Below are 230,686 nucleotides of genomic sequence, written 5' to 3' on the forward strand. Positions count from 1 at the left end.
TCTGCCATCGCTGCCTAAGCCTCCACCGTTTACACTGTGCCTCAAAGTATGTATATGTATATACAACCACATCCGGAGAGGATCAACCATGGTAACTTTTTTTGCCCCGCGTGCACTGCTGGCAGAGGGCTGGCAGCAGCAGGTTCGTATCACAGTTAATCAGGCGGGTTTTATCGATGCCATTGCTCCGGATAGCCATGCGGAGAATGCTGTCCAGCTCAACGGCGAGGTAATTCCGGCGATCGCCAACCTGCACTCGCATGCGTTCCAGCGTGCCATGGCGGGGCTGGCAGAAGTCGCGGGCGATCCTCAGGACAGCTTCTGGACCTGGCGGGATTTGATGTACCGCATGGTGCAGCGCCTGACACCCCGGCAGGTGGGCGATATTGCCGCCCTGCTCTACATCGAAATGCTGAAGGGCGGCTACACCCAGGTGGCGGAGTTTCACTATCTGCATCACGACCCCAGCGGCGCACCCTATGGTGATGATGCGATGCTGCAACAGCTGATCGAGGCGGCGGAGATCGCCGGTATCGGTCAGACCCTGCTGCCGGTGCTCTACAGCTACAGCGGCTTTGGCAGTCAGCCTGCAACGGCGGGTCAGAAACGTTTTATCCAGCAGACCGACCAGTATCTGCAACAGCAGGCGCGGCTGGAGGAGTGGCAGCAGCAGCGGCCACTGCTGAATCGTGGCCTCTGTTTCCATTCGCTGCGGGCAGTAAGTGAAAGTCAGATGCACGACGTGCTGGCGGCCAGCGATCCTGGGCTGCCGGTACATATCCATGTGGCTGAACAGCAGAAAGAGGTCAATGATTCACTGGCGTGGAGCGGCGAACGGCCGGTTGCCTGGCTGCTTAACCGCTTTAACGTGGATACGCGCTGGTGTCTGATCCACGCCACGCATCTGGATGAGAGCGAACTGTCACGCCTTGCCCGCAGCGGTGCGGTGGCGGGTCTCTGCCCGACCACCGAAGCCAACCTCGGTGACGGCATTTTTCCGGCGGTGGAGTATATCGCGCAGGGCGGACGCTGGGGCATTGGCTCCGACAGTCACGTCTCGCTGAGCACCCAGGAAGAGCTGCGCTGGCTGGAGTATGCGCAGCGCCTGCGCGACCAGCGCCGCAACCGAATCACCCTGCCTGACCAGCCCTCGGTAGGCGATCTGCTTTGGCAACAGGCTGCAGCAGGGGGTGCGCAGGCGTGCGGCATTCAGCAGGGTACGCTGGCGGTGGGACAACGTGCTGACTGGCTGGTGCTGCGTGATGAGGCATGGCTCGGCAGCGTGGAATCACACGCCGTAATGAACCGCTGGCTGTTTGCCGGACAGCGCGATCAGATTCGCGACGTCTATGTTGCAGGTAAAGCCGTGGTGAAAGATGGCGTGCATCCGCACCAGACAGCGTGTGCCGCACGCTTTGCTCAGGCAATGGCGGCGCTGCGATGATCGCCCGGTTCGCATATGCCGATCTGGCAGTCAGCCGCTGGCGCAACGGTGGCGGTGAGACCCGTGAGATTATCAGTTTCCCGCCCGGCGCAGATCGCTTTGGCTGGCGCGCCAGTATTGCGACCCTGGCGCAGGATGGCCCCTTCTCTCCCTTTCCGGAGATTGATCGGGTTATCACCCTGCTGCACGGCGATCCGGTGTTGTTAACCGCGCCCGGCGTGCAGCATCTGTTGACGCCGCAAAAGCCGTGGGCGTTTGCCGGCGAACTCGCCTTAACGGCACAACTGCAGGGCAGCGTCAGCGAAGATTTTAATATCATGACGCGACGTGGTGAATGGCAGGCAACGGTGGAGGTGGTGACCACAGAGGTCAGCGCGCTGCATGGCGTCGCCTGGGTGCTGGCTGGCGCATGGCAGACGGCTGACGGAGAAAAGCTGAGCGCGCAACAGGGGACGTGGTGGGTCGATGATGAGACACAACTCAGCCCGTGTGAAACGGATGCCCGGCTGCTGTTTACCCGACTTAACCGTGTCCTCTGAAGCGGCCCAGCAGTTTGTAACGTGAGCCGGGATAGAGCAATCGCGCATAGGTCACGATTTTCGTGTCGCTCCAGGTCTGACGGCGAATCAGCAGGCAGGGTTCGTGCTCATCCAGCGACAAATGCTTACGCTGACGCGCATCGGGCAGCACCGCTTCAACGATGTGCTCACCCGCCGTCAGCGGCGCGACCCGCATGAGATAGGTGTACGGCGTCATCTTCTCATAATCCTGCGTCAGGTAGTCGGGCGCGACCAGGGGATTGACCAGACGATCCTCCAGCTGCACCGGCAGATCATTTTCGTAGTGCACAATCAGCGAATGGAAGAGCGTCTGCCCGGTAGTGAGACCCAGTACGGCCGCCTGCTCGGGATCGGCTTTGTTCTGACCGATGGTAAGGATTTTTGCGCTGTGCTGATGACCTCGCTGGGCAATCTCATCGGCGATGTTATGCACCTCCAGCATGGCGGTGTACCCTTTCATCTCCGCCACAAAGGTCCCGACACCCTGCATCCGCACCAGAAATCCCTCACTGGTGAGCTCACGCAGCGCCCGGTTAATGGTCATGCGACTGACGCCCAGTTCATTGACCAGTTCACTTTCTGATGGCACACGCTGATTCGCTTTCCACAACCCTTCACGAATCTGGCTGACGATGGCCTGTTTCACCCGCTGATAGATCGGTGCGGGTTCATCGCTCATTGCCGCCGCCAGTTGTGCCAGTGCCGTATGCTCAACCATTTGCTGTTCCTTATGCTGAAAGTCCCCTGAGTTTACTGTCTCACTGCGTGAATGTATATACATCCAGCAGAGCACGCGATGCTCCGATGGTGCAGCCTCCGCATCCTGATGGTGCAGCTTCTCCCACATGCTAAACACCCGACCCGCAGCATAGGGAGATTCGATTTTTGTGATCGGCCTGGCACGTCCTTTGCTTCCTTTGCTTGATTGTATAGACAAGCATAGACAAGATTTAATGCTTATGTTTCACTCGAATTATCCCGCTGGTTCAGGGCAAGGGAAGCAGCTTCGCCACACCAGCACACTTGTATCGACAGGAGTAGGCTATGTCAGGTTCGTTTCAGGCATTGCGCCTGGTGCCAGGCGAGGTGGACCTCGCCACATTACGCGCTATCTATCAGGGTAATGTCACATTAAGTCTCGATGAGCGTGCGCGTCAGGCGATTGCAGCGGCGCAGCAAACCGTAGATGCCATTGTCGCCTCCGGTAACGTGGTGTATGGCATTAATACCGGCTTCGGCAAACTGGCGCAGACCCAAATTCCGGCCAGCCGGCTGGCGGATCTGCAGCGTAATCTGGTGTTGTCACACAGCGTCGGACTGGGCGATCTGCTGCCCGACAATGTCACCCGGCTGGTGGTCGCAACCAAAATCATCAGTCTGGCGCGCGGTCACTCTGGCGTGCGAATCGAACTCGTTGAGGCGCTGCTTGCCCTGTTTAACGCGGGTGTGATGCCCTGCATCCCGGAAAAAGGCTCTGTCGGGGCTTCTGGCGATTTGGCGCCGCTGGCGCACATGTCGCTGATGCTGCTGGGTGAAGGTCAGGTACGGCTCGCTGGTAAGCTGATCCCGGCAACAGAAGGACTGGCAAGCGTCGGCCTGTCGCCGTTTGTGCTCGGTCCAAAAGAAGGACTGGCGCTGCTCAATGGCACCCAGGTTTCGACTGCGCTGGCGCTGCGTGGCCTGTTTGAAGGTGAAAATCTGTTTGCTGCCGGTCTGATGGCGGGTGCGCTCTCGCTGGAGGCGATCAAAGGCTCGCTGAAACCGTTCGACGCCCGTATTCATAAAGCGCGTGGTCAGCAGGGCCAGATTGCGGTCGCCGCCGCCGTCAGCGCTCTGATAGAGGGCAGTGAAATTCTGCAGTCGCATACCCATTGCGGCCGCGTGCAGGACCCCTACTCCATCCGCTGCGTGCCGCAGGTGATGGGTGCCTGCCTGGACAATTTCAGCCACGCGGCGCGGATTCTGGAAATCGAAGCAAACGCAGCCTCGGACAACCCGCTGGTGTTCAGCGACAGCGGCGATGTGATCTCCGGCGGCAACTTCCACGCCGAACCCGTGGCCTTTGCCGCAGATATCCTGGCGCTGGCCATTGCTGAAGTCGGCGCCATCTCCGAGCGGCGCCTGGCGCTGCTGCTGGACAGCGGCTTATCTGGCCTGCCGCCTTTCCTGGTGCGTGACGGTGGCGTGAACTCTGGCTTTATGATCGCCCAGGTCACCGCCGCCGCGCTCGCCTCTGAGAACAAATCGCTGGCCCATCCGGGCAGCGTAGACAGTCTGCCGACCTCCGCTAACCAGGAGGATCACGTCTCAATGGCGACCTATGCCGCCCGCCGTCTCGGCAGCATGTGCTTTAACAGCGCCGCGGTGGTCGGTATTGAAGCGATGGCCGCCGCGCAGGGTATTGAATTTAACCGGCCGCTGAAAAGCTCTGTGCTGATTGAGCAGGCCATCGACACCATTCGCGAGCAGGTCGCTTTCCTTGAGGAAGATCGCCTGCTGGCACCCGATATCGAGGCCATGCGTCAGTGGGCAAGTCGCGCTGACTGGCCTCAGGCATTGACCGCGCTGCTGCCGAGCATGCGCCCAACTTCTTGAATTAAGGAATCTCTTATGAGCGAAACTCTTTCTCAGGCTGTGGCACGTGAAATTCGTGCGCCACATGGCACCACACTGCACTGCGCTAACTGGCTGATTGAAGCGGCTTACCGCATGATTCAGAACAACCTCGATCCCGATGTGGCCGAGCGGCCGGAAGATCTGGTGGTTTACGGCGGCATCGGTAAAGCAGCGCGAAACTGGGCATGCTTCGAGCAGATCCTGCGTTCGCTGCGGGCGCTGCAACCGGATGAGACGCTGCTGATCCAGAGCGGCAAACCGGTCGGCATCTTCCGCACCCACGCGGATGCGCCGCGCGTCCTGCTGGCGAACTCTAATCTGGTGCCACACTGGGCGACCTGGGATCACTTCCACGAGCTGGATAAAGCGGGCCTGATGATGTACGGCCAGATGACCGCCGGTTCCTGGATCTATATCGGTGCACAGGGCATCGTGCAGGGCACCTATGAAACCTTTGTGGAAGCGGGACGTCAGCACTATAACAACGACCTCAGCGGACGCTGGATTCTCACCGCCGGGCTGGGCGGCATGGGCGGCGCACAACCGCTGGCGGGTGTGCTGGCCGGTGCCTGCGTACTGGCGATTGAGTGCCAGGAGTCACGCATCGATTTCCGTCTGCGTACCCGCTACGTAGACTACAAAGCCACCACGCTGGACGAAGCGCTGGCCATCATCAGCGAAGCCACTGCTGCGAAAAAAGCGATTTCAGTCGGGCTGCTGGGCAATGCCGCTGAAATCCTGCCAGAGCTGGTGAAACGCGCCCGGGCGGGCGGGCCGAAGCCGGACATCGTGACCGACCAGACGTCGGCACATGACCCAATAAATGGTTATCTGCCGATTGGCTGGGATCTGGCGCGCTGGCAACAGGCGCGCGTTTCACAGCCGAAAGCGGTTGAGAAAGCCGCGCGTGCCTCTATGGCGGTTCACGTCCAGGCGATGCTCGACTTCTGTCATATGGGTATTCCGACCGTGGATTACGGCAACAACATCCGTCAGGTAGCGCTGGATGAGGGTGTCAGCAACGCCTTCGACTTCCCTGGCTTTGTCCCGGCCTATATCCGTCCGCTGTTCTGTGAAGGCAAAGGCCCGTTCCGCTGGGTGGCGTTGTCAGGCGACCCGGAGGATATCTACAAGACCGATGCCAAACTTAAAGAGCTGTTCCCGCACCACACAACGCTGCATCGCTGGCTTGATATGGCGCAGGAGCGCATCGCTTTCCAGGGCCTGCCGGCACGTATCTGCTGGCTGGGACTGGGTGAGCGACACCTTGCCGGTCTGGCGTTCAATGAAATGGTGCGCAACGGCGAGCTGAAAGCGCCGGTGGTCATTGGCCGCGACCATCTCGACTGCGGTTCAGTTGCCTCACCAAACCGCGAGACCGAAGCGATGAAAGATGGCTCGGATGCGGTCTCTGACTGGCCGCTGCTTAACGCGCTGCTGAATACCGCGGGCGGCGCGACCTGGGTCAGCCTGCATCATGGCGGCGGTGTCGGCATGGGCTTCTCGCAGCACTCTGGCGTAGTGATTGTTGCCGATGGCAGCAAAGAGGCCGATGCGCGTCTGGGTCGTGTGTTATGGAATGACCCGGCCACCGGTGTCATGCGTCACGCCGATGCAGGTTATGAGCTGGCGCAGAGCTGTGCTGCAGAGCACGGCCTGAACCTGCCAATGCAAAAATAGTCTGATATCGTTCACTAAACGGGGCGCGCTGTGGCCTGCCCCGTTTTTCTGACTTTTCCATTGTGAAACCCCTCGCTGAAATCACTTCCTTATTACTTATTCCATTTTGATTTAGCCTATAGCCATATTTAGTCCCGACAGCGATAGACGCCGCGCCACCCAATCACTAAAGTGAAATCTTCTCATTCTGTATGGAGCGCGACGCTGCATGACCCTTTCTCCTTCCCTGCTTGAAGACGCCCTGCACTGGCGCCGTGAGTTTCATCGCCAGCCCGAATTAGGTTACCAGGAACAGCAAACCAGCCAGTTTATTGCTGAAGAATTAGCGCGGGCGGGGCTGCAGGTGTTTCGTGGGCTGGCGGGAACAGGAGTCATCGGTACGCTGGAAAACGGTTCCGGTCCGGTTATCGGGCTGCGTGCGGATATGGATGCATTGCCGATTACAGAGAAAGGCGACGCTGAGTGGCGATCTTCGACGCCTGGCGTCATGCACGCCTGCGGCCACGATGGTCACAGCGCTATCCTGCTGGCCGCCGCCCGACAGCTGGCTGCCACGCGTCAGTTTAGCGGCACGGTGCATTTCATCTTTCAGCCTGCCGAAGAGAATCTGGGCGGGGCGCGCAAAATGGTGGAAGAGGGATTGTTCCAGCGCTTTCCGATGGATGCGATCTACGCGATGCACAACTGGCCGGGGCTGCCGCTGGGGTCACTGGCTGTTAATCCTGGCGCAATGATGGCGTCGCTGGATTCATTCGAAATTACCCTGCACGGTAAAAGCTGCCATGCGGCGATGCCAGAAAGTGGCGCCGATCCGATGGTGGTAGCGGCCGAGCTGATTCTGGCGCTGCAGACGATTCCCTCGCGTCGGCTCTCGCCCCTCGCCTCTGCGGTGGTCAGTGTGACGCAGATCCACGGGGGTGAAGCGATCAACGTGATTCCGGAACAGATTGTGCTGCGCGGCACAGTGCGCTGCCTGCAGACCAGCGTGCGCGAAAAAGTACGCGGACTGATTGATGAGTTTGTGACGACTCTGCCACGTCCGTTTGGCGTCAGCGGCGAGATTAACTGGCTGCCGGGCTATCCGGTCACGGCTAACCATGCGGCCCCGGCTGAGCAGGTGCGCGACGTGGCGCTGGCAACGCTGGGCGCAGAACAGGTTCACTGGCAGGTCAATCCGTCGATGGCATCAGAAGATTTTGCCTGCATGATGGAAGCCTGTCCCGGCGCTTACTTCTGGCTGGGCGCGGATGGCGAGACGCCCTCCGCGCCGCTACATAACGCTCGCTATGATTTCAACGACGCGCTGCTGCCGATTGGCATCCGTTTCTGGCAGAACCTGGTTGAACAGGCGCTGCCAGCCGCCTGACTCAGTATCCGGCAGCGGCAATCTGCTGCCCGGCCGCCGCCAGCGAGTCGCACTGGCCGCTGGCGCGCAGGCAGCAGGCGAGCTGCAATCGCAGTGACGCAGGCACCGGGCGCTGCTGATTCAGCACCTCATCAATCCAGCGCGCCGTCACCTCTGCCGTCTTGTCCGCCGGCAGTTCAACCGCCACTTCAGGCTGACGCTCGACCCACACTTCCGCTTCCACGCCTGCGCCCTGAATCATACTGATCGCCGGGCAGCGCTGCGGATTCGCATAGACTTCCCCTTCGGTGCCATTGAGCAGTATCGCTGGCGCATCAATGTCACTGAAGAATTTCGCCACGCGCGGCACATACTCCGGATGCGACACGCTCGACAGCCGCAGCGCCGCACGCTCTGCAAACGGGGTTGCCAGTTTTGCCAGCGTATGTGCGCTGTTACGGACGCCCATCCGCCAGCGCAGTGAGAGCTGTTTCGCCATTGGCGGGCAGAGGTGATCGATAGTGATAAAAACGAGTTCGCCCTGGTCGAGTTTCGCCTGCGCCAACTCTGCGGTGGTGACAGGTGTTACACCCAGTGCGGCAAACACCGCCTCACTGGTGATACGCGTCGCGTCGTCGCTGACGCCATGTACCACCACCGGGAAACCGAGTTTCACCAGCAGCAACGCCAGCAACGGCGTCAGATTGCCCCGGCGGCGCGCGCCGTTGTAGCTGGGGATGACGATCGGCATCGGCCGGTTTTCTGGCGCTCGCAGCTGCATCATCTGTGCCTGCATCGCCTGATAAAAGCCGCGCATCTCGTCTTCGCCTTCGCCCTTGATACGCAGCGCAATCAGGATGCCGCCCAGTTCCAGATCCGGCACTTCACCCGCCAGCATTGCGCCATACAGCGCCACCGCGGTATCAAAATCGATGTCGCGGGCATGATTTTTACCGCGCCCAATCTCTTTAATGATTTTATTCAGTTCCATCACTCGCTTCCGGTTAAGTGCGCGGCTTAGCGCCGCGTGGGACGTCGTTTTCGCACCGTATTTTTTGGCACCACGGTGACCGGTATCGCTTCCGGCTCTGGCGTTTCCGGCTGCGCAATCGGAAAGATCGGCAACGCGGCTAATAACCGGCTGCCGTAGGATTTGCTCAGCAGACGACGGTCGTAAATAACGATTTCGCCATAACATTGATGGCTGCGAATCAGGCGTCCGACCTGTTGAATCAGGGTGAATGAGGCGCTGGGTAAGCTCTGCACCTCAAACGGATAACGTTTCAGGCTTTTAAGCCACTCGCCTTCGGTCAAAATTACCGGACTGTCCACCGGGGGAAAAGCGATTTTGTGAATATGCACCTGACTCAGCAAATCGCCCTTCAGATCAAGCCCTTCAGCAAAGGACTGCAGGCCAATCAGAATACTGGTTTCCCCTTTGGTGACGCGCTGGCGATGCAAATCGACCAGGCGGCTGCGCGGCTGATCGCCCTGCACCAGCATCGAGAGCCGCAGGTCAGGCAGACAGGCGACAAACTGCTGCATGGCCCGGTTGCTGGCAAACAGCACCAGCACGCCTTTATGCTTTTTCTCCGCCATCTGCTGACGGAAGAAACCGGCCATCTCCGCAATGTGCTCCGCTTCGTGCGTCATCAGCGGCTCGAAGCGCATCTGCGGGATCACCAGCCTGCCCTGCTCTACATGGTTAAACGGCGAGTCCAGCGCCACAAAACGATCGCCTGCTTTTTCGCTGAGTCCCGACATCTCCTGCAGGCGGTTGAAACTGTTGAGCGATCGCAGTGTGGCAGAGGTGACCACCACATGTGGGATTTTGCGCCACAGCAGCTTTTCCAGCTGATCGCTGACGCGAATACCGGCGCAGTGAAACAGCAGATGCGCCTGACCTTCGCGCAGCTCGCGGGTGATCCATTTCGATACCGGTGCGCCAGACGCTTTTTCCATCGCCGCCAGCCGCCACAATTTGCTCACCGACTCGAACCAGCCAAACTGACGATTGAGCTGCAGCAGATTGCGATGCAATCGCACCACGTCCACCTTGCCAGTCTGCTCACTGAGTGCATTGATCAGGCCTTCGCTCAAACCGCGCAGCGCGTCGCTGAGTTTGAACAGCCGGGCACAGAGATCCAGCAGCTCCTGCGGAAGCGCACCCAGCACAAAGCGAAATTCGCCCGGCTGGTTATGCGGTGGCAGCAGCGGATTCAGCGCCTGCGCGGTCACGGTCAGCAGTTCGCGCAGCTCATCACAGTGTGCTTTCAGCCGCTCAGGGTTAGCCAGCGGCGGCGGCGATTTTGGCCGCATCTGCGTCATGATGCTGTCAACCAGCTTGATAAACAGGTCAAGTTGCAGGCTGCTCCAGCCCGGCGTAATGTCGGCGCTCATCTCCAGCGCATCGCGGGCTACGTCGGGCAAATGGTGCCCTTCATCTAACACCAGCATCAGGTTTTTAGCCGGTGGCAGCACCGACTCATTCTCCATCGCCGCCATCACCAGCGCATGATTCGCCACCACCACATCCACCTGCTCGATTTCGCGTCGCGCCACAAAGAACGGGCATTCACGATACCAGTGGCAGTGCGCGCCCAGGCAGCTTGCTTTATCGGTAGAAAGGCGCTGCCACAGGCTGTCGCTGACGTTCTCTTCGCTGTGATCGCGCAGGCCATCCCACTGATAGCGGTCCAGGGATTTTTGTAAGCGGCCACACTGCGTCTTTTCCTCTTTGGTGCTGCTGACCGCATCATCGTCCAGATAGAGCAGCAGATCGCCCTGCTGATCGGCGTCGGCTGCCATCGCCGCCAGATTGCGCGGACAGACATAGCGCCCGCGGCCAAAAGCAGCGGTAAAGGTGAGGTCGGGGATGATTTTCTTCAACAGCGGCAGATCTTTGGTGAAGATCTGATCCTGCAACGCCACATTGGCGGTGCTGATGACCAGTTGCTTTTCCTGGGCGCGGCTGGCCGCAATGCCTGGGATCAGATAAGAAAGAGTTTTACCCACGCCGGTCGGCGCTTCTACCGCCAGATGGCGCGAATCGTCACCGGCCAGGCATTTTGCCACTTCGGCAATCATCTGGCGCTGCGGCGCGCGCGGGATGAAATCAGGCACCTGCTCCTGAAGCGCTTTATACCATTGCGCTATCTGGCTTTTTACTGCGGCTGTCAGGGCCATGATTTGCGTTACCACACTGAAAATATGGCCTGTATTTTTACACAGTATCCCGGCGGCGTCAGCTTTCACGCCGAATTTTTCGTGCGCTGTCGTAAATTTCAGTGCGTGCCCGGCGGCGGTGATTTACGCCAGCACTTTGTACATTACGGTGGTGGCGTCCAGCACGCCTGCGGTGGATTCCGCATAAAACGGGATCGATCCCGCTACCTGCCAGCCCAGCGAGCGATAGAGATCGCTGGCGACATCGCCGCTGCGCGTATCCAGCACCAGCAGGGTTTTGACGCGCTCGCGCGCCCGCTGCTCGGCGCGCTGCATCAGTTCACGGGCGATGCCCTGTCGGCGTGCCTGCGGATGCACCAGCAGTTTGCTGATCTCCGCCCGGTGTCGGCCGTTTGGCATGCCGCTGCTATTGATCATCACCGTCGCCACAATGCGACCCTGTTGACGCGCCACGATTAACTCGCTGTCGCCGCCTGTGATGCTGATGATTCGCTGCTGCCAGAATCGCGTCATCAACTCACTGTCTTCAGCATCAATAAACCCGACGCTGGCCCCATCTGCCACACAGCCCTGTAAAACACGGGTCAGTTCGGCCAGATTCTGTTGCGCCTGGGTGGCGCTGAGGGTTACGTACTCAATCATGGTTTCGCCACCACCAGTAGATAGCGCGCGCCGTCGGTCAGGTGCGCCTCAAAAGCGGATTTTCCTGTCAGATGAAAACGTAAACAGTCACCTGGCTGCAACGTCCACGCCTGAGATCCCATCGTGACGGTGAGACCGCCCTCACGCAGCCAGATATGCTGCTCCAGTCCCTGGATGGGTGGTGCATCGTAATCGATACGCGCCCCAGGCCGTAACCTGCCCTCAACCAGTTCGCATCTGAAATGAAGTGCAGGAGGGGATATATTGCGGCGAATAAATCCGCTGGCCTCATCCTGCCACACCGGCTGATGCTGGCTGGTGACCAGCAAACTGGACTCCTCCTCCACCTCACTCAGCAGGCGTGACATCGTTAATCCGTAGGCGACACACAGACGGTTAAGCAGTGCAGCCGTAGGGCTGGTCTCGCCTCGCTCAATGCGCGATAATGTCGCACGACTGATGCCCGTGGCCACCGCAAGTTCATCCAGCGACCAGCCGCGTTGCAGGCGTAACTCTGACAGCCTCACAGCCAGTCGTTGCTCAGTATTCAGCTCAGACATTACTTTTCTCACTTATGGGAAACACTCTCTCAAATGAGATATAGCTGAAAAGGGCCGTATCAGTCAAGTTGTACATTGAGAAATGTATTGTACAACTTAGTTTGCTTCGTTATGGTAATTACACTCAGACCAATCGAAAGAGGAATTTATGACCTTATACAGTATCGGTGACGTCGCCGAGCGCTGTGGCATAAACCCAGTTACCCTGCGCGCCTGGCAGCGTCGTTATGGCTTACTGAAGCCGCAACGTACCGAAGGCGGACATCGTCAGTTTGATGAAGAGGATGTGCAGCGTATTGAAGAGATCATGCGCTGGATTGAAAGCGGCGTGCCGGTCGGTAAAGTAAAGGCATTGCTGGAAGGTGGCGATGTTGATGCACACGATGGCTGGACCACACTGCAGGATGAGCTAATCAGCGTATTACGTCATGTCAGACCCGCTAAACTGCGTAACAAAATTGCTGCGATTGGTCGCGAACATCCGATTGATGCGCTAATTGATCACGTTTTCATGCCTGTACGCCAGAAACTGAGTCTGGACCAGAATACTGCCCGAACCATGTGCAGCCTGCTGGATGGTTTGCTGATCGACTATGTCGCTTTCTGTCTGACCGGCAGCCGCAAAAAATCGGGAAAAGATGCGCTGATCATTGGCTGGGGTACCGACGATCGTACCCGTATCTGGCTGGAAGGCTGGCGTCTTTCACAGCATGGCTGGCGGATTGATGTGCTGGCTGAACCGCTTGATGTCCCGCGTCCTGAACTTTTTCCTGGCATGAATATGTTTGTATTTACCGGTAAAAAATTAACCCGTCGCCAGCAGGAACAGCTGTCACACTGGCAGGAACAGGGCTATGCCGTGCGGTTACATGAACCCGGCTGATAACAAAAAACGCACGCCGGGCGCTTTGCCTGCTGCCTTGCGCGCGCTATTATCCCCGCCTCACTGTTAACAAGTTCAGGTTTCCGTCATGAATGTCAAAAAAGCCTTTTTCGCCACGCTGTTTTTAATTATGGCGGTTGGCGGCACCAGCGGTCTCATGCTGGTGGGATACTCTCTCATCGTTCACTCACGCTAAGCCGACGTTGCAGGCGCTCAAAGAGGCGGTCGCTCACTATCGCCAGCAGCGCCACCAGTAGCGCTCCCTGAATCACGTAGGCGGTATTAAAGCCGCTTAGGCCGATAATCACTGGCGACCCGAGACTCTTTGCCCCGACCGTTGAGGCGATGGCCGCGGTACCGATGTTGATGATCACCGAGGTGCGTATCCCGGCAATGATCACCGGCGCAGCCAGCGCCAGCTCAATCTGCCACAGCCGCTGCCAGTTGCTCATGCCTACGCCAATAGCGATCTCCCGGATGCTGGACGGTACGCTATCAATGCCCGCCAGGGTTCCCTGTAAAATCGGCAGTAAACCGTAGAGCAGCAGTGCCACCACGGCAGGCCAGGCACCAAAGCCCATCACCGGCACCGCAATGGCCAGCACGGCTACCGGCGGAATAGTCTGGCCCGCTGCCACGATAGTTTCTATCAGCGGCCGGAACGCACGCCCTGCCCGCCGGGTTACCAGCACGCCACTGCCAATGCCGATGACGATCGCCAGCAGGCTGGCGGTGATCACCAGAAACAGATGCGCCAGCGTCAACTGCCAGAAACTCTCCTGTTGATAGAGTGGCCGGGCCAGTTCCGGAAACCAGAGATGAAACAGCGGCCCACTCAAAGGCATTAGCGTCAGCAGCGCGCCATAGAGCAGTACCAGACACAACAGCGGATCCCTTAGCCTGCGCATGTTAATGCCTCGCGCTGTCGCAGAAGGTCGCCAAAGTAGAGCACGCCCAGCGGCTGCTCCTGATCGTCAATGACCGGGAGTCTGTCTGTGCCCCGTGCAATAAACTGCGACAGGGCGTCGCGCAGCGTCAGCCCTGCAGCAATCGGTTCACCCGCCAGCCACTCGCCGCGTCGCACGGCATTACCCACCTGCTCCAGCGACAAGAGCCGTACGCCCATTTCGCTGCGGCCAAAGAAGTCGCGCACAAAATCATTTTTCGGCTGGGTCAGCAACTCAACCGGCCTGCCCTGCTGAACAATCTCACCGTTATCCATTAGCACGATGCGGTCCGCCAGCGTCAGTGCTTCGTCGATATCATGCGTCACCAGCACGATGGTTCGCCCCGACAGGCGATGAATACGCAGCATCTCCTGTTGCAGCACGCCGCGCGTCACCGGATCAAGCGCACCAAACGGCTCATCCATCAGCAGGACCTCCGGATCAGCCGCCAGCGCACGCGCCACGCCGACACGTTGCTGCTGACCGCCTGAGAGCTGATGCGGATAACGATTCAGCAGGTGCTCGTCGAGATTGAGCAGCGCCAGCAGCGTCGTGATGCGTTCGTTGATCTTTGCTCTGGACCAGCCCAGCAGCACCGGCACCGTGGCAATATTCTTTCGCACCGTCCAGTGTGGAAACAGCCCTATCGACTGAATGGCATAGCCCATGCGTTGCCTGAGCGAGCGGGCATCGAGCTGGCGAATCGACTCACCGGCAAAGCGGATTTCACCACTGTCATACTCCACCAGCCGGTTAATCATCTTCAGGGTTGTCGATTTGCCGGAGCCGGAAGTGCCGAGCAGTACACAGAACTCCCCTTTTGCCACCTGCAGCGACAGATCTTTCACCGCCGCCTTGCCGTTAAACGCGCGGCAAACGCTATCAAACTCAATCATCTTCTCTCTCCAGCAGTGAGATCAGCAGGCGGAACAGCGCATCGATGACGACCGCCAGCGCAATCACCGGGATAACCCCAAGCAGTACCAAATCAAGCGCGCTGCTTAACAGCCCCTGGAAAATAATCGCGCCAAAGCCGCCCGCGCCAATCAATGCCGCAACCACCGCCATGCCCAGCGTCTGCACCACAACGACCCGCAGGCCCGCCAGCCAGACCGGTAGCGCCAGCGGTACATCCACCGCGACAAACTGCTGCCAGCCACTCATGCCCGTGCCGCGCGCGCTTTCGCGCACCTCCTGCGGCACCTGTTGCAAGCCCACCACCACGCTGCGCACCAGCGGCAAGAGGGCGTAGAGCACCAGCGCGATCAAGGCTGGAGCCATGCCGATGCCGCTAATGCCCCAGTCACTGAGCCACGGAAAATGCTGCGCCAGTCCGGCCAGTGGCGCAATCAGCAGACCAAACAGCGCCACTGACGGCACTGTCTGAATAACATTAAGGACGCCAAACACACTGCCTTGCCAGTCAGGCCGCCGGAAAAGCGTGACGCCCAGCGGCAGTGCAAATATTAAGGCTGGCAGTACTGTACCCACCAGCAGAGTGAGATGACGGCTCAGTGCCGCATCAAACACCGCGTGACGGTTGGCATACTCTTTCAGCAGGGAGAGATCGCTGAGCTGGCCGCTGAACAGCAGCAACAGCGGCAACAGCCAGACCTGCAGATTGAGCAGCATCTGAGCGAGCCGATGGGAAGTGAGTTGACGCACCTGATCGGTAATCAGCAGCAGAATGAGTGCACCGCTGCACCATAAGCCACTGGCAAAGCTGGTTCGCGCCAGACGGCTGCCCTGCTGACTGAGTAGTGTCGCCTGATGACCGCTGAGCCAGAGCATGGCGGCCAGCAGCAGCTCTGCCGCCAGCAGCGCCAGAATCAGCGTAGTACGCCCAGGCAGACGCCACAGCAGCAACCACAGAATCATCAGCGGCAGCAGTAACAGCCCGGCGCTGCTGACCTGCCAGCTCATCAGCGGTTCACCCGCCACCAGCCGGTTAGGAGCGAAGTTAAGAAACGGCAAGGTCACCAGCGCCAGACTCAACAGCGTCAGCAGCAACAATGCTACCGGCTGCTGAGCCGGGCGGCGTATCGCGTCCCGCGCTATCAGCATCGGTTACAGCAGCTTTTTCTGCTGCAGCCACTCAGTCGCTACGCTGCTCGCATCCTGACCGTCGACCGCGATTTTCGCATTGAGCTGTTGCAGCGTCTTCTCATCAAGCGCGCTGAAGACCGGCTTCAGCCAGTCGGCAATCTGTGGGTAGGCTTTCAGCACCGATTCGCGGATCACCGGCGTCGGCGCATAGATCGGCTGTACGCCTTTAGGATCGCTGAGCGTCTGCAGGCCCAGTGCCGCCACCGGACCGTCGGTGCCATAGGCCATCGCCGCGTTCACGCCCGACGTCTGCTGTGCTGCCGCGCTGATGGTGACAGCGGTATCGCCACCCGCCAGAGACAACAGCTGATCCTGCTTAAGGTCGAAGCCATAAGCTTTTTCAAAGGCCGGTAAGGCATCGCTGCGTTCGATAAATTCGGCTGAGGCCGCCAGTTTGAAGGTGCCTCCTTTTTTCAGGAAAGCGCTGAGATCGGCCAGCGAGGTAAGCTGGTTCTTCTCCGCCAGGTCCTTACGCACGGCGATGGTCCAGGTGTTGTTGGCCGGAGCCGGTGTCAGCCACACCAGATGGTTTTTCTCCGCATCCAGTTTCTTCACCTTTTCGTAGCCTGCGCCGGCATTTTTCCAGGCACTGTCTTTTTCATCGTTAAAGAAGAATGCGCCGTTGCCGGTGTATTCCGGGTAGATGTCGAGTTCGCCCGCCGTAATGGCGCCACGGACGACCTGGGTCGTGCCGAGCTGGATTTTATTGACAGTTTTTACCCCATGCTTTTCCAGCACCTGAAGAATCACATTGCCCAGCAGCGATCCTTCGGTATCAATTTTTGAGCCGACCCGCACAGGATCGGCCGCGTGTGCCATCCCCATGCTAAGCAGCAACGCGCTGACGCCCATCCAACCCCGAACTCTGACCATGGCCTTTTCCTTATCGCATTTTCGCGTGTTGTTTTTGTGTTTCATGAGTGCGTGATGACTTACAAGGCGTCATGCGCCTGAGGGTGCAGGCTGCTCTCCTGCCGCTGAGAGTGTTGCTGGCAAGGCGTGCAGCGATAAATTATCTGCTTTAAAAGCGTAGCCTGGCATAGCGGTGATGCAGCTGACTTTATCGAAAATTAATAACGATTTGGGATTATAATATTATTTTATATAACTGAAATGAATTTACGTCTGGGCGTCTAAACGGCTACTCTCGGTAATCTGTTTAAAATAAAAGATACATAACATCATGTCCGATCTGACTTCTTCCGCCCATGTGGCAACAGCAGGGAGTTCGCCCGGTGGCGAAACACAGTGGATTCGTAGCGCAGCTGACGTCTCCCGATTAGTCAACAGCGGCGACAGCGCCCGTAATAATGCCCGCATTGTGGTGGCGATTGCGCTGGGAGGCGTTTTTCTCGACGCCTACGACCTGGGTGCGCTGGCCTTTGGCATCAAAGACATCACACGCGAGTTTAATCTCACCCCAGCCGGCACCGGCATGGTCGCCTCGGCCATTACCTTCGGGGCGATTATCGGCGCGCTGATTGGCGGCTATCTCACCGACAAAATTGGCCGTTATCGGGTCTTCATGGCCGATATGTTCTTTTTCGTGGTGGCGGCTATCGCCTGTGCATTTGCGCCCAATGAATATGTGCTGGCTGGCGCGCGCTTCGTAATGGGGCTGGGCGTCGGGATCGATCTGCCGGTGGCGATGGCCTTTCTGGCGGAGTTTTCAAAGCTGCGCGGTAAGGGGAATAAAGCGGCCAGCGTGGCGATGTGGAGTCCGACCTGGTACGCAGCAATCAGCATCTCTTATCTGCTGGTGCTGCTGCTCTATGCGGTGTTGCCCGAAAGTCACACCGACTGGCTCTGGCGGCTGATCCTCGGTTTTGGCGCCGTTCCGGCGATTGTCATCATCGCTATCCGCAGCCGTTACATGAGCGAATCCCCGGTGTGGGCAGCTAATCAGGGCGACCTGAAAGGGGCCGCGGCGATTTTACGCAGTGCGTGGAATATCAACGCTCAGGTCGCGTCCGACGCCGCACTGACCGCTGCCACGCCGGTGCGTAAGGCAAGCTGGCGTAACTATGGTGCGCTGCTGCAGGGCGTCTATCGCCGCCGTACGCTGCTGGCGACCATTACCTCTATCGCCTCGTCGTTTGCCTATAACGCTGTGGCGTTTGGACTGCCGGTGATTATCTCCAGCTTCTTTGCTCAGTCGATGCTCACCACCATTCTGGTGTCGCTGGCACTGAATCTGCTGTTTGCCTTTGTCGGCGGGATTCTGGCGGTGCGACTGGTGCCGCGTCTGGGTGCGTGGAAGATGTCAGTGGCGGGATATGGTTGTCAGTGTGTGGCGCTGCTTGGGCTGGCGCTGATTGGTCGCCCGGAAGGCGGTCAGGAGGCAGCAATGGCTATCGCCATGCTGGCGTTGTTCCTGTTTGGTCAGGGATTCGGGCCTGGCTCGCACACCATGACGTTTGCCTCACTCAGCTATCCCACTTCACTGCGCGGCGTGGGCGTGGGCTTCAACCAGACACTGATGCGCGGCAGTTCAACCGTTTCGCTGTTTCTGTTTCCGGTGCTGGTCGCGGCGCTGGGCACGGGCGTGTTCTGGGTGATCTTCCTGGCGCCGCTGGCCGGTCTTCTGGCGCTGCTGGCCATCCGCTGGGAGCCGTCGGGCTATGATGTGGATGCGGAGGATTTTGAGCTGCCGCGTTAAACAACATTCCGGGCGTGGCGCGCACGCAGGCTCAGGGAACAAACGTCCTCTGCAAAGATGCAAAAGACGCCATCCCTGGCCGCGATGTTTAGCGATGGACGTTTGCGCCCATCGCTTTGAATTTCAAACCGTCTGACCGCACCTTAGTGCGGTTTTTTTATGCCGTGACAGCCGGAAATGGAAACTGCTCCAGATAATCCGGGATACGCGGGAAGGTATGCAAAAACCACGGCGTGAACTGCTGTGGCTGCTGCTGCATCTGCTGCTCGATCATCGCCATCGGACGATAATCAAAGGCATCCGCTTCCTGAGGATTAAGCTGCGGCAGGCTGTCACAGATCGCAAAAAAGACATGACCATATTCATGCTCTGTCAGGCCATTGCTCAGCTTCAGGTTATAGCTCAGTTCAAACACCGGCGTCAGTGCCACTGTCATACCCATCTCTTCACGCAGACGGCGCTCGGCGGCGTCGCGGGTCGATTCATGGGGATAAGGATGGCCACAACAGGTGTTACTCCATAAACCACCACAATGATACTTATCGCTGGCGCGCCGCTGCAATAACAGCTCCTGCCGGGAATTGAAGATGTAGACCGTCACCGCGCGGTGCAGCAATCCTTTTTCATGCACTTCCAGCTTTTCCATTTTGCCGGTGGGACGATCGAGGTGGTCAACGAGGATAACTTCAATAGCAGACATGGCGTTTCCTTGAGATTATTCCCAACTATTCTGGCACAGAATGCGCAGTTTGGGCGGATCATCGCGGATTTTTTACCCAGGTCCGTCAGAGATAAGCGGATGAAGCAGAGGGGAAATCAGGCCAGCAAGGCTGGCCTGGAAGAGAATTACAGTCGGAAGCTCTGAACAACCCGCTCAAGCTGGGTACTCTGTGATTCCATCGCCTGCGCGGCAGCGGAAACCTGCTCCACCAGCACGGCGTTCTGCTGTGTGGTGCCATCCAGCTGGGTAATTGCCACGTTGACCTGTTCGATACCCATGCTCTGCTCACGGCTGGCTGACATGATTTCGCTCATCAGGGTGGTCACACTGCTCACGCCCTGCATGAGCTCATCCATCGTCTGACCCGCCTGTTCCACCAGCGCACTGCCGGTATCAATGTTCGCCACTGACTCTTCGATTAACTTTTTAATCTCTCGTGCCGAGTTAGCTGAACGCTGTGCCAGGTTACGCACTTCCGATGCCACCACCGCAAACCCACGACCCTGTTCACCGGCACGTGCAGCTTCGACTGCGGCGTTCAGCGCCAGGATATTGGTCTGGAATGCGATGCTGTCGATTACGCTGATGATATCGACCACTTTACGGGACGAGTGATGAATCTCACCCATGGTGGTGACCACCTGACGGACCACTTCGGTGCCACGTGCGGCCACCTGGGAGGCATCGGCCGCCAGCTGGTTAGCATGCGTCGCGTTGTCGGCGTTCTGACGGACGGTGCCGGTCAGCTGTTCCATTGACGCGGCGGTTTCTACAATTGAGCTGGCCTGATCTTCAGTACGGGAGGAGAGATTGGCGTTACCACTGGCAATTTCCCGCGATGCGGCGGTGATCGCCAGCGCACTATCACCCACCTGCTGGAGCAGCCCCTGCAGATAGCTGATGAACTGGTTAAAGCTCTGCGCGACGGCGTTGAACTCCGGGCTGTTGCTGGCTGGCAGACGCTGCGTCAGATCGGCGCCCCCTTTCGACAGCGCTTCGATGTTGCTGTTCAGCGCGTTAAGACGCTTCATCATGGCGCGGACAAAGCCCAGCGACACCAGGAGCAGGATTACCGCCAGAGGAATCTGCACCAGGCCCAGTCGGGTCAGCATGTTATGCGACTGCGCTTTCAGCAGGCTGGTCGGCAGACTACTGGCGAGATACCACGGGCTGCCGGGAATCGCCTGAACGAACAGGGTCTGCTCGCCTTCGCTACTGTCATAGGTGGTTTCCAGCGGCTGGCTGCCAACACCGTTCAGCAGCGCTTTAAGCGGTGCTGCCATCGGCATCTGCACGTCAGCCAGGTTCTCCAGCTTCGGTGCGGCATTGACCAGCGCGCCATTGCCCACGACTTTGCCGTCGGCTTCAACAATCAGCACGTTGCCATGAATGGTTTCACCCATCTGCTTCGCCAGCTGATTAAAGAACCCCAGCGTGACGTCGATAGTGGCAACACCCCAGGCCGTGCCATTTTTGTAGATGGCCATAGCACAGTTAGTACGCGGCTGCGGACTGGCGGCATCCTGATAGGCTTTAGCCCAGGCACACTGCCCTTTTGCAGCAGCCATGCCATCTTTATACCAGGGTTGCTCCCAGTATTTGTCGGCGGCGTCGGAGTTCCAGTAGGTATTGACCTGCAGTTCATTGCTGGCATTACGGGCAAAGAAGCTGCTGTCTTTCTCTTTGGCCGGATCACGACGGTTTGGCAGTGGCCAGATACCGCCCCCAAACACATTGCTGTCCTGATACTGGTTTACCAGCGTCGGTAACAGGGTGTCGATAGTCGCGCTGTCCATAACGGAGGCCGCTTCGGTAATCGCACGCTGCTGAGCCTGCACGCGGTTCATCTGTTCAACGATGCCAGAGGCCAGTGAATCAACCTGATAGCGAACCAGACGGCTTTCGCTGTCGACGAGCTGTGGTGCGACGAACTGATTAATCACCCAGACTGTAACGAGTAAAAGCGCAACAAAGAATGCGATCATTGTTGCGGTAAAGCGGGATTGTGTTGTTTTGAACATCTTCATGCCCCTGCCCCTGGTACGGCGCGATTGCCTTATTCGGGTTAACGGCTCGCTTAAGGGGAACTTGAGATGGGCGGGATCACATATTTAAGAAATGTATGATTTATGTGAAATTTAATTTCACTCCGGGACTATCACCTCCCCAACAGCCGCCGGGGAAAGTGTCTACAGGCGCGTCATTGCTGAGCTACTCTGGCGAATCGACCACCTGCTGGCGTGGACGGAAAACGTGATCGTTACCGTCTGCTGTTAACAACTCCCGTAACTTCTGGCCGCCGTGTTCATCGGCCTGCGCGAACTGCCGCTCCGCTTCAGTAATCGGCGTTGTCCAGAGCAGCGTCGGGCGATCGCCATCACGCTTGGGCAGCGTGAACTGCCCTTTTTCGGTTGCCAGTTCATTCGCCAACAGGAAGCTTTCAAAGCCGACCGGTGCCACTTCTGACGCCAGCGTATGGCCCTCGCCCAGCCAGGTGAGACGCGCCCAGGGCAGATGTACAAATTCCGCCAATGCGCTGGCCATCTGCACCGCATTGCCTTCCGTCATGATTTCACCGTCAACCGCCATACCCAGTTCGATACGTCGATACTGCGGTGCCAGCTCATCAAACAGATAATCGACCTGCGGCATGGGCCGGATACTCATGCCAAGCGTCAGGAAATACCAGACGCCCTGATGCCAGTGCTGCGAGATTGCCATTGGCGGCCAGCTACCCTGATCAATCGCGTAATATTTCACCGACTCACCGAAACGAGCCTGATAGCAGGCCATGAGATCCTGCTGGACCTTATCCCACTCGCTGCCGTCGTGCCATTCTCGCCAGAACTGACGCTGATGCTCTGCACGGGCATAGTAGTCATTGGTTGATGCTGACCCCAGTGGGGCCGTCAGCCGGTTCTTTTTGATGCAGCCTGCGGAGAAACTCACCTGTTTCTCCTGATAGAGGCTCCAGCCAGGGATGACAGCCAGCAGCTGGCCGTAATACCACAGTGCTGCACCATCATCAGAAGGCTCCCACAGGATCTGCAGACCGGCCGGGTCCAGTGCGGGTTCCGCTTCCAGATTACGGCAATACTCTGCGCTGAGCAGCGGCGCTATGCCTTGCTCCATCGCCTCGCGGTCTTCCTGCGCCGGCGCAGGCAGCAGGTTTCGCAGCCAGCAGCCGCGCACAGCATACTGACTGCGGAACAGGTCGGTGGGCCAGATGTAAAAATAGGCGGTGCGCTCATCCTGTTCGACAATTGCGGTCAGTGTGCGCTGCTGATTGTGGACTTCAGCAATCAGGGATTTGTACGTCATAGTGCCTCGACAAAGCCTGGAGGAATCCATTTTCCCCGAGAATAGAGCAGGATCCTGGCTACGGCGATATGAGACAAGGGTAATAGTCTCAAAGTGCATCTCAGGATGATGTAGAGCGAGGAGCTGATGAAGGATTCTTGTACCAAAAACACTTTTACACGACCCGGATAAACAGTGTGAAATTCCAGAGCGATGCGATTTAAAAAAAGACTAAGGTTTTAACACAGGATGAGACGATCATCGCCTCATGCTAATCATAAAACCATACAGGGCTTTCTAAAAGAATAGCGTCTGTTTGCATCGATAATGACCGGCCCTATGCGTAAATCCGACTGCCTGATGTTCCTATGCAGAAACTGAGCAAATATCAATCATAAAAAATCAGCTGTGGCTAACTGCATCCTTTTTTCAAATAGCTCGGAAATCCTCAAAGAAATGATATTACCCTTGAGATGAATTCATATCATGTAAAGCATGATATATATCATTTGAAGCTTAAGGCAAAAAAACGTTAAATATCCCTATCGAACTAAATCCATGTAACCAAATCGGAAGGTTGAATCCGGCACATCTGATTATAGTAGTTTTGCAATCCCCGACCTGTATTGCAGAATGTCATTCTGCGCATCCTGAACGCTAATATTTTCAATAATAATACCATTAAAAATCACCCTATTCCCCCGTAACACTGCAGGAAAAATTAAATAACCCGAAAGCGGACAAAGAAACGCGAATATCCATACCGGAAAGATGTTAAAAATATAACGCACCATCCTGAATCAGCGCTAAAAATAAAAAACTCACAATTTTTCGTTCATACAAACGAATTATGATATCCGGACACGCCTGATATCGTCTATAGCCTGGAGTTAAAGAAAATATTATGCGTTTACCTTTAAACAGCAAAGCGATCATGATCATGACGCTCATCTGCTTTGTATGGGGACTACAGCAGGTTGCAATCAAGGCTGCCGAAAAAGAGGTTTCACTCACTCTGCAGATTGCTATGCGATCCGGTCTCGCGGCATTAGTAATATACGTTTATGCAAAGATTAAAGGAGAAAAATTTTCAATGGAGAAAATGACACTCTTCGCAGGCGTTTGTGCAGGAGTCCTCTTTGCGCTGGAATTTTTTTTTCTTTCTGAAGGACTACGCTACTCCAGCGCATCGCATATGGCGGTACTTCTTTATACTGCTCCACTCTATTCTGCTGTAGGCTTGCATATTTTTTCTGCCGAAGAAAAACTTACTGCCCGACAGTGGTTTGGTGTGATGATTGCATTTTTTGGGCTGGTGGTAAGCATGATCAATACAGTCGCTCATGCTGGCTTTGACAGCATTAATTATGGCGATTTGTGCGGACTACTTGCTGGCCTGGCCTGGGGATGCACTACCGTAGTTATACGTACAACGCCACTTTCTGTGTGCTCAGCAAAACAGACCCTGCTGTATCAGCTTTCAGGTGCATTTATCATTCTAATGACCATATCGCTCTTTAATGATGGTTATCATTTCAAGCCAGGTACAGTGGCATATGGAAGCCTGATATTCCAGACATTAATTGTTTCAGTAATCAGTTATCTTGTGTGGTTCAGCCTGCTGCGAAATTATCAGGTAGCCTCACTTTCAATGTTGACATTTATGACACCTTTTTTCGGAATACTTTCGGGCATAATAATATTGCATGAAAAAGTTCAGGCCAACTTTATTGCTGGCACAGTGCTGCTTATTATTGGCCTGCTTTTTATTACAGTAAAAACGCATCAACAGCATTCAAAAAATAAGTCAGTAGAATGAATTACGATATTTTAAGTTATAATATAAACTGCACTGGAGGTAATAACATTATGATTCAGGTAACAAATTACTCTCACGGTGCGCCTCTCATCACATTGAGTGACAATGCCAGCTTTGAAATCATGAGAAATAGAAAATGGTTTAGTCTTGCAAAAAATCAACGTATTGAGATACTTCGATTTGGCTACGATACAGCAATAGCATGGAACGAAACCAGGTCACATATCGATTATTTTAAACATGGAAAAATCTTCAGGTGCAATCTTATTTCCTGGTATAGCCCCGACACCTGGGCTAAAAAAAAATATTAATATACATCAGGCAGACAACTCAGGAATCGCTTAAAAGCCATGATTTTTGGCTACTGCCTGTCGGATATTATGAAGTTGAAGTAACAGTGCTCTACGGGCATCAGCATGCCCGGGAAAGGAAAAATTAATTCTCCTCTTTCCGTCCATTCCTGGACAAGATTAATTCTTCCCATCGCAATACCAAGATGCCGGGAAGCTGCAATCAGAGCCAAATCAGAACGGTCAAAGGATATTCCTTTTAGATCAGTATCAATATCCAGCTGAAAAAAACTTGACCAATTTGCCCATTCATTTTCACCTGAGTTAAAACGATCGTGCAGAAAGATACAATCTGACAGTTTTTCGGGATTGTTATAAAGACCATGATTTCTGGCATACCGCGGAGTACAGACCGGCGTTATGGCTTCTTTCATGAAGATCTCTTCTGTATAGCTTTCAGAAAACGAAGGTTTTCCGAAGTATATTGCCAGGTCTACTCCCCGATTAGCCAGATTAATGGCTTCAAGTCCGGTCAGAATCTTCAGCTGAACGGCAGGATTCTGTTCTATAAACTTATTAAGATGAGGAAGAAGAAGGCACTGAACGATAGACGGATGTGAATAAACAGTCAGATCACCTGTAAGCCCGCTATTCCTTATGTAATTAACCTCTTGATTTAAAAGATTAAAAGAATTTTTTAGTGCCCATTGCATCCGTTCTCCTTCAGGCGTGAGAGCTATTTTACGATGGAGCCTGTAAAACAAGCTGAAACCCAGTTCTTTTTCAAGCTGGCTGATACGATGGCTCACCGCGCTTGGGCTAACGAATAACTCCTCGGCAGCAAGCGCAAATGATAATCGCCGTGCAACACACTCAAAAGTATGCAAGCGGGAGAGCTGATAGCCGGTCAGAGAATTAAGTATCGGAATGTTCTTGCTGTCAGAAAACACTTTTCCCCCAGAGTCGTTAGTCAAAAGAAAATACTTATTATAACCGCTCACGGATATGCCCAACTTTTCCTTTGCTGGAAACCAGGCCTGGAGAAACAGCCATAATCTGTCTCAGCCTGTAAGCTTTATGGCTGGCCCGGAACGATCAATTGTTGAAACTGCTGTACAAAAGATTATCAGTGTAAGACATGCAGAAGCCTGAACAGACTATAAACGTCAGAGCATAACCTGCTTTTTCGTGGTCATAGCTTCAGGAAACGCTGCTTGCTCTCGCGTGACGTTTTCGGTTCTGCGGGAAGCCATAAAAGCGCCTGTAGGGTTACTTTTAAAGCACTGAACCCGCGTCGTTATGCTGGTAAAACTTAACCATCTGACTTACTTAAAAACGAGTAAAAAAGATACCAGTCACCTCAGTGCGGATCTCTCCCCATCCGCACCATTGCCCGATACCACGCTCCGCGCTGAATCGACCATCTCAACCCCAACGCGATGGCATTAATCTTCTGGTCAATGATCGCCTGCTCAAAGCGGCCGATTTCTCTACCGGACATCGCCTGCGCCCAGGCTGGCATTAGCCCGAAGCCTGATTTCAGCATGATCTTCATCACTGGTTTCGCCTGCCAGCTCGGTGCAGGGGCGTTCATCAGCAATCGCGTCACTTCGGCGGTACGCTCATCAAAGCGCAGCTCTGCTCGCATCTGTTGCAGGTAATCCGCCACATCAACAACGCTTTTCGGCACCTTCTCCGCGCCCAGCGCCTCGGCAATCTGCGCCGCTTCCTGATAGTACTGATCCTGTTCGGCGCGGCTGAGCTGCGGATTTTTATAGCGCAGATGGGCCGCCAGAAAACGGCTGGTCTCCGCCACATGCACCCAGGTCAGCAGATGTGGATCGCTGGCGGCATAAGGTTTGCCTTCGCTGTCGACGCCGCTGACTTTCAGATGAATGCGTTTCACCCGCTCAATCAGCGTCCGGGCATCCTGCGAATTCCCGTAGGTGGTCACGGCGATAAACTGACTGGTGCGCCGCAGGCGGCCCATCATATCTTCGCGGAAATTGGAGTGATCCCAGACGCCCGCCAGCGCCGCTGGATGCAGCATCTGCAACAGCAGCGCGCTGATCCCGCCGCACATCATGGAGGTGAAATCACCGTGGACGCGCCAGATCACGCTGTCCGGGCCATACAGGCCGGGATCGCCTGGCGGTTGAGAGAGGTCAAATTCATTCATCGACAGACCATTAAGGCGGAAGACCTGCTGCTGAATGCGGTCACGCAGATTAATCATAGCGGCTCTGATAGTGGATATGATGCGACGCGTGATAGCAGGACGCTCACGACGCGCCGCATCACCTTCCCCTGCATTCAGGGGAAAGGCTGACGGTTATTGGTAGTTGAACTGCGCATCCTGAGTACGCACGGAATCGAGTCCAATCATCACGTTGAATTTGCCTGGCTCGGCAACATGCTGCATCTGCTGGTTCCAGAATTTAAGCGCATCGACGTCGATCTTAAAGGTCACGGTTTGCGACTCGCCTGCTTTCAGCATGATGCGTTTGAAACCACGCAGCTCCTGCACCGGACGGCTGATAGAGGCGACCGGATCGTTCAGATACATCTGGACCACCGTCGCACCATCACGCTTACCGCTGTTAGTTACCGTTACGCTGGCCTTAATGCTGCCATTACGCGGCATGGTCGGTGAAGACATTTTTACCGGCGACACGGTGAACGTGGTATAGCTCAGGCCGTAACCAAACGGATAGAGCGGGCCGTTAACCGCATCATAGTAGTGCGAGGTGTACTTGTTCGGCTTCGCAAAGTTGTAAGGCCGGCCAGTTGGCAGATGGTTGTAGTAAATCGGAATCTGACCCACTGAACGCGGGAAGGAGACCGGCAGTTTGCCCGATGGGTTATAGTCACCGAACAGCACATCGGCGATGGCGTTGCCACCTTCGGTGCCACTGAACCAGGTTTCCAGCACGGCATCAGCCATGCGATCTTCGTTCACTATCGACAGCGGGCGGCCGTTCATCAGTACAATCACCAGCGGCTTACCGGTAGCTTTGAGCGCGGCTAACAGCTTCTGCTGGCTCGGCGGGATCACCAGATCGCTGCGGCTGGAGGCTTCGTGCGCCATACCCTGCGCTTCACCCACGGCGGCGACCACCACATCGGCCTGCTTCGCTTTAGCGACCGCGTCATCAATCATCTGTTGCGGTGAACGCGTATCAACAGAAACAGCCTGCTCATAGAGGTTCAGGAAGTCCTGAATCCCTTTGTTGTCGGTGACGTTCGCGCCCTTCTCATACAGCAGCGTCGCTTTGCCTTCGGTGGCATTGCGCATGCCCTGCAGCAGCGAAACGGATTGCTTCGCCACGCCCGCCGCAGACCAGCTGCCCATAATGTCGCGCTGACTGTCTGCCAGCGGACCAATCAGGGCAATGGTGCCCGATTTTTTCAGCGGCAGCGTTTCCAGACGGTTTTTCAGCAACACGATGCTTTTACGCGCGACGTCGCGCGCTTCAGCCCGATGCAGACGGCTTTCCGCATTGGTATCCTGCGGGTCACTCTCTTTCGGACCTAAATGGCTGTAGGGATCGTTAAACAGGCCCATGTCATATTTGACGTTAAGCACATGCCGTGCCGCATCATCAATTTCAGCCATGGTAACGTCGCCGCTCTTCACCAGCGCAGGCAGATACTTGCTGTAATATTCGTCGCTCATGCTCATATCGACGCCCGACTTCAGAGCGATGCGCACCGCTTCCTGCGGATCGCTGGCGACGCCATGTTTGATCAGCTCTTTAATCGCACCGTGATCGCTGATGGTGATGCCTTTGAATTTCCACTTATCACGCAGCAGATCTTTCAGCAGCCAGCTGTCTGCCGTGGCCGGTACGCCATTGATGGAGTTGAGCGCCACCATCACGCCGCCGCTGCCCGCATCCAGTGAGGCTTTGTAGGGCGGCAGATAGTCCTGGAACATACGCTGCGGACTCATGTCCACGGTGTTGTAGTCGCGTCCCCCTTCCACTGCGCCATAGAGTGCGAAATGCTTCACGCTGGTCATTACGCTGTAGCGATCGGCCGCGCTTTTTCCCTGCATCGACTGCACCATGCTGCGACCCATTTCGCTGGTGAGATACGTATCCTCACCGAAACCTTCGGAACCACGACCCCAGCGCGGTTCGCGGCTGACATCCACCATCGGTGCCCATGTCATATTCAGCCCATCGTCGGCCGCTTCATAGGCGGAGACGCGCCCCACCTCTTTCACCGCATCCAGATCCCAGCTCGACGCCAGGGCTAAAGGAATAGGAAAAATGGTGCGCTGGCCATGAATAACGTCGTAGGCGAAAAACAGCGGGATTTTCAGGCGGCTGAGCTGCATCGCCTGATCCTGCATCGCGCGGATATCCTGACGGGTCACAGTATTAAAGATCGCGCCAACCTGACTCTTCTGAATCATGTCGCGAATCACTTCTTTCGGATTATCAGGTCCGACGCTGATTAAACGCAGCTGGCCGATTTTCTCGTCCAGCGTCATTTTTTTAAGCAGTTGGTTAACGAAGGCATCCCGCGCCTGTTCGGTCATCGGGTGGTTACCTTGCACTGTCTCAGCTAAAGCGGGTTGCATCGCGAGGGAGACAGCGAGACTAACAGAGCAAATCCATTTCATCAGGTTGGGTTCTCTTAAGTAACTGCGCAATATCGAATTAACAGGCGGCAGTGTGCCACAAGATGAGAATAGCAGGTAGCGGTCAGGGTCACACTGCGTTGTGGTCAGTTGACGTGCTACAGTTAGGACGCACTGATAAGACAAGGGAATTGCTCATGACACAAACCTCTGCCCTGCTTTCTGACCTGCGCCGCCTGGTCGGCCCCTCTCATCTGCTGACAGAACCTGAACAGACCGCCCGCTATCGCAAAGGCTTTCGCTCCGGCGAAGGTGACGCGCTGGCCGTGGCGTTCCCTGGTACGCTGCTGGAGCTCTGGCGGGTACTGCAAACGCTGGTGAATGCGGATGTCATCATCCTGATGCAGGCGGCCAATACCGGCCTGACCGAAGGGTCAACGCCGCATGGCGACGATTACGATCGCCCGCTGGTGATCGTCAGTACCCTGCGACTCGATAAGCTTCAGCTGATTGACAGTGGCCAGCAGGTGCTGGCGTTCCCCGGCAGTACACTCTATCAGCTGGAAAAAGCGCTGAAGCCGCTGGGGCGCGAGCCTCACTCGGTGATTGGCTCCTCCTGTATTGGTGCCTCGGTGCTGGGCGGCATCTGCAATAATTCCGGCGGATCGCTGATTAAGCGCGGCCCGGCCTACAGCGAAATGGCCCTGTTTGCTCAGATTGATGCACAGGGAAGACTGAAGCTGGTTAACCATCTCGGCATCGATCTGGGAACGTCGCCGGAAGAGATTCTGGGGCGACTGGATGACGATCGCTGGCAGCCTAAAGATGTGCAGCACGATGGCCGTCACGCTTCCGATCATGAATATGCAGACCGGGTGCGTGAAGTTGATGCCGATACGCCAGCGCGTTACAACGCTGATGCGCGTCGTCTGTTCGAAGCATCCGGCTGTGCCGGAAAACTGGCGGTCTTCGCGGTGCGACTTGATACCTTCCCCACTGAACCGCAGCAGCAGGTGTTTTACATCGGCACTAACGAACCCGCTGTGCTCAACGATATCCGCCGTCACATGCTGGCGCATTTTACTCATTTGCCGGTGGCGGGCGAATATATGCACCGCGACATCTATGACATTGCGGAAGTCTATGGCAAAGACACCTTCCTGATGATCGACAAGCTGGGCACCGATAAGATGCCGCTGTTTTTCACGCTGAAGGGGCGGATTGATGCCTGGCTGAACAAGCTCTCCTTCGTTAAACCGCACTTCAGCGATCGCCTGCTGCAGCGCCTGAGTAAACTGTTTCCGGCGCATCTGCCCAAACGCATGAAGCAGTATCGCGATAAATATGAACATCATCTGATGCTGAAGATGTCGGGCGACGGCGTGGCAGAAGCGCGTCAGTTCCTGCGTGACTACTTCCGCGAAGGCGGCGGCGAGTTCTTTGAGTGTGAAGGCAAAGAAGGTGCGCACGCCTTTCTGCATCGCTTTGCGGCGGCAGGTGCGGCCGTGCGCTACCACGCGGTGCATGCCGATGAGGTCGAGGATATTCTGGCGCTGGATATCGCCCTGCGTCGCAACGATGCGGACTGGTTTGAAACTCTGCCCGATGAGATTCGCGCATCTTTAAGCCATCGCCTCTACTATGGTCACTTCTTCTGTCATGTCTTCCATCAGGATTACATCGTCAGAAAAGGGGTCGATGTGCACGCGCTGAAAGCGCAGATGCTGGAGATCCTTCAGGCGCGCGGCGCGGAATATCCCGCTGAACATAACGTTGGGCATCTCTATCAGGCGAAACCGCAACTGGCGGCGTTCTATCGCCGGCTCGATCCGACTAACAGCTTCAATCCCGGCATTGGCAAAACCAGCAAGCAAAAAGGCTGGGCGGTGAAACAGGTTTAACTCGCTGTTATCTGTCAGCCTGCCCTTCTCTGCAGGCTGACGTTCAAAACAGCCGAACCAGCAGACCCCATAAAACCTGCAGACTATTTGGTTATTCAGTTAATGAAATAGTCATCACTTAATCCAGCCTGACTGCTTTCCCTGATTACCGATTGCCCTTACCTTGTCTGCTAATAATATTTTAATAAAAAATTAATCCATCCTCCCATATTGAACCCACATTATTTTATGTCTCTGGGTTATGCGCAACGCCTCACAAAAAACCACCCTGACAATTTATAATTCGCGTCGCGAAAAATATATTCACGACACAAAAATAAAAGACCACAAATATTAATTTACCTCAGGGCAGGATCTTCCATGTCTAAAAAAAACTACACATTAGTATTGATGGAAATAATAGCGCTGTCAGCAGGCGTAACGGCAATGTCATCAACGCCAGCCTATGCTGCCGGATTTGTTGACGACTCAACGCTGACAGGAAATGTTTTTTACTGGCAGCGACAGCGAGACCGAAAAGAGAGCGATCCCGCCAGTCAGCATCAGGGAGAGTACCAGGCTAATTTACACCATACTTCACTCAACAGTAACCTCGACTATCAGTCCGGCTATGCCGGGGACTGGATTGGCATGGACCTCGCCGTGTTTGGCGCCGTTGAACTTTCCAATAGCGGTCCCGCCGCACCCAATGAAATTGGCTTCAGTAAATCGCATTCCCGCTGGAATGAAAAATGGAATGGCGACAGCAGTGGCGCATCGGTTTATAAAGCCGCACTGAAATTAAAACATAACGACTACTGGTTACGCGCGGGTTATATCCAGCCAACCGGACAGACACTGATTGCGCCTCACTGGAGTTTCCTGCCCGGCACCTATCGCGGATTTGAAACGGGTGCACTTTATGATTTCCAGCAAGCAGGCGCATTATCACTCTCCTGGATGTGGACCGATAAATATAAAGCCCCCTGGTATCGTGATTTATATAATTTCCGGCAGGCTGATAATAAAACGCCTGTCAGCTACCTGCATTCATTCGGCATGAAATATGACTTCAAAAATAATCTGGTGCTTGAAGGTGCATTTGGTCAGGCCGCACATTATATGGATCAATATTTTGCCAAAGCATCCTGGTCTGCCAGCCCAGGTGGTAACGAACTGCGCACCAGCTATCAGTTTTATGGCGCACGCGACAAAGTCTCGGGGGGCGCCGCAAACCCGCGTGATGTCTATGATGGCCTGGCCTGGTTACAGGCGATCACCGTCGGTTATACCGTCGGCCCGGTGGATCTCCGACTTGAAGGCAGCTGGGTTAAAGCTGAAGGGAATCAGGGCTTTTTCCTGCAGCGCATGACGCCGGGCTACGCCACCTCCAACGGACGAATGGATATCTGGTGGGATTCGCGTTCTGACTGGAACGCCAATGGTGAAAAAGCGATCTTTGCGGGCGCGATGCTCGATTTATCGCCGTGGCAGCTGACGGGCTGGAAAGCCGGCGCATCTTACGTCTGGGGCTGGGATGCAAAACCCGCCACGCTCCCCACCGTTGACCAGAGTCAGCGACTGAGAGAGTCGGCCTGGAACCTTGATCTGATCTATCAAATCCAGCAGGGCCGGGCCAAAGACACCCAGTTCCATCTTCACTATACCCGCTACAAAAATCACAGCGACCTGCCCAGCTTCAGCAATGGATACAACAACATTTTCCAGGACGAGAAGGACATCAAATTTATTGTTATCGCGCCGTTTACGCTGTTCTGACGCCCTGCGGACTTTCGGAACTATTTTCACCATTAAGGATGAATCAACATGTTCAAGTTAAGCCTTATCGCGCTCACTCTGCTGAGCGTTACCGCCACAGGCCACGCCAGCTCGTCAGGGCAGAAGGTGGTTGATCAAATCAGCCAGTTTGGCGTGACCTATCAGGTAACAGACAACCAGGCGGGACTGCACGGTACAGATTGCGCCGCGTTAGGCGCCGATTTTGCCTCCTGTAACCGCGCCATTATCACGCTGACCAATAACGGCCCTGCACTGACCGACAAAAACTGGGCCATCTACATGAGCAACATCCGCCAGACGCTGCGGGTCGATAACGATCAGTTTACATTGACGCATCTGGTCGGAGACTTAACGCGACTGGAGCCAACAGAGAAATTCACGGGTATTGGCGCGGGCGAATCAGTGCAGATCCCCATCGTTAACGAATACTGGCAACTGTTCGTGACTGATGTGATGCCGCGCTGGTATGTCACCTCCGGTGAGGCGACGCCAAAAATTATTGCCAGCACTGACTACGAAGATCCCAGCCAGTTTGTATTGCCGCTGGATAACCACTGGCGACGCAGTGCCGATGACAATAACGTCCTGATGCAGCCTGTCAGCCGGTTTGAGAAAAACAGCGATGTCGCCACCCTGCCAGCCTCAGCATTGCGGGGGCAAATCACACCCACGCCGCTGGACGTTAAACTTCGTTCGCAGGATGCCGATCTCAGCCGTGGCGTCACCTTGTCACTGACTGGACTGAGCCGTGAAACCGCTGAGGCAGTGAGACAGCGTATGGCACTGCTTGGCCTCAAAGAATCGCCTGATGGATTCGCTATTAACACGCAGGTCAAACCGGGTCACTTTAGCGGCAAAAAAGCGATATCGGGCGCATACGACCTCGATATTACTTCCCGCCGTGCGAGCATAGTCGGCTACGACGCTGCCGGTGCGTTCTACGGTCTGATGTCGATTCTGTCACTGGTCCCCTCAGAGGGCGCGCCACGGATTGCCACGCTGGAAGCCCATGATGCGCCGCGCTTTGCTTATCGCGGTGCCTTCCTTGACGTTGCCCGTAACTTCCACAGTAAACAGGCGGTGATGCGACAGCTTGATCAGATGGCATCGTGGAAGATGAACCGTTTCCATTTCCACCTCAGTGATGATGAAGGCTGGCGGATTGAGATTCCCGGCCTACCGGAACTCACGGAAGTGGGTGCGAAACGCTGTCATGATCTTTCCGAACAAAAGTGTCTGCTGCCGCAACTGGGTTCCGGCCCCTTCAGTGATAACAATGGCAGCGGCTATTTCAGTCGCGCTGACTATATAGAGATTGTTAAATATGCGCAGGCGCGCCACATTCAGGTCATCCCGGAAATTGATATACCCGCCCATGCCCGGGCGGCGGTCATCTCAATGGAAGCGCGCTATCAGCGGCTGATGAAGGAGGGGAAACCTGACGAGGCTAACGCCTGGCGCCTGATCGATCCGACCGATAACTCCAACACCACCTCAGTGCAGTTTTACGACCGTACCAGCTATCTCAACCCCTGCATTGAAAGTTCACAACGCTTCGTGGACAAAGTGATTGGTGAAATCAAGGCGATGCACCAGGAGGCAGGCCAGCCACTCAGCGTCTGGCATTTTGGCGGTGATGAAGCGAAGAATATCCGGCTGGGCGCAGGCTACTCTGACAAAAACAGTCCAAAACCGGGTACCGGTCTGCAAGACCTGAGCCGCGAAGATTTGCCATGGGCAAAATCACAGGCCTGTCAGGCACTGGTGAAAAGCGGCAAAGTGGAAGATCTGGCCCATCTGCCGAGCTATTTTGCCCTGACCGTGAACGAAATCGTGAACCGGCACGGTATTGGCAAAATGCAGGCCTGGCAGGATGGCCTGAAAGATGTCAAACATGCCGGAGAGTTCGCGACGCCGCGTGTCGCAGTCAACTTCTGGGATACCCTCTACTGGGACGGTTTTGACAGCGCCGGTGACTGGTCACAGAAAGGGTACGACGTAGTCATCTCCAGCCCTGACTACCTCTATCTGGACTTCCCGTATGAAGTTAACCCACTGGAGCGCGGCTACTACTGGGGCACTCGCTTCAACGATGAGCGAAAAATCTTTGGCTTCGCACCGGACAACCTGCCGCAGAATGCTGAAACTTCGGTAGATCGCGACGGTAACGTTTTCAGCGCCAAATCCGCGAAACCCTGGAAAGGGGCTTATGGTATTTCGGCCCAGCTGTGGAGCGAGACCGTGCGCACTGACGATCAAATGGAGTACATGAACTATCCTCGCCTCCTTTCAGTCGCAGAACGCAGCTGGCACCGCGCCAGCTGGGAGCGGGACTATCAGCCGGGTGAGGAGTATACCGGTGGCAAAACACAACTTGTTGATCAGAAGGCGCTTCTGAACGACTGGCAGCGATTTGCCAACCTGCTGGGACAACGGGAACTGGCAAAACTGGATAAAGCGGGTATTGATTATCGCCTGCCCGTACCGGGAGCAAAAATTGCTGATGGTATTCTGTTGATGAACGTGGCATTGCCTGGCATTACGCTGGAATACAGCCTGGACAAGGGTGAGAACTGGCAGCGCTACGACGCCAACAGACCGCCGCAGGTCAACGGTACTGTCGCCATTCGGTCGGTGAGCAGCGATGGCCAGCGCACCAGCCGTGAGGAAACGTTGTAGTCAGCGGGAGTGAGAAAACAGGCTTAAAAGCCCGTGTTTTGGACATAAAAAAGGCCGACAGACGTCGGCCCTTTCACCTCTGAAACGGGTTCTTTTAAACCAGCTTCTCTTCGGGTACCGGCTCCACATCTGCTATCTGCTGACGGCGCTCAATAATCATGGTCTGCGGAGTGGAGAGCAGAATGCCCTCTTTACGCAGACGCGTCAGAATATCGAACAGCAGATCGCTCTTCGCTCCTGCTATCTGCCGCTGACCGGCAACATTACCGGTGACGCTCAGAACAATCCCTTGCTGGGTCAGATCTTTAAACGAAACCGATGGCTCAGGTGTTTCCAGAATACGTTCGTTTTCGTTATAAACTTCCAGCAGAATATCGCGCACCTTTACCGGGTCGATATTTAGCGGGAAGGTCAGCGTAATGGTGACCACACCCTGCGCATTACCCATTGTCGCGTTGCGCACGTTCTGCGAGATAAACTGCGAGTTCGGCACAATCACGGTGGATTTGTCGCCCAGCTGAATCTCCGTGGCACGCACATTAATCCGGCGAATATCCCCTTCAATGCCGCTGATGCTCACCAGATCGCCGACTTTCACTGGCCGCTCGGTCAACAGAATCAGACCGGAGATAAAGTTCTTCACGATCTCCTGTAAGCCAAAACCGATACCAACCGACAACGCACTGACGATCCAGGCCAGCTTGTTCCACTGCAGCCCCATAATCGACAGGGTCAGCAGAATAATCAGCACATAACCGATGTTGCTGAACAGCGTCACCAGCGACACCCGCATCCCCACATCCATGGTGGTTTTTGGCAGGAAATCGGTATCAAGCCAGCGACGCACCGAACGCAGCACATAGATGCCGACAATCAGGCAAATTATCGCATTCACCATATGCGCTGGCACAATGTTCAGGGATTCGAGGCCTTTACCGCCCCAGAACTCAATGACTTTTTGCAGCAGCTCAATCGGCGTTGAAGAGGCAAAGGTGCCGTTGACCAGCGCCAGCGCCACCACCAGCACCAGGAAGGTTTTACCGATGGCCGTCAGCAGCGTAGCCGTTTGCTGCAAATGACGCTCATTGATGTTAAGTGAACTCTGAATGCGTCGACCGGTGGCATTACTGGTCGAAAAGAGACTCTCACAACCATCCTTGAGCAGGTGACTCAGGAAGTAGAACGAACCAAACAGCAGACCGCACCAGATCACTTCATAACTCAGGAAGCGCGCCAGCGTAACGTAACCGATCAGCAGCGACACGAGGATGGCAACCGCGGTCAGCGTCAGGCCCATCTGAATCAGCCCGACCAGCGTTGAGCGTGCTTCCGGCGGTGTGCCCGCCTGGGTCAGGCGACGGCGTACGCGGTTGGTGCGCATGCTGATCGCCAGTGCAGTACTGCCAATCAACAGTGCCGTCAGGCCGTTGGCAAAAATGGTGGTATTCAGACTGGTGCCGACGCTGTAGTTAAACGCCTCGACCGTCTGGAAGATAAACACCAGCACAGCGGTGATGGGTGGAAACGGCTTTAATGCCATCGCCACTTCATTGGAGATAGCCGGTAAGCGCCAGCTGGGCCTGCGGGTAGAGAGGAATGCGCGCCCCAGTCCGGCAATCAGGCCACAAAAGACGCTTAGCTGCACCAGACGATCAACAAAGTCCTGAACGTTTTCAGAGACCTCATCCCGGCGGGTAAAGGCCAGAGAGAGAAAGTTAAAGGTGAGGACAACAGCCGCCAGCGTAGTCAGCGCTACCGCTGCCGCCAGGAAACTGCGGCGCAGTTTTCCTTCCGGCAGTTTATTAATGCTGACCCAGGCCAGAAACTCTTCACTGTAGCGACGACCGACCGTCATCACCAGCAATGCCGCCAGCAGCCAGAAGACACTGCCCACGCGCCAGCCCGGCTCCCATGAGAGTGCCGCGGTATCCTGCAACTCCTGCAGGAACTCACCAATCTTCTCACCATCCAGATCCTGGCTATTGAGCAACGGTGACCAGAAGCGTGCACCAAGGATGCTGCCGGAGTTCAACGCCAGCTGGCTTTTCAGCTGATCACGACGCAGGTTAACAATCTGCGAGGAGAGCATCAGCGCGCCATTTTTAATCCCTTCTGCCTGTTTGATTTGGTCGTCGAGTTTGCCTTTCTGGCTCTCAAGCGCGTTACGCTTGCGTGTCACTTCCGGGGTTTCTTTCACCCCACTGTCGGCTTTCGGGGCCGGGCCAAGTACACCCAGCTGTGCATCGACCTGCTGGCGATCGGGTACCAGCGCCTGCCCGAGCGTATCGGCACTGCCAGAGAGTTCCAGCGCCATTTCATTCAGCTGTGTCAGCTTGTTTTCGCCGGCATCGACGGAGACCTGACTTTTAATTTTATCGAGGATCTTCTGCATTTTCGGCAGTTCCACCGCAGCATTCAGCTTCGGTGGCGCATCCTGTTCCTGAGCAGGCGTGGCCGTATTATCCGCGGCCAGCGCCAGCGCCGGGGCAAACCCCACCAGCGCCAGCATTAACAATGCAAAAAAGGATCGTATAAACATATGAGTAAGATTCCGGCAGCTTAAATCAGGCGATCTTCCCTCGCCAGTCGCGCGTAGTGTAGGGCTTTGCAAGGGAGGGCAATATAGGAATAACGGGCATTTTTTGGGGCTGATTCCGGGCGGTCAGAGGCAAAAAAGGGCCTGAAGCCTCTGACCACATTCTATTCTGGCATCCTGCTCAGCCTGCAGGCAATGCCTGTCGCGCAATACAACATGTCGGCTATTTTTACTCGACGCCGGCACTGCTGGCACCATTGCTGGCGACCTGGCCCGACTTCTGTTTTTTATAAGCCAGTGCGGCCGCAGGGACCGGTGCCGCTTTACCGGTCTCGATCCAGCTACGCAGACGGTTAGCGTCGGCGAAGTGGGTATATTTGCCAAAGGCATCCAGTACCACCAGCGCCACCGGACGATTATTAATCATGGTACGCATCACCAGGCAGTGGCCTGCCTCATCCGTGTAACCGGTTTTGGTCAGCTGAATATGCCAGTCATTTTTATAGACCAGATGGTTGGTGTTGCGGAACGGCAGCGCATAGCTCGGATGAGCAAAAACCGCCGTCTCTTCTTTCGTGGTGCTAAGCGCGCCCAGCTCCGGATATTCCCGTGTGGCTTTGAGCAACTTAACCAGGTCCTGTGCACTTGAGACGTTTTGCGTCGACAAACCGGTCGGCTCGACATAGCGGGTCTGTTTCATGCCCAGCGATCGCGCTTTCGCGTTCATTGCCCGGATAAAGGCGTTATAACCGCCCGGATAGGCGTGCGCGAGACTGGCAGCAGCACGGTTTTCCGAGGACATCAGTGCCAGCAGCATCATATTACGGCGGCTGATCTGACTGTTGAGCTTCACGCGTGAGAAGACACCACGCATTTCCGGCGTCTGGCTGATATCGACAGGTATCATCTCGTTCATCGGCTGATGCGCATCCAGCACGACCATCGCCGTCATCAGCTTGGTGATCGACGCGATAGGCCTGACCCGATCCGGATGGCTGGAAAAGAGCACTTTATTGGTGGTGAGGTCGACAATCATCGCACTGCCAGAGGCGATCTGCGGCTGAGCGATAGGCGCAAGTTGCGACAGTGTGGTAGTCGCCTGCGCCGGAAGTGAAACAATCTGCCCTGAAACGAGCAGCGCCAGCGAAAGCAGAGTAAAACGAATTTTTGCAGGCATCGTAGAAAAAAACCCGGTTATGAAGATGTACTGTGTCAGACCGACACAGGCCGCCCGCCTCAGTAAACTCGCAGCGCGGGCTGGCAGCGGTATCATACCCGTAAGGTTAAGAAATTTCCTGGTGAGATTGTTTCCGGGCGTAAAAAGAGAACTGCCGCCAGAGCGGCGGCAGCGTTCTATCAGAAAAGATGCGGTCCATATCCCCACAGCACGACAGTTAATGCCAGTAACACTTCAAATACCAGCACGCCGATGGCCAGCGTTGAGCCGGAAAAGCGCAGACTCTCTTCGCGGTCGATATTCAGAAACAGGGGGATGCCGATATAGAGCAGATAGCCGGTGTAAAGCAGCGCCAGCGCACCTGCCAACACACAGAGCCAGACCAGCGGATAGAGTGCGACAAGTCCGCTCAGGAACAGCGGCGTAGCGACGTAACCGGCAAAGACCGTACAGCGCTGAACGCCGGGACGCTGAGGGTAATCCCGCGCCATCCAGTGAATCACGCGTCCCATTACCGCCACGCCACCCAGAATAATCAGATAGAATAGAATGCCCAGCCCGATCCCGGTCGCCAGGTTAAGTTGCACATATTGCCCGTCGCCCAGATTCCAGCCCAGCTGAGTTGTTCCGATAAAGGCGCAGATCACCGGGATCGCCGCCATCAGCAGAACATGATGGGTGTAATGGTGCGATACGCTTTCATTCTCTTGCTTAATATGACGCATTTCCTGGTTCGGATGCGCCAGAAGTCCCCAGACATGGTTCATACAGTCACTCCTCTGATGCGATGGGCCGCCCGGTGATGCATGCGTCTTTGGGGGCAGCGTCTTCTCAAGTATAAACGGCAGTAAAACTTTCGTGGTGACCGGACAAAAAAACAGCGTAAATAAACCCCTCCATCGTGCACGGGCGGAAGGGAGGCCAAATCGCGTATAGACTGAAAGAAACCATCACCCAATGCACAGGGAGAGTCATTTTGCATCTGGATATCAACGCATTAATTACACAGTACGGCTATCTGGCACTTTTTATTGGCTGTATTGCCGAAGGAGAAACATTTACATTGCTGGGCGGCGTGGCCGCGCATGAGGGGCTGCTGCGTTACGTGGGCGTGGTGCTGGCCGCGATGGGTGGCGGCATTGTCGGCGATCAACTGCTCTACTGGGTAGGCCGCCGCTGGGGCACGCGCATCCTGCGCCGCTTTAAAAAGCATCAGGATAAAGTGGTCAAGGCGAACCGACTGATTAAACGCCGTCCCAGCCTGTTTGTAATTGGCGTGCGTTTTATGTATGGCTTCCGACTGATTGGCCCGATTATTATCGGTGCAAGCCGCCTTAATCCAATGAAGTTTTTCATTCTTAACGTTATCGGAGCGGCCATCTGGGCCGTGATTTTCGTGACCCTCGGCTATTTCGCGGGCGGCATCATCGCGCCATGGCTGCACAAACTCGATCAGCATCTGAAACATCTGCTGTGGCTGGTGGGCGCGGTCATCTTTGCCTTTGTGCTGCGCTGGTTCATCCGCCGCTGGCATAACCGTCGGGCCGATCAGGAATAAATGAAATAAACAACGCCATTGCCAGCAGGCGTCACTGGCAGTGAACGTCAGCAGGGTCGCCAGACACGCATCAGCGCCCGGCCACCCTGCTGACCACGTCGTCAGTTTCACCTGCCCTATTCTACGCGCTTTCCCTTCCCTGCCTTATTCAACCTTACGTTAACCATCTGTGCCCAACCGAAGCCGCATCGAATAGCTCAGCTATAGTTAGCAGGGACACTGACAGGGAGATGAGAATGAGTAAGGTAAAACGTAAGATTGAAGACCACGGTGTCATTGGCGATTTGCGCACCTGTGCGCTGATCGCCAATGACGGCACCATTGATTATCTTTGCTGGCCTGAACTCGACAGCCCGTCGGTCTTTGCCGCCCTGCTCGATAGCGATGACGCCGGACTTTTCTCTCTGGCTCCTGACTGGCCCAATGCACGACGTCAGCAACTCTACCTGCCCGACACCAACATCCTGCAGACCCGCTGGCTGGATGATGAAGGCGTGGCAGAAATCACCGACTACATGCCGATTTGTGATGACAGGGATAAGATGCCGCGCCTGATCCGTCGGCTCAAAATGGTCCGCGGCAGTGCCACCTTTCAGATGCGCTGTTCGCCCCGCCACGACTATGCCCGGGCGCAGACCCGTGCAGAAGCGCATAATGGCTGTATCGACTTTCATGCTGAGGGCCAGCCGTCGCTGCGCCTTGCAGCCTCGGTGGTGATGACGCTGGAGGATGAGAGTGCGACAGCCCACTTCACGTTACAGCCCGGCGAATATGCGCAGTTCGAATTTGGCAGCGTGGATGATGCGCATATCGAAGCGCTGGCCACTGAACACTGCTTTGAAGAGACACTGAATTACTGGCGACACTGGAGCAGCCACAGCACCTATCAGGGACGCTGGCGTGAAATGGTGCAGCGTTCGGCGCTGGTCCTGAAGCTCCTGACTTCGTATCAGCACGGCTCCATTGCGGCGGCGGCAACGTTTGGTCTGCCTGAAGAACTGGGTGGCGAACGCAACTGGGACTATCGCGCCTCCTGGATCCGCGACGCGTCCTTCAGCATGTATGCGCTGATGCGGCTGGGTTATATCGATGAAGCTAAACACTTTACTCACTGGGTGGGTCGCTGCGTTGAAAACAGCCATCATGATGAAATGCGCCTGCAGGTGATGTACCGTCTCGACAGCGGCACTGAGTTGCATGAGATGGAATTACTGAATCTCTCCGGCTATGCCGACTCCCGACCGGTGCGCATCGGCAATGATGCCTGGCAGCAGACGCAACTCGATATCTATGGCGAACTGATGGATGCGGTCTATCTGGCCAACAAATATGGCGAGGCGATCTCTCAGCGCGGCTGGCAACATGTGGTCAAAATGATCGACTGGCTAAGCGAGAACTGGGATCAGCCCGATGCCGGTATCTGGGAGATGCGCGGCGAACCGGAGCATTTCCTGCATTCACGTCTGATGTGCTGGGTAGCGATGGATCGTGCGCTGCGTCTCGGCATGAAGCGATCCCTGCCGATGCCTTACGAGCGCTGGGATCGGGCACGCCGTGAGATCCGCGAAGATATCTGGGCGAACTTCTGGAACAGCGAACGCGGTCACTTCTCTTCGACCCGGCATGGCGAATACCTTGACGCCTCCATGCTGCTGATGCCGCTGGTACGCTTTGTTGGTGCCACCGATCCGGACTGGATTGCCACACTGGATGCGATCAAAGCCAACCTGGTGAGTGATGGTATGGTGCGGCGTTACAATACGCATGAGACGCCCGCCGACGGTCTTAAAGGATCGGAAGGTTCGTTTGGCGCCTGCTCCTTCTGGTATGTCGAATGTCTGGCACGCGCAGGGCGGATTCAGGAGGCGCATTTTGAATTCGAGAAGTTGCTGAGCTACGCCAATCCGCTGGGCCTTTATGCCGAGGAGTTTGACAGTCACGGCCATGCGCTGGGGAATACACCGCAGGCGCTGACTCATCTGGCGTTGATCAGTGCCGCCTTTTTCCTGAACCGCAAACTCAGTGGCGAACAGACGCAGTGGCAACCTTGATCGGTGGTAACCCCGGAAAGCCCCATTTTTACCCTCCTGATTCACGGAAATGCGCTAACATCCGCGCTGAAATTACGTAAAGTATTGCAGGGAGGTTAAAATCCCGATTCACAACGTCAGTTTAATGAACATATAATGCGCAGCAGGTCACATTGGCCAGCATGAATTCGACACACTGAACAGCCTGAAATATGGCGATAAAGAATTGTAAAATATGAAAATCATTCGCGCTTTCGCTTCAATCGCACTGGCTCTGGCGGCGTTCAGCCAGTCAGCCTTTGCTGTGGTTTACCCGTTGCCGCCGGCCAACAGCCGTCTGATCGGGGAAAATATCGAAATTACTGTTCCTGAAGACAGCAAACTGCCGCTGGAAGCTTTTGCGGCACAGTACCAGATGGGCCTCAGCAATATGCTGGAAGCCAATCCGGGCGTTGACGTTTATCTGCCAAAGGCTGGCAGCAAAATGATCATCCCACAGCAGCTGATCCTGCCTGACGCACCGCGTGAAGGCATTGTGATTAACAGCGCGGAGATGCGTCTTTACTACTACCCGAAGGGCAGCAAAACCGTCGTGGTTCTGCCAATTGGTATCGGTGAACTGGGTAAAGATACGCCGATCAGCTGGACTACCGCGGTAGAACGTAAGAAAGATGGCCCGACCTGGACGCCAACCAAAGGTATGCATGCGGACTACGCGGCTCGCGGCGAAACGCTGCCAGCGGTGTTCCCGGCAGGCCCGGATAACCCAATGGGCCTTTACGCGCTTTACATTGGTCGTCTTTATGCGATTCACGGCACCAACGCCAACTTCGGCATCGGCCTGCGCGTGAGCCATGGCTGTGTGCGTCTGCGTGCTGACGATATCAAATGGCTGTATCAGAATGTGCCGGTTGGCACACGCGTACAGTTCGTTGATCAGCCCGTGAAAGCGACGGTAGAGCCGGACGGTTCACGTTATGTGGAAGTGCATAACCCACTGTCGACCACTGAAGAGCAGTTCAACTCACGTGAGCTGGTGCCGATTACCCTGACTCAGGCCGTGAGCAAAATTGTGGTTGATGCCAGCGTGAATCAGGATCAGGTTAATGCCGCGATTCAGAGCCGTACCGGTATGCCAGTAAAAGTGAATGGTGTGGAAAACAATGTCCAGACTGCGCCTGTTCCGGTACCCGAAAATTCACAGGCTGTTCCTCAGGAAGAGCCAATGACGCCGGTAACGCCACAGGGTGCAAGCAGCGATGCTACTCAGCCACAGCAGCCAGCCACTGAGCCAGCTGCACCTGCTGCACCTGCTGCACCTGCTGCGCCGGTAACACCTGCAGCGCCAGCAGCAGCGGCAAATACCAGCTCGTAACTGTCACTCTGCCCTCAGAAGCCAGCGCCTGTCGCTGGCTTTTTTATTGCCTGCATAAAGGCAAATTGACGAATATTTCTCCTCTCCTTCCCCACGTGACCATCATTAATCTGTCATATAAAGCGCGTATCACACTCCGTTAACCCGATGCATATCAGCATCCGGCATCAGCCATATGAGGTACACCATGAGCGAAAACAGTCTCTCCTCCTCATCAGCCCAGGGACGGCCCGATTTCAACGGCAAGGGCAGTCGCTTCAGCAAGCCGCTATTTTTTATTCTGCTGGTCGCCGGACTGGCCTTCGCCGGACTCAACCTGGTCAATGACGTCGAACAGACCAATATGCCGGTCACCAGCTATCAGCCGTTCTTTCTGCTGGGACTGGCGTTGCTGATTGCGCTCGGCTTTGAGTTCGTCAACGGTTTCCACGATACCGCCAATGCAGTTGCTACAGTGATTTACACACACTCGCTCACGCCCGGCGTCGCGGTGGTCTGGTCCGGTTTCTGTAACTTTATGGGCGTGCTGCTCTCCAGCGGCGTGGTTGCATTTGGCATTATCTCGCTGCTGCCGGTCGAGCTGATCCTGCAGGCCAGCAGCGGCAACGGCTTCGCCATGGTCTATGCGTTGCTTTTCTCCGCCATTATCTGGAATCTCGGCACCTGGTATTTCGGCCTGCCGTCGTCGTCGTCGCATACCCTGATTGGCTCGATTATTGGCGTCGGGGTTGCCAACGCCATGCTGCACGGGCGCAGCGGTATGAGCGGCGTAGACTGGGATCAGGCGCTGAAGGTGGGCTACGCTCTGCTACTGTCACCGGTGGTCGGCTTTGTCTGCGCCGGGCTGTTGCTCTGGGTGATGAAGATCTTTATTCGCAATCGGCAGCTTTATCAGGCGCCGAAAAGCGATCAACCGCCACCGGTCTGGATTCGTGGCCTGCTAATCCTGACCTGTACCGGCGTCTCATTTGCGCACGGCTCCAACGATGGGCAGAAAGGGATGGGGCTGATTATGCTGATCCTGGTCGGTACCATGCCGATCGCCTACGCCCTCAACCGATCGCTGCCTGCCGATCAGATCCCACGCGTAGCCGCGCTGACTGAAGTGACCGCGCATCAGCTGTTGCAGCTGCAACCGGCGACGGCGAACCCGCCGGCGGCCCGCGACGTGCTGACCGGCTTTGTCGGCAGTAACCAGATGAATGCCGATGTGTTGCCGGCGCTGGCGAGGACGCTGAACGAGGTAGGCGATCAGATCCGCCGTTACGGCTCCATGGACAATATTCCTGCTCAGGCGGTGACCAACACCCGCAACCAGATGTATCTGGCCTCAGAGTCGATTAAGCATCTGCAAAACACGAAAGTTGCAATGCCGCAGGAGACGGAACGCAACCTTAAGGCGGTGAAAGCGGAACTCGACAGCGCCACCCGCTTTATCCCGATGTGGGTGAAAGTGGTGGTGGCGATTGCGCTGGGTCTTGGCACCATGGTGGGCTGGCGCAGAATTGTGGTGACAGTGGGAGAACGAATTGGGAAAACGCACCTGAGCTATGCGCAGGGTGCCAGCGCCGAACTGGTGGCGATGATGACCATTGGCGCGGCCGATGGCTTTGGCCTGCCGGTATCGACCACCCATGTGCTGTCGTCCGGTGTGGCGGGCACGATGGCGGCCAACCGATCTGGCCTGCAGTTTTCGACCCTGCGTAATCTGGCTGTCGCCTGGATATTAACGCTGCCGGTCTCTATTCTGCTCTCCGCCCTGCTCTACTGGCTGTTCACCCATTTCTGATACACCGCTGGCTCACCGCCTCTCAGGAGGTGAGCCAATGCTGACCAGAGTCATGTGGAGAGCCGCTGTTGCCCATAAAGCCGCAGTGTGATCAGCAGCGCGCCCAGCACCATCATCGCGGCAGCCAGATAGACTGACTGCATCCCCCAGTGTCCGATAAACAGCCCCGCCACCGGGCCGGTTAAACCCAGCCCAAGATCGAGGAAAGCGGAATAGGTGCCCAGCGCCGAGCCCTGATCCTGACGCTCAACCCTTTTTACCGCCTCAACACCCAGCGCCGGAAAGACCAGCGAAAAACCGCTGCCGGTCAGGAATGCGCCCACGCCCACCAGCCAGGCGCTATCCGCCTGCCAGATAATCAGCAGTCCCAGACACTCCAGCAGAAAAGAGAATAGCGACACACGCAATCCACCAAAGCGGGTAATAAAGCGACCAAACCCCAGCCGCACCAGCACAAAACCCAGGCTGAACAGCGTTAGCGCATAGGCTGCGCCCTGCCAGTCACGACTGGCAAAATAGAGGGTAATAAAGGTCGCGATGACGCCAAAACCGATCGTGCCGAAGCCCAGCGCCAGACCATAAAGCCAGACGCGGGAGAAGACGCGGTGAAACGGAATGCGCTCGCCGACGCTGACGGTGACCGACGGTTTGCGGCTGGCCATCAGATAACCGGCGACGCCCATCAGCGCAATCAGTCCGGCAAATCCACTCATGCCAAATTGATTGTTGAGCAGCACGCCCAGCGGTGCACCCACAGCCATCGCCAGATACGTGGCGACACCGTTCCAGGAGATGACGCGCGCGGTCTGCAACGGCCCGACGATATTCATGCCCCACAGCGTAGAGCCCGTGCTGCTGAAGCTTTCGCCTACCCCGAGAAACAGTCGCCCGATAGCCAGCAGCGCCAGACTCAGCCACGGCCAGCTGCTCAGCATTGCGGCCACGATAGTCAGCACCCCGCTCATGCCGCAGCAGAGCAGTCCCAGCATCACCACCCGTTTTGGCCCCAGCCGATCGGCCAGACGGCCCGACTGCGGACGACTGAGCAGCGTCGCAAAATATTGAATGCTGATAATCAGTCCGGCAATAAAGGAGCTGAAGCCAAGATGATTTTTGACAAAGCCCGGCAGTACGGCCAGCGGCAGTCCGACGGAGAGATAACAGAAGAAAGTGAAGATAATAACGGAGAGGATTCGTTTGTTGAGCTGGCTGTTGCTCAGTACAGCGGTGTCAGACATAGCAGGCTAGTGGTATAGGAAATTTTGCCCACTATACCGTCAGGTCGCGAAGGGGTCGCCTGGTTTTTTATCACAAACCATGAACAATCGCGTGACGATCGATTGCCTGCGCAATATCGCCGGAGTTTTTTAACGCGCGGATTTCACTGAATAAGCCATCGGCTTCGCCATAAGCTTTGCGCAGATAACCCAGCCACTGTTTGATACGCGCCACGTGATAGAGGCCGGTATCGCCCTGCTTCTCCAGCCGGCTGTACTTCTGCAGTAACCGCATCACATCCGTCCAGGCCATCGGTGGTTCGTTGTATTTCACCACCCGGCTCAGGTTGGGGATGTTCAGTGCACCACGGCCAATCATTACCGCACTGCAGCCCGTCACTGCCATACAATTTTGCGCGCTTTGCCAGTCCCAGATCTCGCCGTTGGCAATCACCGGAATGCGCAGCCGCTGACGAATCTCGCCAATTGCCTGCCAGTTGATCGCCTCTGCGCGATAGCCTTCTTCTTTGGTCCGCCCATGCACCGTCAGCTCGCTGGCTCCCGCCTGCTGAACCGCATCGGCAATCTCCAGACTGCGGGCACTGGAATCCCAGCCGAGCCGCACTTTTACCGTTACCGGTAAATCCGCAGGGACGGCTTCACGCATCGCTTTCGCGCCGCGATAAATCAGATCGGGATCTTTAAGAAGGGTCGCGCCGCCTCCGCTGCCGTTGACCAGTTTAGAGGGACAACCACAGTTGAGATCAACACCCCAGGAACCCAGCTCCACCGCGCGTGCGGCGTTCTCGGCTAACCATTCGGGATGCTGCCCCAGCAGCTGCATACGCACCCGCGTGCCTGAAGGCGTGCGGCTGGCGTTATGCAGTTCGGGGCAGAGACGGTAGAAAGATTTTACCGGCAGCAGTTGATCGACCACGCGCAAAAACTCAGTGATGCAGAGATCGTAGTCGTTCACTTCCGATAACAGCTGGCGCACCAGTGAATCCAGCACGCCCTCCATCGGCGCCAGTAAAACCCTCATACTCAGACGTTACCGGTACGCTTCGCGGCTGCCGGACGACGTGGACGCGACGCGGGCTTATCGCCCTGAGGCGCGGCCTGGCTCTGACGACGCGCCTGAGGACGCTTGTCGCCGGATGAAGATGAACGCGATGCGCCTGCACCCTGTCCGCCCTGACCACGACCCCGGCCGCCGCCACCTGCACCGCCGCGAGACTGCTGCTGACGACCATTAATGATCGGCTCCGCTTTGATGCTCGGATCGGGTTCATAACCTTCAACGGCCAGACGCGGGATTTCACGCTTCAGCAGACGCTCAATATCACGCAGCAGTTTATGCTCATCGACGCAGACCAGCGACAGTGCGACACCCGTCGCGGCTGCACGACCTGTACGGCCAATACGGTGAACATAATCTTCGGCGACGTTAGGCAGCTCGTAGTTCACGACGTGTGGCAGCTCTTCAATATCCAGGCCACGGGCCGCGATATCGGTCGCAACCAGCACGCGAATACCGCCTGACTTAAAGTCGGCCAGCGCACGGGTACGTGCACCCTGGCTCTTGTTGCCATGAATGGCTGCAGCGCTGATGCCATCTTTGCCCAGTTGCTCGGCAAGGTGGTTCGCGCCGTGTTTGGTACGGGTGAAGACCAGCACCTGCTGCCAGTTACCTTCGCCAATCAGCTGCGACAACAGTTCACGCTTGCGCTTCTTATCAACGAAAGCCACCTGCTGCGCAACCTGCTCAGAGGCGGTGTTGCGGCGAGCCACTTCAATCATTTCCGGATTGGTCAGCAGTTTCTCAGCCAGACCTTTAATCTCATCAGAGAAGGTGGCAGAGAACAGCAGGTTCTGACGTTTCGCCGGCAGGCGCGCCAGCACACGACGGATATCATGGATAAAGCCCATATCCAGCATGCGGTCCGCTTCATCCAGCACCAGAACTTCGACCTGTGACAGGTCAACGGCATTCTGTTGCGCCAGATCCAGCAGGCGGCCTGGTGTTGCGACCAGAATATCAACGCCGCCACGCAGCTTGACCATCTGGGGATTGATGCTGACACCACCAAACACCACCATCGAACGCAGCGAAAGATACTTGCTGTAGTCGCTGACGTTTTCACCGACCTGCGCCGCGAGTTCACGGGTTGGGGTCAGGATCAGGGCGCGCACCGGGCGACGACCGCGGATTGGCGTGGCAGTGGCAGAGAGTTTCTGTAACAGCGGTAAAGTAAAGCCGGCCGTTTTGCCGGTGCCGGTCTGGGCACTCGCCAGCAGATCGCGGCCAGCCAGCACCACAGGAATTGCCTGGCGCTGGATAGGTGTAGGTTCGCTGTAGCCTTGTTCGGCGACCGCGCGCAAAATATCGGCACTCAGGCCGAGAGAGTCAAAAGACATTACGTGATTTACTCCGGTCCGCTCTGGCCGTGATTCACGGTGTAGTTTTCAGAGGGATAATGACGCCAGCTGGGGCTGACGCGTGAAAAGGGCACAAACTACGATGCGTAAGCGAGCGAGTGTATCAGCTTTATAGACAGTGTGCGAGATAGCTCACATTTACTGACACAACTTAACCGCCTGAAAACAGGAAGGCCACCTTCCGGTGGCCTTCAACTTAACTACGTTTGTTTTCGATTCGCCGCGGCGGCTCTTTCGCCAGCAGCGAGACCAGCGCCGGACCCAGCAACATCACTACGCCGAGACAGGCCAGCAGCAGGTTGTTGTGGTAAATTCGCGACACCAGGAACAGTGTCATCATGGCAGCGCCAAAGTAGTAAGTGGTGGTCGCTTCTTCAAGATAATCGCCGAGAGTACGTAAACGTGGGATGCGCTGTGTTACCAGCATGGCAACAAAAACCAGTGCATACATCGCCACCAGCGTACTGCAGACATCAACCAGAGCCTTGTGCTTCCAGCCCCAGATCAGCGCAGCGATCACCAGTAAATGCATAGCAATATGCAATAACGTTTGACCCGTGATGATTTGAATACGATTAGACCATTTCATTCAGTTCTCCTGGCAGACCCAACAGGTCGCCCAAGTGCTACCGGCAGAAGCCGGAAACGATTTCCTCAATGTAAAACAATTTTCGGATAACGCCCTAATTATTGCCCTCTTTCACCACCCATTTGTGACAAAGACTACACTTTGATTCTGATGATGATGAAAAGGAGTGCGTCGCGAGTATGCCACAAAACACGCAAGGATTTTCAATAAAAGTCCTGACGATCAATACACACAAGGGTTTCGCCCCGTTTAATCGCCGATTCATCCTGCCCGAATTACGCGACGCCGTTCGCGCAACAGAGGCGGATGTGGTCTTTCTCCAGGAGGTAATGGGCACGCATGCTATCCACGCCCTTAATCATGAGGCGTGGCCCGATTCTCCGCATTATGAGTTTCTGGCCGACACCATATGGAACGATTTCGCCTATGGGCGAAATGCGGTCTATCCGGAGGGACATCATGGCAATGCGGTGCTGTCACGCTTCCCCATCACCGAATATGAAAACCGGGATATCTCGGTGGCAGGCAGTGAAAATCGCGGCATGCTGCACTGCCAGATTGCCTTGCCGGAACCGCACGGCACGCTGCATGTCATCTGCGTACATCTGGGCCTGAAAGAAGCGCATCGTCACGCGCAGATGAAGAAAATATGTGAAATGGTTAACTCGCTGCCGCCCGACGCACCGGTCGTCGTGGCGGGTGATTTCAACGACTGGCAGCGACGCGCTAACTCAATTTTAAAACAGGGTGCGGGTTTGAAAGAGGTATTCAGCATGAAAACCGGACGCCCGGCGCGGACCTTTCCGGCACGCTTCCCGATCCTGCGACTTGACCGCATCTATGTGCGCAACGCCACGGTCAGTCATCCGTGGGCGCTGCCACGTAAACCCTGGTCACATCTGTCGGACCATGCACCGCTGGCCGTGGAGATCCACCTATGAATTTTAGCTGGCAGGAAGGCAACCGGCTGCTGTTGCTGGAAAATGGCGAAGCGTTTTTCCCGCGCGTCTTTGGCGCGATTCAGCGAGCAGAACGCACGGTATTAATTGAAACCTTTATTCTGTTTGAGGATGAGGTAGGCAACGCTCTGCACCGTGAGCTGCTGGCTGCGGCACAGCGCGGCGTGCGGGTTGAAGTGATGGTCGATGGTTATGGCTCCGCTGAACTCTCAGATAAATTTGTGAACAGCCTGACCAGCGCGGGCGTACGTTTCATCTATTACGATCCCCGTCCGCTGGTGATGGGGATGCGCACCAACGTATTTCGCCGTCTGCACCGCAAAACCGTGGTGGTGGATGATGTCGTCGCCTTTGTGGGCGGCATCAACTTTTCGGCTGAACACAACACCGATTATGGCCCGGAGGCAAAACAGGATTACTCAGTGCAGGTCAAAGGCCCGGTTGTGGCCGATATTGCCCGCTATCTGCAACAGGCGATTGGCAGCGAGCAGCCTACCCGCCGCTGGTGGGGCTCGCGTTCTCATCGTCCGGCAGTGAACGCTACACCTGGCGATGCCCAGGTGCTCTATGTCTATCGCGATAACGACGAGCATCGCGACGACATCGAAGTGCATTATCTTGAGATGCTGCGCGAGGCGAAGCGGGATGTCATTATTGCCAACGCCTACTTCTTTCCTGGCTACCGGCTGCTGCGTGAGATGCGTAATGCCGCACAGCGTGGCGTCCGGGTACGCCTGATCGTTCAGGGCGAGCCAGATATGCCGATAGTAAAAGTAGGTGCGGAGCTGCTCTACAACTATCTGGTCGATGGCGGCGTCGAAGTGTATGAATATATCCGTCGTCCCCTGCACGGTAAAATCGCTGTAAAAGACGATCACTGGGCCACCGTCGGCTCCAGCAATCTCGATCCGCTCAGCCTCTCTTTAAACCTGGAAGCCAACCTGATCATTCACGATCATCCCTTTAATCAGACGCTGCGTGACAACCTCGAAGCGCTGCTGGCCAACGATTGCAAGCGCGTCCAGGAGGAGCACCTGCCACCGCGAAACTGGTGGCAACTGAGTAAAAGCGTGGTGGTGTTTCACTTCCTGCGCCATTTCCCGGCCATCGCGGGCTGGCTTCCGGCGCATACGCCCTTGCTGGCTCAGGTGAGTCCGCCGGTACAACCTGAAATGGAAACGCAGGATCGCGTTGAAGCTGATAATCCGGGAGCAAAATCCTGATGGCAAAAAAACATCCACGCTGGCAACTGGCGAAAAAAATCCTCACCGTACTGTTTTTCATCGCGGTGGTGGTTTTGCTGGTGGTTTATGCCCGCAAAGTGAACTGGGAAGATGTTTATAACGTCATCGTTAATTACAACCGTTTTGTGGTGCTGACCGCCGCCGGACTGGTGGTGCTGAGTTACCTGGTGTATGGCTGCTATGACCTGATTGGCCGCGCCTACTGCGGCCACAAACTGGCGAAGCGTCAGGTGATGCTGGTGTCGTTTATCTGTTACGCTTTTAACCTGACGCTGAGCACCTGGGTCGGCGGCGTGGCGATGCGCTACCGGCTTTACTCCAGACTCGGTCTCGATAGCGGCACCATCACCCGCATCTTCTCCCTGAGCATCGCGACCAACTGGCTGGGCTATATTCTGCTGGCGGGCGTGGTGTTCAGTGCCGGCATGGTCTCGATCCCCAGCGGCTGGTTTATCGGCGAGACCACACTGCGGTTGATTGGCGGGGTTCTGCTGGTACTGGTGGCGGTTTATCTCTGGGCCTGCGCTTTCTCAAAGCAGCGGCGCTGGACGGTAAAAGGCCAGACGCTGCAGCTGCCTTCGCTGCGCATGGCGCTGCTACAGTTCGCAGTGTCCTGCGCCAACTGGATGGTGATGGGCGCGATTATCTGGCTGCTGCTGGGACGTGACACAGGCTATCCGATGGTGCTGGGCGTGCTGCTGATCAGCAGTATCGCGGGCGTAATCGTGCATATTCCGGCGGGTATTGGCGTGCTGGAAGCGGTTTTCCTGGCGCTGCTCAGCGGTCAGCACGTCTCGCATGGCACCATTATTGCGGGGCTGCTGGCGTATCGCGTGCTCTACTTTATCCTGCCGCTGCTGTTAGCGCTGGTGCTCTATCTGGGGCTGGAGAGTCGGGCGAAGCATCTGCGTCAGAAGAACGAACAGAAATTGCAGAAGTCGTAAAAAAAGGGAGGCGCAGATAATGCGCCTCCCTGCTAATGACTCACTGACTTAACGGCGGTTGCCGAAAATCCGCAGCAGCATCAGGAACAGGTTGATGAAGTCGAGATAGAGCGTCAGTGCACCCATAATCGAGTAGCGACGCAGGTTCTCCGTGTCGCGGGCATCGATCTGCTCACCAATATTTTTCAGCTTCTGCGTATCATACGCCGTTAATCCCACGAACACCACCACGCCGATATAGGTAATCGCCCACATCAGCGCCGGGCTTTTCAGCCAGAAGTTCACCAGCGACGCCAGTACAATGCCAATCAGCGCCATAAACAGCAGGCTGCCAAAACGGCTCAGATCGCGTTTGGTGGTGTAGCCGTAGAAGCTCATCGCACCAAACATCCCCGCCGTAACAAAGAAGGTGCTGGCGATGGAGGAGTAGGTGTAAACCAGGAAGATACTCGCCATGGTCAAGCCGGTGAGGGCCGAATAGAGCATAAACAGTCCGGTAGCCACTGCCCCACTCAGGCGATGCACCATACCTGACAGGAAAAAGACCAGTGCCAGCTGCGCGATAATCAGCCCGAAGAAAGTGATGCGATTGGCAAACACCATCTCCATCACTGCAGGCGTGCGCGCAGCATACCAGGAGACAAACGCGGTCAGTAACAGACCACAGGTCATCCAGCCATAAACCTGCGCCATATAGGCTTGTAAACCGCGAGATGCGGATTGAACGATGGAATCATTTCTTGGATATCGGTCCATGATGCACCTCTTGTTAGACGGATGAACAGATGCGCTCCCAACCGGGAGACATGCCAGAGGCTAAGTGTGGCACAGCTCAGCTCAACTGCGCCACAACATGCCGCTTAACGGCGCGACAGGCACTGCTGATAGCGGCTGTCAACGCGCTGCGCAAACCACGCCGTGGTCAGATTACGGGTGATTTTCGGGCTTTCCAGCTTGATGCCCGGCAGCATTTCACGCGGGAGTTTGCGACCCGCCATTTTGTCCGCCAGGGTAAAGACCTGTTTCCAGAGTTCACTGTCGCTGAACGACGCTTTTTCCCCTTTCTCCAGATCGCGGCGAATATCGCTGTTGCTCATGTCGATCTGCTTCGACAGTGTGCGCACCGCGAGTTCAGTCCCCCCTGCCGCATCCGATCCATAAAGAATCAGATCCCCATCCAGCGCCAGCTTCATGCCGGTGGCGCGTGACACCGCCGCCTGGAAGGCCGCATTGCGACTGGCGTACCAGCCCGCATTGTAATCGGCAAAGCGGTAGAGCGGCTGACTGTAGTCAGCCGGGTAGCCGAGCAGATGCATAGTGCCGAAGTAGATTCCGCCGTGACGGGTAAAGACTTCGCGGCGGATGGTGCCATCGATCGGCCACGGGTAGCCTTTGGCGTGTGCTTCGGCAAACGCAATGCTGACCTGCATCGGCCCGCCGGTGTGGATTGGGTTGAGATTACCGAACAGCGTCTGGCCCATCGGCACCATGTCGATCAGGTCATCAAAGATAGCGCTGAGATCTTTTTCACTGCGCACCTTGTCCAGACGGGCCGCGTAACTTTCCCCGGTCGGCGACTTGATCAGCAGTGCGGTGCGCACCAGGAAGGCCGGCACATGCACCTGCGCCGCACGGCGGTTGATCTCGCCCCAGGCAATTTTTGGCAGGCCCGGTACGGCGGCCTCCGCGCTGAAGTTGCTCTCCTGATCCGCTACGGCGATGACTGCGCAGAGATTACTGGCGCTGGGATCGATCTGCTGCGTGCGGAAGGTGGTGTAGATGTCGTCACTCCATGCGGCTTTATTACTGACGTGCGACGGCAGCAGTCGCTGGATCTGCGCTTTGACATCTTCGGGCTGCCGCACGGGCGCCTCAGGGGTTTTCTTGCTGCTACAACCCGCCAGCACCAGTGCGGCGACCAGTGTCAGACGTTGCAGAATCGGGGTGGATGACATGCCTGTCCTCAGAATGAACGAAAGCCCTACTCTACCATTGCCAGCGTTTCGCAGGCAGGCGAGAACTGAACTAAGGTTACCTTTTTTAACGTTAAAGGAACTTACGATGTTTAAACTCTGGCCTGTTGCGGCCTTCAGCCTGTTATTAACCGGCTGCGGCGCCAATAATACGCCTGCCCAGGTGCAGTCACCGGGCGCGCCCACCTCCTCCTCGCTTAAGGTGCTGGAGACGGGTGCCAGCGTGATGCAGTCACGTCCGCCTATCGACGCCATTAACACCTATCTCGATGGCTTCCATTTTTATAACGGCGACAGGAACGGTCAGATGGAGGCGCACCACTATGTCACCGTGCTGAACGACGATGTGATGCAGGCGGTGATTTACGACGGCAATACGCGCGACGCACGGCTGATGGGCGTGGAGTACATTATCAGCGAACGGCTGTTTAAGGCCCTGCCGCCGGAAGAGAAGAAACTGTGGCACAGCCATCAGTATGAGGTGAAATCGGGCACGCTGATTGCGCCGGGCTTACCCGCCGCCGCCGACCATGCCCTGATGACACGCATCGCGAACACCTACGGAAAGACCTGGCACACCTGGCACACGGATCGTGATAAAACGCTGCCAATTGGCATTCCGGCCTTGATGATGGGCTTTACACAGGATGGTCAGATGGATTCGCGACTGCTGGCGGATCGCGATCGCCGCTTTGACGTCGACAGTAAACAGATCCGTGCCGAACGAGCGGATATCGTAGCGCATCCGGCGGCACCGGGCGCCAATGCCTGGGAAAAGGGTCAGGTTATTCAGCTGAAGCGCACCACTGGCGGTGGTGAACACAGCCACGGCCAGACCGGCTTTGGCCCGGCGGAGCAGCTAAAGCAGCCTTAAGCGAGTGATAAGCGTGTTTTCTGGCAGTGGCGTGTGGATACACAGAGGAGACTCAGCGGACGAAAAGGGTCTGGCCCGCTGAGCCATTAACGCCGCCTTAGTCCCAGCGCTGAGCTGCCTGGTGATCGCTGTCGCGGGCGTCCACCCAGCGATCGCCCTGCTCAGTCGCTTCACGCTTCCAGAAGGGGGCGCGGGTTTTCAGGTAATCCATGATGAACTCTGCGGCAGAAAAGGCGCTGCTGCGATGCGCACTGGTCACACCCACCAGCACGATTTCATCGCCGGGAAACAGTTCGCCGACGCGATGAATCACGGTAACCCGTTGCAGTGGCCAGCGTTCGCGCGCCGCATCCACAATCTCCTGAAGCGCTTTTTCGGTCATGCCGGGATAGTGCTCCAGCGTCAACGCCGCCACGTTATCACCCAGATTGTGGTTGCGGACTTTGCCGGTAAAGGTTACCACCGCACCATCTTCATCACAGGCCGCCAGCCAGCGATACGCTTCCGCCATATCAAAGGGTGCAGGGCCAACGCGAATCTGCGTTTCCATCTCAGCCTCCGGTCACGGGCGGGAAAAAGGCGACTTCATCCCCGGCGTGCAGCGGATGCGTCATCGGCACCAGCGTCTGATTGACCGCCGCCAGCAGTTTGCCTGACTCCAGCGCCAGCGCCCAGCGATCGTTGCGGTCGGCCAGCGCACTGCGCAGCGTGGCCACATCCGGGTAATCAGCACCGACCTCAAGTGATGCCGTGCCGGTCAGCTCACGCACCTGGGCAAAAAACAGCACCTTAATCATGCGCGACCGCCTTGAAATCGCCGCTTTTACCGCCGCTCTTGCTGATTAAACGCAACTGATCGATGACGATATCTTTCTGTACCGCTTTGCACATGTCGTAGATGGTGAGGGCGGCAACCGAGGCGGCCGTCAGCGCTTCCATCTCGACGCCGGTTTTGCCGGTGAGGCGACAGAGCGTGGTAATGCGAACCCGATTATGATCCGGTTCCGCTTCCAGATTCACTTCCACTTTGCTCAGCATCAGCGGATGACAGAGCGGAATCAGCTCCCAGGTGCGTTTTGCTGCCTGAATCCCGGCGATGCGCGCCGTGGCAAAGACATCCCCTTTGTGGTGGCTGCCTTCCATAATCATCTGCAGCGTTTCAGGCTGCATCAGCACCAGCACTTCTGCCCGCGCTTCTCGCACGGTTTCAGCTTTGGCGGAGACATCCACCATGTGCGCTTCGCCCGCGGCGTTAATGTGTGTGAGTTGAGACATACTTACCGTTCTTACCGTTTCTTCAGATGTGAGACAAAATTACAGGGCGCGGTGCGCGCATCAAGCTGGTCAGCAATAATCCGCTCCCAGGCAGTACGGCAGGCGCTGGTTGATCCCGGCACAGCCAGAATCAGCGTCCCGTTAGCCAGACCGGCAACGGCGCGCGACTGCAATGTTGAACCGCCAATCTCTTCATAGGAGACCATCCGGAACAGTTCGCCAAAGCCGTCAATCTCGCGATCAAACAGTGGCAGCAGGGCTTCCGGGGTGCTGTTTTTCAGGTTAAAGCCGGTGCCGCCATTAATAATCACCACCTGTACATCTTCACTGGCGATCCAGCGCGACACGGTGGCGCGGATGCGGTAGAGATTATCCGGCACGATGGCGTGATCAACCACCTCATGGCCCGCTTCTGCTGCCGCCTCGCGCAGGTAGTCGCCGGAGGTATCGTTGCTGGCATCGCGGCGATCTGACACCGTCATCACCGCCATCTGCAATGCCTGAAATTCGCTGGCTGGTTTACCCATACTTCCTCCTGAAATTAGCCGCCAATGTAAGAGAGATTCTGTGTGATGCCGGTGTTGCCCTGATGCAGGAAGTGGGTCTGCTTTTTCTGCCCCAGGCTGCTGGCAATGCGCGCCTGCAGTTCGGCCTGCTGATCATCGGACGCCAGCAGGTCGCGCAGCGGTACGCCGCCGTCACCAAACAGGCACAGGTGAAGATTACCGTGCGCTGAGACACGCAGACGGTTGCAGCTGGCACAGAAATCTTTGGCGTAAGGCATGATCAGGCCAATCTCGCCGACATAATCGGGATGGTAAAAGACCTGCGCCGGCCCGTCACTGCGTCCACTTTCGCGGCGCTGCCAGCCCTGGGCGATCAGTTGATCGCGGATCACCATGCCGGAAACGTGCTGATCGCGGAACAGCGTGCCGCCGTCGCCGGTTTCCATCAGTTCGATAAAGCGCAGCTGGATCGGGCGGGTGCGGATCCAGTCGAGGAACGTCGCCAGATTACGGCTGTTGAGATCGCGCATCAGCACACTATTGACTTTGACCTGGCGAAAACCGGCGTCCAGCGCGGCATCGATGCCGCTCATCACCTGATGGAATTTATCCTGACCGGTAATAGCGTGAAACTGACGGGCATCCAGACTGTCGACGCTGACGTTAAGTGCGGTTAAACCCGCATCGCGCCACTGCTTCACATCACGCGCCAGCCGGTAGCCGTTAGTGGTCACCGCGATCTGGCGGATAGAAGCGTTTTCACGGACCGCCGCAATGATGTCGGTGAAATCACGGCGCAGCGACGGCTCACCGCCGGTCAGCCGCACTTTTTCGGTGCCGGCAGCGGCGAAGGCCCGCGTGACACGGCGGATTTCATCCAGAGAGAGAAAGCTTTTGTTACGAATTCCCTGCGGTTTGTAGCCGTCAGGCAGGCAGTAGGTACAGCGGAAATTACAGACATCCGTGACCGACAGGCGCAGGTAATAGAACTTACGCGCGTATGCATCAGTAAATTGTGACACCAGAACACCTTTCCAGATTGGGAGATGCAGTCATTTCTTCCTGCACCCTGGCAGCTCGATGGCTACGGCCTGAACCCCCTATCCGCAGACTTAGGCATTCAGGCTTGAGTGTACGCTGACCCGTTGATCAGCGCGGTAAACATGATGGTAGCGTGTATTTCGCCACTCTTCCATTTGCTCTTTTCGCTATATATTCTTATATATATCGAATTTTCACCGCATGTTAGCGACAGGATACGTTAAAATGCGATCCAGATTTTGACGCATGTCATCCGCGCGGGCTTAGCGTTTAGAGCCTCGCCACGCGAAAGGATTTTAAGGAGAAGTATGAATCGCACACTGGCCGATCTTGATCGCGTTGTGGCACTGGGAGGCGGACACGGTTTAGGCCGCGTGATGTCTGCCCTTTCCCCGCTGGGCTCGCGTCTCACCGGTATCGTCACCACCACCGACAACGGCGGATCAACCGGCCGTATTCGCCGCTCCGAAGGCGGGATCGCTTGGGGCGACATGCGTAACTGCCTTAACCAGCTGATTGCGGAACCCAGCGTCGCCTCAGCGATGTTTGAGTATCGCTTTGCCGGTAACGGCGAACTGGCCGGACACAATCTCGGTAACCTTATGCTGCGGGCGCTGGATCATTTGAGTGTACGCCCGCTTGAAGCGATTAATATCATCCGCAACCTGCTGAAAGTGGATGCCTTTTTAATCCCGATGTCAGAACAGCCGGTGGATCTGGTGGCGATGGATGCCGAAGGCAATATGGTTTACGGTGAAACCGCCATTGACGAGATGAAACAGCCGCCACAGGAATTGATGCTGCATCCTAATGTCCAGCCCACGCGGGAAGCATTGCAGGCGATAGGTGACGCGGATCTGATCCTGATTGGTCCAGGCAGTTTTTACACCAGCCTGATGCCGATTCTGCTGATGGAAGAGATGGCGCAGGCATTGCGTCGCACGCCCGCCACCATGGTGTTTATCGGCAATCTGGGCCGTGAGCTCAGTCCCGCTGCCGCCAGTCTGTCTGTGGCTGATAAGCTTCAGATGATGGAGCGTTACATTGGCAAGCGAGTCATTGATGCGGTGGTGGTCGGCCCGTCAGTGGCAACAGAGGGCATTGAAAACCGTTTGATTGTCCGTGAACCGCTGGAGGCCGCCGACATCAAATATCGTCACGACCGCCAGCTATTACGGGTGGCGCTGGAACATGCCATTCAGGGCTTTGACGGCGCTACGAGGCCGCAATAAACAGCGTTCGCAGCTCATGCAGCTGATCACGCACATTTGCAGCCTGTTCGAACTCCAGGTTCTGCGCGTGCTGCTGCATCTGCCCTTCCAGCTCGTGAATCTTTTTCTGCAGAGCCTGCGGCGTTAGCAGCTTGAAATCGGCCAGTGCCTGGGCTTCGCCAGGACGTGCCGGTTTCGCTTTGCCGCGGGTTTTCACTATGTTGTTACCCAGTTCCAGAATATCGGTGATCTTCTTGTTCAGCCCCTGCGGCACAATGCCGTTTTGCTCGTTGTGCAGTTGCTGCTTCTCACGGCGACGCTCGGTCTCTTCAATGGCGCGTGCCATCGACGGCGTAATTTTATCGCCGTAAAGAATCGCCTTACCGTTGATGTTACGCGCCGCACGACCAATGGTCTGAATCAGCGATCGTTCAGAACGCAGGAAGCCCTCTTTATCCGCATCCAGAATCGCGACCAGAGAGACTTCCGGCATATCCAGCCCCTCACGCAGTAAGTTGATGCCCACCAGCACATCAAACTCCCCCAGACGTAAGTCGCGAATAATTTCCATACGCTCCACAGTGTCGATATCGGAGTGCAGATAACGCACCTTCTCGCCATGCTCCGTAAGATACTCGGTGAGATCTTCAGCCATGCGTTTGGTCAGCACCGTGACCAGCACACGTTCGTTGATGGCCACACGCTGACGGATTTCTGACAGCAAATCGTCGACCTGCGTCCCGACCGGGCGCACTTCAATGATGGGGTCCAGCAGGCCGGTAGGACGTACCACCTGATCGACCACTTCGTCGCCCGATTTTTCCAGCTCATATTTGCCCGGCGTGGCAGAAACATAGATGGTCTGCGGCGCCAGTGCTTCAAACTCTTCAAACTTCATCGGACGGTTATCCAGCGCCGACGGCAGGCGGAAGCCATACTCAACCAGCGTCTCTTTACGCGCCCGGTCACCTTTGTACATGCCGCCAATCTGCGGAATGGTGACGTGTGACTCATCCACCACCAGCAGGCCATCCGCCGGCAGATAATCAAACAGTGTCGGCGGGGCTTCGCCCGGTCCGCGTGCGGAAAGATAGCGCGAGTAGTTCTCGATGCCAGAGCAGTAGCCCAGTTCGCTCATCATCTCCAGGTCAAACTGGGTACGCTGGGTAATGCGCTGCTCTTCCAGCAACTTATTATTCTCAAGCAGCACCCGGCGGCGGTCCGCCAGCTCGACTTTGATATCTTCCATTGCCTGCAGAATGCGCTCGCGTGGCGTGACATAGTGCGTCTTTGGGTAAATGGTAAAACGCGGCACCACAGAATCGATCTGACCGGTCAGCGGGTCAAACAGCGACAGACGCTCCACCTCTTCATCAAACAGTTCAACGCGCAGCGCAATATCGTCCGACTCTGCCGGGAAAATATCGATCACTTCACCACGCACGCGGAAAGTACCGCGCTGAAACGCCTGATCGTTACGGGTGTATTGCAATTCTGACAGGCGGCGCAGGATGCTACGCTGATCAATAATCATGCCGCGGGTGAGGTGCAGCATCATTTTCAGATAGAGATCGGGATCGCCCAGACCATAGATTGCCGAAACCGACGCGACGACGATAACGTCGCGCCGCTCCAGCAGCGCCTTAGTGGCCGAGAGACGCATCTGCTCAATGTGTTCGTTAACCGATGCATCTTTTTCAATAAAAGTGTCCGAGCTCGGTACATAGGCTTCAGGCTGGTAATAATCGTAGTAAGAGACGAAAAACTCGACGGCGTTATCCGGGAAAAACTCTTTCATCTCGCCATAAAGCTGAGCGGCCAGCGTCTTGTTCGGGGCCAGCACCATTGTCGGGCGGTTGAGGTCGGCAATCACGTTGGCGACGGTAAAGGTCTTACCAGAACCCGTCACACCCAATAAGGTCTGATGGGCCAGTCCATCCTCCAGCCCCTCTTCCAGGCGACGGATCGCCTCAGGCTGATCGCCCGAAGGTTTGAAGGCGGAATTCAATTTAAAGGCTTTGGTCATGAATGCAGTTCCTGCTGGAGAAGTCGGCGGGCAGGCACTTATTTTACTCTGCTATGGTGATTTTGCCAGAAAATAATACTGGATATAAAAACAGTAATGATGCATTGTTAATGTCAGCACAATGAGACTTTTTGAACCGGCGACGTCGTAGCGATTGCACAAAGTCTGTTGCGCAATGTTATCCCCAGACCCGGATCAGATTTAACATTTGTCAATAGAGCGTCACAAAATTACAGTTCGGTTACCTGACAGATAATTCGCAGGCTTGTTTTTTGATAACCTACTGATTTAATTTACTTTAGGTCACAAGGCCAGATTCTCGTCATAATGTTACCAGGCCGCGTATTTCCTCGCTTCCAACTGGTTTTCATTACCTAATGCACAAGGTTATCCACAGGAATGGTGGATAAGTGATGGCAGCCCCGCCGCCATCAGCTGTGTATAATTTTTCCCTGCTCCTTCATCGCCTCGAAAATAATTTTTTTGCGTTAAATTTCACGTCAGCCGCTGACGGAATATTCTGCATTTTTCATCGTCCACCTGATGTATCACGCAAATTTTCATCAATCCACTAAGATTCTTAATCAGACTTATTGCCTCTTAACACACCGTCTGCACCAGAAACAGCGCCCCGAGGCACTGCAAAAGTGCAGCGGCGTGACCACCGTGGGGAATTGATAAGTTTTTCTCAACTTTTATCCCTTAAACATGGCATCCCGGCCGGAATCAGGACCGTTTTTAGATCTGGCCTGAGAATTGCAGGAATGACTGGCGTCAACGCGCTTCACGCGCACTGTGCTGCAATAGCGAGACAGCTGTTGCTGATGACTTGTTTGCCAGACGACAGAGAGCGGATGCAATCAGGCTAATGATCGGGAAGGAGAGTGTCAGATGCTGAGTCTACGTTCGGTCAATCAATTTTACGGTCAGAACCATATTCTGTGGGATGTGGATCTGGATCTGGCACCTGGCACCTGCACGGGCGTTCTGGGTCGTCAAGGCATGGGGAAAACCACGCTGGTCAACTGCATCATGGGCAGACTGCCGATTAACAGCGGCTCTATCTCCTGGAAAGAGGATGGCTCACCGCCAGAAGATCTTCTGCTGCAGCCCGCTGAACAGCGGGCACAGATGGGCATTGGCTATGTTCCACAGGGCCGCCATATTTTTACGCAGATGAGCGTGGAAGATAACCTGCTGATTGCCCTGCTGGCGGGGGCCAGCCAGCGTGATCGCCATCGCGCCATTCCCGAAATGGTATTTGATTTGTTTCCGGCGCTTTATTCACTGCGACAGCAGCGCAGCGGCGATCTGCCGATCGATCAACAGCAACAGCTGGCCCTGGCGCGCGCACTGGTGCTGCAGCCCAAATTGCTGATTCTGGATGAGCCGACTGACGGGATGTCGCCGTGGCTGGAAGAGGAGATGGGCAACCTGATTCGTCGTCTTAATCTCGACTACGGGCTGACCATCCTGCTCCTTGAACAGCGACTGTCGCTGATCCGTCGCGTGGCAGACTATTTTCTGCTGCTGCACCGCGGTCGCAATGTGGCGCAGGGCAGCATGGAACAGCTGGATGACCACACCGTCGATAAGTGGCTGACGGTGGCCTGAGGCTTACGGTGGCCTGAGGCTTACGCCGGAAGCGTCAGGTAGTGACCACATGACGCCTGCTGCGCCGCATCGGTAAGATACGGAATTGTGCCCAGACAGGGCGCAGGCAGTCGGTTTTTCAGGCTGGTGAGATACTCGGGATAGCGTTTGCCAGGCGGTTCCACGGTGTTGGCGATCCATCCCACCAGCGGCAGGCCACGCGCCCGCACCGCCTCTGCGGTGAGCATCGCGTGGTTGATGCAGCCGAGCTTAATTCCCACCACCAGAATCACGGGCAGCTTTTCCCTGACTACCCAGTCTGCGTAGGTGTGTGTCTCTGACAGCGGCGTGTACCAGCCGCCCGCGCCCTCCACCAGAATCCAGTCCGCCAGTGGCTCCAGCGCCGCCAGACCGGCTGACAGGGCCAGATGGGTAATCGGTCTGCCCTCTTCAGCGCTGACGATGTGCGGCGAGGTGGGTTCCATAAACGCCAGCGGATTCACCTGCTGATAGGTTAACGGCACACTGCTGAATCGCTGCAACGCCAGCGCATCGCTGTTGCGGATCCCCTCTGGTGTCATCTCACAGCCCGACGCAACCGGCTTATAGCCCGCACAGCGAAAGCCTGCTGTGGCAGCGGCCTGCAACAGTGCGCCGCTGGCGACAGTTTTACCGACTTCAGTGTCGGTGCCGGTAATAAAAAACCGTTTCATGAAAGCGTGACTCCATAAATTAAATGGTAACTCAGGCGATAACCGTGCCGATCGCGCGGCCAGTGCGCCTCTAACTGGTTAAGCCGTCGCCGGGTAAGTATCTGCCCGTCGCGGCCCTGATGCAGATGGGTTGCCCCAATCCCCTTCAGGGATCGCATGGCGCTGAGCGCATCGGGGAAATGCAGCGTCACCTCCTCTGAGCTGCAACGCAGTTGCTCTGCCTGGCAGGCCGCTGCAATCTGCGGCTCGCTAAGAAAGCGGTTGGCGTGCGGCAACGCATCCAGATGAGACCAGGCTTCATGAACCTCCTGCAGCGAACCGTCGCCCAGCGTGGAAAACAGCAGCGTGCCATTGGGTCGCAGCACCCGCCGGAACTGGCGCAGCGCGCCGGGCAAATCTTCACTCCACTGCACCGCCAGGTTGCTCCATACCAGGTCGATGCTGTTATCCGCCAGCGGCAGCGCGTCGATGTCGCCCGCCAGATAGCAGTGCGCCGCGTCGTTATCCCGCGCCTGTTGCAGCATCTGTGGCGAGAGATCCAGTGCCGTCACCTGTTTGCCGCGTTCGCGCCACAGCCTGCTGTACCAGCCGGTGCCACATCCGGCATCCAGCAGTTGAACCCCGCTGTGAGCCGGTGCGAGAGCCAGCAGCGCATCGCCGCTAAGGCGTTGCAGCGCCGCATGGGCATCGTAATGGCTGGCCGCCCGGCCAAAAGCGCGTGCAACCGCCTGCTTATCAATCCGCAGCGTCATGCAGCACCTCCAGTAACCGATCGATATCGTCCGGGCGATGTGCCGCCGTCAGGGTAATGCGCAGCCGTGCCGTTCCCGGCGGCACGGTGGGCGGCCGGATGGCGCTGACCCAGCAGCCCGCTTCAGCCAGACGCTGAGAGAGCGCCATCGCATCGCTATTTTCACCCACCAGCAGCGGCTGAATCGCACTCTCTGAGTTCATCAGTTGCCACGGCAGTGAGGCTGCGCCGCGCCGGAAATGCCGGATGTTCTGCTGCAGCTGCTGGCGCAGTGCATCGCCCTGCTGAATGACCTGCAGCGCCGCCTGCAGTGCAACAGCCTGCGCGGCGGGCATCGCGGTTGAGTAGATCAGATGCCGGCTGAACTGCAGGAAATAGTCGGCAGTCTCCGCATCACAGAGCAGCGCGGCACCGCTGACGCCAAAGGCTTTGCCAAAAGTGACTACCAGCAGTTCCGGTTTAACGCCCTGCAGCCAGCAGCTGCCGCGCCCCTGCTCACCCACCACACCGATGCCGTGCGCATCATCCACCAGCAGCCAGCCCTCAGCCTGGCGCGTCTGTTGCGCCAGTGCAGCCAGGGGCGCGCTGTCACCATCCATGCTGAAAATGCCCTCGGTCACGACCAGCGTTTCCCCCTCGCAGGGTAATGCGAGCCGCACCGCCAGACTCTCGGGTGCGTTGTGACTGAAACGACGCAGCTGCGCCGGGCTGTGGCTGGCAGCGTCGAGCAGCGAGGCATGGCTGAGCTTATCGGCCAGAATACGATCGTTTTTCTCACCCAGCAGATGAATCACCGCCTGATTAGCCGCGAAGCCAGAGATAAAAAGCAGCGCACGGTCGTAGCCGAGCCAGTCAGCCAGTTGCGCCTCGAGATCGGCGTGCTGACGGTGATAACCGGTGACATGCCCTGAAGCGCCCGCCCCCGCGCCTGCCAGCGCCGCACCCTGCTGCCAGCCGGCTATCACCGCCGGATGGCGGGTTAAGCCGAGATAGTCATTGCTGGAGAAGTGAAGATAGTTGCGGCCACCGCTCTGCAGTGTGCGGGTCGATTGCTCATCGATAACCCGACGCTGCCGCCAGCCATCAGCCGCACGGCGCTGCGCCAGCCCCTGCCGGAGTCGTTGCTGCCAGCTCATTACAGTGCCGCGTTGTAAAACTGTTCAGTGTCGGCATGGAACAGCTGCTCGCTGAGTTGCTGTTCCTGCTGCTGATCGCCATGCTGGGTGTGAGTATGTTCCGGGTTCAGCCCCAGTTTGCGGAACAGCACGCGGTCTTTATCCTCTTCCGGATTCGGTGTGGTCAGCAGTTTGCAGCCGTAGAAAATCGAGTTCGCCCCGGCCATAAAGCACATCGCCTGGGTCTGCTCGCTCATCTGCTCGCGGCCCGCCGAGAGACGTACATGCGAGGTCGGCATCATGATCCGCGCCACCGCGATGGTGCGGATAAAATCGAATGGTTCGACGTCATCGTTATCCGCCAGCGGTGTACCTTTCACTTTCACCAGCATGTTGATCGGCACGCTCTCCGGTGGTGTCGGCAGGTTGGCTAACTGCACCAGCAAACCTGCACGGTCGTTCACGGTTTCGCCCAGGCCAACGATGCCGCCCGAACAGACTTTGATCCCGGCGTCACGCACTTTACCCAGCGTATCCAGACGTTCCTGATAGCTGCGGGTGGTGATGATGGAGCCATAGAATTCCGGCGAGGTGTCGAGGTTATGGTTGTAGTAATCGAGGCCCGCGCCCGCCAGGCGCTGCGCCTGGTCGTCGCTGAGCGTGCCCAGCGTCATGCAGGTTTCCATGCCCATCGCCTTCACGCCTTCGACCATCTTTTCCAGGTAAGGCATATCGCGCTCGTGCGGGTTTTTCCACGCGGCTCCCATGCAGAAACGGGTTGAACCAGCAGCTTTGGCCTGACGCGCGGAGGTCAGCACCTCTTCCACTTCCATCAGACGTTCCGACTCCAGGCCGGTCTTATAGCGCGCGCTCTGCGGGCAGTATTTGCAATCTTCCGGACAGGCACCGGTTTTAATCGACAGCAGGGTACTGACCTGCACCTGGCGCGGGTCGAAGTGCTGACGATGCACCTGTTGCGCCTGAAACATCAGTTCGAGAAAAGGTTGATCAAACAGCGCTTGTGCCTGTGCAATTGTCCAGCGTTGAGCCATTACTTACTCCAGAAAAGGGTGTCATCCCGACGAAAAGCAGGGGTATACTTGTAAACTATATTTTTTTATTTTGGTTTACAACTCCGATGACTACCCCTGTTTTTTCCTCAGATGATGCCCGTTTTGACCGCCAGCATATCTGGCATCCCTACACCTCAATACAGAATCCACTGCCCTGCTATCCGGTTGTTACCGCGCAGGGTTTTCAGCTGCAACTGGCCGATGGCCGTGAGCTGGTAGATGGGATGTCATCATGGTGGGCGGCGATCCACGGCTATAACCATCCCCGCCTGAACCGGGCGCTGACGGAGCAGGTCACACAGATGTCGCACGTGATGTTTGGCGGCATTACCCACCCGGCGGCGGTGGCGCTCTGCCGTCAGCTGGTGGCGATAACGCCTGAGCCGCTGGAGTGCGTTTTCCTGGCCGATTCCGGCTCGGTGGCGGTGGAAGTGTCGATGAAGATGGCGCTGCAGTACTGGCTGGGTCGGGGCGAAACCCGCCAGCAGTTCCTGACGCTGAAACGCGGCTATCACGGCGATACCTTTGCCGCGATGTCGGTGTGCGATCCTGAGAACTCAATGCACAGCCTGTGGCGCGGCTATCTGCCGGAGCATCACTTTGCGGCGGCTCCCGCCTGCGGCTTTGATGATGAGTGGGACGAGCGCGATTTCGATGATTTCGCCCGTCTGATTGAACAGCATCACCGGCAGCTGGCGGCGGTGATTCTGGAGCCAATAGTACAGGGTGCGGGCGGCATGCGTTTCTACCATCCACGCTATCTGCAGCAGGTGCGGGAAGCCTGCGATCGCTATGGCGTGCTGCTGATCGCGGATGAGATCGCAACCGGCTTTGGCCGCACCGGCAAACTCTTCGCCTGTGAACACGCGGACATCACGCCGGATATACTCTGCGTCGGTAAAGCGCTGACCGGCGGCATGATGACGCTGGCGGCGACGCTGACCACCCGTGACGTGGCCGACACCATCAGTCGCAGCGCGGCAGGCTGTTTCATGCATGGCCCGACCTTTATGGGCAACCCGCTGGCCTGCGCGGTCGCGGCAGAAAGCCTGACCATGCTGGCGGAAGGAGACTGGCAGCATCAGGTGGCCGCCATTGAACAGCAGCTGCGCGCTGAGCTGCTGCCGCTACGCAACTCACCGCAGGTGGCTGATGTGCGCGTGCTGGGCGCAATTGGCGTGGTGGAAACGCATCAGGCGGTCAACATGGCGGCGCTGCAGCAGTTCTTTGTTGAACAGGGCGTCTGGATCCGGCCATTTGGTCGTCTGATCTACCTGATGCCGCCCTACATCATCACGCCACAGGCACTGAGTCAGCTGGTGCAGGCGATAGGCGGCGCGCTGGAACATTCGCAACATTTTGCTGCCTGAAGCGGGCTGACCGCTGGCACTGGTGGCGCTTTTGGTTATGATGAAAGGCTATTCATCGACAATTGAGGAGATGTGATGCGCGTTTTTAGTCAGGATTTTAATGACGGCGAGAAGATGCCTGAAAAGCATGTTTTCAACGGCATGGGTTATCAGGGCGAGAATATCTCTCCCCATCTTGCCTGGGAAGCGGCGCCGGAAGGCACCAAAAGTTTCGTGGTGACCTGCTACGATCCTGATGCGCCGACCGGTTCAGGCTGGTGGCATTGGGTGGTGGCGAATATTCCGGCCAGCACCACGTCACTGCCACAGGGTGCCGGTTCCGGCAAAGCGTCACTGCCAGCAGGCGCAATTCAGACCCGTACCGATTTCGGTCAGGCGGGCTACGGTGGCGCGGCGCCGCCGCAGGGTGAAACCCATCGCTACATTTTCACCGTACATGCGCTGGATGTGGAGACGATTGAGGTGGATGAAGGCGCCAGCGGCGCAATGGTCGGCTTTAATGTGCATTTCCACGCACTGGCGAGCGCCTCGCTGACCGTGAATTATCAGTAATTCAGTAAGACTGACCACTGACAAGCCTAAAGCTGAATGATCTGGCAGCAACGCGTTAGCTTAAATTGCAGGGAACAGGGTCAGAGGAGGAAAGCGTCCCGTGCCAGGGATGGCGCGGGTCGAGCATGCCATGGATGGCGGCTTTTGCGTCTTTCAGATCTGACCCTGTTCCCTGTGTCTGCAGGATCTCACAGCTGGCAGCCACGCCTCTCCCGCCCGGGAGAGGCATTTTTCGTGGTGCGTTACGCCTGCAACTGATGAATCACGACCCACATCGGGCCCTGCCCTACTGCATAACGTCCCAGCGGCTGTAACAGCCCTTTTGGTTCGCTAATCGCATAGACTTCGATGTGATGCGATTTCTGTCCCGCTGCCACCAGATAGCGTCCGCTGTGATCGATATTGAATCCGCGCGGCTGTGTTTCTGTCGGCTGGAACCCTTCCAGGGTCAGCTCGTCACCCAGCTCGCTGACGCTGAACACCGCCAGAGTGCTGCTGGTGCGATCGCAGGCGTAGAGGAAACGGCCATCCGGCGTCAGGTGAATATCCGCAGCCCAGCGCGTACCGGTGAAATCCGGTGGCATCATATCCAGCGTCTGCACGCTTTCTGCTTCACCTTCACCCGTATTTAATGCCCAGACCTCAACCGTGCTGTCGAGCTCATTTACGCAATAAGCGAACTGACCGCCCGGATGGAACTGCATGTGGCGCGGGCCAGCGCCTTCTACTGTCGTGACCTGCGCCTGCTTACGCGGCGTCAGTTGACCGTCAGCGCCCAGCGAGAACAGACAGATACGATCCTGCTTCAGTGCCGGCACATACAGGGTCTTATTGTCAGTGTCGATGTTGGCCGAGTGGCAGCCATCCAGACCGTTGATCACCTGCAGCGGAGCCTGCGGAATGCCGTCATCGCCAATGGGGCTGACGCTGACGCAGGCATCATTGTAGGAGCCGCAGAACAGGAACCGGCCCTCACGATCGGTGGAAATGTGGGTCGGACTGCCGGGCAACGGTGCCTGACCCGCTTCGGTCAGCGTGCCATCAGCGGCAATCTTAAACGCCAGCACGCGAAAATTGGGACGCACGCCGACATAGAGAAAATCGCGTTTCGGACTCACCACCATCGGCTGAACCTGGCCGGCGACATCGGTCACCTGAAGCAACGTCAGCGCACCCTCATCATTCATCTGCCAGACGTGAATCTGCTGGCTCTCGGGACTGGCGGTGTAAACAACCTGTTTCATGCATTCTCCTTTTTTGCTGCCTTGTCATGATCTTTGAATCACTGTAGCGCGTTTTATTGCCCTACGCTGGAATCATTTGTGCCCTGTTTTTTGTCTCCGGGCCGTGGTCAGGTGTAGACTTCAGCCCCTGCAAACCTGGAAAAACGTGAGGATTAATGAGCTACCGTGTAATTGCCCTCGACCTCGACGGCACGCTGCTGACCCCAGCCAAGACGATTCTGCCGCAGTCAATCGATGTGTTAAACCAGGCCCGACAGGCGGGCGTTCATGTCGCTATCGTCACCGGACGCCATCACTGCGCTATTCATCCTTTTTATCAGGCGTTACAGCTGGATACCCCCGCAATCTGCTGTAATGGTACCTACCTGTATGATTACCAGGCAAAAAAGGTGCTGGCGTCCGATCCCATGGACCCGCAACTGGCGTTACAGGTCATTGAGATGCTGGACCAGCAGCGTATTCACGGGTTGCTCTACGTGGATGATGCAATGCTTTATCAGACGCCGACCGGTCACGTGATGCGCACACTGAAGTGGGCCGAATCACTGCCTGCTCATCAGCGTCCGCTGTTCATTCAGGTGCCCGACTTAGCGCAGGCGGCGCGTGACGCCGGTTCGATCTGGAAGTTTGCCCTGTCGCACGACAATCATGAGGAACTGCAGCAGTTCGCCACCCGCGCCGAAGCGGAGCTGGGTCTGGCCTGCGAATGGTCATGGCACGATCAGGTGGATATTGCGAAAGGCGGCAATAGCAAAGGCAAACGGCTGGCGCAGTGGGTTGAATCACTGGGGCTGGACATGTCTGATGTGATCGCATTCGGGGATAACTACAACGATCTCAGCATGCTGGAAACGGCCGGGCTGGGTGTGGCGATGGGCAATGCCGACGACGCGATCAAAGCGCGGGCGAAGCGGGTGATCGGCACCAACCTTGAAACCGGTATTGCCGATACCCTCCGTCAGTACGTGTTGTAATCAGGGCGTCACGGAGACGCTTTTGATCTGGGCATAGAGCCACTGATCCGGCCGGATGCCCAGTTCATCACGCGCCCACGGCGTAATGCGCGCCCAGAGCTCGCTGATACCAATACGCAGCTTCACTTCCACCTGATCGCCGACCTCCAGCAGTTCTACCACCTGTGCCGGTAAAATGTTGCGGATGGAGCTGTGTTGCGGCGGTTGCAGCGCCAGCGAGACATCAGAAGAGGCGATGCGAATACGCAGTGGCGTTTTCACCGGCTGATTCACCCGGCTGACCCAGATATGCTGGTCGCCCAGCGACAGCGCGGTCATCGGATAGTCGGGATGCTGCTCAAGCACCAGCACCCGCAGTACGCTGGTCAGTTCGCTTACTGGCAGCCACGGCCGCATCGCGCTGCTGCTCCAGACCCGCTCAAGCGGACCAAAGGCCTTGACCTTGCCCGCATCCAGCACCAGCACGTTATCCGCCAGATGCAGGATCTCATCCAGACTGTGAGAAACGTAAAGCATCGGAATATCGACCTGTTTCGCCAGTTTTTGCAGATACGGCATCAGTTCACGTTTGCGCGGCAGATCCAGCGACGCCAGCGGCTCATCCAGCAGCAGCATGTCCGGTGCGGTCAACAGCGCACGGCCTATCGCGACCCGCTGCTTTTCCCCGCCAGACAGCGACAGCGGAAAGCGCGGCAGCAACGCCTCCAGACCCAGCAGCGACACAAGGCTGTCGAACTGCGCTTTCATTGCCGGCGCCATACCGTATTGCAGGTTGCCACGAACCCGATAGTGCGGGAACAGCCGCGCATCCTGAAACACGTAACCAATGCGTCGTTTTTCAGGCGGCAGCGCAATTTTCTGCTCCGCATCAAACAGCAGACGCTCGTTAAGCTGGATCCGCCCGCGCTGCGGCTGGGTCAGCCCGCTAATCGCGTTAATCAGGGACGTCTTACCGGCACCGGAAACACCAAAAATAGCGGTGATCCCTTTGGCCGGGATCTGCAGGTCAACCTCCAGCTGGTGATCGCCCTGCTGCTGCATAAAGTTAAGTGATAGCATCAGCTTCCCATCCGCTTACGGCCTGCGCGAGCCAGCCATTCCGACGCCAGCAGTGACGCCAGCGCCAGCACGATAGCGATAACGCACAGGCGCGCCGCCGCGCCCTCTGCACCGGGAGTCTCTATCAGGGTAAACATCGCCAGCGGAAGCGTGCGCGTCTCGCCGGGAATATTGGAAACAAAGGTGATGGTGGCCCCGAATTCACCCAGCGAACGGGCAAACGCCAGCACCGTCCCGACAATCACGCCAGGCAGCGTCAGCGGCAGCGTGATAGTGAAAAAGACCCGCCAGCGCCCGGCACCCAGCGTGCGGGCCGCCTGCTCCAGCCGGATATCCACCGCCTCCAGCGCCAGCCGGATGGCACGCACCATCAACGGAAAGGCGATGACGGCAGACGCCAGTGCGGCGCCACGCCAGCTGAAAGCAAAGCTGAAACCGAACCAGTCAAAAAGCTTTTCGCCAATGATGCCGCGCCGGCCCAGGCTAATCAGCAGCAGATAACCCACCACCACCGGCGGCAGCACCAGCGGCAGGTGGATCAGGCTGTCGAGCAGCGCTTTGCCGGGAAAACGGCAGCGCACCAGAATCCAGGCCATCAGGATGCCAAACGGCAGACTGCCCAGCACGGCTATGCCAGAGACTTTAAGGCTAAGCAGTACCGCCTGCCATTCGGGATCGCTGAGTATCATTTCGTCGGTGTGAATCCGTAGTGTTTGAAGATAGCCGCGGCCTGCGGTCCTTTCAGATAATCATAAAACGCTTTAACAGTCGCATTGTCGTGCTCGTTCACGATCGCCATCGGATATTCCACCGGTTTATGGCTGTTTGCCGGAAAACGCCCGACCACCTGCACGTTGTCGCTGGCAACAGCGTCCGAGCCATAGACAATGCCATAAGGTGTTTCGTTTCGCTCCACCAGCGCCAGTGCCGCACGCACATTATTGGCTGGCGCTAACACAGGCGCAACGCTTTCCCAGGCGCCCAGCTTTTGCAGCGCCTCTTTGGCGTAGATGCCGGCCGGAACATGGTCCGGATCGCCAACCGCCAGACGTTCACCGTGCAGCAGTGTTTTCCAGTCGGTCTTTGCGTCCAGCGTCACCGCTTTAGCTGGCGCACTACGTGGTGCAATCAGCACCAGATCGTTGCCCAGCAGCGTGTAGCGAGTGCGGGTGATCACGCTTTTTTTCACCACCGCATCATCCATCCACTGCTGATCGGCAGAGATAAACAGGTCGGCAGGCGCACCCTGCTCCAGCTGGCGCGCCAGCGTTGACGATGAGGCGAATGAAGAGACCACCGTCACCCCTTTTTCCTGCTTGTATTGACTGGCAATATCCTGCATCGCGTTGGTCAGTGACGCTGCGGCAAACACGGTAATGTTATCGGCGGCCACAGCCTGCCCGGCCAGCGAAACAGTGATCAGCGCCGCTGCGCCCCATCGAGTGTAATTCAATGACATGATGTTCTCCGGCTATACGTTGTGTAGTGAATAATATAACGCAATGACCGGGAGGTTCAGTAAATTATCGGCAGGAGGAACAAAAGGTTAAATCAGAGAGGAATAATAACGACCACGCCCGCGACGATGGCGGGCGTGGCAGCAATTAATTGTGCGAACGGGCTGAGGATTTTTCGCGATGACCAATTTTAGAAATGACGTTAAACACTTCACCCAGGCCATAAATCATACCCAGCATCAGCGCCATCACCACAGGCACCATCAGGACGGCGAAGGCGAGGCTTTTCAGTAATTCCAGCATGGAGAGTCTCACTCTGCTAACAAAAAAGTGATTGTAACGGGTCAGGAAAATTTTGCGCAGCCCTTTTCGTGCTTTTACTTTGGTCACAAAACGCCGCTATCATCGGCCTTCGCCTTAACCCTTTGCCGGAGCTGTCATGGAAGCCGAACTGTCCCTTCATATCCGTTTACAACAGAAACTGTTTGCCGATCCCCGGCGTATTGAGCTGCTGAAACGCGTGCAACAGACCGGATCGATCAGTCAGGGGGCGAAGCTGGCGGGCATCAGCTACAAAAGTGCCTGGGATGCGATCAATGAGATGAACCAGATGGCGGATGAAACGCTGGTGGCGCGGGCAACGGGCGGTAAAGGCGGCGGCGGTGCCACGCTGACCCGCTACGGTGAACGCCTGATACAGCTGTTTCAGCTGATGGAACAGATTCAGCAGAAAGCGTTCGATGCCCTGCAGCAGGATACGCTGCCGCTCGACAGTCTGCTGGCGGCCATCGCCCGCTTCTCTCTGCAGACCAGCGCCCGCAATCAACTGTTTGGCACCGTGATCAGCAACGATGCGCAGCAGGTGGTCCAGCATCTTATGATTCAGCTTGCTGATGGCGTCACCCAGCTCAATGTGGCGCTGACCCAGCGCAGCGCCGATCGTCTGCAACTGGCGGCAGGTAAAGAGGTGCTGGTACTGATTAAAGCCCCGTGGATCCGTATCAGCCGTGACGCCGCGGAAGAAGATAATCAGCTTCCAGCCACCGTCAGTGCCATCGAGCCCGGTGAGCAGATGAGCGAAGTGCTGATGCAGCTTGCCAGCGGCGAAACCCTGTGCGCCACCCTGAGTCACGATCAGCTGCAGCAGTTGAAGCTTCAGCCAGGCGACGCTGTGATTGCCAGCTTTAACGCGGAAAATGCCATTGTCGCTACCCTGCTCTAGCCGTTGATTTGACTTCATTACGGGCAATGGTTACAACTCAGTGACACGATGCAGAAAATGGAACAGATCATGGCTTCATTGCAGATTTTGCAAGGCACGTTTCATCTTAGCGATACACGAACACTGAACCTGAATCAGGTGGAACTGCAGCGCGGCGAAAGCTGGGCTTTTGTCGGTGCCAACGGCAGCGGTAAATCCTCTCTGGCGCGCGCGCTTTCCGGTGAACTGCCACCGCTGGCCGGTTCCGTCAGCAGCGATTTCAGAAAGCCGGTCCGGCTGTCGCTGGAGCAGTTACAGACACTGGTGGCGCAGGAGTGGCAGCGTAACAACACCGATATGCTCAGCGAAGGCGAAGAAGATACCGGACTGACCGTGGCAGAGGTGATTCAGGCGGAGGTGCAGCAGCCCGATCGCTGCAAACAGCTTGCCCGGCAGTTTGGCATTGAACCGCTGCTGTCCCGTCGCTTCAAATATCTCTCCACCGGCGAAACCCGTAAAACCCTGCTCTGCCAGGCGCTGATGAGCGAGCCCGATCTGCTGATTCTGGATGAGCCATTTGACGGACTGGATGTGGCGTCACGCGCCAGCCTGACCGACACGCTGCGCAGCCTGCAGCATCCCGCGTTTACCCTGGTGCTGGTGCTCAATCGCTTTGACGACATTCCCGATTTCATTCAGCAGGTTGGCGTACTGGCAGAATGTACCCTCACCCACAGCGGGCCGCGCCAGGCCATTTTAACGGAAGCACTGGTGGCACAGCTGGCGCACAGTGAACAGCTGATGGGAATGGCGTTACCCGAGGCGGATGCGCCGGATCAGTTACCCTCACTGACAGATGATGCCCCGCGCGTTATTCTGCGCAACGGCACCGTCTCCTACAACGATCAGCCGGTGATTCAGGGGCTGAACTGGCAGGTCAACGCCGGCGAACACTGGCAGATCATCGGACCAAACGGTGCCGGAAAATCGACCCTGCTCAGCCTGGTGACCGGCGATCACCCGCAGGGCTACAGCAATGATTTAACCCTGTTTGGGCGCCGTCGCGGCAGCGGCGAAACCATCTGGGAGATCAAACAGCATATTGGCTATGTCAGCAGCAGCCTGCATCTTGATTACCGCGTCAGCACCAATGTGCGAACGGTCATTCTGTCGGGCTTCTTCGACTCTATCGGTCTCTATCAGGCGGCATCTGACCGGCAAAAAGCGCTGACACAGCAATGGCTGACGCTGCTGGGAATGGATAACCGGCTGGGCGATGCGCCGTTCCACTCACTCTCCTGGGGACAGCAGCGACTGGTGCTGATTGCCCGCGCACTGGTTAAGCATCCGACGCTGCTGATTCTGGATGAGCCACTTCAGGGACTGGACCCGATTAACCGCCAGCTGGTGCGGCGCTTTGTGGATGTGCTGATTGGCGAAGGGCGGACTCAGTTGCTGTTCGTTTCGCATCACGCTGAAGATGCGCCCGCCTGTATCACACATCGCCTGAGCTTTGTTCCCGATAATGGCGGCTACGTTTTTCAGCAGGAAACGGTGCGCTAAAGCTTTCACATCACGTCCTTCAACGCCGCTACCGCGGCGTTTTAAAGCACATCGGTGTAAGCGCTACCATTCAGCACCGTCTTTAACGCCGCATAACCGCACACAATGCCTCGAAATAAGAATATTCAGCTTGTGTAAACGATACCATTTATCCAGACTTGATCACGCTTTCGGGCGCGCTGATGTGCTACTTTTTACCGATGCCTCTTTGGCTTTTGACGCTTACCAGGATCTCACATGGAAAAATTCAACCCGGTCGATCACCCGCATCGCCGTTACAATCCACTGATTGATCAATGGATTTTAGTTTCACCTCATCGGGCCAAACGTCCGTGGCAAGGCGCGCAGGAAACCCCGGCGGTCAATACTTTACCGGCGCACGATCCGGACTGCTTCCTGTGTGCCGGAAATACCCGCATTACCGGCGATAAAAACCCGGACTATGCGGGCACGTACGTCTTTACCAACGACTTTGCCGCACTGATGACCGACACGCCTGACGCGCCCGAGAGCGACGATATCCTGATGCGCTGTGAAAGCGCACGCGGCACCAGTCGGGTCATCTGCTTTTCGCCCGATCACAGTAAAACGCTGCCGGAGATGTCACTGAGCGCGCTGGAGGAAGTGGTGCGCACCTGGCAGGCGCAGACCGCCGATCTGGGTCAGCACTACCCGTGGGTGCAGGTGTTTGAGAACAAAGGCGCGGCGATGGGCTGCTCCAACCCGCATCCGCACGGTCAGATCTGGGCCAACAGCTTCCTGCCAAATGAAGCGCAGCGTGAAGATGATCATCAGCGCGACTATTTCGCTAAACATGGCTCGCCGATGCTGGTCGATTATCTGGCCCGTGAGCAGCAGGATGGCAGCCGCACCGTGGTGGAAACCGAACACTGGCTGGCCGTGGTGCCATGGTGGGCGGCCTGGCCGTTTGAAACGCTGCTGCTGCCGAAAGCGCACGTTAAACAGCTGACGGACCTCAGCGAAGCCCAGAGCGCCGACCTGGCAAAAGCCATTAAGCTGCTGACCAGCCGCTACGACAATCTGTTCCAGTGCTCCTTCCCCTACTCAATGGGCTGGCACGGCGCGCCGTTTAATGGCGAAGCCAACGATCACTGGCAGCTGCACGCTCACTTCTATCCTCCGCTGCTGCGTTCAGCAACGGTGCGTAAATTTATGGTTGGCTATGAAATGCTGGCCGAAACCCAACGCGATTTAACGGCGGAACAGGCGGCGGAACGTCTGCGTTCTGTCAGCGACGTTCACTTCCGTGAGGCACAACAATGAGCTTAAAAACCATCACGCAGCAGCTTTTTTCTGACGCATTTGGCTACGCTGCCACCCATACCATTCAGGCACCGGGCCGCGTTAATCTGATTGGCGAGCACACTGACTATAACGACGGCTTCGTGCTGCCGTGCGCTATCGATTATCAGACGGTCATCGCCTGTGCCCGCCGTGACGATCGCCAGATTCGCGTGGTCGCTGCCGATTATGAGAATGCGCAGGACACGTTCTCGCTGGATGAAGAGATTGTCAGCGTGCAGGAACCGATGTGGGCCAACTATGTGCGTGGCGTGGTGAAACATCTGCAGAAGCGTCACGCCGATTTCGACGGCATCGACATGGTGATCAGCGGCAATGTGCCACAGGGTGCGGGCCTCAGCTCATCGGCCTCGCTGGAAGTGGCGGTCGGCACCGTGGTACAGCAGCTCTATAACCTGCCGCTGGATGGCGCAGCCATCGCCGTTAATGGTCAGGAAGCGGAGAACCAGTTCGTTGGCTGTAACTGCGGCATCATGGACCAGTTGATCTCCGCACTGGGCCAGAAAGATCACGCTATGCTGCTCGACTGCCGCACCCTGGGCACCCGTCCGGTGTCGATGCCGGAAGATATCGCGGTGGTGATCATCAACTCCAACTTCCGTCGTACGCTGGTCGGCAGCGAATACAACACCCGCCGCGAGCAGTGTGAAGCGGGCGCGCGTTTCTTCAATAAGAAAGCGCTGCGTGACGTTGAACTGGCCGAGTTTGAAGCGGCACAGTCGCAGCTCGATCCACAGGTCGCCAAACGCGTGCGTCACGTTCTGACCGAGAACGCCCGTACCCTGGAAGCCGCCGATGCGCTGACGCAGGGCGACCTGACCCGTATGGGCCAGCTGATGGCCGACTCTCACGCCTCAATGCGTGACGATTTCGAAATCACCGTGCCGCCGATCGATACGCTGGTTGAGATCGTGAAAGCGCAGATTGGTGAGCGCGGCGGCGTCCGTATGACCGGCGGCGGCTTTGGTGGCTGCATCGTGGCACTGATGCCACTGGACCTCGTCGATCAGGTTAAAGCCGCCGTGGCAGAACAGTATGAAGCCGCGACCGGCATCAAAGAGACCTTCTACGTCTGTAAAGCCTCTGAAGGAGCCGGCCAATGCTGAATGACGTCAACTCCCATGCGCCCGACGGTCAGCCGTGGCGCATAACCGTGCTGCGCAATGCCAACGGCATGCTGGCAACTTTTATGGACTGGGGGGCGACCTGGCTCTCTGCCCGCGTACCGATGCAGGATGGCACGGTGCGTGAAGCGCTGCTCGGCTGCGCCACGCCCTCTGACTATCTGCACCAGGATGCCTATCTGGGCGCCACCGTGGGCCGCTACGCTAACCGCATCGCTGGCGCAAAACTCAATAAACTTAACCGTCAGCTGGTGCCTAACCAGGGCGTACATCAGCTGCATGGCGGACCGGAAGGCTTTGATAAACGCCGCTGGCAAATTGTCAGTCAGTCTGACAGCGAAGTGCATTACCGCATCGATTCACCGGATGGCGATCAGGGCTATCCGGGCAATCTGATTGCTGACGTGCGCTATCAGCTGGATGATCAGAACTGCCTGAGCATCAGTTATGAAGCGCGTTGCGATCAGTCCTGCCCGGTCAATCTGACCAACCATGCTTACTTTAATCTTGATGCGCATCATGGCGATGTCCGCCAGCATCGCTTACAACTGCACGCCGACCAGTATTTACCGGTCGACAGCGAAGGCATTCCGAATGCGCCGCTAAAAGCGGTCGCCGATACCAGCTTTGATTTCCGCAACGCTAAAGTCGTGGCGCAGGATTTCCTGGCAGATGACGACCAGCGTGCAGTAAAGGGCTATGACCACGCGTTTCTGCTGAACAGCGCCGGCGACGAGAGTCAGCCTGCGGCAGAACTCTGGTCAGAAGATGGAAAATTACAGCTCAGCGTGACTACCTCGGCCCCGGCGTTGCAGTTCTACTCCGGCAACTATCTGGCGGGCACCCGTGCCCGTGAGCAGGCGAGCTATAATGCCTTTCAGGGCATTGCGCTGGAGAGTGAATTTTTACCGGATTCGCCTAATCACGCTGAGTGGCCTCAGCCTGATTGCTGGCTGCAGCCGGGAGATCGCTGGGAATCGGTGACGCGTTATCGCTTCACGCCACGCTGAGCCTCCGGCTGAAAAACGCGCAGTGCGTCACACACAGGCTTACGCGCTGCCCGCTTTTCCGTTATGGTATGGCGCAATCAGCTCGTGTATCAGGCGGGCAGCAGCAGGTTTCCAATCTCACAGAAACATCACAGTATTAAGGAGTTAAGCTATGGCTGTAACTAAGCTGGTTCTGGTGCGACACGGCGAAAGCCAGTGGAACAACGAAAACCGCTTTACCGGTTGGTATGATGTTGACCTTTCTGAGAAAGGTCGTGGCGAAGCCAAATCAGCAGGTCAGCTGCTGAAGAAAGAGGGCTTTGTTTTTGATTTTGCTTACACCTCCGTACTGAAGCGTGCAATTCATACGCTGTGGAATGTGCTGGATGAGCTGGATCAGGCCTGGCTGCCGGTTGAGAAAACCTGGCGTCTGAACGAGCGTCACTATGGTGCGCTGCAGGGTCTGGATAAAGCTGAAACTGCCGCCAAATATGGCGACGAGCAGGTTAAGCAGTGGCGTCGCGGCTTTGCCGTCACCCCGCCAGAGCTGGATCGTTCAGATGAGCGCTTCCCGGGCCATGACCCGCGTTACGCGAAACTGACCCCAGAGCAGCTGCCAACCACCGAAAGCCTGGCGCTGACCATCGACCGCGTTATCCCTTACTGGAACGACACCATTCTGCCGCGCATCAAAAGCGGTGAGAAAGTGATCATTGCCGCACACGGCAACTCACTGCGTGCACTGGTAAAATATCTGGATAACCTGAGCGAAGATGAAATCCTCGAACTGAACATCCCTACCGGCGTACCGCTTGTGTATGAGTTCGATGAAAACTTCAAACCGCTGAAACGCTACTACCTGGGCGACCAGGACGAGATTGCCGCGAAAGCTGCAGCCGTTGCGAATCAGGGTAAAGCGAAGTAATTCCTCGCTGAAAGGCAAAAAGGCCAGACGAAAGTCTGGCCTTTTTTTATTGATGACAACGTCTGGCCAGGCAAATCAGCCGCGGCGCTGTTTAACCGCTGCCGCCAGCTGACGCAGCACCTTGTCGGTATCTTCCCAGCCAATGCAGGCGTCGGTAACACTTTTGCCATAGACCAGCGGCTCGCCGCTCTCCAGGCTCTGGTTACCTTCCACCAGATGACTCTCAATCATCACACCGACAATCGCCTGCTCACCGTTAATCAGCTGCTGTGCAACATCGTCTGCCACGACCATCTGACGCTGGAACTGTTTGCTGCTGTTGGCATGGCTGAAATCGATCATCACCTGCTGTGGCAGACCCGCTTTCGCCAGTCCTTCTTTTACCTCAGCCACATGCTGCGCGCTGTAGTTTGGCTCTTTTCCGCCGCGCAGAATGATATGACAATCACCGTTACCGCTGGTTTCCACAATCGCGGAGTGACCATACTTCGTCACTGACAGGAAACAGTGTGGCGAACCCGCCGCGTTAATCGCATCGATCGCGACCTTAATGGTGCCATCGGTGCCGTTTTTGAAACCCACCGGACAGGAAAGGCCCGATGCCAGCTCACGGTGAACCTGAGATTCTGTGGTACGCGCACCAATCGCGCCCCAGCTCATCAGGTCAGCCACGTATTGCGGGGTAATCATATCCAGAAACTCGCCCGCCGCCGGTAAACCGCTGTCGTTAATGTCCAGCAGCAGCTTACGCGCCAGACGCAGACCGTCGTTGAGCTGATAGCTGTTGTCCATATATGGATCGTTGATCAGCCCTTTCCAGCCCACCGTGGTGCGCGGCTTTTCAAAATAGACCCGCATCACCACTTCCAGCTCGCCTTTCAGCTCATCACGCAGCGCCAGCAGGCGATCGGCATACTCTTTCGCCGCGTCTGTGTCATGAATGGAGCAGGGACCAATCACCACCAGCAGGCGGTCATCCTTGCCCTGCAGGATCTGATGAATCGCCTGACGGGCCTGTGAAACGGTCTGTGCAGCACGATCGGTCGCCGGGAATTTTTCGAGCAGCGCAACCGGAGGTAACAGCTCTTTAATCTCTTTGATGCGTAAGTCATCGTTCTGGTAATTCATACTGATTCCATTTTATTTCTGGCCCGGCGCCCGCCGGACACAACCTGCCCAATGTAGCCCGAAGCGCCAGGGGTGTAAATTCCCGCTGCGGGTTAAATGTGCGGGTCATATTTGCATTAATCAGGTTAGCGACTAGACTTTTTACTGGTAAGCACTGAGGAACATCCCGCTTACCAGATTTAATCACCCTGTTTAAGCCAACCGGCGAATTTTATTTCGTCAGGGATTTTATTACCCGAAATTGCACCTCTGGGCTTAAAGCAACTTCATTTATTAACGGGAGTATAATGATGAAAAAGTTTGCCTTAGTTTTTTTGACAGCAGCAATGACACTGAGCAGCGGTGCGGTACTGGCTGCGGACAGCAGCAGCAACAATGGTACAGCTAATCAGGCGGCCAGTGCAGGTGCAGCAGCGGGCGGCGCAAATGAAAATCTGCCGCCAAACAAAGTTGATAACGATAAAATTAATAACACCGGCAACAACACTAATCCTGCAACGTCTGGCAGCACCACCAGCAATGGTAATATGTCTGCTAACGAAATGGACCAGAACGCCCAGTGTAAAGATGGCAAATGTCCGAACATTAATAAAAAAGTTCAGACTAAAGTGGGCGGCGGTGACGTAGATACCAAAACCGACGGCACCACCCAGTAATGCTGTTTAACCCGGCGCGCTTCGGCTCTCCGGGTTTTTCTCCCCTCTGCCCCACTCTTCCGCTATGCTAATCCTGTGAAATTTACAGGGAATCCTTCATGGCTGTTTTGCTTCTGATTGACGATCATCCGCTGGTTGAAGTGGCACTTGAAGCCGCCCTGAGCCAGTCACCTATTCCGGTTCAGCTCCTCTCTGCCAGCAGTGAAAAAGCCGCCCGTCCCCTGCTTCAGCAGTCACTGGACATTATCGTGCTGGATATCGGCCTGCCGGATAGTGATGGGCTGGAGTTCCTGCGTCGCCTGAAGATCCATCGACCCGATTGCCCGGTCCTCATCTACTCCGCGCAGCAGACCCGCCACTATGTGCGTCGCGCTCAGGCGCTGGGTGCCGCCGGTTATGTGGTGAAAAGCCAGCGTATGGCGCAGTTGCTCAGCGCTATCCTTGCCGTGCTCGGCGGACAGACGGCTTTCCCGGAGATGGATGATGAGCCTGAACTCCCGCTGACCCAGAAAGAGCGTCAGATTCTGGCCCTACTGGCCAGCGGGCTGTCTAATCTGCAAATTGCTGCCCAGTTGCACATCAGCAATAAAACGGTCAGCACCCATAAGAAAAATATTCTGGAAAAAACCGGCGCCCGCTCGGTGGTAGAACTGGCCGATCTGTGGAAGGCGCAGCAGTGAGAGTTTTTCTGCTGATGCTGCTGTTGCTGTGCGGCTCCGCGCTGGCTGAGGTGCGTCCGGTGAGCAGCGTCAATCTGCCGATGATGCTGCCGGTGACGCACGCGGAAACCATGCAGGGCAAAATTCTGCGCGTTGGCCTGCTGGAAGAGAACCACGCGCCCTGGACAATGCGCATCGGCAATGACCTCTATGGCATCAATGCCGACTATCTTTCCGCGCTGCGACAGCTGACCGGCGCGCAGTTCACCCTCAACCTTTACAGCGATCAGCCGCACCTCATGCAGGCACTGAGCAGCGGCCAGATTGATTTCGCGCTGGGCATGTGGGTCACGCCCCTGCCAGCCGGCACCCTGAGCAGCGATAACTGGTACAGCAGCCCGCTGCGGGTCTACCGCAATCAGCAAAACCAGCGTGCCGTGATGTTTAACAGCCAGAATGCCCAACTGGCGATCAGCGACAGCACGCTGGCCCAACTGCCGCCCGCGCTGGCGGCCCGCCACAGCTTCAGACGCTACAGCAGCGATTTACAGGCACTCTATACCCTGCTCAATCAGCAGAATGACTATGTGGTGGCGGATGAGACCAGCGCCGGTTTTTTGTTAAGCCAGCTTCAGCAGGGCCAGATTTACCAGATCGCCTCTCACATTGATGCAGGACAGCTAAACCTGCGCGCGGTGGCACGTGATCCCCAGCTTATCAGCTGGATTAATCAGAGCCTGCGTCAGTTGCCAGCGGAACTGATGAACACGCTACAGGCGCGCTGGAGCAGTAACCTGCCGCGCTATCAGGATACGCAGACCCTGATGCTCAGCCCCGCTGAACGCGCCTGGATCGCCGATCATCCGCGCGTTACTTACACCGCCGAACCGGACAACTATCCCTGGAGCTACCGCGATGCCAGCGGCACCGCCAGAGGTTATGGCGTGGACTTGCTGAAAGCGATAGCACAGAGCACAGGATTGCAGTTTGAGCCGGTATGGGTCAGCAATCCCCGTCAGGCACGCACCCTGATTGAGCAAAAGCAGGCGATGCTGCAGCTGATGCAGCCGCTGAACGGCGATGCGATGCAGAGTACGTCGCTGCCGGTGTGGCGAGCGCTGTGGGGAATCTACAGCATCCAGTCTGACACGCTGGCGCACTGGCGCGACCTGCGCGGCAAACGGATTGGTGTATTGCAGGATGACCTGGCGCTGCGTCTGTTGCCTGCGGATCTGCAGCCCCTGCAGTTTGCCGACCGTAATAGCCTTTATGACGCGCTGGCAAAAGGGCAGATCGATGTGCTGGTCGATAATGTGCTTTCCGCCCGCTGGCGTATTGCCAGCCGCGATGATGCGCGCATCCACCTGGCCTTTGCCGCCAGCGACATCGCCTGGCCCATCGCGCTCGGCGTCGCACCCGACCAGGCGGTGCTGCGTACGCTGCTGGATCGCGCTCTGCAGCAGATCCCGGCCGATACCCAGAGCCAGATGCGCGACAGCTGGTCTACCCCGCCGCAGCCCGGCAGCGTGATGGCAATGGGTTCGCTGCCAATGATGGTGCTGGCGGTGGCCGGTGCGGCCATTGTGCTGCTGTTGCTGCTGCTGGCACGCCGTTACTGGCAACAGCGCCGCGAGCGTCAGCAGCGTGAACAGGCAGAGCATGCCAATGCGATGAAAAGCCAGTTTCTGGCAACCGTCAGTCATGAGCTGCGCACGCCGATGCAGGCTATCCTGGGGCTGCTTGAGCTGGAAAAACAGCAGCACAGCAGCCAGAACCTGACGCTGCTTCACAGCAGCGCTCAATCGTTGCTGACGCTGCTGAATGACCTGCAGGACCATGCCCGCATTGAGAGCAACAGTTTTACCCTGGCACCCCGTCCACTGGCGCTGGCGCAATGGCTCAGCCAGCAGCAGCACTTTTATCACCCGTTAATGCGCGGTGACGGGCCGCGTCTGATTGTCGAGGCGCTGACGCCGCTGCCTGACACGGTGCTCATCGATGCCGATCGCCTGCAGCAGGTGATCAACAACCTGATGACCAATGCGCTGAAATTTACGCGTCACGGCACGATTCGCCTGACCCTGGCTGCCCAGGATCAACAGCTGATTCTCACAGTGAGCGACAGCGGCAGCGGTATCCCATCGGAGGAACAGCAGAAGTTGTTTGATCCCTGGTATCAGGCGCCGTCCGGAAAATCAGTTTCGGTGCAGGGCAGCGGCCTGGGGCTGTTTATCTGCCGCGAAATAGTGCTGCGGATGGGCGGCGATATCCGGCTCGCCTCAGAACCGGGGCTCGGCACTCAGGTCACTGTGACGCTGCCGCTTGAGATCTGCACGCCAGCAAACCACGTGGACGAATCCGCCCTGCCCGGTTTTCCGCAGCTGCGGGTGGCGATTGTGGATGACCACCCGACTAACCTGCTGGTGATGCAGCAGCAGCTGGCACGCTTTGCCATTCAGGCTGACATCTTTGAGCAGGGACGTGCGCTGCTGCAGGCCGATGCGCAGCAACCTTATGACCTGCTGTTTATCGACCAGATGATGCCGCGTCCCGACGGCACGCTGCTGCTGCGGATACTGCGTCGGCGTGACCGCCAGCGGAGACGGCAGGCGATGCGGGTACTCTGCTCGGCTGATGCGCAGCTGCTGTCGCGCTCGCTTGAGGAGCGGGAGCGGGTATTGATCAAACCGGTGCAGTTAGGCGATCTCAGCGCGTTGCTGGCAGAGTGGCAGCAGGCGTGGCAGGACGATCCGCTGGCGTCACTGGATGACAATCTGTGGCAACTGGCACAGCAGAATGAAAAATTCCTCAACCGTCTGAGCCAGACGCTGCACAACACGGTCACGCAGGATCTGGCTGCGATGCAGGCGGCGCATGATCGTGCGGACTGGACGCCGTTCGCTGAGGCGGCACACAGGATGAAAGGAAGCTTTTTACTGGTGGGGCTGGAGCATGGCGCGCAGCTCAGCCAGCAATTGACGGAGCAGGTAAAACAGCATCAGGACCCGTCTGAGACGTGGCAATTACTGATATTATTAGCAAACAGGTTACTGAAAAAACTGGAAACTTATGGCACATACCCACACTCATAGCGGGCAGGATAGTAATCGCACGCGTCTGGCGGCCGCCTTCGGGGTGACCGTCGTCTTCATGGTTGCTGAAGTCATTGGCGGCTGGCTCTCTGGTTCACTGGCGCTGCTGGCGGACGCCGGGCATATGCTGACCGATGGAGCCGCACTGCTGATGGCCTTGCTGGCGGTCCATTTCTCACGCCGTAAACCCAATGCACGTCACACCTTTGGCCTGCTGCGTCTGACCACGGTAGCCGCATTTATTAACGCCATTGCACTGCTCGGCATTACTGCGCTGATCGTCTGGGAAGCAGTGCGCCGCTTTGCCGACCCGCAACCGGTGACCGGCGGACTGATGCTGGGAATCGCGATCGGCGGCCTGCTGGCCAATCTGCTCTCGTTCTGGCTGCTGCATCATGGCAGCGGAGAGAAGAACCTCAACGTGCGGGCCGCGGCGCTGCATGTGATGGGTGACCTGCTCGGTTCAGTGGGCGCGATTGTGGCTGCAGTAATTATAATGCTGACCGGCTGGACGCCCATCGACCCGATACTGTCGTTGCTGGTGTCACTGCTGGTGCTACGCAGCGCCTGGTCGCTGCTGCGTGAGAGTCTGCAGGAGTTACTGGAAGGGGCTCCGCATTCACTGGATGTGAACAAGCTGACACGGGATCTCACCCTGAACATCGCCGAGGTGCGCAATGTTCACCATGTGCATCTGTGGCAGGTGGGCGAAAAGCCGATGCTGACGCTGCATGCGCAGGTGATCCCGCCTTACGATCATGATGCGCTGCTGCATCGCATTCACGACTATCTGCGCGAGAACTATCAGATCGCGCACGCGACGGTGCAGATGGAGTACCAGCCCTGCGCTGGTGCCGAGTGTGAACTCGGCTCAGGCAGTGCGGCTGCCACCGGCCATGACCACAGTCATTCTCACGACCACGATCATGACCATGTTAAAGGCGACAAGCACACTCACTGAGCTGACAGCGCGCGGGAACCCTGTTGCCGCGCGCTGCGGATCCACATTCGTGATCCGTTCAGCGCAATCAGCGTCAGAATCACATACTCCAGCGACATCGCATAGACACCCTGACGGGCGAAGATCATCACGCTAATCACATTGATGATGACCCACAGCAGCCAGTTCTCCACATATTTGCGCGTCATCAGCACCATCGCGGCAATAGACAGCACCATCATGCAGGAATCCCAGAACGGGAAGGCATCCGGCTGCAGCGCAGGCATCGCCACCGACAGGCCCAGACCGTTCATCAGCGTTACCGCCGCACGGGTTAACAGCGCAAACACCGGATCGATATAGAGGGTCATCAGCGCAATCGCAATCACACACCCTGCTGTCCAGGCCAGCGCTCCAGGCAGCGGCAGCCAGCGGATTTTCAGCGCCGCCTGATGATCTTCGGTCTGTCGGCTCCATGCGTACCAGCCATAGAGATTGGCGGCAAAGAAGAAGAGCTGCAGCAGCAGGCTGGCATAGAGCTGGATCTGAAAGAAGATCACCGCAAACAGCGTGACGTTAATCAGGCCAAACGGATAGTTGATAATTTTTTCCAGGCTGGCAAACCAGATACAGAGTAAGCCCGCCAGCGTGCCGATGGCCTCAATCCATGAGAGATCGTAGCCTCCGGCACCCAGAGGAATATGAACCAGAATATTATGTGTGCTGAAGAAGTCCATGCAGAGCACCTGTCCGGGAACGCTTAGGCGTTGCCCTTCACGTTGAGTTTAAGTTCCGCTGCAAAGGATAGCATGCGATTAAGCGGCAGTAACGCCGCCTCTCGCAGCGTCTCATCCACCTGAATCTCATGTTCCACCCCACCCGACTCCAGCGCCTCTGCGATGGCTTTAAGGCCGTTCATTGCCATCCAGGGACAGTGCGCGCAGCTGCGGCAGGTTGCCCCTTCACCTGCGGTCGGCGCTTCCAGCAGCTCTTTATCCGGCACCGCCTGCTGCATTTTGTAGAAGATGCCGCGGTCGGTCGCCACAATCATCTGCGGATGCGGCAGGGATTTCGCCGCCTGAATCAGCTGGCTGGTCGAGCCGACCGCGTCCGCCAGTTCGACAATCGCCTGCGGTGACTCAGGATGCACCAGCACCGCCGCATCGGGATAGAGCGCTTTCATGCGCTGCAGCGCCTGGGTTTTGAACTCGTCATGCACAATGCAGGCGCCCTGCCAGCACAACACATCTGCACCCGACATCCGGGTAACATAGCGACCAAGGTGACGATCCGGTGCCCAGATGATCTTTTCGCCGAGACTGTCGAGATGCTCAATCAGCTCTACCGCAATGCTGGAAGTGACCACCCAGTCGGCGCGGGCTTTGACGGCCGCCGAGGTATTGGCATAGACCACCACGGTGCGATCGGGATGCGCATCACAGAAGGCGTTAAACTCTTCAATGGGACAGCCGAGATCCAGTGAACACTCCGCCTGCAGGGTCGGCATCAGCACGGTTTTTTCGGGGCTGAGGATTTTGGCGGTTTCACCCATAAAGCGCACGCCCGCCACCAGCAGCGTGGTCGCCGAATGATTGCTGCCGAAACGCGCCATCTCCAGCGAGTCGGAGACGCAGCCGCCTGTCTCTTCCGCCAGCGCCTGAATTTCCGGATCGGTGTAATAGTGCGCCACCATCACCGCGTTTCGCGCTTTCAGCAGCGCTTTGATTTTCTCACGGTAAAACGTCTTCTCATCGTCACTCAGGCGGGCGGGTTTCGGCGGAAAAGGATAAACGGCGCTTTCAGGATCGAACATTACACTCATGACACAGCTCTCGTTTTGTCTAATTAACGAAAATCACCTGCGGAGGCGAATTTTGGCGATGAATCCGCCGTCGTGTTTTATATGCTAAACACGATAACGGAAAAGCCACACTGTGTCGTGAGATTTTTACTCTGCCTGCGTTACAGCACCGACCCTGCCCGTCTGCGTTTCATCTGCCAGCACCAGCGTTTTCTGCGGCGCTTCCAGTGCCAGCAGGAAAGCTTTGGTCTCCAGGCCGCCCGCAAAGCCGGTCAGCTTGCCGTTGGCACCGATCACGCGATGGCACGGTGCGACAATGGAAAGTGGATTACGGCCGTTGGCCGCGCCGACCGCGCGCACCGCCTGCGGATGGCCGATCTCCCGTGCAATCTGGCTGTAGCTGCGCGTCTCACCAAACGGTATCGCCACCAGCGCCTGCCAGACTTTTTTCTGAAAGTCGGTGCCGACCATGTCGAACGGCAACGCAAAACAGCGTCGCGCACCGGTAAAGTACTCGCTGAGCTGACGCGCGGTTTCGATCAGAATGGGATGATCGTCATTGCGCGTTTGAGGTAAAAACCGGGTGCGTTTTGGATCGTCGTTTTCCCACAAAATCCCCGCCAGGCCGATATCGCTGGCGACCAGCTTCAGCTCGCCCACCGGGGTAACTATCTGTTTGAAGTAGTACATGGTGATTCTCCCGTCACGGTTCCGTCGTCCAGTATCGCACTTTTCATCAGCCTGACTGGCTGTTTTCGGTCATGGTTATAAACTGTTGTGCTGTCCGAAAACAGCCAGTCTGCTGGGATTCCCCCCTGTAGGCTGCGCTTATTTACCGGAGAAATGCCATGCTCGATCCCGACATTGCCTATCAGGCGCTGACCTCACGTGATACCCGCTTCGACGGCGTTTTCTTTGTGGGCGTGACCTCAACCGGTATCTATTGCCGCCCAATTTGCCCGGTCAAAGCGCCGATGCAGAAAAACTGTCTTTTCTTCAGCAGCGCCGAGGCGGCGGAGAAAGCGCGCTTTCGCCCCTGCCTGCGCTGCCGGCCTGAGCTGGCTCCCGGCAATGCGCCTGTCGATCAGCCGCATCGCGTGGCGGAGCAGCTGATTCAGCGCATTGAGGAAGGCATGCTGGAGGAGCGCGAAGGTCTGGAGGCGATTGCCGCTGAGTTCAGTCTCAGCCTGCGTCAGCTGCGCCGTATCGTGCAACATGAACTCGGCGTCTCACCACTGGAGCTGAAGCAAACACGGCGTATGCTGCTGGCCAAGCAGTTGCTGACAGAAACACAACTGCCGGTCACGGAGGTCGCCTACGCCAGTGGCTTCAGCAGTCTGCGCCGTTTTAATGATGTTTTCCAGGCTCGCTACCGCATGACGCCAAGCGCGCTGCGCCGCGACGATACAGGCGCGAAGCGTGCGCAGCCCGGCGACCGCGTGACGCTGCGGCTGGCCTATCGCCCGCCCTACGACTGGGCGGCGATGCTCTGGTTTTTGCAGACACACCTGATGAAGGAAGTTGAGGCAGTGGAAGATGGCTGCTGGCGACGCACCGTGGCGCTGGGACGTTTTCGGGGCTGGGTCAGTGTATCCCATCTGCCGCAGAAGAACGCGCTGCAGGTGACGCTCTCAACCTCACTGACGCCGGTTCTGCCGCTGCTGCTGCGCCGCCTGCGCGATCTGTTTGACCTGGACGCGCAGCCGCAGCGTATCGCCGCCTGTCTGGCTCAGGACCCGCTGCTGGCACCCAGCCTGATTGCACATCCTGGTCTGCGTGTGCCGGGCGCCTTCGACGCTTTTGAACTTGGCGTGCGTGCTATTATCGGCCAGCAGGTGACCGTCAAAGCCGCCACCACAGTCAGCAGCCGTTTTGCCGCCGCCTTTGGCGAGCCCTGTGAAACGCCCTTTGCCGACCTGACCCGCTACACCGCGCTTCCTGAACGCATCGCAGCGCTGACGGTGGATGACGTTGCGCCGATGGGCATCGTCAGCGCCGCCCGCTCCCGCGCCATCATCGCCTTTGCCACCGCCTGCGCCAGCGGCGATCTGCGTCTCAGTGCCGCGCAGCCGCCTGATGAGGTAATAAAAAAGCTGGTCAGCCTGCCGGGCATTGGTCCCTGGACCGCGCACTATATCGCGATGCGCGCCCTGCGCTGGCCGGATGCCTTTCCCAAAGAGGATATCGCCATCCGTAATAACCTGGGCGGCATGTCATCTAAAGAAGCAGAAGCGCGCTCGCAATCCTGGCGTCCCTGGCGCAGCTATGCGGTGATGCATATCTGGGAGAGCCTGGCAGTGGCGAAGGTGAAGAAAAAGCCGTGCCGGTCAATGTAAGGATGCGGATTGTCTGCCCTGACCTGCATAGTCGGTATCGCAGAAACTAAAAATGCAGAGCCTCTTCCAGACTGATTACAGACTCGCAGCCGACTGAATCTTCCAGCAACGAATAAGTTCGATGCGCAGGGAACAGGATCAGAAGAGGAAAGCGTCCCGCGCCAGGACGGCGCGGGACGAGCAGGTCATGGATGACGGCTTTTGCGTCTTTCCGATCTGACCGTGTTCCCTAAGCAGTCTCGATCTCACAGCAATCCAGGTCAGACTTCACAACACCTTAAACGCCATTGGCTTTTTACATTCAACGCAAGTCTGTGATACTGCAGAAACGAAAAAAGCGCCCAAAGGGCGCTTTTTTCTTAATTGGTAGGTCGTGCAGGATTGCCTCGGCCCTTCCTAGGGCCTCGCCCTCCGGGTGATGCTGACGCATCAGCCTGAATCGCCGGGCGATTCAGTCGAACCTGCTGCAGGTTCTCACCCTGCACGGTAAAGTCCGTGCCCCGGAAACGAAAAAAGCGCCCAAAGGGCGCTTCTTTCTTAATTGGTGGGTCGTGCAGGATTCGAACCTGCGACCAATTGATTAAAAGTCAACTGCTCTACCAACTGAGCTAACGACCCGCTGGGGGCTTACAACCGTTCAGCGCACCAGGCGGCTGAGATAAGATGGTGGGTCGTGCAGGATTCGAACCTGCGACCAATTGATTAAAAGTCAACTGCTCTACCAACTGAGCTAACGACCCATCTTAGGTTGTGAAGCAATGCTGAAGTGTTCTTCTTGAAACTGCGCGGTAAAAGCGCGTCTGAAGGAGATGGTGGGTCGTGCAGGATTCGAACCTGCGACCAATTGATTAAAAGTCAACTGCTCTACCAACTGAGCTAACGACCCATCTTCAGGCTTACCAGACACTTTTCAATGTGTCCCGGCAACGGCGGCATATATTACTGATTTAGCGGGGTAGCGCAACTCTTATTTCTGCTAAACGCTTCAGTTGCTTACCTTTCATACGGCAAGACCAGAAATCACACGATATCTGGTCTGAACCGGACAAATTACAGACCGCTCAGACGTTTCTGAGCTTGTTTAGCAGATTCAGTGTCTGGATAAAGTTTGATCACCTGCTGGAAGACCGCTTTGGCTTTCGCCGTGTCTTTTTTCTCCTGCATGATCACACCCACTTTCAACAACGCTTCTGCAGCTTTCGGCGACTTCGGATAGTTTTTCACTACCGTGGCGTAATAATACGCCGCGTCGTCCTTTTTGCCTTTGTTGTAGTTCAGCTGACCCAACCAGTAATTCGCATTCGGCTGATAGGTCGAATCAGGGTAACGTTTTACCCACGCCTGAAGCGCGCTGATCGCCTGGTCATACTGTTTCTTCTCCAGAATCAGCGCCACAGCCGCATTGTAATCGCTGTTCGCATCGCCGGTCTGCGCAGGTGCGCTCTCCGTTGATGCTGCCGCGCCTGCGGTTGCTGCTGCGCCTGTATCTGCTGCGGCATCGCTGCCGGCTGCCTGTTGCCCGCCGTTGCTGCTGGCGCTGCTCAGCGTGTCAATCTGCTGGTAAAGCTGCTTCTGCCGCTCAACCACCTGATTCAACTGATACGTGTTTTGCTGGATTTGCCCACGCAGCGCATCAATATCACGCTGGTTATCGCTCATCTGCTGCTGCAATTGCTGCATCAGCTGTGCCTGGGCATTAGAGATTCGTTCAAGAGTGGTGACACGGTCTTCGACCGAGCCGGAGCCAACGCTACTGATTGACGCTTGGGCATTAGCGGCCCAGGGGGCCGCTACGCCAATCAGTAACGACAGACTCAACAGATGACGTCTGAAGTTACTAACCATGTGATTCTCTTAGTAGACCAGAACGGCACGACGGTTTTTAGAATACGCTGCTTCGTCATGACCCAGAACGGCTGGCTTCTCTTTACCGTAAGAAACGATAGACATCTGATCAGCCGACACGCCTTTACCCTGCAGGTACATCTTAACGGCGTTAGCACGACGTTCGCCCAGGGCGATGTTGTATTCCGGCGTACCGCGCTCATCCGCATGACCTTCGATGGTCACTTTGTATGATGGGTTGCTGCGCAGGAAAGTTGCGTGCTGATCCAGCATCTGTGCGTAATCAGACTGAACGTCATATTTGTCCAGACCGAAGTACACGATGTTGTTCTGCTGCAGCTGCTGCATCTGCAGACGAGCCTGCTCGTCAGAAGACATGTTGCCGCCGTTGCCGTTCATGCCAGAATTTGCACCGTAAGCGCCATCAGCACCCATGCCAGTCTGGTCATTGTTGTTGTTTTTGTGTGAGCTACAAGCCGCTACTGCCAGAACCGGCAGAGCCAGCATCAAACCCTTCAGCACTTTGTTCAGTTGCATTTCAAAAATCCCATTATTGTTTATTGTTTGCGATGTCTGAAGTGTCAGACATTACAGATACGGCGACCAGGCAGGAAATTTTACCTGTCCATCAGTTGCCGGAAGACGCGCTTTGAAACGGCCGTCGGTTGAAACCAACTGCAACACGGAACCCATACCCTGAGTAGAGCTGTAGATTACCATTGTGCCATTTGGTGCCAGGCTCGGCGTTTCATCCAGGAACGTGTCCGTTAACGTTTGAACGGCTCCCGTTTCCAGATCCTGTTTGGCGACGTGTTGAGCACCACCGTTGGTGCTAATCATCACCATAGATTTACCATCTGTTGCAACATCCGCATCCTGGTTCTGACCGCCTTCCCAGGTAATACGCTGTGGCGTGCCGCCATTAATACCGACTTTATAGATCTGAGGGGCACCCGCCTGATCGGAGGTATAAGCCAGAGTCTGGCTGTCCGGGAACCAGGTCGGTTCAGTACTGTTATAACGACCATCCGTCACCTGACGCGTCTGACCTGACGCCAGATCCATCACATAGAGGTTCAGGCTACCGGTTTTAGAGAGCGCGAAAGCGAGCTTAGAGCCATCTGGCGAGAATGCCGGGGCACCGTTGTGACGCGGATATGAGGCAACCTGACGGATGGCACCGTTAGAGAGCGTCTGGACCACCAGCGCGGACTTGCCGCTTTCAAAGGTCACGTAGGCCACTTTGCTGCCATCCGGAGACCAGGCTGGCGACATCAGTGGCTGTGGTGAACGATGTACGACGAACTGGTTATAGCCATCGTAGTCAGCGACGCGCAGTTCATAAGGGAACTGACCACCGTTGGTCTGCACGACATAGGCGATGCGGGTGCGGAAAGCGCCCTTAATGCCTGTCAGCTTCTGGAACGTTTCGTCACTGGCAGTGTGAGCGGCATAGCGCAGCCACTGCTTTGTCACTTTATATGAGTTCTGTGCCAGCACTGTACCCGGCGCACCGCCGGTGTCAACCAGCTGGTAAGAGACCTGATAGCTGCCATCCGGGTTAGACGCGACCTGACCGACGACTACGGCGTCGATGCCGAGTGCGCTCCAGGCGGCAGGCTGCACTTCCTGCGCACTGGTTGGCTGCTGTGGCAGACGTGAGCGATCCAGTGGATTGAATTTGCCACTGTTGCGCAGGTCAGCCGCCACGATGCCGCCGACATCTTCCGGCGCGGCACCAGAACCGGCCCATTTAAACGGCACCACGCCAATCGGGCGCGCGGTGTTCACACCCTGGGTGATCTCAATTCGAACTTCTGCATGCAGCATGGCTGCCCACAGCAGGATAAAAAAGCCTAACGTAACGCGAAGAGCTTGCTTCATTTTATCTCCCTTATCTGAACCTCAGTCCACGATAATTGGCACTGTTCCTGGAAACCACGAGTACAACATAAGTACGGCAAGCTAAACATAGATCAACTTGCCGACCGTGACTGCATTATTGCGGTTTAAAACGCATCGGGGCGTTTTTAAACACTTCGTAGACCGCCTGAGAAGGCGGCTTCGGAATACGTGCCTGTTTGGCAGCAGCAATCGCGGCCTGGCAGAGCGCGGGATCACCACCCTCTGACTTAACATCAATCAACAAGCCATCAGGCGCAAGTTTAATCCGCAAATCACAGGTTTTTCCGCGATACAGATCGGCATCGTAGAATCGGCTCTGAATCGCACTCACCACCTGACCCATGTAGGAGTTGATCTCAGCGCCCGATGCCCCCGCTTTCTTCTGGTTGCCCTGCCCCGCTGCGCCACCTGATGTGCCGCTTTTCGGTGCATTTTTACCGGAAGTGAGTCCACCCAGCAAATCATCAACATCGCTGTCATTGGCCGCATCGGCGGCAGCTTTCGCCTTCGCATCTGCTTTGGCTTTAGCGGCAGCCTCAGCCTTCGCTTTGGCAGCCGCATCGGCTTTCGCCTTAGCAGCCGCTTCCGCCTTCTCTTTAGCGGCCTCTTTCGCCGCCTCAGCTTTCTCTTTGGCAGCTTCTTTGGCGGCTTCGGCTTTTTCTTTAGCGGCTTCAGCGGCTTTCTCTTTTGCTGCCTCAGCAGCTTTTTCTTTCGCTTCTGCGGCTTTCTCTTTCGCTTCTTCGGCGGCTTTAGCTTTGGCATCCGCAGCCGCCTTCACTTTGGCCTCAGCCGCCGCTTTTGCATCCGCTTCCGACTTCGCCTTCGCCTCCGCAACGGCTTTCTCTTTTGCCGCAGCGGCAGCAGCGGCTTTCGCCTGTTGATCAGCCTGCTTCTTTGCTTCGGCTGCGGCCTGCTTCGCCTGCTCAGCAGTCGCTTTGGCCTGAGCATCCGCCTGTGCTTTCGCATCCGCTTTAGCTTTAGCTGCTGCCGCTTCGGCGGTTTTCTGCTGTTCCTGAGCCTGTTTCGCGGCGTCTTCTGCCGCTTTCTGCTGCTCAGCCTGCTGTTTAGCCTCTTCTTTCGCGGTTTCCTGCGCGGCTAAACGCTCTTTTTCCAGCGCTTTCAGACGCTGCTGTTCAGCAGCCTGTTTCTGTTGCAGCTCTTCTGCCTGCTGCTGCGCCTGCTTTTTACGCTGTTGCTCAGCCCGCTGGCTGTCGCTTTGCTGGTTCTGCTGACGATTGTATTGACTCACGACGGCACCGGGATCGACCATCACAGCATCAATATCGCTGCCACCGCCACCCGCACTGCTGGGGTCAACGTGCTCATTAAACGAGCTCCAAATCAGCAGCGCGATCAACACGATATGCAGAATCACCGAAATGATTATCGCGCGCTTTAACTTCTCGTTTTGCTCGGTTGCCTTCGACACACTCGGTTCCCAAAAAACGGTTCGATTTTAAATCGGCTGCGTCATCAAACCGACAGATTTAACACCCGCCTGGTGCAGCAGGTTGAGCGCTTTAATGATTTCATCGTAAGGCACTTCTTTCGCGCCCCCGATCAAAAACACCGTCTTAGGATTTGCTTCCAGTCGACGCTGCGCTTCGCTGATCACCTGCTCGGGGGGGAGCTGATCCATACGATCGTGATCCACGACCAGGCTGTACTGCCCCACGCCCGCCACTTCAACAATTACCGGCGGATTATCATCGCTGGAAACGGTTTTAGAGTCGGTCGCATCAGGCAGATCCACTTCCACGCTCTGGGTAATAATGGGTGCCGTTGCCATGAAGATCAGCAGCAGCACCAACAGGACGTCCAGTAGCGGAACGATGTTGATTTCCGACTTCAGGTCGCGGCGTTTGCGACCACGTACTCTGGCCATCATTAACCTCTATTTACTTAGCGCTATCGCTGGAGAAAGCCTGGCGATGCAGAATGGCAGTGAACTCTTCCATGAAGTTGTCGTAGCCCTGCTCCAGTTTGTTGACGCGCTGGTTCAGACGGTTGTACGCCATTACCGCCGGAATTGCCGCAAACAGACCGATTGCGGTTGCAATCAATGCTTCAGCGATACCCGGTGCCACCATCTGCAGTGTTGCCTGCTTCACCGCGCCCAGCGCGATAAAGGCGTGCATGATCCCCCAGACAGTACCGAACAGCCCGATATAGGGACTGATTGAACCGACAGTACCGAGGAACGGAATGTGGTTTTCCAGCGCTTCCAGCTCACGGTTCATTGAGATGCGCATCGCACGGCTTGCACCATCAATAACTGCCTCCGGCGCATGATTATTAGCGCGGTGCAGTCGGGCGAACTCTTTAAAGCCGGAGTAGAAAATCTGCTCCGAGCCGCCCAGCTCTTCCCGACGCTCCTGGCTCTCCTGATACAGTCGGGAGAGTTCGATGCCGGACCAGAATTTGTCTTCAAATGCCTCAGCTTCTCTTCCCGCCGCATTCAGAATACGTGTGCGCTGAATAATGATGGCCCAGGAGGCAATAGAAAAGCCGATCAAAATCAACATGATAAGTTTGACCAGAAGGCTCGCCTTCAGGAACAAATCAAGAATGTTCATGTCAGTCACTGCTTGAACTCCGCGACAATAGACTTGGGAAGCGCAATCGGCTTCATTAGATGAGGGTTAATGCAGGCAATCAGGACCTCTGCCTCATTGAGCACTTTGCCTTCAGTATTCACGATACGCTGAGTGAACGTCATGGTAGCCCGAGTCATTGAGGTGACCTCGCTCTGGATTTCCAGAAGGTCATCAAGACGCGCCGCTGCAAGATAGTCCACCGTGATGCGCCGTACCACAAAAGCGATCTGCTGTTCTAACAGCGTCTGCTGATTGAAATGGTGCTGTCGCAACATTTCGGTACGTGCTCGTTCATAAAAAGCGATATAGCTGGCGTGATAAACCACACCACCGGCATCAGTATCTTCGTAGTAGACCCGAACCGGCCAGCGAAACAGCGTTGTACTCACTCTACATCCCGGCCTCGTTTTAAACGTTGCTACTATACGCAAGAGAATTGGGGTTGGGAATGGCTCGTCAGAGCCAGGCGAAAATAATTATCGCTCGGTAACAAATGGAACGATTTCAGGAAGATTAATTGACCAGACGCTGACAAATATTCACTGACAGCGCTGGTGAGGTGGGGTGTTACAGGTAAAAACGGTAAAGCGCGATAAATAACACCAGCATGGCGGGTAACGGGCTAAACAGCGCCTGCCATCGGGTTTGCTGTGGCCGGAAGCCTGTACCGTGAATCACACCACTGCAGACCGCCCAGATCAGCACCAGACCCTGCAGCGCAGGCAGCTGACCCGCGTGTTTAGCAAAGCGGGTCGGGTCCCACATCACGCCGCCAGCCGCCAGCAGCGCCAGCAGCAGTGAAAGGGCCCGTAACGGGCCCTTATCCATCAGATCATACAGCATCCGAATTGGCGTACGCATCAGTGAGACTCATCCTGCGCTTCAACGTGTTCAATCGCCAGCGCGGTCACGATACCAAAGGCACAGGCCAGCAACGTGCCGAGAATCCAGGCAAAATACCACATGCGACTTCTCCTTAATTAATAGAGTGAGTGACTGTTGCTTTCAATATGCTCTTTGGTAATACGACCAAACATCTTCCAGTAACACCAGGTGGTGTAAATCAGAATGATTGGAACAAAGATAGCGGCGGCAACGGTCATCGTTTGCAGCGTCAGCAGGCTGGACGTTGCATCCCACATCGTCAGGCTGGTACCCGGCACGGTGCTGGATGGCATGATGAACGGGAACATCGCAATGCCGGCGGTCATGATGACGCAGGCCAGCGTCAGTGAAGAGAACAGGAATGCCCAGGCGCCCTTCTCAACCCGCGAGCAAAGTATGGTCAGCAGCGGCAACACCACGCCCAGCAGCGGGAACAGCCACAGCACAGGATGGTTCTGGAAGTTGACCATCCAGGCACCTGCCTCACGCACTACCGTTTTACCCAGTGGGTTAGAGGCAGCAAAGTGATCCATCGTGCTGGTCACCACATAGCCATCAATACCATATTTCACCCAGACACCGGCCAGGATGAAGCAGACCATCATCACCAGGGCGGCAAGTTGTGCTGCGGTGCGTGAACGCAGATGCAGTTCGCCCGTGGTGCGCATCTGCAGATAGGTTGCGCCCTGAGCCAGAATCATCGCTACGCTGACCACACCTGCCAGCAGGCCAAACGGATTCAGCAGCTGGAAGAAGTTGCCGGTGTAGAACAGACGCAGATACTCATCGGCATGGAACGGCACGCCCTGTAACAGGTTGCCAAACGCCACGCCAATGACCAGCGGCGGCACGAAGCTGCCGATGAAGATGCCCCAGTCCCAGGCACCGCGCCAGCGGTTGTCTTCAATCTTCGAGCGGTAATCGAAGCCAACCGGACGGAAGAACAGCGAGGCGAGCACCAGAATCATGGCCACGTAGAAGCCAGAAAAGGCCGCCGCATAGACCATCGGCCAGGCGGCAAACAGTGCGCCACCGGCAGTGATAAGCCAGACCTGGTTGCCGTCCCAGTGCGGGGCGATACTGTTAATCATAATGCGACGCTCAGTATCGGTGCGACCCAGAATGCGCGTCAGCATGCCGACGCCCATATCAAAACCATCTGCGACAGCAAAGCCGATTAGCAGCACGCCAATCAACAGCCACCAGACAAAGCGCAGAACTTCATAATTAAACATGGTCGCTCTCCTTATCCCCGAACCGGCTGCGTGGTTGCCGTGATCTGCTCATGATGATAATGCCCGGTTTTCAGGCTGCTCGGCCCAAGGCGGGCGAATTTGAACATCAGGTACATCTCAGCCACCAGGAACAGCGTGTAGAGTCCGCAAATCAGGATCATCGAGAACAACAGATCGCCTACAGTCAGAGAAGAGTTCGCCACCGCAGTCGGCAGAACTTCACCGATAGCCCAGGGCTGACGACCATATTCCGCGACGAACCAGCCGGATTCGATTGCGATCCACGGCAGCGGGATACCAAACAGCGCCGCTTTCAGTAACCAGCGATTTTTACCGATGCGGTTACGCAACACGCTCCAGAACGCCAGCGCGATAATGCCCAGCAGCAGAACACCACACAACACCATGATACGGAAGGCGAAATAAAGCGGGGCAACACGCGGGATAGAGTCCTGCGTCGCCTGTTTGATCTGCGCTTCTGTCGCATCCGCCACATTATCGGTATAGCGTTTCAGCAGCAGACCGTAACCGAGATCCTGTTTGTGACTGTTGAACGCGTCCCGTACCGCCTGATCCTGACTGCCACCGCGCAGTTCATTCAGCAAGGCGTAGGCTTTCATGCCGTTCCGGATGCGCACCTCATGCTGTGCCATTAACTCTTTCAGGCCCGTCACCGGCGTATCCGTGGATCGGGTGACGATCAGGCCCAGCAGCCAGGGGATCTGAATGGCGTACCGGTTCTCCTGAGTGGCCTGATCGGGCAAGCCAAACAGGGTAAAGGACGCTGGCGCTGGCTGGGTTTCCCACTCCGCTTCAATCGCGGCCAGCTTGGTTTTCTGCACGTCACCCATTTCGTAACCAGACTCATCACCCAGCACGATCACTGACAGCACCGCCGCCATGCCAAAGCTGGCCGCGATAGCGAACGAGCGTTTAGCAAAGGCGAAGTCGCGGCCTTTCAGCATGTACGAGGCACTGATGCCCATGATAAACATCGCGCCTGTGGTGTAACCGGCCGCGACGGTGTGAACGAATTTCACCTGTGCCACCGGGTTCAGCACCAGCTCTGAGAAGCTGACCATCTCCATGCGCATGGTTTCAAAGTTGAACTCTGAAGCGATAGGGTTCTGCATCCAGCCGTTGGCGACCAGAATCCACAACGCAGACATATTCGAGCCCAGGGCGACCAGCCAGGTCACCGCCATGTGCTGCACTTTACCCAGCCGATCCCAGCCAAAAAAGAACAGGCCGACAAAGGTCGATTCCAGGAAGAACGCCATCAGACCTTCAATGGCGAGCGGCGCGCCGAAGATATCGCCGACGTAGTGAGAGTAATATGACCAGTTTGTCCCGAACTGAAATTCCATGGTCAGTCCGGTAGCGACACCCAGCGCAAAGTTAATACCAAATAACTTGCCCCAGAACTTCGTCATATCTTTATAAATTTGTTTACCGCTCAGGACATAGACCGTTTCCATGATCGCCAGCAGAAACGCCATACCCAGCGTTAAAGGGACGAACAGAAAATGGTACATCGCCGTTAAGGCAAACTGTAACCGCGACAGCTCGACGATATCTAACATAAGGACTCCTTGCTCCTCGCTTTGTCTCCGTCACGCGCGCGATCAGATCGAACGTAATCGGAGTCAGGAACGACTGTTTATTGATTCCAGTTTTTTATTACCAGCAGAACAGGTCTGTGAGCTGCCCGAAAAGGCGAGTAACGAATGAAGCAGCTCTGAAAAATGTCAATCAGCGCTTTATTAACGGCTGCTTTAACAGGAGAAAAGTGGGTGTCATCCCGGGTTGAGCAGTCGTATGAAAATTTGTGTAAAAGGCTGGATTGATGCAGCGCAATTTACGCCCTTAGCGTTGCGCTTTGCCAGAGATATAGTTGGATATAAAACGTGATTTATTGATCTGGATTAACGTAATAAGTTTCCAGATAGAGCTGGGTCAGTTTCCTGTTAAAAAATTGTCATTAATGAAATAAGACGTGAAGAAATAGTTTACCTTTGCCACTTTTTCTTAACGTGATAAACGGTGAGCAGGTTATTTAACAACGTATTCTTCGCTTTCACTGCCAGCATTATGCCCGTTGATAACGGACATAAAAAAAGCCACCCGAAGGTGGCTTAGTTTCAGATGACGCTGACTTATTTGGCCGGTAATACGGCTTTAACTGCATCACCGATATCAGCCAGGCTGCGAACGGTTTTCACGCCTGCCGCTTCCAGCGCAGCAAATTTCTCATCTGCTGTGCCTTTACCACCGGCAATGATGGCGCCTGCATGGCCCATACGCTTGCCTTTTGGCGCGGTTACGCCAGCAATATAGCCCACAACCGGTTTGGTCACGTGCTCTTTAATGAAGGCTGCGGCTTCTTCTTCAGCGCTACCGCCGATCTCACCGATCATCACGATAACTTCAGTCTGTGGATCATCCTGGAACATTTTCAGAATGTCGATGAAGTTAGAGCCTGGGATCGGGTCACCGCCGATGCCGACGCAGGTTGACTGGCCGTAGCCGATGTCAGTGGTCTGCTTAACCGCTTCATAGGTCAGCGTACCTGAACGCGATACGATACCAACGCGGCCCGGCTGGTGAATGTGGCCCGGCATGATGCCGATCTTACATTCGCCAGGGGTGATAACACCCGGGCAGTTTGGACCGATCATCCGCACGCCTGCTTCATCCAGCTTCACTTTCACGGTCAGCATATCCAGGGTCGGAATACCTTCGGTGATGGTGATGATCAGTTTGATGCCCGCTTCGATCGCTTCCAGGATGCCATCTTTACAGAATGGTGCGGGGACATAGATCACGGTGGCAGTTGCGCCCGTCACTTCTACGGCTTCGCGCACGGTATTGAACACCGGCAGGCCGAGGTGAGTCGTGCCGCCTTTGCCTGGCGTCACGCCGCCAACCAGTTGGGTGCCGTAAGCCAGCGCCTGCTCAGAATGGAAAGTCCCCTGGCCACCGGTGAAACCCTGGCAAATGACTTTGGTGTTTTTGTCGATCAGAATGGACATTATTTACCCTCCGCGGCAGCAACAACACGCTGTGCGGCGTCTGTCAGGCTGGTTGCTGCAATGATGTTCAGACCGCTGTCCGCCAGTTTCTGGGCGCCCAGCTCGGCGTTGTTACCTTCCAGACGTACCACTACTGGCACGTTCACACCCACTTCAGCCACTGCGCCGATGATGCCGTCGGCAATCAGGTCACAGCGTACGATACCGCCGAAGATGTTAACGAAAACGGCTTTAACCGCATCGTCAGACAGGATGATTTTGAAGGCTTCGGTTACGCGCTCTTTGGTCGCGCCGCCGCCGACATCAAGGAAGTTGGCTGGCTGACCGCCATGGTGCTTAACGATGTCCATGGTACCCATCGCCAGACCTGCGCCGTTAACCATACAACCGATGTTGCCTTCCAGCGCAACATAGTTCAGTTCCCACTGTGTCGCATGTGCTTCACGTGGATCTTCCTGGCTTGGGTCGCGCATTTCACGCAGTTCTGGCTGACGGAACAGGGCATTGCCATCGGCACCCAGTTTACCGTCCAGGCAGATCAGGTCGCCCTGCTTGGTAATCACCAGCGGGTTGATCTCAACCATCGCCAGATCGCGCTCCAGGAACAGTGTCGCCAGACCCATGAAGATCTTGGTGAACTGACCAACCAGCTTGCCAGTCAGGCCAAGTTTGAATGCCAGCTCACGGCCCTGGTAAGGCTGCGGACCGGTCAGCGGATCCAGCGCCATTTTATGGATCAGGTGCGGGGTCTCTTCCGCCACTTTTTCAATTTCCACACCGCCTTCAGTCGACGCCATGAAAATGACGCGACGCGTTGCGCGATCGACCACAGCGCCCAGATAGAGCTCCTGGTCGATATCGGTCGCTGCTTCAACCAGAATCTGGTTTACCGGCTGGCCGTTTGCATCTGTTTGATAGGTCACCAGGCGTTTGCCCAGCCAGTTTTCAGCAAAGGCGCGAATCTCTTCTTTGCTGTTAACTACTTTCACACCGCCCGCTTTACCGCGGCCACCGGCATGAACCTGACATTTAACTACCCACGGGCCTGCGCCAATTTTAGAGGCAGCTTCTTCCGCTTCACGTGGTGTAGTACAGGCGTAACCCGTTGGTGCAGGCATGCCATACCGTGCAAACAGTTGTTTCGCCTGGTATTCGTGTAAGTTCATGATGTTCTATCCATTCAGGTCTGAAAAGAGTATTGAGGTTGGGCGCGCCAGGCGCGCCCGGTGAAAATCAGACATCCAGCAGCAGGCGCGCCGGATCTTCCAGCATCTCTTTCACTGCAACCAGATAACCAACTGATTCACGGCCATCGATCAGACGGTGGTCGTAGGAGAGCGCCAGATACATCATTGGCAGCACTACAACCTGACCATTGACCGCCATCGGGCGATCCTTGATGGCGTGCATGCCCAGGATGGCGCTCTGCGGTGGATTGATGATCGGGGTAGACATCAGTGAACCAAAGACGCCGCCGTTGGTAATGGTGAAGTTACCGCCGGTCAGATCTTCCACTGTCAGCTTGCCGTCACGGCCTTTCACTGCCAGCTCTTTGATTTTCTTCTCGATGTCCGCCATGCTCAGCGCATCAACGTCACGCAGGACTGGCGTAACCAGACCACGTGGTGTAGAGACCGCAATGCTGACGTCGAAGTAGTTGTGGTAAACCACATCTTCTCCATCGATAGAAGCGTTCACTTCCGGATAGCGTTTCAGCGCTTCAACAACCGCTTTGATGTAGAAGGACATAAAGCCCAGACGCACACCGTGACGCTTCTCGAACGCCTCACCATACTGCTTGCGCAGATCCATGATGGGCTTCATGTTGATTTCGTTGAAGGTGGTCAGCATCGCGGTGCTGTTCTTCGCTTCCAGCAGACGCTCGGCAACGCGCTTACGCAGACGCGTCATCGGCACGCGTTTTTCGCTGCGGTTAGCCACTGGCTGCTGCGCGGTAGCCGCATCAGCAGCAGGTGCTGCCGCTTTAGCAGCCTGCGGCTTGTTGGCCAGGTGTTTTTCAACATCTTCACGGGTCAGACGTCCGCCAACACCGCTGCCTTTAATCTGAGAGGCGTCGAGATTGTGCTCTGCAATCAGGCGGCGGATAGCCGGGCTGAGCGCATCGTTGCTCTCTTCTTCCAGTGACGCAGTCTGACGCTGAGCCGGGGTAGACTCTTTGCTTTCAGACTTCGCGCTGCTCTCTTTACCGGCGCTATTGCCCTCTTTCAGACGACCCAGGATCTGGCGGGAGGTAACAGTGGCACCCTCATCTTCCAGAACGGCTTCCAGGATACCGTCAGCAGAGGCTGGTACTTCCAGCACCACTTTATCGGTTTCGATTTCGACCAGCACTTCATCGCGAGTGACTGCATCGCCTGGTTTTTTGTGCCAGGTTGCCACTGAGGCATCGGCAACCGATTCAGGCAGGTCGGGAACGAGAATATCTACGCTACTCATTATCTTTCCTTTTAATTAATTAACGTTCAGCGCGTCATTAACCAGGTCTTGCTGCTGTTGTTGGTGTACGGACATGTAACCCACGGCCGGTGAGGCGGAGGCCGGGCGGCCTGCATAACGTAAAGTGGCACCAAATGGCACAACTTCACGGAAATGATGCTGGCTGCAGTACCAGGCGCCCTGATTCAGTGGCTCTTCCTGACACCAGACAAAATCCTGTACGTGAGAATACGCTTTCAATGCTTCCTGAACCGCTTGATGCGGGAACGGATAAAGCTGTTCGATGCGCACGATAGCCACATCGGTCTGCTCATTTTTACGACGCTGCTCAAGCAGGTCGTAATACACTTTACCGGAGCACAGTACGACGCGTTTAACGCCCTGCGGATCCAGATCATCGACTTCACCAATCGCAGGCTGGAAGCTGCCATTCGCCAGTTCATCCAGCGTGGAAATAGCCAGCGGATGGCGCAGCAGAGATTTTGGTGACATCACAATCAGTGGACGACGCATACCGCGCAGCGCCTGACGACGCAGCATATGGTAAACCTGTGCGGGTGTAGACGGCACGCAAACCTGCATGTTCTGCTCAGCGCAAAGTTGCAGATAACGCTCCAGACGCGCAGAGGAGTGCTCCGGGCCCTGACCTTCATAACCGTGCGGCAGCAGCATCACCAGGCCACACATACGGCCCCATTTCTGCTCACCGGAACTGATGAACTGGTCAATAACAACCTGTGCACCGTTGGCGAAGTCACCAAACTGCGCTTCCCAGATGGTCAGGATGCGCGGCTCTGCGGTGGCGTAGCCATATTCAAAGGCCAGTACCGCCTCTTCTGACAGCACGGAGTCCCACACTTTGAACTGACCCTGACCACTGTGCACATGATGCAGAGGGGTATAGGTTGAGCCGTTCGCCTGGTTATGAACCACCGCATGACGGTGGAAGAAAGTACCGCGACCGGTATCTTCGCCCGACAGGCGAACCGGAATACCTTCATCAACCAGCGTGGCGTAGGCCAGGTTTTCCGCGCCGCCCCAGTCGAAGGCCTTTTCGCCTTCAGCCATCAGACGACGGTCGTTATAAATCTTGGCAACACGCGACTGCACTTCCACCTCTTCAGGCACCTGGCTGATACGCAGCGCCAGTTCCTTCAGACGTTTCATGTCGACCTGCGCCGGATAAGGCTCATCCCACTCATGATTCAGATAAGGTGACCAGGTAAAGGAGTGGAGACTCATTGGACGCCATTCCGGCACCACGCACTCGCCCGCATCCAGCGCGTCACGGTAGAGATTGACCATTTCGGTCGCATCTTCCTGCGTGGCAACGGCTTCACCTTCCAGACGGTCGGCATAGATTTTGCGCGGCGTCGGGTGTTTTTTGATTTTCTGATACATCAGCGGCTGGGTCGCACTTGGCTCATCCGCCTCGTTGTGACCATGACGGCGATAGCAGACCAGATCGATAAACACATCACGCTTAAAGGTGTTGCGGTAATCGAGCGCCAGACGGGTCACAAACGCGACCGCTTCCGGGTCGTCAGCGTTAACGTGGAAAATCGGTGCCAGCACCATTTTGCCGATGTCGGTGCAGTAAGGGGTAGAACGCGCATCTTTCGGGTTGGACGTTGTAAAGCCAACTTGGTTGTTGATAACGATGCGAACCGTACCACCCACTTCATAACCGCGCGCCTGTGACATGTTCAGGGTTTCCTGAACCACGCCCTGACCAATCACGGCCGCATCACCATGAATGGTGATCGGTAAAACTTTATTGCTGGCTGGCTCATCCAGACGATCCAGACGGGCACGCACAGAACCCATAACCACCGGGCTGACGATCTCCAGGTGTGACGGGTTAAACGCCAGCGCCAGGTGAACCAGGCCGCCTTCGGTTTCCACGTCAGAGGAGAAGCCCATGTGGTACTTCACGTCACCGGTGCCCAGATGTTCTTTATGCTTACCGGCGAACTCGTCGAACAGATCCTGCGGCTTTTTGCCCAGCACGTTGATCAGCACGTTGAGACGACCACGGTGCGCCATACCCAGTACCACTTCACGGGTACCGCTCTTGCCGGCGTGACGAATCATTTCGCGCAGCATCGGAACCAGCGCATCGCCGCCTTCCAGCGAGAAGCGTTTGGCACCCGGGAATTTCGCCCCAAGGTATTTTTCCAGCCCTTCTGCCGCAGTCAGCTCTTTCAGGAAACCTTTTTTCTCTTCGTTGCTGAACGCTGCACGGCCCGCAACCGACTCAAGACGCTGCTGGATCCAGCGTTTTTCATCGGTGTTGTTGATGTGCATATATTCTGCACCAATCGAGCCGCAGTAAGTCTGCGTCAGCGCCTGGAAGAGATCGGCCAGCTTCATGGTGTCTTTGCCAATGGCAAATGAACCTACGTTAAAGCTTTCCTGAAAATCGGCCTCGGTCAGGTCGTGAAAAGCGGGATCGAGATCGGCGACACGGTCCTGTTTCCACAGGCCGAGCGGATCAAGATTGGCATGCTGATGACCGCGGAAACGAAACGCGTTAATCAGCTGCAGCACTTTCACTTGCTTGGAGTTGGTTTCCGGATCGGAGACAGATGAGGTGTAACGAGATGCATCTTTCGCCAGGCGACGGAAGTACTCACGTGTGGTGGAGTGAAACTGCTCAGGTTTCATTCCGGTGCCCGGTAACTGCTGGAACATCGAGCGCCACACTGCATCGACAGAGTCAGGATCGGTCAGGAAATCCTCATAGAGCTGCTCTATGTAAGACTGATTCGCGCCGGCCAGCCAGGAAGAGTCCAGCCAGGGCTTCATCGCGCTGTTCTGCATTGTGATCCCTTAAGCATTGCTATGCTTTTTTGAGGTTTCATTTGTTGCCGCTTTCGCGGTTTGCCGTAGTGAGTTCAGCGATACGAGCACTTTGCGCAGCGCGCGTGGCCCGTAAGGGAACCTTTGTAAACGTGGTAGTCACCGCGCTTACAGAGGCTTCCGTAAAACACCGGGAACCTGAGGTTCCCGGCGGAGATAACTTATGCGCCGCGCTGCAGCAGCATCGACTTGATATGGCCGATGGCGCGCGTCGGGTTAAGCCCTTTCGGACAGACACTCACACAGTTCATGATGCTGTGGCAGCGGAATACGCTGAAAGCATCATTCAGATTGTCGAGACGCGCTTCGGTTTCCGTGTCGCGGCTGTCAATCAGGAAGCGGTATGCTGCCAGCAGGCCAGCAGGACCGATGAACTTCTCAGGGTTCCACCAGAAAGATGGGCATGAGGTTGAGCAGCAGGCACAGAGAATACATTCATACAAACCATCCAGGTGTTCGCGCTCATCCGGTGACTGCAGATGCTCACGTGCTGGCGGGTTCTCGCCATCATTCAGCAGGAAAGGCTTAATTTTCTCATACTGTGCATAAAACTGGCTCATGTCTACGACCAGGTCACGCACTACCGGTAAACCTGGCAGCGGACGGATAACAATTTTCTGTTTGCCGTTGCCCAATGCCGAGACGGGCGTAATACAGGCCAGTCCGTTTTTACCGTTCATGTTGAGGCCATCAGAGCCGCAGACGCCTTCGCGGCAGGAGCGACGAAACGCCAGCGTTGGATCTTTCTCTTTCAGGCGAATCAGCGCATCCAGTAGCATCATGTCGCGACCGTCTTCCGACTCCAGGGTGTAATCCTGCATGCGCGGCTTGTCATCGACGTCCGGATTGTAGCGATAAATTGAAAACTCAAGTCTCATGATCGTCTCCGAAATTAGTAGGTACGCACTTTCGGCGGGAACGCCGCGCGCAGTTTCGGCTGCATGTTCACCTCACGGCGCGTCATGCTTTCGGTTTCCGGGACATAAAGACTGTGGCACAGCCAGTTTTCATCATCACGATCCGGGAAGTCGAAGCGACTGTGTGCACCGCGGCTCTCGGTGCGATAGTTAGCCGCTACCGCCGTGGCAAAAGCCGTCTCCATCAGGTTATCCAGCTCAAGGCACTCAATACGCTGCGTATTGAAATCTGGTGAGCGGTCATCCAGACGCGCTGACTTCAGACGCTCGCGAATCTCTTTCAACTCTTCCAGACCCTGCGCCATTGCGTCGCCTTCGCGGAATACAGAGAAGTTGTTCTGCATGCAGCGTTGCAGCGCTTTACGAATCTCAACCGGATCTTCACCGGTAGTATTTTTTTCCCAGCGGTTGAAGCGCGCCATCGCCACGGCGATTTCATCTTCAGAAGCATCGCGCAGGTCGCCCTGCTCCTGAATACTTTCCAGCAGATGCAGACCGGCCGCACGACCAAAGACCACCAGGTCGAGCAGTGAGTTACCGCCCAGACGGTTGGCACCATGGACCGATACGCAGGCAATTTCACCGACGGCGAACAGGCCTGGAATTACCACATCTTCGCCCTGCTCATTCACGCGCAGTGCCTGACCGGTCACTTTGGTCGGAATACCGCCCATCATGTAGTGACAGGTTGGGATAACCGGAATCGGCTCTTTAATCGGATCGGCATGGGCAAAGGTGCGAGACAGCTCAAGGATGCCTGGCAGACGTGACTCAAGCACCTCTTTACCGAGGTGATCCAGTTTCAGCTTCAGATGCGGACCCCACGGGCCATCACAGCCGCGACCTTCACGGATCTCAATCATCATTGAACGCGCAACCACGTCGCGGCCCGCCAGATCTTTGGCATTCGGCGCATAACGCTCCATGAAGCGTTCGCCATGTTTGTTCAGCAGATAGCCGCCTTCACCACGACAGCCTTCTGTGACCAGCACGCCCGCACCGGCGATACCGGTTGGGTGGAACTGCCACATCTCCATATCCTGCACCGGCACGCCCGCACGCAGTGCCATACCGACGCCGTCACCGGTGTTGATATGCGCATTGGTGGTGGACTGGTAAATACGGCCTGCGCCGCCGGTTGCCAGAATGGTCGCTTTCGCTTTGAAATAAACGGTTTCGCCGGTTTCGATGCAGATTGCGGTACATCCAACGACTGCGCCATCGGCATTTTTCACCAGATCCAGTGCATACCACTCAGAGAAGATGGTGGTTTTGTTTTTCAGGTTCTGCTGATAAAGCGTGTGCAGCAACGCGTGACCAGTACGGTCAGCTGCGGCCGCGGTACGTGCCGCCTGCTCGCCACCGAAATTCTTCGACTGACCACCAAACGGACGCTGATAAACACGACCATCTTCCAGACGCGAGAAAGGCAGGCCCATGTGCTCCAGTTCCAGAATCGCTTCCGGGCCGGTTTTGCACATATATTCAATCGCGTCCTGGTCACCGATGTAGTCGGACCCTTTGACGGTGTCGTACATATGCCATTCCCAGTTATCTTCATGGGTATTACCCAGCGCAACGGTAATACCGCCCTGCGCAGATACTGTGTGGGAACGGGTCGGGAAAACTTTAGATAACAGAGCGCAGGTCTGGCCGCCCTGGGAGATTTGCAGTGCGGCCCGCATTCCTGCTCCACCTGCGCCGATTACCACGGCATCGAACTCTCTGATTGGCAAACTCATTTACACACCCCACACCACAACAAAGCCATAAATCGCATACCACAACAGCGCCACGACAATCACAAACTGCAACAGCAAGCGAACCGGCAGCGATTTGACGTAGTCTGTTAACACCTGCCACATCCCGATCCAGCCGTGGACCAGAATGGAGAACAGCGTCAGCAGCGTGAACACTTTGGTGAATGCGGACGCGAAGAAGCCACGCCACAGGTCATAGGTCAGCGTGTCTGTCATCACAACGAAACCGAGGATGTAGACGATGTAGAGCGTAATGAGGATTGCCGTTGCCCGCAGCAGCAGCCAGTCCTGAATGCCGTTGCGACCCAACGCGGATGCATTGCTTACCATACGAGGACTCCCGCCAGAATTGCCAGCACGACAGTGATCACAAAAGTCATATGAGCGGAACGCTTACCTGATTCCAGCGTTTCGGCCAGATAACCAAAATCCATCAACATATGACGAATCCCGCTCACCGCGTGATAGGCCAGCGCCGTTAAAATGCCCCACATGATGAACTTCGCGAAGAAGCCGTCCATGATGGATGCAGCGTGCTGGAAACCTTCAGGAGAAGAGAGAGAGAGACCGAGTAGCCACAGCAGGATGCCAATAGCAACCAATGTGATTACGCCGGAGACGCGGTGAAGAATGGACGTTATTGCAGTAACGGGAAACCGGATCGTCGAGAGATCCAAGTTGACAGGTCTTTGTTTTTTCACGGTTTTGCCCACACAGCTCTTTTTTATTTTGCTTCCTCCGGACCTGAGGCGGAGTCTAATCACAACGCGTGGCAGACTTTAACCGTCACCAATAAAGCAACATCCAGTGTTAATTGACGCGGTAGTAAACGCTGGGTGGCTCCTGGTGTCAGGGTGTTCCGGAGACCTGCCTGGAGTATAGGAGGATCACATTCTGATTACAATTCCCCTACAAACTCTTTGGTATATTTTAGGTAGAACAGTGATCATACTCACGATTTTCACAATTGATACAATTTTAATTATCTGATTTGACAATAGTTCAACAATTCAGTTACAAACTAAGCCTATAAATTCCTATGATGCACAAAAGTTATGGGGATACACTTTCCCCTAAGCGCAAGTTATGTAACATTGCGATAATGAGCTTTAAAAAGCATCAGGTTATTGGTTACCAAGAAGTTATGTCCTGACCGGATCTTTAACAACCGCGATATGCAGCATGTCCATGGCTCACCGGTTCCCGCTGGGAACGCGCCGCTCACTCTGTACCCTGCACCCGCTTTATCCCCGCAGAGTGATACTGTGTAGTTTTGCCAACCGCAACATGAACGCGTTTCAGGTGTCTAAAGATCCTTACCTACATAAGGCGCTATGGAGACGAAAATGACAGATAAAAAAGTAACGCTAACCCTGCAAGATGGAACATCTATTGAACTGGACGTGCTGAAAGGTACGCTGGGCCAGGATGTGGTTGATGTCCGCGCTCTGGGTTCAAGTGGCCTGTTCACCTTCGATCCCGGTTTTACGTCTACTGCGTCCTGCGAATCTGCCATCACCTTTATTGATGGTGATGAAGGTATCCTGCTACACCGTGGTTTCCCTATTTCTGAGCTGGCGACCCACTCTAACTATCTGGAAGTCTGCTACATTCTGCTGAATGGCGAAGCACCGAACCAGAAACAGTTTGATGAGTTCCGCACCACTGTTACCCGCCACACCATGATTCATGAGCAGATTACCCGCCTGTTCCACGGCTTCCGTCGTGACTCACATCCGATGGCGGTTATGTGCGGTGTTACGGGTGCTCTGGCTGCGTTTTACCACGATTCGCTGGATGTAAACATTGAGCGCCACCGCGAAATCGCGGCATTCCGTCTGCTTTCCAAAATGCCGACCATGGCAGCAATGTGTTACAAATATTCTATCGGCCAGCCATTTGTTTATCCTCGCAACGACCTCTCCTATGCCGGTAACTTCCTGCACATGATGTTTGCTACCCCGTGCGAAGAGTACAAAGTGAATCCAGTGCTGGAACGCGCCATGGACCGCATTTTGATCCTGCATGCTGACCATGAGCAGAACGCCTCGACGTCGACCGTACGTACCGCGGGTTCAAGCGGCGCGAACCCGTTTGCCTGTATCGCTGCCGGGATCGCCTCCCTGTGGGGACCGGCGCACGGCGGTGCCAACGAAGCGACCCTGCGTATGCTGGAAGAGATCAGCACCGTCGAGCACATCCCGGAATTTGTTAAGCGCGCCAAAGACAAAAATGACTCATTCCGTCTGATGGGCTTTGGTCACCGCGTGTATAAAAACTACGATCCACGCGCAACCGTGATGCGAGATACCTGCCATGAAGTGCTGAATGAGCTGGGTATGAAGGATGACCTGCTGGAAGTGGCGATGGAGCTGGAACACATTGCGCTGAACGACCCGTACTTTATCGAGCGTAAACTCTATCCAAACGTGGACTTCTACTCCGGTATCATTCTGAAAGCGATGGGTATTCCATCCTCCATGTTTACGGTGATCTTCGCGATGGCCCGTACTGTTGGCTGGATTGCACACTGGAAAGAGATGCACGACGAAGGCATGAAGATTGCCCGTCCGCGTCAGCTCTACACCGGTTATACCGAGCGCGAATTCAGTTCACAGCTGAAGAAGTAAGATTCGGAGGGCGGAGATCTTTCCTCTCCGCCTTATGCTGTTTTAAAGACAGGGCAGTTGGTTTTGATACCGCGCCTGCGCATGAAACACGGTCAGATCGGAAAGTCGCTTAAACCCTCCCTGGCCGCTCGTCCCGCGCCGTCCCTGGCGCGGGACGCTTTCCTCCTCTGACCATGCTCCCTGCGCGTTAAGCTATTTTATTGCTATAAGATTCACACGGGCCTGGCTCTGTCAGCCGTAAGAGCATTTTACCCTTTTGACTTTACTGTCTATCTCTGACACCCCGGACACCAGTAAAACGGCCGTGATGACAGCGTGCCCTTCTCAATCACCGTGCCACAGCGCCGGCATTGCTTGCCCTGCCGATGAAACACCTCAAACTGAAACGCCGCTTCCTCATGATATTTCTTCATGGTTCCACGCATCCGATAAGCATGACGCGGCACTGACAGCAGCGCCTCGCTGAAAGCAGTCAGCTGATCGTCACTGAGATCCTGCGCCCGATGATTTGGCAGCAACTGCGCCAGCCAGAGAATCTCGGCACGCAGGTAGTTTCCCAGCCCGGCCAGAAAAGCCTGATCCAGCAGCAGACCACTGAACTGACGCCGCCGGAAACGGGGTGACAGCAGCCGCTCTCGCACCTCATCAACCGTCAGCGCGCTGTTCAGCACATCCGGTCCGATGCGGGTCAGAAACGGATGCGCCGCCAGCGTATCAGCGTTGAGCAGTTCAATATCTGAGGCGCTATAAAGCAGAATCGCTTTGCCCTTTGTAGCCAGCCGCACCCGCAACTGACGCGTGGTATTGAGTTCGGTATCGGGTTTTACAATACGCCAGACACCATAAAGCTGGTTATGACTGTAAAGCGTCAGTCCATTGCTGAAATGTGTCAGCAGCGCTTTTCCCCGCGTCTCAATCGCCTGCACCTGCTCACCAATCAGTGAAGGTTCATAGGTCTTGAGCTGAGGAAACGCAAACCACGCTTCCGTTAAGGGCTCACCCACAATGGCGGCTTCAAGCTTATCCGCCACGCGGCGAATTTCCGGTCCTTCTGGCATCGTTCTTCCTCTTAATGGGTGGCGCCGCCAGCCTGTTTAATATCTTCGCCGGTCTCCAGCGTCACCTTCACCGCAATCTCCAGCGCCTGAATAATGGTCGCGACCGCCATGCTCGGCGCACCAGGATGTTGCGCGGCCTGTTCAGGCAGGTAAGGAATATGAATAAAGCCACCCCGCGCCGGACTCCCTTGCTGCTCAAGCCAGTGAAGCAGGCCATACATCACCCGATTGCAGGTAAAGGTCCCGGCGGTCTGTGAGACCGACGCGGGGATCCCCGCGTCGCGCACTGCCGCCACAATCGCTTTGATGGGCAGACGGGAAAAATAGGCTGCCGGGCCGCCTGCCACAATCGGTTCGTCTACAGGCTGCTGGCCGGCGTTGTCCGGGATGCGGGCGTCATCGACATTGATACCGATACGTTCCACGGTAATGTCGCTGCGACCGCCCGCCTGCCCGACTGACACTACCGCGTCCGGTTTAACCTCTTCCAGTGCCTGATTCAGCACATTAAGTACCTCACTGAATACCACCGGCAGCTGTCGGATGACGATCGTCGCTCCGCCAATCTTTTTGCCTTCCAGCGCGCGCACCGCTTCCCACGAGGGATTAATCGTTTCACCGCCAAAGGGTTCAAAAGCGGTCATCAGGACAGTTTTCATGCAGCCTCACAGAAACATCAGGAAATAGAGCAGGAAAATGTTAACGATTAACAGTAGCACACCGGTTGGAATCTGAGCCTTAATGACCGCGTTACGATCGGGCAGCTCCAGCAGCGCCGCCGGAACAATATTGAAGTTGGCCGCCATCGGCGTCATCAGCGTGCCGCAGTAACCGGAGAACATACCAATCGCCGCCATTACCGCCGGATTTCCGCCGTGCTGCAGCACCAGAATCGGAATGCCAACGCCTGCAGTAATAATCGGAAATGCCGCAAACGCGTTACCCATGACCATGGTTAACAGTGCCATCCCGACGGCATAGACGGTGACGGCGATAAAGCGGTTATCCACCGCCAGCCAGGTTTCAGTCAGATGCGAAATAGCACTGCCTACGCCCGCGGCGGTAAACAGCAGTCCCAGGGTGGCGAGAATCTGCGGCAGGATAAACGCCCAGCCAATTGAATCCAGCAGGCGACGGGTCTCCTGCATCGACTGTACCGGTTTTTCATGGGTCAGTTTTAACGCCACCAGCCAGCCAATCACACAGCCGGCCATCATTGAAAACAATGTCACCAGCGTGGCGTGATTACCGGGACCGAACACCGCATCCTGCAACCCCGGAATATTGTTGAACGCCAGCACACCGACCACGGTCACAACCGGAATCGCCAGTGCAGGCAGAAACAGCTTATTCCGCAGACGCTGTGCGCTTGCCTGTTTCTCTTCATTAGTGCGCTGATGATAACGACCCAGCCGGACACCCCCTAAACCCGCAATCAGCGCCATGATCACCACAATGACACCGATGGTGATGTGCAGCATTCGGGTGCCCGCCGCGTCCGAGCCCATCAGGCTGCTCATCAGCGCCGTCGTCCAGTCACCGACCAGAAAAACCAGGCCATATAAGGCCCAGAAGAGTCCGGTGGTAAAGCGACGCGGATTAGCGCGGTCACGCCATGAGAGGATAGCCACCACCAGCAGGATAATGCCCGCCAGCCACATCAGATATTGTTGCTGGAACATTACTGACCTCCTTTGGCTTTCAGCGCCTGGCTGTTGAGCTGCTGCAGCTCACGTGCCAGCTGACGATCCAGACGAACCAGACGCGCTGAATGGATCAGGAACGCAGCAACGGCAGTTGGAATGCCCCATAAGGCGATGTGCAGCGGCTCAGTCTGAATCCCGGCCGACGCCTGCATAAAGTTGTGCATAAAGATAATCGCGCCAAATGCCACGAAGATATCTTCACCAAAGAACAGGCCGACGTTATCGGTCGCCGCTGACATGGCGCGCAGCTTATGGCGCAGTTCAGGCGAGATCTCGCCATAGCGATTTTCTGTGGCGCCCTCCGCCATCGGTGCCAGTAACGGACGCACCATCTGCGGATGTCCGCCAAGACTGGTTAACCCCAGCGCCGCAGTAATTTCACGCACAAACAGGTAGACGATCAGCAGCCGTCCGGCGGTGGCGGTTTTAATCTGAGCAATCCACGCCTGCGCCCTTTCTTTTAGCCCGTGACGTTCCAGCAGGCCAATGACCGCCAGTGGCAGCAGCAGAATCAGCGGCAGGTTCCGGGTGTTAAGAAACCCTGCGCCGAGTTTTTCCAGAATGTCCGCCAGGGGCATCATCGCAGCCAGACCGGTGACAAATCCGGCGACAATCACCACCAGCACCGGATTAAAACGTAATACGAAGCCGACGATGATCGCGGCAATGCCCAGTAGTGGCCAGAGATTCACTGCAGTTTCCATGGATTTTCCCCGAGTTAAAAAACCCGGCATAAGCCGGGCTAAGTGTGATTATTCAGGCGCTGGTGACACGAATCTGCTGGTCGGCAAACGCATCACGTAACCGCTGTGCAAACTGCAGGGCATGCTCGCCGTCGCCATGTAAGCAGACAGTCTGCGCGTTCACCGCCACCCATTCTCCGGTGATACTTTTCACTTTGCCCTGCCGTACCATTGTCAGTGTCTGATCGATAGCCTGCTGTTCATTCTCAATCAGCGCGCCCGGCTGGTTGCGCGGCACCAGCGCACCGCTGCTGAGATAGCCACGGTCAGCAAACACCTCTTCCCGCGTGTGTAAACCGTAATGCGCCGCAGCACGGATCGATTCGCTATTCGCCAGCCCGACCACAATCAGCTGGCTGTCCACCGCCCTGATGGCGCGGGCAATGGCATCAGCCAGCACCGGGTCTGACGCGGCCTGGTTATAGAGCATGCCGTGTGGCTTAACATGCACCAGGCGCGCGCCCTCACTTTCTGCCAGACTTTTCAGCGCACCAATCTGATAGATCATCTGGGCATAGACCGTTTCCGGCGGCAGCTGCATGGCGCTGCGGCCAAAGTTCTCCCGATCGGGAAAGGCGGGATGCGCCCCGATGGCGACGCCGGATGCCTTTGCCCAGCGCACCGACTGCAGCATGGTCTGTGCATCACCGGCGTGAAAGCCACAGGCGATGTTGGCAGAGCTCACCAGTTGCAGCAGCGCTTCATCGCTGGCGCAGCCCTCACCCAGGTCGGCGTTTAAATCAATTTTCATTGAGTCCCCATTTCATCTGGTCCAGAGCGCGTTGCTGATGCTGACGGGCCAGCATCGCTTCCGGCAGGGTGCAGTGAATAAAGTGAATCGGCTCACCCAGACGGATTTGCGCCAGGTGATAAAGATCGGCTTCGATAACAGAAGCGATGCGCGGATAACCACCGGTAGTCTGGGCATCCGCCATCAATACGATGGGCTGTCCGTTCGGCGGCACCTGAATCACACCTGGCATCACGCCGTGTGACAGCAGCTCGCGCGGGCGCTCACGTTTAAGCTCACGTCCTTCCAGCCGGTATCCCATCCGGTTACTTTGCGGGCTGAGTTTCCATGCGGTGCGCCAGAACGCCTGCTGCGCTTCGGGACTGAATTCGTGATACTCCGGACCAGGCAAGGCGCGAATGCGGTTGCCCCACAGCAGTTGTCGTACCCCGACTTTGCGGTCGAACTGACGCGTCGGTTTCCCCAGCGGGACCTGATCGCCATCCTGCAAGGCGCGCCCATGAAATCCGCCAAATTTTGCTTTCAGGTCGGTACTGGCAGAGCCAAGCACCGCGGGGATGTCAAAACCACCCTGCACCGCCAGATAGCTGCGCATACCACGCTGCGGCATCGCCAGCGACAGGACCTGTCCGCGTTTCACTGGCGTGCGCCAACCCGTCCAGACCGGCTGGCCGTCCAGCTCCGCATGACAGCCTGCACCCGTCAGTGCAAACCAGCCGTCGCGGGTAAACTCTGCTTTGAACTGGCCGAGCACCATCTCCAGCACCGCGCTGTCGGGCGCATTGCCTACCAGTACGTTGGCGGTGAACATGGCGGGATAATCCAGCACACCGCCGGGGCTGATACCGAACTGACGCCAGCCGTATCGACCCGCATCCTGAATAGTGGCCGCCAGCCCGGCCCGCAGAATGTTTAACATACGCCCTCCTGTTGCGGCACAAAGCGCACTTTGTCACCCGGACGGAGCAGCGTGGGCGGTTGCTGCAGCGGATCAAACAGCGCGGTGCGTGTCTGGCCGATCAACTGCCAGCCGCCGGGCGACGCCAGAGGGTAGACGCCGGTCTGGCTGCCACCGATACCCACGGATCCCGCGGGCACGGCCACCCTGGGCTCACTACGACGCGGAATGTGCAGGCGCGGATCCAGTCCGCCCAGATAGGGGAAACCCGGCTGAAAGCCAATAAAAAACACGACGTATTCGCTGCTGCTGTGCAGCTCAACCACCTGGTGAGGCGTCAGCGCGGCATGTTCAGCCACCGCCGTCAGGTCGGGACCGGCCTCACCGCCGTAGATCACCGGGATCTCTACCAGACGCGACTCAGGTAATTGCGCTTCACTCTCTTCCCACCATCGCTGAAGTCGCTCAATCGCATCCAGCGCACTCTGCTGGGGATCACGCAAAATCAAGGTGATGTTGTTCATGCCGGGAATGACCTCCAGCACGCTCGCAGAGGACTGCAATCGCTGGTTAAGTCCCCAGATACGTTGCTGACTCTCCAGTGAGACCGGGGGTTCCAGCTCCAGCACGACAGCGCGTTCACCCAATAAATAACACCGTGCTCGTTGCAACAGCTACCTCCCGCTCAGTTGAGATCGCGACCGGCTGACCGTGCCGGATGCCCGAATCAGCCGATGGCTTATCTACATAAAGCAAATAGTTATGCGAAAGTGACAGGAAAGTGTCAATAGATTTAGGTCCTGCGCAGGCGCACAGGACCTGGGAAGGGGATCAGGCAGGATTGGGAATATCAATGAAAGTCACATCAAGCTCGTGGTGCTGCGCCAGCCACTCGCCCAGCGCTTTTACGCCGCCGCGCTCGGTAGCGTGATGGCCTGCAGCAAAGAAGTGCAGCCCCTGCTCACGTGCGCTGTGAATGGTCTGTTCAGAGACTTCTCCGGTGATATAAGCATCGACGCCTGCGGCAGCGGCCTGGTCGATGAAGCCCTGGCCACCCCCGCTGCACCAGGCGATACGACGAATCAGCGCGGGCGCGTTGTCGCCGCAATGCAGCGGTTCACGTCCCAGTCGGTCACCGATTCGACGTGCCAGCTGCTCACCGGAGATCGGCTCAGCCAGCTCACCCCAGAACACCAGCGGCATCACTTCACCCTTTATTTCAATATCCAGCAAGTTTGCCAGCTGGGCGTTGTTGCCCAGTTCAGGATGCGCGTCGAGCGGCAGGTGCCAGCCATAGAGATTAATATCATTAGCCAGCAGAGTGCGCAGACGACGACGCTTCATACCTTTAATCGCGGCCGGTTCACTTTTCCAGAAATAGCCATGATGGACAATAATCGCATCGGCCTGACGTGCCACCGCCTCGTCCAGCAGTGCCTGACAGGCCGTCACGCCGGTGATAATCGTTTTGACCTCGCTGCGTCCCTCAACCTGTAAACCGTTGGGGGCGTAGTCACTGAAGCTGTGGCTGTCGAGGTGCTGATTGATCAGCGTCTCTAATTCGTAATGGTTCATTCAGGCTCCTTCGAGGCCTCAGGCAGCGCTTTTGGCGCGCTCAAAGGCATCTAATGTCTTTTTACGGGCGGCCTTATGATCCACGATCGGTGCCGGATAATCGAGTTTCTTGTGATGCTTCTCCGCCCAGACGTGGGGCTGGTGAATGTCGCTGTCAGGGACGTCGGCCAGTTCCGGCAGATAGTGGCGGATAAAATCCCCCTTCTCGTCGAAGCGCTCGCCCTGTGTCGTCGGATTAAAGATGCGAAAATAGGGAGCCGCGTCAGTGCCCGTCGATGCTGCCCACTGCCAGCCGCCGTTGTTCGCGGCCAGATCGCCATCGATCAGTTGCTGCATAAAATAGCGTTCGCCTTCACGCCAGTCGATCAGCAGATCTTTGACCAGGAAACTGGCTGTGATCATTCTTAAGCGGTTGTGCATCCAGCCCAGCGCCTTCATCTGACGCATCGCCGCATCGACAATCGGGTAACCCGTTCTACCCGCTTTCCAGGCGTCAAAGTGTGCGTCGTTACGCTGCCATTCAACGTTACGCGTCCAGTCGATAAACGGCTGATGCCGACACAGCGCCGGGTAGGCAACCAGCAGATGGCGGTAGAACTCACGCCAGATCAGCTCGTTCAGCCAGGTAAATGCGCGGCTGTTGTCCAGTGCATCGGGGTGCTCATGCAACACACGATGCAGGCATTGGCGGGGTGACAGCACGCCGGTCGCCAGATAAACCGACAGACGGCTGGTGGCATCCAGCGCCGGCAGGTCACGCTTCGCAGGATAATCGATAACCGGTTTAGTGGCGAAATGACGTAAACGCTTCAGCGCAGCTGCTTCGCCTGCCGGGAACAAGTCCTCATCAAAAGCCTCGGTCGGGTAGTCAAAAGCAGGAATCGGGGTGACTTTCAGCGGCGAGCCTTCACGCGGTTTCGGCGCTGGCACGCACTCCGGCAGACTCTGTTGCAAACGGCGGACAAACGCTTTGCTAAACGGCGTAAAAACCTTATACATCGAGCGGTCGCCGCTCTGCACGCTGCCGGGCGGCAGCAACAGGCTGTCATCAAAACCCTGACAAATGACGCCCGCATCATCAAGACGCTTTTCAGCCCGGGCATCGCGCTGGCGCTCGTTGACCTCATACTGATAGTTGTAGAAAAGCTGATCGACCTTTTGCTTTTCGCAGAATTCTGCCAGCGCATCAATACTGTCGCTGAAGGCATGACAGGCCTGATAGTGAAGTGGAATGCCCCGCTCAGCCAGGGCGCTCTGGACTTCCAGCAGACTGGCGTGAATAAACGCCGCCTGTTTTGGGGACATGTCATGCTGCTGCCACTGTTCTGGCGTGGAGAGGTAGAGCGCAATCACTTTTGCATCGCTGTCGCGGCAGGCGGCGTGCAGCGCCAGGTTGTCGTTGATGCGTAAATCGTTACGCAACCAGACCAGATGGGTGGTCATACTCCTCCTGAATTACTGTCCGTAGCGTAAGCACAAGGCTTCGGGATAGGGATCAAAATAACGTTGCTGTGCCAGCCACGGATGCGGGTATTCGGCCATGTAGTGCTTAAGAATGGTGATCGGCACCAGCAAGGGTTGTGTGCCCTGACGATAGCGGTCAATCAGGGTTGCCAGCTCCTGGCGCTGCGGTGAGCTCAGATGGGTGCGGAAGTAGCCCTGCACATGCATCAGTACATTGGTGTGATTGCGACGTGAGGCGGGGCGTGACATCAGTTCCATCATACGATTGCGGTACTCGAAGGCAAAGGCGTCGAGCGACTCCCACTGGCTCATTGAGGCGACAAACGGTCCCAGTTCGCGATACTTCTCCTGCGAATGTGCCAGCATCATCAGTTTGTAGCGGCTGTGAAAGGCGATTAAAGCCTGACGGGTCAGGCCATTTTCCCAAATCTGATTGAACTCGTGCAGCGCGCAGATACGACCAATAAAGTTCTCACGCAGAGCGGGATCGTGCAGACGACCATCTTCCTCCCGCGGCAGCCAGGGCATTTCGCGCTGCAGGAATTCAGCAAAAATACCAGTGCCCACTTTGCGGTTGTTATTGTTGTCAGGCTCATAGACCCGCACACGCTCCATGCCGCAGCTGGGGGACTTGGCGCACAGAATATAGCCGCAGAGATGATGCAGCGATTTTACCCGCTCGGCAGACCAGTCACGCATCTGCGTGGTGACCTCTTCTCCACCATCTTTGCTGAAGCAGAGATGCAGCTCATCGTCGCCCTGCTTTACCAGGCGTAATGCCGGGCGCGGCGTTGGCAAACCGATCGCCATTTCCGGACAGATCGGTTCAAAACGCACAAACGGGGTAAGATCGTCGGTCGCAAAAGTAAGACGCTTGTGCCCACCATCAAATCTGACGCGGTCGCCGAGCAGGCATGCACTGATTCCAACGGGGATTTTTTTGCTCATACTTGTACAATCTCAGAAATCTTGTAGAGGTTTAAGTGTAGCGCAAAATGGTCAGGAATAAAGGAGGAAAACGCGGTTCAGATCTGCTTATACTCAGAAAAAACGCAAAAAAAAGCCCGGTCAATTGACCAGGCCTGTTTTGTGGCAGTACGACTTACCAGAACGCGCCGCCACCGGCTTCAGACTGCGCCAGCCAGACCGGCTTTGCGCTGGTCTTGCACCAGACACGGTGCAGGTAACTGTAGAAACGTGCCCGGTCCTGTCGAAACAGCATGACAGGAAGCGCCAGCACGCCGAGAAAAACCACCAGCGTACGACGCGCGATAATTTTGTAACGTGGATAAGCCTGATACATGGTTCTCCTCCCGGTAAGCAAAAGTGTTTGAATGTGATCTGTGTCTGACTTTACGCCAGGTTGTGTAATTTTACTACTCATCTGACCACTTATTTGCCGCTATTTACACGGTTTAAGAATCAGCCTGTAATTAAGTTACAGATAAGTTATCGTCTGGTTACATGAGGGTTTAAACGCCCGGAAGGTGAAGCTCACGGACGGCAGCCTGTAATATTGATAAAATGGTAGTTCGGCCCCTATCCAAGGCAGGTATTGCGTGACCACGGTTTTGATCGTTGAAGATGAAAAAGAGATCCGTCGCTTTGTCCGGCTGGCGCTGGAAAATGAAGATCTTAAGGTGTTTGATGCCGATACGCTGCAGCGCGGACTGATTGAAGCGGCAACCCGTAAGCCCGATTTAGTGATCCTCGATCTTGGCCTGCCAGATGGGGATGGCACCGATTTTATCCGTGACCTGCGCCAGTGGAGCGCCATCCCGGTAATTGTATTGTCAGCGCGCAGCGATGAGCAGGATAAAATCGCCGCACTGGATGCAGGCGCGGATGACTATCTGACCAAACCTTTTGGTATTGGCGAACTGCTGGCGCGCGTCCGGGTTGCGCTGCGTCGTCATAGTGGCCAGCAACCTGATGCCAGAGTTCACTTTGCCGACGTCAGTGTCGATTTCGCCGCACGGCGGGTGCAGCGCGGCGGCAATGAGATTCACCTCACTCCAATAGAATTTCGTCTGTTGAGTATTCTGCTGAATAACGCAGGAAAGGTGCTGACACAGCGACAGCTGCTGAGCCAGGTGTGGGGACCTAATGCGGTGGAGCACAGCCATTATCTGCGCATCTATATGGGCCATCTGCGCCAGAAGCTGGAAGCGAATCCGACACAACCTGCCCATCTGCTGACCGAAACCGGGATCGGCTACCGTTTTATGCCATAAAAAAAGGCGCCAGAGGCGCCTTAAGCTGTTAACAACGTTTAAGCTGGTTCGCTGTGAAACCGAGCCTGCTCAGGAAACAGGGTCAGATCGGAAAGACGCAAAAGCCGTCATCCATGACACGCTCGGCCCGCGCCGTCCTGGCGCGGGACGCTTTCCTCTTCTGACCCCGTTCCCGCCGCATTGAGTAAGTCCGTTGCTGCCAGATTTACCCGGATGTGAGGTTGTCTTCAGTCTGAGGCGCGCGATGCGCCTTTTTATCATCCTGACTTATCAGGCGTTTTTCAGCACTTCACTGACAATCTCTACGGCTTCTTTCTCAATCTGCTCGCGATGTTCTGCGCCCAGGAAGCTTTCACAGTAGATTTTGTAGGCATCTTCGGTGCCTGAAGGACGGGCAGCAAACCAGCCATTCTCCGTCATCACTTTCAGACCGCCGATTGAGGCACCGTTACCTGGTGCCGCCGTCAGACGCGCGGTGATAGGATCACCCGCCAGCGTATCCGCGCTCACCATCTCTGGTGACAGCTTCGACAGTGCAGCTTTCTGCGCTGAAGTGGCGGATGCCTGCAGACGGTTGTAGCTTGGTGCGCCAAAACGCGCAGCCAGTTCATCATAATGCTGCTGCGGATTTTTACCGGTCACCGCTGTAATTTCAGCCGCCAGCAGACACATGATGATGCCATCTTTGTCCGTTGACCACGGCGTGCCGTCGAAACGCAGGAATGAAGCGCCCGCGCTCTCTTCACCGCCGAAACCGAAGCTGCCGTCATACAGACCATCAACAAACCATTTGAAACCAACCGGCACTTCCACCAGCTTGCGACCAATGTCGTTGACCACACGGTCAATCATGGCGCTGGACACCAGGGTTTTACCCACGGCAACATCCTGGCCCCACTGTGGACGATGCTGGAACAGATAGTTGATCGCAACCGCCAGATAGTGGTTTGGATTCATCAGACCCGCCGGGGTCACGATGCCGTGACGGTCATAATCGGGATCGTTGCCGAACGCCAGATCGAACTTGTCGCGGTAAGCCAGCAGGCCTGCCATTGCGCTTTCGGACGAACAGTCCATGCGCACGACGCCATCTTTATCCAGATGCATAAAGCGGAAGGTCTGATCGACAGCATCGTTTACCAGCGTCAGATCCAGCTTGTAATGCTCAGCAATACGCTGCCAGTAAGCAATACCTGAACCGCCCAGTGGATCAACACCCAGCTTCAGGCCAGCTTTCTGAATTGCCGGGAAATCGATAATCTCTGCCAGACCTTCAACGTAAGGCTGGATCAGATCTTTCTCGACCACGTGACCGCTCGCCATAGCCTGTTCAAGTGGCAGACGTTTCACCTCTTTCAGCCCATCTTTGATCAGCTGATTAGCGCGATCTTCCACCACTTTAGTGACGTTGGTATCCGCCGGTCCACCGTTAGGTGGATTGTACTTAATGCCGCCATCTTCCGGTGGGTTGTGCGAAGGTGTGATGACGATACCATCTGCCAGCGGGCCACCCGATTTATTGTGCTCAAGAATGGCGTTGGAAATCGCAGGGGTTGGCGTATAGCCATTATCCTGCTGAACAATCACATCAACGCCGTTCGCCGCCAGGACTTCCAGAACAGACAGAATCGCCGGTTCTGACAGCGCATGAGTATCTTTACCGACGTAGCAAGGTCCGGTGATGCCGTTCTTTTTACGCTCTTCGGCAATTGCCTGAGCGATGGCCAGAATGTGCATCTCGTTGAAGCTCTGGCGCCCTGCACTGCCGCGATGGCCAGAGGTGCCAAATTTCACCGCATGTTCCGGGTTCGCCACATCGGGCTGCAGGACATAATATTGTGACGTTAATTGTGCAACGTTAATCAAATCGCTCTGCTGGGCGGGTTGCCCGGCACGTGGGTGATTGGCCATTGGCGCTGCTCCCTGACGCTTAAGTTTTTAAATGGTGCCGCAAACTTTCTCGGTCAGTTCCGCAGGGAACTGCATCGAGAGCATGATGTGTTCAACCATGCTGCATTTACGACCAGTATTGGTGTTGGTGATCACCCAGTACGGCGTGCCGGGCACATGCTTCGGCTTAGTATGGGTGCCATTCTGCAACAGCGTATGCTCATCGCCTGCAAAATAGACGCGGGTACGCCCCTGCAGCGATGCAGTAGCCTCAGCAAAGGCTGCGGTATCAAGACGATAGAGCGTTGACAAAATAAGCATAAAGCGATTCACCGCCCGCTTCTGCTCCGCATATTCATCGGAAAGCAGCAGCTCACGCACCGCGCGAACACGATCCTGCGGGCGGGAACCCACAGAGGCCTGGGACTCTTTCGCTGCCTCTTTTGACGCTGGCTGAGCAGGCGAAGCAGGTGCAGTCTGACCGGCCGTGAATTTCAGCATACGACGCAGAATGTCGGATGCGCTTTCACCAATGTGTTGCGTATGGCTGGCAATATAACGGTAGAGCTCTTCGTCAACTTCAATCGTTTTCATCTTATTCCGTACGGTTCTTTCTCATGACAGAACCACCTGTTTCCTGAAAAGCACTGAGTATAGTCAGGCAATTCAAAAGGTGTGTGGGTTCTAACATCAGGATTATAAAGTTAAATTCAGGCGGGTTGTTAGCAATCAAACGGTTTACGGGCAAAAGTCAGAATATGTCCTAATGCCACCGGAACCGGCGCACCTGAAAAGGTGAAACCATGATAACCTAAGCTCAGGTCTCAAACTTAAGAACTTTGCTATGATTTTGAACGCCCGTCTGCAAACTGAACAATCCCCTCCTGATTCCCTGCCCATCCTCCTTATCCATGGTCTGTTTGGCAGCCTGGATAACCTTGGTGTGCTGGCGCGCGGGCTGAAAGATGCCGGTCCCCTGCTGCAGGTTGATGTCCGTAACCACGGTCTTTCGCCACGATCCGACGAGATGAACTACGCTGTAATGGCGCAGGATATGGTCGACACGCTGGATGCACAGGGCATCGAACGCGTCGCGGTTATCGGTCACTCGATGGGCGGTAAAATCGCGATGACCATGAGCGCGCTGGTGCCGGATCGCATTGAGCGACTGGTGATGATCGATATCGCACCGGTGGACTACCAGACCCGCCGCCACGATGAGATTTTTGCCGGTATTCGTGCCGTCACTGATGCGGGCGTTTCATTCCGCAGCGAGGCAGCCCGCATTATGCGCACGCTGATTGATGAAGAAGGGGTTATCCAGTTTCTGCTGAAGTCATTTCAGGAGGGTGAGTGGCGCTTCAATGTGCCGGTACTGTGGGATAACTACACCACGATTTCTGGCTGGCAGCCGGTTCCTGCCTGGGATCATCCCGCGTTGTTTATTCGTGGCGGCGACTCAAACTATCTGGATAACCGCTACCGCGACGTGTTACTTCAACAGTTTCCGGCGGCTCAGGCACATGTCATTGGCGGCGCCGGGCACTGGGTTCATGCAGAGAAACCTGATGCCGTTTTGCGCAGCATTCGTCGTTTTTTTGCGCTTTAAAAGCAAATAGATGGCGGTAAAAGTTTAGGATTGGCGTCGGGAGTACGCGTGAAGTATGATGGCGCGCTAAAATTTTGCCGCTGGTCAGTTTTGCTGCGGCAATGGCCAATAATTTATAATCTGCGCGGTGAGTGTCTGGCGCCCGCCCCCATTCAGTTTTACTAAGCCATGGCAAAAGAACAGACTGACCGCACGACGCTCGATCTCTTTGCTGATGAGCGCCGCCCCGGTCGACCCAAAACCAGTCCGCTTTCGCGTGATGAACAGCTGCGCATCAACAAGCGCAACCAGCTTAAACGTGACAAAGGACGCGGACTTCGTCGTGTCGAACTGAAAATGAACAGTGAAGCCGTCGATGCACTTAATACGCTGGCAGAACAGCGTAATCTCAGCCGCAGCGAACTGATTGAACAGATGCTGCTGGCGCAGCTCAAACTGGATTGATGCGGGCAAATCGCACGCAGGAGCAAATGTCGGGGCTTTAACCGTTCACCGGTTTTCTCTCGTCTGCTATTATTCGCTGAAATGTGCTGCGGCACACATCTCATCATCAGGATTTAAGAGGTTATTTTACTCATGGCACTCGTAGGCATCTTCTTTGGCAGCGATACCGGTAATACCGAAAACATTGCAAAAATGATCCAGAAACAGCTGGGTTCAGACGTTGCAGAAGTGCATGACATCGCGAAAAGCACAAAAGAAGATCTGGAAGCATTTGATATCCTGCTGCTGGGTATTCCAACCTGGTACTACGGTGAAGCACAGTGCGACTGGGATGACTTCTTCCCGACGCTGGAAGAGATCGACTTTAATGGCAAGCTGGTGGCGTTGTTTGGCTGCGGCGATCAGGAAGATTACGCAGAGTACTTCTGTGATGCGATGGGCACCATCCGCGACATTATTGAGCCACACGGTGCCGTGATTGTCGGACACTGGCCAACTGAGGGCTACCATTTCGAAGCCTCAAAAGGTCTGGCGGATGATACCCACTTCCTGGGTCTGGCTATCGACGAAGATCGTCAGCCTGAACTGACTAACCAGCGTGTTGAACAGTGGGTTAAGCAGATTTTTGATGAACTGCAACTGAAAGAGATCATCGAAGCGTGATGGTGTCTGACTCAATGTGAGCGCCAGCTCACATTGAGGTAATGGAAATTCCTATAGAAATAATAGCCACATTTTTTTAACTTTCTCCGTTTAATCTGTAGAATACCCGCATCGATCTTCCGCTTATTTTCTCACGCGGCAAGACTAAGCGATGTACAAACAGACATCTGCCAGAATTCTCCCCGGCCCGGTGACGCCTCCCCAGCAGCCCATGATGATTCAGGCACGCCCTCTGGTTTTCATTTCATCGCTTCAGTTCTATAATGAGACGCAAATGAGAATGAGTGTAGATCGACATTCAAGGCGACAAGCCACAAAAGTGAATATTAGTAACAGGACAAAATCCGCATGACTGACAACAACACCGCATTAAAGAAGGCTGGCCTGAAAGTGACACTGCCCAGACTGAAAATTCTGGAAGTGCTTCAGGAACCTGAGTGCCATCACGTCAGTGCGGAAGATTTGTATAAACGCCTGATTGATATCGGCGAAGAGATTGGACTGGCTACCGTTTACCGTGTGCTTAACCAGTTCGATGACGCGGGTATTGTGACGCGCCACAATTTCGAAGGCGGCAAATCGGTCTTCGAACTGACGCAGCAGCATCATCACGATCACCTGATTTGCCTGGATTGCGGCAAGGTTATTGAGTTCAGCGACGAGTCTATCGAAACGCGTCAGCGTGAAATCGCAACCCGCCACGGCATCAAGCTCACTAACCACAGCCTCTATCTTTACGGACACTGCACACTGGGCGATTGCCGGGAAAATGAAACCCTGCACGACCAGTAACGCGAGCTGAAATAAAAAAACCGGTGAATTCACCGGTTTTTTTTCGTCTGATGTCTGCTGTCAGTCAGGCGACCAGCGTCTCCTGCAGATAACGCCAGCGCGGAATAGAGCTACTGCAATCGAGAATGGCCAGCGAGATGCGGCTATTGTTATTGCCATTCATCATCTGCATTTCGCGATACTGCACGGTGATCTCTTTATCATGATGAGAGAGGATCACATGTTCGCAGGTGGCAATGCGCATCCCTTCCCGCTGCCCCTGCAACTGCCGGAAAAGATCCTCGACCTCGTTCAGATTGTACTCTTTGCCTTTAGGGGTCACCATGCGGAATTCAGGATGAAAATAGGACATCAGCAGCTCAAAACTGTCGTCTGATCCGGCGGGCTTATTAAAAATACGTTCAATGAGCTGATGTAAAACGACGACACTGTGTTTGGCTTCCTGGGCGAGAACGGTCATATTTTTTCCTTCTGTAACCCGCTGTGCAACCTCTGAGAGCGCATAGCCTACCTGAAAGCTGCTAATTCACATCCTGAAATTGATTAATTTTTTTAAACTCAGATTTCTCTCACAGTATGGCATTTAATGGATTGCAGTTAGTTCAGAACAAACGTCGGTAATGGTCGAAATAGGGACAATAAAAAAGGGCGATAAATCGCCCTTTTGTCATTTTATGAGGTCAGCCTCAACACGTTATTCGCCGGCTTTCGTCCAGGTATCACGAAGACCAACGGTACGGTTGAATACCAACTGCGAGGGCGTAGAGTAAACGCTGTCGGCGCAGAAATAACCTTCACGTTCAAACTGGAACGGTGTGGTCGGTTCTACATCGCGCAGGCTCGGTTCCACAAAGCCCTGTTTAATCGCCAGTGACTCAGGGTTGATTACCGCCAGGAAGTCCTCAGCCGCACCCGGGTTTGGCACGCTGAACAGGCGGTCATACAGACGGAACTCAGCAGGCTGCGCGTGATCGGCAGAGACCCAGTGAATCACGCCTTTGACCTTACGGCCATCAGCAGGATCTTTGCTCAGCGTATCAACATCGCTGGTGCAATAGATGCAGGTGATGTTGCCCGCTTCATCTTTAGCAATTCGCTCAGCACGAATCACGTAGGCGTTGCGCAGGCGAACTTCTTTGCCCAGCACCAGACGTTTATATTGCTTGTTCGCCTCTTCACGGAAATCTGCACGGTCGATCCAGATCTCGCGGCTGAACGGCACTTCACGCGTGCCCATCTCCGGCTTACCCGGATGATTGGGCATGGTGAGGGTTTCGCTGTGACCCGCTGGCAGGTTTTCGATCACCACTTTTAGCGGATCGAGCACCGCCATGGCACGTGGTGCATTCTCGTTAAGATCATCGCGAATACAGGATTCCAGCGAGGCCATCTCCACGATGTTATCCTGTTTGGTCACGCCAATACGACGGCAGAACTCACGGATAGAGGCTGCGGTGTAACCGCGACGACGCAGACCTGAAACGGTCAGCATGCGCGGATCGTCCCAGCCTTCTACGTGCTTCTCGGTCACCAGCTGAGTGAGTTTGCGTTTCGACATCACCGCATACTCCAGATTCAGACGCGAGAACTCGTACTGGCGCGGATGAACCGGAATGGTGATGTTATCCAGCACCCAGTCATAGAGACGGCGGTTGTCCTGAAACTCCAGCGTACACAGTGAGTGCGTGATGCCTTCCAGCGCATCGGAGATGCAGTGGGTAAAGTCATACATCGGATAGATGCACCACTTGTTACCCGTCTGGTGGTGTTCTGCGAACTTGATGCGGTACAGCACCGGATCACGCATCACGATGAAACTAGAGGCCATGTCGATTTTGGCACGCAGACAGGCGCTGCCTTCGGCAAACTCACCGTTGCGCATTTTCTCAAACAGCGCCAGGTTCTCTTCCACGCTGCGATCGCGATAAGGGCTGTTTTTGCCAGGCTCTTTCAGGGTGCCGCGATATTCGCGAATCTCATCCGGACTGAGTTCATCAACGTAAGCCAGACCTTTAGAAATCAGCTCGATGGCATAATTGTAGAGCTGATCAAAATAGTTTGATGAGTAACAGACCTCACCGCTCCACTCAAAACCCAGCCACTGGACGTCACGCTTAATGGATTCAACAAATTCCATATCCTCTTTAACAGGATTGGTATCGTCGAAACGCAGGTTGCATTGCCCCTGATAATCCTGGGCGATGCCAAAATTCAGACAGATCGATTTCGCATGACCAATATGCAGATAGCCATTGGGCTCTGGCGGGAAACGGGTATGCACGCTGCTGTGCTTACCGCTCGCCAAATCTTCGTCAATGATCTGACGAATAAAGTTAGTTGGGCGGGCTTCAGCCTCACTCATCTCAAAAATCCTCAATACGAATAACGGGTGATTTGTACCACGAAGTAACGGAGTATGATCCACAAAGCGTCTGAGGGAAACAACCGTTTGTTAAGCCTTTAAAACAAAAAAGGCAGGAATCGCTTCCTGCCTGTGGGGTTCTGTTGCGGGGATTAGCCTTTCACTTCGTATAGCGGGGTTTCACCGGCTACCACCTGGCCGCGAGCCAGTAATGTCAGCCCTGCGAAGTCATCGCTGTTACTGACCACGACCGGACTCACCATTGAGCGGGCGTTCGCGTTCAGGAATTCAAGGTCCATCTCCAGCACCCGCTGACCAGCGACCACGGTGGCCCCCTCGTCAACCAGACGGGTAAAGCCTTTACCTTCCAGCGCCACGGTATCCAGTCCCATGTGTACCACTATCTCTACACCATTGTCCGTTTCCAGACAGAAGGCGTGATTGGTGTTGAAGATTTTAACCAGCGTACCCGCTATCGGTGCCACGACCCATTTGTCGCTGGGTTTGATCGCCAGACCGTCACCCACCGCTTTGCTGGCGAAGGCTTCATCCGGCACATCATCCAGTGCCACGACTTCACCGCTGACTGGTGCCAGCAGGGTTGCGATGACACGCTTCTCACTGTTCAGCACCGCCTGCGGTGCCACAGCCGGCTCAGCCGGTGCGCTGCTGGCTGTCGCTGCAGCAACCGGACCCTTGGTCAGCACTTTTTTCATGGCCGAGGCGATGCTTTCTGCCTGGGTGCCCACGATGATCTGCACGCTCTGTTTGTTAAGACGAATCACGCCGGACGCACCAAGACGCTTCGCCACACCTTCATTAACCTGAGCGGAATCATTCACATTAAGACGCAGACGGGTGATACAGGCATCGATGCTGGTTAAGTTCTCTGAACCACCCACTGCACCGATGTAACGGCGCGCCAGTGATTCAGTCGCCGTTTCACCATTGTCGGTTTTATCCACGTTGACGTCGTAACCATCACTTTCATCACCGTCAACCGCCAGCTCACGGCCTGGCGTCATCAGGTTGAATTTTTTAATCGTGAAGCGGAACACGACATAGTAGATAGCGAAGAAGACCAGCCCCTGCGGAATCAGCATGTACCAGTGTGTCGCGAGAGGATTACGGGTCGACAGCACCATATCCACCAGCCCGGCGCTGAAACCAAATCCGGCAATCCAGTGCATACTGGCAGCGATAAAGACAGAGAGACCGGTCAGAACGGCGTGGATCAGATAGAGCACCGGCGCCACGAACATAAAGGAGAATTCCAGCGGTTCGGTGATACCCGTAAAGAAGGCAGCAAACGCAGCAGCCAGCATAATACTCCCCACTTTGACGCGGTTCTCTGGACGCGCACAGTGGTAGATAGCCAGTGCTGCACCCGGCAGACCAAACATCATAATCGGGAAAAAGCCCGCCTGATAACGACCGGTAATCCCTACGGTTGCGGTTCCGTCAGCCAGTGACTGCGCACCGCCAAGGAATTTAGGAATGTCATTAATACCTGCAACGTCAAACCAGAACACGGAGTTCAGCGCGTGATGCAGACCGACCGGAATCAGCAGGCGGTTGAAGAAGGCATAGATGCCGGCACCGACAGAGCCCAGCTTCTGGATGTGTTCACCAAAGCTGACCAGGCCGTTAAACACCACTGGCCAGATGTACATCAGGATAAAAGCGACGAAGATCATCAGGAACGAAACCAGAATCGGCACCAGCCGTCGTCCGCTGAAGAAGGAGAGCGCTTTAGGCAGCTCAACATGGCTGAAGCGGTTATAGACTTCTGCTGACAGGATACCGACCAGAATACCGACAAACTGATTCTCAATTTTGCCAAACGCTGCAGGTACCTGAGCTAAAGGAATTTTCTGAATCATGGCCACCGCGGCCGGTGAGCAAAGCGTGGTGACCACCAGGAATCCGACAAAGCCGGTCAGGGCTGCCGCACCATCTTTATCTTTTGACATGCCATAGGCGATACCAATCGCAAACAGGACTGACATGTGCTCAATGATGGCAGAACCTGATTTGATCAGTAAGGCAGCCAGCGCATTGCCTGCACCCCAGCTGTCTGGATCAATCCAGTAGCCAACCCCCATTAGTATTGCTGCTGCTGGCAGGGTAGCGACCGGCACCATCAGTGCACGCCCCACCTTTTGTAAGTAACCTAACATAACCCTTCCCCCTATGAGCCTGACTTGTCGCTTTGCGCTGCTTAATGTTGTTGTGTCAGCTGCAAAGATCGTTAATACACTTCATATCACGCAGCGAAGTGTAATAATAAATTAATTCGCTTCGCAAATTAAAACCCTGCCAGATGTGATTTTTATCACTAAAAAACATCGTGTCATACGGCAACATCTGGCAATGACTGCAAACTTATTTTATGATCCGAAATATTGAATTGCGCTCCGCCCGTGGCGAGAATAGAAAATCTGCTCAGGCTGATGAGTAACGCAACGGTTTAGCGATCCCCTTTCCATTTTCTAATGAGGTGAAACATGAGACTGATTCCTTTAGCGACGCCAACCCAGGTAGGCAAATGGGCCGCCCGACATATTGTTAACCGCATCAATGCATTTAATCCGACGGCGGATAAACCTTTTGTTCTGGGTCTGCCGACCGGCGGTACACCCCTGGAGGCGTACAAGCACCTGATTGATATGCACAAAGCGGGCCAGGTCAGTTTTAAGCATGTCGTCACCTTCAATATGGACGAATATGTTGGCCTGCCGAAAGAGCATCCGGAAAGCTATCACAGTTTCATGTATCGCAATTTCTTTGATCACGTTGATATTCAACCGGAAAATATCAACCTGCTGAATGGTAATGCGCCGGATATTGACGCAGAATGTCGTCAGTACGAAGAGAAAATTCGCACGCTGGGTAAAATTCACCTGTTTATGGGCGGTGTCGGTAACGACGGTCATATCGCCTTTAACGAGCCGGCTTCTTCACTGGCCTCCCGTACCCGCATTAAAACCCTGACGCATGACACCCGCGTGGCAAACTCTCGCTTCTTTAACGGCGATGTTGATCAGGTGCCTAAATATGCCCTTACCGTGGGCGTCGGTACGCTGCTGGATGCAGAAGAAGTGATGATTCTGGTTACCGGCCATGTTAAAGCACAGGCACTGCAGGCGGCAGTGGAAGGCAACGTGAATCATATGTGGACAATCAGCTGTCTGCAGCTGCATGCCAAATCGGTGGTGGTCTGTGATGAACCCGCCACCATGGAACTGAAAGTGAAAACCGTGAAATATTTCCGCGAAATGGAAGCGGAAAATATGAAAGGCGTGTAACAGAACATTGTCGTGCCCTGCTGTTACGCTGAGTGACAGCAGGCCAGGACGGGAGAAAAGAGATGTACGCATTAGTAAACGGTCGAATTTACAGTGGCCATGAGGTTCTGGACAATCATGCCGTCGTGGTGGCTGACGGGCTTATTGCACGCGTCTGCCCGCGTGAATCGCTCCCGGCCAATATTGAGCAGCGGGATATGGCGGGCGCGATGATTGCGCCAGGTTTTATCGATCTTCAGCTCAACGGCTGCGGCGGTGTGCAGTTCAATGACAGCCTGGATGCACTGAGTATCGAAACCCTGGAAACGATGCAGCGCGCCAATGAGAAGTCTGGCTGCACCAGCTTTTTACCGACGCTGATTACCAGCAGCGATGCCCTGATGAAGCGTGCGATTGAAACCATGCGCGCCTATCTGCAGAAACATCAGCATCAGGCCCTGGGTCTGCATCTGGAAGGGCCCTGGCTGAGTAAGGCGAAAAAAGGCACCCACGATCCGGCGCTGATTCGCCTGCCGGATGCTGCGATGGTGCAGTATCTTTGTGACAACGCAGACGTCATCACCAAAGTCACGCTGGCACCGGAAAACGCCGGCAGCGAGGTGATTCGTCAGCTGACAGACGCCAGAATCATCGTTTCAGCGGGTCACTCGAATGCGACTTATGAAGAGGCGAAAGCGGGTTTTTCTGCTGGCGTGCGTTTCGCAACGCACCTCTACAACGCCATGCCGGCATTTGCCGGCCGTGAACCCGGGCTTATCGGTGCGCTGTTTGATTCACCTGATGTATACTGCGGCATTATTGCGGATGGTTTACATGTACATTACGCTAACGTACGGAATGCAAAGCGCATTAAAGGCGACAAACTGGTGCTGGTAACGGATGCCACTGCCCCCGCTGGTGCTGACATCAGCGAGTTTATTTTTGCAGGCAAAACAATCTATTATCGTGATGGGCTTTGTGTCGACGAAAACGGCACATTAAGTGGTTCTGCCCTGACGATGATCGAAGCGGTACAAAACAGCGTCGAGCATGTGGGTATCGCACTGGATGAAGCGTTGCGCATGGCATCACTTTATCCGGCACGGGCGATGGGCGTGGAAAGGCAGTTGGGCTCGATCGAAGCAGGAAAAATCGCGAACCTGACTGTGTTTACGCGCGACTTTAAAATCATTAAGACGTTTGTCAACGGAGACGACGTCCTGAGCGAGTAAGCACTGAATGACCACTGGCGGCCAGTCACAAATAGGAAATGTCGATCTTGTTAAGCAACTCAATAGCGCAGCGGTTTACCGGCTGATTGATCAACAGGGGCCGATATCGCGCATTCAGATTGCTGAACTCAGTCAGCTTGCCCCCGCCAGTGTCACCAAAATTACCCGCCAGTTGATTGAGCGCGGCCTGATCAAAGAGGTAGACCAGCAGGCCTCTACCGGTGGTCGCCGCGCCATTTCGATTATTACTGAAACCCGCCATTTCCATACCATCGGCGTCCGTCTCGGACGCAATGATGCCACCCTGACCCTGTTCGACCTCAGTGGTAAATCACTGGCACAGGAAGATTACGCCCTGCCGGAGCGCACTCAGGAGACGCTGGAACATGCGCTGTTTAACGCTATCAGCAGCTTCATTGAGCAGCACCAGCGCAAAATACGCGAGCTGATCGCGATTTCCGTTATCCTGCCAGGGCTGGTCGATCCGATTAACGGCGTCATCCGCTATATGCCGCATATTTCCGTCAGCCACTGGCCGCTGGTCGCCAGCCTGAAAAAACGTTTCAACGTCACGAGCTTTGTCGGCCACGATATCCGCAGTCTGGCCCTGGCCGAGCACTACTTCGGTGCAAGCCGCGACTGTGCAGACTCAATTCTGGTGCGCTTACACCGTGGCACCGGTGCCGGCATTATTGCTAACGGCCATATCTTTCTTGGCAGCAACGGCAACGTCGGCGAGATCGGCCATATTCAGGTCGATCCCCTTGGTGAACGCTGCCACTGCGGCAACTTTGGCTGCCTTGAAACCATTGCCGCCAACGGCGCCATTGAAAATCGGGTGCGACATCTGTTGAGTCAGGGCCATCCCAGCACGCTGACGCTGGAGGCGAGCCAGATGTCTCATATCTGCAAAGCGGCCAATCAGGGTGATGCGCTGGCGTGTGAAGTGATCGAGCATGTGGGCCGTTATCTTGGCAAAGCGATCGCAATCGCAATCAACCTGTTTAATCCACAAAAAGTGGTGCTGGCGGGTGAGATCACAGAGGCCGAAAAAGTGCTGCTGCCCGCTATCGAAGGCTGTATCAATACCCAGGCCTTAGCCGCCTTTCGCAAAAATCTGCCGGTTGTGCGCTCCACCCTGGATCATCGTTCTGCCATTGGCGCGTTTGCGCTCGCCAAACGTGCCATGCTTAACGGCATTCTGCTGCAACATCTTCTTGAAGACTAAGCTAACCCGCTGCTGTGGCGGGCCACATCGGATCTGACTATGACCATTAAAAGCGTAATTTGTGATATCGATGGCGTGCTGATGCACGACAACACGGCCGTTCCCGGCGCGCAGGAATTTTTACAGCGCATTCTGGCCAAAGAGATGCCGCTGGTGGTGCTGACAAACTATCCCTCGCAAACCGAGCAGGATCTGGCTAACCGTTTTGCCTCGGCCGGTGTTGAGGTTCCTGAATCCGTTTTCTATACCTCGGCAATGGCCACAGCCGATTTCCTGCGCCGTCAGGAAGGCAAAAAGGCCTATGTCATTGGTGAGGGCGCGCTGATTCACGAACTCTACAAAGCGGGCTTTACGATTACTGATGTGAATCCCGACTTCGTGATTGTCGGTGAGACACGCTCGTTTAACTGGGACATGATGCATAAAGCGGCTTTTTTCGTGGCTAGCGGCGCTCGCTTCATTGCTACTAACCCGGATACGCATGCGCGCGGTTTTATTCCTGCCTGTGGCGCGCTCTGTGCGGGTATCGAGAAAATCTCTGGTCGTCGCCCGTTTGTTGTTGGCAAACCCAGCCCCTACATCATGCGCGCCGCGCTGAACAAAATGCAGGCTCACTCTGAAGAGACGGTCATTGTTGGCGACAATCTGCGAACCGATATTCTGGCCGGTTTTCAGGCGGGTCTGGAGACGGTGCTGGTTCTCTCTGGCGTCTCCACGCTGACGGATATTGATGCTATGCCGTTCCGCCCGGACTGGATCTACCCTTCTGTTGCCGATATTGACCTGTTCTGATTCATTTCTCTTATGACGCATCCGGCTAATCTGTGATGCGTCCCCCTTTTTTTCCCCTGTTCCCGCGGGTTTCACTGCCTGTTTTTTGTTCACAAAAGCCATTCCATTGCTGATCCATCAATAAAACAACGTTTAAATTATCGTTTATTCAAAATTATTGCCATGTTAACAATATTTTTATCAGTAAATCACGATTCCTCTTGCATTGAATGCACTAAATAGCGCATTTTCTTATGTATCACGCAGCGACAGGCTGCCGGACAAACGTAAAAGATAACATCGCCGTAAGGTGAGCTCAGGAGTCAGTTATGTGTTCAATTTTTGGTGTGCTGGATCTGAAAACCGATCCTGTTGAGCTGCGCAAAAAAGCGCTGGAATGTTCACGCTTAATGCGTCATCGCGGCCCGGACTGGTCAGGCGTCTTCGCCGATGATCATGCTATTCTGGCGCATGAACGCCTCTCAATTGTTGACGTTAACAATGGCGCACAGCCGCTGTACAACGCCGATCACACCCACGTACTGGCGGTTAACGGCGAAATTTACAACCATCAGGCACTGCGCGCTGAACTCAGCGATCGCTACGAATTTCAGACCGGCTCTGACTGTGAAGTCATTCTGGCGCTCTATCAGGAGAAAGGTGTCGATTTCCTCGACGAGCTGGAAGGCATGTTCGCCTTTATCCTCTATGACACCGTTAAAAAAACCTGGCTGATTGGTCGCGACCACATTGGCATCATCCCGCTCTATATGGGTAACGATGAGCACGGCAACCTGTTTGTTGCTTCAGAAATGAAAGCGCTGGTGCCAGCCTGCCGTTCCATCAAAGAATTCCCGCCGGGAAGCTATCTCTCCAGCACCGATGGTGAAATCCGTCGTTACTGGCAGCGTGACTGGATGGAATACAAAAACGTTGAGCACAACACCACCGACGCCGCTGGCCTGAAGCATGCGCTGGAAGAGTCCGTGAAAAGCCACCTGATGTCAGATGTACCTTACGGTGTGCTGCTGTCAGGCGGTCTGGACTCCTCCATCATTTCAGCTGTGACCAAGCGTTTTGCAGCAAAGCGGGTTGAGGATCAGGACAAAAGTGATGCCTGGTGGCCGCAACTGCACTCCTTCGCAGTCGGACTGGAAGGTTCACCCGATTTAAAAGCGGCGAAAACCGTAGCGGAGCATCTGGGCACCGTGCACCACGAAATTCATTTCACCGTTCAGGAAGGACTGGATGCGATTCGGGATGTGATTTATCACATTGAAACTTATGACGTCACTACTATTCGCGCCTCTACGCCGATGTACTTAATGTCGCGTAAAATCAAAGCGATGGGCATTAAGATGGTGCTGTCTGGCGAAGGCGCAGATGAAGTCTTCGGCGGCTATCTCTATTTCCATAAGGCGCCAAACGCCAAAGAGTTCCACGAAGAAAACGTGCGTAAACTGCAGGCGCTGCATATGTTCGACTGCGCCCGTGCTAACAAAGCGATGTCAGCCTGGGGCGTTGAGGCACGTGTACCCTTCCTGGATAAAAAATTCCTGGATGTGGCGATGCGGATTAACCCGGCCGACAAAATGTGTGGCAGCAACGGTAAAATGGAGAAGCACATTCTGCGTGAATGTTTCTCCTCTTACCTGCCAGAGAGCGTGGCGTGGCGTCAGAAAGAGCAGTTCTCGGATGGCGTGGGGTACAGCTGGATCGACTCACTGAAAGAAGTCGCGGCGAAGCAAATCAGCGATCAGCAGCTGGCAACCGCCCACTTCCGTTTCCCGTTCAACACGCCAGGTTCGAAAGAAGCGTATCTTTATCGTGAGATCTTCGAAGAGCTGTTCCCATTAGCGAGCGCGGCAGAATGTGTGCCTGGTGGTCCATCGGTCGCCTGCTCTTCTGCCAAAGCAATTGAGTGGGATGAAGCGTTTAAAAACATGGACGATCCATCCGGACGTGCCGTCGGTGTGCATCAGTCAGCTTACAAATAAGCAGGCAGAGAGCCGTCAGAATGGGCCCGCTGCGGCCCATTTTTTTTACGATTAGCGTTGTATTCACTGAAAAATTGCCGAATAAACCGCCAGGCTGGTTATAAGCCAGTCAAACAGCAATTATCTGGCAAAAAACGGTAAAAAACTTGTTGACGCTGTCTGGTCAACTCCGCATAATGCGCCCCGCAACGCCGATGAAGGTAACGCGAAAAAAAGATGGCTACGTAGCTCAGCTGGTTAGAGCACAGCACTCATAATGCTGGGGTCACAGGTTCGATTCCCGTCGTAGCCACCATCTTTTTTTGCGGGAGTGGCGAAATTGGTAGACGCACCAGATTTAGGTTCTGGCGCCGCAAGGTGTGCGAGTTCAAGTCTCGCCTCCCGCACCATTTCATTATTCGGCAGCGTGGATGGGATATCGCCAAGCGGTAAGGCACCGGTTTTTGATACCGGCATTCCCTGGTTCGAATCCAGGTATCCCAGCCAATTTCGATGATTCTTGTATGCTGAGAACGGACGAATGGGATATCGCCAAGCGGTAAGGCACCGGTTTTTGATACCGGCATTCCCTGGTTCGAATCCAGGTATCCCAGCCATCATTGAAAAATGCAGTACAATTAGGCTACGTAGCTCAGCTGGTTAGAGCACAGCACTCATAATGCTGGGGTCACAGGTTCGATTCCCGTCGTAGCCACCATATAATTGGGGTGTCGCCAAGCGGTAAGGCACTGGTTTCTGATACCAGCATTCCGGGGTTCGAATCCCTGCACCCCAGCCATACAAAGACAATTTGAAAAACACCATTATTGGGGTGTCGCCAAGCGGTAAGGCACTGGTTTCTGATACCAGCATTCCGGGGTTCGAATCCCTGCACCCCAGCCAAATTGCACAACCAGGCCCGCTTTTGCGGGCTTTGTTGTTTTTGTCCCTTCTGAAACGTTCCACGCTTCCTGATTGCCGGCCCGCCCTGCGGCGAGCCTCAATGCGCAATGGTCTATAAACCCAGTGCGTATCGTAATACCTGTCGCTTCAGGACACCGGAATGCTCGGCAGCAATCAGTCCGAGATTACGCGCGAAGCGCAGTGGTGCCAGCTGATTGCTGAAAGCAAAGTAAAAGAGATCCATTCCGCCCTGCATCAGCATATTGTCTTTACGACGCTGCCGGTGATAGCGCTGCAATATCCGCTCTGACGCCCAGTCTTCCGCCGCACCGCGTGCGCTGACCAGCACCTCAATCAACGCATCAATATCGCGATAGCCAAGATTCACGCCCTGCCCGGCCAGCGGGTTAATGGTATGCGCGGCATCGCCAACCAGCGCCAGTCCTGGCAGGACATAGCGTGAAGCATGGCGACGCACCAGCGGAAAACCCCCTGCCGCATGGGCTTTGAAACGTCCCAGCCGCGCCGGGAAGTGGCTGGCAATCTCTTTTTCCAGCTGGGCCATCGGCATCGTCTGCAGCTGACGCACTCTTGCAGGCGCGTCGTACCAGACCAGTGAGGCGCGATTGCCATACAGCGGCAGGAAGGCGCGCGGCCCCTGCGGCGTAAAGTGCTGCCAGGTGGCATCTCCTGCCGGATGTTCGCAGGTCACGCTGATCAGTAAACAGGACTGCGCATAGCTCCAGCCATGAATCCCGATTCCGGCCATCTGCCGCACCTGTGAGTTCGCACCATCTGCGCCAACCACCAGCCGGGTGTGTAAGGCCACGCCGTCGTTAAGATCAACGCGCCAGCCGCCATTTTCTGGCTGCAGATTTTCCAGCGTGGCCGGACAATAGCAGGTCACGCCCAGCGACTGCATCTCCTCCCACAACGCCCGCTGAAGCACGCTGTTCTCAACCATAAAACCCAGTTCAGGTAAGCCCAGCGAGGCAGCATCAAAACTTACCTGCGCCGCTTGCCACTCCCAGGTTTCCAGTCGCCGATAGGGCGCGCTGCGCATCGCGTCTACCCGCGGCCAGACGTTAAGTTGCTTCAGTAACGCTACCGAGGAGGATCCGATCGCTGAAATTCGCAAATCGGGATCGCTGTCGGCCTCAAATGGAGCGGGTTCGGCACGCTCAATGACCGCCACGCGAAAATGTTGCTGTGTCAGTCCACAGGCCAGCGCAGCACCGACCATGCCACCGCCGACAATCACGACATCAAACTGATTATCCTGCATTGCTTATATCCCTCTCTTATTCCCGCCAGCCTGCGCAACACGGGTCTGAATAGAGCAAAGTGTACCGGAAAACCCGAAGGCTGGCAGAAAAGCCCTCAGGCTGGTCACAACAGCATCAAAGCATTACAATACGCGCCCCTCACTTCACTGCACTGAATCAATGGCTAGCGCGATGACAAAAAAACTGCATATCAAAACCTGGGGATGTCAGATGAATGAGTATGATTCATCCAAGATGTCTGATCTGCTGAACACGACGCACGGCTACACGCTGACCGAGGTCCCTGAAGAGGCGGATATCCTGCTGCTTAACACCTGTTCTATTCGTGAAAAAGCGCAGGAGAAAGTGTTCCACCTGCTGGGACGCTGGAGAAAACTCAAAGAGCGCAATCCGGATGTCATTATCGGCGTTGGCGGCTGCGTCGCGTCGCAGGAAGGGGACCATATTCGCCAGCGTGCTCCCTGCGTCGATATCGTTTTTGGTCCGCAGACACTCCATCGTCTGCCGGAAATGATTAACACCGTGCGCGGCACCAAAAGTCCGGTGGTCGACATCAGTTTCCCGGAAATTGAGAAATTCGATCGCCTGCCGGATCCGCGCGCAGAAGGTCCCACAGCCTTTGTTTCTATCATGGAAGGCTGCAACAAATATTGTACTTTCTGCGTGGTTCCTTACACACGCGGCGAGGAAGTGAGCCGTCCCAGCGATGACATTTTGCTGGAAATCGCGCAGCTGGCGGCGCAGGGTGTGCGTGAAGTTAACCTGCTTGGCCAGAACGTCAACGCGTATCGTGGCGCCACCTTTGACGGTGAGATCTGTACCTTCGCCGAGCTGCTGCGCCTGGTCGCTGCTATCGACGGTATCGACCGTATTCGTTTCACCACCAGCCACCCGATTGAGTTTACTGACGACATTATCGAGGTCTACCGCGATACCCCGGAGCTGGTGAGTTTCCTGCATCTGCCCGTTCAGAGTGGATCGGACCGTATTCTGACGCTGATGAAGCGTGCGCACACCGCGCTGGAATATAAGGCGATTATCCGCAAGCTGCGCGCAGCGCGGCCCGATATTGAGATCAGTTCTGACTTCATCATCGGCTTCCCGGGTGAAACGCAGCAGGATTTCGAGCAGACCATGAAGCTTATCGCCGAGATCAATTTCGATGTCAGCTTCAGCTTTGTCTACTCTGCCCGTCCTGGCACGCCAGCCGCTGACCTGCCGGATGATGTCAGCGAAGAGGAGAAAAAGCAGCGTCTGTGGATCCTCCAGGACCGCATTAACCAGCAGGCGCAGGCGATCAGTCGCCGCATGGTGGGCACCGTGCAGCGTATTCTGGTGGAAGGCATCTCCCGCAAGAACGTCATGGAAGTTTCCGGCCGCACCGAAAATAACCGTGTGGTTAATTTCGAAGGCTCACCTGAGATGATTGGCCGTTTTGTGGATGTTGAAATTGTCGATGTCTACACCAACTCGCTGCGCGGCAAACTGGTGCGTACCGAAGAAGAGATGGGCCTGCGTATGGCGGAAAGCCCGGCCTCTGTGATTGCCCGTACCCGCAAAGAAAACGAAATCGGCGTGAGCCTGTTCCAGCCGTGATCCCTGCACTACCGGGCGGCAGCGCGCAGCGCGTTGCCGCCAATTTCACGCCGCGACACTTGGTTTCTGAAAGTGTCGCCCAAATATCTCTCCTTAAGCTTGCGCCCAGGCGTTACGGCATAAATAATTTCGTTATGGTGCACACGGTTAAGCCCAACGGTGCGTCAGACACATCCCATAACTGGCCCTGAGTGACCCAAAGGATTCGTTTGAATATCGAAACTCGTGAAATCGCCCTTGAACCGGCTGATAACCGTCGACTGATGAGCCTGTGCGGGCCGTTCGACGATAATGTGAAACAGCTTGAGCGTCGTCTGGGCATTGAGATCAATCGTCGCGACAATGTCTTTAAGCTGGTGGGACGTCCACTGTGCGTCAATGCCGCCGCAGATATTCTGAAAACCCTGTATGTCGACACCGCGCCGATGCGTGGTGAGATCCCGGATATTGAGCCGGACCAGATTCACCTGGCCATCAAAGAGAGCCGGGTACTGGAACAAACCGCCGAAAGCGTGCCGGAGTACGGTAAAGCGGTCAATATCAAGACCAAGCGTGGTGTGATTAAGCCACGCACGCCAAACCAGGCGCAGTACATCGCGAATGTGCTCGACCATGACATCACCTTTGGCGTCGGCCCGGCGGGTACCGGTAAAACCTATCTGGCGGTGGCAGCCGCAGTGGATGCCCTGGAGCGTCAGGAGATTCGCCGCATCATGCTGACGCGCCCTGCCGTCGAAGCGGGTGAAAAACTCGGCTTCCTGCCTGGCGATCTGAGCCAGAAAGTCGACCCATATCTGCGTCCGCTCTACGATGCCCTATTTGAAATGCTCGGTTTTGAGCGGGTAGAAAAGCTGATGGAGCGCAACGTTATTGAGGTGGCTCCGCTGGCTTACATGCGTGGCCGTACCCTGAACGATGCATTTATCATTCTTGATGAGAGCCAGAACACCACCATCGAGCAGATGAAGATGTTCCTGACGCGCATCGGCTTTAACTCCAAAGCGGTAATTACCGGCGACGTCACCCAGATTGACCTGCCACGTCACGTTAAGTCGGGCCTGCGGCATGCCATTGAAGTGCTGGCAGACGTTGAAGAGATTAGCTTTAACTTCTTCCACAGTGAAGATGTGGTGCGCCATCCGGTGGTTGCCCGCATTGTTACCGCCTATGAAGCCTGGGAAGCGGCCGATCAGACCCGTCGCGATCAGCAGGCTGAAGAGCGTAAACGTGAAGCACTGGCTGCACAGAGCACCTCGCAGGAGAGCAAATGAGTGAGGTCATTCTCGACCTGCAGGTCGCCTGTGAGAACACGGCGGATCTGCCGGATGAAAGCCTGTTTCATCGCTGGCTTTCCGCAGCTGTTACCCCTTTTCAGCCCGAAAGCGAAGTCACCGTCCGTCTGGTCGATGAAGCGGAGAGTCATGAGTTAAATCTGACTTATCGCGGCAAAGACAAGCCGACAAATGTGCTCTCCTTCCCGTTTGAAGCACCACCGGGCATCGAGTTACCTCTGCTGGGCGATCTGATCATCTGCCGCCAGGTGGTTGAGCAGGAAGCCGCAGAACAGGGCAAAAGCGTTGAAGCCCACTGGGCGCATATGGTGGTACACGGCACGCTGCATCTGCTGGGTTACGACCATATTGAAGACGACGAAGCGGACGAGATGGAAGGACTGGAGACCGAGATAATGCTTGCTCTTGGGTATCCTGATCCGTACATTTCGGAGAAAGAAGACGCCTGAATCCCGAATTCTGGCTATCCGGCTGTCAGCACGGTTTGCTGACAGCACCTATTCCTCACCAGAGAGATCTATAAAAACCGCCATGAGCGACGACCATTCTCAAAACAGCGATGCACCCAGTAGTAAAAAGGGATTTTTCTCCCTGTTGATCAACCAGCTTTTTCACGGTGAACCGAAAAGCCGTGATGAGCTACTGGAGCTGATCCGCGACTCGAATAACAAAGAGCTGATTGACCAGGACACCCGCGACATGCTCGAAGGGGTTCTGGATATTGCGGAGCAGCGCGTGCGTGACATCATGATCCCGCGCTCGCAAATGATCACCCTGAAACGTAATCAGAGCCTCGAAGAGTGTCTGGATGTCATTATCGAATCCGCCCATTCCCGCTTCCCGGTGATCAGCGAAGACAAAGATCATGTGGAAGGGATTCTGATGGCGAAAGATCTGCTGCCGTTTATGAGCAGCGAATCTGAGCCTTTCAGCATTGAGAAAGTCCTGCGTCCTGCGGTGGTTGTGCCTGAAAGTAAGCGCGTTGACCGGATGCTGAAAGAGTTCCGCTCCCAGCGCTACCACATGGCGATCGTTATCGATGAGTTTGGTGGTGTCTCTGGTCTGGTGACCATTGAAGATATTCTGGAGCTGATTGTCGGTGAGATCGAAGATGAGTATGACGATGAAGAAGATCGTGATATCCGTCAGCTCAACCGTCACACCTTTACGGTGCGCGCTCTGACCGCCATTGAAGATTTCAATGAGGTGTTTGGCACGCAGTTCAGTGACGATGAAGTCGATACCATTGGTGGTCTGGTGATGCAGGGCTTCGGCCATCTGCCCGCGCGCGGTGAAAGCATTGAGATTGAGGGTTACCAGTTCAAGGTAGCAATGGCTGACAGCCGCCGCATTATCCAGGTTCACGTGACCATTCCGGAAAACTCGCCACAACCTCAACTGGAAGACGAATAAGTCTATGGCTTTAGCCTCACTCTACCCGCGCCAGCGGGTTCGCCTGCTGCTGGCTTTAATGACGGGTGCGCTGGGCACCCTCGCCTTCTCTCCTTACGATTTCTGGCCCGCCGCACTGCTGTCGCTGTGCGGCTTACAGCTCCTGACCCTGAACCGCTCAAGTCCGCAGGCTGCGGCAATCGGTTTTGTCTGGGGAGTTGGCTTATTCGGCAGCGGCATCAACTGGGTTTACGTCAGTGTCGCCACCTTTGGTGGCATGCCTGGCCCGGTGAATGTCTTTATCGTGGCATTGCTGGCGGCGTATCTGGCGATCTACCCGGCGCTGTTTGCCGGTGTACTGAATCGCATCTGGCCGCGCACAACGCTGTGGCGACTGGCGCTGGCCGCACCGGCTTTGTGGCAGATCACGGAATTCCTGCGCGGCTGGGTGCTGACCGGCTTTCCATGGCTGCAGTTTGGCTACAGCCAGATTGACGGCCCGTTAAAAGGTCTGGCCCCGCTGGCGGGGGTCGAGACCCTGACCTTCCTGCTGATGGTGGTGGCTGGCCTGCTGGCATATGCCCTGCAGCAGCGCAGCATCAGAAGTCTGGTCGCAGCATTGCTGCTGCTGGCCCTGCCGTGGCCGTTGCGCTATATCCAGTGGGTTCAGCCGATGCCCGAGCGTGCCGTCGAAGTGGCGCTGGTGCAGGGAAACATCCCGCAGTCGATGAAGTGGGATCCGCAGCAACTGCTCAACACCCTGCGCATTTATCACGGTCTGAGCCAGCCGCTCATGGGCAAAGCGCCGATTATTATCTGGCCTGAATCGGCGATTACCGATCTGGAAAGTAATCAGCAGCCGTTCCTGCATTCACTGGATGATGAACTGCGTGAACGCGGCAGTTCGCTGGTCACGGGTATCGTAGACTCCCGACTGGAGCAGAACCGCTATCACGATTACAACACCGTGATCGTGCTGGGTGGCAAGACGCCGTACAACTACTTCAGCGGCAATCGTTACCAGAAAAATCACCTAGTGCCATTTGGCGAATTTGTGCCGCTGGCCGATCTGCTGCGTCCGCTGGCTCCGTTCTTTGATCTGCCGATGTCGGCGTTCAGCCGTGGCAACTATCTCCAGCCGCAACTCCGCGTGGCGGGCTATAACCTGACCAGCGCCATTTGTTATGAGATCGTGCTGGGTGAACAGGTGCGGGCCAACTTCCATCCCGACACCAGCTTCCTGCTGACCGTTTCGAACGATGCCTGGTTTGGCCACTCTATCGGCCCGTGGCAGCACTTCCAGATGGCGAGGATGCGGGCGCTGGAACTGGGTCGTCCGCTGTTGCGCAGTACCAACAATGGCGTAACTGCAGTGGTGAATGCCAGTGGTGATGTGGAAGCCATGCTGCCGCAATTTACGCGCGATGTCCTGACCAGCAAAGTTACGCCTACGCAGGGAGAAACCCCGTACGCGCGGGCTGGCATCTGGCCTGTCTGGTCACTGACGCTGCTGGCGGCGTTGATTGCCCTGCTGCGCCGACGCCGATAACAGCGCAGAGGCGTCATGGCGAAGCGAATGCTTCGCCTGAGGTTGTTGAAAACGCGCGGTGCTCAGGGAGTAAACGCCTTACGCAGAGACGCAAACACCGCCATCCCTGCCTTGCGCATCGCGGGCCATCTATGGCCCGCGATGCGCTGCTACAGGCGAAAGCTCCCCTCGCTTGACGTTTGTCTGCCGTAGGTGCGAGGTGCAAGTTTCGCCTTTTCTCCTTGTTATTTTCTGATACTCCCACTCCCTGACCGCATACTCTGCTGCCTTTCTCACCCTGCACCGCTTTCTGGCACGATGATTGCAAAATGTTTCACTGTTTTTCGCTAACGGCCTGATTGCAGACGCTGCCGCGAGGCGGATTGCACCAAAACTGTCGCACCTCCTGCACCGTAAACGCGCAGTGTGAGAAATTTGCCTTTTTTTGGTGCGGATCACCTCGCAAAAAAGAAACTTTTTTGTTTCATTGCGTTAACAATCCGCTATGTTAGTGACTCTTCTGCGCCCATTTAATCCGCAGAATGAGCAGAAACGCAGCACAAAACAGACACAACATCATAATCAGCGCAGGTTATATCCTGTGCCTTTTTCATACGAAGGAGTTGGAACATGCAACTACGCAAAGTGGCATTATCTCTTCTGCTGATCGGTGCAGCGGCGGGAGCGGCCCAGGCGGAAGATCTCAGCGGCACCCTGAAGAAAATCAATGACAATGGCGTCATTGTGGTCGGGCATCGCGAATCATCAGTTCCCTTTTCTTATTATGACAACCAGCAAAAAGTCGTCGGCTATTCACAGGATTACTCAAACGCCATTGTGGAAGCCATCAAAGCGAAGCTGAACAAGCCTGACCTGCAGGTCAAAATGATTCCAATCACCTCACAAAACCGTATTCCACTGCTGCAAAACGGCACCTACGATTATGAGTGTGGCTCCACCACCAATAACCTTGAGCGCCAGAAACAGGCGGCTTTCTCTGACACCATTTTTGTTATTGGCACCCGTCTGCTGGTTAAGAAAGATGGCCCGATCAAAGATTTCGCCGACCTGAAAGGCAAAACCGTGGTGGTAACCTCAGGGACCACGTCTGAAGTGCTGCTGCACAAACTCAACGATGAACAAAAACTGGATATGCGCATCATCAGCGCAAAAGATCATGGCGACTCGTTCCGTACACTGGAAACCGGCCGTGCCGTGGCCTTTATGATGGATGATGCCCTGCTGGCTGGCGAACGCGCTAAAGCCAAAAAGCCGGACAACTGGGAAATTTTAGGCACGCCACAGTCTAAAGAGGCCTATGGCTGCATGCTGCGTAAAGATGATCCGCAGTTCAAAGCGCTGGTAGATGAAACCATCGCCAAAGCCCAGACGTCGGGTCAGGCAGAAAAATGGTTCGATACCTGGTTCAAAAAGCCTATTCCGCCTAAGAACCTGAACATGAACTTTGAGCTGTCTGATGACATGAAAGCGCTGTTCAAAACGCCAAACGACAAAGCACTCAATTAACAAAAAAATACCCAATGGATTTCAGGTCACATTGAGTCGGCAGGAGAGCATGCATCCCGGGGAACCTACTCAGGTAGATGATTCGGATGCGTGGACATACATAGCCAACAAAATGCAGCCTGAAAGACGGCGGGTATAACAAGGGCGGCCTGGCTGCCCTCTCGATTGCTGAAACCGCGGCATGGACAGACAGACTGACACGGGTCGTTCCCCTGCGTCAGGACATAAAACGCCGTTCATCAATCTTCAGGGTAGCTTAGCTACCCTTTTTTTCCGGAGCTCGTTATGGGTATCGATTGGAACTGGGGCATATTTCTCGAACAGGCCCCGTTCGGTAACACGACCTACCTCGGCTGGCTGTGGTCCGGTTTTCAGGTGACGATAGCCGTCTCCTGCTGCGCCTGGATTATCGCTTTCTGCGTGGGTTCATTTTTTGGCATTCTGCGCACCGTGCCGAATCGCCTGCTGTCGACCATTGGCACCTGCTATGTCGAACTGTTTCGTAACATCCCGCTGATCGTCCAGTTCTTCTTCTGGTATCTGGTGGCGCCCGAGCTGGTGGGCGAGAATCTCGGCATGTGGTTTAAGTCTGAGCTGGACCCCAACATTCAGTTCTTCCTCTCTTCCATGATCTGTCTCGGCCTGTTTACCGCCGCCCGCGTTTGCGAGCAGGTGCGCGCGGCGATTCAGTCACTGCCGAGTGGACAGAAGAATGCTGGCCTGGCGATGGGATTAACCCTGCCGCAGACTTACCGCTATGTATTGCTGCCGAATGCGTATCGCGTGATTGTTCCGCCGATGACCTCGGAAATGCTGAACCTGGTCAAGAACTCCGCTATCGCCTCCACCATTGGTCTGGTGGATATGGCAGCACAGGCGGGCAAACTGCTCGACTATTCTGCTCACGCCTATGAATCCTTTACCGCCATTACGCTGGCCTACGTCGCGATTAACCTGGTGATTATGTTGTTGATGAGTCTGGTCGAGCGCAAAGTCCGGCTGCCAGGCAATGCGGGAGGCAAGTAATGTACGACTTTGACTGGAGTTCGATTGCGCCCAGCCTGCCCTATCTGCTTAACGGCTTAGTGATTACCTTTAAGATCACGATTACCGCCGTGGTTTTCGGCATTCTTTGGGGCACCCTGCTGGCGGTAATGCGTCTGTCGACCTTTAAGCCCATCAGCTGGTTCGCCAAAATTTATGTCAACCTGTTCCGCTCAGTACCGCTGGTGATGGTGCTGCTGTGGTTCTATCTGGTGGTGCCGAGTTTCCTGCAACAGGTGCTGGGCCTGTCGCCTAAAACCGATATCCGCCTGATTTCAGCCATGGTCGCCTTTTCACTGTTCGAAGCGGCGTATTACTCAGAGATCATTCGTGCCGGCATCATCAGTATCTCACGCGGCCAGGGTAATGCCGCGCTGGCACTGGGTATGACGCAGTGGCAGGCCATGAAACTGATTATTCTGCCGCAGGCATTCCGGGCCATGGTTCCGCTGTTACTGACGCAGGGTATCGTGCTGTTCCAGGATACCTCTCTGGTTTATGTGTTAAGCCTGGCGGACTTCTTCCGTACCGCGTCGACTATCGGTGAGCGCGACGGCACCCAGGTTGAAATGGTTCTGTTTGCAGGTCTGGTCTACTTCGTTATCAGCCTGAGCGCATCGCTGTTGGTCAGCTATCTAAAAAGAAAAAGGACGGTTTAAATGATTAGCCTGAAAAATGTTTCTAAGTGGTATGGTCACTTTCAGGTGCTGACCGACTGCTCAACCGAAGTCAAAACCGGTGAAGTGGTGGTAGTGTGCGGCCCGTCCGGCTCCGGTAAATCGACGCTCATCAAAACCGTGAACGGACTTGAGCCCGTTCAGCAGGGTGTGATTTCCGTCAACGGCACCGAAGTGAACAACAAAAAAACCAATCTGGCGCAGCTTCGCAGTCAGGTCGGAATGGTGTTCCAGCACTTCGAGCTGTTCCCGCATTTGAGCATTATTAACAATCTGGTGCTGGCGCAGGTAAAAGTGCTGAAGCGAGACAAAGCGGCGGCCCGCGATAAAGGGCTGAAGCTGCTGAAGCGTGTGGGACTGTCAGCCCATGCGGAGAAGTTTCCTGGCCAGCTCTCCGGCGGTCAGCAGCAGCGCGTGGCCATTGCGCGTGCGCTCTGCATGGATCCTATTGCGATGCTGTTTGATGAACCGACCTCCGCGCTGGATCCGGAAATGATCAATGAAGTGCTGGATGTGATGGTTGAACTGGCGCAGGAAGGGATGACGATGATGGTGGTGACACACGAGATGGGCTTTGCCCGTAAAGTCGCCAATCGCGTGATCTTTATGGATGAAGGGAAAATTATCGAAGACACCAACAAAGATGACTTCTTTAATAATCCGCAGTCTGACCGCGCTAAAGATTTCCTCGCTAAAATTCTGCACTAAACAACGTGTGCGGGTCACTCAATGTGGCCCGCATAATGTTTGTTATCAGGGTTCAAAAGGCTGACGCTGGAACTGATCGTGGCCGCATTCCGGACAACGGGATAAGGTCTCAGGCGTATAGATTGCCCGGGTAAACTGGCACTTTTCACACACCAGATTGCCAAGACCGACCACTTCACCGCTCTGATAGACACCATGGTGATGCAGATCCTGAAAGACCTCACGCCACTCCAGCTGACTTTTATCCGTAATATCCGCCAGCTCTTTCCAGACGCTCTCGCGGATAATGTGCATAAACAGTGAGTCCGCCAGCGGTTCTTCAGCATCGCTGTAACTTCGGGCAAACTCGCCTAAATCACGGCGCACCGAACGCAGCGCCTGGTCAATCTCACTTTCTGACATATCATCGCGCACCAGCAACTGACTTCGCCGCCCGGCAATCAGCTCATCAAGGTTACGATCGCCCTGACGAAGACGTTCAGTCAATACGGCTAACGACTCGCGATACTCCTGAGCCACTTTATTCATTTTGTTCTCCTTTATGCAGACCCTCGCTGACTTAAGTTTAGTCGTAATGTTGCTTTTGCCGTGTCGTCTGTACAGTGAATTACAAAAGGGTGAAGAGGCTGACGCTTTCGGCAGAAATCGTGCCAGCAAAAGTGGGAAGTGTTGTTGATACGCGGCCTTATGGGTATGCTATGCGGATCTTAGAGCCAGAAAAATGTTTTTCATAAAGGACCACAGGCAGCCATGCAAGAGCAATACCGCCCGGAAGAAATTGAATCCCGTGTGCAGCAGCACTGGGATGAAAACGAAACGTTTAAAGTGACTGAGCAGGAAGGTAAAGAGAAATACTATTGCCTCTCCATGTTGCCCTATCCTTCTGGCCGCCTGCACATGGGTCACGTTCGTAACTACACCATCGGCGACGTAATCGCGCGCTATCAGCGTATGCTCGGCAAAAACGTGCTACAGCCGATTGGCTGGGATGCTTTCGGCCTGCCTGCAGAAGGCGCTGCGGTTAAAAACAATACTGCACCTGCCCCGTGGACTTACGACAACATCGCCTACATGAAAAACCAGCTCAAACTGCTGGGCTTTGGCTATGACTGGAGTCGTGAACTGGCCACCTGCCAGCCTGAATACTACCGCTGGGAACAGTGGTTCTTTACCAAACTGTATGAAAAAGGCCTGGTCTATAAAAAAACCTCCGCAGTGAACTGGTGCCCGAACGATCAGACGGTGCTGGCGAACGAGCAGGTGATCGATGGCTGTTGCTGGCGCTGCGACACCAAAGTTGAGCGTAAAGAGATCCCGCAGTGGTTTATCAAAATTACGGATTATGCGGAAGAGTTGCTGAACGATCTGGATACGCTGGAAGAGTGGCCTGAACAGGTCAAAACCATGCAGCGTAACTGGATTGGTCGTTCTGAAGGCGTCGAAATCACTTTCGACGTGGCAGAGAGCGAAGAGAAAGTTACAGTCTACACCACCCGCCCGGATACCTTCATCGGCGCAACCTATGTGGCTGTCGCAGCAGGTCATCCTTTGGCCACTCAGGCATCAGTCAATAATCCGGCACTGGCTGACTTTATTGCGGAATGCCGTAATACCAAAGTGGCCGAAGCCGATATGGCGACCATGGAGAAGAAAGGCATGGCGACCGGCCTGTCTGTTATTCATCCGCTGACCGGTGAGCTGCTTCCGGTCTGGGTCGCCAACTTCGTCCTGATGGAATACGGCACCGGTGCCGTGATGGCGGTTCCGGCACACGACCAGCGTGACTGGGAGTTTGCCACTAAATACGATCTGTCGATCAAGCCGGTCATCCTCAACCTGGATGGCTCCATTCCTGACGTCAGCGCTGCGGCGATGACGGATAAAGGCGCCCTGTTCAACTCGGGTGAGTTCAACGGCATGGATCACGCAACTGGCTTTAACGCTATCGCGGATTCACTGGCGGCAAAAGGCGTGGGCGTACGTAAAGTGAACTACCGTCTGCGCGACTGGGGTGTTTCCCGTCAGCGCTACTGGGGTGCACCTATCCCGATGGTGACGCTGGAAGATGGCACTGTGATGCCGACACCTGAAGACCAGCTGCCGGTTATCCTGCCGGAAGATGTGGTGATGGATGGCATTACCAGCCCGATCAAAGCGGATCCGGAGTGGGCGAAAACCACAGTAAACGGTCAGCCAGCGCTGCGTGAAACGGACACCTTTGACACCTTTATGGAGTCCTCCTGGTACTATGCGCGTTATACCTGCGCCAGCTACAAGGAAGGCATGCTGGACCCGGCCGCAGCAAACTACTGGCTGCCGGTCGATCAGTATGTGGGTGGTATCGAACACGCCATCATGCACCTGATGTATTTCCGCTTCTTCCACAAGCTGCTGCGTGACGCGGGCCTGGTGAACTCTAATGAGCCAGCAAAACGTCTGCTGTGCCAGGGCATGGTACTTGCTGATGCCTTCTACTACCTGGGCAACAACGGCGAACGTAACTGGGTTTCCCCGGTTGACGTTGAAGTTGAGCGTGACGAGAAAGGCCGCATTATTAAAGCGACCGACACGCAGGGCCGCGACGTGATCTACGCGGGCATGAGCAAAATGTCGAAGTCGAAAAACAACGGCATCGATCCACAGCTGATGGTTGAGCGTTACGGCGCCGATACCGTACGTCTGTTTATGATGTTTGCTTCGCCAGCAGATATGACGCTGGAGTGGCAGGAATCGGGCGTTGAAGGGGCTAACCGCTTCCTGAAACGTGTCTGGAAGCTGGTCTACGAGCACACCTCACAGGGTGCGACCGTGGCACTGGATGTGGACAGCCTGAATGACGAGCAGAAATCGCTGCGTCGTGACCTGCACAAAACCATCGCCAAAGTGGCGGATGATATCGGCCGTCGTCAGACCTTCAACACCGCTATTGCGGCCATCATGGAGCTGATGAACAAGCTGGCCCGCGCTCCGCAGGAGAGCGAGCAGGATCGCGCCCTGATGCAGGAAGCGCTGCTGGCTATCGTCCGTCTGCTCTATCCGTTTACCCCGCACGCCTGCTATGTTCTGTGGCAGACGCTGGGCGGCGAAGGCACCATTGATGAAGCGAGCTGGCCGGTTGCTGATGAAGCCGCTATGGTTGAAGATTCACTGCTGGTGGTGGTACAGGTTAACGGTAAAGTGCGCGGCAAAATCACCGTACCCGCCGATGCAACACAGGAACAGGTTCAGGCACGCGCTGCGCAGGAGCATCTGGTGGCGAAGTACCTGGACGGCGTGACTATCCGTAAAGTCATTTATGTACCGGGCAAACTGCTTAACCTGGTCGTAGGTTAAGTTCAGGAGGAACTGTGCGACATCCGATTATCAGGCTGTTTGTCATGCTGGCGGTGGTGATCACCGCTGGCTGTGGTTTTCATCCGCGCGGCACCACGCAGGTGCCCAGCGAACTGAAAACCCTGATTGTTTCAAACGGCGATCCTTATGGTCCGCTGGCACGTACTGTACGTCAGCAACTGCGCATCAACGATGTCACCATTGTTGAAGACAGCAAGCAGACCCGTACCGATATTCCGACACTGCGTCTGGGTCCTGAAATGTCAGGGCGTAACACAGCCTCGGTCTTTATCAGCGGCACCACTGCCGAGTATCAGCTGGTGATGACCCTCACTGCGCAGGTGCTGTTGCCGGGCAAAGGTATCTATCCTATCAGCACCACGGTTTATCGTTCGTTCTTCGATAACCCGAATGCGGCGCTGGCAAAAGATGCCGAGCAGGACCTGATTACGCAGGAGATGCGTCAGCGTGCAGCTGAACAGCTGGTTCGTAAGCTGCTGTCGGTGCATGCCGCGCAGATGAACAGCAAAGATACTCTGCCAGCGTCAGTGATTTCGGTGCCGGGTCAGGGTTCACAGGAAGCGCCCTCTTCCTCTGCTACCAGCCTGCAATGATCAGGATTTATCCTGAGCAACTCAGCGCGCAGCTCCGCGAGGGGCTGCGCGCCTGTTATTTGTTAGCCGGTAACGAACCGCTGCTGTTGCAGGAAAGCGCGGATGCCATCCGTGCCGCCGCAACCACACAGGGATTCGACGAACATTTTAGTTTTACGCTGGATGCCCAGACCGACTGGGAGAGCCTGTTCGTCAGCTGCCAGTCACTGAGTCTGTTTGCCCAGCGTCAGACGATGACACTGCAATTCCCCGAGAATGGCCCCAACGCCGCCATGGCCGAGCAGCTGGTTAAGCTCTCTCAGCTGCTGCACGCCGATATTCTGCTGATCTGCCGGATGCCAAAGCTGACCAAAGCGCAGGAAAACAGCGCCTGGTTTAAGGCACTGGCTGCCTCTGCGGTTGTCGTGCCCTGCCAGACGCCAGAGCAGGCACAATTGCCACGCTGGGTGGTAAATCGCGCGAAAGCGCTGAAATTATCCGTGGATGACGCGGCAGTACAGCTGCTGTGTTACTGCTATGAGGGTAATCTGCTGGCGCTGGCGCAGGCGCTGGAGCGGCTCTCACTGCAGTGGCCGGACGGCAAGCTGACACTGCCACGGGTCGAAGAGGCGGTCAGTGATGCCGCGCACTTCACGCCCTTCCACTGGGTGGATGCCCTGCTGGCGGGTAAAAGTCGTCGCGCGCTGCATATCCTGCACCAACTGGAGAAAGAAGAGAGCGAAGTCGTGATTCTGCTGCGTACGCTGCAGCGCGATTTGCTGACACTGTTGCATCTGCAACGCCATCAGGCCCGGCAACCACTGCGCACGCTGATGGATCAGCAGCGTATCTGGCAAAACCGCCGCGCGCTGTTCTCCGACGCACTCCAGCGACTGGATGCCACCCGTCTGCAACGCGCCATCCATCTGCTGAGTCAGATTGAGATCACCCTGAAGCAGGATTATGGTCAGTCAGTGTGGCCGCAGTTGCAAACCCTGACGCTGCTGCTCAGCAGTCGCGCTTTTCCGACGAGCTTTGCCCATGTCTGAGTTACACGCACTGTTTGGTGGCACCTTCGATCCGATCCATTTTGGCCATCTGCGCCCGGTGGAAGCACTGGCTCAGCAGACCGGCTTACAGCGTGTGACGCTGCTGCCCAATAATGTGCCCCCGCATCGTCCACAACCGGAAGCCAGCGCCACTCAGCGGGTTGCTATGCTGCGCTGTGCTATCCATGGCTTACCGCTGTTTGAGATAGATACCCGGGAGCTGGAACGTGACACCCCCTCCTGGACCGTGACCACCCTGGAAGCCTGGCGCGCAGAACGCGGTGCAGAGCAGCCGCTGGCCTTTATCATTGGTCAGGATTCCCTGCTGAGCCTGCCAAAATGGCATCGCTGGCAGGATCTGCTGTCACTCTGCCATCTGCTGGTCTGCCAGCGTCCCGGCTATCCGACCCGGTTCGACTCGCCAGAGATGCAGGCGTGGCTTGAGCAACACGTCGCTCAGGATATCCGGCAGCTTCATCAGCAGCCCGCAGGTCATATCTGGCTGGCGGAAACCCCACTCTATGATATTTCGGCGACCGAAATTCGCCGCCGTCGCCATCAAAATCAGCCCTGCGATGACCTGTTACCCGCTGCGGTTATCGACTATATCGACCGCGAAGGCTTATATCGCGACTGATCCGGGCATGCTATACTGCGCCGCTTAATTTTTTGGCTGCACTCTCCGGGCTTACAGCCGGCTCGTTACTACCAGATTCCAAGGGGAACCTTTTGCAAGGTAAAGCACTCCAAGAGTTCGTTATTGATAAGATTGATGATCTTAAAGGCCAGGACATTGTTACCATCGACGTTCAGGGCAAATCCAGCATCACCGATTACATGATCATCTGCACCGGTACCTCCACGCGTCATGTGACTTCGATCGCAGAACACGTTGAGCAGGAATCCCGTTTAGCTGGCCTGATGCCATTAGGCATTGAAGGTAAAAGCGCGGCAGACTGGGTCGTGGTTGATCTGGGCGATGTCATCGTGCATGTGATGCAGGAAGAGAGTCGCCAGCTGTATGAGCTGGAAAAACTCTGGAGCTAATCGGTGAAACTGCAACTCGTTGCCGTCGGCACCAAAATGCCTGACTGGGTGCAGACCGGTTTTATGGAATACCTGCGCCGCTTCCCGAAAGATATGCCGTTTGAGCTGATCGAAGTTACCGCAGGTAAGCGCGGTAAAAATGCTGATATCAAACGCATTCTTGAAAAAGAAGGTGAAGCGATGCTGGCGGCGGTCGGCAAAGGTAATCGCATCGTCACGCTGGATATTCCGGGCCAACCGTGGGAAACCCCGCAGCTGGCGCAGCAGCTTGAACGCTGGAAGCTTGATGGTCGCGATGTCAGCCTGCTGATTGGCGGGCCCGAAGGCCTGGCCCCCGCCTGTAAAGCGGCGGCAGAACAGAGCTGGTCACTGTCAGCATTGACGTTGCCCCATCCGCTGGTGCGCGTGCTGGTAGCCGAAAGTCTGTATCGTGCCTGGAGTATAACGACAAATCATCCTTATCATCGTGAATGACCGATCAGCCCACATCAGACATGACAAGTAGCGGATGAAATTACAAAGCAACGCCTTTCGCGATTACAGCGCCGAACAGAAACTCTTTGTCCGTCGGGCGTTTATCGCCTTCGTCGGTATCTTACTGCTCTCGTCAATTCTGGTGGTTAACCTCTACCACCTGCAGATTCTTCGCTTTGATGATTACAGCACCCGCTCTAACCAGAACCGCATCAAACTGGTGCCTGTCGCGCCCAGTCGCGGCATAATTTACGATCGTACCGGCACCCCGCTGGCACTGAACCGCACCATCTATCAGGCTGAACTTGTCCCGGAAAAAGTCGATAACCTGCAACAGACGCTGGAAAACTTACGTCCGGTTCTTGAGCTGACGGATGAAGACCTCGAGAATTTCCAGAAAGAGCGTAAACGCTCACGTCGTTTCACCTCTATCCCGGTTAAAACCGGTCTGAATGAAGTGCAGGTGGCGCGCTTTGCGGTTAATCAGTACCGTTTCCCCGGCGTGGAAGTGAAAGGTTATCAGCGCCGCTACTATCCTTACGGTGCCACGCTGACGCATGTCGTCGGCTACGTGTCAAAAATCAACGACCGTGACGTTGCCCGCCTCGATAAAGAGGGCATATGGCCGAACTATGCCGCAACACACGATATCGGTAAGCTGGGGATTGAAGCGTATTACGAGAGTTTGCTGCACGGCAAAACCGGCTTTGAAGAGGTAGAGGTTAACAATCGTGGCCGCGTTATTCGCCAGTTGCATGAGGAGTCACCTCAGGCTGGACGTGATATCTATCTGACGATCGATCTCAAACTGCAGCAATATGTCGAGACTCTGCTGGCGGGAAGTCGCGCAGCAGTGGTGGTCAGCGACCCGCGCACCGGCGAAATTCTCGCCATGGTCTCTACGCCGAGCTACGATGCCAACTTATTTGTCGACGGTATTTCCAGTAAGGATTACCGTGGACTGCTGGAAGATGAAAACCGCCCGCTCTACAACCGCGCCATTCAGGCGGCTTACCCACCGGCTTCCACAGTCAAACCTTATGTCGCGGTTTCTGCCATGAGTGCGGGCGTGATCAACCGTAACACCAGTCTGTTTGATCCCGGCTGGTGGCAGCTTCCGGGTTCAGAAAAGCGTTTTCGTGACTGGAAAAAGTGGGGCCACGGCCGTCTGAACGTCACCAAAGCACTGGAAGAGTCTGCTGATACCTTCTTCTATCAGGTCGCCTACGACATGGGTATTGACCGCCTGTCGGAGTGGATGAACAAATTTGGTTATGGCAGCCGTACCGGCATCGATTTGCCGCAGGAGAGCGCCGGTAATATGCCTACCCGCGACTGGAAAATGAAACGGTTTAAAAAGCCGTGGTATCAGGGTGATACCATTCCGGTGGGGATCGGTCAGGGTTACTGGACGGCAACCCCGCTGCAGATGAACAAAGCGATGATGATTTTAATCAATGACGGTGTCGTCAAGGTGCCGCATATGCTGCGTGCTACCCGCGAAGGTCGTACCCTGGTGCCCTATCGTCAGCCGCCTGAGGCCCCGATTGGTGATATCCATTCCGGCTTCTGGGAAATCGCCAAAGATGGCATGTACGGCGTGGCGAATCGCCCTAATGGTACCGCGCACAAGAGTTTTGCTGATGCGCCCTATAAAATCGCCGCCAAGTCCGGTACCGCACAGGTCTTCGGCCTGAAAGAGAACGAAACGTATAACGCCCATAAAATTGCTGAACGATTACGCGACCATAAATTAATGACCGCGTTTGCCCCTTATGACAAACCTCGGGTCGCTGTGACCATTATCCTGGAAAACGGTGGCGCCGGTCCGGCTGTCGGCACCGTCATGCGCCAGATTCTGGATCACATTATGTTGGGTGATAACAATACAGTTCTGCCGGACGCCGCCCCTGTGCCGCCCGGTTATGAAGGTGAATAAACATGTCGATGCAAGATAGTCCGCAGAAACGATCGATCTGGATGCGCATCCACATCGATCCGATGTTTATGCTGATCATTCTCGCGCTGCTGACCTACAGCGCCGTGGTGATCTGGAGTGCCAGCGGACAGGATCCTGGCATGATGGAGCGTAAACTCGGGCAGATCGCGATGGGTCTGGTGATCATGATTGTGCTGGCGCAGGTGCCGCCGCGCGTTTATGAAGGCTGGGCGCCCTATCTCTATATTGTCTGCGTCATCCTGCTGGTGGCAGTGGATGCTTTTGGACAGATCAGTAAAGGGGCCCAGCGCTGGCTCGATCTCGGCTTTGTGCGTTTCCAGCCTTCGGAGATTGCCAAGATCGCGGTGCCGCTGATGGTGGCGCGCTTTATCAACCGCGATGTCTGTCCGCCGACGCTGAAAAATACCGGTATCGCGCTGATTCTGATCTTCCTGCCTACTCTGCTGGTGGCCGCACAGCCCGATCTCGGCACCTCGATTCTGATTGCCGCCTCAGGCCTGTTTGTGCTTTTCCTCTCAGGAATGAGCTGGAAACTGATTAGCGTGGCGGTACTGCTGGTCGCCGCCTTTATCCCGATTCTGTGGTTCTTCCTGATGCACGACTATCAGCGCGACCGCGTCATGATGCTGCTCGATCCGGAAACGGACCCGCTGGGTGCCGGTTATCACATCATCCAGTCGAAAATCGCGATTGGCTCGGGCGGACTGCGCGGCAAAGGCTGGTTGCAGGGCACCCAGTCTCAGCTGGAGTTTTTGCCGGAACGTCATACTGACTTTATCTTCGCGGTCCTGGCCGAAGAGTTAGGGCTGGTCGGCGTGCTGCTGCTGCTCGCCCTCTATCTGCTGCTGATCATGCGGGGACTGGTGGTAGCAGCCCGGGCGCAGACCACCTTTGGCCGTGTTATGGCGGGCGGTTTAATGCTGATTTTATTCGTTTATGTTTTCGTTAACATTGGCATGGTTAGTGGTATCTTACCGGTAGTTGGCGTGCCGCTGCCGCTGGTCAGTTATGGCGGCTCCGCGCTTATCGTGCTTATGGCGGGATTTGGCATTGTGATGTCGATCCACACTCACCGAAAAATGTTATCTAAAAGTGTCTAAGAGGCTGCAGATGCGTAAGGAATGGCTTGGCGTTGCACTGGCATCACTGGTTCTGGCGGCCTGTACCACGCCCGAACCCCAAAATACGGCGCCGCCGCAACCGGCTTACAACGGACCGGTGGTAGAGATTCCAGGCGTTGAGCCACGTTATGAGCCAATCAATCCGGGCACCAGCCAGGATTACAGCGTTAACGGCAAAAATTATCGCATTATCAAAGATCCGTCGAACTACAGCGAAGTCGGTCTGGCAACCTGGTACGGTGAAGAGGCACAGGGAAACCGCACCGCCACCGGTGAAGCTTACGATCCCGATGCGCTGACTGCGGCTCACCCTACTCTGCCGCTGCCGAGTTATGTGCGCGTGACCAATATCGCGAATGGCCGTCAGATTGTGGTGCGCGTTAACGATCGCGGCCCTTACACGCCGGGACGTATTATCGACCTGTCGCGGGCTGCCGGTGATCGCCTGAATATCTCTAACAATTCGCGGGTGCGGGTCGACTACATCAAGGTCGCACCCGACGGCACGCTCTCAGGTCCCGGCACCATCGGAACCGTGGTAGCCAAACAGAGCTACTCTCTGCCTGCCCGCCCGGATCTGAGTGGCGGCGCGGTGATGAACGGCGGCAGCGCAGCCCCTTCTGAACCACCTGCACAGAATGTTGAAGCCATCAGCAACAGCACGCTGCAGAGCAGTGACAACATGGGCGCGCCAGTCCAGAGCAGCGGCTTTCTTGGCGCACCCCAGCCATTAGCGAACGGTGTACTGGAAGGTAACGAGCCGCCAGCCGCCGCACCTGCCAGTTCCGCACCCGCAGCAGCCAGTGCCTCGCCTGCAGCCAGCAGTGGTTCCGCCGATGGCTATGTGGTGCAGGTTGGTGCGCTGAACGATCCGGCGCGTGCGCAGCAGATGATGAAAAGCCTGAGCCAGCGTTATGGTGTGCCCGGCAAGGTTGAAAACGCGGGCAACAATGTCTATCGCGTACAGCTTGGTGGTTATACCTCCCGCGCCGAAGCGGCTGCGCTGCAACAGCGCCTGAGCAGTGAAGGCCAGGCCGCGTCATTTATTACGAACACACGTCGCTGAACCGTGGTTCAGAGCACTGCAGGTTACGTCTGCTAACAACCCAATCATCATGCCCGGTGCCAGAAAATCTGGCATTGGTTATGATGAGTGACATTTTTAACCTCAAACTCACGGATGTTGTAGTCCTACACATGAACACGCTGAAATCATCTCGTTTACTGAAACGCCTGACAGTGGGATCACTGATCGCTATCTCTCTCAGCCATGCTGCTATTGCTGATGACGTCAATCTCAAGACCATGATTCCGGGCGTGCCGGACATTGATGCCGAAGCGTATGTCCTCATCGACTACAACTCAGGCAAAGTGCTGGCAGAGAAAAACGCCGATGCACGCCGCGATCCTGCCAGTCTGACCAAGATGATGACCAGCTATGTCATTGGTCAGGCCGTGAAAGCGGGCAAAATTCATCAGGATGATCTGGTGACCGTCGGCCCGGATGCCTGGGCGACCGGCAACCCGGTGTTTAAAGGTTCTTCGCTGATGTTCCTGAAACCAGGCGATCGCGTGCCGGTTTCACAGCTGACCCGTGGCATTGTCCTGCAGTCCGGTAACGACGCCTGCGTTGCGATGGCTGACTATGTCGCTGGCAGTCAGGATGCCTTTGTTAACCTGATGAACAACTACGTCAAAGCGCTTGGCCTGCAGAATACCCACTTCGGGACCGTTCATGGCCTGGACGCGGAAGGTCAGTACAGCTCCGCGCGCGACATGGCGTTGATCGGCCAGGCGCTGATCCGCGACGTACCGGAAGAGTATGCTGTTTATAAAGAGAAAGAGTTCACCTTCAATAATATCCGTCAGATGAACCGTAATGGTCTGCTGTGGGATACCAACCTGAACGTGGATGGGATCAAAACCGGTCATACTAACTCAGCCGGTTACAACCTGGTGGCGTCAGCGACCGAAGGCCAGATGCGCCTGATCTCCGCTGTGATGGGCGGTCATACCTATAAAGGCCGTGAAACTGAGAGCAAGAAACTGCTCACCTGGGGCTTCCGTTTCTTTGAAACTGTTGCGCCACTGAAAGCAGGCAAAGAGTTCGCTTCTGAGCCAGTCTGGTTTGGTGATAATGACCGTGTACAACTGGGCGTGGAAAAAGATGCTTACCTGACCATTCCACGTGGCCGTATGAAAGATCTGAAAGCCAGCTATGTGCTGACCAATACAGAACTGCACGCGCCACTGAAGAAAAACCAGGTTGTGGGCAGCATCAACTTCCAGCTGGATGGCAAAACTATCGAACAGCGTCCGCTGGTGGTGCTGAACGAAGTTTCTGAGGGTGGTTTCTTTGGCCGTATCGTTGATTACATCAAACTGATGTTCCATCACTGGTTCGGTTAAGCGTAAGGGGTGATTGAAAAATCACCCTTCTGCCCCCATTACAGGATATTATGATGCTCCCGCTCAGGCGGGAGCCTGTTTTTTATGCACCGGAGTTAATATGAAAACCAAACTGAATGAGCTGCTCGAATTTCCTACCCCGTTTACCTACAAAGTAATGGGTCTGGCGCAACCGGAGCTGGTTGATCAAGTGGTTGAAGTGGTGCAACGTCATGCGCCCGGCGACTACAGCCCTGAAGTTAAGCCGAGCAGCAAAGGCAACTATCACTCCGTAAACATCACTATCACCGCCACCCACATCGAGCAGGTTGAACGCCTGTACGAAGAGCTGGGCAACATCGAAATCGTGCGGATGGTCCTGTAATTTACGGGTCGGCAAGGCGCCTCTGCCTGACGGTTTGCCGACGCTATTCTTAACGTTATTTCCTTTAGCGGGCTATCGTTTTGTCAGTTGAAACCCTCTTTGTCCGTCAGTCCGGTCTGAGCGACTGGCAATCTGTCTCCGACGCCATGCATCACTTCACCGACCAGCGCGATGACCAGAGTCGTGACGAAATCTGGCTGGTCGAGCATCCTCCGGTCTTTACGCAGGGTCAGGCGGGAAAAGCGGAGCATCTGCTGATGCCAGGCGATATTCCGGTGGTGCAGAGCGATCGTGGCGGTCAGGTGACCTATCACGGGCCGGGACAGCAGGTGATGTACGTCCTCATCGATGTGAAACGCCGTAAACTCGGTGTGCGCCAGCTGGTGACCATTCTGGAAGAGACGGTAATCGCGACGCTGGCAGAGTTCGGCGTCAGCGCCCGCGCCCGCGCGGATGCTCCTGGCGTTTATGTCGGGGAAGAGAAAATCTGTTCACTGGGATTACGCATCCGCAAAGGCTGTTCATTTCACGGCCTGGCGCTGAATGTGGCCATGGATTTATCTCCTTTCCTGCGCATCAATCCCTGTGGTTACGCCGGGATGAGCATGACCCAGTTGAAAAATTTTGAGCCAGAGGTGACAACGGAGCAGGTACGTTCTCCGCTGGTCAGCGCCTTTGCGCGGCTGTCAGGTTATGAAAATGTTGAATGGATATCAGGCGATCTCCCTGTTAAGCCTTAACGCAGAATGCGAATTTACAAATATGTAACGTATCCGTGCTGACTGTGGCTGCTTCGCAGGCGATGTGATGATATAATTTTTGCACTTTTTTCAAATAAAGTTGAAAGCCCCCTTCCCGGTTTGAGTGGGAACGCTTTCAAATCGCAATCCGACCGGAACCTGCTGATTTATGAGTAAACCAATTCAGATGGAACGCGGCGTCAAATATCGTGACGCAGACAAAATGGCGCTGATCCCGGTGAAAACCGTGGCTGTTGAACGGCAGGAGATGTTGCGTAAGCCGGAATGGATGAAAATCAAGCTGCCAGCTGACTCCAGTCGTATTCAGGGCATTAAAGCCGCGATGCGTAAAAACGGGCTGCACTCAGTCTGCGAAGAGGCCTCCTGCCCTAACCTTGCTGAATGCTTCAACCACGGTACTGCCACCTTTATGATTCTTGGTGCTATCTGTACCCGTCGTTGTCCGTTCTGCGATGTGGCACATGGCCGTCCTAATGCGCCTGATGCTAACGAACCGGCAAAACTGGCGCAGACGATTGCCGATATGGGCCTGCGCTACGTCGTGATCACCTCTGTTGACCGCGATGATTTACGTGATGGCGGTGCACAACATTTTGCAGACTGTATCCGCGCCATTCGCGAAAAAAATCCCACGATTAAAATTGAAACACTGGTTCCGGACTTCCGTGGCCGCATGGACCGTGCGCTGGAAATTCTCACCGCAACGCCACCGGATGTGTTTAATCACAATCTGGAAAACGTACCACGCGTCTACCGCCAGGTGCGGCCGGGCGCTAACTACGAATGGTCACTGAAATTGCTGGAGCGGTTCAAAGAAGCGCATCCGGATATCCCGACCAAATCGGGTCTGATGGTTGGGCTGGGTGAGACCAACGCCGAAATCGTGGAAGTGATGCGCGATCTGCGTCGCCACGGTGTCACCATGCTGACTCTGGGCCAGTATCTGCAGCCGAGCCGTCACCACCTGCCGGTTCAGCGCTACGTCAGCCCGGCTGAATTTGATGAGATGAAAGAAGAAGCGATGGCGATGGGCTTCACCCATGCCGCATGCGGTCCGTTTGTCCGCTCTTCCTATCATGCGGATATGCAGGCCAAAGGCGAAGAAGTGAAATAAGCCGGCCTCCGCTATCAGAAGCCTGAAAAACAAAAAACCAGACTGGAAACAGCCTGGTTTTTTTATGCGTGCCTGACGTTGCCTGAAATAAAAAGTAACAGTTATTTTCAGCAAATAACCGATTAATCTTTATGAACGACGCGTTCTGCCGGTACGTCTTCAGCGGTTGTTCGGGTTGCGCTGGTATCTTCGTCTTTCATGGCTTTTTTGAAGCCCTTAATCGCGGAGCCCAGATCGCCGCCCAGTGAGCGCAACTTGTTGGTACCAAAAAGCAGTACGATAAGCGCACCGATAATCAGCAGCTTGGCAATACTGATACCTTCCATATTTAACCTTTCAACTTATTCAAATCACGGTGACTGTTATTTACGCGCAGTTTGCCTGCGGCGACAACTGGAATCTGTAACAGAGTGAGATCTCAGAGAGGCCGATTAAGTATGCACAAGTGCCAGCACTCAGCGTTTTGCTCGCTTTGTCGTCATGGATTTTTATCCTTAGATCACTTGAGTTCAGGACGCGCAAAGCGCCGGTTCTCCAGTACCGGCAGCATCTGTCGGGCATAGACGACGCGTTCCGGGTCGAGTTCAGCAAACAGTAGTGTCGGGGACTCCGCGGCATTCGCCACCGCTACCCCCAGCGGGTCGACCACCAGACTGTTGCCAATATTGCGTGGGCCACACTCGCCCACCGCCACCATATAGCAGGTGTTCTCCAGCGCGCGGGCACGGGTCAGTAAATCCCAGTGCATCTCTTTCAGCGGGCCTTTCACCCATGCTGCAGGCAACACAAGCACTTCTGCACCGTCCAGCGCCAGTCGTCGTGCCAGTTCCGGGAAACGCACATCATAGCAGGTCATTAATCCGACTTTCATACCCGCAACCTCAATCAGCGGTGGAATGACATGGCCTGGATTGACCCGTTGCGATTCCTGCACGGCAAATGCATCGTACAGATGCAGCTTTTCATAGGTGGCAATAATTTCGCCGTTGCGGATAGCCACCAGTACATTGAGCGCTTTATGCTGGTCACTGGGGACATGGACGCTCATTATAGTGGTCAGCGCATTATGCTCACTGGCAGCCAGCAACTTTGTGATAAAAGGGCCATCCAGCGGCTGTGCGGCTTTCACCACTAAATCGGGATCGGTATTATCGCGCGCCAGAACAGCTTCTGGCAGGACCAGCAGATCCGCTTCTCCCTCTGCTGCCCGCTTCATCAGAGCCAGACAGCTATCAGCGTTCTCCTGCCATTCACGGCTGACCGCAAATTGTCCCAGTGCAACTTTCATCATCTCTTTCCTCCCCCAGCGACCAGAAGTGTCACTTCCCGCGTCACTCATCAGTGATTAAGCCCTTGCAGAGAATGCTCGCATCCAGAGCCGGCGATCGTTGTCTGTTCTCTTTAAAACGAACCTGATCGCCGCTTATTCCTGCGCTGTGCTTCGGCATTGTACAGCCAGTGCAATGTCATCCTGTTTTCTTTTATACCGCCATAGCCTCTAAGCGCTATCGCTCGCCGCCCTTAATACCGCTAACAGCTTCAGTGCGTGTTCTGCGTGGACGCCGTCCCGATGGGTATGCAGAGAGTGTCTGCATCACGAGAGGTAACGGCGCTAATCAGCAGTCGGACAACTGTTTATGCTGTCCTGAAACCAGATAGGAAGCAGAAAGTGCTGGCAAAGAACAAATGCTGTGGTAGCAGGTCAGCAATAATCCCTGTCGCCAGCCTCAGGGATGAACAGCGGGAGATGATTGCCGAGGCACTGGTCATCGCCTCAGGACGGGAATTTAACCCGCTTGCAGATTTTTAATGAGATAACAGGGTGATTCAGCATAACCCTCGCGCGCGTAAAACTGATTCGCCTTGAGCCGTGACTGATGGCAATGGACTTCCATACGATCGCAGCCACGGCGGGCTGCCAGCGTTTCGGCATATTGGAGCAGTTGCTGGCCGACGCCTTTGCTGCGCTCACCTTCCGCAATACAGAAGTAACTGATGCGGGCGAAATCACCGGCCAGGGCCAGCTGAGGAATAAAATGAAGTGAAAGGAAACCCAGAACCTGACTGCCCAGTTCAGCCACTAACAGCGCTTCACTGGGATCGCTGCATAACTGCGCCAGACGCTGCTCAATGAAACTTTCAGTGCCGCCGTAGCCTAACTCACTCAGCAAGGCACTCAACGCAAAACTGTCTCTCAACTCCGCATGCCGTATGTTCATCCTGTCTCCTCACTCATCGGGTTCTGTAGCACTGTTATATAGCGTCGCAGGCTAAAAAGCTGCACAGCTGGTTGTTATAAATATGTTACGAGGATTTATTGTGAACCGCCGCGCAGTTTGTGCGCCCCTGGGGACAATTCAGAAGGTTACGATGTGAGGGATGAAGCGCAGATTACAGCCATAAAAAAACCCGCCATAAGGCGGGTTTTTAGAATTCTGACTGTTAACTTACAGACTGATAACGTTAGCAGCAGATGGGCCTTTAGCGCCGTCGGTGATTTCAAACTCTACGCGCTGACCTTCAGCCAGAGTTTTGAAGCCGTTGCTCTGGATTGCAGAGAAATGTACGAATACATCTTTGCTGCCATCTTCAGGAGTAATGAAACCGAATCCTTTAGATTCATTAAACCACTTAACGTTACCTTTGATCTTAGACATCTATATTACCTTTACATGAAAAATGGACACTAAACTGTGTCGGCGTCTAGTACAGCAATTGCTGAGGGATTTGTCCAGCATGATTTGATGAAAAAGTGATAAATATCGACTTTCCGTACATGCATCACACTTTCCTGCTTTTCGACTTGCGAAACACTCATCAGCAGGGATCAGACGTATGGCCTGTGTCTTCCACTAACCTGCTGGAAAGGCAAACCTTTTTGATCTTTAGCACCGTGACGTTTTGAGGTTAAAAAGGAAAATCTTATTAAGACGTATTCCTGTTATTACTGATAACGATCGTCTCAAAAGCGTTATTTTTTATCGTCCTGCGGGTAGTAAACCTCAGCATAAAAATCCGATTTCCCTGCTTCCGGAGGCCGCCGTAACGCGTCTGGTTATTTAATGTGCAGTTGATCGCAAATTCCTATCCGCCGAAACGACTTTTTCTCAGACAATATTGAGACTGCTGTGCCATTGCCCCCAGTGAGAGCAGGCCACCTGCTGATATTTTCACCAAAAGCAGGCAAGCCTTGATAAAGATCAATGAAGTGCTTTTTAGTGTCCGGATTCGCATCTGGCAACAAACAATTAACGTTATGAGCAACTACTTTTCTTATGGCGAGCCGGAATAATATTACCCGGCAATAGATTACGTCCGCTTAACCGGTGAGGGGATAGCTTCCTTCCGGGCAAATGAAAAGGAGAGTGAGGCACAGGATGGTGATGAAGATACGCTGCAGTCAGTGCGGAAGCACCCGATTCGTTTTTACGGAATATCACGAGGAAGAGCACAACGTTCATGGTGCCCGCTGTGCGAACTGTAAAAAATGCCTGGATTCCCAGGATCTGCTGCCCACGACGCCGATGGATCCCATTACACAGTGTCTGCTGGCCAGCCAGAAAACAGTTCGGGCACCTGATTAGGTGCCCGTTGTTGCTGAAGCTTTTACAAAAATCAGAAAATCAGTTTGAACACCCCTGTCAGGGTCAGCAGGCCGACGATAAAGATAATCGCGATAATCCACAGAATAATTTTCATTTCCTTTTCCCTCACTGATTAGACATGTTTCCTGTAGGCAGTATAGACAGGAATATTTATCGCGCCGCTTCACTCAGGCTTCAATTGGTCAAAAGTTCACCAATCCTGCTCTTTATTTGCTTTCTGGGATAGCGATCGCAACACCAGTTTTTACCGGCACTCTTTTTTCGTTTTAAAGAATACTCCTGGCTAAAATTTATGCGGCAAGGCAGGCCTCAATAGTGATGAGACTGAAATGAGTCGCGAGGAGATCTTATGAGCACGATTAATACCAGCATGGGCCGCTACAGCCTTAAGGCCAAAAACAGCGGTAACCACATCAGAGGTTCTTTCGCCATCAACGATGAAGGCGGCACGCAGCTCTCTATGCAGGAGTTTGACGAGCACTATCTTGATGATGTGGTGAATAACGTGATCTACCCGGTCACTGGCGGCAACCGTGAAATTGCACGTGCGCTGCGGGAAGAGATGGTGAAAGCCGGTTTTGAACCGCCTCACTAAGGCGTCAGAATTAAGTGACAGCCTGGGCCGCACTTGCGGCCCTTTTTAGTTTTAACGTCGTGCACCCGGTCAGAACAGAGCGCCGCTGACAGATTTGCCAGCGACGACAGGTTAAATCACCCAGGAGAGCAACAGGCAACCCACCAGGCCACAAACCGAAATAATGGTTTCCAGCGCAGACCAGGAGCGAATGGTTTCGCCAATCGTCAGGTTGAAATACTCTTTGAACAGCCAGAATCCAGGGTCGTTAACGTGAGAGAAGATCACGCTGCCGGACCCCACGGCGATCACCATCAGTTCCGGGCTGGCGCCACTGGTAACAATCAGCGGTGCAACAATACCGCCGGCAGTAATCGCTGCTACCGTGGCAGAGCCCAGCGCAATACGCAGCACTGCGGCAATCGACCACGCCATAAAGATGGGTGACAGCTGCGTTGAGTGCATCATGCTGGCGATATATTTATCTACGCCACTGTCCACCAGCACCTGTTTAAAGGCACCGCCACCACCGATGATCAACAACATCATGGCAATGATTTTGATCGAGTCGGTCAGGGTATCCATCACCTGTTCCATCGTGCGGCCACGATTCAGTCCAAAGGTGAAGATGGCAATCAGCACCGCAATCAGGGTCGCCATGACCGGGTCGCCAAAGAACTCCGCATAGGGCAGCAGCACGTGGCCTTTTGGCAGCAGCATCTCCGCCACGGCACGCAGCGCCATCAGCACCACTGGTACCAGTGCCGTCCAGACACTCACGCCAAAGCTGGGCATTTCCGCTTCGGTAAACGTTTTCGGGTTATAGAGCCCCTGTGGAATCGGTTTATCGATATTTTTCAGGAAACGTGCGTAGACCGGACCTGCCAGAATCACCGTAGGGATACCCAGCAGCGTGCCAAACAGCAGCGTTTTACCCATGTCTGCGTTAAACAGCGTGGCAATGGCGGTTGGACCCGGATGGGGCGGAAGGAAACCGTGCGTCACGGACAGAGCAGCGGCCATCGGCACCCCGACATAGAGCAGCGGCACACGCGCCGACGCCGCCACGCTGAATACCAGCGGCAGCATCAGTACAAAGCCGACTTCATAGAACAGCGCAAATCCGACAATAAAACCGGTCAGCACCAGCGCCCACTGAATGTGCTTTGTGCCGAATTTCTCAATCAGGGTGGTCGCGATACGTTGCGCCCCGCCGCAATCGGCCAGCAGTTTACCGAGCATGGCACCAAAGCCCATGATCAACGCCAGGCTGCCCAGCGTGCCACCTACACCCGCTTTGATTGAGGTAATAACTTTATTCACCGGCATGCCCTGCATCACGCCGACGGCCAGCGCCACCAGGATGAGCGCGATAAATCCATTGAGCTTAAAGCGAATCATCAGCAGCAACAGTAGCGCGACGCCGATCGCCACATAGAGTAATGGCATAGCTTTTCTCCACCTTGTGCACCGAACGGAATACGGTGTCGATTTATTATCATGATCCCCGTAGGGCGACAAAACAGTGCCTTTGTAAGATGTTTACACATCCCGACAAACGCTGTTACCGATAACATGTTAAGGGTAACATCCGCAGGAAAGCATCACCCCGCCGACGGTGAATTTCTGTTTTGCGAAGGTGATCAACTTTTTGCCGATGCGTTATCAGAAAGTTTGCCAGTGTCGACGCCGCGCTTTTCGTTACACTCAGATTTTAGTGAAATGTAAAAAGGATGCACTGGTGAGTGAGAACCTGAGTGAGCTGTACAGTAATCAACGAACCCTTTTTGGCCGCGGTAGTCTGGATAAGCTGGTGCCGCTGCTGGCCGCCCGTTCACAGCCTACCCTGCTGTTTTGCGGACAATCTTTCCTGCAGGGCCCGGCCTACGCCCGGCTGAAAGCTGGCCTCAACGATCACATTATTGGCTACGAAATTGTCAGCCATGAAGCCTCACCCCCTGAAATTGATGGCTGGGTTGCGCGCTGGCGCGGGCATGTTGATCGGGTAGTCGCGATTGGTGGAGGGAGTGTGCTGGATGCGGCGAAAGCGTTCAGTGCGATGGTACAGCATCCGTTACCTGTCGCCCGTTATCTGGAAAAAGTGGGTGACACCGCCGTTCAGCCCATCACGTTGCCGCTGATTGCTGTTCCGACTACTGCCGGGACCGGCAGTGAAGTGACGCAAAATGCGGTGGTAACCGATCAGCAGGACATTCAAATCAAAGCGTCATTGCGCCACCCGGTCTTTGTGCCAGAGGTGGCGATTCTTGACCCGGATCTGCTGAAAGGTGCACCTGACTCTGTGCTGGCGACCTGCGGAATTGATGCCTTTACCCACCTGTTCGAAGCGTATCTCTCCAGCAAAGGCAATCTCTTCACCCGACAGCTGGCGCTGACCGGTCTGCGTCAGTTTATTCAGGCCTGGCCTGCACTCAATCGCGAGGATGCGGTTGGTGATGAGGCACGAGAAGCGATGATGATGGCGTCGTGGCTGGGAGGTGTCAGTCTCAGCAGTGCGGGTCTCGGCGTGATCCATGGTATTGCGGGAGAACTGGGGGCGATAAAACCGTTCCATCACGGAGAAGTATGCGGACGGCTTCTGTTTCCGTTCCTGGATCTGTTGTCTGATAGCGAGCAGCCGCTGCAGCGAAAGCTGATGGCCGAGCTACACCCACAACTTTTCAGCGAAACCACGGATTCACCGGCACAGTTTCTGAAGCAGTGGCTGCAGGCGCAGTCGATCACCCCGTTCTGGCAGGATGGCCCCACACTGAGCCGCACCGAGGTCGAGTGGATTCTGGCGCGTGCCAACAGCAAAAACTCGCTGGTAAATTACAGCCACGAACAGATGCAGACGATGATTACGCAGGCCTGGCAAATCACGGCGTGATCAACGCGAATCTCGCTTCCCGGTTCCGGCAATTCTGACCTGCCAGCCCTGGCAGGTCAGGCATCCGCTCAGCGCAATTCTGTTGCATCCGCGCTCTGAGACGCGAGGCTAAGCCTCTCTGGCGCTAAAAGGCCCCTCACCTGCCAGCATCTGCTCAATCACCTGCAGCACGCCCTGCTCGTTGTTAGAGGGTGCTTCAAAGCGCGCCGCCTGCTTCACCCGCTCTGGCGCGTTGCCCATGGCAAAACTAAAGCCGGACTGTTTGAGCATCTCCAGATCGTTACCGCCATCGCCGAAGGCCAGCACCTGATCGTGCGTAATCCCCCAACGTTGAGCCAGCAGATCCAGACCGTGCGCTTTATGATTTCCCGGCACGATCAAATCTACCGAACCGTGACCGCTGGAGGTCGCCGCCACGCGGCCCTGATGCAAACGCTCAATATCCGCCATCAGTGCTTCTATGTGATCGTCAGACAGATTCAGTGCGAACTTAAACAGCCTGTCATCCTGCACCTCATTCAGATGATGAATCGGCTTCAGCCGGTGACAGTAGTGGCGCATCTTCTTAAGCCAGGTCTCTTCCATGCCCTCGAAGTAATACGCGCTGTCACGTCCACACAGCAGGTAACGCAGGCCGGGATAGTTGCCGTTTTGCAGAGTGTCGATGACCGCTTCCACATCACGTCGTTCAAAGGCACCGCAAAACAGCTCCTCATCACGATCAATAATCCATGCGCCGTTCTCTGCCACAAAAGCGATATCGCTGGCGATCTCCGGGAAGAAGGATTTGAGCTGGTAATACTGATTGCCGCTGGCTACCACAAATTTGATGTCACGGGCGGTGAGTTGCTGATAGCCGTCGAGAAAACGGGATCGATTATACTGCTTGTTATCGTCCAGAAACGTGCCATCCATATCTACCGCAACCATCTTAACCGTCGTCATCATGACTCCTTACACAGGAAATTTCAGAGTGGAGTCTCAGGATAGCCGCTGGCGCAGCAAAACGGAAAGAAAGAGGGATGGCCTGAGCCATCCCCCGGGAATCAGTTCAGGGCGCTATTCAGCACCAGCGCGGTAATCACCCCGGTCGCGGCAGCAATCAGCACATAGTTGCCATCAATGTTTGCCCAGTGGTAACCACGTGGCGGTTCACGCAGACCGCGTTCATGCCAGTCGGCTACACGATAATGGTCACCGCGATATTCTGGCGGAACAGGATGGCCGCGACGGAAGTCGTGCCCCTGCCAGGCGAAATGGTCCCGTTCATTGCGGCCCTCTCTGCCATGGCGTTTGTTATCCTGATCCGGGCGATGATTGCCCATATCATGATCGCGATTGTCGCGGCCGCGATTCTGGTCAGGACCGCGATTGTCAGGACGATGATCATCATTCTGATGTGGTACCGGCATACGCGGTGCGTCTCCGTGATCGTCTGCCCGTGAGGCCTGAGAAAAGAGTGTGCTGCATGTCAAAAGTGAAGCGATAAGCGTAAGTGTTGTTTTTTTCATGATACTGCCTCCGAAAATAACGGCTGTTCAGGCACCGTTGATTGGCATGATGGCAATAATTGTGGCGGGAGACATCTTCAAAAGTCTTAAAATCCGGTAACTTACACACTATTACGCTTGCTTAGCGCTTTCTTAACACGCGTCATATCCGGACAGCTTTCCTGACGTAATCCAGATATCAAAGAGTCAGCCTGATAATCACGCATCAGGCTGACTGTTTAAGCGTTGAGATGCGTCAGGATGCTGAATCGCTCTCTGACGCGTTATCCGGTTATGGCGTACTGAGGATCACTGGCGCGTCCGGTAACCCGGTAAAGTGCGTCACAATGTGGTGATAATCAGCCGTCGGATCCAGATCCCTGAACAACTCCGGATAGAGATCTTTTGCCAGAATTTCCATTCCGATAATGTTGTAAGGGTGATTATAGAAATGGTGATAAACGCCATACACCCGCTTCTGTTTTATCGGTTCGATCTGCTCCAGACCGGTACGGCTCTGCAGGCGGTTAAAGGTGGCGGTCACGTCGGCCTGGCTGGCACCGTAGCCAAACGGCAGCACGTTGCTGTTCGGGCGTTTAGAGCCGGTCATGATGTAGACGTCCGGCTTCATGGCGATAATCTTCTCCAGCGACACAAATCCTGAACTGCCGGGCAGTAACGCTGAGCCGATATTTTTTCCACCGACCGCTTCTACCAGTGCGCCCCAGCCGTTATGACCGTGGGTAAAGCAGCAGTTATCGCTGTTGCCGGCAATTGGCTCAATAAACACTGTCGGCTTGTGCTGCACCTGCGCAATCTTCTGCTGAAGCATCTCCCAGCGCTGCTGGTAAAAATCAGCATAGGCTTTCGCCTCGGCTTCGCGGTTCAGAACGGTACCCAGCACTTTCACACTCTTCAGGGTATTCTCTTTTGGATGGAGTTCATCATCCAGGAACAGCACCGGGATATGCAGATTTTTCAGGGTCGCCAGCACGCCTGACTGCACCAGGGCCGGTTTGGCACGCAGCTGGGCAATCATCATATCGGGCTGCTTAGCCAGCACGCTCTCCAGATTGACCTGTCCCTGATCGTTAAAGCCCATGTCCACAATGGATGCGGCCTGCGGCCAGCGCTGCTTCAGCAGGTCCCAGGTCTGAGTGTCCTGCTTTTTCGGCAGGTTGTTCCAGGCGACAACCCGCTGAAACGGATTCTGTCGATCCAGTAGTGCCAGCGACATCACGTCGCGCCCATCCTGCAAAATTACATGTTGCGGCTCTTTTTGCAGCGTAATTTTCTGGCCATCCATGTCGGTCACGGTGACCGGATAGGTGGTAGCCGCACAGGCCGTTGACAGTAAAAGTGTGGTAGCTGCAGCAATCCCGATTTTCATTTTTCTCCTGTCCCATAAAGGAATAATAATTATTCGCGTTTACTTTACCATGCGAATACGTAACAAATGTAAAAATTGCTGACCGGATGCTACTGGCAGAGAAGATCAGGAACGCGACTGCTGGCTGAAATCACGAAGCGATGGCGCAGAATTGCGGAGGAGGAGAGTAAGAACGGCGAGTAGCGGGCAGGAAAGCAGGCGCGTCTCAGCGTGACTGAGATGCGCCTGTTGCGTGTTACTTCACCAGCGAATAGAAGATTGCAGAGATAGCAATTAGTCCGATCAACACAACAAACAGGTTGCTGATGTGACCACTGTATTTACGCATCGCGGGCACCTTCTGGATGGCATACATCGGCATCAGGAACAGGATCATGGCAATAATCGGTCCGCCCAGTGTCTCAATCATGCCGAGAATATTCGGGTCCAGCGTCGCCACCAGCCATGTGGTCAGCAGCATAAAGAGTGCCGTCAGGCGATTCAGTCTGGCTGGCGCGATGGTCTTACCGCGACTGCGCAACGCCTTATTGACCATACCGTTAAATCCTTCGCGCGCACCCAGATAGTGACCCAGGAATGATTTGGTGATCGCCACAATGGCAATCAGCGGCCCCATCCACGCAATCATCGGCACCTGAAAATGGTTAGCCAGATAAGAAAGGATGGTGATGTTCTGCGCCTTGGCAGCGTGTAAATCTTCGGGCGACAGGCTCAGCACGCAGCTGAACACAAAGAACATCACCGTCACTACCATCATCAGGTGCGAACAGGCCAGAATGCGCGAACACTTTTTCTCAGCGGCATCGCCATACTCTTCGCGCTTCGCCAGCGCAAAGGAAGAGATGATAGGTGAATGGTTAAACGAGAAGACCATCACCGGAATCGCCAGCCACAGCGTCATCCACAGGCTGCTGCCCGCAGGCTGAACGTTAAGGGTCGACAGCGCCGCGCCGTGCCAGTGTGGAATCAGGTAGCAGGCCATCAGCATCAGTACCGCCACAAACGGGTAAACCAGCACGCTCATCGCTTTCACGATCATCTTCTCGCCGAAACGCACAATGGTCATCAGTCCGACAATCAGCAGCAGCGACAGCAGCACACGCGGCGGTGGCACCAGGCCAAGCTGATGCACCATCAGGCTCTCTACCGTATTGGTAATCGCCACGCTGTACATCAGCAGTATCGGGTAGATAGCGAAGAAATAGAGCAGCGTAATCAGCTTGCCCGCGCCGACGCCAAAATGCTCCTCGACCACTTCAGTGATATCACCGGCCGGATTTTTACCGGAGAGCACAAAGCGCGTCAGAGCGCGGTGCGCAAAGAAGGTCAGCGGAAAAGCCAGCACCGCCATAATGATCAGCGGGATCAGACCGCCGACACCCGCATTAATTGGCAGGAACAGTACACCCGCGCCAATTGCCGTGCCGTATAAACCCAGCATCCACATGGTGTCGGTTTTACGCCATCCCGTATCGACGTCACTCTCAAGCGCACCCAGCGTGCCCGTTTGCGTGGTTTTCATCAGATTTTCCGTGTTAAAAAGCCGCCATTAATTTGAGCCAACAGGCAGGAAAAGGTCTCTCCCGCTCTCCGCCTCTGCTGCAAGCGGATCAGTGAAGGGTGCCGCTGATCCGCCCGCGCATAGGTAATCGATTGCGTGCGCCACTTTTTACACTACATGACGATAAAACTTCAAGTAACGAAGATAAACTCGCATGTGTTGCGCAAAAATCCGTCATATCGTGCAAGGCGACTGCACGGCGATCATGCCATTTATGTGGCGGTTTTACCCCCTTAAAAAGGTGATCCCTGCAACGATTCAGCATAACGGACTACGCTTTACCTCACGCTGTCGCGATCACGCCGACAGATGCAAAGGAGATGAAAATGAAGATTGCCTGCCTGGGATGGGGATCGTTAATCTGGAAAACCGGCGACCTGCCAGTGGCCAGTCCGTGGCATCATGATGGTCCTGCGGTACCGATTGAATTTGTGCGCATCGCTGACGGCGGTGAACTCTCGACCGCAATCTGTCTGAACGCAAAACCGGTGCAGGTACTCTGGGCCTGGTTAAACACGGCGTCACTGGAGAGCGCCTGCCGTGCATTGCGCCTTCGTGAGGCGATTCCGGACAGCCGCGTCGATGGCATCGGCATGATTACGGTGACAGAGAACGCAACCGGACCGCTGGCGGAGTGGGCACAGACGAAAGGCATTGAAGGATTAATCTGGACCGGTCTGCCCGCCCGCATGGCGGGAACGGAAGGCCAGATCCCCACGCTGGATGACGCACGGCACTATTTGCAGAATCTCACCGGTGAAACACGCGAGCATGCGTTTCACTACATCGAACAGGTTCCGGCGCAGATCGATACGGTTTATCGTCGTGCCTTTGCCGATCTGGCCCGCTGGCAGCCCGATTCGGCCTCCGCCCCGGTCGCTACGATCCAGCTGCATCCGCCCTGTCAGCCCGGCTGATACAGGTCAGTCATATGCACCGCTCTGCTTACTCCTCAAAGGGTTACTACACTTCAGGCAGGTTGCGATTTCAGGTTCCCTGAGTCTTTCCCGCGGGTAGTCACGCCTTCTGGCCTGACCACCATTCCCTTGTCAGCAGGAGATGAAGAGATGAAAGCATTAACTTATCATGGTCCCCATAAAGTCAGTGTGGATAACGTGCCCGATCCGGGACTGGAAGCCGCCGATGATATTATCCTGCGTGTGACCGCTACCGCTATTTGCGGTTCAGACCTGCATCTCTATCGCGGCAAAATCCCGGGGACCGGGCATGGCGATATCTTCGGTCATGAGTTTATGGGTGAAGTGGTTGAGACCGGAAGCGCCGTGACCGCCGTGGCCAAAGGTGATCGGGTTGTCATCCCTTTTGTTATCGCCTGTGGCGACTGCTTTTTCTGCCTCATGAGTCAGTATGCCGCCTGTGAAAATACCAATAGTGGACGAGGCGCCATCCTGAACCGCAAAAACATCACGCCACCTGCGGCGCTGTTTGGGTTCAGCAAGCTTTATGGCGGTGTGCCTGGCGGCCAGGCGGAATATGTCCGTGTGCCCAAAGCCAATACAGGCCCGTTCAAAGTGCCGTCGGTGCTGTCGGATGAAAAAGTGCTGTTCCTGTCGGATATTCTGCCCACTGCCTGGCAGGCGGTGAAAAACGCTGAGGTCAAGCCGGGCTCCAGCCTGGCAATTTTCGGTGCCGGACCGGTTGGCCTGCTCAGTGCTGCCTGCGCCCGCCAGCAGGGTGCCGAACAGATCTACATGATTGACCATAATAATTACCGCTTAAACTTTGCCCGCGAACGTTACGGCGTAATCCCGATTAATTTCGATGAAATTGATGATCCGGCTGGCTGGATTATCGAACACAGTACCGGCAATCGCGGTGTAGATGCCGTAATTGATGCCGTCGGGTTTGAGGCAAAAGGCAGCATGACTGAGACCGTGCTCACCAATCTCAAGCTGGAAGGCAGTAGCGGCAAAGCATTGCGTCAGTGTATTGCTGCAGTGCGACGTGGCGGTATCGTCAGCGTGCCAGGCGTCTACGCAGGATTTATTCACGGCTTTCTGTTTGGCGATGCCTTCGACAAAGGGCTGACCTTTAAGATGGGACAGACGCATGTCCATGCTTATCTGCCTGACCTGCTGAAGCTGATTGAGCAGGGCCATCTGACGCCGGAAGAGATTATAACTCACCATCTCCCGCTGGAAGATGCCGCACGCGGCTACGATATTTTCGCAAAACGCGAAGAGGAGTGTCGCAAGGTGATTCTGGTGCCTGGCATGGCAGCCTCCCAGGCCACCATTTAGTCACATGAACCAGCAGGGCCACATTCCCTGCTCCCCGGCAGAGAACTCTGCCGGGGAATTCATTTCAAAACGGCTTACGCTCCAGACTGCTTCGCCACTCCCGCCGCTCCAGCAGATGTTCATCCGGCGAATCCGCCGTGTCCACCTGACTCCCCTGCTCGAGCAGTCGCGCACTGCGTGAATGGGGATGACTTTCACTGATGACCTGTTGTGAAAACGCGCCAAACGATAACAGCAAAAACAGTAATGTACTGGCCAGCCTCACTTTCATACGCACACCTCAATGAATTCGGTGTCGCTATGCTGCCTGAAGGGTTTTCATTTTCTGTCAGTAACAGGCAAAGTTATGTGGGTAGCGGGAACAAGCTGCGACGGGTTTACTCGCGGTTCAGGATAGCCCGTCAGTACAGCTCGAAAGTTTTCCCGCTTCCCGTCCCTATTCCCTTCAGGAGGATGCCAGTGAACATCAATCAGTTTGATCAGCCGGTCGGTGAAGCGTTGCCCGACTGGCAGCCGGTCGCCAGACCTCACGGCGTTCCTCTCCAGGGACAGCACTGCCTTCTTTTACCGCTTAGCGTGGAACATGCGGCGTCGCTGTTACAGGCCTTTATGCTGGCACCGGATGATCGCGACTGGACCTGGCTGAGCGCAGAGCGGCCCGCTTCGCTGATGCAGATGCAGCGCTGGATTGCGGATAAAGTTGCTGATAAAGCCCTGGTACCCTTCACTGTCTGCACGCCGAATCAGCAGCCCTGCGGTGTGGTCTGCTTCGCCAGCATTGAACCCGAACATGGCACCCTTGAAATCGGTCACGTCACCTGGTCGCCGCTGATGCAGCGTAGTGTTATCGGCAGCGAGGCGATTTTTCTGCTGCTGCAACAGGCTTTCTCGCTGGGGTATCGGCGAGTCGCGTGGCGCTGTGATTCAACCAATGTGGCGTCACGACGCGCAGCAGAACGGCTGGGGTTTCGATTTGAGGGCCGTTTTCGTCAGGTCATGACGCGAAAACAGCGTAATCGGGATACCGACTGGCTGTCGATGATTGATCGGGAATGGCCAGACGTTCAGCGCGCCCTGAACGCCTGGTTGAGCGCGGATAATTTCACCGCCGAAGGAGAGCAAAAGCGCTCACTCAGCGCCTGTTTCGCCGGTGCTCATCGGGGCGATACTGACGCGACAAGCCGGAAAGGTTAAGCAGGCACGGGCCATTAATGCAGCCGACGCACGCTCAGTGCCGCAGACCAGCGCTGCCGCTGACAGCGCGGACAGACGGCCGGCTGCCCGGCTTCTATCCTCTGTGTTTGCCCGCAATGCGTGCAGGCGTAAAGGGCGCTGATCGGCACCGTACTGTAATCCTGCCGATGCTCCGGCGGCAGTATGCTTAGCCCGGCGCGCATCTCATTATCATCATAGAAATAGAGGCTAAGCTGACCGTCGACCTCCACCAGCGCCAGCCGGACCTGTCCCAAATGCTCTACGCCGCTCTGCCGCAACTCCATAAAGAACTCATCTTCGGAAATATTCAGCCGATCCAGACTTTCCAGCACATACAACCCATCTTTAATCAGCGTAATGACGTCGCCCTGAATAAATCGTGAAAAGCGCGGGCTGTGTGCCGTCAGCCAGGTCGTCAGGCGGTAGAGGGCCAGAAGCACCACAAACACCATAATGACCGGCAACACCGGTACATCATCGTAAAATGTGACGTCACCCGATGCCGAGCCCAGTGTCAGGATGACCACCAGTTCGAACAGGGACAGCTGGCGCACGCCGCGTCGTCCAGACACTTTCAAAAAGGTGAATACCACCAGATATGCGATCAGGACCCGCGCCACCACCTCAAATAAAAAAGTGGCCGGTTGATCGTTGAGTAAGAAACGGTGCCAGTCGAATGAGAACATAGTCTGCTAAACATCCTGTTTTAAGGGAACGCGCATTATCGCAGCCCTCCGTTGATGACCCGCAGATTCAGGCCAGTGATAAGTAAATCTTGTCGCCAGCCCGCCAAAAGGCAAGCGAAGCTGTAACGTAAAAGCGGGTGAGTCTGACCTCTCTGCATGTGAAGGAAAAGGTTAATAAAGCTGAAAATAGCGCTGACGCTGTTCACGTTGCGCTTATCAAACAGATTATGAAACTTAACCAAAAAACATCCTGTTTCTGACTGGAATTCTTTTACCGCTACGCTTTTTTCTTTTTACTTCAATGAGTTGATTACCACACCCTCGCATCTATACTTTCCAGTAAGGCTTCCGTAAACCCGATAACATTCAGAGAAGTCAGTCTTTTTCCTGTCGATAGCGCCGCACATAGATACCTGCTATCTCTCGTCCAGACCGCCACAGGACCTGATGCCTGTCCTTCAGTGGTTGTGCCTTATGGCAAGGATCGCCCATCTGTTCAGACTGGTCATAACGACCAGTCTGCAATGCATACCTGTAACGCCCTGACCCGTTTCACGACGGCTCGTCAGAGAGAAACGTGTTGCTTTTTTTTCGGGAGATGCCATGACGCCTTTTACCAGTTTCTGGCAGGCCGGCTATGAAGGTGCCGACCATATCAATCCTGCCGGGATTGCGCTGTCGATGAACGATCTTAATCAGCATCAGGCACGTGTAGCAGAGGATTATGCCGCGCTGTCCCCCTTTTCTATTCGCACGGTACGCGAAAGCGTCGGCTGGCGCTTATGTGAACGCGATGGGCATTATGACTTTTCGACGGTCGCTGCGCGGATGCGGGCCGCAGAGCAGCAGGGCATCCAGCTGAGCTGGACAATCTGCCATTACGGCTGGCCCGCTGGCGTCAGCCTGTTTGATCACGATTTTATCAGTCGCTTTGCTGCGTTCTGCGGTGCGCTGGCCCGCTTTCTGGCGCCCTGGTATCAGCAGCCGCCGGTCTACTCCCCAATGAATGAAATCTCCTTTGTCAGTTGGGGCATCTCGGTCGGGCTGTTCGCCTGTGAGGCGATTCCGGCGCCGGATCGGGCGGATGCTGCCAAGCAGCAACTGGTTCGCGCCACTCTGGCCGCCTGTGATGCGATCTGGCTGGCCGATCCGCGCGCCCGTCTGCTGCACTGCGATCCGCTGATCCATATCGTGCCCGATCCTGCCGATCCCACCAGTGACGTGCTGGCACGTGAGATGTGCGATACCCAGTATCAGGCGTGGGACATGCTTAGCGGCAGGCGTAACCCGGAGCTGGGTGGCACACCCCGCTATCTCGATCTGATTGGCGTGAATTACTACCACGATAACCAGTGGGAACAGGGCTCAAACCTCCGCCTTTACTGGCATCTGGGCGACAACCGCCGCCAGCCACTGCATCAGATGCTGCAGCAAGTCTGGCAGCGTTACCAGCGGCCCATTCTGCTGGCGGAAACGAGTCATGTTGGCAGCGGACGTGGAGCCTGGATCAGCGAAATCACCGCCCAGGTAGCGCAGGCACAGCTGGCAGGCGTTGATCTGATCGGCATCTGCCTCTATCCGATCCTCGATCGTCCCTTGTGGGAAGAGACAACCTTCTGGACCCGCAGCGGTTTATGGGATCTCGATCTGCTGGGGCCGGATCCTTACGCCCGCCAGTTACAGCAGCCTTATGCCGACGCTTTACGGCAGGCGCAGCGCTTTTTGCAGCACATTCAGTCCCCACTACAACGTCAGGAGCACACCATGAAACCACCTGTTCTCATTGTTTTCAGCCATTTACGCTGGGGATTTGTTTTCCAGCGTCCGCAGCAGCTTCTGACACGCCTGGCGCAGCACTATCGCGTGCTGTTTGTCGAGGAGCCGGTCCGGCAGTCGGGGCCACCGGGTCTGCATCAGAGTTCACCTGCCGCTAACATCACGGTCATCCAGCCACATACCGACAGCGACGCGCCCGGTTTTCATGACAGCCAGATCGCGCCACTGTTGCTGCTGCTGGCGCCACTTCTTGAGGAAGATGAACAGCCGCTGATCTGGTTCTATACGCCGATGGCGCTGCCGCTGCTGACGCCGTTTGATCCCTCGCTGGTAATTTACGACTGTATGGATGAGCTTTCCGCCTTCCAGAATGCGCCGCGCCAGTTGCAACAGCGCGAATCGGCACTGATGACCCGCGCCGATCTGGTCTTTACCGGCGGCACCAGTCTTTACGAAGCGAAGCGTGACAAACATTCTCAGGTCTATTGCTTTCCCAGCAGTGTCGATGCTGTTCATTTTGAGCAGGCACGCGATCGCACTAATCGTCATCCGTTGCAGGATACGATTCCACCGCAGCGTCTGGGATACTACGGCGTGCTTGATGAGCGCATCGACCTGTCGCTGATTGCGACGCTGGCAGACACCCACCCCGAATGGCAGATCATTATGGTTGGGCCGGTAGTAAAAATTGATCCCGCCAGCCTGCCACAGCGCGACAATATTCACTGGCTCGGCCAGCAGCCCTACCAGGCACTGCCGCAATTTCTGGCAGGCTGGGATGTTTGTCTGATGCCGTTCGCCATTAATGCCTCCACCCGCTTCATCTCGCCTACCAAGGTGCTGGAATATATGGCGGCGCAGCTGCCGATTGTCAGTACCGCGATTGTCGATGTGGCGCGCCACTACGCAGAGGAGGTGGCAGTAGCAGAAACTCACCCGGCGTTTATTGCCGCTTGTGAACAGGCAATGGCGATGGGTGCCGCTGAGCGGCTGGCGCTGATGGGACGGATGCAGACAAAAGTGGATGCCACCTCATGGGATCGCACCGCTGAGCAGATACATGGGCTGATCCAGCAGGCGCTCGCGCAACGTCAGCCTGCCCTGAAGTCAGCCAGTCAGGCCAGCGCACAGGCTAACGTCACACCTTTAACGCCGGCCATGCTGGAGAGCGATGCGGTGCCGTGCCTGATTATCGGAGCCGGACCCACCGGGCTGAGCGCCGGTTATCACTATGGCGAAGGTGCCGTACTGCTGGAGAAAAATAGCACCCCAGGCGGCTGGTGCCGCTCGATTGACGATCAGGGGTTCACCTTCGATTATGCTGGTCACATTATGTTCTCGCAGGACCCATATGTGTTGCAGCTCTATGAAATGCTGCTGGGCGACAATCTGCACTGGCAGGCACGTGAAGCCTGGGTCTACAGTGACGGCGTGTATACCCGCTATCCGTTCCAGTCTGCGCTGCACGGCTTGCCGGTCGAGGTGGTAAAAGAGTGCGTGCTGGGGGCTATCGAGGCGCGTTATGGCGCAACGGCGACAGCTGCCGTGCCGCTGGATCGCGCGCGGGCGCGGCGGGATTGCTGTGCGGATGGCGCGATTCCTGATGAGGGCAGCAGCAGCGGCATGGTGGAAGGCGAAGAGGATTTCCAGCACTTCATTATGCGAACCTGGGGTAAAGGCATCGCACGTCACTTTGCCCTGCCCTACAACCAGAAGCTGTGGAAAGTGCCGCTGACAGATATGGAAACCTCCTGGCTGGGCGGACGCGTCCCACTGCCCGATCTGTCGCAGATCATCGATGGCGCACTACAACCACTGGCGAAACCGGTCGGCCCTAACGCCCGATTTGGCTATCCGCTGCGCGGCGGTTTCCAGGCACTGATGTCCGGCTTCCTGCCGCATCTGAAATGTACGCTGGAAACGGATACGACGCTGACCCGCATCTATTCGCAGGCGCATGTTGCGCTGCTGGCGGATGGTCGCCACTACCGTTATGAGCAGTTGATTAGCACCATGCCGTTGCCGGAGCTGATTAAACTGATGGGCGATGAGGTGCCGGAGAGTGTGCAACGGGCGGCGCAGCAGCTGCAGTTTGTTTCGGTGCGCTGTGTGAATCTGGGCATTGGTCGCGCTGATCTGACCGAAAAGCACTGGATTTACTATCCTGGCGATACGCTGTTCCACCGCATCTTTGTGCAGGGTAATGCCAGCCCACACTGCAATCCGCCGGGCGGATTCGGCTTAACCTGCGAAATCACCTACAATGCGGCCAACCCACTGCCGCTGGAGGGCGATGCGCTGATTGAGCGCTGCCGTCAGGATTGCATCAGGGTCGGCATGATCACTGCGGACGATCCGCTGCTTTGTGCTTCAGAGGTTGATATGCCCTATGCCTACGTGGTCTATGACCATGCACGAAGCGATAACGTGGCGCTGATCCGTCAGTGGCTGCTGACTCAGGATATTCATCTGTCGGGTCGCTACAGCGAGTGGGAATATTACAATTCGGATCACGCGTTTCTGGCAGGTAAACGTGCAGCCGAAAATGTCCGGCTGCAGCATGTCCGCGCAGGAACCGTTGGCTGATTTTAAGCCGCCCGCTACGACAGTCGCTGGCTGCACTTCGCGGCTTTCAGCGACTGTAACTGATTCAGTCGCCGTTCTGCCTTCTGGCTGGCATTGTATTTCGCAATGCCATTACCCAGCCCGAAATCGCCGACAAACCCCAGTACGGTCAGTGCATCAAACTGGCCGGTTTGCTCAATGTCACTCTGCACGCTGTGCGCTTTCACGAGTTCCTGATCCAGTGCACTGCAGTTAAGTGTCGCCGTCTCTTCCGGCGTTACCGCCGCCGCCTGAGGATACTGTTTGGTGGCACAGCCGGTTAGTGCCAGCGCCAGCAGCACCGTTAAAACGCTCGGTTTACCCATTTCTTATTGCCTGTTTTTTGCTCAGTCAACGCTATTATCGGCAGCATACACAGAGAACATGAGTCTCTGACCTACCAATAATGGTCGAAACCGCTACGCTAATGTAGGATTCAGCGCGCTGCAGTCATAAGCAGCCTGCTACCGACCGGAAGTCACGCAGCGAACGAACATTATCCGTTCATCACTTCTGCCAGACCTTTCAGATAGTTAGCCAGTATGATGCTGCCACCAGCAGCGTGTTAAGAACAAAGCCAGACCGTTAATGCGTCCCAGGCCCTCGCATAGGCGAAGACAGGCACAGAAAATTTGCGCGTCGGGTTTATCAGCGTTTGTTCCAGATGAGGTTTTTCCATGCGTTTTAAAGGATTGAACATCGGGTTTTTCATTTTGATTCTGGCTATCGCCACCGTCGCTTTTTTTGACGTCCTTTCGCCCTATTTCTCGTCGATTTTATGGGCAGCGATTCTGGCGGTCATTTTCCATCCGCTGAAAACCTGGCTTCGTAATCGACTGGGTGATCGTAATGGCGTAGCGGCGTTAATTACCCTGCTCTGTATTTGCCTGATTGTGTTTACGCCGCTGGCGATCATTGCCTCCTCACTGGTGGTTGAAACCAACGCGGTCTATCACAAGCTGCAGACCAACTCGTCGCAGTTCCCGGTGGTCTTCGCCGATCTGTTGCAGCATCTGCCGCGCTGGGCGAAGCATTTTCTGGCTGAAAACAATCTGGATAACGCCGGGCAGATTCAGCAGAAGCTCTCCTCGTTTGCCCTTAAGGGCGGTCAGTATGTCGCGGGCAGCGCCTTTATTATCGGTAAAGGAACGTTCAGCTTCACCGTCGGCTTTGGCATCATGCTTTATCTGCTGTTCTTCCTGCTGAAAGATGGCTCCTATCTGGTACATCTGATTCTGGAAGCGCTGCCGCTTTCAACCTACGTGAAGCATCACCTGATGGTGAAGTTTGCCGCCGTGGCGCGCGCGACGGTGAAAGGCACGGTGGTAGTCGGTATCGTTCAGGGTATTCTCGGCGGGCTGGCCTTCTGGTTTACCGGCATCGACGGCAGCCTGCTGTGGGGTGCGCTGATGGCCTTCCTCTCCCTGATTCCGGCCGTCGGTTCCGCCATTATCTGGGTGCCTGCGGCGATCTTCTTCTTCGCCACTGGCGCACTGTGGAAAGGGCTGTTCCTGGTGGGTTTCTTCGTGGTGATTGTCGGTCTGGTGGATAATATCCTGCGTCCGCTGCTGGTCGGCAAAGACACCAAAATGCCTGACTATATGATCCTGATTGCCACGCTGGGCGGTATGGAAATCTACGGCATTAACGGTTTTGTTATCGGTCCGGTGATTGCTGCTCTGTTTATCGCCTGCTGGAATCTCCTCTCCGGACGTGACAACCGCGAGAATATCGAAGCCATCGACGAAGAGTTTATCGAAGAAGGCAAGAAACAGTCCGATGACGCCGCCGAGGCAGCAGCAGAAGCCGCGGCAGAAGCGGCTGCGGCATCAGCGGAAGCGGCTGCAGAAACGGAAAGCAAAGTCTCAGCGTTAGTCGCCTCGCAGAGAGAGAAAGCAGCCTTGAATAAGCCCTGACAGCGTCAGGCCATAAAAAAACCCACCTTTCGGTGGGTTTTTTTTAACTCTGAAACAGCAGCGAATTAGTTGGTCGCTTTGTTTTTCAGATCTTCAGCACCCTGCTTGGTTTTATCCCAGCCTTTCTCAGTGCCTTCTTTGGTTTTGTGCCAGCCTTTCTGTGTACCTTCGGTGATTTTGCTACCGGTGGTGTGGCTCTTGCCTTCAGCGGCGTGCTCAGACTTCAGCTTCAGCTCTTCGCCTTCGTTCTGGGTCTGATGCAGTTTTTCTTTCGCGGTATCAGCGCCTTTATGCGCTTCTGCAACGGTGTTGTCTGTAGTAGTAGCAGCAAATACTGGCGAGGCCAGCAAAATAGCAGACAGTGCAATAATTGATTTCTTCATAATTCCCTCTGTATTCATCGTTGCCGTGTAGGTTTTAATCCTGGCATAGCCTTCCCAGGAAAGATTTAAGAATAAACCAGGAATGAAAAAGGGCCAGTTTTCACCAGAAAAAGTGATTGATTGTAGATTTTTCGCCCACTACCAAAGCGCGAGCTGCGGATCGTCGTCTTTTTCAGGCTGATTTCGGGTCACGCGAGCAGGCGGCGCAGGCTGTTCCAGCTGTCGCGTAATCCACGCCAGTAACACCGTTACCACATACGCCTGCTGCTCAGCACTCAGCGGCTGATGCTGTCCGATATTGTGCCATTTACTCAGACAGCCACGACAGCATGTCGCGGTGGCGTGCTGGGCGATAAACACCGGATGGCCGCGCATGGGTGTCTGTTTGCCATCATTCTCAGGCTGGGCAGGCGCAAGGCGCTGTTCCACAAACCCTGCGGCGTGCTGTCTCACCACCGACTCGCCTTTGCTGTTGGCGTAATCATATTCAGCGCGTCCAAGGCGAAAACGCTGGCGGAACGGTGAGCGCGCCAGCCGGATAAAGAGATCGTCTGAAACCTTCATGCTAATACTCGTTACTCATATTTACGTCCCGCCAGATAACTGACGCCCTGCAGACCAAACGCCTCGCGATGCAGCTCATTCGGCTGCAGGTGAAATGTCTCACCGGGATGATAAGTCGTGTCGCCCTGTTCAGTACTGATAGTGATGTCACCACTGAGAATCAGTGCCAGCGCCTCAAAGGGATGGACGTGATTATCAAGCTGGGCTGACGCTGCACGTTCAACCAGCAGCGGCTCATCAAAGCCCTGTTCGGCTAACAATTTTCTGAATTCATGTTCGGTCATGGCAACACCTCAATGTGGAACAGACCCTAAGCAGTGTAGACGATCTTTATGGTTACTTATGGCACTCAACGGGTTACGTACCGTCGCGCAGGCAACGTTGTTGACCGGTCAGTCGGATGCTGTTCCTGCTCTCTTATTGTCGCTGGTTTGACATCAGGATGACAAAAAAGTGTGTTCACCATGAAAGAACAGGGCTATTGCTGATTAATCACCAATAGTCCAAAAGAGGCGTGGAGGCCCGTCGGGCACAGACGCTGCTGACTCAAACAGGACTCATTATGCTGCAATCAGACGAAAACGAACCCCGCAGCGACAGCCAGTGAATCGCAGCGTAGGCCAGTCGCGTAGAGTGGCGTGGATAGCGTTATTGTCGGCGGTGGTGCCAGTAGGTTAAATGCGGCGGCAGCGTAACGGTGTGCGCACCCGACGATGGATTACTCAATGCCAACCGCCAGGCGTCTTCCCGGATGGAAACTAGTGCTGGTTGCCCATTTTTTCGGCGTAGTCGATATGTTCGGAAAGACTGGCAACCAGTTTTTTGGCCATTTCAATGGTCAGCCCCAGGAACAGCGTCTCCTGCGGGCCCTGTTCACGCGGGGCGTCGGGATCGATATAACCGAATTTGAGGACGAGTGCCTGATGCGAGCTCAGAGGACCGATATGCCAGCCGGTGATCGGATAGAAGGTAAAACGTGTAAATTCATTCACATTAATCCTGACTGTAAAAGCATAACGCTGATTGATAGTCAGGCCAGCTCTGATGATAAAACATGAGTGGAGTAGTGAGTCTGAACTAAATCGACAGGATTACAAGGGCAGCGGCAGAATAAGCGCAGCGTCAAAGGGTTCGCTTTGTGGCGGTGTCTGTTGCCTGTTCTGCCGGACCAATCCCGCGCATCTTCATGTGGACCCGCGGCAAAAACGGGCAGCTGCGTCAGTTACAGCGAAATAACACGGGTCAGGAACCGGATGACCGCCTGTGCAGCCTCTCCTGACCCGTCACGATCACAACCAGCCAGAGCGGCGCAGCCTGGCCCACAGCCCGCCGCAGGCCACCAGTGTCAGCCCGACAGCCAGCGGATAACCATACAGCGACTTCAGCTCTGGCATGTGCTCGAAGTTCATGCCATACATGCTGAATACAACTGTCGGGATCACCAGAATCGCGCCCCAGCCGGCCAGCTTTTTCACCACTTCATTCTGCTGCACCGTGACCAGCGCCAGATTGACCTGCATGGCGCTGGTCAGCATCTCGCGCATATCTTCCGCGTCGGTTACCACATGGCGGGCATGGTCCTGTACGTCACGGATATAGGCACGCAGCGGACGGGGTATCAAATCTTCATGCAGGTGAATCAGCTGATTGCAGATCTCTTCAACCGGTAGCGCCGCATTGCGCAGCGACAGCAGATGACGACGCATGGTGTAAACCGATTGCACCGACTTGCGGTCGAATTCGCTGGTAAAGAGATCGTTCTCCATCTGCCCGACCCGCTCATTCAGTGAGGTGGAGAGTTGAGCATACCGATCCACGACAAAATCGAGCAGGCAGTAAAGCGGATAGGCCGGACCAAATTTTAGCAGCGCCGGGTTTTCAGACGCCCGCTGTCGCACCGGGGTGTAGCTTTCCGATGCGCCGTGACGGATGCTGATCAGGAATTTTTTCCCAACAAAGAAATGGGACTCACCCAGCTCGCAGGTATCATCCTTAGCGCACACCGTCTTCACGACAATAAACAGTGAGTCGCCATAATGTTCGATTTTAGGTCGCTGATGGGCATTAAGCGCATCCTCAACCGCCAGTTCGTGGAGTCCAAACTCCTCTTTAATCTTCGCCATAAACTCAGCGTCTGGCTGCCACAGCCCAAGCCAGATAAACGCCTCCGGCTCTTTAATCACTTCACTGATATCATCGACCTGGACCTCTTCGCCCGCGCATCCCGGACGATACACCATGCTACTTACAATCATCTTCTGCATTCCTGTTGTGACAGTACATGGAGCTTAGCTAATGCCGGGCCTGTAACCGGATAAAAACCGTAAGGATTTGCTGCGGCGTTGCGCAATCTGCGGATTACCACTTTAGCCCAAGCCCGGTGGAGAAGATGCCTTCATTCAGGGTATCCGGTATGCCGCTGACCAGGTTGCGATGATAGCCAATATGCAGGGTTGACCAGGAAGTCAGGCTATAGCGCATTCCGACTTCCGCATCCAGCATAAATACCCCGTCATCGTCCAGCGAATGGCCGATGTCGCCATTGCTGTAAAGCGTGACCGACTTGCCCAGCAAATAGCGCTGATAGTTCCAGCGTACTGAGCCGCCAAAATGTCGCTCTTCCCTGTCATCGCTGTAGCCATACTCAAAGGCACCGCCCAGCAATGAGAGTGAGAACGCGCTGAGTTCAGTGTCCCACAGCTGATAGCCTGGCCCGGTACCGATCAGCGCCTGCCGGGAGAGATTCTCAACCCAGTCGCGCTTGTAGGTCGTGCGGGTCTGCCAGAAATACTGCTCCCTGACAAGGTAATCAAAGGCATAGCGCAGGCTGTAGTTACTGGTGTTGATGCTGTCGTTTTCCTGCTCGCGATTGAAGGTCGCGCCGATGTCATGCCGCCATTTTCCCTGGTTGAGTTTGGTGTTAAGCGCAAAACTGTAGTCATCCGTTTTGGTCGAGGCTTTTTTGACTTTGACGCCCGCATCGATGTTGCCGGTCCAGGCGAGCTGATCGGTGCGTACTTTGGCTTTCATAAACTCGTCAATACGCCTGAGGGAGACCTGCTGCTCCTGCTCGTTGCGCTCAACCCAGACATAGCCGGGATCGGACGAGCTGAGCCGCACCTGATAATGCTCACCGGTATGTTTGTTTTCGACATTGACCGGATTCTCGCTGGCGAGCGTGCTGACCGCATTCCAGTCCAGCGTGACGGTCCCGGCATACTGTGTCTCTATACCCAGCTTGCCGTCACTGAGATAACGAATCGTGCCCGTCAGCCGGTCGCCATTATTCAGCCAGACGGTATCGGCTGCGGCCTGCTCTGCCCATCCGGCACAGCAGAAGATGACCAGCAGTCTGGTCAACAAGTTGGAACAACGCATGGCTTTCCCTGTAAAAGCGTTGTCCTGCATGGACGACGCGTCACCGCAAATTCTGACCCGACAATTAAGCCGATTCTGCGATGATAAGCAATCTGCCCAGGGTTATGACAGGTCGTGCAGTGCTTTACCGAGCGGCGGAGTCAGCGCGAAATCCATAAAGCTAACCCCCAGCCCTTCGCGTTCGGGCGAGCAGCCCATCACGCCGACAAAACGCCGCCCCTGACCCGGCCACGGGCAGAGTCGCAACAGCGGCCATATCTCTCCATCAGTGGAGTACTGGATCCTCAGCGCGGCATTTTCCAGCGTGGCTCGCATCCAGAACTGACGCGCATCGCCTGGAAAAACGCCGGTAGACCAGTCAGAAAACTCACGCGTGACCACGCTGCCAATGGCGGGCTGGTCATCGTTGAACTCAATACCCGCTTTAACCCAATGCGTTTCACTGTCCTGAATGAACAGACCAGCCTGATCATAGAGCTGACTGAATTCTGCCCTCACCTGCACCTGAACGGTGAAGTCGTTTTCTACCCAGAAGCCAAAGGCGTGGCCGCTGTGCCGTTCGAAGCCGTACCAGGTGCGCTGCCAGAAATCACTGTTTAATGCGGTTTCGAACTGCAACGTATTGCCATCCAGACTGTGTACCGGCGGCTGATTAATCCAGACGCCGCCTTCGGTGGTCAATGAACTGACTGCTGTCATAGGGACTCCTTTCTGTACGTTAAACCGCCCGCGATCAGGTTGCTCTACCGCAAGGCGATGGGTCTGATTATCATAGCCTTGTTGTTAAACGCGCGGCAGACTCACGAAGCTAATCTGATTAAAGTGATGTGGCAGATGAACAGGTCAGAATGCCTGATGCAACAGACAAATCCGCCTTATCTGCGGTTTCGCTTATTTTTCTTTCACACACTTATGAGGGGAAATAATATCGACCAGGACCAGTGCACTTAACTATTTCATTTTGTTAATCGCCTGGCTAAAAACGTATTTAACTACCAGGCTTGTTTTGTCTGAGGTCAACTTAACTCATCAAATATAAGGATTAAGCCACCATGGTAGATAAATCAGAGATTCTGGATCACGCACAGGTTGTTGATGTAAATGGCGAACATGTCGGTATTGTCGACCATTTTGAAGGCGACGACAAAATTAAACTGGCGAAAAGCGACCCTGAAGCAGGCGGCAAGCACCACATTATTCCATTCAGCTGGGTTAAAGAAGTGGATGACAATAAAGTCATTCTCTCTAAAGCCAAAGCGGATGTTGAAAGCGAGTGGCAGTCTGCATAAATCGTTAGCCGTGGCGCCTGCCACGGCTTATTTTTTATTACTCCAGAAAACCGCTGTAAATGACAACGTCATTCCGCCCTGCCCGAATTTATTTATTTAATCACTCTGCTTATATTAAACAGCGCGATACGCATCTCCCTGCACTCATTATACCCCTCCTGTTTATAACGCTTCAGATGTTGATATTTTCAGCATGAGGCGAGGAATAACAGTGAAACGCACCGTCAATCAGAGGATAGTTATCTGAACCGGGCAATTCAAAATGCCACCATTCGGTTGCAATACTGCTGAAGCCACCGCCCAGCATGATGGCATTAAGCATTAGTCGGTTGCGCTGTGCCTGAACAGGCACCGCAGGATGATAAGGATGAGAGTGCTCACTCATCTCATCGAAGCCGGTGCCCATATCCACGATCTCACCGCGCTCATCGATCAGCGTCACGTCTACCGCCGTTCCGCGACTGTGGTTTGATCCACGCGAAAGCGGCACAACATAGTCAGGATTCGGACAGGCCTGCCATAAAATAGCCTGCGCAGCAGGTGGCCGATATGCATCGAGGATCAGCATCTTATAGCCCGCCACACCGGCGATATTGATACATTTTGCCAGCGCTTTCGCCGCATCAACGTGCAGCAGACAACGCGCGTCGCGATAGATCGGCTTACCGGTGAGGTTGTCAGCGGTGGCATATTTGAGATCGATGGCTGACTGAGGAAAGACCTCAGCGATATCAACAAGACTCTGACTTTCCATGATGGGGTGCTCCTTGTTCATAAAATTTTAGGGTTCAGGTATCTTTGCTAACGCATTCTTCCAGACCGTAATGAACGATCTATTTCCTTTACCAATTCTGAGGTATTTGCAGGCATTTGCCAGATTCTGTAGTGAATGAATCTTTCTGGCACTCCTGGACATCCTGCTTTTCAAAAAAAACAGTAGTCTAAAAAATCACATGTCTATCATTAACAAAAAATTACTTCAAAAAATCTCATTAAACTTACTTTTAGGCAAGAGTAATTTTACTGCCGGAATAAAATTAATATCAATGAGTTCTGCTTTTGGCATATAATGACCACTGTTATTCGACCAGCTTTTCAATACACCATTAATAAAATCCACTTCACCCGCAAAAAACACATCTTTATCAAGACATATTGAAGTATGGCCCTGTATTGGTTTGATAATATCAGAAGCAAACGTCCGGTAACCATCAGGTACGCCACAGAAGACCTTTCCTGGCGAGAAAGAGGGAATAACAAATAAAAATCGCCCATAAGGTTTCGGGATATTAACTTTCCTTTCAGGCATCACAGGGACAAAAAAATAATCATTGTCAGACAACCTCCTTAGCTCAAGGATTTGCTCTGGGCCCGCAGGTTCTTGTAAGGATAAAAATGAATTGATTGTCTTCATTTTAGCACGATGATTAAATATATTTTTTAACTTATCACGTTGAGTGCTTGTTAACATAAACATTACCTTTTATAGAAAAATAAAAGCATCCACCAGAAAAAAATAAGAGAAACCTCACCCTGAAAACACCGCCATATTCTTCTTAAAAGCTAAAAAACCAAAAGAAGATATTTATGGAGTGTATGTTTTAACCCCAGCGTTTTCAGGTGTGATATCAAACATGTTATTAAAATTATGCCTTAACGTTGCAATTTATGAACATCTGTTAAAAAGGGTATTTCCTTATCGGTATCTGGCGCAGGAACCTCTTTTAATTTATAGATAAACGCGCCGTATGTAGCACCCAGATAACGTATTTTTTCATAAGTATTTACTGGACAGACCTGAAAATAAACTTCTGGCGGATATAACACTTCACCTTCATCAATCCATGCTGATATTTCTGCACCAGAGTATCCCTCCACGATAAAGACAACTTTTTTATCTCCTTCAGAAACAGATCGGGAATCATATTTTCCTGCGGAAAACTCTCTGGCAACAAGCTGATATGTGGTAGTGGAAAGAAATTGATCTGTGGTTACAACGGTAGAATGCTGACTGTAATAATCGAGCAAAGTCACAAACTGTGATGACGCCAGAACGCCACGAAACGTTGTCCCTTTTCTTTTTCTTTCCAATAGCAGATTTTTAAGCAGTAATGTTGAAAAGCCCGCAGACAACCTGCCCTGTAATCTCATGCTTCTTACAGTAAAATCAAGGCTAAACCCATAACCTCTGGCAGCTTCTTCGCTTTCACGCCTGAACTTTTCAATGACATCCTCCATACTCATGGTAAGTGGTTCAGACACAAGCCGCTGAACTGGATTGAGACGTCGTCTTAAGGGCGTATTATAGTAATTACCTGAAGTAACATAGGTTGCTACCAATGCCCTGTGAAGGGTTTTTATGGGGCTGATTGCTTTTTCTTTTTTTACAACCATCCGGTTTCGCACTATAAAATCCTTTTTACAATACCCTTTTGATATAGCCATACTTCTTATTTTTGACTGAATAACATTATCACTACCCCCGAAATCCCAGTTGCATTCTTCAAACTCAACTTCGCAGTTAGTATATTTTGGGAAATAACACATAATCAATGCCTGTAGTTCCAATGCCTTGTTAACCTGCAATGGATTGCTGGCCACACACTTTTTTTTATCCATACGTATCTCCTTACTAATTAACGGATAACAGGGCTGGCAGGAACATTCTCCCGGCACCTTATGAATAATCAGTAAAATGTTAAAAATTTAGCTTTCATCTAAGCACATAAGAGCTACCATCAACTGTTATAAACCCTGCTTTTTCAATGTGATATGAAAAATTAAGCCTCCTTAATCCAGGATGTCTTCCCATCGGAAATAGAAGTCTGTTACTAGCATTAATCCTGAGGATTTTTTTTATAAACTCCATGTCCTCTTCAAATTTTGACAGTGTTTCTTCGTCATATTCCCCTTTGATCAAAAGCTTTATAAGATAATTTGGTCTGAATGAAACCCCTCTTAGCTTTATCATTTCAGTACATGGGAAGTCCATATACATCCGTACGCCTGTCTTCCCCACAAGAAGTATTTCGTTATAATTACCCGCACTGGAAACAATTTTTCTCAAGAATTCATTTGGATGACGTAAAATATTATAAGGACCAGACATTTTGAAACCATGATCATTAGGTCTTTCTATCCCTTTAAAAATACTTTCGGTCAATGCCGCTTTATCCAGAACACGTCCATGCGGAACATTACCTTCAAGCCCTGAAAAATTATTGAATCTCACATCACTATGATGCGTACCCAAAATATTTTGTACCGGAACACGAAGATTGAGTTGAATATCCAGAGGCACCCGACCTTCCATAATACCGTTAGAATTCGACACTACACCTGTACAACAGGCAGATATAACATCCCATGATGATAGAACCGCTTCTACAGTCTTTGTTAAAAAAGGTGAGTTTGTGTTCTTTTTTCCAATGGCAGAAACGCTTCCGCGGGAAGAGATACAGTGTGCGATCATTAAATCTGGTCTTGCTTTTTTATTTAATTCATAATCCCACGCCCGTAATATATCGCTATTAATCTTTTCTCTTTCGTTTCTAACCTGAGTTCTCTCACTGAATTTTTTTAAACATTTCTTTGAAATACTTCTATCAAAGTTTATCATTTTAAATCTCATGTTTAGTATAATTTTACACGGGTGATGCTAGCTTAGCGTTGCCAGCCACCTCAAAATAACAAAATCAAATCAGCTTTATTTTTTCAGAAAAAACATTACGTTCATTAAAGAGCATAATCCTTTTGGGACTTAATGATTTTCTTGTGCTGGCTTATCATTTTGGTTCACTGACAATACATACAAAGCATTTAAAGCAGACAAGGTTTTTGCAACAGACTCCAGAATTTCTTTACGGCTGCCTTCTTTATCCTCTGCTGAATATCTAAGCAGTTCTTCTGGTGGTACGCCTGAACTTTCCAGTTTTCTGCGTATTTTCCAGGAAAAGCTTTTCAGTTCAGAAATCGTTAAATATCCTCCTTTTTTCTGTTCTGCATTGGCCAGTTTTAAATCAAATTCGTCCAGATCGGCAGTAACCTCTTTGTAGTTCCACGTTGAGGGTAAAATGTTAGCCTTAGCCTGCAGTTTATACTTCCATTTCTGACTGACTGAATTATCAGGCCATGCATTTTCAAGACGCTGAGCAAGAATATCGCCCTTGCGAAGTAATTCATCGTTTGGACGATCCGCAATCCATGTCAATAATGACGCCGACTTATGCAATATTTCATCACGATGACTTTCCAGTTCTTCCTTATCTATCCCCTGCCATGCTAATGCTGTCAGTGCATCGTCACCCGGAAAATCCTGAAGTACCCCAGCAAGCTTTTCGGTAACTCCTGGTTTTTCCATGTATCTGATGCCGGACATTAACAGCATGGTCGCCAACATACCGCCAATAATACCTGCACATCCAGCCTGAATAAGATGCTTTCTTTTTATGCTGCTCCCCTGGACAGAGGAATTGGTTTTAATATTGATCGGAGATAATTCTGGCCGTATATCTTTATCAATTTTTAAATGTGCAAGGCTTAAAATCAAAGAAGAAGATGCTTTACTGCGAACCTGAAGAAAATAATGCATATTTTTTAAAGAGTTTCTGCAACGCGCATCCGTTTTCACCGCTTCGTCATAAAGCAGTGCAATACTTTCAGCAATACTACTGGCCACGGCCGTAAAATTATCATCACAGTCAAGCTGGTAAATACTGGTCACTACGTGTGTATTCAGCCATTCAAGCAGATATCGTCGTCGATCCGAATCGACGACCGGAGGCCAGCAATATTCGGATGCCTTGCCGCGCCATACTCTAACCAGGATATTGAGTCCCTGCGCCAGACCTCTCCAGCCGTCCAGCTTTAAGCTCATCAGACAGAACCAACACCCACTCTGCAAATCATACCCATACTTACGCCAGTATGCCCGGCACTGGCTATCCAGCGTTTTCCATTCACTTTCACTCATCCTGCGAATATCTGCATTCTGCATGGACCAGTTGATTTCAAGAAACTCCGGGCTCTGTCTCGGATCTTTTTTATTAACTTTTAGCGCCTGAAAACCAGTGCCTGAGTTCATTTTCTTTTACTCTGTCGATCTGTAACGATGGCAAGATCTTTTCCCGTAACCTGCACCCGGATATGCAGGTTTCCGCTGCCGTCAGCTTCGAGCAAATAATCGGTCACCAAAGGCAACAGGCTTTGATTGATTACAGTATCAACATCACGCGCGCCACTTTGCCTGACATGACAGCGGTCAGCGATATACCTCACTACTGCAGGACTGTAACTGAGAGATCTCTTCTCACCGTCTCTGCCAGAAAAGCGCAGGCTGATTTTTCTGAGCTTAGCGTTGATAATATTATTAAGCGCCTGGGCACTGAGCGGTAAGTAAGGGAGCAGGGTCAGACGCCCCATAAACGCCGCTGGAAATACGCGGCTGAATTCAGGTCGTATCTGGCGGACTAATGCATTGATATCAGGAGATTCCTTTTCTCCTGCCGCCATAATTACATCATCAGCCAGATTACTGGTCAGAATGATGAAGGTGTTGCGAAAGTCGATAGTTTGCCCTTCACTGTCCTCCATGACCCCTTTGTCAAATACCTGATAGAAAAGTTCGATCACATCTCTGTGTGCTTTTTCAACTTCATCAATCAGAACAACGCTATAGGGTTGTCGACGCACAGCCTCAGTCAGTACGCCACCCTGTCCATAGCCGACATAGCCAGGGGGAGAGCCTTTCAGGCCGGCGACAGAGTGTGCCTCCTGGTACTCAGACATATTCAGCGTTATCAGCCCTCTACTTCCGCCGTACAACATTTCTGCCAGGGCCAGTGCTGTTTCTGTTTTACCTGTCCCGGAAGGTCCGGCCAGCATAAAGACGCCCATTGGCTTTAACGGATCGGCAAGACCCGCCCGACTGGTTCGAATCTGCCGGACAATTGCCTCAAGCGCATGTGATTGTCCGGTAACCCGTTCGCACAAACGTTCATACAGAGTATTCAGCGGCCCCTGTTTTTGCTCCAGGATTTGTTCCACCGGAATCCCCGTCCACCCGGCAATAATTTCTGCAACGCATGCCGCATCAACACGCTCGAAGACCATAGGTTGCTGTTTGTGCATTACAGACAGTTTCTGCCGCAGGCTTGCTTGCTGCTCAGAATTTTGGCATTGAGCAATCCGGGCAACCAGGCTCTGCTGTTCTTTCCATACCGGAGTCAGAATGGTCAGGTCTTGTTTGATTTCAGCTTTACGTTGATCCAGCCAGGCAATACGTGTTGCACATCCACTGTCCAGAGAGAGGCTACGGCGCTCAAGTGAGATATTCCTCAGCATGACATTCAGATCTTCAATCTCTCGTGGCTCGTCGCTCTGGGATAAAGCCACCCTGGCACATGCCGTATCCAGCAGCGTGACTGACTTATCAGGCAACTGCCGGCCCGGAAGATAACGGGCAGAGAATTCAACAGCAGCCACGATTGCCGAATCAGGGACTGGAATACCATGATGACTGCTGATGGCGGGTACAATCGACCGCAGCATATTAATTGCCGTGTCCCGGTCGGGTTCCGTCACCCTGACTATCTGAAAGCGGCGGGCAAGCGCAGCATCCTTTTCAAAATATTTTTTGTACTCGGACCACGTTGTAGCACCGATCATGCGTAACTCTCCCCTTGCCAGGGCGGGTTTTAGCAGGTTGGCCGCATCGTTCTGGCCCGCAGTCCCTCCTGCTCCAACCAGCATATGTGCCTCATCAATAAAAAGAATGATCGGCACGGGGTGTGACTGAATGTCACAGAGCAGGCTTTGCAGCCGATTTTCAAATTCACCTTTTACGCTGGCTCCAGCCTGTAACAGGCTGAGATCAAGTGACATGATATCCATTTTTTTCAGTGCGTCTGGTACGGTACCGCTGACGATGCGCTGCGCTAATCCCTCAACCAGTGCTGTTTTACCGACGCCAGGTTCACCCGTCAGGATTGGATTGTTCTGACGCCGACGAAGTAATACATCTATCATCTGGCGGATTTCATTCTCACGCCCTGTAGCGGGATCCAGCTCTCCCCGGCGCGCTTTCTGAGTCAGATTATGGGTGTATTTCAGCAATGCAGGCCCACCAGATGGCACACCTTCTTCCGTGTTATCTTTTTTCTGGCCCGTACCTGAGTATTCAGCCATGAGTGCGTCAACCTTCAGCACGTCACAATGCAGTGCCTGACGAACCTCTGTCGGAAGAGGCAACGTAACATCGTCCGGGTCAGCAAGCAGACAACCAATAAACGCCGTGGCAGGAAGATGCCGCTGATGCCAGCAAATGCTGGCATGCAGCCATGCTTTCTCAAGATGCCGGACAAGGGACTCAGACAGTACGGGTCCACAGGTATTGCCGCTGCGCTGCTGGTTCAGACTATGCGTCAGCGCGTCTGCCAGCTGGTCCCCTCTGAGCCCCGCCACCAAACACAGCTGTTCAAGCAATACCGTCTGAGTAGTGATTAGCGCCAGCAGTAAATGCTCAACACTCACCTCATGGTGAGTCCGGCTAACGGCCTGACTCACTGCCGCATTCAGGCAGTACCGCGCATCGGCAGAAAAGACTTCCGTAATTTTTTTCAAATACTGACTCATCTTTTTTTCCTGATTTTTATACTAAATGAACAGTTCATCCGACAGCTGGTCAGGGGCAACTTGCAATTTTTGCAGGAAGGCGGGAAAGCAGGTGTTTCTGCTGTTCAGAAAAGCGTCCATCGCCGGATTGAATGAGAGACGCTTGCTGCGCGCTATTATTCTCATCAAGTGCGTGTTCAAGCGCCTGCCATTGCCGCCAGGTCTCCTGAACATCAGCCTGGCTGGCTGATAGCGAACCATAATTTGTTTAATACCCTGCGCACGCAATAATGCAGCCTGGTCGGAAAAATCCTCCGCCTGATAAGTGTGCTGCCCTTCTGCTATATCGTTGAGGAAATCTGGCCAGGCACTCTCTCCTGTGTAGTTATATTCAAGGCTGAAGCCGGGAAACTGAATAAGCTGTGCCACCCGGCCGCAATGACCCGGCCGCCATCTGAAAAGCGCCTGTTCATCGAAGTTCATACTCTTCAGTACCCAGCGTTGATCGTCACAAAAAAGAGTAAGTTTTGTGCCGACAGGCATTAGCCCGGCACCACCAGGTACTGTGGCTGGCAGGCTATGCAGGCTCAGTTCTCTGGGCGTGCTCTCCAGCTGTTTCTGCTTATCTTCGAGACTTTTCTGCTGGGCTCTGAGCAGGGCTAATTTGTCATCCTTACGGGTTTTATCCCGCTCAGGCATGGGCAGCAAATCATCGGGATTGAGTTCCGCGTTTATCAGGGAGATAAACGATTGGTTCAGCTTTATATGCTGGCCTTCAAATTTGCCTGCTTCAGCACCGTTCTTACCGATAGCGAGAACATGTTTTGCTGAATCACGCATAAAGGAGGAAATATATTGGTGTGCGAGAGCCTGTTGTGCCGGATAGTCTATTCGCCTGGCGTTCTGCTCCAGTGGCCATAGCACCGTGCTTTGCCATTGATGCTGTAACCAGCATCCACTCTGTTGCATGGCATGAGCGATTATCAATTTTTTATCCTGCCCATACAGTGTCCAGACCGCGCCAACACCGGCATCTGGCGTCACAAAGATCAGGTTTTTACGCAATGCAGTGAAACGCTTACTCAGTGCAGGAAGTGGATTGTTTTCGTTTCCCTGAACAGGGGCAAACAGACCTGACGTCAGCAAGGGAGTATCTGATGGCGAATTAAGTGCATCTGATACGGCAGAATGTAAACTGCTCTGCCAATCCGTCCACGACTGTGCCTGTAAGCCCGCGTCAGTAATAACCTGAGCGCCCTTGCCCTTTTTAAGCCACTCCCCGAAGACAAAATCCAGCTCCTGCTTGCGCTGACTGAACTGTCGAACCAGCGTTCCTGAAACACTGTTCGTCTGCAATTCAACCAGCTTTCGCAGCTGTAACAGCCAGGGCGAAGCGTCAGCATGACTGATGTCTGCAAGCTGCTGATTTACCATACGCGCAAGGCCTGTTGCAGGACTGTTTCCCTGGGCAATATTGAGCAAGATATCAGACCACTGTTGCTCACTCAGATCCGAAACAGGCAGTCTGTTCAGCTGTATAATAAACTTAATCCAGGCCGACTGACGTAGTGCAGGCAGGCGTTGTTCAAACCGTGCCAAGGCGGGTAAGTCTATTTTTTTACCTGCTGCGTAGTGAATCTCTTTCAGCCAGCGGTAAATTTGTTGCGTCCCCTCCGCTGTCCAGATGCCATCAATGCTAACTTTGTCACCACTTCCTGGAAAAAAGCTTCCCGAACGTACAGGCGAAATCTGCTGAGTTGATGCCAGCAGCCATCGCCACTGTGGATCGTCACTGACAAGTTCACCCAGTAAACGTCTTAAACGGGATATCTGTTGTTCTCCTCCATTACGCAACAAAAGTGCACGCTGGAGCAGCAAACTCTGGCGTGGAGTCAGGGAAATATCGCTAGTCATCATTGTCAGGGCAGGAGATATCGGTGACTTTCCTGATGACGAAGCCAGTGCGTTGCCGTTCAGAAGGCTTTCTTTTGCCACAACAGCACGAGCAAGTTCCAGGATGAGTTCACGTTGTTTTTCCGGAACGGCCAGTTTGAAATCCTGGTGGTAACGGCTGATAACCTCGCGATCATCCTGATAATGAATCACCGAATAGGATAATATCCTATCCTCAATCTCGTCCTGGCGGGAATAAAGCACACTTATGAAAGGTAAATAGCGGACCGGATGCTGAAGAGCAGCATCAATCGATTCCAGCTGAGAAAGAGAGCTAATTACATCACTGCTTTTATCGGTATCAACAACATGAAAGGTCATTGTCGCGCTAATCAACAGCAGAAATGTAACTATGCTCGCGATAAAAAGCGTTCCCCTGCGGCTCAAAAAGCCGCGGACAGGGCATGTGTATAATATTTTGCTGTTGCTACTGATAAATGGCAGCGTTCTGGAAAACAACTCTCCTGTAAAATAACTCTTTCTCTCATTTGATGTGTTGCTAACAGGTTCTGTTGCCGTAAACCAGATCCCGCCTAATGCCGGGACCGTAGAGTCTGAACTGACATCATCCCCACAGATGGACGCAATATATTGATGCAATACAGGCTGAAGCGACTGCATCTGCTCAGGCATGTCCAGCAGAAAAAGTGTATCAGCATCAGGCTTTGCTCCGGAAAACATGCTGATACGCACGTTATTTAGCCCCTCTCTCATGGCATCGAAAAGGGGACTGAGGAATGAGGGATCACGGCTATCAATCGCGGGAGGCGTGAGCCAGAAATATCCCAGAGGCTGGTGCTGTTGTTCTGGTGATAGCGCACTTATCCAGCGGCTGAATCCCGGGATATTTTCACACTCTGTCACCAGGACATAAACCGGCAAACGTCTTCTGGTTTTATTCAGCAACGGCTCCAGGCAAGCACGTATACGCCTCCCCCTGATGACAGGCGGCTCATCGCGAAGATTCAGCAATTCGGTAACAGAAATGCAGACGACAACGCCGGCCGGCGGCGGAGCCGCATGAAACCAGCTCGCAGTTCGTTTCCAGACTTTTTTCACACATCCGGACTCAGAAAATAGTCCGGGCAGTTCCAGAAATGACAGTGGCTGGAAAAACCACCACCGCAGGGTTCGGGCTGGCGTGATCTCCCGATTTTCCCGACATCCCGAAGCTGGCATCATCTCTGACCCCGACAGCAGGGTTGAATGACTGTTGCCTGCTGCGGTAATAAAAAACCAGGGATAGACCTTATTTATTCTTTTGGCTTTTTTTAATCTACGTACGCCCGATCTCCAGTGTGTATACAGGATCCGTTCTGTACGGGAAAATACATGGCGGGAAAAAAGCTTCTGAAAATAATCCTGTTTTTGCAAGGCGGATAACGATTTCCGAAGCAGACTAACCAGACAAACAGAAAAAATAAAAAAAAACCATAAAACAATGGCGTAAACAAGAGATATTTCCATCCATACTGACAGGAAAAGGCAAAAGATGAAAAGAATGCACAGCAAAACCGCCCAGATTATAACGGGAATTATCTTTTTTAACATATTAGTTCCGGATTAACAGATGCAGTCCTGAAAGAGTTGTCAGATAAAAAATAGCACCAAATAAAAACAATGATGTTTTGTTATGAAAAAAACGCAACCTCTGAAAAGACTGGCGCGAATTTAATTCGACGTCCGTTGCTATAATTCTCGCAACACCGGGCCAGGACTGCCATTCATCTGGAAGACATTTCCTTTCATCACTGATACGCAACTGTAATTCATCGCTCCTCTTATGAGCATACTTCCCCTGGAAACCCATGAGCAAACAAAAAAGGTAAACCTGCCGCAGGTCCTTATTCACTAAATCAATTCTATCAAGACGGGTGTAAAATTCCTCGCCCCCGATCGCCGTCCGGAACCTTTGACTTTGCAGCATGCTGGTGCGCCATTCATTTACCCAGTCCGGTGACGTTTTTAATACCATTTCATCAAGCCATACAATCACCGAAAAATGTGAATCCTCACAGTCCTGCAGGCTGTATAATAATTCTGAGTTCAGCATAGCCTTATCCAGCAATGTAATGCACTCATTTCTGAAATGATTACAGTCAGGATAATCCTCGGGCGTCAGACTGAACTTTATTCCCATACTGAACACAGGTAGATAATGATTTAACAGAGAATTCATTCTGCCCCCGTAAAAACCAGCTGCACTTCCAGGTCATCCGGCATTTCAGGAAAATAAAACGCAACCTCCCCATTTTCAGCTACAGAACGCCACTGGTCAGAATTGTGGTGTATGTGAAAATAATAATAATCGTTGCGAACAGGCACTCCCCGAGGTGGATTTTCGCAGGCGGTGAGCGCTACCCCTGGCAAAGCATGTCGAATCAATCCGTCAATCGTATTACCCGAGGCAAGCTTAAAGCCTGCCGCACTGAACTGACCACTTTGGCTCAGGATTTTTTCCGAAGTACGTAATAACAATAAAACATCGCCTTTCTTCAGTTCCTGATTTTTCGTTATCTCTCCACAAAATATGCCATTCTCATTTTTCAGCTTTATATACGTGCTGTCTTCAAGCACCAGGCTGTTCATAAGCATAGTTAACGTCGTTCTCAGACGATAAAATGAGTCAAATAGTTTTTCATGATCATAATACAGGGCGATATTTTCCTCCCCTTTCCATTCTCCCAGACAATTACAACAATCACTGAATGAGGAAAGTTCGCCGACAAGCTGACTCAGTAAATTATAAATACTCCAGGGATGTACCTGAGCAGCCGCCATGTAATTTTTCAGCACGGGTAATGCGCGATTAAGAGAGCGCATAGTCATCAGTTGAATTAGCTGATCGCTCCGTTCCTGACGGCTGACCAGCTGTTCCGGACGCTTATATTCTTCGAGTTTCCGGGTTCTGGCTCCGATTTCGAACACAAGGCTCTCAATGAGCTTATGCAGTGAGGGGCTGCCACAGAGCGTAACGGCAGGAGGTGAAAACATTGAATCAAAGACCACTTGCTCACCCTCATGACACAACCTTACCAATGGGATGCATTCACAGTTGGTTGCGGCCTCTTTTTCCTCGCTCGTCAGCAACAAAACATTATATAAGATACGGTTTACTTCAGTTTCAGGACCGCTACCATGCACGTCTTTCATCAGAGGAGCGTTTGCCATACTCAGCCAGCGAGTTACCACATGGCTGTTTTCCTTTTCTGGCAACGTCACATTACAGTGGGCAGCGTCAAACCGCGGTAATGCCAGCCATAACGTTAAAGGATGATCGCGAAGTTTCCAGGCATCACGAAAGTTTCTTTTTTGAATACGACAGTTTCCGGGGTACGTCAGATAATCTCCACCCGGAAGAAAGAAACTAATGCTATCAACACTCATGACATAATCGTTCAGAGCAGCCCTGTTCACAGACATCTCACTAATCCCGTAGTTATAAGGTTGCGCCTGCTGCCGATGACGGGCATGCAACCATGCATAATGGAGATCGAGCGACTGTAAATGTTGAGGTTGCAGATAAAGTCCAGAATGCCAATAGATCTGTTGTTCTTCAGCGTTCATTGTTTATCTGCTCCGCTATTTTTTGTCTCAGTCAGATCAATGTCAGGCAGGCTGACATCCGGAGCCTGGCTTTTCTGAACGTTTTTCTGTGTGCTGATAATTCCCTCACTTCCCAGCGTGATTGCCAGAGATAATGGTGAAAGTTCGCGATGCCAGACGGGATTCAGCCATCCTGTCTTGTATTTCCTTACAGGAATATCTTCCTGGATCTGGTGCTGTTTACCCGGGAATGGGTAGTACCCTGCAATCAGCGCCATGTATCGCGTGTGCATTGCCCTGTCGACATGCAACGTGGTTGTCTGTCCCGGCATCATGGTGTAACGATCAATCTGTAAAACTGCGTGGCCGTTTGCCGCATCCGTCCCGACTCCTGCCCCCGCAAACAGGCTCTTTACTTTCACAGGATTGATGAGTATCTGTTCAAGCGTTTCGGCTTTTGCAGCCTGAAGCAATAAAATAGTGCAACTGTTGGCCATGCCGTTGACCAGATTCAGGTCAGGCCTGGCATTTAGCGTTACGCTAATGGCTCCAGCTGAAAACGGCGCTGACAGATCTGGTTTCGCTGAATTTTGCAAACTGCTCTGATGTCCCGCACAACCTGACAACATCCATATCAGGCTGAAAAAGCACAGATTTTTCCCTTTTATAATCATTCCTTCCCTGGCCCCGTTAGCACGTTATTAATATCCTGAAGAGTGTTGTTATCACTCAGCATCTCTTCCAGCCATTCCGTCAGCGTCATGTCAGCCCAGCGGGCAGCTCGCTCCATTAAAAATGGAACCGGACTCGAGGGCTCAGACTGACGAAAAAAATGAGCAATCGTTAACATTTGGGTGATCGCCAGATCGCGAGACATTTGCTGATTGCCTGATCCTGAAGCCAGCTCATTGGTTTTTAACACAGGCTGTTCGTCATTCCGTGCGAGAACATTAAGCGACATGACATCTTCGCTGGTTGGTGTCACTAACCCGGCCAGTCGTTGTGAAAATGCCTGCAGGTCATTAATTCCCTGAGCTGTCTGCCCTAGTGCTGGTCCTTCTTTTTGCGGATTCAGCGTCTGATATGTGGCTTCAAAATCTGCAAGACATACTGACAGCAGTAACAATTCATCAGACAGTCGTGCTAACTTTTCCGCTGACTGCCGGGAGGCCCAAAGGTGAAACGTTTCGGCTGAAAAATCCTCGCTGCCGCGTTCACCCGGAGCCATTGACGCCTGATGTTCATAAGCCAGTACCTTCCGCCAGTATTCGAGCGTGCTTTCAGGCTGACTGAGCAAAGGAAGCTGAATAATCAGATCAGACAGTTGCCGATCAAGCCGGCTGACGATGGCATGACTAATCAACAGGCCATCGTCATCGTCTTTCCTGGGCCAGCCACTGTCCCAGTAACGGGCAACAAAACGATGCAGAAAAGCAAGGCCTTCCCTGATACCGACAATCCCGTATTGCTGGCTGGTCCCTTCAACCAGCCAACAGGCGACCTGCAAGTCTTTACTGGTTTCACGCAGTATTGATGCGCTAAGACGTATTACTTTTGGCCAGTCGGCTTTACGCAGGGGTGTCCGCCATTCGTCCTGTGGCAGAAAGTCCGGATCGCTCTCACGCGCCTGACGGATCTCTTCATATACAGATTCATATTCCATGCATCTGCCCGCTGGCTGCCCTCCGGGCAGGGGCAAGAGAAGCTCGTCTAAATCAATTTTCATCCCTATGCCCTTTCATGAAATCAGCACTGTGACGCAACCTGCGACAACCGTTCCACCATGGGCACAGATGTCCCCCATACGCGCCGCTGGCTTACCACCAATGAATACGCAGGTACTTCCCGCCACTAAACTGTCTGGTGGCCCCACACAGATGGCAAGCGATCCCACTGTCGCTGCAGGCACGCCGCCTATCAGCACCGTGGGTGTACCGGGCGTTGATACCGCCCCTCCCACATGAGGAATTGGCGGCACTCCCGGAGTGACCATCGGGCAGATATGCATATCGCCGACTCGTGCTGCTGGCTGTCCCATCATTCGTTCTCCTGCACCGGAAGCCAAAGAGAATAGAGTTGCCGTGCGCCAAAATCCGGCGTATCGGGTCCGGCAAGCCTGATGCTCAGGAGTCGCAACACGGTACAGAGCATCAGGGGCGTAAGATGTTCGTCAGCATATACAGCTTCATATTCCGGCTGCGTCAGGCTTCCCGTCCAGAAAATCGCCAGGCCAAGAGCACCTGCAGGTGTGGAAAAACCCAGCGATTCAGCCTGATGAAAAATACGCCAGCGGTAGTTATCCTCGTAGGTTTTAAGCCAGTTACTGATATCGGCTTCAAATGCATGGGTGGATTCACCCGGCGGCAGCGTGCTGACTGAATGCGGTAGCAGCCAGGCAATCAATTTCTCAGCCGTACACGCGTTTACCCAGTACCCAAGCGCGTCTTCCCAGTGCAAAGCGGTCAGCAGGCTATGCATGTTTTCATGCCAGGACGCCGAATCCCGAATCTTCGCAACCCCTTCCGGGGATAAAATCTTAGACACAGTCATTTTTGTCATCCTCAGCCAATCATGACCACGCCACCTTTGACCTGGGTCATGCCGCTTCCTTTGATCGTGACCATTGCACCACCCAGTTCTGCCGTGGCTGTCCCTTCAATTTTGATGGTGGTGCCGCTCAGCGTTATTCCGGCCGGGGTAATGGAGATTTTGCTGCTGCCCACTTTCAGCTCAACCGCCTGGGTTGACTCGATAACACAGCGCTTATCTGCCTTTATTGTGCTGCCTCCCCCGGATATGCTGAGTGAATGGCTTCCGTCTTTCAGATTTTGCTGCAGGTGACCATTAATTTTCAGGCTGTAATTCCCCTGCTGCAGACCCAGCGCCATGTTTCCCTGTTGAAGGAGGGTGTTAAAATCTCCCTGTTCCAGGGTCAGGTTACAATTTCCCTGATGCAGAATGAGCGCATCGTTTCCTTTGGTGATTTCCGTGGAGCGATCAGAGCCGATGGTCTCTTTAACCGCAGAAGTAACGGCCGTCGTCAGATTATTTTTGACCACCACATCCATATCTTTTTGGGCGACGAGAGTTAGCTTTTCTTCTCCTTTTTTGTCGTCAAAACGGAGCTGATGCCCCTCTTCCACTGAACCATTGAGAGAACTTCTTGATACAAATCCCGCCTGTTCTTTCTCACCGGGCAGGTTAAGCAAAGGAAGGTTCCTGCCGTTGGAGACGGTGCCGGTAACAAGCGGATTGTCAGGATTGCCGAGCAGGAAACTAACCACCACCTCACTGCCGATGCGGGGGATGAACATGGCACCGAAGCGCGCGCCGCTCCAGGGCTGAGATACCCTGACCCAGCAGGAACTGCTGTCATCATTCTTATTTTCGCTGTCCCAGGGGAACTGTATTTTTATGCGGCCGTACTCATCCGTATGCACATCTTCAGAGGCAGGACCGACCACAGTCGCCGTAAGTACTCCGGGTATGTCAGGTACGGGCGTGACACACTCAGGCCGCCACACTCTGGCGGTATCAAAAACTGACGCGTTACACTTAAAATCGGGTAAACCATCATCCAGGTTGCTGACAGCCTGAAATGTCAGGGAATGCATAATATATTCGCCTGCCTGATCAGGCAGCGACGTGAGACAGAACGTCTCGCCGCAACTTAGCCACCATGCCTGAATGCGGGCATGCGCATAGCGGGTCTGCGCTTCAAGCTGCTCCATTTTCAGCCGTGCAGCGCTTTGCAGCGTCTCCCGGTCACTCAGGTCATACGCATCAACGAAACTGATCCCCTGAGCACTGTATTCCAGGTTATTACACAGACATTCGCCCTCTGCGGTAGCCGCCTGTTCGAAACTGAACGCTTTATAATGAACAGAAGACACTGCCAGACTTACACGGGATGACCAGCTCGAAATGCCGCCATCCTCACCCTTTCCCGCTTCAGGCTGATAGGCCAGCTCAGGTGTTATTGCACGGTAGTGACCGGATGGATGATCGGCCAGGACAAGCGTATGTCGATCTTTGGTCTGGCAGAAGAAATAGTAAATTCCTTCCTGCTCAAGAAGTCGGCTGATAAAATCAAAGTCCGATTCACGGTATTGAATACAGTATTCATGCGGTGCATAACTGCCATGTAACCGCAGGTCAATATCGGTGATGTTATTCCCGCGTAACAAACGACACACCAGGTCGGGTACCGTTATATTCTGATATACGGACAGATTACGGCCCATTTTCAGCAGAGCCAGGCGAGGCTGTAACCGTGCGTGCCAGGTACAGATCCCCCTGTCATCGCTTTCTTCTTCCATTTCTGTTACGACCCCCTGCACATAACGCGAGCGCTGTCCTGAACCAACATGGCAGGCAAGTTCCTCACCCAGCAAACTCGCCGTTTCTGACGATGTCAGTGTTGAACGAAAGCGGATTGTGAAGTCGTACGGCGCAGACAACTGTTCTTTACCTTCCAGGGACAACAGAACCAGAGACGATGCAGACTGTCCGACAAAACGGATAAAGCGATTTTCCTGACCTGATAACATTTATTTATTCCTGTTCACGGCACACGGGTAAATAAACACGATGAAAACCTGGTCCGGGCTGCCCGAGACATAGATCCACACCGAGACATCCCCCCGGGACGCCGTGGCGATCATGTTTTGTAATTATTTCGACCGAGAATGCCAGTCCGGGACCAACATATTCGCGAATGCGTTTTAACAGGTCGGCATAGAATTTTCCGCCAGGCAGATACTGTGGCGCATGACTTAATGGCAACGGGCCCAATTCCACTGTAAAGCCGGAAGCCCTGTCTCTGCGCATCTGACCCAGCATAGGGGCCTGTCCCAGAGTCAGCCTGACATGACCAAGATGACAACACTGCTCAGAAGGAACCTTCAGCCATCCTCCGGTGAAAGAACGCACTCGGGCGGGAACGGAAAAAAGGTTTTCCAGCCATGTTTCAAGGTTCAGGGCTGACCGCACAGGGTGCATAAAAAGACCTGCGAAGGCTTCATTCTGAAGCGCAGGAGCAGACTGCATGACGCCAGCCAGCCCCAGCAACGCCTCGCTGAGAGGGCGTTGACTGTTCAACTCATACGAGGCGTAATAGTGATATTTAAGCCAGGCCAGATAACGCAGGGCATGCAATCTGTTATTAAAGATATCAATAAATGCTTTCGCCGTTTTATCACCGTATCGGTAATAGCGCTCCAGCATCCATTCTGTATACGTCGTGGGTAGTGCTCCCAGAGCACCCGTCATTCCATACATCAGAACCTCAACCTGCCATACTCCCTCTTCCGTTCTGATAATTTGACCCACTTCGCCTGCTGGAGCGTCAAGTGAAAGAGGCGATACAAAACTGATATCACTGGTCAGCGATTTTGTTCCGTTACTCTCAGGTCGTTCCTTCAGGCGCCGCAACATCAGGCGAACCTGCTGGAAAAAGTTATATCGGCTGAAAATCGTACTTAAATCCACGACAGCCTCCCGCTCCGCACAGGCCACACTCGCCGGCTTTCCTGATGAAATTCGATGCAGGTTACGACCTGTGAAAAGCTGTTTACTGGTGCATAAAGCGAAAGAAAGTGCTCAATAAAACGACAGAATAGAAAATACTCAGGTTCTTCTGCGGCGGAACTTTGGAAAGTCACACAGATCTCAACCCCACGCGCCATTGACAGGGGATCGTTGCTCACCAGACGAGCGGTCACAGGTGTTACAACGACATGTCTGATTAATCCGATCAGCTGCTGAATAGCGGGATTATCATTAATGTTATATAGCGCAAATGTTTCTTTAAGGACCTGAACCCCGTTATCGCCGCTGATGAGCATATGATTGAGGGATAAATGCGAGATGAGCCGCCAGCGTGAAGCCTGTTTTACCGGCTGAGAGACGGTTCGCGTGGGCCGCGTGAGTGCCGTAATGGTCACTCCCGCTACTGCCAGATCCGACTCGAAATCCCCTTCAGGATTACCATTGCGTATGCTGGAGGGTATATCCCGGTCATAGCAGGTCAGTTCTATATTAATCAAGTCATTCTTCGGCGTCAGAGGCTTTTCACCGCGGTCGGAAAAAGCAATAAACAGGCGGTTTGCAGGGCCACTTTCATCAACGGTTTCACGCTGCATACACTGCCAGTATGTCCCCTGCTCTCCCCCTGTAACGGAATGCGACAGACCAAACAGCGGCGCGATATCCCTTGTGCTGATTTCATTACCCGTTTTGTGCGTGGCACAAACGCGGTTCACTGACCATATTCCTATAGCATCACCATGACGGATATCGGGTCTCACAGGATATTCCGCAGTATCATCGTGCGGAACCAGAGGTTCAGCGCGCATTGGAAAAAGGTTTACTGCCGGCGTACAGTGCAGCCGGAAAAAATGTCGGTCAACCGAGCAAGCAATTTTATCCAGCATTGCAACCATCGCGCACTGGCGAAAACGCAGCCTGAACAACATGACCTCATTCGATGTCACAGTGAGTCCTGCGGGCAGGCTGAAATCAATAAAATGGAACTTCTGAGGGAAATAAAAATAATCCTGAAGCAGAGCATAGACCGGTGATATACGGGGATCGCATTCGAGAATACTCTCTGCACGGTTAAATCCCACGACCTGAATATCAGATTCAGAAAGTAAATAATGCTTTTCTCCGCAAACCAGTGAAAAGGCTTCAATCTCATCATTTATCAGTGTGTAAAGTATATTCACTGCCAGACTGCTGCCATTAAGATAAAAGCGCAGTGAGGGTGAATTCAGGATTGCTCCCGGCCAGACCTGAAGCCGTAATTCCAGTTGCCAGCGCAGAGTGCTGTTATCAAACCTGAGACTTGTTTCCTCAAGCGTCATGGGCTCCATAATGACCGGGTAAAGCGTCCTGAAATGGCAGACATGCTCCTCTGATTGTCGGGTATAGAGCATTGTCCCGGCCTCAACCTCACAGCCAGTGGTCAGTCCGCTGATTCTTTTGTCAGGCTGCATCTGTACAATACATACCGACGGGTACGGCCGGAGAAACTGAGGAGCCAGAACGGTCAGCAGAGCTTCGGTTACTTCAGGCATATCCTCATCCAGACGCTGCTGAATTTGCGCAGTAACAAGTGCAAAAGACTCGATGATCCGCTCAACGTGCGGATCCTCGGACAGTCCATCTGACATGCCAAGACGTCGGGCAACCTTCGGAAAATGACGGGAAAACCGTTTTCCGTATTTTCTGAGATAGCTCAACTCATTCTGATAATAAGAAAGCAACTTCTTTGACAGCATGTCAGAAACCACTGTTAACGTAATGAGAAATGGCTGAGGACGTCATCCCATTCCAGATAAAAACGGATGAGAGCATTATTTTTTTCAGCCTCAATAATAAAGGAACTGCATCCATAACTTTCGTTTCCGGCGGACACCGTGACGTCTTTTAAACGCGGTTCGAAAAGCTGAAGCGCACGTAAAATGCGGGATTCAAGAATAATATTTCTATCACTTCTGGATATCCCTCCCGGAAACACATCGCTGATACCGTAGTTAATGACCGACTGACATATTTCAGGCATGTCTGAAACGTGGTAGTGCCGAGGCCTGGATGAGAGCAGCATCAATAGCTCCGCTGCGAGCACCCCGTCATCCGAAATAATTTCCGGGATTTCATCCTGGGCGACAGGATTATCATCAGACAGCAGCTGTAAAAGCATAATGTTCCCATAAGCAGCACGCTATAAAGCGCGCTGCCGCTTAACTTAAAGTTTGGTATTAGTGACTTGATTCCAGCCAACAGGACCCTGTTTACTGGTTGAACCTTCAGACGTAATCATACTGGTCTGGAACTTAACCGAGCCAAATACCATGGCAAGCTGCTCATCAGGTATACCGTTTGAATTATGCAGGCTGATGTTATGGCTGGTAAAAATGCAATTCTCAAATTCCCAGCGGCAAATTTCATTATCTTTATTGTCAGTTTTGACGTTCAGCGCAATAATCACTTTTTTAACGTTGGTTCCCTGCGCAACCATATCAACCAGTTGGGTTGATGTGGCATCCAGCGCCTTCGCAATAGAAATATCTTCAAAATGCACGCCGCTGCTATTCAGTTGCCCACTGCCATTATCAATACTGGCCTGGCTATGCACGCCCATTGATGCATGACCGATAGCAATCCACTGTTTATACTGTTTATCAGTTACAATTCCTTTTACACCGTCGATTTGCATAAATAGATTACTTGCACTGGACATATCTTCTCCTGGTTATAATACGTTTTTTATCAGCCTGCCGATGCAGGTAATTCAGCTACAAGCCGAAGCGACATCGTCAGTCCCTCAAGTTGGAAGTGAGGCCTCAGATAGGCCACGGCACGATAGCTTCCGGGACATCCACTACCTCAATCCGGGCTTCGCGCAGCGGATGGCTGGCCTTAATATGCAGGCCGACATTGTCAGAGCCCACCACATATTGATTAATCCAGTTTTGCAGGAAGTTCTGACATTCTGTTCTGGACATAAAACTGCCGACTTTATCCCGCACAATCGATTTAAGGTAATGAGCAAACCTTGATGTGGTCATAATGTACTGCAGTTGGTTTGATAACCGCGCATTCGCGTTTGCAAGGTTGGAGTCATATTTCCGCGGTTTATTTGCCGACTGCACAGCGAAAAAGGCGGCATAATCCGTTCCTTTGCAGTACACCAGAGGAATGAACCCGAGGTCTGCTAACTCTTTTTCACGGCGGTCGGAGATAGCCACTTCCGTTGGACACTGCAATACCTTCTCGCCGGTATGCGAAATGTAGTTATACACCGGCATCGACTTCACCAGACCACCACCTTCAACACCGCGAATAGCCGCACACCATCCATGATCTTCAAAAGCAGAAATCATTCGGCCGGCCAGTTCATAGGCGGCATTGATCCACAGATAGCTGGCTCCCTCACGGCTCTCGTCGATTTTCTCTTCGAAATTGAACATCTCTACTGGTGTTGTTTTGGCACCATAAGGCAGGCGACCTATAACCCGGGGAAGTGTGAGTCCAACGTAGCGGGCGTCGTCGCTCTGTCGGAAAGAACGCCAGCGGATATAGTCTGACGTGTCAAAAAGCTTGCCGAGATCCCGGGGACGCGGCATCTCCTGAAAGTTATTCATACCAAACATGCCGGCATCCGCTGCCGTGAGGAAAGGGGCGTGAGCCGCCGCCGCCACATGAGAAATCTGCTCCAGCAGATATAAATCTTCCGGCATGGCGTCGAATTCAAAATCGCCCACAAATGCGGAGTACGGCTCTCCACCAAAAGTGCCGTATTCGCTCTCATAGACGCTTTTGAACAGGACTGACTGGTCAAAATCAGAGGCAGATTTAAAATCGCGGATCAGCTCTTTTTTGGTACAATTCAACACCCGGACTTTCGTGTTTTCCGTAACGCTGCTCTGAACCAGCTTCTGCAGACCCCGCCACGAAGATTCCATTTTCTGAAACGCTGGCGCCTGCATGATTTTGCTGATCTGCGCCGAAAGAAGGGCATCAATGACTGTGATGCGCTCCTCAATGCTACCCACCAGGTCATTACTTACAACAACAGCGCCTGTTGCCACCTCACTGAGGAAACTATCAAGCTGAGACCTCAGCTTGCTGCGATCAGACTCACGCCTGATAGCCTGGGTATTGTCAATTATCTGATCAAGGTAATCGGCACTGACCGCCTCTGTGACTGCAGCCTGCATTTCCTCAGCACTCATTCTGCCTCTTCTCCCACATTATCAACTTTCGTTTCTGAAGGCTGATTGGCCAGCAGTTCCGCCAGTTGTTCTTTCAGGCGATCATTACTGGCTGTACGGTTGCGTAAATCACTCAGTTGCTCCCGCAGCTCAAGTAGTTTTTTCAGAGGCTCCACCTGTAGAGCTATATTTTCAGGAGCGAAATCCTCAATAGAATTGAAACGCAGTGCGACCGACAGCTTTCCATCGTCATTATTCAGTTCATTATCAACCAGCATTTCGATTTCAGGCTTCATGCCCTGCATCACTTCATTAAAATTGTCTTTATCAATCTGAACAAAGCGTCGCTCACGAAGGGGCTTTTTTTCATCCGAAAATTCGCCCATCACACCAATAACCAGTGGCAACTCTTTCTGGGTTTCCGCGCCACCAACTTCAACGTCATAGGTAATATGCACGCGTGGCGGCCGGGCCTTGCCCAGTTTACTTTGGGTTTCTGACATGAATTAAACTCACAGACATTAAGATCTCAAGAGAAAATTAGATTTTTAATATTTAAAAAATCCGCTCAGTTCACCAGCAAAATCGGTAGCAAGCTAAAAACAGCCCCATAGAAAAGATAATGGAATTTGGTGACATCTCAAATAAGTTGAATTCGGCTTATTAACCTCGCTTTTTAATTTTACCCACGCTCAGTGTTGACGTTCATAATCCTCGCTGTCACTTTGCTCTGGTTTATTAACATGATCAGATTCCTGAAGAGGACATTTGGTTCCACTGCAGTGGGTGTCCCAGCATGTATTAGTTCTCTGACATTTATCATGCCCGCAAGCCAGAGGATAAAATTAAACAGATAACTTTAATAGCTCACTTCGCCCTGAAAAAGCATGTTAACGTCACAACCTTCACCTATCGTATTAAGCGAAGCAATTTCACACTGCGAGCAAGAATAAAAGGAATAATTAAAAAAATCACCTGCTTATTACCTTCCTTTAAACGCCCTAATAAAAAACCAGCCATCCACCCAAAAAATCATTATTACCAGCCGGATCCATATTATGTAATTTCATTCATCATCTCGTTAATGCGAAACTAATGTAACTAAATTTTTTTCCTGACACCACCTTTAAGTTCAGGAACCTTAAACAAAGACACAATCAAAAATGAACCAACTTTAAATTAATGTTAAATAAAGGTTGGCGCATCACTCACTGAAGAACAGCTTTCGAGCATGTATAATCAGATTACACAGAAAAAATGACCAGCAACAAAGAATTGAAAATCATACAACATGAAAAGAATATGTTATTTTTACAGCCAGCTCCTGAATAAAAATGAACAAAATCACCTTAAAAAATATTCGTATATTTTAAAAAATAGTTTTAACCCCTGATTATAATAGCTTCTGCCTTATAAATTTATGCAGGCTACATATTGATGGTATGTTGACCGAAATCCTGAGTACGGTTAGCAGCTGATGAGACTTCCGGTATACAGCCTGTGGCAGCGCTCCCGGGCCAAAACACCGGCTTCTGTCTCGCGGAGAATACTGAAGATTGGTGTGTAGGAAAAATACTTCTTCAAAGGATCTTCTCCAGTGACTTATGAATACATCACTATTCATGGTCAGCAGGTCAGCAGGTCAGCAGGTCAGCAGGTCAGCAGGTCAGCAGGTCAGCAGGTCAGCAGGTCAGCAGGTCAATCATCGATAAATTGCTCAGCATTGCAAAACTTGCACACCTCAATTTGTGATCCCATACAACTCCAGCTATTTTAGGATCTGAAAATCACGTTTAGTGAGACCACGTTTTTACAGAGGCACTGTTATGGACAACTACTGGGACACAAAAAGACTCTCAAACTATTTTCTGACGATGGCAAATCTTGAAGCTAATCATTTAGTTAACATAGCTACTTCACTTTCTCAATTTCACCTCAAGGATGCTCTTGTAAAACTGAAATTCCAGGATGAGGTGCGCGAGTTCGCTCGTTTACAGATCCATACCATTCGTACTTCAAATTCTGACGATCAGTGTCAGGAGTGCATTCAGAATCTTAAGCAGGAAAGTCAGCATCTCAAGATTCAGGACAGAATGCTTAGGACCGGTGAAGCTGTCGTATCGTCTTCCGTGCAGTTTTATCATGACCATGAAAAGGTCATTGGATATGTCATCAATGGGATCGGCGTGGTGTTAAGTGGCTTGCAAATCGTGGCTGGTGTCGGTCTGATTGTAGGTTCTGTCACTACAGGTAATATTTTAGGTGTTGTAGCGGGTTCGACCCTGGTGATGAATGGAGTGGGATCAGGGATTGAGAGCATAGGAAAACTCAGCGGTGTGCCTCACCCATCGAACCCAATAAGAGATAAATATGAAGATGTTGCAGATTTTTTTGGTTTTGATAAGCGACTCGGCTTGTTAGCCTATCAGGTAGTTGATTTGACAACATCATACTATGGCATTTTCAAACTGACTTTAAAGCCAGAAGCATGGCGGCTATACAAATATCTGCCAACAGACTATTACCGCAAGGTTCAGGTTATGAGTAAACCAGCACTTGCCTTAAAAGGCGCTGGAGCAGCCTATAAGGGGGCTGGAGTAGGTTTGAACCTATACCAAATGCAAAATAGCCCTGCACAAAACTAACCTCTGGTTTTTCTGATAAACCTGTTAGCTTTCCAGGAGAGGTTCAGAGGAGTCACAAAATAGACCACAAGAAATGCAAACGTCAGAACAATAATATATGGAATGGCATTTGAAGCATCCGCATTGAAAATGCCATCCAGTCCAATCAGTAGCAAAATAACAAGAGCAATGACACCGCCCCAGAAGCGTTTACTCAAATCAATAACGAGGCTTTGTAGTGTATCTTTTTTTGATTCGTCTTTTTTAATGATGCTCTTGAGCTTACCGATATCTTTAGCAGAGAAGCCGTTATTATAGAGTTCTTGCTCAAATTCGTTCATCTGATTCATCCTGAATAACGTTGCGATACGTGCGAAATATAGCACAGTGAACGAGACACATGCTAACCAACCTGCTTACCTGGCCAGCACTGGTATCAACGTTTCCTCACCTCAGAAGGCTCTGCCTGAACATCATATCCATGCAATTGCGCATGATATTAAAATGCTATATGCAAAAAACAGCATGCACAATAAGCAGATCGTAAGCACAGAAAAATACTAACCTATCCAAACAGCCATGCGAGTAATGCGGGCAATTCGTTTTTTGAACATAAATAAGAGTAAAATGTTGAGGTATCAAACTGACAATAGAGAAAAAAGAGTCTCAGTATGCAAAAAATAGGAGAGAATTTGGTACGCCCTACAGGATTCGAACCTGTGACCTACGGCTTAGAAGGCCGGTGCTCTATCCAACTGAGCTAAGGGCGCATGGAGATGGCACGGATTATACGTCGGGAAGCGGGTACGTCAACGTTTTTGCCGTTTCCCCGCAGCGAAGTGCTGCGGGAATAACCAATTGGCGTCAGTGACGACTGCGCCATTCGCTGAGCGACACGAGTTTACTGCTGCCGGTCAATTCTCCTTCCAGCTCAATCCCTTGTGATGTGAAGCGCGCGTTGTATTGCTCACGAAGTGCGTGCAGTTCCTGACTGTCCGGTTCCAGCTGGCGCAGAAAGCCCAGCGCGAGTAGCAGCTGCTGGCGGCTGATAAGCGGTGAAAAACCGGCGCGACTGAGAATCGTATGCCAGCGCTGGCTGTTCTCCTCGCTGCCATCAACAATCAACACCTGCCAGATCAGCAGTACCGCTGCGCCATTATGCAGATGCGTTTCATTATCGTGGCTGAGATAGTCGGTAAACTCTTTCGCGGCCTCTTTTCCCATCATAGAGATCATTGATTCCACCTGTACCGGTGGCAGCTGCAGTCGTTTGCTGAGCCGCTGGGCGGCGTGGCGTGAGCCCGCGGTGAGCAGCTGAAATCCAGCAACAAATACCACCGCCAGAGTCGCAAGCATTATCCAAATCATTACATCGTCCCCGGATTGTCCTGCAGATATCATACGCATGCAGGCTGGCATCGTCGCGACGAAAACATCGGAAAGCGCATACACGGCTGAAACTGTAACTGACAGCAGCCCACGCTTCTGACAAAATAGCGCCCTTCCCCGATTCAACACAACACAGTGGATTTCCTCTCTGATGGCAGCAAAAATTATTGACGGTAAAACGATTGCGCAGCAGGTGCGCGTTGAGGTTGCGGAAAAAGTGAAGCAGCGTCTGGCGGCCGGAAAACGTGCCCCAGGTCTGGCAGTGGTTCTGGTGGGTGAAAATCCGGCTTCGCAGATCTATGTGGCCAGCAAACGCCGCGCCTGTGAAGAGGTTGGTTTCCACTCCCGCTCTTACGATCTGCCTGCCACCACCCGCGAGGCTGAGCTGCTGGAGCTGATCGATAAGCTCAATCAGGATGATGAAATCGATGGCATTCTGGTACAGCTGCCGCTGCCAGCGGGCATCGATAACGTGAAAGTGCTGGAGCGGATTACGCCTGACAAAGATGTCGATGGGTTCCACCCTTATAACGTCGGCCGCCTGTGTCAACGTGCACCAACCCTGCGTCCCTGCACGCCACGCGGTATCGTCACGCTGCTGGAGCGCTACAACATTGACACTTATGGCCTGAACGCTGTGGTGGTCGGGGCATCCAACATCGTTGGTCGTCCGATGAGCATGGAGCTCTTGCTCGCGGGCTGTACGACAACGGTTACCCATCGCTTTACCAAAGATCTGCGTCATCACATTGAGCACGCCGATCTGCTGGTCGTTGCTGTGGGCAAGCCAGGCTTTATTCCGGGCGACTGGATCAAACCCGGTGCCATCGTTATCGACGTGGGCATTAACCGTCTGGAGAGCGGCAAAGTCGTAGGCGACGTTGACTATGACAGCGCATCAGCGCGCGCATCTTACATTACCCCGGTGCCGGGCGGTGTGGGTCCAATGACAGTAGCAACATTGATTCAAAACACGCTGCAGGCGTGCGAAGAGTTTCATGATAAAGAGGTTTTTTAAATGACAAGTTTTTCACTGGGTAAATTCCCGCATGTCGATCTGTGTGACCTGTTAAAGCTGGAAGGCTGGGTTCAGAGCGGTGCACAGGCGAAAGTCGTGATTGCCGAGGGTGAAGTGAAGGTGAATGGCGCGGTTGAAACCCGTAAGCGCTGCAAGATCGTAGCCGGTCAGACCGTGGAATTTGCCGGTTTCCGCATCACTGTGGTCGAGTAATTCCGGAGCGTCCCTGCGGGGACGCTATTACAGCGGTTCATCCTCCTTCACACGCGTCTCCCCTTCCCGTTGCTCCAGTGCAATATGATTCACCGCCGTATGCTGCGCAATCAGCGTTGCAAGTCGGGGTGAATGGCTGGTGATCCAGAGCTGACTGTACTCGCTGGCTTCGGCGATTAACCGCGCCAGCGCAGGCAACAAATCCTCATGCAGGCTGTTTTCCGGTTCATTCAGTGCCATAAAGGCGGGTGGACGCGGGCTGAGCAGCGCCACAACCAGACAGAGAAACCGCAGCGTGCCATCAGAAAACTCCGCGCTCTCCAGCGGACGCAGAATGCCATGACGGGACATCAGCATCTGAAAACGGCCGTTCTGCACCTCGACGTCAAACTGGCAGTCGGGAAACGCCTGCGCCATAACCTCAAACAACAGTTCTGAATGACCACGCTCCACGATGGTCGCCCAGGCCGCTGCCAGATTGCGGCCATCGTGAGCGAGCACCGGCGCACGCACGCCAATCTGCGGCGCACGAATCGGTGAGCCGGGCCAGACCGCGAACTCGTGGTAGAAGCGCCACTGCTGCAGACGTTCACGCAGTTGCGAAAGCTCCGGATAAAGATGGGGTTCGCCAAGCTGACCAAACAGCGACTCCTCCGGATGCAATACTGCCGGATAGGCGACGCGCTCACCTTCAACGTTGTGCAGAAAGGCGGTCTGGTTTTCGCGCTGCATGATGCAGGCAGAAGGACGACGTCGCTGGCCGCTGAGCCAGAGCCGCTCCTGCTTCACCAGCGGATCCAGATTGAACAGGCTGGTCGACAGTGGCTCGGGAAAACCAATCTCCAGCTGGTAATCCATATCATCCATCACCACCGCCAGCTCCAGTCGCTTTGGATCGTGTCGGCGATCGCCCCGGCGTAAACCACCGGCCCACATCGCTTTCTGGATGCCGCCTTCTTCAGCCAGCGCCAGCGCCAGACGACCGCTGGCAGCCTCATGCAGCAACCGCACCGCTTTATAGAGGTTGGATTTACCGCAGCCGTTGGGACCGCTCACCACATTCAGCTGCTGAAGCGATAGCGTCAGGTTCCGTATTGAGCGGAAGCCGCGGATCTGAATCTGTTCAATCGCCATAATAAAAAAGGGCGATTGCTCGCCCTCTCCGGTTTATTTTCGACGCCAGCTGGACCCTTGTGGCCCATCTTCGACGATGACACCCAGCGCGTTAAGTTTGTCACGCGCGATATCCGCTTCTGCCCAGGCTTTGGCAGCGCGTGCATCGGCACGAGCCTTCACCCAATGCTCAATCTCGGCAACTTCTTCGTCATTTACCTGCGCGCCGCTTTGCAGGAACAGCTCAGGATCCTGCTGCAGGATACCCAGCACGTTAGCCATTTCGCGCAGTTTAGACGCCAGCGCATGTGCTGAAGCACCATCTTCGCTTTTCAGACGGTTGACTTCACGCGCCATATCGAACAGCACAGAGTAGGCTTCCGGGGTGTTGAAATCATCATCCATCGCGCTGCGGAAACGCGCTTCAAACGCGTCGCCGCCGCTTGCAGGTACGCTGCTGTCGGTGTGGCGCAGCGCCGTATAGAGACGCTCCAGCGCCGCACGCGCCTGATTCAGGTTATCTTCGCCGTAATTAAGCTGGCTGCGATAGTGACCGGACATCAGGAAGTAACGCACTGTTTCCGCATCGTAATGTTGCAGCACGTCACGCACGGTAAAGAAGTTGCCGAGTGATTTGGACATCTTCTCACGGTCAACCATCACCATGCCGGAGTGCATCCAGTAATTGACGTAAGGGCCGTCATGGGCGCAGCTCGACTGAGCGATTTCGTTTTCATGGTGCGGGAACATCAGGTCTGAACCGCCGCCATGGATATCGAAATGCGTACCCAGTTGTTTGCAGTTCATCGCAGAACACTCAATGTGCCAGCCAGGACGGCCGTTGCCCCACGGCGATGACCAGGCTGGCTCATCCGCTTTGGACATTTTCCACAGCACGAAATCCATCGGGTTGCGCTTCACATCGGCCACTTCAACACGTGCGCCCGCCTGCAGTTGCTCCAGATCCTGACGCGACAGCGCGCCGTAATCGGTATCGCTGAGCACATCGAACATCACGTCGCCATTGTCCGCTACATAGGCGTGACCGCGAGCAATCAGTTTTTCCACCAGCTCGATAATCTCAGCGATGTGACGGGTCGCGCGCGGCTCCTCATCGGGCGGCAGGATCCCCAGCGCAGCGAAGTCATTGTGCATCTCGCCGATCATGCGGTTGGTCAGGGTTTCGATACTCTCGCCGTTTTCGTTGGCGCGTTTGATGATTTTGTCATCAATGTCAGTGATGTTACGGACATAATTAAGCTGATAACCGAGGTAACGCAGGTAGCGCGCCACGACGTCAAATGCCACGAACGTCCGCCCATGACCAATGTGACAGAGGTCATACACCGTGATGCCGCAAACATACATCCCGATTTTACCGGCATGAATGGGTTTGAATTCCTCTTTCTGTCGACTCAGGGTGTTATAAATCTTAAGCATTGAACGGTTCCGTTTTCGCGTGTGGTTGGCACTTTTAAGTATCCAGACATTGTGCCGTATTTTTATCGCTCGCGCGACGCAAAGCAAGCCAACTGCGCCGTGCTGCTGACGCGTCATTGGAAATTATGATATAAGAACGGTCGACAAAAAGAGGTACGCCAATCGACACCGCGACCTCAGCAACTGATGACAACCTTTACAGGACGACAAAAATGGTAACTTTCCAGACGAACCATGGCGATATCGTAATCAAAACTTTCGATGATAAAGCGCCGGCAACCGTACAGAACTTCCTGGATTACTGCCGTGAAGGTTTTTACGACAACACCATTTTCCACCGCGTAATCAACGGCTTTATGATTCAGGGCGGCGGCTTCGAGCCGGGCATGAAGCAGAAAGAAACCAAAGCCGAAATTCAGAATGAAGCGAACAACGGTCTGAAAAACACCAAAGGTACGCTGGCAATGGCACGTACTTCTGCGCCGCACTCTGCCACCGCACAGTTCTTCATCAACGTAGCTGACAACGACTTCCTGAACTTCCGTGACGAAAGCGTTCAGGGCTGGGGCTACTGCGTGTTCGCTGAAGTGGTTGAAGGCATGGATGTGGTCGAGAAAATCAAAGCAGTCTCTACTGGCCGCAGCGGCATGCATCAGGATGTGCCAAAAGATGACGTCGTTATCCAGAAAGTGACCGTCAGCGAGTAATGTCGCGCACGCTGTTTATCGCAGATCTCCATCTGTGTCAGGAAGAACCGGCGATTACCGCCGGTTTTCTGCATTTTTTACAGCGCGAAGCGCCCCACTGCGACGCGCTCTATATTCTTGGCGATCTCTTCGAAGCCTGGATTGGTGACGACGATCCCAATCCTCTGCATCAGCAGATTGCCCGCGCCCTGCGCGCCCTCCCGGTTCCGGTCTTCTTCATCCATGGCAATCGGGATTTCCTGATTGGCCGACGCTTTGCGCGCGCAAGCGGCATGACGCTGCTGCCGGAAGAGCAGGTGCTGACGCTCTACGGCCATCGGCTGCTCATCATGCACGGTGATACGCTCTGCACCGACGATGCGGGTTATCTGCGCTTTCGTGCCAAAGTGCACAATCCGTGGATCCAGCGACTGTTCCTGGCGCTGCCGTTGAGGATCCGCAAACGCATTGCGGCCCGGATGCGCGCCGACAGTAAACAGGCAAACCAGCACAAATCCCAGACCATCATGGATGTAAACCAGGAGGCAGTCACTGCCGCTATGCTGCGCCAGCAGGTGCCGCTGTTGATCCACGGTCATACCCATCGCCCCGCCATTCATACGCTGAACCTGCAGGGTGAAACGGCGGAACGCGCGGTGCTGGGTGCCTGGCACAGCCGGGGTTCCATGATTCAGCTCGACGCCAGCGGCATTCAGCTCATCGATTTCGACTTCTAATCTGCGGTTAATTCGCGGACGTTAGCGGGACGCAACCGTTTTCCTTGCGTGCTTCTCATGCTATTCTCGGTGCCCTTCAAAACCTGTCCGCCCGGCCAGGTCTGTTTGTCTATTCACAGGAGTTGACCGCATGTCATCCAACGCCCCGGCCCGCATCGCCATTGTTATGGGTTCCAGAAGTGACTGGGCCACCATGCAGTTCGCCGCTGAGATCCTCACCAGCCTGGACGTCCCTTTTCATGTTGAAGTAGTCTCTGCGCACCGTACCCCGGATAAACTGTTCAGCTTTGCCGAAACGGCAGCCGATAACGGTTTTCAGGTGATTATTGCTGGCGCAGGTGGCGCAGCACATCTGCCAGGTATGCTGGCGGCAAAAACTCTGGTGCCAGTGCTGGGTGTACCGGTGCAGAGCGCTGCACTAAGCGGCGTGGATAGCCTCTATTCAATTGTGCAGATGCCGCGCGGCATTCCGGTCGGAACGCTGGCGATTGGCAAAGCAGGCGCAGCCAATGCCGCGCTGCTGGCCGCACAGATTCTGGCGCTGCATGACAGTGGGCTGGCGTCACGCCTGACGACCTGGCGTCAGAGTCAGACCGATGAGGTGCTGAACCATCCTGATCCGCGGGTGGATGCATGAAGCCGGTTTGCGTACTGGGCAACGGCCAGTTGGGTCGTATGCTGCGTCAGGCAGGTGAACCGTTGGGGATCGCGGTCTATCCGGTGGGTCTGGAGGCGGATCCTGCTTCCCTGCCCATCGCTGACAGTGTGATCACCGCCGAAATCGAACGCTGGCCGGAGACCGCGCTGACGCGCGAACTGGCGAGCCATCCGGCCTTTGTTAACCGTGATATTTTTCCGCGTCTGGCCGATCGTCTGACGCAGAAACAGTTGCTGGACCAACTGGGGCTTGCCACCGCGCCATGGCAGTTGCTGGCCGATAAAAGCGAATGGCCGGCAGTGTTTGACTCGCTGGGCGAACTGGCCATCGTGAAAAGCCGCACCGGCGGTTACGACGGGCGAGGTCAGTGGCGTCTGCGTGCTGATGAGACGCATCAGCTACCCGAAGCGTGTTACGGCGAATGTATCGTTGAGCAGGGCATCAACTTTTCCGGTGAAGTCTCACTGGTGGGCGCACGCGGTCACGATGGCACCGTTGTATTCTATCCGCTGACGTATAACCTGCATCAGGATGGCATTCTGCGCACCAGTGTAGCGTTTCCGCAGGCAGACCAGGCTCAGCAGCAGCAGGCTGAATCGATGCTCAGCGCCATTATGCAGGCACTGAATTACGTTGGCGTAATGGCAATGGAGTGTTTCGTTACGCCTGATGGGCTGCTGATTAATGAGCTGGCGCCCCGCGTGCACAACAGTGGTCACTGGACGCAGAACGGTGCGTCGATCAGCCAGTTTGAGCTGCATCTGCGCGCCATTCTTGGTCTGGCATTGCCACAGCCGATGGTATTTGCGCCGTCGGTAATGGTTAATCTGATCGGCACCGATGTGAATCTCAGCTGGCTGCAGCAGCCGCTGGTGCATCTGCACTGGTACGACAAAGAGGTGCGACCGGGCCGTAAAGTGGGTCATCTGAATCTGACCGACAGCGATGCAAGGCGGCTCAAAACAGCACTCAATGCGCTGGTGCCCCTGCTCCCGGAAGAGTACGCCAGCGGCATCGCCTGGGCCGTTGAAAAGCTGTAGTTTCCCGTTACCCGCTTGCGGGTTCTTGGGGCGTTCCGGATAAAGGTTAAAGGCGGCCTCATGCCGCCTTAGTCAGCCCTGCCTTATGCCGCATCAAACTTCCTGAACAACGCCTTCCCTTTCAGTAACCGAATCCCAAGCCAGCCACCGCACAGCGATAACAGCAACGCGCCGCATAACGGCAGTGCCAGCCATAATGTCCAGTCAGGCTGCCACGGGAAATCGAAAATCTTTGTCTGTAATCCCCATAGCGCCGCTTCTGCTCCCATCGCGGCCGCCACGCCCGAGACGACGCCGAGCAGGGCAAACTCACACCACAGCGTGGTGCGTAGCAGTCTTTTGCCCGCACCCAGCGTGCGGTAGACCACCAGCTCCTGCCTGCGTTGCCGCATTCCGACCTGAATCTGCGCCAGCAGCAGTAACACACCGCAGGCAGTGACCAGTACCACCATGATCTCCAGCGCCCGGCTGACCTGCGTCAGTACCTGACCGATCTGCTGCATGATGCTGCCGATATCCAGCAGACTCAGCGCCGGAAAAGCACGATTCAGCTGCGCCAGCAGATCCGGGTTCGCCTCCATGCGGAAGCTGGTGAGCCAGGTCTGCGGCTGGCTGTCGAGCGCACCCGGCGGGAAGATAAAGAAGAAGTTCGGCTTCAGGCTTTCCCAGTCCACTTTACGCAGGCTGGTAATACGCGCGCTGAACGTCTGCGTATCGCCGTCGAACGTCAGTGTATCGCCGAGCTTCAGCCCCAGCCGATCCGCCAGTTCCACTTCCATCGACACTTCACCCGCTTTTGGTGGCCAGTTGCCTGCCACCAGCGGATTGTGATCCGGGCGATCGGCCAGTTCCGTCAGGTTGAGCTCACGGTTCAGGGCGTTATCCAGCTTCGGATCGGCCGGTTTGCCATTGAGTTCACTAAGCCGTACCCGCGCAATCGGGTAAAAGGTCCCGGGCGTGATCTGATGCGACTGCAGGAAGTCACGCACCTGCGGCACCTGATCGGCCGTCATGTTCAACAGGAAGAAGTTCGGGCTATCCGCCGGTAACTGCTGCTGCCAGCGATCCAGCAGATCGCCACGCATTACCAGCAGCAGCGCCAGCAGCATAAACGACAGTGAAAAAGCGGCGAGCTGGCTCAGCGTCATGCCGGGCTGGCGCAGCAGCCGGTTGATCGCCAGTCGCAATGCCAGATTGCGCACCACCAGCCGACGCAATAGAAGCAGAGTTCCCCAGCCGAGTAACGCCAGTAATCCTGCCAGCACCACCACACCCGCCAGCAGCGCCCAGAGCATTTTACTGCCGCCGACCAGCAGCGCTAACAGCGTCACGACCACCACGATCATTACCGGAATATAGAACTTCAGCGGCCAGAGATTTGCCACCGCATCGCGCCGCAGCACCCGCAGCGGCTGGGTTGCCAGCAGCAGACGATAGGGACGCAGTCCCACCAGCAGCGAAATTACAAACAATGAACCCACTGCCCAGATCCATGGCCAGACGCTGGCTGCCGGTAAGCTGGCAGGCAATACCGGTTTCAGCATCGCCATCAGGATCGCTTCCACACCCTGCCCCACCAGGCCACCGGCAATCGCCGCCAGCAGCAGCACCGCCAGCCACTGACCGATGATTAAGCGCTGCAACGCGCCGTGCGTCGCACCCAGGGTTTTCAGCACCGCCACCAGATCGTAGCGGCTGCGGCAGTAGTGACTCATGGCGACCGCCACGGCTGCAATCGCCAGCATCAGCGTCAGCAAGGCCGAGAGCAGCAGGAATTGTTGCGCGCGCTGCATCGAACGGCCCAGCGCATCTTCCGTGTTCTCAACGCTGATCCAGCGCTGATCCGCCTTCAGCTGCGGCTCAATCCAGCGGTCATAGCTGGTCAGCTGGTCAGGATTACCAGAGAATTTATAGCGCCAGGTGATGCGGCTGCCCGGCTGAATTGCACCGGTTTTCGCCGCATCTGCCAGGTTAATTAGCAGACGTGGCGCCATCTCAAACGGGTTAAAGCCGCCATCCGGCTCCTGAATTACCTCGCCGCTGATGCGCAGCTGGGTGTCTCCCACTTCCAGCGTATCGCCCACTTTCAGATTGAGCAGCGCCATCAGGCGCGGTGCTGCCAGCGCGGTGCCTGCCTGCGGTCTCAGCCCCGGAGGTTGCGTCTGTAAGGTGCCAAACATCGGATAGCGATCATCGACCGCTTTGACTGAGGCGAGTTGTGGCGACTGCCCGGCAAAGGTCATGGTCATGAAAGTCAGTTGAGAA

At 54.7% G+C, this 230,686-nt stretch carries 209 protein-coding genes, 11 tRNA genes, 1 other RNA gene, 1 pseudogene and 1 riboswitch (2 of these 223 running past the window's edge); of the genes and pseudogenes, 91 read left to right on the forward strand and 131 right to left on the reverse strand.

All coding sequences use genetic code 11. The features are described from left to right. On the reverse strand, positions 1-8 hold the 5' portion of the coding sequence (gene hutI / locus KTJ90_RS13270; RefSeq protein ID WP_039659260.1) for an imidazolonepropionase. 1,210 nt of this gene lie to the left of the window's left edge; only the first 8 of its 1,218 coding nucleotides appear in the window; the start codon lies at positions 6-8; its stop codon lies off the left edge, out of view. 80 nt (positions 9-88) lie between these two features. Between hutI and KTJ90_RS13275 the strand changes: the two genes are divergently transcribed. Together KTJ90_RS13275 and KTJ90_RS13280 are read left to right on the forward strand one after the other, a co-directional pair. Further along, positions 89-1,444: a formimidoylglutamate deiminase gene (locus KTJ90_RS13275; RefSeq protein WP_182629986.1), complete on the forward strand. Its 1,356-nt coding sequence runs from the start codon at positions 89-91 to the stop codon at positions 1,442-1,444. Beyond that, positions 1,441-1,983 carry a HutD/Ves family protein gene (locus KTJ90_RS13280; protein WP_039659255.1) on the forward strand — a complete coding sequence of 181 codons (543 nt, stop codon included), beginning with the start codon at positions 1,441-1,443 and terminating at the stop codon, positions 1,981-1,983. Before KTJ90_RS13275 ends, KTJ90_RS13280 begins: the two co-directional genes overlap by 4 nt. On the opposite strand, the gene hutC is transcribed toward KTJ90_RS13280, so the two are convergent. After that, entirely contained in the window at positions 1,967-2,722 is a 756-nt protein-coding gene (gene hutC / locus KTJ90_RS13285) for a histidine utilization transcriptional repressor HutC (RefSeq protein WP_039659254.1), read from the reverse strand. The genes KTJ90_RS13280 and hutC overlap by 17 nt on opposite strands. 326 nt (positions 2,723-3,048) lie before the next feature. Between hutC and hutH the strand changes: the two genes are divergently transcribed. The 3 genes from hutH to KTJ90_RS13300 all read left to right on the forward strand — a co-directional run bounded on the left by hutH (position 3,049) and on the right by KTJ90_RS13300 (position 7,666). Then, a complete protein-coding gene (gene hutH, locus KTJ90_RS13290) occupies positions 3,049-4,599 on the forward strand; it encodes a histidine ammonia-lyase (protein WP_039659252.1) in 1,551 nt (516 codons plus the stop codon). Positions 4,600-4,614: 15 nt separating this feature from the next. Then, positions 4,615-6,300, forward strand: coding sequence for a urocanate hydratase (gene hutU, locus KTJ90_RS13295; RefSeq protein ID WP_499024939.1), 1,686 nt, complete (start codon positions 4,615-4,617; stop codon positions 6,298-6,300). A gap of 208 nt (positions 6,301-6,508) precedes the next feature. Beyond that, positions 6,509-7,666: a M20 aminoacylase family protein gene (locus KTJ90_RS13300; RefSeq protein ID WP_438477118.1), complete on the forward strand. Its 1,158-nt coding sequence runs from the start codon at positions 6,509-6,511 to the stop codon at positions 7,664-7,666. Between the two features lies 1 nt (position 7,667). On the opposite strand, the gene ybiB is transcribed toward KTJ90_RS13300, so the two are convergent. From ybiB to KTJ90_RS13320, 4 genes are all read right to left on the reverse strand, one after another. Beyond that, on the reverse strand, positions 7,668-8,636 hold the full coding sequence (gene ybiB / locus KTJ90_RS13305; protein ID WP_499024943.1) for a DNA-binding protein YbiB: 969 nt from the start codon (positions 8,634-8,636) through the stop codon (positions 7,668-7,670). Positions 8,637-8,662: 26 nt separating this feature from the next. Beyond that, complete coding sequence (gene dinG, locus KTJ90_RS13310) at positions 8,663-10,831, reverse strand: ATP-dependent DNA helicase DinG (protein ID WP_499024948.1); 2,169 nt, start codon at positions 10,829-10,831, stop codon at positions 8,663-8,665. 123 nt (positions 10,832-10,954) lie between these two features. Next, the gene (locus KTJ90_RS13315; RefSeq protein ID WP_499024949.1) at positions 10,955-11,473 is read right to left on the reverse strand and encodes a GNAT family N-acetyltransferase; all 519 of its coding nucleotides are present in this window, start codon (positions 11,471-11,473) and stop codon (positions 10,955-10,957) included. Continuing rightward, entirely contained in the window at positions 11,470-12,033 is a 564-nt protein-coding gene (locus KTJ90_RS13320; RefSeq protein ID WP_008925079.1) for an XRE family transcriptional regulator, read from the reverse strand. The genes KTJ90_RS13315 and KTJ90_RS13320 overlap by 4 nt, the downstream gene beginning before the upstream one ends. Positions 12,034-12,181: 148 nt before the next feature. On the opposite strand from KTJ90_RS13320, the gene KTJ90_RS13325 reads away from it, so the two are divergent. Next, positions 12,182-12,916 carry a MerR family transcriptional regulator gene (locus KTJ90_RS13325; protein ID WP_003851779.1) on the forward strand — a complete coding sequence of 245 codons (735 nt, stop codon included), beginning with the start codon at positions 12,182-12,184 and terminating at the stop codon, positions 12,914-12,916. Between the two features lie 88 nt (positions 12,917-13,004). Next, the gene (locus KTJ90_RS13330; RefSeq protein ID WP_499024952.1) at positions 13,005-13,112 is read left to right on the forward strand and encodes a YohO family small membrane protein; all 108 of its coding nucleotides are present in this window, start codon (positions 13,005-13,007) and stop codon (positions 13,110-13,112) included. On the opposite strand, the gene KTJ90_RS13335 is transcribed toward KTJ90_RS13330, so the two are convergent. Genes KTJ90_RS13335 through osmF form a run of 4 tightly spaced genes read right to left on the reverse strand, consistent with a single transcriptional unit; the run spans position 13,093 to position 16,842 of the window. Beyond that, positions 13,093-13,824: an ABC transporter permease gene (locus tag KTJ90_RS13335; protein WP_499024954.1), complete on the reverse strand. Its 732-nt coding sequence runs from the start codon at positions 13,822-13,824 to the stop codon at positions 13,093-13,095. The two genes, KTJ90_RS13330 and KTJ90_RS13335, sit on opposite strands and share 20 nt — an antisense overlap. Beyond that, the gene (locus KTJ90_RS13340) at positions 13,812-14,759 is read right to left on the reverse strand and encodes an ABC transporter ATP-binding protein (protein ID WP_003851781.1); all 948 of its coding nucleotides are present in this window, start codon (positions 14,757-14,759) and stop codon (positions 13,812-13,814) included. The genes KTJ90_RS13335 and KTJ90_RS13340 overlap by 13 nt, the downstream gene beginning before the upstream one ends. Beyond that, the gene (locus tag KTJ90_RS13345; RefSeq protein ID WP_312546575.1) at positions 14,752-15,927 is read right to left on the reverse strand and encodes an ABC transporter permease; all 1,176 of its coding nucleotides are present in this window, start codon (positions 15,925-15,927) and stop codon (positions 14,752-14,754) included. Before KTJ90_RS13345 ends, KTJ90_RS13340 begins: the two co-directional genes overlap by 8 nt. 3 nt (positions 15,928-15,930) lie before the next feature. Continuing rightward, complete coding sequence (osmF, locus tag KTJ90_RS13350) at positions 15,931-16,842, reverse strand: glycine betaine ABC transporter substrate-binding protein OsmF (RefSeq protein ID WP_003851785.1); 912 nt, start codon at positions 16,840-16,842, stop codon at positions 15,931-15,933. Between the two features lie 310 nt (positions 16,843-17,152). Between osmF and KTJ90_RS13355 the strand changes: the two genes are divergently transcribed. Continuing rightward, on the forward strand, positions 17,153-18,628 hold the full coding sequence (locus tag KTJ90_RS13355) for an MFS transporter (protein ID WP_499024958.1): 1,476 nt from the start codon (positions 17,153-17,155) through the stop codon (positions 18,626-18,628). A gap of 157 nt (positions 18,629-18,785) precedes the next feature. On the opposite strand, the gene idi is transcribed toward KTJ90_RS13355, so the two are convergent. From idi to KTJ90_RS13370, 3 genes are all read right to left on the reverse strand, one after another. Continuing rightward, the gene (gene idi, locus KTJ90_RS13360) at positions 18,786-19,328 is read right to left on the reverse strand and encodes an isopentenyl-diphosphate Delta-isomerase (protein WP_008925075.1); all 543 of its coding nucleotides are present in this window, start codon (positions 19,326-19,328) and stop codon (positions 18,786-18,788) included. A 146-nt stretch (positions 19,329-19,474) separates the two neighbouring features. Further along, positions 19,475-21,370, reverse strand: a complete 1,896-nt coding sequence (locus tag KTJ90_RS13365) for a methyl-accepting chemotaxis protein (protein ID WP_499026524.1) — start codon at positions 21,368-21,370, stop codon at positions 19,475-19,477. Positions 21,371-21,560: 190 nt separating this feature from the next. Then, complete coding sequence (locus tag KTJ90_RS13370) at positions 21,561-22,670, reverse strand: suppressor of fused domain protein (protein WP_003851794.1); 1,110 nt, start codon at positions 22,668-22,670, stop codon at positions 21,561-21,563. Between the two features lie 883 nt (positions 22,671-23,553). On the opposite strand from KTJ90_RS13370, the gene KTJ90_RS13375 reads away from it, so the two are divergent. Further along, positions 23,554-24,468: a DMT family transporter gene (locus KTJ90_RS13375; protein WP_078804207.1), complete on the forward strand. Its 915-nt coding sequence runs from the start codon at positions 23,554-23,556 to the stop codon at positions 24,466-24,468. 361 nt (positions 24,469-24,829) lie between these two features. Here KTJ90_RS13375 and dsdC read toward each other — a convergent pair whose 3' ends face one another. From dsdC to bglX, 3 genes are all read right to left on the reverse strand, one after another. Next, a complete protein-coding gene (dsdC, locus tag KTJ90_RS13380) occupies positions 24,830-25,708 on the reverse strand; it encodes a DNA-binding transcriptional regulator DsdC (protein ID WP_499024961.1) in 879 nt (292 codons plus the stop codon). A gap of 410 nt (positions 25,709-26,118) precedes the next feature. Further along, positions 26,119-26,994 (reverse strand): oxygenase MpaB family protein, encoded by an 876-nt coding sequence (locus KTJ90_RS13385; protein WP_008925071.1) that lies wholly within the window; start codon positions 26,992-26,994, stop codon positions 26,119-26,121. A 96-nt stretch (positions 26,995-27,090) separates the two neighbouring features. After that, positions 27,091-29,388 carry a beta-glucosidase BglX gene (bglX, locus tag KTJ90_RS13390; RefSeq protein WP_008925070.1) on the reverse strand — a complete coding sequence of 766 codons (2,298 nt, stop codon included), beginning with the start codon at positions 29,386-29,388 and terminating at the stop codon, positions 27,091-27,093. Between the two features lie 155 nt (positions 29,389-29,543). Here bglX and dld point away from each other — a divergent pair, with 155 nt between their 5' ends. The 3 genes from dld to KTJ90_RS13405 all read left to right on the forward strand — a co-directional run bounded on the left by dld (position 29,544) and on the right by KTJ90_RS13405 (position 35,705). Then, positions 29,544-31,247: a D-lactate dehydrogenase gene (dld, locus tag KTJ90_RS13395; protein WP_003851802.1), complete on the forward strand. Its 1,704-nt coding sequence runs from the start codon at positions 29,544-29,546 to the stop codon at positions 31,245-31,247. Between the two features lie 360 nt (positions 31,248-31,607). Further along, positions 31,608-33,005 carry a chitoporin ChiP gene (chiP, locus tag KTJ90_RS13400; protein WP_008925068.1) on the forward strand — a complete coding sequence of 466 codons (1,398 nt, stop codon included), beginning with the start codon at positions 31,608-31,610 and terminating at the stop codon, positions 33,003-33,005. A gap of 48 nt (positions 33,006-33,053) precedes the next feature. Next, positions 33,054-35,705 carry a beta-N-acetylhexosaminidase gene (locus tag KTJ90_RS13405; protein ID WP_499024968.1) on the forward strand — a complete coding sequence of 884 codons (2,652 nt, stop codon included), beginning with the start codon at positions 33,054-33,056 and terminating at the stop codon, positions 35,703-35,705. Positions 35,706-35,799: 94 nt separating this feature from the next. Here KTJ90_RS13405 and KTJ90_RS13410 read toward each other — a convergent pair whose 3' ends face one another. From KTJ90_RS13410 to KTJ90_RS13420, 3 genes are all read right to left on the reverse strand, one after another. After that, positions 35,800-38,244, reverse strand: a complete 2,445-nt coding sequence (locus tag KTJ90_RS13410; protein WP_039659233.1) for a DUF3772 domain-containing protein — start codon at positions 38,242-38,244, stop codon at positions 35,800-35,802. A gap of 226 nt (positions 38,245-38,470) precedes the next feature. Then, on the reverse strand, positions 38,471-39,418 hold the full coding sequence (gene pbpG / locus KTJ90_RS13415; protein WP_003851808.1) for a D-alanyl-D-alanine endopeptidase: 948 nt from the start codon (positions 39,416-39,418) through the stop codon (positions 38,471-38,473). 179 nt (positions 39,419-39,597) lie between these two features. Continuing rightward, a complete protein-coding gene (locus tag KTJ90_RS13420; protein WP_008925064.1) occupies positions 39,598-40,185 on the reverse strand; it encodes a Yip1 family protein in 588 nt (195 codons plus the stop codon). Positions 40,186-40,394: 209 nt separating this feature from the next. Here KTJ90_RS13420 and KTJ90_RS13425 point away from each other — a divergent pair, with 209 nt between their 5' ends. The 4 genes from KTJ90_RS13425 (at position 40,395) to KTJ90_RS13440 (ending at position 46,170) form a co-directional block, all read left to right on the forward strand. Then, on the forward strand, positions 40,395-40,976 hold the full coding sequence (locus KTJ90_RS13425; protein ID WP_105099383.1) for a DedA family protein: 582 nt from the start codon (positions 40,395-40,397) through the stop codon (positions 40,974-40,976). A gap of 236 nt (positions 40,977-41,212) precedes the next feature. Next, positions 41,213-43,027 carry a glycoside hydrolase family 15 protein gene (locus tag KTJ90_RS13430; RefSeq protein ID WP_003851815.1) on the forward strand — a complete coding sequence of 605 codons (1,815 nt, stop codon included), beginning with the start codon at positions 41,213-41,215 and terminating at the stop codon, positions 43,025-43,027. Between the two features lie 214 nt (positions 43,028-43,241). Next, positions 43,242-44,381 carry a L,D-transpeptidase family protein gene (locus tag KTJ90_RS13435; protein ID WP_457171794.1) on the forward strand — a complete coding sequence of 380 codons (1,140 nt, stop codon included), beginning with the start codon at positions 43,242-43,244 and terminating at the stop codon, positions 44,379-44,381. Positions 44,382-44,568: 187 nt separating this feature from the next. Next, on the forward strand, positions 44,569-46,170 hold the full coding sequence (locus KTJ90_RS13440) for an inorganic phosphate transporter (protein WP_283543383.1): 1,602 nt from the start codon (positions 44,569-44,571) through the stop codon (positions 46,168-46,170). A gap of 50 nt (positions 46,171-46,220) precedes the next feature. Here the strand turns inward: KTJ90_RS13440 and KTJ90_RS13445 are convergent, their stop codons facing one another. From KTJ90_RS13445 to KTJ90_RS13460, 4 genes are all read right to left on the reverse strand, one after another. Then, positions 46,221-47,408, reverse strand: coding sequence for an MFS transporter (locus tag KTJ90_RS13445; RefSeq protein WP_283543382.1), 1,188 nt, complete (start codon positions 47,406-47,408; stop codon positions 46,221-46,223). A gap of 70 nt (positions 47,409-47,478) precedes the next feature. Continuing rightward, positions 47,479-48,429, reverse strand: a complete 951-nt coding sequence (gene dusC / locus KTJ90_RS13450) for a beta/alpha barrel domain-containing protein (protein WP_499024978.1) — start codon at positions 48,427-48,429, stop codon at positions 47,479-47,481. A 2-nt stretch (positions 48,430-48,431) separates the two neighbouring features. Next, the gene (gene rhlE / locus KTJ90_RS13455; RefSeq protein WP_003851827.1) at positions 48,432-49,805 is read right to left on the reverse strand and encodes an ATP-dependent RNA helicase RhlE; all 1,374 of its coding nucleotides are present in this window, start codon (positions 49,803-49,805) and stop codon (positions 48,432-48,434) included. A gap of 217 nt (positions 49,806-50,022) precedes the next feature. Then, entirely contained in the window at positions 50,023-50,415 is a 393-nt protein-coding gene (locus KTJ90_RS13460; protein WP_003851829.1) for a YbhQ family protein, read from the reverse strand. Positions 50,416-50,594: 179 nt separating this feature from the next. Here KTJ90_RS13460 and KTJ90_RS13465 point away from each other — a divergent pair, with 179 nt between their 5' ends. Genes KTJ90_RS13465 through KTJ90_RS13475 form a run of 3 tightly spaced genes read left to right on the forward strand, consistent with a single transcriptional unit; the run spans position 50,595 to position 53,562 of the window. Then, positions 50,595-51,356: an endonuclease/exonuclease/phosphatase family protein gene (locus KTJ90_RS13465; protein ID WP_003851831.1), complete on the forward strand. Its 762-nt coding sequence runs from the start codon at positions 50,595-50,597 to the stop codon at positions 51,354-51,356. Then, positions 51,353-52,597: a cardiolipin synthase ClsB gene (gene clsB / locus KTJ90_RS13470; protein ID WP_003851832.1), complete on the forward strand. Its 1,245-nt coding sequence runs from the start codon at positions 51,353-51,355 to the stop codon at positions 52,595-52,597. Before KTJ90_RS13465 ends, clsB begins: the two co-directional genes overlap by 4 nt. Next, positions 52,597-53,562, forward strand: a complete 966-nt coding sequence (locus tag KTJ90_RS13475; protein WP_003851834.1) for a lysylphosphatidylglycerol synthase domain-containing protein — start codon at positions 52,597-52,599, stop codon at positions 53,560-53,562. Before clsB ends, KTJ90_RS13475 begins: the two co-directional genes overlap by 1 nt. A 48-nt stretch (positions 53,563-53,610) precedes the next feature. On the opposite strand, the gene KTJ90_RS13480 is transcribed toward KTJ90_RS13475, so the two are convergent. Together KTJ90_RS13480 and KTJ90_RS13485 are read right to left on the reverse strand one after the other, a co-directional pair. Beyond that, on the reverse strand, positions 53,611-54,318 hold the full coding sequence (locus KTJ90_RS13480) for a Bax inhibitor-1/YccA family protein (protein ID WP_033762576.1): 708 nt from the start codon (positions 54,316-54,318) through the stop codon (positions 53,611-53,613). Positions 54,319-54,422: 104 nt separating this feature from the next. Beyond that, on the reverse strand, positions 54,423-55,517 hold the full coding sequence (locus KTJ90_RS13485) for a DUF1615 domain-containing protein (protein WP_003851837.1): 1,095 nt from the start codon (positions 55,515-55,517) through the stop codon (positions 54,423-54,425). Between the two features lie 106 nt (positions 55,518-55,623). On the opposite strand from KTJ90_RS13485, the gene KTJ90_RS13490 reads away from it, so the two are divergent. Beyond that, on the forward strand, positions 55,624-56,409 hold the full coding sequence (locus KTJ90_RS13490) for an OBAP family protein (RefSeq protein ID WP_499024982.1): 786 nt from the start codon (positions 55,624-55,626) through the stop codon (positions 56,407-56,409). Between the two features lie 97 nt (positions 56,410-56,506). Here KTJ90_RS13490 and moaE read toward each other — a convergent pair whose 3' ends face one another. The 5 genes from moaE to moaA form a co-directional block, all read right to left on the reverse strand. Next, the gene (gene moaE, locus KTJ90_RS13495; RefSeq protein ID WP_105099386.1) at positions 56,507-56,959 is read right to left on the reverse strand and encodes a molybdopterin synthase catalytic subunit MoaE; all 453 of its coding nucleotides are present in this window, start codon (positions 56,957-56,959) and stop codon (positions 56,507-56,509) included. 1 nt (position 56,960) lies between these two features. Then, the gene (gene moaD / locus KTJ90_RS13500) at positions 56,961-57,206 is read right to left on the reverse strand and encodes a molybdopterin synthase sulfur carrier subunit (protein ID WP_003851844.1); all 246 of its coding nucleotides are present in this window, start codon (positions 57,204-57,206) and stop codon (positions 56,961-56,963) included. Beyond that, positions 57,199-57,684, reverse strand: coding sequence for a cyclic pyranopterin monophosphate synthase MoaC (gene moaC / locus KTJ90_RS13505; RefSeq protein WP_499024987.1), 486 nt, complete (start codon positions 57,682-57,684; stop codon positions 57,199-57,201). Before moaC ends, moaD begins: the two co-directional genes overlap by 8 nt. A gap of 11 nt (positions 57,685-57,695) precedes the next feature. After that, a complete protein-coding gene (gene moaB / locus KTJ90_RS13510; protein WP_008925052.1) occupies positions 57,696-58,211 on the reverse strand; it encodes a molybdenum cofactor biosynthesis protein B in 516 nt (171 codons plus the stop codon). Between the two features lie 14 nt (positions 58,212-58,225). After that, positions 58,226-59,212, reverse strand: a complete 987-nt coding sequence (gene moaA, locus KTJ90_RS13515; RefSeq protein WP_022626014.1) for a GTP 3',8-cyclase MoaA — start codon at positions 59,210-59,212, stop codon at positions 58,226-58,228. Further along, positions 59,202-59,335: riboswitch (molybdenum cofactor riboswitch) on the reverse strand. It overlaps the preceding gene by 11 nt. Before the next feature lie 204 nt (positions 59,336-59,539). On the opposite strand from moaA, the gene KTJ90_RS13520 reads away from it, so the two are divergent. Further along, positions 59,540-60,463: a gluconeogenesis factor YvcK family protein gene (locus KTJ90_RS13520; protein WP_003851850.1), complete on the forward strand. Its 924-nt coding sequence runs from the start codon at positions 59,540-59,542 to the stop codon at positions 60,461-60,463. On the opposite strand, the gene uvrB is transcribed toward KTJ90_RS13520, so the two are convergent. Continuing rightward, positions 60,447-62,468: an excinuclease ABC subunit UvrB gene (gene uvrB / locus KTJ90_RS13525; RefSeq protein ID WP_003851852.1), complete on the reverse strand. Its 2,022-nt coding sequence runs from the start codon at positions 62,466-62,468 to the stop codon at positions 60,447-60,449. The genes KTJ90_RS13520 and uvrB overlap by 17 nt on opposite strands. Before the next feature lie 891 nt (positions 62,469-63,359). Here uvrB and KTJ90_RS13530 point away from each other — a divergent pair. Next, positions 63,360-64,082 carry an ABC transporter ATP-binding protein gene (locus KTJ90_RS13530; protein WP_003851859.1) on the forward strand — a complete coding sequence of 241 codons (723 nt, stop codon included), beginning with the start codon at positions 63,360-63,362 and terminating at the stop codon, positions 64,080-64,082. 20 nt (positions 64,083-64,102) lie between these two features. On the opposite strand, the gene bioD is transcribed toward KTJ90_RS13530, so the two are convergent. From bioD to bioB, 4 genes are read right to left on the reverse strand one after another with little or no spacing between them, the layout of a single operon-like run. Beyond that, positions 64,103-64,774 carry a dethiobiotin synthase gene (gene bioD, locus KTJ90_RS13535; RefSeq protein ID WP_003851861.1) on the reverse strand — a complete coding sequence of 224 codons (672 nt, stop codon included), beginning with the start codon at positions 64,772-64,774 and terminating at the stop codon, positions 64,103-64,105. Continuing rightward, positions 64,771-65,526 (reverse strand): malonyl-ACP O-methyltransferase BioC, encoded by a 756-nt coding sequence (bioC, locus tag KTJ90_RS13540; protein WP_003851863.1) that lies wholly within the window; start codon positions 65,524-65,526, stop codon positions 64,771-64,773. The genes bioD and bioC overlap by 4 nt, the downstream gene beginning before the upstream one ends. After that, complete coding sequence (bioF, locus tag KTJ90_RS13545) at positions 65,510-66,661, reverse strand: 8-amino-7-oxononanoate synthase (RefSeq protein ID WP_499024993.1); 1,152 nt, start codon at positions 66,659-66,661, stop codon at positions 65,510-65,512. Before bioF ends, bioC begins: the two co-directional genes overlap by 17 nt. After that, a complete protein-coding gene (gene bioB, locus KTJ90_RS13550; RefSeq protein WP_003851866.1) occupies positions 66,661-67,692 on the reverse strand; it encodes a biotin synthase BioB in 1,032 nt (343 codons plus the stop codon). Before bioB ends, bioF begins: the two co-directional genes overlap by 1 nt. Before the next feature lie 86 nt (positions 67,693-67,778). Between bioB and bioA the strand changes: the two genes are divergently transcribed. Together bioA and KTJ90_RS13560 are read left to right on the forward strand one after the other, a co-directional pair. Continuing rightward, positions 67,779-69,083 carry an adenosylmethionine--8-amino-7-oxononanoate transaminase gene (gene bioA / locus KTJ90_RS13555; protein WP_039659209.1) on the forward strand — a complete coding sequence of 435 codons (1,305 nt, stop codon included), beginning with the start codon at positions 67,779-67,781 and terminating at the stop codon, positions 69,081-69,083. 75 nt (positions 69,084-69,158) lie between these two features. After that, positions 69,159-69,635 (forward strand): kinase inhibitor, encoded by a 477-nt coding sequence (locus KTJ90_RS13560; protein WP_013357177.1) that lies wholly within the window; start codon positions 69,159-69,161, stop codon positions 69,633-69,635. 242 nt (positions 69,636-69,877) lie between these two features. On the opposite strand, the gene pgl is transcribed toward KTJ90_RS13560, so the two are convergent. Further along, positions 69,878-70,879, reverse strand: a complete 1,002-nt coding sequence (gene pgl, locus KTJ90_RS13565) for a 6-phosphogluconolactonase (protein WP_039659206.1) — start codon at positions 70,877-70,879, stop codon at positions 69,878-69,880. 155 nt (positions 70,880-71,034) lie between these two features. On the opposite strand from pgl, the gene KTJ90_RS13570 reads away from it, so the two are divergent. Continuing rightward, positions 71,035-71,853, forward strand: coding sequence for a pyridoxal phosphatase (locus tag KTJ90_RS13570; RefSeq protein ID WP_003851875.1), 819 nt, complete (start codon positions 71,035-71,037; stop codon positions 71,851-71,853). Here the strand turns inward: KTJ90_RS13570 and modC are convergent, their stop codons facing one another. The 4 genes from modC to KTJ90_RS13590 form a co-directional block, all read right to left on the reverse strand. Beyond that, complete coding sequence (modC, locus tag KTJ90_RS13575; RefSeq protein WP_003851877.1) at positions 71,854-72,912, reverse strand: molybdenum ABC transporter ATP-binding protein ModC; 1,059 nt, start codon at positions 72,910-72,912, stop codon at positions 71,854-71,856. Beyond that, positions 72,912-73,601 carry a molybdate ABC transporter permease subunit gene (modB, locus tag KTJ90_RS13580; RefSeq protein ID WP_008925044.1) on the reverse strand — a complete coding sequence of 230 codons (690 nt, stop codon included), beginning with the start codon at positions 73,599-73,601 and terminating at the stop codon, positions 72,912-72,914. The genes modC and modB overlap by 1 nt, the downstream gene beginning before the upstream one ends. After that, positions 73,598-74,371 carry a molybdate ABC transporter substrate-binding protein gene (modA, locus tag KTJ90_RS13585; RefSeq protein WP_375150622.1) on the reverse strand — a complete coding sequence of 258 codons (774 nt, stop codon included), beginning with the start codon at positions 74,369-74,371 and terminating at the stop codon, positions 73,598-73,600. The genes modB and modA overlap by 4 nt, the downstream gene beginning before the upstream one ends. A gap of 145 nt (positions 74,372-74,516) precedes the next feature. Further along, positions 74,517-74,672, reverse strand: coding sequence for an AcrZ family multidrug efflux pump-associated protein (locus tag KTJ90_RS13590; protein WP_008925042.1), 156 nt, complete (start codon positions 74,670-74,672; stop codon positions 74,517-74,519). A 136-nt stretch (positions 74,673-74,808) separates the two neighbouring features. Here KTJ90_RS13590 and modE point away from each other — a divergent pair, with 136 nt between their 5' ends. The 6 genes from modE (at position 74,809) to gpmA (ending at position 81,494) form a co-directional block, all read left to right on the forward strand. Beyond that, positions 74,809-75,591, forward strand: coding sequence for a molybdenum-dependent transcriptional regulator (gene modE, locus KTJ90_RS13595; protein ID WP_003851884.1), 783 nt, complete (start codon positions 74,809-74,811; stop codon positions 75,589-75,591). Positions 75,592-75,660: 69 nt separating this feature from the next. Continuing rightward, a complete protein-coding gene (modF, locus tag KTJ90_RS13600; RefSeq protein WP_485523162.1) occupies positions 75,661-77,133 on the forward strand; it encodes a molybdate ABC transporter ATP-binding protein ModF in 1,473 nt (490 codons plus the stop codon). A gap of 237 nt (positions 77,134-77,370) precedes the next feature. Then, positions 77,371-78,417, forward strand: a complete 1,047-nt coding sequence (gene galT, locus KTJ90_RS13605) for a galactose-1-phosphate uridylyltransferase (protein ID WP_039659199.1) — start codon at positions 77,371-77,373, stop codon at positions 78,415-78,417. Next, positions 78,414-79,562, forward strand: coding sequence for a galactokinase (galK, locus tag KTJ90_RS13610; protein ID WP_283543372.1), 1,149 nt, complete (start codon positions 78,414-78,416; stop codon positions 79,560-79,562). Before galT ends, galK begins: the two co-directional genes overlap by 4 nt. Continuing rightward, a complete protein-coding gene (gene galM / locus KTJ90_RS13615) occupies positions 79,556-80,590 on the forward strand; it encodes a galactose-1-epimerase (protein WP_003851891.1) in 1,035 nt (344 codons plus the stop codon). The genes galK and galM overlap by 7 nt, the downstream gene beginning before the upstream one ends. 151 nt (positions 80,591-80,741) lie before the next feature. Then, positions 80,742-81,494 (forward strand): 2,3-diphosphoglycerate-dependent phosphoglycerate mutase, encoded by a 753-nt coding sequence (gene gpmA, locus KTJ90_RS13620; RefSeq protein WP_003851893.1) that lies wholly within the window; start codon positions 80,742-80,744, stop codon positions 81,492-81,494. 75 nt (positions 81,495-81,569) lie between these two features. Here gpmA and aroG read toward each other — a convergent pair whose 3' ends face one another. Further along, on the reverse strand, positions 81,570-82,622 hold the full coding sequence (gene aroG / locus KTJ90_RS13625; protein WP_110411584.1) for a 3-deoxy-7-phosphoheptulonate synthase AroG: 1,053 nt from the start codon (positions 82,620-82,622) through the stop codon (positions 81,570-81,572). A 287-nt stretch (positions 82,623-82,909) separates the two neighbouring features. Between aroG and KTJ90_RS13630 the strand changes: the two genes are divergently transcribed. From KTJ90_RS13630 to zitB, 4 genes are all read left to right on the forward strand, one after another. Then, the gene (locus KTJ90_RS13630) at positions 82,910-83,278 is read left to right on the forward strand and encodes a YbgS-like family protein (protein WP_003851898.1); all 369 of its coding nucleotides are present in this window, start codon (positions 82,910-82,912) and stop codon (positions 83,276-83,278) included. 98 nt (positions 83,279-83,376) lie between these two features. Then, positions 83,377-83,958, forward strand: a complete 582-nt coding sequence (locus tag KTJ90_RS13635) for a response regulator transcription factor (RefSeq protein ID WP_008925036.1) — start codon at positions 83,377-83,379, stop codon at positions 83,956-83,958. 14 nt (positions 83,959-83,972) lie between these two features. Beyond that, complete coding sequence (locus KTJ90_RS13640; protein WP_499026526.1) at positions 83,973-87,029, forward strand: hybrid sensor histidine kinase/response regulator; 3,057 nt, start codon at positions 83,973-83,975, stop codon at positions 87,027-87,029. Next, positions 87,007-87,990 carry a zinc transporter ZitB gene (zitB, locus tag KTJ90_RS13645; protein ID WP_499025003.1) on the forward strand — a complete coding sequence of 328 codons (984 nt, stop codon included), beginning with the start codon at positions 87,007-87,009 and terminating at the stop codon, positions 87,988-87,990. Before KTJ90_RS13640 ends, zitB begins: the two co-directional genes overlap by 23 nt. Here zitB and pnuC read toward each other — a convergent pair. The 3 genes from pnuC to KTJ90_RS13660 all read right to left on the reverse strand — a co-directional run bounded on the left by pnuC (position 87,984) and on the right by KTJ90_RS13660 (position 90,460). Then, the gene (gene pnuC / locus KTJ90_RS13650; RefSeq protein WP_003851908.1) at positions 87,984-88,706 is read right to left on the reverse strand and encodes a nicotinamide riboside transporter PnuC; all 723 of its coding nucleotides are present in this window, start codon (positions 88,704-88,706) and stop codon (positions 87,984-87,986) included. The two genes, zitB and pnuC, sit on opposite strands and share 7 nt — an antisense overlap. Positions 88,707-88,729: 23 nt before the next feature. Beyond that, positions 88,730-89,791, reverse strand: a complete 1,062-nt coding sequence (gene nadA / locus KTJ90_RS13655) for a quinolinate synthase NadA (RefSeq protein ID WP_008925032.1) — start codon at positions 89,789-89,791, stop codon at positions 88,730-88,732. 126 nt (positions 89,792-89,917) lie between these two features. Next, positions 89,918-90,460: a methylated-DNA--[protein]-cysteine S-methyltransferase gene (locus KTJ90_RS13660; protein WP_105099400.1), complete on the reverse strand. Its 543-nt coding sequence runs from the start codon at positions 90,458-90,460 to the stop codon at positions 89,918-89,920. Between the two features lie 158 nt (positions 90,461-90,618). On the opposite strand from KTJ90_RS13660, the gene KTJ90_RS13665 reads away from it, so the two are divergent. After that, on the forward strand, positions 90,619-92,106 hold the full coding sequence (locus KTJ90_RS13665; protein WP_499025005.1) for an AlkA N-terminal domain-containing protein: 1,488 nt from the start codon (positions 90,619-90,621) through the stop codon (positions 92,104-92,106). Between the two features lie 364 nt (positions 92,107-92,470). Here the strand turns inward: KTJ90_RS13665 and KTJ90_RS13670 are convergent. From KTJ90_RS13670 to sdhC, 23 genes are all read right to left on the reverse strand, one after another. Beyond that, a non-coding RNA gene (locus tag KTJ90_RS13670) (RtT sRNA) lies at positions 92,471-92,605 on the reverse strand. Between the two features lie 43 nt (positions 92,606-92,648). Next, positions 92,649-92,724 (reverse strand) — tRNA-Lys (locus KTJ90_RS13675). A gap of 46 nt (positions 92,725-92,770) precedes the next feature. After that, positions 92,771-92,846 (reverse strand) — tRNA-Lys (locus tag KTJ90_RS13680). Positions 92,847-92,916: 70 nt separating this feature from the next. Continuing rightward, positions 92,917-92,992: transfer RNA gene (locus KTJ90_RS13685), tRNA-Lys, on the reverse strand. Positions 92,993-93,156: 164 nt separating this feature from the next. Further along, entirely contained in the window at positions 93,157-93,951 is a 795-nt protein-coding gene (gene cpoB / locus KTJ90_RS13690) for a cell division protein CpoB (protein WP_003853134.1), read from the reverse strand. 9 nt (positions 93,952-93,960) lie between these two features. Continuing rightward, positions 93,961-94,488, reverse strand: coding sequence for a peptidoglycan-associated lipoprotein Pal (gene pal, locus KTJ90_RS13695; RefSeq protein ID WP_003853135.1), 528 nt, complete (start codon positions 94,486-94,488; stop codon positions 93,961-93,963). 51 nt (positions 94,489-94,539) lie between these two features. Then, positions 94,540-95,835, reverse strand: coding sequence for a Tol-Pal system beta propeller repeat protein TolB (gene tolB, locus KTJ90_RS13700; protein ID WP_003853138.1), 1,296 nt, complete (start codon positions 95,833-95,835; stop codon positions 94,540-94,542). Between the two features lie 115 nt (positions 95,836-95,950). Next, entirely contained in the window at positions 95,951-97,285 is a 1,335-nt protein-coding gene (tolA, locus tag KTJ90_RS13705) for a cell envelope integrity protein TolA (protein ID WP_008925030.1), read from the reverse strand. Between the two features lie 27 nt (positions 97,286-97,312). Beyond that, positions 97,313-97,741 (reverse strand): colicin uptake protein TolR, encoded by a 429-nt coding sequence (tolR, locus tag KTJ90_RS13710; protein ID WP_003853140.1) that lies wholly within the window; start codon positions 97,739-97,741, stop codon positions 97,313-97,315. A 13-nt stretch (positions 97,742-97,754) separates the two neighbouring features. Continuing rightward, positions 97,755-98,441, reverse strand: coding sequence for a Tol-Pal system protein TolQ (gene tolQ, locus KTJ90_RS13715; RefSeq protein WP_003853142.1), 687 nt, complete (start codon positions 98,439-98,441; stop codon positions 97,755-97,757). Beyond that, complete coding sequence (gene ybgC, locus KTJ90_RS13720) at positions 98,438-98,842, reverse strand: tol-pal system-associated acyl-CoA thioesterase (RefSeq protein ID WP_003853144.1); 405 nt, start codon at positions 98,840-98,842, stop codon at positions 98,438-98,440. The genes tolQ and ybgC overlap by 4 nt, the downstream gene beginning before the upstream one ends. 178 nt (positions 98,843-99,020) lie before the next feature. Then, complete coding sequence (gene ybgE, locus KTJ90_RS13725) at positions 99,021-99,314, reverse strand: cyd operon protein YbgE (protein WP_497816745.1); 294 nt, start codon at positions 99,312-99,314, stop codon at positions 99,021-99,023. Continuing rightward, positions 99,314-99,418 (reverse strand): cytochrome bd-I oxidase subunit CydX, encoded by a 105-nt coding sequence (gene cydX, locus KTJ90_RS13730; protein WP_008925027.1) that lies wholly within the window; start codon positions 99,416-99,418, stop codon positions 99,314-99,316. The genes ybgE and cydX overlap by 1 nt, the downstream gene beginning before the upstream one ends. A 15-nt stretch (positions 99,419-99,433) precedes the next feature. Further along, positions 99,434-100,573, reverse strand: a complete 1,140-nt coding sequence (cydB, locus tag KTJ90_RS13735) for a cytochrome d ubiquinol oxidase subunit II (protein ID WP_033762876.1) — start codon at positions 100,571-100,573, stop codon at positions 99,434-99,436. An 11-nt stretch (positions 100,574-100,584) separates the two neighbouring features. Beyond that, the gene (cydA, locus tag KTJ90_RS13740; RefSeq protein ID WP_499025011.1) at positions 100,585-102,156 is read right to left on the reverse strand and encodes a cytochrome bd-I ubiquinol oxidase subunit I; all 1,572 of its coding nucleotides are present in this window, start codon (positions 102,154-102,156) and stop codon (positions 100,585-100,587) included. Positions 102,157-102,729: 573 nt separating this feature from the next. Further along, positions 102,730-103,605, reverse strand: coding sequence for a succinate--CoA ligase subunit alpha (gene sucD / locus KTJ90_RS13745; RefSeq protein WP_438477136.1), 876 nt, complete (start codon positions 103,603-103,605; stop codon positions 102,730-102,732). After that, positions 103,605-104,771: an ADP-forming succinate--CoA ligase subunit beta gene (sucC, locus tag KTJ90_RS13750; protein WP_003853151.1), complete on the reverse strand. Its 1,167-nt coding sequence runs from the start codon at positions 104,769-104,771 to the stop codon at positions 103,605-103,607. The genes sucD and sucC overlap by 1 nt, the downstream gene beginning before the upstream one ends. Positions 104,772-104,838: 67 nt before the next feature. Continuing rightward, entirely contained in the window at positions 104,839-106,062 is a 1,224-nt protein-coding gene (gene odhB / locus KTJ90_RS13755; RefSeq protein WP_003853153.1) for a 2-oxoglutarate dehydrogenase complex dihydrolipoyllysine-residue succinyltransferase, read from the reverse strand. A gap of 15 nt (positions 106,063-106,077) precedes the next feature. Further along, positions 106,078-108,885, reverse strand: coding sequence for a 2-oxoglutarate dehydrogenase E1 component (gene sucA, locus KTJ90_RS13760; protein WP_003853155.1), 2,808 nt, complete (start codon positions 108,883-108,885; stop codon positions 106,078-106,080). A 200-nt stretch (positions 108,886-109,085) separates the two neighbouring features. Next, entirely contained in the window at positions 109,086-109,802 is a 717-nt protein-coding gene (locus KTJ90_RS13765) for a succinate dehydrogenase iron-sulfur subunit (RefSeq protein ID WP_003853156.1), read from the reverse strand. A 14-nt stretch (positions 109,803-109,816) separates the two neighbouring features. Further along, on the reverse strand, positions 109,817-111,583 hold the full coding sequence (gene sdhA / locus KTJ90_RS13770) for a succinate dehydrogenase flavoprotein subunit (RefSeq protein WP_499025016.1): 1,767 nt from the start codon (positions 111,581-111,583) through the stop codon (positions 109,817-109,819). Beyond that, complete coding sequence (gene sdhD, locus KTJ90_RS13775; protein ID WP_008925023.1) at positions 111,584-111,931, reverse strand: succinate dehydrogenase membrane anchor subunit; 348 nt, start codon at positions 111,929-111,931, stop codon at positions 111,584-111,586. Continuing rightward, a complete protein-coding gene (sdhC, locus tag KTJ90_RS13780; RefSeq protein WP_033742984.1) occupies positions 111,925-112,314 on the reverse strand; it encodes a succinate dehydrogenase cytochrome b556 subunit in 390 nt (129 codons plus the stop codon). The genes sdhD and sdhC overlap by 7 nt, the downstream gene beginning before the upstream one ends. Before the next feature lie 633 nt (positions 112,315-112,947). Here sdhC and KTJ90_RS13785 point away from each other — a divergent pair. Further along, positions 112,948-114,231 (forward strand): citrate synthase, encoded by a 1,284-nt coding sequence (locus tag KTJ90_RS13785; protein WP_003853167.1) that lies wholly within the window; start codon positions 112,948-112,950, stop codon positions 114,229-114,231. 269 nt (positions 114,232-114,500) lie between these two features. Here KTJ90_RS13785 and nei read toward each other — a convergent pair whose 3' ends face one another. From nei to KTJ90_RS13840, 11 genes are all read right to left on the reverse strand, one after another. Next, positions 114,501-115,289: an endonuclease VIII gene (gene nei / locus KTJ90_RS13790; RefSeq protein ID WP_499025020.1), complete on the reverse strand. Its 789-nt coding sequence runs from the start codon at positions 115,287-115,289 to the stop codon at positions 114,501-114,503. An 11-nt stretch (positions 115,290-115,300) separates the two neighbouring features. Beyond that, a complete protein-coding gene (pcp, locus tag KTJ90_RS13795) occupies positions 115,301-115,948 on the reverse strand; it encodes a pyroglutamyl-peptidase I (protein WP_008925020.1) in 648 nt (215 codons plus the stop codon). A gap of 6 nt (positions 115,949-115,954) precedes the next feature. Continuing rightward, positions 115,955-116,971, reverse strand: coding sequence for a DUF979 domain-containing protein (locus KTJ90_RS13800; protein WP_033762882.1), 1,017 nt, complete (start codon positions 116,969-116,971; stop codon positions 115,955-115,957). Beyond that, positions 116,971-117,699: a DUF969 domain-containing protein gene (locus KTJ90_RS13805; protein WP_008925018.1), complete on the reverse strand. Its 729-nt coding sequence runs from the start codon at positions 117,697-117,699 to the stop codon at positions 116,971-116,973. The genes KTJ90_RS13800 and KTJ90_RS13805 overlap by 1 nt, the downstream gene beginning before the upstream one ends. Positions 117,700-117,751: 52 nt before the next feature. After that, positions 117,752-118,489, reverse strand: a complete 738-nt coding sequence (pxpA, locus tag KTJ90_RS13810) for a 5-oxoprolinase subunit PxpA (RefSeq protein ID WP_008925017.1) — start codon at positions 118,487-118,489, stop codon at positions 117,752-117,754. Next, positions 118,479-119,408 (reverse strand): 5-oxoprolinase subunit PxpC, encoded by a 930-nt coding sequence (gene pxpC, locus KTJ90_RS13815; protein ID WP_078804198.1) that lies wholly within the window; start codon positions 119,406-119,408, stop codon positions 118,479-118,481. Before pxpC ends, pxpA begins: the two co-directional genes overlap by 11 nt. Beyond that, positions 119,402-120,058 carry a 5-oxoprolinase subunit PxpB gene (pxpB, locus tag KTJ90_RS13820; protein WP_008925015.1) on the reverse strand — a complete coding sequence of 219 codons (657 nt, stop codon included), beginning with the start codon at positions 120,056-120,058 and terminating at the stop codon, positions 119,402-119,404. The genes pxpC and pxpB overlap by 7 nt, the downstream gene beginning before the upstream one ends. 160 nt (positions 120,059-120,218) lie before the next feature. After that, entirely contained in the window at positions 120,219-120,962 is a 744-nt protein-coding gene (locus KTJ90_RS13825; protein ID WP_003853180.1) for a type 2 GTP cyclohydrolase I, read from the reverse strand. An 18-nt stretch (positions 120,963-120,980) separates the two neighbouring features. Continuing rightward, positions 120,981-122,405: a deoxyribodipyrimidine photo-lyase gene (gene phrB, locus KTJ90_RS13830; RefSeq protein WP_140033610.1), complete on the reverse strand. Its 1,425-nt coding sequence runs from the start codon at positions 122,403-122,405 to the stop codon at positions 120,981-120,983. A gap of 12 nt (positions 122,406-122,417) precedes the next feature. After that, positions 122,418-123,374: a YbgA family protein gene (locus KTJ90_RS13835; protein WP_499025025.1), complete on the reverse strand. Its 957-nt coding sequence runs from the start codon at positions 123,372-123,374 to the stop codon at positions 122,418-122,420. Between the two features lie 154 nt (positions 123,375-123,528). After that, on the reverse strand, positions 123,529-123,729 hold the full coding sequence (locus KTJ90_RS13840) for a YbfA family protein (protein ID WP_003853189.1): 201 nt from the start codon (positions 123,727-123,729) through the stop codon (positions 123,529-123,531). Positions 123,730-123,985: 256 nt separating this feature from the next. On the opposite strand from KTJ90_RS13840, the gene kdpE reads away from it, so the two are divergent. Further along, a complete protein-coding gene (kdpE, locus tag KTJ90_RS13845) occupies positions 123,986-124,660 on the forward strand; it encodes a two-component system response regulator KdpE (RefSeq protein WP_003853190.1) in 675 nt (224 codons plus the stop codon). Between the two features lie 270 nt (positions 124,661-124,930). Here kdpE and pgm read toward each other — a convergent pair whose 3' ends face one another. Both pgm and seqA read right to left on the reverse strand, forming a co-directional pair. Further along, positions 124,931-126,571: a phosphoglucomutase gene (gene pgm / locus KTJ90_RS13850; RefSeq protein ID WP_499025028.1), complete on the reverse strand. Its 1,641-nt coding sequence runs from the start codon at positions 126,569-126,571 to the stop codon at positions 124,931-124,933. Positions 126,572-126,598: 27 nt separating this feature from the next. Then, the gene (gene seqA / locus KTJ90_RS13855; protein ID WP_008925010.1) at positions 126,599-127,144 is read right to left on the reverse strand and encodes a replication initiation negative regulator SeqA; all 546 of its coding nucleotides are present in this window, start codon (positions 127,142-127,144) and stop codon (positions 126,599-126,601) included. A gap of 250 nt (positions 127,145-127,394) precedes the next feature. Between seqA and ybfF the strand changes: the two genes are divergently transcribed. The 4 genes from ybfF (at position 127,395) to fur (ending at position 130,058) form a co-directional block, all read left to right on the forward strand. Then, entirely contained in the window at positions 127,395-128,159 is a 765-nt protein-coding gene (gene ybfF / locus KTJ90_RS13860; protein WP_499025030.1) for an alpha/beta fold hydrolase, read from the forward strand. A 168-nt stretch (positions 128,160-128,327) separates the two neighbouring features. Continuing rightward, positions 128,328-128,603 carry a LexA regulated protein gene (gene ybfE, locus KTJ90_RS13865; protein WP_003852811.1) on the forward strand — a complete coding sequence of 92 codons (276 nt, stop codon included), beginning with the start codon at positions 128,328-128,330 and terminating at the stop codon, positions 128,601-128,603. 132 nt (positions 128,604-128,735) lie between these two features. Continuing rightward, positions 128,736-129,266, forward strand: a complete 531-nt coding sequence (fldA, locus tag KTJ90_RS13870; protein WP_275766458.1) for a flavodoxin FldA — start codon at positions 128,736-128,738, stop codon at positions 129,264-129,266. Positions 129,267-129,614: 348 nt separating this feature from the next. Further along, positions 129,615-130,058 carry a ferric iron uptake transcriptional regulator gene (fur, locus tag KTJ90_RS13875; protein WP_003852805.1) on the forward strand — a complete coding sequence of 148 codons (444 nt, stop codon included), beginning with the start codon at positions 129,615-129,617 and terminating at the stop codon, positions 130,056-130,058. A 64-nt stretch (positions 130,059-130,122) separates the two neighbouring features. On the opposite strand, the gene KTJ90_RS13880 is transcribed toward fur, so the two are convergent. From KTJ90_RS13880 to nagE, 3 genes are all read right to left on the reverse strand, one after another. Then, on the reverse strand, positions 130,123-130,518 hold the full coding sequence (locus KTJ90_RS13880; RefSeq protein WP_003852803.1) for a hypothetical protein: 396 nt from the start codon (positions 130,516-130,518) through the stop codon (positions 130,123-130,125). Positions 130,519-130,752: 234 nt separating this feature from the next. After that, the gene (glnS, locus tag KTJ90_RS13885; protein WP_008925009.1) at positions 130,753-132,420 is read right to left on the reverse strand and encodes a glutamine--tRNA ligase; all 1,668 of its coding nucleotides are present in this window, start codon (positions 132,418-132,420) and stop codon (positions 130,753-130,755) included. A gap of 152 nt (positions 132,421-132,572) precedes the next feature. After that, positions 132,573-134,600 (reverse strand): PTS sugar transporter subunit IIABC family protein, encoded by a 2,028-nt coding sequence (nagE, locus tag KTJ90_RS13890; protein WP_499025034.1) that lies wholly within the window; start codon positions 134,598-134,600, stop codon positions 132,573-132,575. A 327-nt stretch (positions 134,601-134,927) separates the two neighbouring features. On the opposite strand from nagE, the gene nagB reads away from it, so the two are divergent. The 12 genes from nagB to KTJ90_RS13950 all read left to right on the forward strand — a co-directional run bounded on the left by nagB (position 134,928) and on the right by KTJ90_RS13950 (position 141,817). Further along, positions 134,928-135,728 (forward strand): glucosamine-6-phosphate deaminase, encoded by an 801-nt coding sequence (gene nagB, locus KTJ90_RS13895; protein WP_003852796.1) that lies wholly within the window; start codon positions 134,928-134,930, stop codon positions 135,726-135,728. A gap of 62 nt (positions 135,729-135,790) precedes the next feature. Then, positions 135,791-136,939 (forward strand): N-acetylglucosamine-6-phosphate deacetylase, encoded by a 1,149-nt coding sequence (gene nagA / locus KTJ90_RS13900; protein ID WP_039659169.1) that lies wholly within the window; start codon positions 135,791-135,793, stop codon positions 136,937-136,939. A 7-nt stretch (positions 136,940-136,946) separates the two neighbouring features. Further along, the gene (gene nagC / locus KTJ90_RS13905; RefSeq protein ID WP_003852792.1) at positions 136,947-138,167 is read left to right on the forward strand and encodes a DNA-binding transcriptional regulator NagC; all 1,221 of its coding nucleotides are present in this window, start codon (positions 136,947-136,949) and stop codon (positions 138,165-138,167) included. A gap of 39 nt (positions 138,168-138,206) precedes the next feature. Beyond that, the gene (locus KTJ90_RS13910; protein WP_078804195.1) at positions 138,207-138,959 is read left to right on the forward strand and encodes an HAD-IIA family hydrolase; all 753 of its coding nucleotides are present in this window, start codon (positions 138,207-138,209) and stop codon (positions 138,957-138,959) included. Positions 138,960-139,267: 308 nt separating this feature from the next. Next, complete coding sequence (gene asnB / locus KTJ90_RS13915) at positions 139,268-140,935, forward strand: asparagine synthase B (protein WP_003852788.1); 1,668 nt, start codon at positions 139,268-139,270, stop codon at positions 140,933-140,935. A 218-nt stretch (positions 140,936-141,153) separates the two neighbouring features. Beyond that, positions 141,154-141,230: transfer RNA gene (locus KTJ90_RS13920), tRNA-Met, on the forward strand. A gap of 9 nt (positions 141,231-141,239) precedes the next feature. Further along, positions 141,240-141,324, forward strand: a tRNA-Leu gene (locus KTJ90_RS13925). A 22-nt stretch (positions 141,325-141,346) separates the two neighbouring features. Next, a tRNA-Gln gene (locus KTJ90_RS13930) sits at positions 141,347-141,421 on the forward strand. Between the two features lie 35 nt (positions 141,422-141,456). Then, positions 141,457-141,531: transfer RNA gene (locus tag KTJ90_RS13935), tRNA-Gln, on the forward strand. A 24-nt stretch (positions 141,532-141,555) separates the two neighbouring features. Continuing rightward, positions 141,556-141,632: transfer RNA gene (locus KTJ90_RS13940), tRNA-Met, on the forward strand. Between the two features lie 6 nt (positions 141,633-141,638). Then, positions 141,639-141,713, forward strand: a tRNA-Gln gene (locus tag KTJ90_RS13945). 29 nt (positions 141,714-141,742) lie between these two features. After that, positions 141,743-141,817 (forward strand) — tRNA-Gln (locus KTJ90_RS13950). Positions 141,818-141,929: 112 nt separating this feature from the next. On the opposite strand, the gene ubiF is transcribed toward KTJ90_RS13950, so the two are convergent. After that, on the reverse strand, positions 141,930-143,102 hold the full coding sequence (ubiF, locus tag KTJ90_RS13955; RefSeq protein ID WP_003853990.1) for a 3-demethoxyubiquinol 3-hydroxylase: 1,173 nt from the start codon (positions 143,100-143,102) through the stop codon (positions 141,930-141,932). 172 nt (positions 143,103-143,274) lie between these two features. On the opposite strand from ubiF, the gene miaB reads away from it, so the two are divergent. From miaB to KTJ90_RS14000, 9 genes are all read left to right on the forward strand, one after another. After that, positions 143,275-144,699 carry a tRNA (N6-isopentenyl adenosine(37)-C2)-methylthiotransferase MiaB gene (gene miaB / locus KTJ90_RS13960; RefSeq protein ID WP_003853992.1) on the forward strand — a complete coding sequence of 475 codons (1,425 nt, stop codon included), beginning with the start codon at positions 143,275-143,277 and terminating at the stop codon, positions 144,697-144,699. 209 nt (positions 144,700-144,908) lie between these two features. Then, the gene (locus KTJ90_RS13965) at positions 144,909-145,970 is read left to right on the forward strand and encodes a PhoH family protein (protein ID WP_003853995.1); all 1,062 of its coding nucleotides are present in this window, start codon (positions 144,909-144,911) and stop codon (positions 145,968-145,970) included. Then, positions 145,967-146,440, forward strand: coding sequence for an rRNA maturation RNase YbeY (gene ybeY, locus KTJ90_RS13970; protein WP_039659164.1), 474 nt, complete (start codon positions 145,967-145,969; stop codon positions 146,438-146,440). Before KTJ90_RS13965 ends, ybeY begins: the two co-directional genes overlap by 4 nt. Before the next feature lie 82 nt (positions 146,441-146,522). Continuing rightward, entirely contained in the window at positions 146,523-147,404 is an 882-nt protein-coding gene (gene corC / locus KTJ90_RS13975; RefSeq protein WP_008925004.1) for a CNNM family magnesium/cobalt transport protein CorC, read from the forward strand. Positions 147,405-147,408: 4 nt separating this feature from the next. Then, positions 147,409-148,932 carry an apolipoprotein N-acyltransferase gene (lnt, locus tag KTJ90_RS13980; RefSeq protein WP_078804193.1) on the forward strand — a complete coding sequence of 508 codons (1,524 nt, stop codon included), beginning with the start codon at positions 147,409-147,411 and terminating at the stop codon, positions 148,930-148,932. A gap of 609 nt (positions 148,933-149,541) precedes the next feature. Further along, a complete protein-coding gene (locus KTJ90_RS13985; protein ID WP_003854004.1) occupies positions 149,542-150,438 on the forward strand; it encodes an amino acid ABC transporter substrate-binding protein in 897 nt (298 codons plus the stop codon). Positions 150,439-150,723: 285 nt separating this feature from the next. After that, positions 150,724-151,464, forward strand: coding sequence for an amino acid ABC transporter permease (locus tag KTJ90_RS13990; RefSeq protein WP_003854005.1), 741 nt, complete (start codon positions 150,724-150,726; stop codon positions 151,462-151,464). Then, positions 151,464-152,141 carry a glutamate/aspartate ABC transporter permease GltK gene (gltK, locus tag KTJ90_RS13995; protein ID WP_003854008.1) on the forward strand — a complete coding sequence of 226 codons (678 nt, stop codon included), beginning with the start codon at positions 151,464-151,466 and terminating at the stop codon, positions 152,139-152,141. Before KTJ90_RS13990 ends, gltK begins: the two co-directional genes overlap by 1 nt. Next, positions 152,142-152,867 carry an amino acid ABC transporter ATP-binding protein gene (locus KTJ90_RS14000; RefSeq protein WP_003854011.1) on the forward strand — a complete coding sequence of 242 codons (726 nt, stop codon included), beginning with the start codon at positions 152,142-152,144 and terminating at the stop codon, positions 152,865-152,867. A 45-nt stretch (positions 152,868-152,912) separates the two neighbouring features. On the opposite strand, the gene KTJ90_RS14005 is transcribed toward KTJ90_RS14000, so the two are convergent. Continuing rightward, positions 152,913-153,395 carry a zinc ribbon-containing protein gene (locus tag KTJ90_RS14005; protein ID WP_499025044.1) on the reverse strand — a complete coding sequence of 161 codons (483 nt, stop codon included), beginning with the start codon at positions 153,393-153,395 and terminating at the stop codon, positions 152,913-152,915. A gap of 222 nt (positions 153,396-153,617) precedes the next feature. On the opposite strand from KTJ90_RS14005, the gene leuS reads away from it, so the two are divergent. From leuS to lipA, 13 genes are all read left to right on the forward strand, one after another. Then, positions 153,618-156,200 carry a leucine--tRNA ligase gene (leuS, locus tag KTJ90_RS14010; protein WP_003854015.1) on the forward strand — a complete coding sequence of 861 codons (2,583 nt, stop codon included), beginning with the start codon at positions 153,618-153,620 and terminating at the stop codon, positions 156,198-156,200. A 14-nt stretch (positions 156,201-156,214) separates the two neighbouring features. Next, positions 156,215-156,814, forward strand: a complete 600-nt coding sequence (gene lptE, locus KTJ90_RS14015; protein WP_312544525.1) for an LPS assembly lipoprotein LptE — start codon at positions 156,215-156,217, stop codon at positions 156,812-156,814. Further along, complete coding sequence (gene holA / locus KTJ90_RS14020) at positions 156,811-157,842, forward strand: DNA polymerase III subunit delta (protein ID WP_140915984.1); 1,032 nt, start codon at positions 156,811-156,813, stop codon at positions 157,840-157,842. The genes lptE and holA overlap by 4 nt, the downstream gene beginning before the upstream one ends. Continuing rightward, complete coding sequence (gene nadD / locus KTJ90_RS14025; RefSeq protein ID WP_337027997.1) at positions 157,835-158,479, forward strand: nicotinate-nucleotide adenylyltransferase; 645 nt, start codon at positions 157,835-157,837, stop codon at positions 158,477-158,479. Before holA ends, nadD begins: the two co-directional genes overlap by 8 nt. 92 nt (positions 158,480-158,571) lie before the next feature. Further along, positions 158,572-158,889, forward strand: a complete 318-nt coding sequence (gene rsfS, locus KTJ90_RS14030) for a ribosome silencing factor (RefSeq protein WP_003854023.1) — start codon at positions 158,572-158,574, stop codon at positions 158,887-158,889. 3 nt (positions 158,890-158,892) lie between these two features. After that, a complete protein-coding gene (gene rlmH / locus KTJ90_RS14035) occupies positions 158,893-159,363 on the forward strand; it encodes a 23S rRNA (pseudouridine(1915)-N(3))-methyltransferase RlmH (RefSeq protein ID WP_008103678.1) in 471 nt (156 codons plus the stop codon). Between the two features lie 34 nt (positions 159,364-159,397). Further along, complete coding sequence (gene mrdA, locus KTJ90_RS14040; protein WP_003854026.1) at positions 159,398-161,302, forward strand: peptidoglycan DD-transpeptidase MrdA; 1,905 nt, start codon at positions 159,398-159,400, stop codon at positions 161,300-161,302. Positions 161,303-161,310: 8 nt separating this feature from the next. Then, positions 161,311-162,423 (forward strand): peptidoglycan glycosyltransferase MrdB, encoded by a 1,113-nt coding sequence (gene mrdB, locus KTJ90_RS14045; protein WP_033743010.1) that lies wholly within the window; start codon positions 161,311-161,313, stop codon positions 162,421-162,423. A 10-nt stretch (positions 162,424-162,433) separates the two neighbouring features. Beyond that, positions 162,434-163,510 carry an endolytic peptidoglycan transglycosylase RlpA gene (gene rlpA / locus KTJ90_RS14050; RefSeq protein WP_105099418.1) on the forward strand — a complete coding sequence of 359 codons (1,077 nt, stop codon included), beginning with the start codon at positions 162,434-162,436 and terminating at the stop codon, positions 163,508-163,510. Between the two features lie 131 nt (positions 163,511-163,641). After that, on the forward strand, positions 163,642-164,853 hold the full coding sequence (gene dacA / locus KTJ90_RS14055) for a D-alanyl-D-alanine carboxypeptidase DacA (RefSeq protein WP_003854029.1): 1,212 nt from the start codon (positions 163,642-163,644) through the stop codon (positions 164,851-164,853). Positions 164,854-164,953: 100 nt separating this feature from the next. Beyond that, complete coding sequence (gene ybeD, locus KTJ90_RS14060) at positions 164,954-165,217, forward strand: DUF493 family protein YbeD (protein WP_003854030.1); 264 nt, start codon at positions 164,954-164,956, stop codon at positions 165,215-165,217. A gap of 80 nt (positions 165,218-165,297) precedes the next feature. Next, positions 165,298-165,957: a lipoyl(octanoyl) transferase LipB gene (gene lipB, locus KTJ90_RS14065; RefSeq protein ID WP_499025054.1), complete on the forward strand. Its 660-nt coding sequence runs from the start codon at positions 165,298-165,300 to the stop codon at positions 165,955-165,957. A gap of 169 nt (positions 165,958-166,126) precedes the next feature. After that, positions 166,127-167,092, forward strand: coding sequence for a lipoyl synthase (gene lipA, locus KTJ90_RS14070; protein WP_003854032.1), 966 nt, complete (start codon positions 166,127-166,129; stop codon positions 167,090-167,092). A 122-nt stretch (positions 167,093-167,214) separates the two neighbouring features. Here the strand turns inward: lipA and tatE are convergent, their stop codons facing one another. The 5 genes from tatE to KTJ90_RS14095 all read right to left on the reverse strand — a co-directional run bounded on the left by tatE (position 167,215) and on the right by KTJ90_RS14095 (position 170,791). Beyond that, the gene (tatE, locus tag KTJ90_RS14075; protein WP_003854033.1) at positions 167,215-167,418 is read right to left on the reverse strand and encodes a twin-arginine translocase subunit TatE; all 204 of its coding nucleotides are present in this window, start codon (positions 167,416-167,418) and stop codon (positions 167,215-167,217) included. Positions 167,419-167,591: 173 nt separating this feature from the next. After that, positions 167,592-168,380 (reverse strand): deaminated glutathione amidase, encoded by a 789-nt coding sequence (locus KTJ90_RS14080; protein WP_499026529.1) that lies wholly within the window; start codon positions 168,378-168,380, stop codon positions 167,592-167,594. 499 nt (positions 168,381-168,879) lie between these two features. Continuing rightward, on the reverse strand, positions 168,880-169,311 hold the full coding sequence (locus KTJ90_RS14085) for a GNAT family N-acetyltransferase (protein WP_003854037.1): 432 nt from the start codon (positions 169,309-169,311) through the stop codon (positions 168,880-168,882). Positions 169,312-169,539: 228 nt separating this feature from the next. Continuing rightward, the gene (gene cspE, locus KTJ90_RS14090) at positions 169,540-169,749 is read right to left on the reverse strand and encodes a transcription antiterminator/RNA stability regulator CspE (protein ID WP_006118399.1); all 210 of its coding nucleotides are present in this window, start codon (positions 169,747-169,749) and stop codon (positions 169,540-169,542) included. A 958-nt stretch (positions 169,750-170,707) separates the two neighbouring features. After that, a complete protein-coding gene (locus KTJ90_RS14095; protein ID WP_019105993.1) occupies positions 170,708-170,791 on the reverse strand; it encodes a small membrane protein YohP in 84 nt (27 codons plus the stop codon). Between the two features lie 255 nt (positions 170,792-171,046). On the opposite strand from KTJ90_RS14095, the gene KTJ90_RS14100 reads away from it, so the two are divergent. Next, entirely contained in the window at positions 171,047-171,292 is a 246-nt protein-coding gene (locus tag KTJ90_RS14100) for a hypothetical protein (RefSeq protein WP_003854040.1), read from the forward strand. 111 nt (positions 171,293-171,403) lie between these two features. Here the strand turns inward: KTJ90_RS14100 and gntT are convergent, their stop codons facing one another. Further along, positions 171,404-172,720 (reverse strand): gluconate transporter, encoded by a 1,317-nt coding sequence (gene gntT / locus KTJ90_RS14105; protein WP_003854041.1) that lies wholly within the window; start codon positions 172,718-172,720, stop codon positions 171,404-171,406. 292 nt (positions 172,721-173,012) lie between these two features. Between gntT and KTJ90_RS14110 the strand changes: the two genes are divergently transcribed. Continuing rightward, entirely contained in the window at positions 173,013-174,161 is a 1,149-nt protein-coding gene (locus tag KTJ90_RS14110) for a dehydroquinate synthase/iron-containing alcohol dehydrogenase family protein (protein WP_499025061.1), read from the forward strand. A 108-nt stretch (positions 174,162-174,269) separates the two neighbouring features. On the opposite strand, the gene KTJ90_RS14115 is transcribed toward KTJ90_RS14110, so the two are convergent. The 4 genes from KTJ90_RS14115 to KTJ90_RS14130 form a co-directional block, all read right to left on the reverse strand. After that, positions 174,270-175,106, reverse strand: coding sequence for a Cof-type HAD-IIB family hydrolase (locus KTJ90_RS14115; RefSeq protein WP_008924994.1), 837 nt, complete (start codon positions 175,104-175,106; stop codon positions 174,270-174,272). 101 nt (positions 175,107-175,207) lie between these two features. After that, positions 175,208-175,672 carry an RcnB family protein gene (locus tag KTJ90_RS14120; protein WP_078804187.1) on the reverse strand — a complete coding sequence of 155 codons (465 nt, stop codon included), beginning with the start codon at positions 175,670-175,672 and terminating at the stop codon, positions 175,208-175,210. A 271-nt stretch (positions 175,673-175,943) separates the two neighbouring features. Next, positions 175,944-177,041, reverse strand: a complete 1,098-nt coding sequence (locus tag KTJ90_RS14125; protein ID WP_499025065.1) for a TroA family protein — start codon at positions 177,039-177,041, stop codon at positions 175,944-175,946. A gap of 235 nt (positions 177,042-177,276) precedes the next feature. Next, positions 177,277-178,563, reverse strand: coding sequence for an HAAAP family serine/threonine permease (locus KTJ90_RS14130; protein ID WP_008924991.1), 1,287 nt, complete (start codon positions 178,561-178,563; stop codon positions 177,277-177,279). Between the two features lie 365 nt (positions 178,564-178,928). Between KTJ90_RS14130 and KTJ90_RS14135 the strand changes: the two genes are divergently transcribed. Both KTJ90_RS14135 and KTJ90_RS14140 read left to right on the forward strand, forming a co-directional pair. Beyond that, positions 178,929-179,519: a hypothetical protein gene (locus KTJ90_RS14135; RefSeq protein ID WP_003854049.1), complete on the forward strand. Its 591-nt coding sequence runs from the start codon at positions 178,929-178,931 to the stop codon at positions 179,517-179,519. Between the two features lie 150 nt (positions 179,520-179,669). Continuing rightward, positions 179,670-180,863 carry a zinc-dependent alcohol dehydrogenase gene (locus KTJ90_RS14140; protein ID WP_003854051.1) on the forward strand — a complete coding sequence of 398 codons (1,194 nt, stop codon included), beginning with the start codon at positions 179,670-179,672 and terminating at the stop codon, positions 180,861-180,863. A gap of 64 nt (positions 180,864-180,927) precedes the next feature. Here KTJ90_RS14140 and KTJ90_RS14145 read toward each other — a convergent pair whose 3' ends face one another. Then, positions 180,928-181,134 (reverse strand): hypothetical protein, encoded by a 207-nt coding sequence (locus KTJ90_RS14145; RefSeq protein ID WP_003854053.1) that lies wholly within the window; start codon positions 181,132-181,134, stop codon positions 180,928-180,930. Positions 181,135-181,322: 188 nt separating this feature from the next. Between KTJ90_RS14145 and KTJ90_RS14150 the strand changes: the two genes are divergently transcribed. Next, positions 181,323-182,057: a GNAT family N-acetyltransferase gene (locus KTJ90_RS14150; RefSeq protein WP_003854055.1), complete on the forward strand. Its 735-nt coding sequence runs from the start codon at positions 181,323-181,325 to the stop codon at positions 182,055-182,057. A 14-nt stretch (positions 182,058-182,071) separates the two neighbouring features. Here the strand turns inward: KTJ90_RS14150 and KTJ90_RS14155 are convergent, their stop codons facing one another. Next, complete coding sequence (locus KTJ90_RS14155; RefSeq protein WP_003854056.1) at positions 182,072-182,764, reverse strand: YetF domain-containing protein; 693 nt, start codon at positions 182,762-182,764, stop codon at positions 182,072-182,074. 603 nt (positions 182,765-183,367) lie between these two features. Here KTJ90_RS14155 and KTJ90_RS14160 point away from each other — a divergent pair. Beyond that, positions 183,368-187,126 carry an NAD(P)-binding protein gene (locus tag KTJ90_RS14160; RefSeq protein WP_337028008.1) on the forward strand — a complete coding sequence of 1,253 codons (3,759 nt, stop codon included), beginning with the start codon at positions 183,368-183,370 and terminating at the stop codon, positions 187,124-187,126. Between the two features lie 14 nt (positions 187,127-187,140). On the opposite strand, the gene KTJ90_RS14165 is transcribed toward KTJ90_RS14160, so the two are convergent. Next, a complete protein-coding gene (locus tag KTJ90_RS14165) occupies positions 187,141-187,470 on the reverse strand; it encodes a hypothetical protein (RefSeq protein WP_003854059.1) in 330 nt (109 codons plus the stop codon). Between the two features lie 351 nt (positions 187,471-187,821). Between KTJ90_RS14165 and KTJ90_RS14170 the strand changes: the two genes are divergently transcribed. Further along, positions 187,822-189,060: an AI-2E family transporter gene (locus KTJ90_RS14170; protein WP_003854064.1), complete on the forward strand. Its 1,239-nt coding sequence runs from the start codon at positions 187,822-187,824 to the stop codon at positions 189,058-189,060. Between the two features lie 65 nt (positions 189,061-189,125). Here KTJ90_RS14170 and KTJ90_RS14175 read toward each other — a convergent pair whose 3' ends face one another. The 7 genes from KTJ90_RS14175 to KTJ90_RS14205 all read right to left on the reverse strand — a co-directional run bounded on the left by KTJ90_RS14175 (position 189,126) and on the right by KTJ90_RS14205 (position 194,084). After that, complete coding sequence (locus KTJ90_RS14175; RefSeq protein ID WP_003854066.1) at positions 189,126-189,443, reverse strand: KPN_00521 family repetitive protein; 318 nt, start codon at positions 189,441-189,443, stop codon at positions 189,126-189,128. A 138-nt stretch (positions 189,444-189,581) separates the two neighbouring features. Next, positions 189,582-190,007, reverse strand: coding sequence for a DUF4186 domain-containing protein (locus tag KTJ90_RS14180; RefSeq protein WP_008924986.1), 426 nt, complete (start codon positions 190,005-190,007; stop codon positions 189,582-189,584). An 11-nt stretch (positions 190,008-190,018) separates the two neighbouring features. Further along, the gene (locus KTJ90_RS14185; RefSeq protein WP_003854069.1) at positions 190,019-190,291 is read right to left on the reverse strand and encodes a cupin domain-containing protein; all 273 of its coding nucleotides are present in this window, start codon (positions 190,289-190,291) and stop codon (positions 190,019-190,021) included. Between the two features lie 474 nt (positions 190,292-190,765). Then, on the reverse strand, positions 190,766-190,999 hold the full coding sequence (locus KTJ90_RS14190) for a BssS family protein (protein ID WP_003854071.1): 234 nt from the start codon (positions 190,997-190,999) through the stop codon (positions 190,766-190,768). A 297-nt stretch (positions 191,000-191,296) separates the two neighbouring features. Next, complete coding sequence (gene corA, locus KTJ90_RS14195; RefSeq protein WP_003854075.1) at positions 191,297-192,262, reverse strand: magnesium/cobalt transporter CorA; 966 nt, start codon at positions 192,260-192,262, stop codon at positions 191,297-191,299. Between the two features lie 103 nt (positions 192,263-192,365). After that, on the reverse strand, positions 192,366-193,370 hold the full coding sequence (locus KTJ90_RS14200; RefSeq protein WP_499025081.1) for a DUF481 domain-containing protein: 1,005 nt from the start codon (positions 193,368-193,370) through the stop codon (positions 192,366-192,368). A gap of 117 nt (positions 193,371-193,487) precedes the next feature. Continuing rightward, positions 193,488-194,084 carry a DUF1349 domain-containing protein gene (locus KTJ90_RS14205; RefSeq protein ID WP_003854078.1) on the reverse strand — a complete coding sequence of 199 codons (597 nt, stop codon included), beginning with the start codon at positions 194,082-194,084 and terminating at the stop codon, positions 193,488-193,490. 353 nt (positions 194,085-194,437) lie between these two features. Between KTJ90_RS14205 and KTJ90_RS14210 the strand changes: the two genes are divergently transcribed. After that, positions 194,438-194,674 (forward strand): DUF2171 domain-containing protein, encoded by a 237-nt coding sequence (locus tag KTJ90_RS14210; protein WP_003854080.1) that lies wholly within the window; start codon positions 194,438-194,440, stop codon positions 194,672-194,674. 172 nt (positions 194,675-194,846) lie between these two features. On the opposite strand, the gene ddpX is transcribed toward KTJ90_RS14210, so the two are convergent. The 20 genes and pseudogenes from ddpX to tssB all read right to left on the reverse strand — a co-directional run bounded on the left by ddpX (position 194,847) and on the right by tssB (position 218,006). Then, on the reverse strand, positions 194,847-195,428 hold the full coding sequence (ddpX, locus tag KTJ90_RS14215) for a D-alanyl-D-alanine dipeptidase (RefSeq protein ID WP_082040827.1): 582 nt from the start codon (positions 195,426-195,428) through the stop codon (positions 194,847-194,849). A 225-nt stretch (positions 195,429-195,653) separates the two neighbouring features. Continuing rightward, positions 195,654-196,145: a hypothetical protein gene (locus KTJ90_RS14220; protein ID WP_156137287.1), complete on the reverse strand. Its 492-nt coding sequence runs from the start codon at positions 196,143-196,145 to the stop codon at positions 195,654-195,656. 182 nt (positions 196,146-196,327) lie between these two features. Then, on the reverse strand, positions 196,328-197,293 hold the full coding sequence (locus tag KTJ90_RS14225; protein WP_438477149.1) for a hypothetical protein: 966 nt from the start codon (positions 197,291-197,293) through the stop codon (positions 196,328-196,330). Positions 197,294-197,387: 94 nt separating this feature from the next. After that, complete coding sequence (locus KTJ90_RS14230; protein ID WP_442844140.1) at positions 197,388-198,293, reverse strand: hypothetical protein; 906 nt, start codon at positions 198,291-198,293, stop codon at positions 197,388-197,390. Positions 198,294-198,434: 141 nt separating this feature from the next. Further along, complete coding sequence (locus KTJ90_RS14235) at positions 198,435-199,757, reverse strand: VasL domain-containing protein (protein ID WP_105099424.1); 1,323 nt, start codon at positions 199,755-199,757, stop codon at positions 198,435-198,437. Then, positions 199,754-202,306 (reverse strand): ATP-dependent Clp protease ATP-binding subunit, encoded by a 2,553-nt coding sequence (tssH, locus tag KTJ90_RS14240; RefSeq protein ID WP_499025089.1) that lies wholly within the window; start codon positions 202,304-202,306, stop codon positions 199,754-199,756. The genes KTJ90_RS14235 and tssH overlap by 4 nt, the downstream gene beginning before the upstream one ends. 21 nt (positions 202,307-202,327) lie before the next feature. Next, complete coding sequence (locus KTJ90_RS14245) at positions 202,328-205,789, reverse strand: type VI secretion system protein (RefSeq protein WP_499025091.1); 3,462 nt, start codon at positions 205,787-205,789, stop codon at positions 202,328-202,330. Position 205,790: 1 nt separating this feature from the next. Next, positions 205,791-206,417 carry a DotU family type IV/VI secretion system protein gene (locus KTJ90_RS14250; protein ID WP_499025093.1) on the reverse strand — a complete coding sequence of 209 codons (627 nt, stop codon included), beginning with the start codon at positions 206,415-206,417 and terminating at the stop codon, positions 205,791-205,793. Next, a complete protein-coding gene (gene tssK / locus KTJ90_RS14255; RefSeq protein WP_008924975.1) occupies positions 206,414-207,805 on the reverse strand; it encodes a type VI secretion system baseplate subunit TssK in 1,392 nt (463 codons plus the stop codon). The genes KTJ90_RS14250 and tssK overlap by 4 nt, the downstream gene beginning before the upstream one ends. Further along, a complete protein-coding gene (locus KTJ90_RS14260) occupies positions 207,802-208,458 on the reverse strand; it encodes a type VI secretion lipoprotein TssJ (RefSeq protein WP_154925868.1) in 657 nt (218 codons plus the stop codon). The genes tssK and KTJ90_RS14260 overlap by 4 nt, the downstream gene beginning before the upstream one ends. Then, positions 208,455-209,510, reverse strand: coding sequence for a type VI secretion system protein TssA (gene tssA, locus KTJ90_RS14265; protein WP_008924973.1), 1,056 nt, complete (start codon positions 209,508-209,510; stop codon positions 208,455-208,457). The genes KTJ90_RS14260 and tssA overlap by 4 nt, the downstream gene beginning before the upstream one ends. Positions 209,511-209,522: 12 nt before the next feature. Beyond that, on the reverse strand, positions 209,523-209,822 hold the full coding sequence (locus tag KTJ90_RS14270) for a PAAR domain-containing protein (RefSeq protein ID WP_181162220.1): 300 nt from the start codon (positions 209,820-209,822) through the stop codon (positions 209,523-209,525). Beyond that, positions 209,822-210,334 (reverse strand): DUF6931 family protein, encoded by a 513-nt coding sequence (locus tag KTJ90_RS14275; protein WP_008924971.1) that lies wholly within the window; start codon positions 210,332-210,334, stop codon positions 209,822-209,824. Before KTJ90_RS14275 ends, KTJ90_RS14270 begins: the two co-directional genes overlap by 1 nt. A gap of 11 nt (positions 210,335-210,345) precedes the next feature. Continuing rightward, on the reverse strand, positions 210,346-212,334 hold the full coding sequence (locus tag KTJ90_RS14280) for a type VI secretion system Vgr family protein (protein ID WP_008924970.1): 1,989 nt from the start codon (positions 212,332-212,334) through the stop codon (positions 210,346-210,348). A gap of 4 nt (positions 212,335-212,338) precedes the next feature. Then, a complete protein-coding gene (gene tssG / locus KTJ90_RS14285; protein ID WP_008924969.1) occupies positions 212,339-213,274 on the reverse strand; it encodes a type VI secretion system baseplate subunit TssG in 936 nt (311 codons plus the stop codon). Next, positions 213,265-215,067, reverse strand: coding sequence for a type VI secretion system baseplate subunit TssF (tssF, locus tag KTJ90_RS14290; RefSeq protein WP_485522275.1), 1,803 nt, complete (start codon positions 215,065-215,067; stop codon positions 213,265-213,267). Before tssF ends, tssG begins: the two co-directional genes overlap by 10 nt. Before the next feature lie 14 nt (positions 215,068-215,081). Beyond that, positions 215,082-215,489 (reverse strand): GPW/gp25 family protein, encoded by a 408-nt coding sequence (locus tag KTJ90_RS14295; RefSeq protein ID WP_499025100.1) that lies wholly within the window; start codon positions 215,487-215,489, stop codon positions 215,082-215,084. Positions 215,490-215,534: 45 nt separating this feature from the next. Next, complete coding sequence (locus KTJ90_RS14300) at positions 215,535-216,029, reverse strand: Hcp family type VI secretion system effector (RefSeq protein WP_008924967.1); 495 nt, start codon at positions 216,027-216,029, stop codon at positions 215,535-215,537. A 29-nt stretch (positions 216,030-216,058) separates the two neighbouring features. Next, a pseudogene (gene tssC / locus KTJ90_RS14305) lies at positions 216,059-217,524 on the reverse strand (type VI secretion system contractile sheath large subunit). Further along, positions 217,521-218,006 (reverse strand): type VI secretion system contractile sheath small subunit, encoded by a 486-nt coding sequence (gene tssB, locus KTJ90_RS14310; RefSeq protein WP_003854105.1) that lies wholly within the window; start codon positions 218,004-218,006, stop codon positions 217,521-217,523. Before tssB ends, tssC begins: the two are co-directional and overlap by 4 nt. 1,323 nt (positions 218,007-219,329) lie before the next feature. Between tssB and KTJ90_RS14315 the strand changes: the two genes are divergently transcribed. Continuing rightward, on the forward strand, positions 219,330-220,148 hold the full coding sequence (locus KTJ90_RS14315; RefSeq protein ID WP_008924966.1) for a DUF4225 domain-containing protein: 819 nt from the start codon (positions 219,330-219,332) through the stop codon (positions 220,146-220,148). On the opposite strand, the gene KTJ90_RS14320 is transcribed toward KTJ90_RS14315, so the two are convergent. The 3 genes from KTJ90_RS14320 to KTJ90_RS14330 form a co-directional block, all read right to left on the reverse strand. Then, positions 220,145-220,468: a hypothetical protein gene (locus tag KTJ90_RS14320; protein WP_008924965.1), complete on the reverse strand. Its 324-nt coding sequence runs from the start codon at positions 220,466-220,468 to the stop codon at positions 220,145-220,147. The genes KTJ90_RS14315 and KTJ90_RS14320 overlap by 4 nt on opposite strands. Before the next feature lie 352 nt (positions 220,469-220,820). Further along, positions 220,821-220,897 (reverse strand) — tRNA-Arg (locus tag KTJ90_RS14325). Positions 220,898-220,991: 94 nt separating this feature from the next. Then, the gene (locus KTJ90_RS14330; RefSeq protein WP_008924930.1) at positions 220,992-221,495 is read right to left on the reverse strand and encodes a DUF1198 family protein; all 504 of its coding nucleotides are present in this window, start codon (positions 221,493-221,495) and stop codon (positions 220,992-220,994) included. Between the two features lie 172 nt (positions 221,496-221,667). Here KTJ90_RS14330 and folD point away from each other — a divergent pair, with 172 nt between their 5' ends. Together folD and ybcJ are read left to right on the forward strand one after the other, a co-directional pair. Beyond that, entirely contained in the window at positions 221,668-222,534 is an 867-nt protein-coding gene (gene folD, locus KTJ90_RS14335; protein ID WP_003849457.1) for a bifunctional methylenetetrahydrofolate dehydrogenase/methenyltetrahydrofolate cyclohydrolase FolD, read from the forward strand. Then, entirely contained in the window at positions 222,535-222,747 is a 213-nt protein-coding gene (ybcJ, locus tag KTJ90_RS14340; RefSeq protein WP_003849455.1) for a ribosome-associated protein YbcJ, read from the forward strand. Positions 222,748-222,774: 27 nt separating this feature from the next. Here the strand turns inward: ybcJ and KTJ90_RS14345 are convergent, their stop codons facing one another. Together KTJ90_RS14345 and cysS are read right to left on the reverse strand one after the other, a co-directional pair. Next, positions 222,775-223,881, reverse strand: coding sequence for an AAA family ATPase (locus KTJ90_RS14345; protein WP_003849451.1), 1,107 nt, complete (start codon positions 223,879-223,881; stop codon positions 222,775-222,777). A gap of 33 nt (positions 223,882-223,914) precedes the next feature. Then, positions 223,915-225,300 (reverse strand): cysteine--tRNA ligase, encoded by a 1,386-nt coding sequence (gene cysS / locus KTJ90_RS14350; protein WP_008924928.1) that lies wholly within the window; start codon positions 225,298-225,300, stop codon positions 223,915-223,917. 212 nt (positions 225,301-225,512) lie between these two features. Between cysS and ppiB the strand changes: the two genes are divergently transcribed. From ppiB to purK, 4 genes are all read left to right on the forward strand, one after another. Further along, positions 225,513-226,007 carry a peptidylprolyl isomerase B gene (gene ppiB / locus KTJ90_RS14355; RefSeq protein WP_003849447.1) on the forward strand — a complete coding sequence of 165 codons (495 nt, stop codon included), beginning with the start codon at positions 225,513-225,515 and terminating at the stop codon, positions 226,005-226,007. After that, on the forward strand, positions 226,007-226,723 hold the full coding sequence (lpxH, locus tag KTJ90_RS14360) for a UDP-2,3-diacylglucosamine diphosphatase (RefSeq protein ID WP_003849446.1): 717 nt from the start codon (positions 226,007-226,009) through the stop codon (positions 226,721-226,723). Before ppiB ends, lpxH begins: the two co-directional genes overlap by 1 nt. Before the next feature lie 130 nt (positions 226,724-226,853). Continuing rightward, positions 226,854-227,360, forward strand: coding sequence for a 5-(carboxyamino)imidazole ribonucleotide mutase (purE, locus tag KTJ90_RS14365; RefSeq protein WP_003849444.1), 507 nt, complete (start codon positions 226,854-226,856; stop codon positions 227,358-227,360). After that, positions 227,357-228,421, forward strand: a complete 1,065-nt coding sequence (purK, locus tag KTJ90_RS14370; RefSeq protein ID WP_442844136.1) for a 5-(carboxyamino)imidazole ribonucleotide synthase — start codon at positions 227,357-227,359, stop codon at positions 228,419-228,421. Before purE ends, purK begins: the two co-directional genes overlap by 4 nt. Before the next feature lie 83 nt (positions 228,422-228,504). Here purK and ybbP read toward each other — a convergent pair whose 3' ends face one another. Further along, a protein-coding gene (gene ybbP / locus KTJ90_RS14375) for a putative ABC transporter permease subunit YbbP (protein WP_442844135.1) crosses the window boundary here: on the reverse strand, positions 228,505-230,686 show its 3' portion. 236 nt of this gene lie beyond the right edge of the window; the window shows 2,182 of its 2,418 coding nt (coding positions 237-2,418); its start codon lies off the right edge, out of view — the gene reads right to left on this strand; it ends in the stop codon at positions 228,505-228,507.

The sequence above is a fragment of the Pantoea jilinensis genome (assembly GCF_019104105.1).
In the GTDB taxonomy this organism is placed as follows: Bacteria; Pseudomonadota; Gammaproteobacteria; order Enterobacterales; family Enterobacteriaceae; genus Pantoea; species Pantoea eucalypti.

Coding starts and splice junctions, on each gene's coding strand:
- nagC (WP_003852792.1), top strand. CDS start 136,947: ATGACCACTGGCGGCCAGTCACAAATAGGAAATGTCGATCTTGTTAAG.
- KTJ90_RS14000 (WP_003854011.1), top strand. CDS start 152,142: ATGATTAGCCTGAAAAATGTTTCTAAGTGGTATGGTCACTTTCAGGTG.
- hutC (WP_039659254.1), bottom strand. CDS start 2,722: ATGGTTGAGCATACGGCACTGGCACAACTGGCGGCGGCAATGAGCGAT.
- KTJ90_RS14160 (WP_337028008.1), top strand. CDS start 183,368: ATGACGCCTTTTACCAGTTTCTGGCAGGCCGGCTATGAAGGTGCCGAC.
- bioD (WP_003851861.1), bottom strand. CDS start 64,774: ATGAAACGGTTTTTTATTACCGGCACCGACACTGAAGTCGGTAAAACT.
- rlpA (WP_105099418.1), top strand. CDS start 162,434: ATGCGTAAGGAATGGCTTGGCGTTGCACTGGCATCACTGGTTCTGGCG.
- KTJ90_RS13590 (WP_008925042.1), bottom strand. CDS start 74,672: ATGCTGGAATTACTGAAAAGCCTCGCCTTCGCCGTCCTGATGGTGCCT.
- KTJ90_RS13765 (WP_003853156.1), bottom strand. CDS start 109,802: ATGAGACTTGAGTTTTCAATTTATCGCTACAATCCGGACGTCGATGAC.
- sucC (WP_003853151.1), bottom strand. CDS start 104,771: ATGAACTTACACGAATACCAGGCGAAACAACTGTTTGCACGGTATGGC.
- fldA (WP_275766458.1), top strand. CDS start 128,736: ATGGCACTCGTAGGCATCTTCTTTGGCAGCGATACCGGTAATACCGAA.
- tolB (WP_003853138.1), bottom strand. CDS start 95,835: ATGAAGCAAGCTCTTCGCGTTACGTTAGGCTTTTTTATCCTGCTGTGG.
- KTJ90_RS13435 (WP_457171794.1), top strand. CDS start 43,242: ATGAAAATCATTCGCGCTTTCGCTTCAATCGCACTGGCTCTGGCGGCG.
- KTJ90_RS13640 (WP_499026526.1), top strand. CDS start 83,973: ATGCTGCTGTTGCTGTGCGGCTCCGCGCTGGCTGAGGTGCGTCCGGTG.
- KTJ90_RS14295 (WP_499025100.1), bottom strand. CDS start 215,489: ATGCTTTTACAGCTGCTGTCTGATGATAATCCTGTCGCCCAGGATGAA.
- KTJ90_RS13840 (WP_003853189.1), bottom strand. CDS start 123,729: ATGTATCAGGCTTATCCACGTTACAAAATTATCGCGCGTCGTACGCTG.
- KTJ90_RS14270 (WP_181162220.1), bottom strand. CDS start 209,822: ATGGGACAGCCAGCAGCACGAGTCGGCGATATGCATATCTGCCCGATG.
- modE (WP_003851884.1), top strand. CDS start 74,809: ATGGAAGCCGAACTGTCCCTTCATATCCGTTTACAACAGAAACTGTTT.
- KTJ90_RS13835 (WP_499025025.1), bottom strand. CDS start 123,374: ATGAGCAAAAAAATCCCCGTTGGAATCAGTGCATGCCTGCTCGGCGAC.
- bglX (WP_008925070.1), bottom strand. CDS start 29,388: ATGAAATGGATTTGCTCTGTTAGTCTCGCTGTCTCCCTCGCGATGCAA.
- modF (WP_485523162.1), top strand. CDS start 75,661: ATGGCTTCATTGCAGATTTTGCAAGGCACGTTTCATCTTAGCGATACA.
- cpoB (WP_003853134.1), bottom strand. CDS start 93,951: ATGGTTAGTAACTTCAGACGTCATCTGTTGAGTCTGTCGTTACTGATT.
- ybgE (WP_497816745.1), bottom strand. CDS start 99,314: ATGCGTACGCCAATTCGGATGCTGTATGATCTGATGGATAAGGGCCCG.
- cspE (WP_006118399.1), bottom strand. CDS start 169,749: ATGTCTAAGATCAAAGGTAACGTTAAGTGGTTTAATGAATCTAAAGGA.
- galK (WP_283543372.1), top strand. CDS start 78,414: ATGAGCTTAAAAACCATCACGCAGCAGCTTTTTTCTGACGCATTTGGC.
- KTJ90_RS14130 (WP_008924991.1), bottom strand. CDS start 178,563: ATGAAAACCACGCAAACGGGCACGCTGGGTGCGCTTGAGAGTGACGTC.
- cydA (WP_499025011.1), bottom strand. CDS start 102,156: ATGTTAGATATCGTCGAGCTGTCGCGGTTACAGTTTGCCTTAACGGCG.
- KTJ90_RS14230 (WP_442844140.1), bottom strand. CDS start 198,293: ATGATAAACTTTGATAGAAGTATTTCAAAGAAATGTTTAAAAAAATTC.
- KTJ90_RS13385 (WP_008925071.1), bottom strand. CDS start 26,994: ATGATTAATCTGCGTGACCGCATTCAGCAGCAGGTCTTCCGCCTTAAT.
- moaC (WP_499024987.1), bottom strand. CDS start 57,684: ATGTCTCAACTCACACACATTAACGCCGCGGGCGAAGCGCACATGGTG.
- KTJ90_RS14245 (WP_499025091.1), bottom strand. CDS start 205,789: ATGTTAAAAAAGATAATTCCCGTTATAATCTGGGCGGTTTTGCTGTGC.
- KTJ90_RS14095 (WP_019105993.1), bottom strand. CDS start 170,791: ATGAAAATTATTCTGTGGATTATCGCGATTATCTTTATCGTCGGCCTG.
- bioB (WP_003851866.1), bottom strand. CDS start 67,692: ATGGCTCAACGCTGGACAATTGCACAGGCACAAGCGCTGTTTGATCAA.
- KTJ90_RS14125 (WP_499025065.1), bottom strand. CDS start 177,041: ATGAAAATCGGGATTGCTGCAGCTACCACACTTTTACTGTCAACGGCC.
- KTJ90_RS14135 (WP_003854049.1), top strand. CDS start 178,929: ATGAAGATTGCCTGCCTGGGATGGGGATCGTTAATCTGGAAAACCGGC.
- tssF (WP_485522275.1), bottom strand. CDS start 215,067: ATGCTGTCAAAGAAGTTGCTTTCTTATTATCAGAATGAGTTGAGCTAT.
- phrB (WP_140033610.1), bottom strand. CDS start 122,405: ATGACCACCCATCTGGTCTGGTTGCGTAACGATTTACGCATCAACGAC.
- uvrB (WP_003851852.1), bottom strand. CDS start 62,468: ATGACCAAAGCCTTTAAATTGAATTCCGCCTTCAAACCTTCGGGCGAT.
- bioC (WP_003851863.1), bottom strand. CDS start 65,526: ATGACGCTGCGGATTGATAAGCAGGCGGTTGCACGCGCTTTTGGCCGG.
- KTJ90_RS14155 (WP_003854056.1), bottom strand. CDS start 182,764: ATGTTCTCATTCGACTGGCACCGTTTCTTACTCAACGATCAACCGGCC.
- KTJ90_RS13570 (WP_003851875.1), top strand. CDS start 71,035: ATGAGCTACCGTGTAATTGCCCTCGACCTCGACGGCACGCTGCTGACC.
- mrdB (WP_033743010.1), top strand. CDS start 161,311: ATGCAAGATAGTCCGCAGAAACGATCGATCTGGATGCGCATCCACATC.
- gltK (WP_003854008.1), top strand. CDS start 151,464: ATGTACGACTTTGACTGGAGTTCGATTGCGCCCAGCCTGCCCTATCTG.
- gpmA (WP_003851893.1), top strand. CDS start 80,742: ATGGCTGTAACTAAGCTGGTTCTGGTGCGACACGGCGAAAGCCAGTGG.
- KTJ90_RS14185 (WP_003854069.1), bottom strand. CDS start 190,291: ATGACCGAACATGAATTCAGAAAATTGTTAGCCGAACAGGGCTTTGAT.
- ybfE (WP_003852811.1), top strand. CDS start 128,328: ATGGCAAAAGAACAGACTGACCGCACGACGCTCGATCTCTTTGCTGAT.
- KTJ90_RS13275 (WP_182629986.1), top strand. CDS start 89: ATGGTAACTTTTTTTGCCCCGCGTGCACTGCTGGCAGAGGGCTGGCAG.
- KTJ90_RS13410 (WP_039659233.1), bottom strand. CDS start 38,244: ATGTTTATACGATCCTTTTTTGCATTGTTAATGCTGGCGCTGGTGGGG.
- moaB (WP_008925052.1), bottom strand. CDS start 58,211: ATGGGTAAACCAGCCAGCGAATTTCAGGCATTGCAGATGGCGGTGATG.
- KTJ90_RS14300 (WP_008924967.1), bottom strand. CDS start 216,029: ATGTCCAGTGCAAGTAATCTATTTATGCAAATCGACGGTGTAAAAGGA.
- nei (WP_499025020.1), bottom strand. CDS start 115,289: ATGCCAGAAGGACCGGAAATTCGCCGCGTGGCGGATAAGCTTGAAGCC.
- lnt (WP_078804193.1), top strand. CDS start 147,409: ATGGCTTTAGCCTCACTCTACCCGCGCCAGCGGGTTCGCCTGCTGCTG.
- KTJ90_RS14175 (WP_003854066.1), bottom strand. CDS start 189,443: ATGAAGAAATCAATTATTGCACTGTCTGCTATTTTGCTGGCCTCGCCA.
- KTJ90_RS13805 (WP_008925018.1), bottom strand. CDS start 117,699: ATGGAAACTGCAGTGAATCTCTGGCCACTACTGGGCATTGCCGCGATC.
- purE (WP_003849444.1), top strand. CDS start 226,854: ATGTCATCCAACGCCCCGGCCCGCATCGCCATTGTTATGGGTTCCAGA.
- KTJ90_RS13320 (WP_008925079.1), bottom strand. CDS start 12,033: ATGTCTGAGCTGAATACTGAGCAACGACTGGCTGTGAGGCTGTCAGAG.
- ppiB (WP_003849447.1), top strand. CDS start 225,513: ATGGTAACTTTCCAGACGAACCATGGCGATATCGTAATCAAAACTTTC.
- idi (WP_008925075.1), bottom strand. CDS start 19,328: ATGTCTGCTATTGAAGTTATCCTCGTTGACCACCTCGATCGTCCCACC.
- KTJ90_RS14180 (WP_008924986.1), bottom strand. CDS start 190,007: ATGAAGGTTTCAGACGATCTCTTTATCCGGCTGGCGCGCTCACCGTTC.
- bioF (WP_499024993.1), bottom strand. CDS start 66,661: ATGAGCTGGCAGCAACGACTCCGGCAGGGGCTGGCGCAGCGCCGTGCG.
- pgl (WP_039659206.1), bottom strand. CDS start 70,879: ATGAAACAGGTTGTTTACACCGCCAGTCCCGAGAGCCAGCAGATTCAC.
- seqA (WP_008925010.1), bottom strand. CDS start 127,144: ATGAAAACGATTGAAGTTGACGAAGAGCTCTACCGTTATATTGCCAGC.
- KTJ90_RS13300 (WP_438477118.1), top strand. CDS start 6,509: ATGACCCTTTCTCCTTCCCTGCTTGAAGACGCCCTGCACTGGCGCCGT.
- bioA (WP_039659209.1), top strand. CDS start 67,779: ATGACTACCCCTGTTTTTTCCTCAGATGATGCCCGTTTTGACCGCCAG.
- sucD (WP_438477136.1), bottom strand. CDS start 103,605: ATGTCCATTCTGATCGACAAAAACACCAAAGTCATTTGCCAGGGTTTC.
- KTJ90_RS13365 (WP_499026524.1), bottom strand. CDS start 21,370: ATGTTCAAAACAACACAATCCCGCTTTACCGCAACAATGATCGCATTC.
- glnS (WP_008925009.1), bottom strand. CDS start 132,420: ATGAGTGAGGCTGAAGCCCGCCCAACTAACTTTATTCGTCAGATCATT.
- modA (WP_375150622.1), bottom strand. CDS start 74,371: ATGTCATTGAATTACACTCGATGGGGCGCAGCGGCGCTGATCACTGTT.
- KTJ90_RS14320 (WP_008924965.1), bottom strand. CDS start 220,468: ATGAACGAATTTGAGCAAGAACTCTATAATAACGGCTTCTCTGCTAAA.
- KTJ90_RS13375 (WP_078804207.1), top strand. CDS start 23,554: ATGCGTTTACCTTTAAACAGCAAAGCGATCATGATCATGACGCTCATC.
- gntT (WP_003854041.1), bottom strand. CDS start 172,720: ATGCCATTACTCTATGTGGCGATCGGCGTCGCGCTACTGTTGCTGCTG.
- pxpA (WP_008925017.1), bottom strand. CDS start 118,489: ATGAAAATTGATTTAAACGCCGACCTGGGTGAGGGCTGCGCCAGCGAT.
- corC (WP_008925004.1), top strand. CDS start 146,523: ATGAGCGACGACCATTCTCAAAACAGCGATGCACCCAGTAGTAAAAAG.
- moaD (WP_003851844.1), bottom strand. CDS start 57,206: ATGATTAAGGTGCTGTTTTTTGCCCAGGTGCGTGAGCTGACCGGCACG.
- ybeY (WP_039659164.1), top strand. CDS start 145,967: ATGAGTGAGGTCATTCTCGACCTGCAGGTCGCCTGTGAGAACACGGCG.
- modB (WP_008925044.1), bottom strand. CDS start 73,601: ATGATACTCAGCGATCCCGAATGGCAGGCGGTACTGCTTAGCCTTAAA.
- KTJ90_RS13635 (WP_008925036.1), top strand. CDS start 83,377: ATGGCTGTTTTGCTTCTGATTGACGATCATCCGCTGGTTGAAGTGGCA.
- KTJ90_RS14080 (WP_499026529.1), bottom strand. CDS start 168,380: ATGAAAGTTGCACTGGGACAATTTGCGGTCAGCCGTGAATGGCAGGAG.
- KTJ90_RS13460 (WP_003851829.1), bottom strand. CDS start 50,415: ATGAAATGGTCTAATCGTATTCAAATCATCACGGGTCAAACGTTATTG.
- odhB (WP_003853153.1), bottom strand. CDS start 106,062: ATGAGTAGCGTAGATATTCTCGTTCCCGACCTGCCTGAATCGGTTGCC.
- KTJ90_RS14315 (WP_008924966.1), top strand. CDS start 219,330: ATGGACAACTACTGGGACACAAAAAGACTCTCAAACTATTTTCTGACG.
- KTJ90_RS13355 (WP_499024958.1), top strand. CDS start 17,153: ATGTCCGATCTGACTTCTTCCGCCCATGTGGCAACAGCAGGGAGTTCG.
- pnuC (WP_003851908.1), bottom strand. CDS start 88,706: ATGGACTTCTTCAGCACACATAATATTCTGGTTCATATTCCTCTGGGT.
- KTJ90_RS13465 (WP_003851831.1), top strand. CDS start 50,595: ATGCCACAAAACACGCAAGGATTTTCAATAAAAGTCCTGACGATCAAT.
- aroG (WP_110411584.1), bottom strand. CDS start 82,622: ATGAATTACCAGAACGATGACTTACGCATCAAAGAGATTAAAGAGCTG.
- ybcJ (WP_003849455.1), top strand. CDS start 222,535: ATGACAAGTTTTTCACTGGGTAAATTCCCGCATGTCGATCTGTGTGAC.
- ybiB (WP_499024943.1), bottom strand. CDS start 8,636: ATGGAACTGAATAAAATCATTAAAGAGATTGGGCGCGGTAAAAATCAT.
- KTJ90_RS13520 (WP_003851850.1), top strand. CDS start 59,540: ATGAATCGCACACTGGCCGATCTTGATCGCGTTGTGGCACTGGGAGGC.
- KTJ90_RS13325 (WP_003851779.1), top strand. CDS start 12,182: ATGACCTTATACAGTATCGGTGACGTCGCCGAGCGCTGTGGCATAAAC.
- KTJ90_RS13335 (WP_499024954.1), bottom strand. CDS start 13,824: ATGCGCAGGCTAAGGGATCCGCTGTTGTGTCTGGTACTGCTCTATGGC.
- modC (WP_003851877.1), bottom strand. CDS start 72,912: ATGCTATCACTTAACTTTATGCAGCAGCAGGGCGATCACCAGCTGGAG.
- KTJ90_RS14275 (WP_008924971.1), bottom strand. CDS start 210,334: ATGACTGTGTCTAAGATTTTATCCCCGGAAGGGGTTGCGAAGATTCGG.
- sdhD (WP_008925023.1), bottom strand. CDS start 111,931: ATGGTAAGCAATGCATCCGCGTTGGGTCGCAACGGCATTCAGGACTGG.
- KTJ90_RS14345 (WP_003849451.1), bottom strand. CDS start 223,881: ATGGCGATTGAACAGATTCAGATCCGCGGCTTCCGCTCAATACGGAAC.
- zitB (WP_499025003.1), top strand. CDS start 87,007: ATGGCACATACCCACACTCATAGCGGGCAGGATAGTAATCGCACGCGT.
- KTJ90_RS14235 (WP_105099424.1), bottom strand. CDS start 199,757: ATGAACTCAGGCACTGGTTTTCAGGCGCTAAAAGTTAATAAAAAAGAT.
- KTJ90_RS13330 (WP_499024952.1), top strand. CDS start 13,005: ATGAATGTCAAAAAAGCCTTTTTCGCCACGCTGTTTTTAATTATGGCG.
- KTJ90_RS13660 (WP_105099400.1), bottom strand. CDS start 90,460: ATGTACTACTTCAAACAGATAGTTACCCCGGTGGGCGAGCTGAAGCTG.
- KTJ90_RS13480 (WP_033762576.1), bottom strand. CDS start 54,318: ATGGACCGATATCCAAGAAATGATTCCATCGTTCAATCCGCATCTCGC.
- pxpC (WP_078804198.1), bottom strand. CDS start 119,408: ATGTTAAACATTCTGCGGGCCGGGCTGGCGGCCACTATTCAGGATGCG.
- KTJ90_RS13990 (WP_003854005.1), top strand. CDS start 150,724: ATGGGTATCGATTGGAACTGGGGCATATTTCTCGAACAGGCCCCGTTC.
- nagB (WP_003852796.1), top strand. CDS start 134,928: ATGAGACTGATTCCTTTAGCGACGCCAACCCAGGTAGGCAAATGGGCC.
- KTJ90_RS14225 (WP_438477149.1), bottom strand. CDS start 197,293: ATGGATAAAAAAAAGTGTGTGGCCAGCAATCCATTGCAGGTTAACAAG.
- KTJ90_RS14140 (WP_003854051.1), top strand. CDS start 179,670: ATGAAAGCATTAACTTATCATGGTCCCCATAAAGTCAGTGTGGATAAC.
- KTJ90_RS13340 (WP_003851781.1), bottom strand. CDS start 14,759: ATGATTGAGTTTGATAGCGTTTGCCGCGCGTTTAACGGCAAGGCGGCG.
- nagE (WP_499025034.1), bottom strand. CDS start 134,600: ATGTTAGGTTACTTACAAAAGGTGGGGCGTGCACTGATGGTGCCGGTC.
- moaE (WP_105099386.1), bottom strand. CDS start 56,959: ATGGAAACGCAGATTCGCGTTGGCCCTGCACCCTTTGATATGGCGGAA.
- KTJ90_RS13665 (WP_499025005.1), top strand. CDS start 90,619: ATGCTCGATCCCGACATTGCCTATCAGGCGCTGACCTCACGTGATACC.
- nadA (WP_008925032.1), bottom strand. CDS start 89,791: ATGAGTGTAATGTTCGATCCTGAAAGCGCCGTTTATCCTTTTCCGCCG.
- pal (WP_003853135.1), bottom strand. CDS start 94,488: ATGCAACTGAACAAAGTGCTGAAGGGTTTGATGCTGGCTCTGCCGGTT.
- holA (WP_140915984.1), top strand. CDS start 156,811: ATGATCAGGATTTATCCTGAGCAACTCAGCGCGCAGCTCCGCGAGGGG.
- KTJ90_RS14250 (WP_499025093.1), bottom strand. CDS start 206,417: ATGAATTCTCTGTTAAATCATTATCTACCTGTGTTCAGTATGGGAATA.
- KTJ90_RS14005 (WP_499025044.1), bottom strand. CDS start 153,395: ATGAATAAAGTGGCTCAGGAGTATCGCGAGTCGTTAGCCGTATTGACT.
- sdhA (WP_499025016.1), bottom strand. CDS start 111,583: ATGAGTTTGCCAATCAGAGAGTTCGATGCCGTGGTAATCGGCGCAGGT.
- KTJ90_RS13445 (WP_283543382.1), bottom strand. CDS start 47,408: ATGTCTGACACCGCTGTACTGAGCAACAGCCAGCTCAACAAACGAATC.
- KTJ90_RS14170 (WP_003854064.1), top strand. CDS start 187,822: ATGCGTTTTAAAGGATTGAACATCGGGTTTTTCATTTTGATTCTGGCT.
- KTJ90_RS13370 (WP_003851794.1), bottom strand. CDS start 22,670: ATGACGTACAAATCCCTGATTGCTGAAGTCCACAATCAGCAGCGCACA.
- KTJ90_RS14210 (WP_003854080.1), top strand. CDS start 194,438: ATGGTAGATAAATCAGAGATTCTGGATCACGCACAGGTTGTTGATGTA.
- hutH (WP_039659252.1), top strand. CDS start 3,049: ATGTCAGGTTCGTTTCAGGCATTGCGCCTGGTGCCAGGCGAGGTGGAC.
- lpxH (WP_003849446.1), top strand. CDS start 226,007: ATGTCGCGCACGCTGTTTATCGCAGATCTCCATCTGTGTCAGGAAGAA.
- cysS (WP_008924928.1), bottom strand. CDS start 225,300: ATGCTTAAGATTTATAACACCCTGAGTCGACAGAAAGAGGAATTCAAA.
- lipA (WP_003854032.1), top strand. CDS start 166,127: ATGAGTAAACCAATTCAGATGGAACGCGGCGTCAAATATCGTGACGCA.
- KTJ90_RS13405 (WP_499024968.1), top strand. CDS start 33,054: ATGTTCAAGTTAAGCCTTATCGCGCTCACTCTGCTGAGCGTTACCGCC.
- miaB (WP_003853992.1), top strand. CDS start 143,275: ATGACAAAAAAACTGCATATCAAAACCTGGGGATGTCAGATGAATGAG.
- purK (WP_442844136.1), top strand. CDS start 227,357: ATGAAGCCGGTTTGCGTACTGGGCAACGGCCAGTTGGGTCGTATGCTG.
- dld (WP_003851802.1), top strand. CDS start 29,544: ATGACACAAACCTCTGCCCTGCTTTCTGACCTGCGCCGCCTGGTCGGC.
- KTJ90_RS13475 (WP_003851834.1), top strand. CDS start 52,597: ATGGCAAAAAAACATCCACGCTGGCAACTGGCGAAAAAAATCCTCACC.
- KTJ90_RS13630 (WP_003851898.1), top strand. CDS start 82,910: ATGATGAAAAAGTTTGCCTTAGTTTTTTTGACAGCAGCAATGACACTG.
- tolR (WP_003853140.1), bottom strand. CDS start 97,741: ATGGCCAGAGTACGTGGTCGCAAACGCCGCGACCTGAAGTCGGAAATC.
- ybfF (WP_499025030.1), top strand. CDS start 127,395: ATGATTTTGAACGCCCGTCTGCAAACTGAACAATCCCCTCCTGATTCC.
- leuS (WP_003854015.1), top strand. CDS start 153,618: ATGCAAGAGCAATACCGCCCGGAAGAAATTGAATCCCGTGTGCAGCAG.
- clsB (WP_003851832.1), top strand. CDS start 51,353: ATGAATTTTAGCTGGCAGGAAGGCAACCGGCTGCTGTTGCTGGAAAAT.
- tssA (WP_008924973.1), bottom strand. CDS start 209,510: ATGAAAATTGATTTAGACGAGCTTCTCTTGCCCCTGCCCGGAGGGCAG.
- KTJ90_RS14205 (WP_003854078.1), bottom strand. CDS start 194,084: ATGACAGCAGTCAGTTCATTGACCACCGAAGGCGGCGTCTGGATTAAT.
- pgm (WP_499025028.1), bottom strand. CDS start 126,571: ATGGCCAATCACCCACGTGCCGGGCAACCCGCCCAGCAGAGCGATTTG.
- folD (WP_003849457.1), top strand. CDS start 221,668: ATGGCAGCAAAAATTATTGACGGTAAAACGATTGCGCAGCAGGTGCGC.
- ddpX (WP_082040827.1), bottom strand. CDS start 195,428: ATGGAAAGTCAGAGTCTTGTTGATATCGCTGAGGTCTTTCCTCAGTCA.
- KTJ90_RS13800 (WP_033762882.1), bottom strand. CDS start 116,971: ATGTTCCAGCAACAATATCTGATGTGGCTGGCGGGCATTATCCTGCTG.
- corA (WP_003854075.1), bottom strand. CDS start 192,262: ATGATTGTAAGTAGCATGGTGTATCGTCCGGGATGCGCGGGCGAAGAG.
- nagA (WP_039659169.1), top strand. CDS start 135,791: ATGTACGCATTAGTAAACGGTCGAATTTACAGTGGCCATGAGGTTCTG.
- cydX (WP_008925027.1), bottom strand. CDS start 99,418: ATGTGGTATTTTGCCTGGATTCTCGGCACGTTGCTGGCCTGTGCCTTT.
- KTJ90_RS13785 (WP_003853167.1), top strand. CDS start 112,948: ATGACAGATAAAAAAGTAACGCTAACCCTGCAAGATGGAACATCTATT.
- galM (WP_003851891.1), top strand. CDS start 79,556: ATGCTGAATGACGTCAACTCCCATGCGCCCGACGGTCAGCCGTGGCGC.
- tssK (WP_008924975.1), bottom strand. CDS start 207,805: ATGAACGCTGAAGAACAACAGATCTATTGGCATTCTGGACTTTATCTG.
- KTJ90_RS13280 (WP_039659255.1), top strand. CDS start 1,441: ATGATCGCCCGGTTCGCATATGCCGATCTGGCAGTCAGCCGCTGGCGC.
- tatE (WP_003854033.1), bottom strand. CDS start 167,418: ATGGAAGGTATCAGTATTGCCAAGCTGCTGATTATCGGTGCGCTTATC.
- pcp (WP_008925020.1), bottom strand. CDS start 115,948: ATGAAAACTGTCCTGATGACCGCTTTTGAACCCTTTGGCGGTGAAACG.
- rhlE (WP_003851827.1), bottom strand. CDS start 49,805: ATGTCTTTTGACTCTCTCGGCCTGAGTGCCGATATTTTGCGCGCGGTC.
- KTJ90_RS13315 (WP_499024949.1), bottom strand. CDS start 11,473: ATGATTGAGTACGTAACCCTCAGCGCCACCCAGGCGCAACAGAATCTG.
- KTJ90_RS13530 (WP_003851859.1), top strand. CDS start 63,360: ATGCTGAGTCTACGTTCGGTCAATCAATTTTACGGTCAGAACCATATT.
- KTJ90_RS14100 (WP_003854040.1), top strand. CDS start 171,047: ATGAGCACGATTAATACCAGCATGGGCCGCTACAGCCTTAAGGCCAAA.
- nadD (WP_337027997.1), top strand. CDS start 157,835: ATGTCTGAGTTACACGCACTGTTTGGTGGCACCTTCGATCCGATCCAT.
- KTJ90_RS13485 (WP_003851837.1), bottom strand. CDS start 55,517: ATGTCATCCACCCCGATTCTGCAACGTCTGACACTGGTCGCCGCACTG.
- osmF (WP_003851785.1), bottom strand. CDS start 16,842: ATGGTCAGAGTTCGGGGTTGGATGGGCGTCAGCGCGTTGCTGCTTAGC.
- KTJ90_RS14165 (WP_003854059.1), bottom strand. CDS start 187,470: ATGGGTAAACCGAGCGTTTTAACGGTGCTGCTGGCGCTGGCACTAACC.
- KTJ90_RS14145 (WP_003854053.1), bottom strand. CDS start 181,134: ATGAAAGTGAGGCTGGCCAGTACATTACTGTTTTTGCTGTTATCGTTT.
- hutU (WP_499024939.1), top strand. CDS start 4,615: ATGAGCGAAACTCTTTCTCAGGCTGTGGCACGTGAAATTCGTGCGCCA.
- KTJ90_RS13825 (WP_003853180.1), bottom strand. CDS start 120,962: ATGAACCATTACGAATTAGAGACGCTGATCAATCAGCACCTCGACAGC.
- KTJ90_RS13440 (WP_283543383.1), top strand. CDS start 44,569: ATGAGCGAAAACAGTCTCTCCTCCTCATCAGCCCAGGGACGGCCCGAT.
- pbpG (WP_003851808.1), bottom strand. CDS start 39,418: ATGCCTGCAAAAATTCGTTTTACTCTGCTTTCGCTGGCGCTGCTCGTT.
- KTJ90_RS13560 (WP_013357177.1), top strand. CDS start 69,159: ATGCGCGTTTTTAGTCAGGATTTTAATGACGGCGAGAAGATGCCTGAA.
- KTJ90_RS13430 (WP_003851815.1), top strand. CDS start 41,213: ATGAGTAAGGTAAAACGTAAGATTGAAGACCACGGTGTCATTGGCGAT.
- KTJ90_RS13880 (WP_003852803.1), bottom strand. CDS start 130,518: ATGACCGTTCTCGCCCAGGAAGCCAAACACAGTGTCGTCGTTTTACAT.
- KTJ90_RS14260 (WP_154925868.1), bottom strand. CDS start 208,458: ATGATTATAAAAGGGAAAAATCTGTGCTTTTTCAGCCTGATATGGATG.
- KTJ90_RS14330 (WP_008924930.1), bottom strand. CDS start 221,495: ATGATTTGGATAATGCTTGCGACTCTGGCGGTGGTATTTGTTGCTGGA.
- KTJ90_RS13490 (WP_499024982.1), top strand. CDS start 55,624: ATGTTTAAACTCTGGCCTGTTGCGGCCTTCAGCCTGTTATTAACCGGC.
- KTJ90_RS14120 (WP_078804187.1), bottom strand. CDS start 175,672: ATGAAAAAAACAACACTTACGCTTATCGCTTCACTTTTGACATGCAGC.
- dinG (WP_499024948.1), bottom strand. CDS start 10,831: ATGGCCCTGACAGCCGCAGTAAAAAGCCAGATAGCGCAATGGTATAAA.
- dusC (WP_499024978.1), bottom strand. CDS start 48,429: ATGAGGGTTTTACTGGCGCCGATGGAGGGCGTGCTGGATTCACTGGTG.
- KTJ90_RS13420 (WP_008925064.1), bottom strand. CDS start 40,185: ATGAACCATGTCTGGGGACTTCTGGCGCATCCGAACCAGGAAATGCGT.
- cydB (WP_033762876.1), bottom strand. CDS start 100,573: ATGTTTAATTATGAAGTTCTGCGCTTTGTCTGGTGGCTGTTGATTGGC.
- mrdA (WP_003854026.1), top strand. CDS start 159,398: ATGAAATTACAAAGCAACGCCTTTCGCGATTACAGCGCCGAACAGAAA.
- KTJ90_RS13345 (WP_312546575.1), bottom strand. CDS start 15,927: ATGCTGATAGCGCGGGACGCGATACGCCGCCCGGCTCAGCAGCCGGTA.
- KTJ90_RS14115 (WP_008924994.1), bottom strand. CDS start 175,106: ATGACGACGGTTAAGATGGTTGCGGTAGATATGGATGGCACGTTTCTG.
- chiP (WP_008925068.1), top strand. CDS start 31,608: ATGTCTAAAAAAAACTACACATTAGTATTGATGGAAATAATAGCGCTG.
- KTJ90_RS14085 (WP_003854037.1), bottom strand. CDS start 169,311: ATGAACATACGGCATGCGGAGTTGAGAGACAGTTTTGCGTTGAGTGCC.
- KTJ90_RS13985 (WP_003854004.1), top strand. CDS start 149,542: ATGCAACTACGCAAAGTGGCATTATCTCTTCTGCTGATCGGTGCAGCG.
- dacA (WP_003854029.1), top strand. CDS start 163,642: ATGAACACGCTGAAATCATCTCGTTTACTGAAACGCCTGACAGTGGGA.
- fur (WP_003852805.1), top strand. CDS start 129,615: ATGACTGACAACAACACCGCATTAAAGAAGGCTGGCCTGAAAGTGACA.
- KTJ90_RS14220 (WP_156137287.1), bottom strand. CDS start 196,145: ATGTTAACAAGCACTCAACGTGATAAGTTAAAAAATATATTTAATCAT.
- galT (WP_039659199.1), top strand. CDS start 77,371: ATGGAAAAATTCAACCCGGTCGATCACCCGCATCGCCGTTACAATCCA.
- asnB (WP_003852788.1), top strand. CDS start 139,268: ATGTGTTCAATTTTTGGTGTGCTGGATCTGAAAACCGATCCTGTTGAG.
- ybeD (WP_003854030.1), top strand. CDS start 164,954: ATGAAAACCAAACTGAATGAGCTGCTCGAATTTCCTACCCCGTTTACC.
- tssH (WP_499025089.1), bottom strand. CDS start 202,306: ATGAGTCAGTATTTGAAAAAAATTACGGAAGTCTTTTCTGCCGATGCG.
- sucA (WP_003853155.1), bottom strand. CDS start 108,885: ATGCAGAACAGCGCGATGAAGCCCTGGCTGGACTCTTCCTGGCTGGCC.
- tssB (WP_003854105.1), bottom strand. CDS start 218,006: ATGTCAGAAACCCAAAGTAAACTGGGCAAGGCCCGGCCGCCACGCGTG.
- KTJ90_RS14280 (WP_008924970.1), bottom strand. CDS start 212,334: ATGTTATCAGGTCAGGAAAATCGCTTTATCCGTTTTGTCGGACAGTCT.
- KTJ90_RS13910 (WP_078804195.1), top strand. CDS start 138,207: ATGACCATTAAAAGCGTAATTTGTGATATCGATGGCGTGCTGATGCAC.
- ubiF (WP_003853990.1), bottom strand. CDS start 143,102: ATGCAGGATAATCAGTTTGATGTCGTGATTGTCGGCGGTGGCATGGTC.